The organism is Vibrio sp. T11.5 (genome assembly GCF_027587155.1).
Lineage (GTDB): Bacteria > Pseudomonadota > Gammaproteobacteria > Enterobacterales > Vibrionaceae > Vibrio > Vibrio neptunius.
Window position 1 is genome coordinate 57,672 of sequence record NZ_JAPPTP010000001.1, and the last position, 230,686, is coordinate 288,357.

At 44.6% G+C, this 230,686-nt stretch carries 205 protein-coding genes, 2 tRNA genes, 3 pseudogenes and 1 riboswitch (2 of these 211 only partly in view); of the genes and pseudogenes, 84 read left to right on the plus strand and 126 right to left on the minus strand.

Going from position 1 to position 230,686, the window contains the following annotated elements; translation table 11 throughout:
* A protein-coding gene (locus OH455_RS00305) for an extracellular solute-binding protein (RefSeq protein ID WP_269979897.1) crosses the window boundary here: on the plus strand, positions 1–228 show its 3' end. The gene continues 810 nt to the left of window position 1, outside the view; only the last 228 of its 1,038 coding nucleotides appear in the window; its start codon lies off the left edge, out of view; the stop codon is at positions 226–228.
* A gap of 80 nt (positions 229–308) precedes the next feature.
* Positions 309–1,103 (plus strand): GGDEF domain-containing protein, encoded by a 795-nt coding sequence (locus OH455_RS00310; protein ID WP_269979898.1) that lies wholly within the window; start codon positions 309–311, stop codon positions 1,101–1,103.
* A 1-nt stretch (position 1,104) separates the two neighbouring features.
* Here the strand turns inward: OH455_RS00310 and cobB are convergent, their stop codons facing one another.
* Positions 1,105–1,842 carry a Sir2 family NAD+-dependent deacetylase gene (cobB, locus tag OH455_RS00315; RefSeq protein ID WP_269979899.1) on the minus strand — a complete coding sequence of 246 codons (738 nt, stop codon included), beginning with the start codon at positions 1,840–1,842 and terminating at the stop codon, positions 1,105–1,107.
* A 346-nt stretch (positions 1,843–2,188) separates the two neighbouring features.
* On the opposite strand from cobB, the gene OH455_RS00320 reads away from it, so the two are divergent.
* Positions 2,189–4,078, plus strand: a complete 1,890-nt coding sequence (locus OH455_RS00320) for a methyl-accepting chemotaxis protein (RefSeq protein WP_269979900.1) — start codon at positions 2,189–2,191, stop codon at positions 4,076–4,078.
* A gap of 196 nt (positions 4,079–4,274) precedes the next feature.
* Here OH455_RS00320 and OH455_RS00325 read toward each other — a convergent pair whose 3' ends face one another.
* The gene (locus OH455_RS00325; protein WP_269979901.1) at positions 4,275–5,573 is read right to left on the minus strand and encodes an aminotransferase class I/II-fold pyridoxal phosphate-dependent enzyme; all 1,299 of its coding nucleotides are present in this window, start codon (positions 5,571–5,573) and stop codon (positions 4,275–4,277) included.
* Between the two features lie 136 nt (positions 5,574–5,709).
* On the opposite strand from OH455_RS00325, the gene OH455_RS00330 reads away from it, so the two are divergent.
* Complete coding sequence (locus OH455_RS00330; protein ID WP_269979902.1) at positions 5,710–6,603, plus strand: dihydrodipicolinate synthase family protein; 894 nt, start codon at positions 5,710–5,712, stop codon at positions 6,601–6,603.
* 22 nt (positions 6,604–6,625) lie between these two features.
* On the plus strand, positions 6,626–7,840 hold the full coding sequence (locus OH455_RS00335) for an MFS transporter (RefSeq protein ID WP_269979903.1): 1,215 nt from the start codon (positions 6,626–6,628) through the stop codon (positions 7,838–7,840).
* A gap of 126 nt (positions 7,841–7,966) precedes the next feature.
* On the opposite strand, the gene OH455_RS00340 is transcribed toward OH455_RS00335, so the two are convergent.
* Positions 7,967–9,250, minus strand: a complete 1,284-nt coding sequence (locus tag OH455_RS00340) for a hypothetical protein (protein ID WP_269979904.1) — start codon at positions 9,248–9,250, stop codon at positions 7,967–7,969.
* 598 nt (positions 9,251–9,848) lie between these two features.
* On the opposite strand from OH455_RS00340, the gene OH455_RS00345 reads away from it, so the two are divergent.
* Entirely contained in the window at positions 9,849–10,922 is a 1,074-nt protein-coding gene (locus OH455_RS00345) for a M23 family metallopeptidase (protein WP_269979905.1), read from the plus strand.
* A 67-nt stretch (positions 10,923–10,989) separates the two neighbouring features.
* Here OH455_RS00345 and OH455_RS00350 read toward each other — a convergent pair whose 3' ends face one another.
* A complete protein-coding gene (locus OH455_RS00350; RefSeq protein ID WP_269979906.1) occupies positions 10,990–11,865 on the minus strand; it encodes a LysR family transcriptional regulator in 876 nt (291 codons plus the stop codon).
* Between the two features lie 112 nt (positions 11,866–11,977).
* Between OH455_RS00350 and OH455_RS00355 the strand changes: the two genes are divergently transcribed.
* On the plus strand, positions 11,978–12,847 hold the full coding sequence (locus tag OH455_RS00355; protein ID WP_269979907.1) for an MBL fold metallo-hydrolase: 870 nt from the start codon (positions 11,978–11,980) through the stop codon (positions 12,845–12,847).
* A 68-nt stretch (positions 12,848–12,915) separates the two neighbouring features.
* Here OH455_RS00355 and OH455_RS00360 read toward each other — a convergent pair whose 3' ends face one another.
* On the minus strand, positions 12,916–13,785 hold the full coding sequence (locus OH455_RS00360; RefSeq protein WP_045973652.1) for a LysR family transcriptional regulator: 870 nt from the start codon (positions 13,783–13,785) through the stop codon (positions 12,916–12,918).
* Positions 13,786–13,891: 106 nt separating this feature from the next.
* Between OH455_RS00360 and OH455_RS00365 the strand changes: the two genes are divergently transcribed.
* Positions 13,892–14,605 carry an AzlC family ABC transporter permease gene (locus OH455_RS00365; protein WP_269979908.1) on the plus strand — a complete coding sequence of 238 codons (714 nt, stop codon included), beginning with the start codon at positions 13,892–13,894 and terminating at the stop codon, positions 14,603–14,605.
* Positions 14,595–14,903, plus strand: a complete 309-nt coding sequence (locus OH455_RS00370) for an AzlD family protein (RefSeq protein WP_045973656.1) — start codon at positions 14,595–14,597, stop codon at positions 14,901–14,903. Before OH455_RS00365 ends, OH455_RS00370 begins: the two co-directional genes overlap by 11 nt.
* Before the next feature lie 49 nt (positions 14,904–14,952).
* Here OH455_RS00370 and OH455_RS00375 read toward each other — a convergent pair whose 3' ends face one another.
* The 3 genes from OH455_RS00375 to OH455_RS00385 all read right to left on the minus strand — a co-directional run bounded on the left by OH455_RS00375 (position 14,953) and on the right by OH455_RS00385 (position 18,861).
* The gene (locus OH455_RS00375) at positions 14,953–15,528 is read right to left on the minus strand and encodes a hypothetical protein (protein WP_269979909.1); all 576 of its coding nucleotides are present in this window, start codon (positions 15,526–15,528) and stop codon (positions 14,953–14,955) included.
* Positions 15,525–17,108, minus strand: coding sequence for an FAD-binding protein (locus OH455_RS00380; protein WP_269979910.1), 1,584 nt, complete (start codon positions 17,106–17,108; stop codon positions 15,525–15,527). The genes OH455_RS00375 and OH455_RS00380 overlap by 4 nt, the downstream gene beginning before the upstream one ends.
* A gap of 271 nt (positions 17,109–17,379) precedes the next feature.
* On the minus strand, positions 17,380–18,861 hold the full coding sequence (locus tag OH455_RS00385) for an FMN-binding glutamate synthase family protein (protein ID WP_269979911.1): 1,482 nt from the start codon (positions 18,859–18,861) through the stop codon (positions 17,380–17,382).
* Positions 18,862–19,274: 413 nt separating this feature from the next.
* Here OH455_RS00385 and OH455_RS00390 point away from each other — a divergent pair, with 413 nt between their 5' ends.
* Positions 19,275–20,042, plus strand: coding sequence for an SDR family NAD(P)-dependent oxidoreductase (locus OH455_RS00390; RefSeq protein WP_269979912.1), 768 nt, complete (start codon positions 19,275–19,277; stop codon positions 20,040–20,042).
* A 181-nt stretch (positions 20,043–20,223) separates the two neighbouring features.
* Positions 20,224–20,802 carry a cysteine hydrolase family protein gene (locus OH455_RS00395; protein ID WP_269979913.1) on the plus strand — a complete coding sequence of 193 codons (579 nt, stop codon included), beginning with the start codon at positions 20,224–20,226 and terminating at the stop codon, positions 20,800–20,802.
* A 64-nt stretch (positions 20,803–20,866) separates the two neighbouring features.
* Here the strand turns inward: OH455_RS00395 and OH455_RS00400 are convergent, their stop codons facing one another.
* Positions 20,867–21,418 carry a hypothetical protein gene (locus tag OH455_RS00400; protein ID WP_269979914.1) on the minus strand — a complete coding sequence of 184 codons (552 nt, stop codon included), beginning with the start codon at positions 21,416–21,418 and terminating at the stop codon, positions 20,867–20,869.
* A gap of 181 nt (positions 21,419–21,599) precedes the next feature.
* Here OH455_RS00400 and OH455_RS00405 point away from each other — a divergent pair, with 181 nt between their 5' ends.
* The 3 genes from OH455_RS00405 (at position 21,600) to OH455_RS00415 (ending at position 23,676) form a co-directional block, all read left to right on the plus strand.
* The gene (locus OH455_RS00405; RefSeq protein WP_269979915.1) at positions 21,600–22,262 is read left to right on the plus strand and encodes a hypothetical protein; all 663 of its coding nucleotides are present in this window, start codon (positions 21,600–21,602) and stop codon (positions 22,260–22,262) included.
* A gap of 308 nt (positions 22,263–22,570) precedes the next feature.
* A complete protein-coding gene (locus tag OH455_RS00410; RefSeq protein ID WP_269979916.1) occupies positions 22,571–23,323 on the plus strand; it encodes a queuosine precursor transporter in 753 nt (250 codons plus the stop codon).
* A 185-nt stretch (positions 23,324–23,508) separates the two neighbouring features.
* The gene (locus OH455_RS00415) at positions 23,509–23,676 is read left to right on the plus strand and encodes a hypothetical protein (RefSeq protein WP_157633984.1); all 168 of its coding nucleotides are present in this window, start codon (positions 23,509–23,511) and stop codon (positions 23,674–23,676) included.
* Positions 23,677–23,850: 174 nt separating this feature from the next.
* On the opposite strand, the gene OH455_RS00420 is transcribed toward OH455_RS00415, so the two are convergent.
* From OH455_RS00420 to OH455_RS00440, 5 genes are all read right to left on the minus strand, one after another.
* Positions 23,851–25,443, minus strand: coding sequence for an ABC-F family ATPase (locus OH455_RS00420; protein WP_269980326.1), 1,593 nt, complete (start codon positions 25,441–25,443; stop codon positions 23,851–23,853).
* Positions 25,444–25,653: 210 nt separating this feature from the next.
* On the minus strand, positions 25,654–26,406 hold the full coding sequence (locus OH455_RS00425) for a hypothetical protein (RefSeq protein WP_269979917.1): 753 nt from the start codon (positions 26,404–26,406) through the stop codon (positions 25,654–25,656).
* Complete coding sequence (locus OH455_RS00430; RefSeq protein ID WP_269979918.1) at positions 26,391–26,912, minus strand: RNA polymerase sigma factor; 522 nt, start codon at positions 26,910–26,912, stop codon at positions 26,391–26,393. The genes OH455_RS00425 and OH455_RS00430 overlap by 16 nt, the downstream gene beginning before the upstream one ends.
* A 7-nt stretch (positions 26,913–26,919) precedes the next feature.
* Positions 26,920–27,636, minus strand: a complete 717-nt coding sequence (locus tag OH455_RS00435) for a hypothetical protein (RefSeq protein WP_269979919.1) — start codon at positions 27,634–27,636, stop codon at positions 26,920–26,922.
* A gap of 14 nt (positions 27,637–27,650) precedes the next feature.
* A complete protein-coding gene (locus OH455_RS00440; protein WP_269979920.1) occupies positions 27,651–28,448 on the minus strand; it encodes a substrate-binding domain-containing protein in 798 nt (265 codons plus the stop codon).
* A 356-nt stretch (positions 28,449–28,804) separates the two neighbouring features.
* Here OH455_RS00440 and mobA point away from each other — a divergent pair, with 356 nt between their 5' ends.
* The 3 genes from mobA to OH455_RS00455 are packed head-to-tail and all read left to right on the plus strand — an operon-like array spanning position 28,805 to position 31,155.
* Positions 28,805–29,392, plus strand: coding sequence for a molybdenum cofactor guanylyltransferase MobA (gene mobA, locus OH455_RS00445; RefSeq protein WP_269979921.1), 588 nt, complete (start codon positions 28,805–28,807; stop codon positions 29,390–29,392).
* Positions 29,389–30,837, plus strand: a complete 1,449-nt coding sequence (gene mobB, locus OH455_RS00450) for a molybdopterin-guanine dinucleotide biosynthesis protein B (RefSeq protein WP_269979922.1) — start codon at positions 29,389–29,391, stop codon at positions 30,835–30,837. Before mobA ends, mobB begins: the two co-directional genes overlap by 4 nt.
* A gap of 51 nt (positions 30,838–30,888) precedes the next feature.
* On the plus strand, positions 30,889–31,155 hold the full coding sequence (locus OH455_RS00455; protein ID WP_269979923.1) for a DUF2960 domain-containing protein: 267 nt from the start codon (positions 30,889–30,891) through the stop codon (positions 31,153–31,155).
* Positions 31,156–31,188: 33 nt separating this feature from the next.
* Here OH455_RS00455 and OH455_RS00460 read toward each other — a convergent pair whose 3' ends face one another.
* The 3 genes from OH455_RS00460 to OH455_RS00470 all read right to left on the minus strand — a co-directional run bounded on the left by OH455_RS00460 (position 31,189) and on the right by OH455_RS00470 (position 33,526).
* Positions 31,189–31,671 (minus strand): GNAT family N-acetyltransferase, encoded by a 483-nt coding sequence (locus tag OH455_RS00460; protein WP_269979924.1) that lies wholly within the window; start codon positions 31,669–31,671, stop codon positions 31,189–31,191.
* Positions 31,672–31,734: 63 nt separating this feature from the next.
* Positions 31,735–32,643, minus strand: a complete 909-nt coding sequence (gene nagK, locus OH455_RS00465) for an N-acetylglucosamine kinase (RefSeq protein WP_045973691.1) — start codon at positions 32,641–32,643, stop codon at positions 31,735–31,737.
* 148 nt (positions 32,644–32,791) lie between these two features.
* Positions 32,792–33,526: a tRNA-uridine aminocarboxypropyltransferase gene (locus OH455_RS00470; protein ID WP_269980327.1), complete on the minus strand. Its 735-nt coding sequence runs from the start codon at positions 33,524–33,526 to the stop codon at positions 32,792–32,794.
* 84 nt (positions 33,527–33,610) lie between these two features.
* On the opposite strand from OH455_RS00470, the gene OH455_RS00475 reads away from it, so the two are divergent.
* The gene (locus tag OH455_RS00475; RefSeq protein ID WP_269979925.1) at positions 33,611–34,399 is read left to right on the plus strand and encodes a sterol desaturase family protein; all 789 of its coding nucleotides are present in this window, start codon (positions 33,611–33,613) and stop codon (positions 34,397–34,399) included.
* A 16-nt stretch (positions 34,400–34,415) separates the two neighbouring features.
* Here the strand turns inward: OH455_RS00475 and OH455_RS00480 are convergent, their stop codons facing one another.
* Positions 34,416–36,449: a methyl-accepting chemotaxis protein gene (locus tag OH455_RS00480; RefSeq protein ID WP_269979926.1), complete on the minus strand. Its 2,034-nt coding sequence runs from the start codon at positions 36,447–36,449 to the stop codon at positions 34,416–34,418.
* A gap of 95 nt (positions 36,450–36,544) precedes the next feature.
* On the opposite strand from OH455_RS00480, the gene OH455_RS00485 reads away from it, so the two are divergent.
* On the plus strand, positions 36,545–37,057 hold the full coding sequence (locus OH455_RS00485; protein ID WP_269979927.1) for an NlpC/P60 family protein: 513 nt from the start codon (positions 36,545–36,547) through the stop codon (positions 37,055–37,057).
* Positions 37,058–37,059: 2 nt separating this feature from the next.
* On the opposite strand, the gene OH455_RS00490 is transcribed toward OH455_RS00485, so the two are convergent.
* Positions 37,060–37,404 (minus strand): DUF3802 family protein, encoded by a 345-nt coding sequence (locus tag OH455_RS00490; RefSeq protein ID WP_006962343.1) that lies wholly within the window; start codon positions 37,402–37,404, stop codon positions 37,060–37,062.
* Between the two features lie 353 nt (positions 37,405–37,757).
* Here OH455_RS00490 and OH455_RS00495 point away from each other — a divergent pair, with 353 nt between their 5' ends.
* Both OH455_RS00495 and OH455_RS00500 read left to right on the plus strand, forming a co-directional pair.
* Positions 37,758–38,624 (plus strand): fructosamine kinase family protein, encoded by an 867-nt coding sequence (locus OH455_RS00495; protein ID WP_269979928.1) that lies wholly within the window; start codon positions 37,758–37,760, stop codon positions 38,622–38,624.
* A 256-nt stretch (positions 38,625–38,880) separates the two neighbouring features.
* Positions 38,881–39,084, plus strand: a complete 204-nt coding sequence (locus OH455_RS00500) for a CPXCG motif-containing cysteine-rich protein (protein WP_045973699.1) — start codon at positions 38,881–38,883, stop codon at positions 39,082–39,084.
* Positions 39,085–39,112: 28 nt separating this feature from the next.
* Here OH455_RS00500 and OH455_RS00505 read toward each other — a convergent pair whose 3' ends face one another.
* Complete coding sequence (locus OH455_RS00505; RefSeq protein WP_269979929.1) at positions 39,113–39,733, minus strand: riboflavin synthase subunit alpha; 621 nt, start codon at positions 39,731–39,733, stop codon at positions 39,113–39,115.
* Between the two features lie 176 nt (positions 39,734–39,909).
* On the opposite strand from OH455_RS00505, the gene OH455_RS00510 reads away from it, so the two are divergent.
* Both OH455_RS00510 and OH455_RS00515 read left to right on the plus strand, forming a co-directional pair.
* Positions 39,910–41,280, plus strand: coding sequence for an MATE family efflux transporter (locus tag OH455_RS00510; protein WP_269979930.1), 1,371 nt, complete (start codon positions 39,910–39,912; stop codon positions 41,278–41,280).
* 152 nt (positions 41,281–41,432) lie between these two features.
* Positions 41,433–42,362, plus strand: coding sequence for a DUF3080 domain-containing protein (locus tag OH455_RS00515; protein WP_269979931.1), 930 nt, complete (start codon positions 41,433–41,435; stop codon positions 42,360–42,362).
* Here OH455_RS00515 and OH455_RS00520 read toward each other — a convergent pair.
* The gene (locus OH455_RS00520; RefSeq protein ID WP_269979932.1) at positions 42,352–43,215 is read right to left on the minus strand and encodes a DNA ligase; all 864 of its coding nucleotides are present in this window, start codon (positions 43,213–43,215) and stop codon (positions 42,352–42,354) included. The two genes, OH455_RS00515 and OH455_RS00520, sit on opposite strands and share 11 nt — an antisense overlap.
* A gap of 292 nt (positions 43,216–43,507) precedes the next feature.
* On the opposite strand from OH455_RS00520, the gene OH455_RS00525 reads away from it, so the two are divergent.
* From OH455_RS00525 to OH455_RS00620, 20 genes are all read left to right on the plus strand, one after another.
* On the plus strand, positions 43,508–43,825 hold the full coding sequence (locus tag OH455_RS00525; RefSeq protein ID WP_045973708.1) for an STAS domain-containing protein: 318 nt from the start codon (positions 43,508–43,510) through the stop codon (positions 43,823–43,825).
* 41 nt (positions 43,826–43,866) lie between these two features.
* Complete coding sequence (locus OH455_RS00530; RefSeq protein ID WP_045973711.1) at positions 43,867–44,706, plus strand: OmpA family protein; 840 nt, start codon at positions 43,867–43,869, stop codon at positions 44,704–44,706.
* Positions 44,696–46,786, plus strand: coding sequence for an SLBB domain-containing protein (locus OH455_RS00535; RefSeq protein WP_443088570.1), 2,091 nt, complete (start codon positions 44,696–44,698; stop codon positions 46,784–46,786). The genes OH455_RS00530 and OH455_RS00535 overlap by 11 nt, the downstream gene beginning before the upstream one ends.
* The gene (locus OH455_RS00540) at positions 46,786–47,481 is read left to right on the plus strand and encodes a chromosome partitioning protein ParA (RefSeq protein WP_269979934.1); all 696 of its coding nucleotides are present in this window, start codon (positions 46,786–46,788) and stop codon (positions 47,479–47,481) included. The genes OH455_RS00535 and OH455_RS00540 overlap by 1 nt, the downstream gene beginning before the upstream one ends.
* 9 nt (positions 47,482–47,490) lie before the next feature.
* Positions 47,491–48,291: a phosphate/phosphite/phosphonate ABC transporter substrate-binding protein gene (locus OH455_RS00545; RefSeq protein WP_269979935.1), complete on the plus strand. Its 801-nt coding sequence runs from the start codon at positions 47,491–47,493 to the stop codon at positions 48,289–48,291.
* Positions 48,292–48,307: 16 nt separating this feature from the next.
* Positions 48,308–50,608, plus strand: a complete 2,301-nt coding sequence (locus OH455_RS00550; RefSeq protein ID WP_269979936.1) for a response regulator — start codon at positions 48,308–48,310, stop codon at positions 50,606–50,608.
* 20 nt (positions 50,609–50,628) lie between these two features.
* On the plus strand, positions 50,629–52,113 hold the full coding sequence (locus OH455_RS00555; protein ID WP_269979937.1) for a sigma-54-dependent transcriptional regulator: 1,485 nt from the start codon (positions 50,629–50,631) through the stop codon (positions 52,111–52,113).
* The gene (locus OH455_RS00560; protein WP_269979938.1) at positions 52,091–53,152 is read left to right on the plus strand and encodes a glycosyltransferase family 4 protein; all 1,062 of its coding nucleotides are present in this window, start codon (positions 52,091–52,093) and stop codon (positions 53,150–53,152) included. Before OH455_RS00555 ends, OH455_RS00560 begins: the two co-directional genes overlap by 23 nt.
* Before the next feature lie 105 nt (positions 53,153–53,257).
* Entirely contained in the window at positions 53,258–54,460 is a 1,203-nt protein-coding gene (locus OH455_RS00565) for a glycosyltransferase (protein ID WP_269979939.1), read from the plus strand.
* Positions 54,453–55,649 carry a glycosyltransferase family 4 protein gene (locus tag OH455_RS00570; RefSeq protein WP_269979940.1) on the plus strand — a complete coding sequence of 399 codons (1,197 nt, stop codon included), beginning with the start codon at positions 54,453–54,455 and terminating at the stop codon, positions 55,647–55,649. Before OH455_RS00565 ends, OH455_RS00570 begins: the two co-directional genes overlap by 8 nt.
* Before the next feature lie 10 nt (positions 55,650–55,659).
* The gene (locus OH455_RS00575; RefSeq protein ID WP_269979941.1) at positions 55,660–57,111 is read left to right on the plus strand and encodes a lipopolysaccharide biosynthesis protein; all 1,452 of its coding nucleotides are present in this window, start codon (positions 55,660–55,662) and stop codon (positions 57,109–57,111) included.
* Positions 57,108–58,487: an O-antigen ligase family protein gene (locus OH455_RS00580; RefSeq protein ID WP_269979942.1), complete on the plus strand. Its 1,380-nt coding sequence runs from the start codon at positions 57,108–57,110 to the stop codon at positions 58,485–58,487. The genes OH455_RS00575 and OH455_RS00580 overlap by 4 nt, the downstream gene beginning before the upstream one ends.
* Positions 58,488–58,579: 92 nt before the next feature.
* The gene (locus tag OH455_RS00585) at positions 58,580–59,305 is read left to right on the plus strand and encodes an acyltransferase (RefSeq protein ID WP_269979943.1); all 726 of its coding nucleotides are present in this window, start codon (positions 58,580–58,582) and stop codon (positions 59,303–59,305) included.
* Entirely contained in the window at positions 59,305–60,420 is a 1,116-nt protein-coding gene (locus OH455_RS00590) for a glycosyltransferase (RefSeq protein WP_269979944.1), read from the plus strand. Before OH455_RS00585 ends, OH455_RS00590 begins: the two co-directional genes overlap by 1 nt.
* Positions 60,417–61,853: a GumC family protein gene (locus OH455_RS00595; RefSeq protein WP_045973736.1), complete on the plus strand. Its 1,437-nt coding sequence runs from the start codon at positions 60,417–60,419 to the stop codon at positions 61,851–61,853. The genes OH455_RS00590 and OH455_RS00595 overlap by 4 nt, the downstream gene beginning before the upstream one ends.
* A gap of 118 nt (positions 61,854–61,971) precedes the next feature.
* Positions 61,972–63,063: a glycosyltransferase gene (locus OH455_RS00600; protein WP_269979945.1), complete on the plus strand. Its 1,092-nt coding sequence runs from the start codon at positions 61,972–61,974 to the stop codon at positions 63,061–63,063.
* A complete protein-coding gene (locus tag OH455_RS00605; protein ID WP_269979946.1) occupies positions 63,060–64,244 on the plus strand; it encodes a glycosyltransferase family 2 protein in 1,185 nt (394 codons plus the stop codon). The genes OH455_RS00600 and OH455_RS00605 overlap by 4 nt, the downstream gene beginning before the upstream one ends.
* Before the next feature lie 13 nt (positions 64,245–64,257).
* Complete coding sequence (locus OH455_RS00610; protein ID WP_206372780.1) at positions 64,258–64,896, plus strand: sugar transferase; 639 nt, start codon at positions 64,258–64,260, stop codon at positions 64,894–64,896.
* Positions 64,897–65,054: 158 nt separating this feature from the next.
* A tRNA-Val gene (locus OH455_RS00615) sits at positions 65,055–65,131 on the plus strand.
* A gap of 48 nt (positions 65,132–65,179) precedes the next feature.
* Positions 65,180–65,256, plus strand: a tRNA-Val gene (locus OH455_RS00620).
* Between the two features lie 70 nt (positions 65,257–65,326).
* On the opposite strand, the gene OH455_RS00625 is transcribed toward OH455_RS00620, so the two are convergent.
* The 13 genes from OH455_RS00625 to OH455_RS00685 all read right to left on the minus strand — a co-directional run bounded on the left by OH455_RS00625 (position 65,327) and on the right by OH455_RS00685 (position 94,001).
* Positions 65,327–65,503 carry a hypothetical protein gene (locus tag OH455_RS00625; protein ID WP_269979947.1) on the minus strand — a complete coding sequence of 59 codons (177 nt, stop codon included), beginning with the start codon at positions 65,501–65,503 and terminating at the stop codon, positions 65,327–65,329.
* Positions 65,504–65,686: 183 nt separating this feature from the next.
* Complete coding sequence (locus OH455_RS00630) at positions 65,687–66,157, minus strand: DUF2127 domain-containing protein (protein WP_269979948.1); 471 nt, start codon at positions 66,155–66,157, stop codon at positions 65,687–65,689.
* 172 nt (positions 66,158–66,329) lie between these two features.
* Complete coding sequence (locus OH455_RS00635) at positions 66,330–67,121, minus strand: NPP1 family protein (RefSeq protein WP_269979949.1); 792 nt, start codon at positions 67,119–67,121, stop codon at positions 66,330–66,332.
* Positions 67,122–67,343: 222 nt separating this feature from the next.
* Positions 67,344–68,636, minus strand: a complete 1,293-nt coding sequence (locus OH455_RS00640) for a lysine N(6)-hydroxylase/L-ornithine N(5)-oxygenase family protein (RefSeq protein WP_269979950.1) — start codon at positions 68,634–68,636, stop codon at positions 67,344–67,346.
* A 74-nt stretch (positions 68,637–68,710) separates the two neighbouring features.
* Complete coding sequence (locus tag OH455_RS00645) at positions 68,711–69,679, minus strand: GNAT family N-acetyltransferase (RefSeq protein WP_269979951.1); 969 nt, start codon at positions 69,677–69,679, stop codon at positions 68,711–68,713.
* Positions 69,669–71,846: a TonB-dependent siderophore receptor gene (locus tag OH455_RS00650; RefSeq protein ID WP_269979952.1), complete on the minus strand. Its 2,178-nt coding sequence runs from the start codon at positions 71,844–71,846 to the stop codon at positions 69,669–69,671. The genes OH455_RS00645 and OH455_RS00650 overlap by 11 nt, the downstream gene beginning before the upstream one ends.
* 137 nt (positions 71,847–71,983) lie before the next feature.
* The gene (locus tag OH455_RS00655) at positions 71,984–77,404 is read right to left on the minus strand and encodes a non-ribosomal peptide synthetase (protein ID WP_269979953.1); all 5,421 of its coding nucleotides are present in this window, start codon (positions 77,402–77,404) and stop codon (positions 71,984–71,986) included.
* Positions 77,401–88,299: a non-ribosomal peptide synthetase gene (locus OH455_RS00660; protein ID WP_269979954.1), complete on the minus strand. Its 10,899-nt coding sequence runs from the start codon at positions 88,297–88,299 to the stop codon at positions 77,401–77,403. The genes OH455_RS00655 and OH455_RS00660 overlap by 4 nt, the downstream gene beginning before the upstream one ends.
* A gap of 73 nt (positions 88,300–88,372) precedes the next feature.
* Positions 88,373–88,576, minus strand: coding sequence for an MbtH family protein (locus OH455_RS00665; RefSeq protein WP_206368758.1), 204 nt, complete (start codon positions 88,574–88,576; stop codon positions 88,373–88,375).
* Between the two features lie 57 nt (positions 88,577–88,633).
* On the minus strand, positions 88,634–90,289 hold the full coding sequence (locus OH455_RS00670; RefSeq protein WP_269979955.1) for a multidrug ABC transporter permease/ATP-binding protein: 1,656 nt from the start codon (positions 90,287–90,289) through the stop codon (positions 88,634–88,636).
* 99 nt (positions 90,290–90,388) lie between these two features.
* On the minus strand, positions 90,389–92,365 hold the full coding sequence (gene fhuB, locus OH455_RS00675; protein ID WP_269979956.1) for a Fe(3+)-hydroxamate ABC transporter permease FhuB: 1,977 nt from the start codon (positions 92,363–92,365) through the stop codon (positions 90,389–90,391).
* A complete protein-coding gene (locus tag OH455_RS00680; RefSeq protein WP_269979957.1) occupies positions 92,362–93,243 on the minus strand; it encodes an iron-siderophore ABC transporter substrate-binding protein in 882 nt (293 codons plus the stop codon). Before OH455_RS00680 ends, fhuB begins: the two co-directional genes overlap by 4 nt.
* A complete protein-coding gene (locus OH455_RS00685; protein ID WP_206372769.1) occupies positions 93,237–94,001 on the minus strand; it encodes an ABC transporter ATP-binding protein in 765 nt (254 codons plus the stop codon). Before OH455_RS00685 ends, OH455_RS00680 begins: the two co-directional genes overlap by 7 nt.
* Before the next feature lie 271 nt (positions 94,002–94,272).
* Here OH455_RS00685 and OH455_RS00690 point away from each other — a divergent pair, with 271 nt between their 5' ends.
* Positions 94,273–94,914, plus strand: a complete 642-nt coding sequence (locus OH455_RS00690) for a 4'-phosphopantetheinyl transferase family protein (RefSeq protein WP_269979958.1) — start codon at positions 94,273–94,275, stop codon at positions 94,912–94,914.
* Between the two features lie 36 nt (positions 94,915–94,950).
* Here OH455_RS00690 and OH455_RS00695 read toward each other — a convergent pair whose 3' ends face one another.
* Both OH455_RS00695 and OH455_RS00700 read right to left on the minus strand, forming a co-directional pair.
* A complete protein-coding gene (locus OH455_RS00695; protein WP_269979959.1) occupies positions 94,951–96,087 on the minus strand; it encodes a glycerate kinase in 1,137 nt (378 codons plus the stop codon).
* Between the two features lie 122 nt (positions 96,088–96,209).
* The gene (locus OH455_RS00700) at positions 96,210–97,313 is read right to left on the minus strand and encodes a sugar diacid recognition domain-containing protein (protein ID WP_269979960.1); all 1,104 of its coding nucleotides are present in this window, start codon (positions 97,311–97,313) and stop codon (positions 96,210–96,212) included.
* A 778-nt stretch (positions 97,314–98,091) separates the two neighbouring features.
* On the opposite strand from OH455_RS00700, the gene OH455_RS00705 reads away from it, so the two are divergent.
* Complete coding sequence (locus OH455_RS00705; protein WP_269979961.1) at positions 98,092–98,706, plus strand: winged helix-turn-helix domain-containing protein; 615 nt, start codon at positions 98,092–98,094, stop codon at positions 98,704–98,706.
* A 1-nt stretch (position 98,707) separates the two neighbouring features.
* Positions 98,708–99,163: a hypothetical protein gene (locus OH455_RS00710; protein WP_269979962.1), complete on the plus strand. Its 456-nt coding sequence runs from the start codon at positions 98,708–98,710 to the stop codon at positions 99,161–99,163.
* A gap of 27 nt (positions 99,164–99,190) precedes the next feature.
* Here the strand turns inward: OH455_RS00710 and OH455_RS00715 are convergent, their stop codons facing one another.
* The gene (locus tag OH455_RS00715) at positions 99,191–100,117 is read right to left on the minus strand and encodes a LysR family transcriptional regulator (protein ID WP_269979963.1); all 927 of its coding nucleotides are present in this window, start codon (positions 100,115–100,117) and stop codon (positions 99,191–99,193) included.
* Positions 100,118–100,540: 423 nt separating this feature from the next.
* Between OH455_RS00715 and OH455_RS00720 the strand changes: the two genes are divergently transcribed.
* Complete coding sequence (locus OH455_RS00720; protein ID WP_269979964.1) at positions 100,541–100,786, plus strand: hypothetical protein; 246 nt, start codon at positions 100,541–100,543, stop codon at positions 100,784–100,786.
* A 33-nt stretch (positions 100,787–100,819) separates the two neighbouring features.
* Here OH455_RS00720 and tnaA read toward each other — a convergent pair whose 3' ends face one another.
* The 9 genes from tnaA to OH455_RS00765 form a co-directional block, all read right to left on the minus strand.
* A complete protein-coding gene (tnaA, locus tag OH455_RS00725; protein ID WP_269980328.1) occupies positions 100,820–102,226 on the minus strand; it encodes a tryptophanase in 1,407 nt (468 codons plus the stop codon).
* 269 nt (positions 102,227–102,495) lie between these two features.
* Positions 102,496–103,407, minus strand: coding sequence for a VirK/YbjX family protein (locus OH455_RS00730; protein ID WP_269979965.1), 912 nt, complete (start codon positions 103,405–103,407; stop codon positions 102,496–102,498).
* An 86-nt stretch (positions 103,408–103,493) separates the two neighbouring features.
* Positions 103,494–104,270: an outer membrane protein OmpV gene (gene ompV, locus OH455_RS00735; protein ID WP_269979966.1), complete on the minus strand. Its 777-nt coding sequence runs from the start codon at positions 104,268–104,270 to the stop codon at positions 103,494–103,496.
* Between the two features lie 82 nt (positions 104,271–104,352).
* On the minus strand, positions 104,353–105,660 hold the full coding sequence (locus OH455_RS00740; protein WP_269979967.1) for an ATP-binding protein: 1,308 nt from the start codon (positions 105,658–105,660) through the stop codon (positions 104,353–104,355).
* A gap of 21 nt (positions 105,661–105,681) precedes the next feature.
* Complete coding sequence (locus OH455_RS00745) at positions 105,682–106,398, minus strand: response regulator (RefSeq protein ID WP_269979968.1); 717 nt, start codon at positions 106,396–106,398, stop codon at positions 105,682–105,684.
* A 124-nt stretch (positions 106,399–106,522) separates the two neighbouring features.
* Complete coding sequence (locus OH455_RS00750; RefSeq protein WP_269979969.1) at positions 106,523–107,770, minus strand: aromatic amino acid transport family protein; 1,248 nt, start codon at positions 107,768–107,770, stop codon at positions 106,523–106,525.
* A 502-nt stretch (positions 107,771–108,272) separates the two neighbouring features.
* Positions 108,273–108,893: an IbrB-like domain-containing protein gene (locus OH455_RS00755; protein WP_269979970.1), complete on the minus strand. Its 621-nt coding sequence runs from the start codon at positions 108,891–108,893 to the stop codon at positions 108,273–108,275.
* Between the two features lie 14 nt (positions 108,894–108,907).
* On the minus strand, positions 108,908–110,137 hold the full coding sequence (locus OH455_RS00760) for a DUF3440 domain-containing protein (RefSeq protein ID WP_269979971.1): 1,230 nt from the start codon (positions 110,135–110,137) through the stop codon (positions 108,908–108,910).
* Between the two features lie 355 nt (positions 110,138–110,492).
* A complete protein-coding gene (locus OH455_RS00765) occupies positions 110,493–111,563 on the minus strand; it encodes a hypothetical protein (RefSeq protein WP_269979972.1) in 1,071 nt (356 codons plus the stop codon).
* 803 nt (positions 111,564–112,366) lie between these two features.
* Here OH455_RS00765 and OH455_RS00770 point away from each other — a divergent pair.
* Both OH455_RS00770 and OH455_RS00775 read left to right on the plus strand, forming a co-directional pair.
* Entirely contained in the window at positions 112,367–113,281 is a 915-nt protein-coding gene (locus tag OH455_RS00770; protein WP_269979973.1) for an omptin family outer membrane protease, read from the plus strand.
* An 82-nt stretch (positions 113,282–113,363) separates the two neighbouring features.
* Positions 113,364–114,170: a phytochelatin synthase family protein gene (locus tag OH455_RS00775; RefSeq protein ID WP_269979974.1), complete on the plus strand. Its 807-nt coding sequence runs from the start codon at positions 113,364–113,366 to the stop codon at positions 114,168–114,170.
* A 56-nt stretch (positions 114,171–114,226) separates the two neighbouring features.
* On the opposite strand, the gene msrQ is transcribed toward OH455_RS00775, so the two are convergent.
* Together msrQ and msrP are read right to left on the minus strand one after the other, a co-directional pair.
* Positions 114,227–114,829 (minus strand): protein-methionine-sulfoxide reductase heme-binding subunit MsrQ, encoded by a 603-nt coding sequence (gene msrQ, locus OH455_RS00780; protein WP_269979975.1) that lies wholly within the window; start codon positions 114,827–114,829, stop codon positions 114,227–114,229.
* Positions 114,826–115,833, minus strand: a complete 1,008-nt coding sequence (gene msrP, locus OH455_RS00785) for a protein-methionine-sulfoxide reductase catalytic subunit MsrP (protein WP_269979976.1) — start codon at positions 115,831–115,833, stop codon at positions 114,826–114,828. The genes msrQ and msrP overlap by 4 nt, the downstream gene beginning before the upstream one ends.
* A 176-nt stretch (positions 115,834–116,009) precedes the next feature.
* Here msrP and OH455_RS00790 point away from each other — a divergent pair, with 176 nt between their 5' ends.
* Complete coding sequence (locus OH455_RS00790; protein ID WP_269979977.1) at positions 116,010–116,207, plus strand: DUF2986 domain-containing protein; 198 nt, start codon at positions 116,010–116,012, stop codon at positions 116,205–116,207.
* Here OH455_RS00790 and OH455_RS00795 read toward each other — a convergent pair.
* Positions 116,187–116,669: a LabA-like NYN domain-containing protein gene (locus OH455_RS00795; RefSeq protein WP_006962420.1), complete on the minus strand. Its 483-nt coding sequence runs from the start codon at positions 116,667–116,669 to the stop codon at positions 116,187–116,189. The two genes, OH455_RS00790 and OH455_RS00795, sit on opposite strands and share 21 nt — an antisense overlap.
* Positions 116,670–117,347: 678 nt before the next feature.
* On the opposite strand from OH455_RS00795, the gene OH455_RS00800 reads away from it, so the two are divergent.
* A complete protein-coding gene (locus OH455_RS00800) occupies positions 117,348–118,391 on the plus strand; it encodes a GGDEF domain-containing protein (RefSeq protein ID WP_269979978.1) in 1,044 nt (347 codons plus the stop codon).
* A 17-nt stretch (positions 118,392–118,408) separates the two neighbouring features.
* Here the strand turns inward: OH455_RS00800 and OH455_RS00805 are convergent, their stop codons facing one another.
* From OH455_RS00805 to OH455_RS00825, 5 genes are all read right to left on the minus strand, one after another.
* Complete coding sequence (locus tag OH455_RS00805; protein ID WP_045973808.1) at positions 118,409–119,074, minus strand: DUF2726 domain-containing protein; 666 nt, start codon at positions 119,072–119,074, stop codon at positions 118,409–118,411.
* A 101-nt stretch (positions 119,075–119,175) separates the two neighbouring features.
* Positions 119,176–119,979, minus strand: a complete 804-nt coding sequence (locus OH455_RS00810) for a hypothetical protein (RefSeq protein WP_269979979.1) — start codon at positions 119,977–119,979, stop codon at positions 119,176–119,178.
* Positions 119,980–120,012: 33 nt separating this feature from the next.
* A complete protein-coding gene (locus OH455_RS00815) occupies positions 120,013–120,774 on the minus strand; it encodes a substrate-binding periplasmic protein (protein WP_269979980.1) in 762 nt (253 codons plus the stop codon).
* Positions 120,775–120,880: 106 nt separating this feature from the next.
* Positions 120,881–121,561 carry a response regulator gene (locus OH455_RS00820; protein ID WP_269979981.1) on the minus strand — a complete coding sequence of 227 codons (681 nt, stop codon included), beginning with the start codon at positions 121,559–121,561 and terminating at the stop codon, positions 120,881–120,883.
* Complete coding sequence (locus OH455_RS00825; RefSeq protein WP_269979982.1) at positions 121,558–123,177, minus strand: sensor histidine kinase; 1,620 nt, start codon at positions 123,175–123,177, stop codon at positions 121,558–121,560. Before OH455_RS00825 ends, OH455_RS00820 begins: the two co-directional genes overlap by 4 nt.
* Positions 123,178–123,516: 339 nt before the next feature.
* Between OH455_RS00825 and OH455_RS00830 the strand changes: the two genes are divergently transcribed.
* Positions 123,517–123,741 carry a hypothetical protein gene (locus OH455_RS00830; protein WP_045973818.1) on the plus strand — a complete coding sequence of 75 codons (225 nt, stop codon included), beginning with the start codon at positions 123,517–123,519 and terminating at the stop codon, positions 123,739–123,741.
* Positions 123,742–123,781: 40 nt separating this feature from the next.
* Here the strand turns inward: OH455_RS00830 and OH455_RS00835 are convergent, their stop codons facing one another.
* From OH455_RS00835 to OH455_RS00880, 10 genes are all read right to left on the minus strand, one after another.
* Positions 123,782–124,951 (minus strand): tetratricopeptide repeat protein, encoded by a 1,170-nt coding sequence (locus tag OH455_RS00835; RefSeq protein ID WP_269979983.1) that lies wholly within the window; start codon positions 124,949–124,951, stop codon positions 123,782–123,784.
* Positions 124,948–125,565, minus strand: a complete 618-nt coding sequence (locus OH455_RS00840; protein WP_045973822.1) for an energy transducer TonB — start codon at positions 125,563–125,565, stop codon at positions 124,948–124,950. Before OH455_RS00840 ends, OH455_RS00835 begins: the two co-directional genes overlap by 4 nt.
* The gene (locus OH455_RS00845; protein ID WP_019275114.1) at positions 125,565–125,969 is read right to left on the minus strand and encodes an ExbD/TolR family protein; all 405 of its coding nucleotides are present in this window, start codon (positions 125,967–125,969) and stop codon (positions 125,565–125,567) included. The genes OH455_RS00840 and OH455_RS00845 overlap by 1 nt, the downstream gene beginning before the upstream one ends.
* A complete protein-coding gene (locus tag OH455_RS00850; RefSeq protein WP_269979984.1) occupies positions 125,966–126,523 on the minus strand; it encodes a MotA/TolQ/ExbB proton channel family protein in 558 nt (185 codons plus the stop codon). The genes OH455_RS00845 and OH455_RS00850 overlap by 4 nt, the downstream gene beginning before the upstream one ends.
* Positions 126,523–127,881 carry a MotA/TolQ/ExbB proton channel family protein gene (locus OH455_RS00855; protein ID WP_269979985.1) on the minus strand — a complete coding sequence of 453 codons (1,359 nt, stop codon included), beginning with the start codon at positions 127,879–127,881 and terminating at the stop codon, positions 126,523–126,525. The genes OH455_RS00850 and OH455_RS00855 overlap by 1 nt, the downstream gene beginning before the upstream one ends.
* A gap of 1 nt (position 127,882) precedes the next feature.
* Positions 127,883–128,647 (minus strand): DUF3450 domain-containing protein, encoded by a 765-nt coding sequence (locus tag OH455_RS00860; protein WP_269979986.1) that lies wholly within the window; start codon positions 128,645–128,647, stop codon positions 127,883–127,885.
* Between the two features lie 364 nt (positions 128,648–129,011).
* A complete protein-coding gene (locus tag OH455_RS00865) occupies positions 129,012–130,400 on the minus strand; it encodes a histidine kinase sensor domain-containing protein (RefSeq protein ID WP_422636368.1) in 1,389 nt (462 codons plus the stop codon).
* Positions 130,401–130,402: 2 nt separating this feature from the next.
* Positions 130,403–131,068 carry a response regulator transcription factor gene (locus tag OH455_RS00870; protein WP_038158988.1) on the minus strand — a complete coding sequence of 222 codons (666 nt, stop codon included), beginning with the start codon at positions 131,066–131,068 and terminating at the stop codon, positions 130,403–130,405.
* Between the two features lie 116 nt (positions 131,069–131,184).
* Positions 131,185–131,961, minus strand: a complete 777-nt coding sequence (locus tag OH455_RS00875; protein WP_045973837.1) for an MBL fold metallo-hydrolase — start codon at positions 131,959–131,961, stop codon at positions 131,185–131,187.
* A 114-nt stretch (positions 131,962–132,075) separates the two neighbouring features.
* Complete coding sequence (locus OH455_RS00880; protein WP_269979987.1) at positions 132,076–132,948, minus strand: DMT family transporter; 873 nt, start codon at positions 132,946–132,948, stop codon at positions 132,076–132,078.
* Positions 132,949–133,412: 464 nt separating this feature from the next.
* On the opposite strand from OH455_RS00880, the gene OH455_RS00885 reads away from it, so the two are divergent.
* Both OH455_RS00885 and OH455_RS00890 read left to right on the plus strand, forming a co-directional pair.
* Positions 133,413–133,808, plus strand: a complete 396-nt coding sequence (locus OH455_RS00885; protein ID WP_269979988.1) for a hypothetical protein — start codon at positions 133,413–133,415, stop codon at positions 133,806–133,808.
* Between the two features lie 191 nt (positions 133,809–133,999).
* On the plus strand, positions 134,000–135,103 hold the full coding sequence (locus OH455_RS00890) for a phosphoribosylaminoimidazolesuccinocarboxamide synthase (protein WP_269979989.1): 1,104 nt from the start codon (positions 134,000–134,002) through the stop codon (positions 135,101–135,103).
* A 44-nt stretch (positions 135,104–135,147) separates the two neighbouring features.
* Here the strand turns inward: OH455_RS00890 and OH455_RS00895 are convergent, their stop codons facing one another.
* Positions 135,148–135,489: a DUF7709 family protein gene (locus OH455_RS00895; RefSeq protein ID WP_269979990.1), complete on the minus strand. Its 342-nt coding sequence runs from the start codon at positions 135,487–135,489 to the stop codon at positions 135,148–135,150.
* Between the two features lie 156 nt (positions 135,490–135,645).
* On the opposite strand from OH455_RS00895, the gene OH455_RS00900 reads away from it, so the two are divergent.
* Complete coding sequence (locus tag OH455_RS00900) at positions 135,646–136,359, plus strand: helix-turn-helix domain-containing protein (protein ID WP_269979991.1); 714 nt, start codon at positions 135,646–135,648, stop codon at positions 136,357–136,359.
* Here OH455_RS00900 and OH455_RS00905 read toward each other — a convergent pair.
* Entirely contained in the window at positions 136,351–136,920 is a 570-nt protein-coding gene (locus tag OH455_RS00905) for a nucleotidyltransferase family protein (protein WP_269979992.1), read from the minus strand. The two genes, OH455_RS00900 and OH455_RS00905, sit on opposite strands and share 9 nt — an antisense overlap.
* Positions 136,921–137,084: 164 nt before the next feature.
* On the opposite strand from OH455_RS00905, the gene OH455_RS00910 reads away from it, so the two are divergent.
* The gene (locus OH455_RS00910; protein ID WP_269979993.1) at positions 137,085–137,996 is read left to right on the plus strand and encodes a LysR family transcriptional regulator; all 912 of its coding nucleotides are present in this window, start codon (positions 137,085–137,087) and stop codon (positions 137,994–137,996) included.
* On the opposite strand, the gene OH455_RS00915 is transcribed toward OH455_RS00910, so the two are convergent.
* The 4 genes from OH455_RS00915 to gyrA all read right to left on the minus strand — a co-directional run bounded on the left by OH455_RS00915 (position 137,993) and on the right by gyrA (position 145,486).
* Positions 137,993–138,862 carry a YjjW family glycine radical enzyme activase gene (locus OH455_RS00915; protein ID WP_269979994.1) on the minus strand — a complete coding sequence of 290 codons (870 nt, stop codon included), beginning with the start codon at positions 138,860–138,862 and terminating at the stop codon, positions 137,993–137,995. The genes OH455_RS00910 and OH455_RS00915 overlap by 4 nt on opposite strands.
* 9 nt (positions 138,863–138,871) lie before the next feature.
* On the minus strand, positions 138,872–140,413 hold the full coding sequence (locus OH455_RS00920; RefSeq protein ID WP_269979995.1) for a YjjI family glycine radical enzyme: 1,542 nt from the start codon (positions 140,411–140,413) through the stop codon (positions 138,872–138,874).
* 151 nt (positions 140,414–140,564) lie between these two features.
* A complete protein-coding gene (locus OH455_RS00925; protein WP_269979996.1) occupies positions 140,565–142,448 on the minus strand; it encodes a methyl-accepting chemotaxis protein in 1,884 nt (627 codons plus the stop codon).
* A gap of 401 nt (positions 142,449–142,849) precedes the next feature.
* A complete protein-coding gene (gene gyrA, locus OH455_RS00930; protein WP_269979997.1) occupies positions 142,850–145,486 on the minus strand; it encodes a DNA topoisomerase (ATP-hydrolyzing) subunit A in 2,637 nt (878 codons plus the stop codon).
* 287 nt (positions 145,487–145,773) lie between these two features.
* On the opposite strand from gyrA, the gene ubiG reads away from it, so the two are divergent.
* The 4 genes from ubiG to yfaE all read left to right on the plus strand — a co-directional run bounded on the left by ubiG (position 145,774) and on the right by yfaE (position 150,723).
* Positions 145,774–146,481 (plus strand): bifunctional 2-polyprenyl-6-hydroxyphenol methylase/3-demethylubiquinol 3-O-methyltransferase UbiG, encoded by a 708-nt coding sequence (ubiG, locus tag OH455_RS00935; protein WP_045973849.1) that lies wholly within the window; start codon positions 145,774–145,776, stop codon positions 146,479–146,481.
* A gap of 466 nt (positions 146,482–146,947) precedes the next feature.
* Complete coding sequence (gene nrdA, locus OH455_RS00940; RefSeq protein WP_269979998.1) at positions 146,948–149,230, plus strand: class 1a ribonucleoside-diphosphate reductase subunit alpha; 2,283 nt, start codon at positions 146,948–146,950, stop codon at positions 149,228–149,230.
* A gap of 81 nt (positions 149,231–149,311) precedes the next feature.
* Complete coding sequence (nrdB, locus tag OH455_RS00945) at positions 149,312–150,445, plus strand: class Ia ribonucleoside-diphosphate reductase subunit beta (RefSeq protein WP_269979999.1); 1,134 nt, start codon at positions 149,312–149,314, stop codon at positions 150,443–150,445.
* Complete coding sequence (gene yfaE / locus OH455_RS00950; protein ID WP_269980000.1) at positions 150,445–150,723, plus strand: class I ribonucleotide reductase maintenance protein YfaE; 279 nt, start codon at positions 150,445–150,447, stop codon at positions 150,721–150,723. The genes nrdB and yfaE overlap by 1 nt, the downstream gene beginning before the upstream one ends.
* Positions 150,724–150,775: 52 nt before the next feature.
* Here the strand turns inward: yfaE and OH455_RS00955 are convergent, their stop codons facing one another.
* Positions 150,776–151,027, minus strand: a complete 252-nt coding sequence (locus OH455_RS00955; protein ID WP_045973853.1) for a hypothetical protein — start codon at positions 151,025–151,027, stop codon at positions 150,776–150,778.
* Positions 151,028–151,259: 232 nt separating this feature from the next.
* Complete coding sequence (locus tag OH455_RS00960) at positions 151,260–152,501, minus strand: CinA family nicotinamide mononucleotide deamidase-related protein (RefSeq protein ID WP_269980001.1); 1,242 nt, start codon at positions 152,499–152,501, stop codon at positions 151,260–151,262.
* Positions 152,502–152,693: 192 nt separating this feature from the next.
* Here OH455_RS00960 and OH455_RS00965 point away from each other — a divergent pair, with 192 nt between their 5' ends.
* Together OH455_RS00965 and OH455_RS00970 are read left to right on the plus strand one after the other, a co-directional pair.
* Positions 152,694–153,590, plus strand: a complete 897-nt coding sequence (locus OH455_RS00965; RefSeq protein WP_206368693.1) for a DUF3943 domain-containing protein — start codon at positions 152,694–152,696, stop codon at positions 153,588–153,590.
* A 183-nt stretch (positions 153,591–153,773) separates the two neighbouring features.
* Positions 153,774–154,286, plus strand: a complete 513-nt coding sequence (locus tag OH455_RS00970) for a glycine cleavage system protein R (protein ID WP_045973856.1) — start codon at positions 153,774–153,776, stop codon at positions 154,284–154,286.
* Between the two features lie 37 nt (positions 154,287–154,323).
* Here the strand turns inward: OH455_RS00970 and nspC are convergent, their stop codons facing one another.
* From nspC to OH455_RS00990, 4 genes are all read right to left on the minus strand, one after another.
* Positions 154,324–155,457 (minus strand): carboxynorspermidine decarboxylase, encoded by a 1,134-nt coding sequence (nspC, locus tag OH455_RS00975; protein WP_045973857.1) that lies wholly within the window; start codon positions 155,455–155,457, stop codon positions 154,324–154,326.
* 97 nt (positions 155,458–155,554) lie between these two features.
* Entirely contained in the window at positions 155,555–156,799 is a 1,245-nt protein-coding gene (locus tag OH455_RS00980) for a carboxynorspermidine synthase (RefSeq protein WP_269980002.1), read from the minus strand.
* 18 nt (positions 156,800–156,817) lie between these two features.
* The gene (locus OH455_RS00985; RefSeq protein ID WP_269980003.1) at positions 156,818–159,715 is read right to left on the minus strand and encodes a pyridoxal phosphate-dependent class III aminotransferase; all 2,898 of its coding nucleotides are present in this window, start codon (positions 159,713–159,715) and stop codon (positions 156,818–156,820) included.
* Between the two features lie 475 nt (positions 159,716–160,190).
* Entirely contained in the window at positions 160,191–160,523 is a 333-nt protein-coding gene (locus OH455_RS00990) for a hypothetical protein (protein ID WP_206368686.1), read from the minus strand.
* Positions 160,524–160,748: 225 nt separating this feature from the next.
* Here OH455_RS00990 and OH455_RS00995 point away from each other — a divergent pair, with 225 nt between their 5' ends.
* Together OH455_RS00995 and OH455_RS01000 are read left to right on the plus strand one after the other, a co-directional pair.
* Positions 160,749–162,065, plus strand: coding sequence for a TolC family outer membrane protein (locus OH455_RS00995; RefSeq protein WP_269980004.1), 1,317 nt, complete (start codon positions 160,749–160,751; stop codon positions 162,063–162,065).
* 2 nt (positions 162,066–162,067) lie between these two features.
* Positions 162,068–162,685 carry an OmpA family protein gene (locus OH455_RS01000; RefSeq protein WP_269980005.1) on the plus strand — a complete coding sequence of 206 codons (618 nt, stop codon included), beginning with the start codon at positions 162,068–162,070 and terminating at the stop codon, positions 162,683–162,685.
* A gap of 61 nt (positions 162,686–162,746) precedes the next feature.
* Here the strand turns inward: OH455_RS01000 and nhaA are convergent, their stop codons facing one another.
* From nhaA to OH455_RS01025, 5 genes are all read right to left on the minus strand, one after another.
* Positions 162,747–163,928, minus strand: a complete 1,182-nt coding sequence (gene nhaA, locus OH455_RS01005) for a Na+/H+ antiporter NhaA (RefSeq protein WP_269980006.1) — start codon at positions 163,926–163,928, stop codon at positions 162,747–162,749.
* Positions 163,929–164,183: 255 nt separating this feature from the next.
* Complete coding sequence (locus tag OH455_RS01010) at positions 164,184–165,296, minus strand: lipocalin-like domain-containing protein (protein WP_443088572.1); 1,113 nt, start codon at positions 165,294–165,296, stop codon at positions 164,184–164,186.
* Positions 165,297–167,750 (minus strand): ABC transporter permease, encoded by a 2,454-nt coding sequence (locus tag OH455_RS01015; RefSeq protein ID WP_269980007.1) that lies wholly within the window; start codon positions 167,748–167,750, stop codon positions 165,297–165,299.
* Positions 167,731–168,402 carry an ABC transporter ATP-binding protein gene (locus OH455_RS01020; protein WP_045973866.1) on the minus strand — a complete coding sequence of 224 codons (672 nt, stop codon included), beginning with the start codon at positions 168,400–168,402 and terminating at the stop codon, positions 167,731–167,733. The genes OH455_RS01015 and OH455_RS01020 overlap by 20 nt, the downstream gene beginning before the upstream one ends.
* Positions 168,403–168,525: 123 nt before the next feature.
* The gene (locus tag OH455_RS01025; RefSeq protein WP_269980008.1) at positions 168,526–169,902 is read right to left on the minus strand and encodes an MATE family efflux transporter; all 1,377 of its coding nucleotides are present in this window, start codon (positions 169,900–169,902) and stop codon (positions 168,526–168,528) included.
* 103 nt (positions 169,903–170,005) lie between these two features.
* On the opposite strand from OH455_RS01025, the gene OH455_RS01030 reads away from it, so the two are divergent.
* Positions 170,006–171,439, plus strand: a complete 1,434-nt coding sequence (locus OH455_RS01030; RefSeq protein ID WP_269980009.1) for a DUF2867 domain-containing protein — start codon at positions 170,006–170,008, stop codon at positions 171,437–171,439.
* 34 nt (positions 171,440–171,473) lie between these two features.
* Here the strand turns inward: OH455_RS01030 and OH455_RS01035 are convergent, their stop codons facing one another.
* From OH455_RS01035 to rsuA, 3 genes are all read right to left on the minus strand, one after another.
* Positions 171,474–172,133, minus strand: a complete 660-nt coding sequence (locus OH455_RS01035) for a DUF2913 family protein (protein WP_045973869.1) — start codon at positions 172,131–172,133, stop codon at positions 171,474–171,476.
* Positions 172,133–173,338: a Bcr/CflA family multidrug efflux MFS transporter gene (locus tag OH455_RS01040; protein ID WP_269980010.1), complete on the minus strand. Its 1,206-nt coding sequence runs from the start codon at positions 173,336–173,338 to the stop codon at positions 172,133–172,135. The genes OH455_RS01035 and OH455_RS01040 overlap by 1 nt, the downstream gene beginning before the upstream one ends.
* 160 nt (positions 173,339–173,498) lie before the next feature.
* On the minus strand, positions 173,499–174,200 hold the full coding sequence (rsuA, locus tag OH455_RS01045; protein ID WP_269980011.1) for a 16S rRNA pseudouridine(516) synthase RsuA: 702 nt from the start codon (positions 174,198–174,200) through the stop codon (positions 173,499–173,501).
* A 73-nt stretch (positions 174,201–174,273) separates the two neighbouring features.
* Between rsuA and OH455_RS01050 the strand changes: the two genes are divergently transcribed.
* The 6 genes from OH455_RS01050 to OH455_RS01075 all read left to right on the plus strand — a co-directional run bounded on the left by OH455_RS01050 (position 174,274) and on the right by OH455_RS01075 (position 180,398).
* On the plus strand, positions 174,274–176,013 hold the full coding sequence (locus OH455_RS01050) for a DEAD/DEAH box helicase (RefSeq protein ID WP_269980012.1): 1,740 nt from the start codon (positions 174,274–174,276) through the stop codon (positions 176,011–176,013).
* Between the two features lie 131 nt (positions 176,014–176,144).
* A complete protein-coding gene (locus OH455_RS01055) occupies positions 176,145–176,498 on the plus strand; it encodes a PepSY domain-containing protein (RefSeq protein WP_420895993.1) in 354 nt (117 codons plus the stop codon).
* A 12-nt stretch (positions 176,499–176,510) separates the two neighbouring features.
* Positions 176,511–177,170 (plus strand): response regulator transcription factor, encoded by a 660-nt coding sequence (locus OH455_RS01060; protein WP_045973874.1) that lies wholly within the window; start codon positions 176,511–176,513, stop codon positions 177,168–177,170.
* Positions 177,160–178,503, plus strand: a complete 1,344-nt coding sequence (locus OH455_RS01065; RefSeq protein WP_269980013.1) for an ATP-binding protein — start codon at positions 177,160–177,162, stop codon at positions 178,501–178,503. Before OH455_RS01060 ends, OH455_RS01065 begins: the two co-directional genes overlap by 11 nt.
* Before the next feature lie 245 nt (positions 178,504–178,748).
* Positions 178,749–179,492, plus strand: coding sequence for a DUF481 domain-containing protein (locus tag OH455_RS01070; RefSeq protein WP_269980014.1), 744 nt, complete (start codon positions 178,749–178,751; stop codon positions 179,490–179,492).
* A gap of 102 nt (positions 179,493–179,594) precedes the next feature.
* Positions 179,595–180,398 (plus strand): N-acetylmuramoyl-L-alanine amidase-like domain-containing protein, encoded by an 804-nt coding sequence (locus tag OH455_RS01075; protein WP_269980015.1) that lies wholly within the window; start codon positions 179,595–179,597, stop codon positions 180,396–180,398.
* A 49-nt stretch (positions 180,399–180,447) separates the two neighbouring features.
* Here OH455_RS01075 and OH455_RS01080 read toward each other — a convergent pair whose 3' ends face one another.
* The 8 genes from OH455_RS01080 to OH455_RS01115 all read right to left on the minus strand — a co-directional run bounded on the left by OH455_RS01080 (position 180,448) and on the right by OH455_RS01115 (position 189,267).
* Complete coding sequence (locus OH455_RS01080) at positions 180,448–180,900, minus strand: hypothetical protein (RefSeq protein ID WP_269980016.1); 453 nt, start codon at positions 180,898–180,900, stop codon at positions 180,448–180,450.
* Positions 180,893–181,582: a winged helix-turn-helix domain-containing protein gene (locus tag OH455_RS01085; RefSeq protein WP_269980017.1), complete on the minus strand. Its 690-nt coding sequence runs from the start codon at positions 181,580–181,582 to the stop codon at positions 180,893–180,895. Before OH455_RS01085 ends, OH455_RS01080 begins: the two co-directional genes overlap by 8 nt.
* A 3-nt stretch (positions 181,583–181,585) precedes the next feature.
* Positions 181,586–184,654, minus strand: coding sequence for an efflux RND transporter permease subunit (locus OH455_RS01090; protein ID WP_269980018.1), 3,069 nt, complete (start codon positions 184,652–184,654; stop codon positions 181,586–181,588).
* A complete protein-coding gene (locus OH455_RS01095) occupies positions 184,641–185,843 on the minus strand; it encodes an efflux RND transporter periplasmic adaptor subunit (RefSeq protein WP_269980019.1) in 1,203 nt (400 codons plus the stop codon). Before OH455_RS01095 ends, OH455_RS01090 begins: the two co-directional genes overlap by 14 nt.
* Positions 185,844–186,034: 191 nt before the next feature.
* A complete protein-coding gene (locus OH455_RS01100; protein ID WP_269980020.1) occupies positions 186,035–186,484 on the minus strand; it encodes a hypothetical protein in 450 nt (149 codons plus the stop codon).
* Positions 186,477–187,136, minus strand: a complete 660-nt coding sequence (locus tag OH455_RS01105) for a winged helix-turn-helix domain-containing protein (protein WP_269980021.1) — start codon at positions 187,134–187,136, stop codon at positions 186,477–186,479. The genes OH455_RS01100 and OH455_RS01105 overlap by 8 nt, the downstream gene beginning before the upstream one ends.
* A 109-nt stretch (positions 187,137–187,245) precedes the next feature.
* Positions 187,246–188,520 carry an LssY C-terminal domain-containing protein gene (locus OH455_RS01110; RefSeq protein ID WP_269980022.1) on the minus strand — a complete coding sequence of 425 codons (1,275 nt, stop codon included), beginning with the start codon at positions 188,518–188,520 and terminating at the stop codon, positions 187,246–187,248.
* Between the two features lie 18 nt (positions 188,521–188,538).
* Complete coding sequence (locus OH455_RS01115) at positions 188,539–189,267, minus strand: glycosyltransferase family 2 protein (protein WP_206368644.1); 729 nt, start codon at positions 189,265–189,267, stop codon at positions 188,539–188,541.
* A gap of 339 nt (positions 189,268–189,606) precedes the next feature.
* Between OH455_RS01115 and rplY the strand changes: the two genes are divergently transcribed.
* Both rplY and OH455_RS01125 read left to right on the plus strand, forming a co-directional pair.
* The gene (rplY, locus tag OH455_RS01120; protein WP_006962536.1) at positions 189,607–189,885 is read left to right on the plus strand and encodes a 50S ribosomal protein L25; all 279 of its coding nucleotides are present in this window, start codon (positions 189,607–189,609) and stop codon (positions 189,883–189,885) included.
* Between the two features lie 324 nt (positions 189,886–190,209).
* Entirely contained in the window at positions 190,210–190,347 is a 138-nt protein-coding gene (locus OH455_RS01125; RefSeq protein WP_269980023.1) for a hypothetical protein, read from the plus strand.
* Positions 190,348–190,482: 135 nt separating this feature from the next.
* Here OH455_RS01125 and OH455_RS01130 read toward each other — a convergent pair whose 3' ends face one another.
* Positions 190,483–191,079, minus strand: coding sequence for a hypothetical protein (locus OH455_RS01130; RefSeq protein WP_269980024.1), 597 nt, complete (start codon positions 191,077–191,079; stop codon positions 190,483–190,485).
* Positions 191,080–191,231: 152 nt separating this feature from the next.
* On the opposite strand from OH455_RS01130, the pseudogene OH455_RS01135 reads away from it, so the two are divergent.
* Positions 191,232–191,393: pseudogene (locus OH455_RS01135) on the plus strand (IS4 family transposase); the annotation flags it as partial.
* A 140-nt stretch (positions 191,394–191,533) separates the two neighbouring features.
* Here the strand turns inward: OH455_RS01135 and OH455_RS01140 are convergent.
* Positions 191,534–192,397, minus strand: coding sequence for a hypothetical protein (locus OH455_RS01140; protein WP_269980026.1), 864 nt, complete (start codon positions 192,395–192,397; stop codon positions 191,534–191,536).
* A gap of 159 nt (positions 192,398–192,556) precedes the next feature.
* Here OH455_RS01140 and OH455_RS23350 point away from each other — a divergent pair.
* Positions 192,557–192,918: pseudogene (locus tag OH455_RS23350) on the plus strand (IS4 family transposase); the annotation flags it as partial.
* Positions 192,919–193,011: 93 nt separating this feature from the next.
* Here OH455_RS23350 and OH455_RS01145 read toward each other — a convergent pair.
* The 7 genes from OH455_RS01145 to OH455_RS01175 form a co-directional block, all read right to left on the minus strand.
* Positions 193,012–193,605: a DUF4304 domain-containing protein gene (locus tag OH455_RS01145; RefSeq protein ID WP_269980027.1), complete on the minus strand. Its 594-nt coding sequence runs from the start codon at positions 193,603–193,605 to the stop codon at positions 193,012–193,014.
* 254 nt (positions 193,606–193,859) lie between these two features.
* On the minus strand, positions 193,860–194,354 hold the full coding sequence (locus OH455_RS01150; RefSeq protein WP_269980028.1) for a hypothetical protein: 495 nt from the start codon (positions 194,352–194,354) through the stop codon (positions 193,860–193,862).
* 940 nt (positions 194,355–195,294) lie between these two features.
* Positions 195,295–195,582, minus strand: coding sequence for a type II toxin-antitoxin system RelE/ParE family toxin (locus tag OH455_RS01155; protein WP_269980029.1), 288 nt, complete (start codon positions 195,580–195,582; stop codon positions 195,295–195,297).
* Complete coding sequence (locus OH455_RS01160) at positions 195,579–195,860, minus strand: type II toxin-antitoxin system Phd/YefM family antitoxin (protein WP_269980030.1); 282 nt, start codon at positions 195,858–195,860, stop codon at positions 195,579–195,581. Before OH455_RS01160 ends, OH455_RS01155 begins: the two co-directional genes overlap by 4 nt.
* Positions 195,861–196,205: 345 nt before the next feature.
* A complete protein-coding gene (locus OH455_RS01165; RefSeq protein WP_269980031.1) occupies positions 196,206–197,246 on the minus strand; it encodes a DUF2860 family protein in 1,041 nt (346 codons plus the stop codon).
* A gap of 82 nt (positions 197,247–197,328) precedes the next feature.
* The gene (locus tag OH455_RS01170; RefSeq protein WP_269980032.1) at positions 197,329–198,543 is read right to left on the minus strand and encodes a sensor histidine kinase; all 1,215 of its coding nucleotides are present in this window, start codon (positions 198,541–198,543) and stop codon (positions 197,329–197,331) included.
* On the minus strand, positions 198,533–199,195 hold the full coding sequence (locus OH455_RS01175; protein WP_269980033.1) for a response regulator transcription factor: 663 nt from the start codon (positions 199,193–199,195) through the stop codon (positions 198,533–198,535). The genes OH455_RS01170 and OH455_RS01175 overlap by 11 nt, the downstream gene beginning before the upstream one ends.
* A 103-nt stretch (positions 199,196–199,298) precedes the next feature.
* Here OH455_RS01175 and OH455_RS01180 point away from each other — a divergent pair, with 103 nt between their 5' ends.
* Positions 199,299–200,429, plus strand: coding sequence for a fumarylacetoacetate hydrolase family protein (locus tag OH455_RS01180; RefSeq protein ID WP_269980034.1), 1,131 nt, complete (start codon positions 199,299–199,301; stop codon positions 200,427–200,429).
* A 186-nt stretch (positions 200,430–200,615) separates the two neighbouring features.
* On the opposite strand, the gene OH455_RS01185 is transcribed toward OH455_RS01180, so the two are convergent.
* The 13 genes and pseudogenes from OH455_RS01185 to OH455_RS01240 form a co-directional block, all read right to left on the minus strand.
* On the minus strand, positions 200,616–201,710 hold the full coding sequence (locus tag OH455_RS01185) for an alpha/beta hydrolase (RefSeq protein ID WP_269980035.1): 1,095 nt from the start codon (positions 201,708–201,710) through the stop codon (positions 200,616–200,618).
* Between the two features lie 462 nt (positions 201,711–202,172).
* Positions 202,173–202,817, minus strand: coding sequence for a hypothetical protein (locus tag OH455_RS01190; RefSeq protein ID WP_269980036.1), 645 nt, complete (start codon positions 202,815–202,817; stop codon positions 202,173–202,175).
* Positions 202,818–203,235: 418 nt separating this feature from the next.
* A complete protein-coding gene (locus OH455_RS01195; RefSeq protein WP_269980037.1) occupies positions 203,236–203,685 on the minus strand; it encodes a GyrI-like domain-containing protein in 450 nt (149 codons plus the stop codon).
* 169 nt (positions 203,686–203,854) lie between these two features.
* Positions 203,855–203,938 (minus strand): annotated as a pseudogene (locus tag OH455_RS23375) (VOC family protein); the annotation flags it as partial.
* Positions 203,939–204,424: 486 nt separating this feature from the next.
* On the minus strand, positions 204,425–204,841 hold the full coding sequence (locus tag OH455_RS01200) for a lysozyme inhibitor LprI family protein (protein WP_269980038.1): 417 nt from the start codon (positions 204,839–204,841) through the stop codon (positions 204,425–204,427).
* Positions 204,842–204,970: 129 nt separating this feature from the next.
* A complete protein-coding gene (locus OH455_RS01205) occupies positions 204,971–205,276 on the minus strand; it encodes a hypothetical protein (RefSeq protein WP_269980039.1) in 306 nt (101 codons plus the stop codon).
* A 139-nt stretch (positions 205,277–205,415) separates the two neighbouring features.
* Complete coding sequence (locus OH455_RS01210; RefSeq protein WP_269980040.1) at positions 205,416–206,156, minus strand: alpha/beta hydrolase; 741 nt, start codon at positions 206,154–206,156, stop codon at positions 205,416–205,418.
* A 149-nt stretch (positions 206,157–206,305) separates the two neighbouring features.
* The gene (locus OH455_RS01215; protein ID WP_206372685.1) at positions 206,306–206,656 is read right to left on the minus strand and encodes a cupin domain-containing protein; all 351 of its coding nucleotides are present in this window, start codon (positions 206,654–206,656) and stop codon (positions 206,306–206,308) included.
* A 217-nt stretch (positions 206,657–206,873) separates the two neighbouring features.
* Positions 206,874–207,221: a hypothetical protein gene (locus OH455_RS01220; RefSeq protein ID WP_045974174.1), complete on the minus strand. Its 348-nt coding sequence runs from the start codon at positions 207,219–207,221 to the stop codon at positions 206,874–206,876.
* A 1-nt stretch (position 207,222) separates the two neighbouring features.
* Positions 207,223–207,756 (minus strand): GNAT family N-acetyltransferase, encoded by a 534-nt coding sequence (locus OH455_RS01225; protein ID WP_269980041.1) that lies wholly within the window; start codon positions 207,754–207,756, stop codon positions 207,223–207,225.
* Positions 207,757–208,007: 251 nt separating this feature from the next.
* Positions 208,008–208,496 (minus strand): GNAT family N-acetyltransferase, encoded by a 489-nt coding sequence (locus OH455_RS01230; protein WP_269980331.1) that lies wholly within the window; start codon positions 208,494–208,496, stop codon positions 208,008–208,010.
* An 85-nt stretch (positions 208,497–208,581) separates the two neighbouring features.
* Entirely contained in the window at positions 208,582–209,034 is a 453-nt protein-coding gene (locus tag OH455_RS01235; RefSeq protein ID WP_240478135.1) for a GNAT family N-acetyltransferase, read from the minus strand.
* 120 nt (positions 209,035–209,154) lie between these two features.
* Positions 209,155–209,499: a lipoprotein gene (locus tag OH455_RS01240; RefSeq protein ID WP_045974181.1), complete on the minus strand. Its 345-nt coding sequence runs from the start codon at positions 209,497–209,499 to the stop codon at positions 209,155–209,157.
* A gap of 485 nt (positions 209,500–209,984) precedes the next feature.
* On the opposite strand from OH455_RS01240, the gene trpS reads away from it, so the two are divergent.
* The 6 genes from trpS (at position 209,985) to OH455_RS01275 (ending at position 217,972) form a co-directional block, all read left to right on the plus strand.
* Positions 209,985–211,007: a tryptophan--tRNA ligase gene (trpS, locus tag OH455_RS01245; protein ID WP_045974182.1), complete on the plus strand. Its 1,023-nt coding sequence runs from the start codon at positions 209,985–209,987 to the stop codon at positions 211,005–211,007.
* 214 nt (positions 211,008–211,221) lie between these two features.
* On the plus strand, positions 211,222–211,524 hold the full coding sequence (locus tag OH455_RS01250) for a DUF1330 domain-containing protein (RefSeq protein WP_269980042.1): 303 nt from the start codon (positions 211,222–211,224) through the stop codon (positions 211,522–211,524).
* Positions 211,525–211,612: 88 nt separating this feature from the next.
* Positions 211,613–212,944, plus strand: a complete 1,332-nt coding sequence (locus OH455_RS01255; protein WP_045974184.1) for an MFS transporter — start codon at positions 211,613–211,615, stop codon at positions 212,942–212,944.
* 386 nt (positions 212,945–213,330) lie between these two features.
* Positions 213,331–214,890, plus strand: a complete 1,560-nt coding sequence (locus tag OH455_RS01265) for an ethylbenzene dehydrogenase-related protein (RefSeq protein WP_269980044.1) — start codon at positions 213,331–213,333, stop codon at positions 214,888–214,890.
* Positions 214,887–215,504, plus strand: coding sequence for an Lcl C-terminal domain-containing protein (locus tag OH455_RS01270; protein WP_269980045.1), 618 nt, complete (start codon positions 214,887–214,889; stop codon positions 215,502–215,504). The genes OH455_RS01265 and OH455_RS01270 overlap by 4 nt, the downstream gene beginning before the upstream one ends.
* Positions 215,505–215,611: 107 nt before the next feature.
* The gene (locus OH455_RS01275; protein ID WP_269980046.1) at positions 215,612–217,972 is read left to right on the plus strand and encodes a DNRLRE domain-containing protein; all 2,361 of its coding nucleotides are present in this window, start codon (positions 215,612–215,614) and stop codon (positions 217,970–217,972) included.
* Positions 217,973–218,037: 65 nt separating this feature from the next.
* Here OH455_RS01275 and OH455_RS01280 read toward each other — a convergent pair whose 3' ends face one another.
* From OH455_RS01280 to OH455_RS01320, 9 genes are all read right to left on the minus strand, one after another.
* Positions 218,038–218,610, minus strand: coding sequence for a flavodoxin family protein (locus tag OH455_RS01280; protein WP_269980047.1), 573 nt, complete (start codon positions 218,608–218,610; stop codon positions 218,038–218,040).
* Entirely contained in the window at positions 218,610–219,008 is a 399-nt protein-coding gene (locus tag OH455_RS01285; RefSeq protein WP_269980048.1) for a VOC family protein, read from the minus strand. The genes OH455_RS01280 and OH455_RS01285 overlap by 1 nt, the downstream gene beginning before the upstream one ends.
* 185 nt (positions 219,009–219,193) lie before the next feature.
* A complete protein-coding gene (locus tag OH455_RS01290) occupies positions 219,194–220,063 on the minus strand; it encodes a DMT family transporter (RefSeq protein ID WP_206371283.1) in 870 nt (289 codons plus the stop codon).
* Positions 220,056–221,333: an opine metallophore biosynthesis dehydrogenase gene (locus OH455_RS01295; RefSeq protein ID WP_269980049.1), complete on the minus strand. Its 1,278-nt coding sequence runs from the start codon at positions 221,331–221,333 to the stop codon at positions 220,056–220,058. Before OH455_RS01295 ends, OH455_RS01290 begins: the two co-directional genes overlap by 8 nt.
* Before the next feature lies 1 nt (position 221,334).
* Positions 221,335–222,120 carry a nicotianamine synthase family protein gene (locus OH455_RS01300; protein ID WP_084720179.1) on the minus strand — a complete coding sequence of 262 codons (786 nt, stop codon included), beginning with the start codon at positions 222,118–222,120 and terminating at the stop codon, positions 221,335–221,337.
* A gap of 18 nt (positions 222,121–222,138) precedes the next feature.
* Positions 222,139–222,906, minus strand: a complete 768-nt coding sequence (locus OH455_RS01305) for an ABC transporter ATP-binding protein (protein WP_045974192.1) — start codon at positions 222,904–222,906, stop codon at positions 222,139–222,141.
* A complete protein-coding gene (locus tag OH455_RS01310) occupies positions 222,903–223,979 on the minus strand; it encodes a FecCD family ABC transporter permease (RefSeq protein WP_269980050.1) in 1,077 nt (358 codons plus the stop codon). The genes OH455_RS01305 and OH455_RS01310 overlap by 4 nt, the downstream gene beginning before the upstream one ends.
* 3 nt (positions 223,980–223,982) lie before the next feature.
* Positions 223,983–225,092, minus strand: a complete 1,110-nt coding sequence (locus OH455_RS01315) for an ABC transporter substrate-binding protein (protein WP_269980051.1) — start codon at positions 225,090–225,092, stop codon at positions 223,983–223,985.
* A 229-nt stretch (positions 225,093–225,321) separates the two neighbouring features.
* Complete coding sequence (locus OH455_RS01320) at positions 225,322–226,236, minus strand: LysR substrate-binding domain-containing protein (protein ID WP_045974195.1); 915 nt, start codon at positions 226,234–226,236, stop codon at positions 225,322–225,324.
* Between the two features lie 519 nt (positions 226,237–226,755).
* A riboswitch (FMN riboswitch) is annotated at positions 226,756–226,898 on the plus strand.
* Positions 226,899–226,991: 93 nt separating this feature from the next.
* Here OH455_RS01320 and ribB point away from each other — a divergent pair.
* Positions 226,992–227,651: a 3,4-dihydroxy-2-butanone-4-phosphate synthase gene (ribB, locus tag OH455_RS01325; protein ID WP_045974197.1), complete on the plus strand. Its 660-nt coding sequence runs from the start codon at positions 226,992–226,994 to the stop codon at positions 227,649–227,651.
* Between the two features lie 18 nt (positions 227,652–227,669).
* Positions 227,670–228,383 carry a riboflavin synthase subunit alpha gene (locus tag OH455_RS01330; protein WP_269980052.1) on the plus strand — a complete coding sequence of 238 codons (714 nt, stop codon included), beginning with the start codon at positions 227,670–227,672 and terminating at the stop codon, positions 228,381–228,383.
* Positions 228,384–228,420: 37 nt separating this feature from the next.
* Here OH455_RS01330 and OH455_RS01335 read toward each other — a convergent pair whose 3' ends face one another.
* From OH455_RS01335 to OH455_RS01345, 3 genes are all read right to left on the minus strand, one after another.
* Entirely contained in the window at positions 228,421–229,134 is a 714-nt protein-coding gene (locus OH455_RS01335; protein ID WP_045974199.1) for a substrate-binding periplasmic protein, read from the minus strand.
* A 135-nt stretch (positions 229,135–229,269) separates the two neighbouring features.
* A complete protein-coding gene (locus tag OH455_RS01340) occupies positions 229,270–230,028 on the minus strand; it encodes a substrate-binding periplasmic protein (RefSeq protein WP_269980053.1) in 759 nt (252 codons plus the stop codon).
* 76 nt (positions 230,029–230,104) lie between these two features.
* Positions 230,105–230,686, minus strand: the 3' portion of a protein-coding gene (locus OH455_RS01345) for a LysR family transcriptional regulator (protein ID WP_269980054.1). Its footprint extends 327 nt past the window's final position; 582 of the gene's 909 nt are visible here — the last part of the coding sequence; its start codon lies off the right edge, out of view; the stop codon is at positions 230,105–230,107.

Consider the following 230,686-nt stretch of genomic DNA (forward strand, 5'->3'; position numbering starts at 1 on the left):
ATGATCGACTTCTTGCTGCGTCCAGAAAATGCAGCGAAAATCGCCCTCGAAATAGGCTATCCAACTCCTGTTGCAACAGCACATAAGCTGTTACCTAAAGAATTTGCAAATGATCCAAGCATCTTCCCGCCTCAAGAAGTGATGGACAGTGGAACCTGGCAAGACGAGGTCGGTGAAGCTAGCGTTCTTTACGACGAGTACTTCCAGAAGCTAAAAGTAGACAACTAAAACGTAAACTTGTTTTCAGTTATATACTTAATAAAGCGGCTCTGGCCGCTTTATTTGTTTTCTCACGGACCGAGGACGCTATGATTGTAAAGTACAAAAGATTCCTATCTGGCTTCTGCGTGCTGTCTGGGCTTGCGATACTGGTTACAACGATCAGCTATCAAACGAACCCTGAATCTTATAGCGACCTTCTTTTTGAAGCGAATACACTATTCGTTCTGCTGTTCATCTACTTTGTTTCGCGCGAATTATACCGTAGCAACACCTTTATCAAACTGGGTCTGATACTCCTTATCATCAATCAAGGCTACGATATCATCACGGAAATCCCTGTTTTTGACCAATGGGCAGACAACAATGAATTCACTCATATCTTGATAGAAGATGGTGGAGTCCAGATTGCGTACCTGCTGATTGCTTTTGGTGTGACACAACTATTCCGCCAAATGAGCGAGCATGCGTATACCGATGATTTAACTGGGCTTTTTAACCGAAAGAAACTATTCTCAATCGCTCGTAAGAAATTCGATTTAATCTACATCGACTTGGATGGATTGAAGCAAATTAACGACACCCAGGGGCATGCCAGCGGTGATTTAACCATCATTCGTTTCGCACAAGCGGTCAATGCAGCAGTCAATCCAACAGATAAGGCATTTCGTATAGGTGGGGATGAGTTTGTGATTGTAGTCGGCCCAGGAGAAGGTGAAGCCTTCATCGATAGAATCAAACAAGAGCTGATAGAAGAGCAAATCTTATTTAGCTATGGCATTGAGGCTTCTACACCTGAAACCTTAAAAGAGAACCTGATAAAAACGGATAAAGCTATGTACGAAATGAAACACTCTCAGCGTAAAACTATTCAGAACGACTGAGTTATGCATGCTTAGTGTCCGACTGTTGCAACGAGAGTATTTCCTCAACCAATTTAGGTACTTCAAGACTGGCTTTACCGTAGCGTTTCTCTTCAAATTCACTCTCAACCGCACTTGGCTCCAGATTGATTTCAAGTGTATGCGCACCATGCATCTTGGCATCATGTACAAATCCTGCGGCAGGATAGACAACCCCTGAAGTACCAATTGAGATAAACAAATCGGCTTTTTCTAATGATTCGTAGATATCGCCCATTCGCAAAGGCATCTCTCCGAACCAAACAACATGAGGTCGCATCTGAGAAGGAATTTGACAGCAGTGACATAGGTCTCCGGTCTTAACTTCCCCCCTCTCTTCAACAACCTGATTAGATTCACTGCATCGTGCTTTCAGTAGCTCTCCATGCATATGAATCACATTCACACTTCCACCACGCTCATGAAGGTTATCAATATTTTGCGTAATAATGGTTACTGTACCCTCGAGTTCTTTCTCGAGGCGCCCCAAAGCTAAATGGGCGGCATTGGGCTCTATACCCTCTTCCTGAAGCTTTAAACGACGCTGATTGTAGAAGTCCTGAACGAGGTCTGGATTACGCTCAAAGCCTTCGGGCGTAGCCACATCTTCAATGCGATGATCTTCCCATAAACCATCCTGAGCTCTAAAAGTTTGAATCCCTGACTCAGCCGAGATACCTGCGCCGGTAAGTACAACGACATTTCGGTACGGAAATTTCATACGACATTCCTTTCTCTTAAACTTTTTTGCTAGCTTAGCACCTAGCGCTTAGCATCAGAAGTGATTGGAATTAGACCATGGTCGCACCCTTTCAAGTTCTACTGTATTTATGTGAGCTGAAACAACAAAGTGAACCAAGAGCCAACTCGAACTGCGTTATTTGGTTTTCAAGGGCCCTGAATACATCCTCTTTGATTCAAAAGGTGATATGAAATGGCATTTATAGCCAGCTAACTTGAAAAACACCTCTTCAATGCTATTAGTTTTATATTCGCATTAACAATATTGTCATAAAGTACATAATTTAAGCGAATATCTAACGTCATCAGGCTAAACGGAGGTGTCCATGAGCGGCTCACCCAAATCAGAGCGATTTGCTTTTTCTTTTTCCATACGAGCTAAGTTAATCCTCATCAATTTGACTTTGCTAATTAGCGTCGGCTTGTACGCCTACTATGAACAAGTCAGCTTTAATAACTTCGAGTCCCTAGAACAGGCCGCCATAGATAATTTACAAAGCTCTGTTGACCTGCTTGTGTTACGCCGTCACGAAAAAGACTTTATTGCGCGTAAAGATATGAAATACCCGCAATATTTCGACGCAACGTTTGAAGAGCTATCCGCACGTTTAACGGCTCTCACCAGAATTTTAAAATCGCACAATCTTGATATGGAAGAGCGTACTTCCACTATTGTGTCGACTCTTAATCAATATCAAGTTCAGTTCCACCAATTGGTAAAGCAAGTGAACACAATTGAGGGGATGAATGTTACATCCAATTTAATTACACAATTGGAGCGCTCAAGAAAGGATTTGAAAGTCGCCACAGCTGAAAAAGACAGTTTTGTTCTTGAAGTTGAACTGCTTGAGTTAATGGAAGCAGATTATCAATACCTAGCGAGCACCAATAAAGAAACCAGTGTGACCTTTCTAGCCGCGCTTGACAAATACTCTGCCAGTGAGCATGTACCTCAGGGGCTTAAGCCTGTGTTTACCGAATACCGCCACAATGCAGAAAGCATAGTCGAAGCCTACGAAGTACTGGGGTTGACCTCTAGAGAAGGGCTGCGCGGCGCACTAAGAGCTAACGTGCATAATACAGAGAAAGCCATAAATGGACTTCAAACGGAGATCAGCCAAGTCATTTCTCAAAAATCCTCGCAGATAAAAACTCAACTTTTCTTAATCGGAAGTGCGATAGTTGTTTTACTCTCTAGTATGTTACTTCTGATAGGAAGAAGCATCCTAAGCCGCATTCAAGCCATCAACCTTCTTATGGAAAACATTGCCAGCGGGGATGGTGATCTTACAGTGCGTATGAATGCCAAAGGTGATGATGAATTAGCCCAGCTTGCCAACTCTTTTGATCGATTTATCTCTCAACTGCACGGTCATGTAAAAGAGTTGGCCGGTGTGATGTCTGTATTGAGTGAAAGTTCATGCAGTTCGGAACATGCCGCAGTAAAAAGCATGAACAACGCTGAGCAGCAAAAGGTACAGTCAGAATCAGTGGCAACAGCCGTTAACCAGTTAGTCATGACCAGCAATGAAATAACCGCCAATATTGAATCCGCAGCACAGAATGCAGAAAGTATGAAACATCAAGCTGATGGCGCGCTCAAAGTTACCCACTCTACTAGCGATAGTATTGAGGCTCTATCAACGAATATTGAAGATTCTCAAACCTTAATTGAAAATCTAGATGAACAAAGTAAAGAAATTCATCAGGTGATCGCAACGATTCAAGGGATTGCAGAACAAACCAACCTCCTTGCGTTGAATGCGGCAATAGAAGCCGCTCGCGCGGGTGAAAATGGCCGTGGCTTTGCTGTTGTCGCCGATGAAGTCAGACAACTTTCGCTAATGACAAATAATTCCACCCACCAAATAGAAACGACGATTCAGGGCCTGACATCTGGTATACAACAGACAGTGACGAAAATGTCATCAAGTTTAGAACAAGCACGTCACACCAAGACCAGCACTAAGGAAGTGGTCAGCGCAATTGACGCAATGACACTGCGGATCAGCGAAATGTCCGACATGAATACTCAAATCGCGACGGCTTCAGAAGAACAATCCATGGTATCAGCGGAAATAGATCGCAACATTACCGAGATTGCCCATTTGGCAGGTGACACCCACCAGGTAGTAGCGGGTTCTGTTCGTTGCAGCGAACAAGTCTCTGGTGTTAGCCATAAACTGGAGCAAATTGTCGCTAACTTTAAGTATTAGTTGGTAATTCTCTTTGGTCGCATCACTAACGGGTGAATGTGATACGACCTTTTGATACATACGGTGAGTGAACGACAAAAACCCTTGGGTTCAATTGGCTAGAAAGCGAATATCGCACCGGTGCTGCACTACGCTCAGTTGCCCTGGTTTCAAAAATTCGGTTTGATCCTGCAAGATCTTTAACGTTTAATCTTCACTACCTGTCAACCTGCGCGATATCTTGAGCTAATTGCGAAGCTAGCTCTTGGTCCAGCTTAGTCGTGGTTATCCGCAGCCCCATCGCTTTGCCGTCAATATCAAATTGGCCGCCTGGTCTCACCAGCCAACCACGTTTTGATAGCTCATATGCGCGCGCTTGAGGGTCACCGTTGACGGGAACCCATAAGTTAACACCTTCAACAGGACCAACAATTGATATTCCATGAACTTCAAGTGCTTCAATCAACCATTGGTTCCTTTGTCTACAGTCTTCACTCATTGAGTGTAGCCGTTGCACAACATTTTTTGACGTTAGTGCGCAGATAACTAGCGATTGAAGGATACGGCTGACCCAGTTCATGCCTACAGTCAATCGACTGTGAAGACGTTCTGTTGTCACTGGGTCAGCAGCGACAAACGCAAGCCTTAGGTCTGGACCTAGCCCTTTTGATACTGAGCGAAACACAGCCCAAAATACACCGTTTTCCGGCACCAAACTGTAATAGGGTTGCTGAGCAAGTAAGGCATAGTGATCATCAATTAACACCAGCACATTCGGAAACCGTTGTAGCACTTGGCGAATAGCTGTTGCTCTTTCTTCACTATAACAACACCCGGTAGGGTTATGGGCTCTCGGAGTAAACAATACGGCCCTAGCCCCTTTTTTTAACTTGGATTCAAGCTCATCGACGATCATGCCATGAGCGTCGATTTTCACACCTACTGGACGCATTCCAGCCAACTTGATAGCGGTCGAAGAGCCGAGATAGCACGGGTCTTCGACAACCACTTGATCACCGGGTAATAAGTGGGCTGACATTAAGCGTTCCAATGAATCGACCGCCCCACTGGTGATCGATAAACCCATGTTGTCCGGGCACACGTCTATGAACCACTCTCGACCAAACGTCTCCATATCAGACAAAATAGGCGTTTCACCATAGACAAACTGTCTCAGTTGCGCTTTTCTGGCTAATTGTTCAAGGTTGGGGAGCCATTCCTTAAGAAGATTGCCGTCAGCAAGATCCATTAACTTCGTTTCTGTTATCCCGTCTTGCTGCTGTTGTGATTGCCTAGCTTTAACGCGCGTACCTAAACGGCCTTTGGTCTCTGCTAACCCTGATTTTACCAAGCGTTGATAGACACCAGCGACAGTATTTCTGTTGACGCCAACATGTGCTGCAAGCTCCCTTACTGGAGGCAGCGAGTCTCCCTCTTTTAAATCTCCTGACGCAATCAAAGACCGAACAGACTCAAATAATTCCTGCCCGGTTTGCCCATTTATCTTGACTTTCATATTTGTCCTATGACAATGTTTATATTGAACTATGACAATTAGTTTTTATGACTATGACTAAGATAACACTTGTGAGTGTTTATTTCATTATTGACGTCAAGTCCACTATCAACCAATTTTTCAAAGGAATAAACTAATGATTTTTAAAGGAATAAGTGCCTTCCCTATTACTCCTATCTCAAACGAACAAGTCGATATCGAGGCGTACTATAAGATTCTTGGCCGTTTAGTTGACGCCAAGGTAGATTCTATATGTGCACTGGGATCGACCGGCTTATATCCATACTTAAACGCAACGGAAAAACATGCGGCGATCTCAACAGCAGTCGAGATGGCAGGAAGTACTCCTGTCTTAGCGGGTATTGGAGCACTGAGATTAAGAGATGTGCTCGCGAATGCTCAACAAGCAGAACAACTTGGTGTCAAAGGGCTTTTACTCGCGCCAATTTCCTATCAACGTCTCTTTGATGAGGAAGTCTATGAGCTGTATCGGTCTGTGTCTGACAATGTTTCTGTGCCGATTTGTGTCTATGACAACCCTAGCGCGACTCACTTTACCTTTAGCGATCAGCTCCATGCCGAGATCGCTAAGCTTAAAATGGTGCAGTCTATAAAGTTCCCCGGAGCTCAATTTAAAGACCAAGGGCAAGATAGAGTTCAAACCCTAAAAGAACTTGTACCTGAGGATGTAACTATTGGTGTCAGTGGTGACGCTTTTGCTTCTATGGGCATACAAAGCGGATGTGATGTTTGGTATTCAGTCCTCGCTGGTCTGTTCCCTCGTACTGCTAAACACCTATTTGAGCTAGCAAGACAGAGTAAACCAGAACAAGTGGCAAACCTATCTTTGAAATATGAAAAGTTGTGGCAATTGTTCTCAGATAATCTTGGTGGTATGCGTGTAATGGTCAGTGCTGCTGAGCTTCTGGGTTATACCGAGTCTCCATGTTTACCTGCGCCTCTCACTGGATTAGACAGCGAATCCAAGCTCCAGTTGCAAAACCTTATCTCAGAACTAGACCTAGCTTAACGATAACCTTGGGGAAATAGATATGGACAATGTTAGCACCTCGAATTCAAGTGAGAAGGAACATAAACCTTTATTGCTGTTGTACTTTAGTCTTTCTTGCTTTGCGAGAACAGCAACAGGTGCTGCCATTGTCGGCATATTGATCCTCTCATCTGAAAAAGGGATACCTAACCATCAGATGGGGATACTTGCCGCTTGTCTGAGCGCCCCACATTTACTTGGCCCCATATGGGGACGCTGGTTGGATATAGCGAACGACCCGAGAAAACTGATCGTGGTAGCAGCTTGTATCTATAGCACTTTCATGGCAATAACGACATTTTGGTTCCAACAATTAACATTGCCCGTTCTGATATTATTTCTTATTGCTTGTGGCAGTTCTGCACCCTATTTGATGGGAGGAATCAGTGGGCTACTGAACACTTTATTCAGTACCAGCAGTTTGATGAGAAGAAAAGCGCATGCTTGGGATGTATGTAGCTACGCTGTTGGAGGAACTTTAGGTCCTATGCTCGTGGCTGGATTGACGGAAATCAGTGATACACAGTCAGCAATGATAACAATTGCTTTTTTTCCATTAATAAGTGCTCTGTTAATACTGAAGCTACCCAAGAGTGAACCGAATAACCTTAGCCCTGCTGCTGTGCCAAGCGTTGCTATGGTCGCACGGCAAATAATCACCAATGGGCCGCTTACTCGTACCATGTACTTAACCGTAGCGACCTCATTTTCACTCGCAGCACTGCCAGTCTGCGCAATTTCTCTCGCTGAAGATTGGGGGCAAGCTCAAAGCAGCTCCGCTACCCTCATTGCTCTGTACGGCGTCGGCAATTTAGTAGGCTCTGTTTGTTTAATTCGCTTTCCCACTCTCAAAGAGCCACAACAGATTATGACGCTATCTGCCATAGGTGTCTCAGGGGGGCTTTTTCTCGTTTCATTGGCTACTGTCTATGAATTCGGCCTGAGCGCTTACTTCATATGCGGTGTCGCCAATGCACTTTTCTTTGCTGCAAGCCTGGCAGCTAGGGTTGACTACTCACCGAGGGAAAGTTCTTCTCAAGTGTTCATGTGGATTGCAGCTCTAAAAATTGCTGCTGTTTCCGTCGGTAGTACTTTTGCAGGCTTTATGGCTGATGAATCTCCTTATCAGTCAATATTGGCCAGTTTTTTTATCACCTTTGGGTTCGCGGTTATGAGTGATATTCATAGGCGATTCACAGAAAGCAATAGAAACTAGCAGATACGTTATACAATAGGCCCAACTAAAGCTAAGAATTGTGAAACGAAACACCAAAGTGATAGCTATGAGAAAGCAATCAACAACAGTAAGACTATACTTTCTGTTGTTGAAGGTAGACAACGATCACAACAGGTTTTTTTGCACATGACGTATTCTAAATTTTAAAAAGTCATATATATCGCCTATTTTGCCATGATTTTGAATGGCTCCACTGGTAGCGATAAGAGACATTTCATTAAGAACTCTTTCAATCCTTTTGTAGTCAAATAACTTTATTCTACTTCTTAAGAAATCACGAGCACAATCATCATTAATACAAGCGTAATTGGAGTAAAACGACTTGGCATTCCTTTTCCCTAACGTTGTATTAGCACCAGCTCCTGTGATCCCTCTTATTTTGTGACCAGCCCTCAGTAGCAAACCGTTTGCTTTGCCTGGGGAAAAACGCAACGATTTAGCCATTATTTTCAAGCTTGATATGTCGCCTGAGTTTATATACTCAATGATATTATTCAATGGAAAGCTTGATTCAAAATGATTTTTTTTCTCTTCCCATTTAGACACAATATAGTCATGATCTATTTTACCAAAAACTGTTCTTCCATTTATGGTGCAAAGTCCAATATTTTTGATATGTAGATCATCCTCTACAAGTAAATAAGATAAAAGCACGATGGATAAAAGCCCCATTTCCTTAGGATACTCACATGAGTTGAGTATTTTTTTTACTTCTTTAAAATTAGGTAAAGCTTCAGAGCAAATTCCTATAATATTGTTGTCACCGTCAACCATACATAAAGATTTTGACGCTCTATAACCAATAATTTCTCGCCAAATTTCAGAGTACAGAACTTCCGCTAGTGCATTAGAACGTTCATGCTCAGAAATTTTTTTGCCAAAATAGATTTTATGAGAGAAGTTATGCTTATACATCACGACAGCATGCGCTGAAGCACTAGCAGTACCAGATTGAGTTAAATGTTCAACGGGTATAGTAAAGCTATTATCGTAGTTATCAGTTGGTAAAAGAACCTTGTTAAGAGATTCAAGCTTATTGTTATATGAACTCTTATATGCGTTGCTAACATGGCTCCTCAATGAAGATGAGCTTGATTCTTTACCTCCCCCACTTAGAAGCTTCCGATCATTACTGCAAGAGCCAACTCTACCTAATTTATTGGCCAAATTTATTAAAGTTGCATCATTGATGGATTTCTTTATATATGAATCAATTAGTTTCGATAGTTCTTCAATTTCATCACAAGCTAATATATAGGAACTTAAAACTGTAGCCCTAGATATTTTCTTTTTCCTTGAAATGACAGCCTTTCTTTTCTTTATAGTCATCATATAATAATTAATAGATTTAATCAGATTTTGTTTTGTATAATTAAGTTTGGCTGACATACATAACCCTTAAAAATAAACCATTTAAGTACGAGAACTAGCACTAGCTCCTTCAATAGTGACAATCAAATCAATATAGTCTAATGTGGCTTTTTTTCAAGTCGATAGTTCTTTATATCTAGGTATCCGATACCGATGGTTGAGGAACGACTATCTCGTCAATAATTGAATCTAGATCTCATTTTTATTTTCAAGGGACTATATCTTTTAGAGCAAGTTTATCGCTGTGTTTATGCCTCCATTTATAGGCCAAGCAACAAGAGCTAGCCTCCAATCTGGTTGCCTAAATCTCAATCAAAGAAAGATCTGTTCATCCATCTATACAGCGTACGACAAAGCATCATTTTGGCATTGAGTACACGAGTTATTACACTTTCATAAGAGCATAATTTGGCTCTATACAACGGTGATATATCGAGAGTAACTCGCCGTATTAGGCTTAAAGCTCACTGGCATTGAGTGCTAGTGGATAACGCTTGCAGTGCTGCAATGATTAAAATAGAAAGTTTACGAGCAGTCGTTCTTCCACGGACTCGCTGTCAGCTCGTAAGTTCACCATAGTGGGGCTTGCAAGTAAAACAGTTGGCTGGAGAACATTATGAAAACACAACTTGGTACCTTGTTGTTACTGTTTAGTGCGCAAGGGTTCTCACACTCTATTCTACCTGCGATTGACACAGGAAACCTTAACCTCTCCACATTGAAAAAACACAATATTCCGACCTTATTGACAGATCAAAGCTTCGTTTACAGACCTATCAAGCAACCTTTTTCCATCTCTGATTACTTCGAGAAGAGCTCAAAGTGGCTAGTGCTAGAAGAGGAGCTCAATCACTGGAGCGGGGCAATGGGGGTAGATCCTCGAGTGATATTGGTAACGCTGGCAGCATCTCATGATATGTCACTCGCTGACATACTATCTCAATCCGAGTTAGAACATGTTAGGAGTGAAATTAAACATGTTGCAAACCGCCTCTCTCAACTTTTCTATCACGCAAAGCAACAACCAGAAGCACTAGATAGCGCAGCCACCTTTGCCATTGTGTCATCACTCAAGGATATCCAACAATGGTCTAATTGGCAGACATTGTATTCACAGCGATTTGGATCCCCGAAGGCAGAGGAAGAAGCAAGCTTTGCTTCTCCTCCAGATATGCAGTGGCCATGGAGGGCTGGATACAACTGGATACCCAATGGCCCACATTCACATACAGGCTCAGGCTATCCGCTCTCATCAGTAGACCTATCATATGACTGGCCACGATGGGGAGAACAAACTTATAGTGTCACCGCTGCGCATGAAGGCTACGTTTCCGTGTTTTCTCGTTGCCAACTGAGGGTAACGGCACCAAATGGATGGGCAACAAACTATTACCACATGGACGGGATACAGGTTCAAGATGGGGCTTGGGTGTCCAAAAACCAAAAAATCGGAACCTACGCCAATCAGAGAAACATTGCTTTATGTCAAGGGGGTTCTTCAACAGGGCCACACCTGCATTTTTCGTTGTTGTTTAACGGACGTTTTGAGTCATTGCAAAATGTTTCATTTGGTCCATACACTATTGACGTAGGTCGCTACAGCTACGATAGCCATTGCAACTACACGTGGATGCTAGATGCTAGAACCAACTCAAAACAATGCTTTTGGTATCGGGTAGATAATCCTTAATATTTGCAGCTATCTCTCGATTTCTTTTCGGGAGATAGCTCTAGGTTCATTGAGACAATAGAGACGTTCAGCTTGCGAGATAATCTTCAAAGAAGTCAATCAGACAACGCACTGTTGGCGACAAATGCTTTCGGGAAGAATACAAGGCATACACCATCATCTGTTGGGGTTTCCATTCTGGAAGTATTTGAACTAGTTTACCACTCGATAAATATTCATCTGCCAAATATCTTGGCTGAACCGCTAAGCCGGCACCATTTAATGACGCGTGCAATAATACCGTCGCCTCATTCGCTGTCAGCTTACAATGCACCTCTACCGCTTTGTGCTCGTCACCTTTAGTCAAGTGCCACACATGTCGCTGGAAGTTTTTGTACCCTAAGCACTGAAATCGCGATAAGTCTTCCGGCTTACTCACCTCAACGTTTGCAACATAACTCGGAGAGGCAACAATCACAGAGTCACATATCGCTATCGGCTTACCAATCAAAGAAGGATCTGGGTTAGAAGCAATTCTGATCGCCAAATCGATTTGACTGTCTGCCATGTCTGTCATTGAATCTTGAAGATCGATATCAATACTGACTTTTGGATGTAACTGCATAAACGCAGTAACCGCAGGTATTAGCTGCGAAAAGCCAAACGACATACTGGTCGCCACCCTTACCGTTCCTGTTAGTTCATCACCAGTATCCGTTGTCGCTGTGAGCTTATCAGCCTGCTCCAACCATTGCTCGACCTGCTTGAGACAAGATTCCCCTGCCGTGGTAAGAGACACTTTGCGGGTCGTCCTATGCAGCAGTCGCACACTCAGCCAATCTTCCATGGCTTCGACATATCGAGTGACCATTGGCCTCGACATATCAAGCCTATCCGCCGTGGCAGTAAAACTGCCCGACTGTGCGACATCGACAAATACTTTAGCAGCGGTAAGTCTATCCATCTATATGTTCGATTTAAGAAATAATGTTGTTAACTATGGTGTGTTTTTCTGGTCAGGTCAATGACCTATTATCCCCATGTCCCAACACACAACCCTGTTAATGGAGAGAATGATGAAAAGACTTACCCTACTTGCTGCTTCGATGCTGATCGCAACGAATACTTTCGCAACTGAACAATCAAACCTCACTTTTGATGTTTACAACGCTGACCAAAACAGCTTCCACGTGAATTCAACGCTAATTATCGGTGAAACTGAGGTTATGGTTATCGACACTGGTTTCACTAAAGCAGATGCACTTCGTATTGCAGCAAAAGTTCTGGATACAGGTAAAACACTGAAAACCATCTTTATTAGTCAAGCTGATCCTGATTACTATTTTGGTGCAGAAGTGCTACATAGCTTATTCCCAGATGCACAAATCATTGCAACGCCAGCGGTAAGAAAAGTTATCGAGGAAAAACTGCCAACCAAGCTTAAGGTGTGGGCGCCGCGCATGGGCGATAACGCTCCAGTAACACCCTATATTCCAACAGAGTACACCGCTTCTAGTTTAACTATTGACGGTCATACCATTGAAATTCATGGTACTGATGGTGACATTGCCCACCGACCTTATCTTTGGATTCCATCAGAAAAAGCGGTACTGGGTAACGTTTCAATATATGGTACGAATCTCCATTTGTGGATGGCTGATGCACAAAGCGATGAAAGCCAAGCGCTTTGGTCCAAACAATTGAAAGAGATTCAGTCACTGAAACCAGAAGTCGTTATCCCAGGGCATATGATCTCCGGTACAAAACTTGACGTGGGCTCTATTCAATATTCTCAGCAATATCTGCAGGATTTTAAGCAGGCGAAGAGAACAACCAAAAACAGTGAGCAACTGATTGAGAAAATGAGCACTAAATATGGTGAAGCAGCGTTGCCTGTTGCCCTGAGTATTGGAGCGAAAGTCCATAAGGGAGAAATGGAGTGGTAACAACCATGATGTGGTGGTGCTCTAACACCGCCACATCATGAAGACAATTGCAAATCAAGGATAATATTTTAGCGAACAGACGCCGTTTTCAATGTCTTAACTAGTAAATCATGTAAATAGTCTACCGCTCTGGAGCCTTTGGACGCTTTGCTGCGATAAACGGCGACTTCCATTGGTTCTAATGGGCCCAATCCATGTTCCAGCCCTAAGACTTCGAGGTGTTCTGGCACACTACACTGAGTAAACACCGCTACGGCCAGCCCACTCTCAACCGCTGCAATCTGTCCAGCAACACTTGAACTGTTGTAAACCACTTTATAGGGCCTGCCATGTTGAGCCAATGAGTTGATCGCGCTGCGCCTGGCTAGACTTGAGCTTTCATAAACGGCGATAGGCAAAGTCTCTCTGCGCCAAATCTCAAATTGTGGAGCCCCTACCCAAACCATCGGCTCCTGAAAAAGCAGAGTTCCTCTACTGGCGTTATCTCTTGAAACTAACGTCAAGTCTAGGTCGTTGCTCTCAACTCTTGGGATTAGCGAAGTGGATTGCTCACAATCGAGTTCGATTTCAACGCCCGCAAAGCGAGAAGCAAAGTTTCTTAATATCGGTGTTAAATACTCTGCAGCGTAGTCTTCGGGCACACCTAATTTCACCTGACCGACTAGCTCATTACCATGAAACGCAGCCTGCGCTTCTGAGTGCAAATCGAGTATACGCCTAGCATAGCCCAATAAAACCTGACCTTCTTCAGTGAGATCTATGTTTCGGCTGCCTCTGACGATTAGCCTCCTGCCTGTTGCATTTTCCAATTTTTTCAAATGCATGCTAACAGCCGATTGTGAGCGGTGTACGCTTGCCGTGGCGTTGGATAAAGAACCAGCGTCTACGATAGCAACAAAACTCTTTAACCAGTCAATTTGCAGATCTTGATTATTCATTATTCGATTTTCGAATGGGTAATTTCTGAATTATGCGCTTTTCGATTTCATCATTCCAGTTTACTGTTTGATTCCTTTAATATCACTCATGAAAATGGCTAACTCTATGCTCGAAAAAGAATTACAACTAGAGTATCAATCAGTTCAACATGGCTTTATTAGCTTATTACCGATCTCGATATTCGTGGTGGTTTTTGGCACTGCGTATGGGCTGGCGGCGGTTCAGGTTGGGCTGAGTCAATCGTCTGCTTTGTGGATGAGCACGCTGGTTTTTGCTGGCGCTTCTCAGTTTGGTGCATTAGATCTGTGGGGAACGCATGTCCCTGTCTTTCCATTAGCTATCACGGTATTTGCCATCAATGCACGCCATCTTCTTATCGGGGCAACGCTTTATCCTCACATTAAAACCATGAAAGCTTTACCACGTTACGGAGTGATGTTACTGGCTTCAGATGCCAACTGGGCCATGTCGATGAAAGCGTTTGGGAATAATGAGCACTCGAAAGGGCTAGGCATTTTGTTTGGAGGTGGTCTAGCAATATGGATATTCTGGATTATAGGCACTTGGGTCGGTGTTTATTTTGGTAACGCGATTCAAAACCCATCCGCTTATGGCATTGATATGGTAATGGGGTGTTTTTTGCTCACCATGGTGCTAGAAGGTAACAAAGAGAAGGGAACTTACCTTATCTGGGCATCTGCTGCCTTCTCTTCTATTGCCGCGTATTTGTATCTACCAGAAAATGCTCACGTGATTGTTGGTGCCCTAACTGGAGGTATTGCTGGCGTGCTTGTAGGAGAAAACAAACATGAACATTGAGACGACCGAACTAGGCACATTGGCGATCATAGCAGTGATGACCATCGTCACCATTGTGACTCGGTGGGGTGGCATCTATGTAATGTCTTACATTCCTATCAGTCAACGCGTGCAGCAGTTTATTGCCGCTATGTCGGGCTCGGTGCTAGTCGCGATTATAGCGCCGTTATTTATTACCGGGGACATGGGCGCTAAGCTTGCTTTGCTGGTTACAGCTCTTGGTACACTGGCTTTTAAACGGCCACTCACATCCATCACCCTAGGAATTGTCCTAGCGGCTTTAACAAGAACTTTTTAACGATATTGGTCAGATGAAGAGCCTCGCTTAAGGCTCTTTTCAATTTAAGTTAAGTTGTCGCTGTTTTCAGATTACTCAACCACTTTTTAATCGGTTGAGTGATCCAGTATCGTAAAACAAACAGCCCAATCTGGCACAAAATATACTCACGGCGGCAATAAAGCATACAGACGTAATCAAACTTCTCCGTTGGACCTTCAAACAAGATCTTGGGATAAATGTACTTTTGCCTTTCAGCGACTTTGGGATTGCGAGCACCTGCCATGAAATAGCGCTTTTTCATACGATACGCCTCCCAGCTTGCATGAATAAAGACAAAACCACGTTCAAAATCTGATAGCTCTTGTTCAACCCAAAGTCCCCCACCTTCAACAATATTGTCCGTGGCATATTGAAGGGGGTGCTTTTCCATGTGTTGTGGTAAATCTGCGACATAAACCAAAGGATGGTCGCAGTTGACTGTATACCCTGCACACATCTGCCCTTTTGAATCGTAAAACGCTCTGACACACGTTCGGCTCTTAAGTTGCTCTATATTACTCGTATTGCCCGATATGGATTGGTAGTGCTTGGCAAACTCCAGAAAGTCACTGTCTCTGGAAAGGCGTTTGCTCGATAAGATCATGCTTTACTGTCCTCTGAAAATTTGTAAGGAACCGCCATCTGATAACGACCTGGAGAAACAATGTCATCCGGATCAAACGCGGCTTTGATACGACTGCGCAGATCTAATGCGTCTTGCTCCAGCTCTGACTCACCATTGAATGGCATTTCATCAACGGCGCGTCGATAACACGGCCACTGGTAGCGTCGATACAAAGCGCGCAATTTACGTACTAACTCTGTCGCTCTGCTCACTTCATCTGGATTACCGGCGTCGTAATAAATACTGATAATTGCCTGGCACATGTAAGCATTAACGGCGGTTAACGTGACACCAAATTCAAACCCTGCTTTGTCAAAAGCTTGCTGTGACAAACGCATACATTTTTCAACCTCTTCACCAACCATCGTAAGCGTAGGTGCAACCCAATAAAAGCCAGCCCCATCTTCCACAGGGTTCATTTTTTCCGGAATGTTTCCACGATAGCGCCAATAGCAACCTTTGAGTGCCAAATCTTTAGGGTTCCCCTCGAGCATATCCATCATCTCAGTAAATTCATTGAGACTACTCTGCAAGCGCTGGTACATGGGCAGGCGTCCAAGCAAGCGGCTGGCACTGATCGCTATTTGATTCATTTGTTTCAGCTTTGCCAAACTAACTACATTGATTTTAGCGATGGGTTTCAGCAGTGCTTTTACCCGCGCGGCTTTAGCTTTTGCTACTGCCTTAGTGCCTGTGATCACAAACGCACCCGACCAAGGAGATAGGTTGTATTGGTTGCACAGAGATTCAACATCCTTCTGGTTCGCACCATTAATCGTGCTCCACTTGTTAAAATCGAATCGTTCCATCATGGTTAGCATTCGGTAGGTGTTACCCAAGTGAGGCAAACCATCAATGCTGCCTTCTGATTTCAGGCGGCGCATGATATCGATATAGGCAGGTAAATCATTCGCGCTTTTCAGGCGTACTAAACAACGTAAGCTCGCTTCTGGCCTAAGCATCAGTTCGAACTTAATTTTGCTGATCACGGCAATATTGTTCTGAGTGAACAACTCGTGAAGATTGGCAGCAAGGCCCGCTCGGCCACAATATCGCGCGCTCTGGTTTAGCTTCATCACCTTGCCATTGGCTAAGATTAATTCGCTAATCGTAAAGTGCTGGCTTCGATTACCAACAGGACCGTGACCAAACCCTCTCTCTAGTATGTTCCCCATTAGACTGGTATCTGGCCCAGCTCCCGTGCAATCTAGCATCCATGGTGTATGTTTGAGATATGCGGAAACTTGGCCTTGTGTCACACCAGGCTCGACCTCAATCACTCCAAGCTCTTCATCAAAGCTCAGTATTCGATTCATTCGACTAAGATCAAGCAAAGTACAACCATCACTGGCAGGTGTTTTGCAACCATACCCCCAGTTGTTGCCTTTCCCGACAGGATAAACAGGCAGTTTTTTTAAGTACGCCTGTTCAATAACTTGTTGCAGCTCCATACCATTTTGAGGCTGAAGAATTTGCGGGACGATGCGCGAGTGATGGCCAAGGCCACTGCGCAGTTCGATTGGCTGATGCAAATCAACCTGTTCCACAACAGATGACACGTGTAGCTCCTTTACTGGTGAATAATATAGCTATCAGGTTGTTACCAGACAGCTTTGTCTGCTGTTTTAATTAGGGGGCAGGATTATCTCAGCAGCTTAAATACTAGACAACACACATATATGTGGAGTGAATGCATTCAGCAAAAACAAGTAGATAACAACATTAATATTGATCCAGTAAACACAAACAAATGAATGGGTAACTGTTACTGATGCGTGAAAGTTAGTGAGAGGAAAAGAATGTGCTCATGACCCCATGAACACATTGAGGCTATCGGTGATGTCGGTACAACTCGTCCAATGCGACAGATAATCCGTCTTCTTTGACAATACGGATGTGTTCACGGGACAAGTCGCGTGCGTTGGTCACACCACATGAGTGGGCGATCAGACCAATGCCATAGTGAATATACTTGTTGTAATTCGCAACACGCTCCATTTTGTCCTCTACATTCAACCCTTGTTGGAGACGAACGTCATGAGTGGTGATACCTGTCGGACACGTGTCTTTATTGCATTGCAAGGCTTGAATACAACCCAGCGCCAACATGTGGCCCCTTGCAGAAACAACAAAGTCGGCACCTAGTGCTATTGCCCACGCGACCTTAGAAGGCGTGATAAGCTTGCCAGAAGCCACCACTTTAATTCTCGGAATTAGACCACGCTCATTAAGTAAATTGACTACAAGAGGAAGGCTTTCTTTCAACGGCAGCCCTACATAGTCCATCAGCGGTTGAGGCGCCGCTCCGGTGCCTCCGTCAGCACTATCTATCGTAATAAAATCGGGCGCGCTGTCATGGCCTCTCTGATCAATTTCATCGAGTAGCTCGTTGAACCATACTAGCGAACCAATGACACTTTTGAACCCAACAGGTTTGCCCGTCACTTCTCGGATACGATGAATCATATCCAGTAAGTCACTCACATTGCGGATATCCTTATGCCCATTCGGGCTGATCGAGTCGTGCCCCTGAGGGATACCGCGAATTTGAGCAATTTCAGCGGTCACTTTGCGTCCAGGCAGTATGCCACCTTTACCTGGTTTCGCCCCTTGGCTGATTTTTATCTCGAACATTCTGATATTATCTCGCGCAGCCAGCTCTGTTAGCTTCTCATCAGAAAGATGACCATCTTGGTCTCGGACACCATACTTCGCAGTGCCAATTTGGAACACAATGTCACACTGGCCTTCCAAGTGATACGAGCTTAAACCTCCCTCTCCCGTATTCATCCAACATCCGGCGATCTTTGCGCCTTTGGACAAGGCTCGAACCGCAGGCTTTGATAAAGCACCGAAACTCATCCCAGAAATATTGAAGATCGATGACGTGGTATAAGGCGTTCGACAACCCTCACCTATGGTGACCGCGGCTGGGGATACCGCGTCTTCCTCCAAAGTAGGAAACGCACAATTCATAAACATGATGGTGCCTGTTGCGTCCAGATTTCGGGTAGAGCCGAAGGCTATCGTGCGATCAACATTTTTCGCCGCTTTATATACCCAGCTACGTTCTGCACGATTGAAAGGCATCTCCTCTCTATCCATCGCAAAGAAATATTGCCTGAAGAACTCTCCCTGCTTCTCAAACAAGTAGCGAAAGCGACCAATAACAGGGTAGTTATGTCGAATGGCATGTTTGTGTTGGCGTTTGTCTGCAACGTACATATATAGAACACTGATAACACCAACCCCAATCGCGATGATGAAAAGCCCTGAAAATAGATCGATCCCTATGACAAAAAATTCACCCATTTTATGCTCCATTAGTCTTTGTATTTTCTATTTGTATAGACCGTCTTCATCAATATAGTTGACGATCTGGAGCCATTTTAATTTTTTCAATCAATAAGAACGTATTGCATCATCAACAAGCTTTCAAACAACAACTGACCTTTGTATAAATGCTCTCTCCTATTCCCTTAGCCCGCATCAAACTTTCTACCTAATTGACGTTCCCTTTACAACTCAAATGTAAGCTCAGTTAAAGTATTGTTTTTACGAGCTAAGTCCATCGCAGTGTTTTATGTGTAGTCAATGTTTATCAGTCTTAACAAGGCCACCGCCAACTCTAGACTGAAACGAATACGTCATATGTCAACGAGCAATGGTCACTAGAGGTTCGTATCAAACCAAATGTTTATCATCTCACCTATTAAAGGATTACTATGAAACTAAAAGGAAAAAAAGCGTTCATTACCGGTGCAACGTCAGGTATCGGCTTGGCAATTGCGCGCCGTTTCTTTGAAGAAGGCGCTACGATTGCTATTAACGGACGAAATGCAGAAAAACTGGAAACCATTAATAGGGAGTACTTCGGAAACAAGGCCTTCGAAGTCGTCGCCGACGTTTCCAAAGTGGAAGAGATCGCATCAGCGTGTACATTGCTTGAAAGAGAATTTTCTCAACTGGATATAGTAGTTATTAACGCAGGAGCCTATCAACTCAAGCCTTTTACTGAGACCACGGAACAAGACTTCGACAACATGTTTGCACTCAACGTTAAAGGCGCTTTCTTTACTATGCAATATTCAGCGCCGTTATTGAGAGAAGGTGCATCTGTAATTACAATTTCTTCTGTTGGCGCGCTCCATGCCAATTGGAATCAAGCGCCTTACAACGCTTCAAAAGCCGCTATCTCATCATTGACCAAAAGTTTCGCATGTGGGCTTACTCATAAAAAGATCCGTGCCAATACCATTTCGCCAGGTGTCACTGAAACTGAAATTTGGGACAAAGTTGATTATCGAGAACAGGTTAACCAAGTCGCCAAAGAAGGTATTCCTCTTGGAAGAAAAGGCTCCGTCGAAGAAGTCGCAAGCGCTGCGCTTTTTCTCGCCAGTGATGACTCTGCTTTTATGACAACCAGCGATCTGATGATGGATGGTGGCGTCACCTACATCAATGATCCAAAAGATTGGGGTCATAAGCAGTAAACCAGTGGCTCGACTTAAAAGGAGCCTTTTATGAGGTTCCTTTTCGATTTTGAAATCAGAATTTAGTTTTTTTTCATTTTTGAAAATTAAACTTTACCACCATTATTCCATCGCTAGATTCAATACTATCGCTATTAAATACACGCCTACACCCAAGCCAGTTCATGTCTAGGAGAATACTATGTCTAAAGCGATCTTAATCATCGATTTAATCAACGATATTGTTCATCCAGAGGGAAAGATACCAAGCTGTGCACAACACGCGAGCCAAATGAATGTGATTGCTAATACCAATCATGCATTGAACTTTGCTAGGGAAAACAACTGGTTAATAGTTCACATTAAGGTAGGCTTTGATGTGAACTATGCAGCGTTGCCCAAGTCTTCTCCAGTTTTCGGCAAAGCGGACCAGTATCAAGCATTAAAACTAGGAAGTTTTGGTACCGAATTTCACCGCGATGTCGACTTTCGAGAAAATGAATTGATCGTCGTAAAACCAAGGATTAGTGCATTTTACAACACATCATTAGAGGCCACTCTGCGCGCCAACCAAGTTACACAGCTTTATCTTACAGGTGTAAGTACTGAATGGGCGATTCAGTCCACAGCCAGAGAGGGTCATGACCGTGACTATAAAATCACTATCTTGGAAGACTGTTGTGCCGCATCTTCACATCAGGCTCACCGAGCTTCTTTGACGATGCTTAGCCGCATAGCGACGCTAGCAAAAGTCGACGACTTAAGCCGCGAAGAAAAGTAATGACTTGTTCAAACTACACAAAAAGGGAGCCAATTGAAGCTCCCCCTTTATTGTCTGAAATGGATTAAACAGACTCTGAAAGCCTGAGTGACAAAACCTCATCAAAAAACTGATCGCCTAGTTCGAGTTTTATACCCAATAAATCGCTATTGATTCTCGAGTCATATATAGCAAACATGCTCATTAATTTTTTACACATGTCTGCTAAACGGAGATCTTCTGTCAACGTCGCAATCAAACCATTCTCGGCGTAATCTTCTGGGCAATTGACGTGCATGTCATCCAATACTCCAAAATGAGTGCGTTTGACTCCTAGTTCCTTCATCAACTGTGAACAAGAGGGTTCACCGCGGTATTTAAGCATTTTCAAACAAGGTGACAAGGTAACAACGAACACCGCATCCGATGAAGGTTCACCATAAACCTTCCTGAACGCTTCATAAGCATTACGCTCTGCGTGTTTCCAATTTTGTCCATCTCTTGTGCTTGTCGCAAATACTTTGTTGTCACCATCGACTAAACAACTTGCAACAATTCCCACATCCCTTTCGTACCATCTGTCAATCAGGTAACCTATTGTTTCTAATAATAACCTATCCAGATTTTCAGCCAGCATTGTTTATACTCTTACCGTTGTTTTAATTATGTGACTGTATCAGAACGAACTTAGCATTAGGACATAAATCAGCACCATTATGTGACATCTGTTACATATAAATGACAACTTGCTTTCAAGCACCTGTTTTTATGCAAATAATTGCGCCACTGGAAGATAAATAGGTTTAGGTTTTTGAAACATGGAACAAGCTCGAGACTCTCGAATTGACTTAGCGCTTTATGACCTGATCGAACAGAAAAAAAATAGAGATGGCAAATTTACAAGACAAGACCTCGCTAATGCTATTGGCGTAAATCCCTCAATATTAACTCGGATTGCTCACGCCGACCCAATGAAAAGGCAAACTAACCCCCAGCTACACACGCTGCAGAAGATTGTCGAATTTTTTCAACTCGACGGGTTTGATATTACTTTAAATGACCTCATTCAGCAGGAAACGCAAAGGGTTGTCTTCTCCGAAAACACTCATCGCCAGCTTCCTACCAACGAAATAACGATACCACTCTTTAAGCTTTATAGTGACCTGAACAGGATTGGCAAAATTACCACTGATGTTGAGGTGAATGACAACGTATTGGTCGGTTTCAAATCCGATGAATTTATTCCTCCTTTCTTTAAAAAGGGGACGGTTTTCGTCGCTAACAGAGAGTCTCTGCCTGAAGTAGATAATCTTGTTGTAGTAAAGTCCGGATCATCTGGTTGCTTCCAGTTAAGAAAAGTTGCCCAAGATGAAGCCAATATGAAAATCTATCTTATCGATGTACGAAACCCTCATCTCAAATACGAATTCTCAATGGCATCTTTTATCGGAGTAGTTCATCAAGTCAACGCAAAAATCTAATAAGTACATCTGCATGTCAATACTCACAAATTTTCTATCCTCTATCGATGGAAAAATTAATAGCTATCTTGGTTTGAGTAAACCAATTTATGTCCCACTGTATACTGAAATTATCGATGATGAAGTATTTCTATACAGTAGAATAAAAAACAAAAGGCATATTATCAAAGAAAATATTAAGGACGTCAGTATCGAAGACAACTATTCCTTGGAAGACCAAAGAAAAATCATTTCTGCTGTAAGTAATCTTATGTTTGCAGGCTTACATTGTAAAAAACACGACGACGTAGTAAAAATGGAATATCACAATGAGTGACACTTTAAATATTAACAGAAGCATTATTAACAAACCAATTGTTTCAAATTATCTCTGGTTTCTTGTAATGAGTTACTCGATTGTTATCATCCTTTCGAATTGGTTCGCAGGGCGATTGATCAGTCTGTCAGGTGATTTCTCTACCGGTGCTGGTGCGCTGATCTTCCCACTCGCCTTTCTTTTGTCGGATATCATTACCGAGGTTTACGGTTACAAATGGGCTAGGGTTGCAGTTTGGTGTGGTTTTCTTTTTAACACTATCTTTTTAGTATTGGGACAGATCGTTACCCTTCTGCCCAGTCCGGACTATGCGATACAAAGCAATGAAATGTTTGACTCTGTTTTGCAAACCAGTGGAAGAATTGTCATTGCATCAATACTAGCTTACCTCATAGCCGAACCCGTTAACTCTTATATCATGGCTAAGACAAAAGTCTGGTTCAATGGTAAATATATGGGTGTTCGCTTTATTTTATCTACTACTGTTGCGTCGTTTATCGATAGTAACATTATGGGAACTGTCGCATTTTATGGAAAAATGCCTCTTTACGAACTATTTATCTTTAATGTCACACTTTGTTTTGTCAAAGTATTCATTGAGCTCATCATAACACCTTTATCCACTTCATTTACTAGAAGACTTAAAGATATTGAAGGCTCAGACATTTATGATATTGATACAAACTTTAATATTTTTAGTTTTGACACCAAATATTCAGAAAAGTCTAATAAATTTAAAAAATAATGATAACGATCACCTGATATAATAAGGAGATTAACAGTAGTTTGAAATTTGAGAATGACAATTGTCCTCATACCGATAACATAACAATCGAACTTTAAGGCATCCATGCAATTCTGGTCAATCGATAGGCTCCTTCGGCTACTGCCTACTCTGTTGATCTGACGCTTACTTACCGAGAGGAAGTTATGATGAATGACATTGACGAGCTAAAACGCTGGGTTGAGATTGTTCAAAGGTCAGCAATCCCTGCTCAAGGCGAAGAGTTAACCGCTGATGAGCGAGCGGCCTTGGCACAAAGCTGTCGAGTGCTAGCGCAAACTGCTCAGCTTATCGCTGAGAAAATAGCCGCTTGACCAGAGAATAGTTGAATCGCGCTAATACTAGGCAATAAAAAAGCTCCACAGTCTATTTTGGAGCTTTTTGCTTTTATGCATCCAGAAATTGACGACATCATAGATGAGATAACCGCCAATTTTGGCTATGAATACCAGCCCCACATAAATGAGGCTTTGATTCATCTACAAACGTTAACCATCAATGCCTTTCGACTTTAGGAATTCTGAGTAAGTACCACGAAAATCGTTAATCTTGCCATCTTTAATTTCCAGAATTCGCGTTGCCAAAGAGTCAACAAATACTCGGTCGTGCGAAACGAAAAACAAAGTACCTTTGTATTGCTCAAGCGCTGAGTTCAACGACTCGATGGACTCCATATCCATGTGGTTAGTTGGTTCATCCATTAGCAGCATGTTTGGCTTATGCATCATGATTTTACCGAGAAGCATTCGACCTTGCTCACCACCAGACAGTACCTGAACAGACTTTTTGATGTCATCCTGAGAGAACAACATACGACCTAGGAAACTACGTACAACCTGCTCATCTTCACCACTTTGACGCCACTGACCCATCCAATCCATCAGATTCATATCTTCGGCAAAATCTTCTGCATGATCCTGAGCGTAATAACCGATGTTGGAGTTTTCAGACCATTTGAACTCACCAGATCGTGGCTCAAGAGCGCCCGCTAGAGTGTTGAGAAGCGTCGTTTTACCTACGCCGTTCTCACCGATGATTGCAACGCGCTCACCAACTTCGAAAATTGCGTTGACATCTGAGAATAGATCGTCTTCAAAACCTTGAGAGAGGTTTTCTATAATTAGAGCATTCCGGAATAGCTCTTTAGATTGTTCGAAGCGAATAAACGGGTTTTGGCGGCTGGACGCTTTCACTTCTTCTAACTGAATCTTGTCGATCTGCTTAGCACGAGAAGTCGCCTGTTTGGCTTTTGATGCGTTTGCAGAGAAGCGTGCAACGAAGGTTTGTAGCTCAGCAATTTGCGCTTTCTTCTTCGCATTATCAGACAAAAGACGATCACGAGCCTGAGAGGCAGCCGTCATGTATTCATCATAGTTACCTGGGTAAATACGCAGTTCACCGTAGTCTAGGTCAGCCATATGAGTACATACAGAGTTTAAGAAGTGACGGTCGTGCGAGATGATAATCATGGTGCAGTTACGCTGGTTCAGCGTTTCTTCCAGCCAGCGGATAGTATCCATGTCCAAGTTGTTGGTTGGTTCGTCAAGAAGCATGATATGCGGGTCTGCGAACAGTACCTGAGCAAGAAGCACACGCAGTTTCCAGCCCGGAGCCACTTCGCTCATCAAACCGTAATGCTGCTCTTCTGGTATACCAACGGCTAAAAGAAGTTCACCTGCTTTCGCGTCAGCCATGTAACCGTCCATCTCAGCAAACTCAACTTCAAGCTCAGCAACTTTGATTCCGTCTTCTTCACTCATCTCTGGCAGAGAATAGATACGGTCACGCTCTTGCTTAACCTTCCACAGCTCTTTGTAGCCCATGATAACGGTATCAATTACCGTAAACTCTTCATAAGCGAACTGATCCTGATTCAGTTTAGCAACACGCTCATTTGGATCGTAACTCACGTTACCTCCAGTCGGGTCTAACTCACCGCTCAGAATCTTCATGAAAGTCGACTTACCACAACCGTTAGCACCAATCAGGCCGTAACGATTTCCTTCGCCAAATTTCACTGAAATGTTTTCGAACAGCGGTTTTGCACCAAATTGCTGCGTGATGTTATTTGTACTTATGATGAGAGTATCCCCCTACAATTTCTCTATATTTTTCATTGAGATAGAGAAATCATTATTGAAACAGATAAGAATTTGCGCAGAGTATAGCAGTTTGGAACTGTGAACTACATCAATTGTTCAAATCCATTTCCTTTTCAAGAGGCTTTTTGCCACCGTTGATGGTTGCTCTAAAAAGTAAGCGCCCTTTAAAGGGCGCTTTATTTCTGCAGATTAAATTGCTTGCCAGCTGCTGAGCTCGACACAACGTCCGCGATATAGGACTTCACTCTCTGGATCACGATTTTTGGTCACCAATAACTCAGAACTGTTCTTCAGTGCCTGCCATTCTGTAGGCGACATATAACGAATATCATTCACGTTCTGCAAACTATCGATCAGTTGGAGTTCACCACTCTCGGAGTTTCTCATCCACACCATCGCCCTGTCCATCGGCACTTTATTCATGTTTAGATTACGCTGCATACGCAGGCTTGATTGGCCGGGTTTATCGCCTTGATATGCCACCAGCGCAAAGTGGTTCTTCTGGGTCTCTGAAGACATCATGGCTAAATAACTCACAGGACGAACCTGAGCAATTTCAATAGGTAAAGAGGGTTGTAATAAGATCGGCCGCAGCCCAATACCCGCTAACAGTGAAAGCGCCATGCCTGTCGGTAGCCACCACCAGCGTATACGCCTTGCACCTCGACGAAAATTGAGTGTTCGGGCAGATATATTTTTCCACACTCTTTTTGGTGGACGTTTTAAGTCATGTTCAGAAGATTCAAACTCTGTGCAAGGATTCAGACCAGATAAATGCTGTTGCCACAGCTCTACATACTCCCACCACGTCGTGTCTGCTTTCATCAGGGCCTCCAACCTGCGTCTTACCCGCGGCGTTTGCGTACCTAACACGTATTCACTTGCTAGCCTATCTCTTAGTTCAGAGTTCTGGTAACGGCGGGTCGTTAATCGGTCAGACATCGTTTCAGCTCCTGTAGCCCACGGCGAATCCAAGACTTTACTGTGCCAAGTGGCGTTTTAATGTGTTGGACGATCTCCTGATGGCTCATCCCGTGTGTATAGGCCAGTACTATCGCATTCCTTTTCTCTTCGCTGAGAGATTGTAAACAACGTTCAAGCCCAGTTTCTGCAGTCGATAAGACTTGCCGTTCAGCTTGCTCCAATGATTTTTCCAGCGGCTCTTCTCTCCGCCTGTTGCGTTTCCTGACTTCATCAATAGCAAGGTTCCTCATACTTTGACACAGCCATGCCCATGGATAATCTAGTGGATATCGGTTGTCGCTATACCAGAGTTTAACGAAGCCTTCCTGAAGTAATTCCGCCGCGACTTGTTCGTCTTTTACGACACTACAAATCAAGCTGAAAAGTTTTGTGCTGGTTAACTGATAGAGCGCTTCGAAAGCCTCCCGGTCTCGAAGCGCTACTTTGGCAAGCAGTAAACCTATTTGATGTTTATCTGTACTCACACTTTCCTCATTGGGTAACAAGATGCCAAACGTTTTTCACACCATCGCCACTGGTGTCACCCGGATTCTGGTCCTTAAACCAACGATAAAGCGGTTTACCCTCAAATGTCCATTGATATGAGTTATCACTTCGCTGCGTAACCCCAAATCCTCCGGTCAACTTAAGGCTTTCGATACCTTTTTCAGTCAGCTCGGAATCCACGTAGGCAGGCGGCCATTTCACTTCACAATCACCATAACAAACAGATTGATTGGTACTGTCTTTATCGAAGGTATAGAGTGTTTGATTGCCACCATCGACCAAGAAACGACGTGTGCCATCATTAAACAACTTAATTGTCACATCATCGGCACGAGCAAGTGGCCATACACCTTTAACGCCAGCTCCAGTTATATCACCCGGCTGGTTATCTTTAGCCCACCGATACAATGGTTTTCCCTCTAAAGCCCATTGGTTGGCACCATCTGCACGAACTATCTGGCTAAAACCTGTTTGCCCTGCAAACTGCATACTATTGCGCCCTTCAGCCAACAGTGGTGGCCATAACGCCTCGCAGTCTCCTTTGCATACCGATTTCCCGATTGGGTCCTTAGCAAAAGTGTAAAGAGATTTACCTGTATCATCCACGTATACCTCGCCGAAGCCAGTATCGACTATCGGTGCGGACGCCATGGCGTAGCTGGTTGGAATGAACATTAGTGTTGTAACGAATAGTGCTTTCATTTTGGTTGCCCTTATTATCGAGTCCAGCCTTCACGGGAAAAAAAATCACTCCCTTCACTGCTGTTAACAAAATTGATGAAGTCTTGAGTTTTCGAGTCAGCCCCTTTCGCTTTAGCCAACGTGAGATCACGATAGATACGTCGCTCAGGCTCAATTTCAACGTAGTCAACCTTATCGCTGTGATTCAGTGGCCAATGAATCCATGTAATCCAAGCGTCTGCATTTTGCTGTTGAAACGCTTTAAAACTCGCGCCACTGCCTTTGGCATAAGCAATAATCTTGCTACGAAAATTTTTCACATCAGCGAGCGACCCTGTTCTACCGACAACATCTTCCCAGACCCCCGTGCCGGAGGTGTTGTACACACCTAACCCCTCAGTGACGACAATCCGAGCAGGCTTGTCTAACAAATCTTTAATCCCAGTAATATTTTTGGGGTTTCCTTTTGGAACAGCAATAACGGCACGTCGAAGATACACAGGCTCAACATCTTGGTTAGTAATGAATGGATAGGTTTCAACAAATGCACTCATTGACTGTTCGGAGGAACCAAAAATTAAATCTGCATTCTTTTGTGCATCCAGAGTCCACTTTGACTCAGGGCCAGCAATCACATTGACCTGTACACCACTTTTCTTAGTGTACGCCTCCGCCGCTTGGCGTAATGCAGTGTCCGGGCCACCTGGCCCATAAACATGGATCACACCATCTTGAGGCTCATGAATGATGCTCGGGTCGAGTTTGGGCGAAGCTAATGCTGATGTTGTTGCGATCAGCATAGCCAAGCTGGTCAAAGTCAGGTGACGCTTCATGTCTTCTCCTTAAATAAATGACAGTTTCAGACAAGAGACGCACAGAGGTTCAATTTGGATGCAGCAGAAAACAAAATATTTTCAAAGCCTGATTATCAAGCAAGCTGTTTCGATGCATTTTACAACACGGTTTATCAAAATGTTGCCTATGGTAATAGGCCCTAATTAGAATCAGCTAAAATTAAGCGAGCTCAAGTTATTGTGACGCGACACATGGTAGGCTTTACAAACACACTAGCGGATGAATATGTTTCTGTACTTTCTTGCAATGAGACGCAGCGCGTTGCGAGCGCTAGGAGTCAGATAATCTATTCATCATTCACACGTTATTAAAGATACAAGGCAAGAGAACACTTATGCTTCTTCCAACGCAAACAAGTTGGGTAATATTAGCTGGCGGTCAGGCCAGGCGTATGGGCGGAAAAGACAAAGGCCTTATTGCACTGGACAATAAACCTCTGATTCAACATGTATATGAGCGACTGTCCGCACAAGTTTCTGACATCATGATCAACGCAAACCGCAATCAGGATACCTATTCGGCGTATGGTGTCGTAATTGGCGATAAAATAAAAGATTTCCCCGGTCCGATGGGCGGTATTCATGCTGGACTAGCTTCAGCAGCTCAAGACTGGGTTGGGTTTGTTCCCTGCGACAGCCCACAAATAAGCATGGACTTAGTCGCTCGTTTTTGCTCTGCCGTAAAAGAAGATTCTGACATTTTGGTCGCCCATGATGGCCTCTACCAGCAGCCCGTCTTCACGCTCTACCATAAACGGGTCTTTGCAAAACTGACCGCGTTCCTTGCGCGTGGCGATAGAAAAATCAGCCTTCTCTATAAAGAATGCAACACACACTATGTGGATTTTAGCGATGCGATAGACTGTTTCGTTAACCTCAACACCCCTGAAGAACTGGCACAATTTGGAACCATACATTCATGAAGCTCTCGATCCCTATCCCAATTCTGGGGTTCGCTGCTTATTCTGGAACTGGTAAAACCACATTGTTGGAAGCTTTGTTGCCAAGATTAACTCAGGCAGGATTACGCATTGGTATGCTAAAGCACGCACACCACAATTTTGATGTAGATAAAGAAAGTAAAGACAGCTTCCGGTTACGTAAAGCTGGCGCGTCTCAGATGCTCGTTTCGTCTCGTCATCGGCACGCTTTAATGACGGAAACACCCGAAGCTGAATCTGAATTTGATTACCTACTAAGTCGCTTCGATACGGAAAAGTTAGACGTCATCTTGGTTGAAGGGTGCAAGAATATTGCTTTTCCAAAAATCGAGCTGCACAGAGAAGAAGTGGGCAAACCTTGGCTGCACCCTAACGACAGTAACATCATCGCTATCGTTGCTGACACGCATGTTGAAGATGTGTCCCTGCCTCAGATGAATATTAAAGATCTTGATGCTATCGCTTGTTTTGTTTGCGACTACGTCAAGCCCAAGAAATTAGAGCAAGCCACCAAAACTTCAGGGTGTGACGATACGCTGTCTCCTGTATTTCTTTCAGTCAGCGAAGGGCAAGACAAAATCCTCTCTGCAGTTCACCCCCTGAAAGACGTGGAATCATGCGCTATTGAGCATAGCTACGGACGCGTGTTGTTCAGTCAAGGCAAAAGACTAGAGTCACCTCAAATGGGGATGTTCGCCTCTTTGGGTGTTGCAGAGTGTCCTGTTTTTCGCCGCTTGAAGGTCGCGGTGTTCTCTACAGGTGATGAAGTGCAGACGCTGTATACCAAGCAAGCTCCGAAATCTATTTATGACTCCAACCGCTTTACCCTACTTGGCCTGTTAGAAAGATTGGGCTGTGAGATCCTTGATCTTGGTATTCTCGAAAACAATCAACAGAGCATAACAGAAGCCCTGCAAGCTGCCTCGGCTCAAGCAGATGCCATTATCACGTCAGGTGGTGTTTCTGTCGGTGATACCGAATTCATCAAACTCGCTTTAGATAAATTGGGCAGCATTGACTTTTGGCGTATCAATATAAAGCCAAGTCGACAGCTCGGCTTTGGTAAGGTTAACAATAAACCCTTCTTCGGCTTACCAGGTCATCCCCTAGCTGTGATGGTATCGTTCATCAACTTTATTGAGCCAGCGCTGCGTAAAATGCAAGGAGAGCAAGGTTGGCAACCATTGAAAGTCAAAGCTGCCGCACTTGAAGACCTACATTCTTGCCAAGGCCGTACTGAATTCAGCCCTGGCGTTTATCACATCGATCCACAAGGGCAATTGTTCGTCAGAGGCACAGGAAAACAAGGATCGGACATTTTGCGCTCAATGAGTGAAGCCAATTGTTTAATTGAAGTTTCGCCAGCGATCGATACAGTAAAAGTCGGAGAAAGCGTGACAATCATTCCTCTTCAAGGCAGAATCTAGCGCAATCAAAGGCCAGCTCAGCCGGCCTCATTTATCTTAAGAGAATTACATATGGCTCGCACAATCCTGTATACCTATAAGGGTGAAGACAAAACGCTGACTTTTTCGTATCAGCAACATCGTAATATTCATGAAGCAGTGGCTGAAGCAGAAGGTATCGATATTTCCGAGTTCCTTAAGATGGAACAGCAGATTGAAGCGGTGTCAGATACTAAGGCAATGCGCAATTACCGCGACAACCACTTTAGAAAGTTAGGATTTGAGAAAATCACTCTCAAGCAAAAAGAAAACCGCGGTGTCGGTAAAAAGGACAACTAGTTGTAAACAGGAGCCTAGCGCTCCTGTTTTGCTTTAATTGATTTGTAATTTTTGAACCATATGGATAAGTTCCCAACTCTCTCCATCAAACTCTCGAACACCATGCTCTCTCTTCACTTCAACAAAACCTAGGGAGTGATAACAGCGAATAGCCGATGTATTGTGGCTAAATACACACAATGTAATTTCGCTATACCCTTGGTTTCTAGCTTCTCCAATCAATGCTTGCAACATTACTTTCGCTACACCCTGTCCTCTAAACTGAGGAGCAACGAAGACCCGGCAGATACGAGCAATATCACTCGAATGACAATACAGCTCGACGAAGCCAGCTACTTGGCCCTCATGAGCGTACAGAAATGGCTTGACCTCAGCTTGTGAGCAATGGGTGTCGATGCTTTCAACCGTTAATGGATACTGATACGCAGGCCCACCCCACAGATAGTTAAGCTCAGCGGAATCGATCCAGTCGATTAGTTGCTTATAGTGTTGTTGTTGAAAGGCGAGCAAAGTCATTGTGATTACCATAAAAAAGAGCCTGCCTAAGCAAGCTCTCAAATTTATGCAATCAAATCAAGATTATTTGATGTTGAGGAACGCAGCCCCACGCACACCACCGGAATCGCCATGTTTTGCTTTGATAATCTTCGGGCACTTAGCAACAGATAGCAGATACTTAGGCACACGCTTTGGCATCTCTTCGTAAATGAGTTCGAAATTAGACAACCCACCACCCAGTGCAACAACATGTGGGTCATTAGCGGTGAAGATATTAGCAAAGCAAATTGCCAACAGCTCCATAAAGCGCTCAACATGCTCAGCTGCCTTAGCTTCGCCTTCCTTATATGCATTGATGATATCAATCGCTTGTTTCGCTTCGCCGTAATAGTGCTCGTATATTAACTCGAAACCACGGCCCGATAAGTAGCTGTCCAAGCAGCCTTTTTTGCCACAGCCACAACCTAGTAGTGGCGCGTTGTCTCCCAAGTGGAACCAAGCATCAATTGGTAAACGCATATGTCCAAGCTCACCCGCCACGTGGTTACGGCCGGAAAATACTTGGCCGTCGTAAATTAATCCACCACCAAAGCCAGTGCCAAGAATCAGCCCCATCACTGAAGGCTCATCTTTAAGCGCTTCATCCCACGCTTCAGAAAGTGCAAAGCAGTTCGCATCGTTTTCAATTTTAACGCTACGGCCTATTTTAGCTTCAAGATCAGCGCGAAGTGGCTTACCTTTGGCCGCAGGCACATTGACCGTCAGAACGGTAGCATCATCGGCATCTTCCATTCCAGGTAGACCTAAACCGATCTTTCCCTCGCAACCAAACTGTTTGTCATACTTATTCACTAGTTCAGCAATCGTGCTCACTAATAAAGAATAGTCTTCCGTTGGCGTTGGTACGCGCTCTGTGGCAACACGCTCTAATTGTTCATTAAACGCACCAAATTCAATCTTAGTGCCTCCAACGTCAAAGCCGTAGTACATCGTATCTCTCCCAGAAACAAATATAAAAAAGTCAAAATCGGTTCATTATCCACATTGGTACGCCTACAATCCGTGACGTGGAACGAATTTAACCACTACCTAGACTTAACTGTGCAGACTATCGCCAACAAACCGATTATTTTCAGACTTAATTCTCGTTTTTCACCTTCTGAAGATAATGTTGCAGCAGTGGTCGGTCGAAGTTTGGCTTAATTCTGGTCTTACTTAACAGGTAGCTTTCTTTAAATACGTCAAACCACAGTTTAAGCGTTTGCCCCGTCTGTTCTTCACCTAGCTGTTCAAGTACCAATGTGGCGACTTCCGCCGTAGCTAGATGTTGTTCATTGTCGGAACGTCTCATGACATACTGAGAAATTGATTCTGGCGACACTGACAAAACAGGAAGCGCATTCAGATATGGTGACTTTCGAAAAATGCGCCTAGCTTCTCTCCAACTCCCATCTAGAAAGATGAGTAATGGTTTTTTACCACCACACTGCTGACGAGGATGTTCTCCAAGTAAGCGAGACTTATCTTCAACGTACTCATCAGGAAACACTACGATGGGCTGATAATCTTCATGATTGAGCAACGACAGCATCGCCTGATCGGGTTCTGTGCGACTCCATTGATACACATAACCTTCTTTTACCGTATCAAGGATAAGCCGCCCAGTATTGCTTGGCTTGAAGACTTCGTTTTCAGACACTAGCAGCATCACCGCCACTGAGCTGGAGACATCAGGCTGATATGGACAGATACAAAAGTGTTCAGCGACCTGACAGTACTGACAACGCAGGACTTTACAGCCCCTTGCATTAAACGGCTTAGTCGAGTGCTCTAGGCGATGTTGATAGAGACGGTGAAAAGCGTGGATTCTCATGTAAGTTAGTGGATAATGATAAAGGGTGCAGAGTTTACCTTGAGACAAATCCGTTGCAAGTTCCATGAGGGAGAAAAACGTCGTATGCAGAATCCTGATCTTATTCGCTTAAGCTGTTTTGTTTCTGTGCTCGTACTGTGTGGAATGTGGGAGTGGCTGACTCCACGAAAAAAGCTGACTCAGAATAAGCTCTATCGCTGGATGAACAATCTTGGTTTAGTCACGTTTAACTCGGTTTTTCTCGGCATATTTATGCCAGTACTCGCCTTTGAGGCAGCAAACGTTGCGCTCAAACAGCAATGGGGCTTACTCAATCACCTAGATTTCCCCTTATTCGCGCAAGTCATCATGTGTGTCATCTTTCTCGATCTGGCGATTTACCTCCAACACCTGGTCTTTCATAAAGTCTCTTGGCTATGGCGATTGCACAGAATGCATCATGCGGATCAGGATATCGATGTCACGACAGGCAGCCGCTTCCATCCAATTGAGATCGTGTTGTCGATGTGGATTAAAATTGGACTTGTGGTCGCACTGGGTGTTTCTCCTGTTGCAATCATCGTGTTTGAGATCATTCTCAATGCAAGCGCGATGTTTAATCACAGCAACGCCAAGCTGCCATTCAAGGTGGATGCTGTTCTACGCAAAGTCATTGTCACACCAGACATGCATCGCGTGCACCACTCAGTAATACCACGAGAAACCCATTCTAACTTTGGTTTTTTTCTCTCTATCTGGGATCGCTGGTTCGGTACTTACATCGATCAACCTGAGCGTGGACACAACGACGTAAAGATTGGCATTCCACTTTTCCAGACACCAAACGAACAAAGGCTGGATAAGATGTTAACCCAGCCCTTTCGAGACAAGTAAGTTACTGGTTCAATGACTATTGTGGCAAGTTGTATTTATGAAGCATAGCTTGTTGATGACCTGCAATTTCTGCAACTTGTTCTGAATTTTCAACCATTGATTCAAGTTGAAGTTTAGTTTGCTCTCCCTGTTCCGATACATTAGCAATGGACTGGCTTACATCCGCTGTTGCCCTCTCCTGCTCTTCTGTCGCTACAGTAATTTGCTCCACTCGAAGACGTATCTGATTAACCGCTTTCTCAATGTTTTCAAAAGTACTTTTTACTTGTTCACTGGACTCAAGAGCGAACGTCATTTCCTCTCGGCTAGCTGAAACTGCACTACGCGATTTCTCGGCAGCAGCAACCAATTCACTCATACGGTCGCGGATGTTTGACGTCTGTTTCGATGTATCACTCGCCAGCTTACGCACTTCATCAGCAACCACAGCAAATCCTCTTCCTTGCTCTCCTGCTCGTGCAGCTTCAATAGCAGCATTGAGTGCCAACAAATTGGTATTCTCTGCAATACCGGAAATCATATCGACCATTTCACGAATCTGTTTCACTCGATTGTCTAACTCAACCATGGAGTGTTCATTCATGTTAAGTGTGTCTTCTAACGATTGAAGCCTGGCTTGATTCTGCTCGATGACTTTCACCCCGTTTCCAGAATACTCTGCCGCTTGTTGGGATTCACTGTATGACTCGTTGGTCACGGTTGCGATTTCTTTTATCGATGCTTCGAGTTGCGTGACCGTCTCAACCATGTTGGTGAGGGATTCATTCTGACGTGCCAAGCTCAGATTGGATTGCTCCGCTGCACCATGACTAATTTCCGCTGTTTGATATAACGTCTCGCAGTTTCTCGTCACCGTCGAGATAGAACCTCGAGTTGACTCGATAACCTGATTGAGTTTGCACGCCACTTCTTTCATTTCAAATGGCCCGAGCAAAGTAACCTTGTTGGTAAAGTCATGTTCAGTTAGCCTATTAAGACTACCAGTGATGTTTCTCAATCCTCGATTAATCCAAGCTCGTAGAGAAGCCCAAGAAACAACAATAATTGCGACCAACACCAAGCTACTAATAATCAGTAGCGTATTGATAGAGTAGATAGTGTTGCTAACGACACGTTTACTACCTTCGATTAGCGCTTCTGCTGTCTGGGAAATATTATTAAGCAATTGAATGGTGTCATTGGCCAAAATCGCCGCTTGAGAAAGCTGCGCGCTCTGATCTTGTGCCAATTCTAATTTTTTCAAAATTTGCTTTAGCACCCCTGACTCAGAAAACCCATCTTGGACCATATCGTATGGGGCGATTAAACTCGCAAACTCTTTAACCTCGGGGTGCCATTCTGAAAAGTCACCGAACGCTAGATTGATCCCAGCAATACGATTACGCATTTCCTTGTACTCTTGCATTGCTTTGTCTTGATCCGTTTGCATCATCAAAACTAGAAATGTGCTTTCCATAGAGCTCGCGCTGGCAATAAATCGATTCGCAGCATCTGAAGATTCAGGGTTATCTGCGGCAAGAAAGGAACTGATTCGATTCATTTCTGGTCCGATTGAGCTCAAGCCATAGCGGAATTCTGTCACTTGAGAATCTATACTCCCCTGCATTTTCAGCAGCGACTGCTGGGTTGAAAGTATTCTATTGGTTAAATCAGATAACGCTTTAATATTCTCTCTAAGTGCTAGTTCTTGCTGTTGCGATATGGCTTGATTGAATTGCGAAGAAATCACAAAGACCTGCTCGACTAACATCAATGTTTCATCCGCACCGTTAACGGTTTGTTGCTTGATTCTATTAAGGCTCTCAATATCACTAGCTTGAGAGCCGTAGCCGAGTTGTTTCACCTGTTCCAGAATGGCTTGTGTGAGCTTTGCATTGGTCATTGAAAGAGGAAGCGCCTGATCTGAAAGCGTCTCAAATTGAGCACCAACTCTCTCAATCCCTTTAATACTGGTGACAGATAAGCCGATGACAAGTATGGTTATCGTTAAGAATACAGCACTGATAGTTTGAATGAGCGAGGGTGAGAAACTCGTCTTTTGCTTGGGCATAATTTTGAACCAACATCATACAAAAGTTTAATCAGTGTGCGATTCTATTTAGACAATATTACATAAAAATGTCACTAAGAGGTTGGATTGACACCATGAATAGATTTGCGCCGCAATTTTCAATTGCTTTGTTAATTATCTTCTTAGCAGGATGCACCAGTTCCCCTTCCTCAACAGACTTCAATACCTTAGATAGTGCTAAGAATATCTCTTCGTATGAAAAAGGTGTGCAACAAGAGTTTCTTGAGGTGTATAAGGATTGGAAGGGCGTCCCCTATCGTCTAGGGGGCAACAGTTACAACGGTATTGATTGTTCTGCTTTCGTTCAAGTAGCTTACAGAGAAGTATTGAACATTCATTTACCCCGTACCACCCTGGCACAGATAAGTGTCGGAAACGAGATGAGTTATGAGCAAGTTCAAGTAGGAGATCTAGCCTTTTTCAAAACATCAATAAAGGTTCGTCATGTGGGCGTGTACATTGGCAACAAGCAATTTATGCATGCTTCAACATCAAAAGGCGTGATAATTTCTAGGCTGGACAATCCTTATTGGGCTTCTAAATTCTGGCATTTCAGACGGGTTGCCACGCCGCCTGTGGTGAATTGAAATCAGTCGTATTTAGCGACTGCGGAATCAAATAGATTTTTAACCAGTGCAATATACTCATCAAGGAATGTAATCTGATCATTAGTTGCGGGTTTAGCCCAAACACCCGCTAACACTTCCCCTAAATCTTCTACTACTGAGTCGGCTTCCTTCAGCAATTGGAAGCGAACACTAGAGTGCAGCTCTGGATTCTGCTCAAAAATGGCCATGATGTTACTCGCTACCATATCGGTAACAACATCTTCGACACTTTCAGCACCTGTGTCCCCATCGTCAGATGAAAAGACATCAAGATTAAAAGCCAGATGCTCAATGAGTGCTAGGTAGCCATCGGTTTCAACAACCACTGTCGTTCTCCATTAATTATTCTACTTTCGAGTCACTATCTAATACTAAGCCATATCAATGAGTTTTCACAACTCAAGTCGACTCGATGCTCATTAAAATTCAAAAGTTGTTTATACCTTAGTTGAAGAGTTTGGTTTAATTTCTAACTGATTGCTTTGAACTAGGATCAACTTTTATCAGTACTAAACTATTTTACTAGTTTATAGGTTCTGGTTGGACATGACAAAGCTCACAAATTAACAAGCTCAATCCTGTCTCACGCTAAATGATTGAATTTTTTGTAGTCTGATTCAGAATTACCTCACTTCTTATTCTACAATGTTAGTACTCAGCGGCAAAAACGGATCTGGATATGTGGCACGCCATAGCCGAGCAATTGTCTGAAGCATTAATGTTCTCGTTCGATATTGTCGAGAAAAACCGCTTAACTGGCGGTGACATCAGTGATTGCTACATGATAAGTGATGGAGAGCAACGCTATTTTGTTAAAGTCAATCTACGAGGCTTTTACTCTCAATTTGAGATAGAAGCAGAAAACATCCGAATCTTACGAGAAAGCTCCACTATTTTCGTCCCAGAACATATTCATACCGGCAAGAGTAAAGAACACGCCTTCCTGATTCTAAATTACCTCCCAACCAAACCACTCGACGACAGCAGTGACAGTTATAAATTTGGCCAGCAGCTTGCAATGCTCCATCAGTGGGGAGAGCAGAAAGAATATGGATTTGACCAAGATAACTTTATTGGTTCAACTATCCAACCCAACAAATGGGGACGAAAATGGGGGCGTTTTTTTGCCGAGCAACGCATTGGATGGCAACTTCAGCTAATGAAAGAAAAAGGGATCACCCTTGTCGATATCAATGACTTTAGTCATTTAGTGAAGGACAGATTAGGCAACCATAACCCTCGCCCATCTTTACTGCACGGAGACCTTTGGCATGGTAACGTGGCCAAGTCAGTGTTTGGCCCTATTTGCTACGATCCAGCCTGTTATTGGGGAGACAGAGAGTGTGACATTGCAATGACCGAACTTTTCGGTGGTTTTCAACCAGAATTCTATCAAGGCTATGAGAGCATTTTTCCCTTAGACTTGGCTTATAGCGAACGTAAAGACATCTATAACCTTTATCACCTACTCAATCACTACAATCAGTTTGGTGGGCATTATTTAGACCAATGCGAGCGATTAATTAACAAAATACTCACCTACTAAATTGGAAATATTAAGCAGCATGTTAAATGCAAATCATCAATCCACATACAAGCGCCTAGCCCAGTGTTTTATTAGCCATCTCAAACTTTTCACTTAATTTACGCCTATAACTAACTTAGCGACTTAAGCTTAAATTGTCGAAGCTAACAGTAGCGGTTTGAACACACTCAAAGCTGGACGTTGGAATGTACCTAGATGACCCTCAGGTATGCAAGGCTTTGGCATTGAGCTCATCAAAGGCGTAAGGAAGAGAGCTATGCGAAAATACACAGAGAAAAGAGTGACCTGCCCCCATTGTGGTCACGCCATTGGTATCACGTTAGATGCAACCAATGGTAGCCAGAATTTTTACGACGACTGTCCTGCTTGTTGCAACGCTATTCATCTGAGTATGATGGTTAACGAGCAATTGGACGAAATCGAACTCTCAATTGATGCCGACGATGAACAAATTTTTTAGAAAGCGCCACAAGGCGCTTTTCTGTTTATTAATGCTTACGTTTATCTTTGGCCGCTAGCACACGTTCAACTGAATTGACTATAGCCTGAGTCTGGGGATCGATTTCAACGTTTACCTTGTCACCTTGCTTACGCTGACCAAACAATGTTCTTTGTAAAGTTTCCGGGATCAAATGAACTGAGAAACGATTTCCTGCGACTTCACCAATCGTGAGCGAACAACCATCTAGACCAATAAAGCCTTTCACTAATACGTACCTCATCATGTCCTCAGGTAACTCAAGCCACACCGTCCTGTTGTTCGGTGTGTCGATTACTTCAACGATTTCACTCACCATGGAAATATGGCCAGACATAGTATGACCGCCAATCTCGTCACCAAATTTGGCCGCGCGTTCAATGTTAACCGAATGACCAACCTCCAACTCACCAAGATTGGTTAGCTTCAAAGTAGACTGTATTAGATCGAATGATACGAGTTCTCCATCGATTTTTGTTACGGTCAGGCAACAACCGTTGTGCGCCACTGAAGCACCTATAGATAACCCATGGCCCATTGATGAATTCAATCGAATGACATGAGTTTGAAACGACTCTTTCTTATCAATAGCGATGACTTTCGCCATTCCCTGAACAATTCCAGTAAACATTGCAAATTCCAACAGTTTTTCGTGGAGGTTAGTGTGACATTTAATTATCATTTAGCACAACAGCACCATATACAAATTATCGATAACAGTGGTGTTCACCCCTTTGATTTTCGTGTTGATTCCATCATTTGATTCTGCAGAAGTCAAAGCATCTTTGCTTTCATTGGAGTTTTTACGTGCATCGTTACAAACAAGAAGCGAATAAGCTGTTCAAATTGGCCACGCCAGTGCTGATTGCTTCCGTCGCGCAGACAGGCATGAGCTTCGTCGATACCGTCATGGCAGGTGGGGTCAGTGCGACCGATATGGCTGCAGTTTCCATTGCATCAAGTATCTGGCTTCCTTCAATACTATTTGGTGTTGGCCTACTCATGGCCTTGGTCCCAGTAGTCGCTCAACTCAATGGTTCAGGCCGACAGGTTAAGATTCCGTTTGAGATCCAACAAGGTGCCGCAATGGCATTGCTCATCTCTATACCCATTGTTGGCGTGCTTTTTCAGACTCAGAATATAATGGGCTTGATGAATGTCGAACCGTTAATGGCCGAAAAAACCAACGGTTATATGCATGCTGTAATTTACGCTGTGCCCGCCTTCTTGCTTTTCCAAACCTTGCGCAGCTTTACTGATGGTATGTCGCTCACCAAGCCCGCAATGGTCATTGGCTTTATTGGGCTACTGTTCAATATCCCGCTAAACTGGATTTTTGTTTACGGAAAATTTGGCGCTCCTTCACTGGGCGGTGTGGGCTGTGGTGTCGCAACAGCCATAGTGTATTGGCTCATGTTGTTTATGTTGCTGTTTTATGTCGTGACATCCAAACGTGTTGCCCATATCAACTTGTTCGGTCAATTACACAAGCCTCAACTAAAACCTCTTGTTCGATTATTCAAGCTAGGTTTTCCAGTTGCAGCCGCGTTATTCTTTGAAGTGACCCTATTTGCTGTTGTTGCACTCTTAGTTGCACCACTTGGATCGCTGATTGTCGCAGCGCACCAAGTTGCGATTAACTTTTCGTCGTTAGTCTTTATGCTGCCGATGAGCATTGGTGCAGCGACCAGCATTCGTGTTGGCCACAGCCTTGGAGAGAATAACGTGGAAGGTGCGGCAATCGCCTCTCGCGTAGGTGTCATTGTCGCGGTGTTACTTGCCTTATCAACGGCACTATTGACGGTTATGCTCAGAGAGCAAGTAGCATTACTTTACACTGACAATCGTGCCGTTATAGAGATTGCTCTGCAGTTATTGCTATTTGCTGCCATCTATCAAGTCACAGATGCGGTGCAAGTCGTCGCGGCCGGTGCCTTGAGGGGATACAAAGACATGGCTGCAATATTCAACCGTACTTTTGTCGCCTATTGGATTCTAGGCCTCCCGATTGGCTACGTTTTAGGAATGACGGATTGGATTGTTGAACCCATGGGTGCTCATGGCTTCTGGATAGGTTTCATTATCGGTCTTTCATCAGCGGCAATAATGCTTGGTCTAAGACTGCGTTGGATGCACAGACAGCCTGATGATATCCAATTAGATTTTTCCTCAAAATAACCAAAAAGGTCAGCTATGCTGACCTTTTTTGCATTTATTTCGTAAACTAATAACAACCCTTGACTGTTTCACTATTTATCATACCTATGCGTATCTTTGTTGTTTTAGCATCACTGTGTTTCCTTTCTGCTTGTGATTTTATCAAGAGCCCGATGGACGCCAGTTTAGACACTTATTTAAGCCGCATCGCCAATGTCCAAGATAGACCAGCGTTGACAATGCCGGATAATGTCAATGTGTTCCTGCCAACGAAAAGAGAGCTGCATATTACTATCCCCAGCATTAGCATAGGTCTTCTCGACAGTTATGAGCTTAGAAAATGCGGTTTATTCAATCTTGTTGCAGAAAAAAATTCAGTATTAGGCAAAGTTCAGGACCAGTTTCGAAATTTCGATTACCAAGTCCAAGTGAGTTACGGTATCGAGCGCTGCTTAACGAGCCCTAACATTTCCTCTGCGCTTAAAACACAATTAGCTTCAATCCAACAACAGAAGCTCAAACAATTACCAGCGCATTTTACCAACCTAGTGTTTTCAAGTGATGCGATGCGCCAGCAACTGGAAGCGACGGAATGGTTATCCGTCGAGCAAGGTAGAGGCAGCACTCCGGTCATTCAAGCATTCAATCATATCGATTCTGGATTTTCAGGCAGTGAAATGCTGGATTACACAAGCACTTTAAACGCACTTACGCCCTATCAGGAAGTACTGGAAAAAAATGCCGTTTTAGGACCACTGAGCTATTCAATGCTCAATGCCGCAAATAAGCTAAACGTCATCACTCAGCAACTAAAGGGTCATGATGAGACCATCATATGTGGTCAAGGAAGAAATACGACTAAATTTCGCTACCTCAGAAACGTGTTTAACGAGTTTTTCATTGGCGAAATACAGCCATACCTCGCCAAAGTCGATAGCATTTACAATGAACTCAACCCTTTAATAGGCTTTGTCGATACAAGCCACGAAAACTATCAATACCCGATCAAACAATACCACCAAGCTTTCAGAGCAGCGACCAAAGAACATATCGAGTATTGGCAAAACTTGTTCAAACGTTGTGGAGCCTCTCCTACTCGCTAATATACTCTGGTCTTTCTCTCATATAACGCGCGAATTTAGGCACACCGTTTTGCGTGTAGCCACTGTATCTAAATGTGATGATCGAACCGAGTTTAGGCGGGTTGCGGCGTTGTTCATCAGTAAAGCCTGTACCTATATAAAATTCTATACCCGAATCCAACTGGACAAGTAGCGCTCCCATCTGACCGCTGTACTTTCCTTTACCGACTTTGTAACCAACCACCAAGCCTTCTTCATCTTGGTGCTTCTTCATCTTGAGTAAATCACTACTACGGCCAGCCTGATAGCGGCTTGTGATCTTCCTTAACATCAACCCCTCACCTTTTTGCTCGATGACGTTGTCTAGGTCATGAAACAGTTCCTGTTCAGAGCGAATCGGCGTATGCTCAATAAACTTAATGTGTGGCGCGATTATGTCTGCCACTAAATCACGAAGATTGTCATACCGCTTTTGATAGTCACCGACGGCTTGTGGCATATCAAACAGCATGAAATCGATCTGTTTCCAAGATGGTTCGACAGGATCTTTGTCCAACACTGTTTGCTGGACAATATGAAACTTTCCTCTCCCCGCCCATAATTCTCCTTCGACGACGACATCAGGTAAAGGTTTAGTAAACCAATCAGGTGCATGTATGACTTTACCACTGCGTGTCATCAATTGACTGCCATTCCAAATAGCTCGAATGCCATCGAGTTTTTCACTCTTCCAATACTCGTCAATATTCATGTCGTTCTTATAAGGGTTGGCCTGTACCAAAGGCATAGCACTCAATGATTGACTGTCTGACCAAGCAGTAAAAGATGTAGCGACCACAACGGCAATAGCAATACTGGTTAACTTAATTTGCATACCCGAACTCCAGCTGTTTCCTAGCGAAGTGATTTTCAGCCCTCTTGGCTTAAGTTCAATCAATTGCCAGTGACAATTCGAGTAACCTCAAATGTTTCTTACTCCTAGAGATGTATCAGTTGCAGTGAACCTCAACTACTTTTTAGTTATAGGCATGATTCTCAGTCTGAGAAAAGTCATTTCTCAAATTGAGAACTTTGGAGGAATAAAATATAAGTCGTTGTTTTTTATGCGTTTATTTCTTGGCACGTAAAGTGCCTTATCTAAGAAAACTATCTGAGGAGATATCGTTATGGAACTACGTAAAATTGAACTAACTAATGAAATCCTTACCCTTCAAATTGATGGCAACTTAGATGCTGATGGCAGTCGACATGCTCAAAAACATATTGATGAAATTATCGCTGACCAACACGGAGAAGTCGAAATCGATTTCCGCAATGTCCGCTTTCTGGATTCGTCAGGTGTTGGCGCCCTAGTGTACCTCTATAAACGCTTAGTAGAACGAGAGCGTCTAATGCGCATCGAGAATGTCACTGGTCAACCACTGGAGATAATCAACCTACTACGTATCAACAAAGCAATCCCTGTGAACTCTCGCACTCACTAAAACAATAAACGAGATTTCACTCACTAACAAAGGAAGTTGGCATGGTAAATTACATCAAACACATAGCCCTGATAGTGCCTATAGTCAGCGTAATTGGCTGTAGCAGTTACCCCGAAGAGGGGCGCGGGGGACTTGCAGAACAGTACATTCAGTCGAGCTTCACCCCTGTTATGCCCGACGAACCGTTAGGCCCTGAACACGGACTACGCTTCGATTGGCAATTGGCAAAACTCCATCTTGATGCACTCATCCGTGAAGGTGCTCGTTGGTGCTTCCCAGCAGCTGTCGTTCAGGCACTTGAAAAACAGAGCCGAATCGCCAGAGAGCTCGAAGGGGGATTGTTGCTGGATGCAGCCAACGACATCGTCATCCAACGCAAACGTCTGGACGAACTCGAGAGACAACTTGATTATGTCACGTCACAAGCTAAGTGTGTCCCGCCACATGATGAATTTTCTTTTCAGCAACAATTGGCAGTCATTGACAAGCTCTACAACCTGCTGAATGTAGATAATCAATTTGCATTCAACTCAACAGAAGTGAACCCAAAATACATGGGGCACCTTGCCCAGGCAGCCAACATTTTGCGAGAGCACAAGTCGCTAAACCTGACCGTTACTGGCCATGCAGACTCGGTTGGAGATGAACTTCAGAACCAAAAGTTAGCGATGGGTAGAGCAAAACAAGTGAAACGCTACCTAACTATTTTCGGTCTGGAACCAAGAAGGATCGAGGCTAAATCTCTTGGTGAATCTTTACCTCTTTTTGAAGGAGAATCCGACGGAGTTCGACTCACCAATCGAAGGGTCAGCATTGAAGTTGTGGAAACCAACGAGCTAGCAGAGAACAAGTTGAATGGAGGTTATTATCATGTGGACTAAACTCATTTTGATTACCCTAGCCTGCTTATTTTCTTTTTCTGCTAACGCTGAGTTGGAACGCGTTCAAATCGGCGACATGATTCAGGTTAATCTGCCGGGCGAAGAAACGTTAAACAAGGGCTTCCAAGTCGATAAACGCGGTAGAATTAACTTACCTGAAGTTGGCGCTCTGTACGTGGCAGGATACACAGAAAACCAACTCCAGCAATCAGTACTAAATGCCCTTGGTAAAGTATATCGAGATCTATCTACTGCATCGGTTTACATCTCAGAACAGCAAGTGCTTATCTCTATTCAGGGATACGTAAACTCACCCGGTGAGTATACTTTATCAAAAAGCGCTGATGTTCAAATGGCTATCCATGCCGCTGGTGGTTTACGCTCGGGTGCCCAGTTAAACAACTTGCTTCTTAAGCGTGGAAAGGAAAAGTTTCCGTTCAATTACAAAAGCTTTTTGGACACAGGCGATGAGACTCTGCTGCCTAAGCTTAAATCTTTGGACACCATATTTGTCCCGGCTTCACCTCTGGTTGGCAACATTGAGCAGCAGTTTGATGCCAGTAAGCTTGCCAATTCGGGTGATAGCGGAGACAACAGAACCGCGATTAAGGTATTCGGTGAAGTCAACGCACCGGGTTCCTTCACCTTCAAAAATACGGCAGATTTAGTCGATATTCTAATGCGTGCTGGTGGAGTAACCCGATACGCTTCCGTTGAGCAGATCCGTGTCATCAGCAATAACAAGCCTCAAATTTTTAACCTGAAAGAGTATCTCGACAGTGGTGACACATCACTTCTTCCTGTCCTTCAACCGGGTACCACTATTTTCGTCCCTAAACAGGAAGAAGAAATCCGTGCAGGTTCAAACGTTATCTACATCATGGGTGAAGTAAAGAGCCCAGGCGCTTATGAAGGCAAAAAAGGCGCTTCGTTTATGGATATTCTGGCCAATGCAGGCGGACCAACTCGTTACGCAGAATCCCGTCAAATTCGCCTCATCAAGGCAAACGGACAAGTCATCAAGTTTGATTTAACGGCTTACACAGAAGGTTTAACCACCAAAGCGCCACCTCAAATCAACCCAGGTGACGCTATATTTGTGCCTGAAAAAACCGACATGAACGAGAAATCGTGGTTAAAGATTTCACCAGACCGCGCTGTCAACGTCATCGGTGAAGTCGTTCGGCCAGGACGTATAGAGTGGTCTGATGAAATGGACATGATGCATCTTCTGGCGCATGTGGGTGGGCCAACTCTGCGGGCTGATACATCAAAAATAGAGGTGGTGACACCCAACGGCAAAATGGAGACATTCAACCTAGACGAGTTTATCATCAACGGAGCACCTATGTCGGAACTGCCTACTATCAGCGCCGGTACCATCATTCGCATCCATGATTTGCCACAAGATCCTTCTGACAATAAATCACAGTGGGTACGCCAAAGTTCTGATGCCTCTATCTATGTCTTCGGTCAAGTCAACGCTCCGGGTCGCTATCGTTTTACAAAAGAAATGCATTTTCTGGATATTCTGTCTGCAGCCGATGGCCCAACTAAAGATGCCGACATTCATAACATCAAAATTACTCACAGAGACAAAACTTACTCAAAGGTCAGCAAACTTAATCTGTCCCTTTATTTCGAAACTGGTGATGAGAGCCTGCTACCAAAAGTGACAATGGGTGACACAATCTACATCCCAGAGAAAGACAAAATTTGGCTGGATACCAGTAAAGAGTCAACAGTTCGCGTGCTTGGCGCAGTGAACAGCCCTGGGCGCTATGTGTTTGATGACAACATGACCATTCTTGACATTCTTGCAGAAGCTGGAGGGCCATCGGAACGAGCCTATTTAGAAAAAATTTCAATCGTCAACATGTCCTGTTGCCAAGGTCAAGCTCGTACTTTTGACCTCGTAGACTTCAGCAAAACAGCTAACATTTACAAACTTCCCGTGCTACGTGCAGGTGACACAATTTACATTCCAGACCGTAGCGAGAGCATCCTTGAAAGAGCGCGAGTAGGCCTTGAAGACATCCTACGATTGACAACCACCATTGTATTAATAGGAGCGCTGTAATGATTATTCCTGCTACATTGACAGAGGTAGAGCAGATCTACCTCGCGGCTGAATTGGCCGAGGCACGTTCTGTGTGTCTCACTGGGTGCAACTCAGGAGACGGCGTCACGTCTATTGCTTCTGCTTTGGCTGAGCGCTACTTACTCGGCGGACACAAAACCCTTCTGGTGGATCTGAACTTGTTTCATCCGGCATTTGAGCCCGCACTCTCGGTTACCGATCAAGGCGATGATATAGGTATGTTGCTGGAACACAAATCTTCCCACCAACTTTTCACCGGTTTACCCGTACCGGAGCAAACGTCGACTCTCCTTGCTTACAAAGATCCGAGTGTGTTGAGCGGTTCCGTTGATAAATGGCTACAGCACTACGATAGAGTCATTTGTGACACCTCACCTTTACTTCATGTAAACCGCGGAAACATTCCCGCTCAGGTCGTTGCAAGTGCGTGTGACCAAACCGTATTGGTCGTCATGGGTGGGAAAACATCGACTGGTCAAATTCAGAAATCGCAACAACTGCTCCAAAGCCCGAAGATCTCACTATTAGGTTCCATTTTGAACTTGAAGAACCAAGCGACATTGGGGCAAGAAATGGCGAGAGAAATCCGAAGATTAAGGTTTATCCCCCAATCATGGAGAGAGAAATGGGCGCAAAAACTGGTTACTAACGAGTTTCTCGCTCACTCTGCCTAAGGATTGATTATGAAAAACTTTTCTTACTTTGCTCTACTAACATCCCTTTCTGTGCCCTTGCATGCAGAGCCCATTACTTTCGGTGTTGTTCCCCAGCACTCTGCGAGCAAGCTTGCTAAACAATGGGCGCCGATCATCGAATACCTCTCCGAAGCAACAGGGAAAAAGATTCAATTTAGCACAGCATCAGACATTCCAACGTTTGAAAAACGTTTGAAAAATGGTGAGTATGACATCGCTTATATGAACCCCTACCATTACACTGTATTCAGCGAAACAACAGGCTACAGCGCGATTGCAAAAGCCAGAGACAAACAGCTCAAAGGCATCATTGTTGTCCGCACAGACAGTGATATTTCCCGACCTGAACACCTGAATAATGCTCAGCTGGCCTTCCCCTCACCGGCAGCTTTTGCAGCAACTGTATTGACTCAAGCTTATCTGCAACATAACCACATAACGTTTGAGCCATCTTACGTATCATCTCATGATTCAGTCTACTTAGCGGTTGCGAAAGGCTTCTTCCCCGCAGGGGGAGGAATCATAAGAACCTACATGGCGTTACCCGAGGAAACTCGGCAGAAACTGACTCCAATTTGGACTACCAAAGGCTATACCCCTCACGCCATCGCCGTGCATCCTAACCTCAATAACGAGGTAAAAAACAAAATTCAGCAAGCGCTTATGGGATTTGGCGTTACCCCTGAAGGGTTAGCACATCTAGAGACACTTAAACTCAAAGGTTTTGTATCAGCACAAGATAGCGATTGGAACGACGTTAGAGCACTCAACATTAAATTATTGGATTAGTCAGGGGGTACCCGCTATGTCATTTAGAATGAAAACCATACTTGGGATCGCCTTTATTGAGGTCATTATGCTCGTTGTACTCACGGTCAGCGCAATGAGCTTTCTCTCCAACTCTAATGAAAAACAACTCATCCAACGAGCAAACTCGACCGCTTCCATGTTCGCCCATGCGGCAAAGGATGCAATGATAGCCACTGACATTGCCACCTTGGATGACTTGGTAAAGGAGTTTATGACCATCGAGGACATCGCTTATATAAGAGTGATGCGGGGTGACAAAGAACTATCATGTGACGGCGATAAAGCCCTACTCCAGAGAACGATGTCCGTTGATTACACTTTAGGTTCCGTCAATGATGGAATTTTCGACACTCAGGTGCCGGTTCTAAATGGAGGGGCAAACTACGGCACGATAGATATTGGTTTCGAAATCTCCGCAATAAATTCCATGTTAACTAGCGCTCAAAAAGCAATAATAGGCATTGCCTCTGTCGAAGTGATCTTGGTCGCCATATTCTCGTTTTTCCTAGGTACCTATCTAACCCGAAGCCTAGTAAAGCTCATTGAGGCAGCCAATACAGTCAGTGAACAAGGACCAGGATTCCGACTTAACGATCAATCGAAAGACGAGCTGGGGGACGTCGCGCGAGCCTTTGACGATATGTCTGTAAAACTCGAAAAAAGCTATCATGACCTTAAACACGCTCGATTCGAAGCCGAACAGGCAAATGTTTCGAAAAGCCGTTTCTTGGCGTCGATGTCACATGAAATCCGTACACCGATGAACGGCGTTTTAGGTATTTTGAACATTCTTGAAGAGTCTCGACTCACTCGAGAACAGAAGAAACTAGTCAACACAGCAACAGAGTCAGGTCAGTTTCTCCTCAGTATCATCAATGATATTCTGGATTTCACAAGAATGGAGTCCAACACATTGCGATTAGAGCACAAGCCATTCAATTTTCGCCAATGCGTGGAAAATGTTGTTGAAACATTTAAACCATCAGCAAAAATTCGCTGTCTTGATTTGCACTGTATTCTTGACGGCTCAGTGCCCGCAAATGTTCAAGGCGATGAAAACCGCGTTAAACAAATCCTTCATAACTTGATTGGCAACGCACTGAAGTTTACTAAGGAAGGTAGCGTTACGATTCAAGTCAGTACTGAGATCGTCGAAGGGAATCAAGTCAAGATCGTGTGCAGAGTCATTGACACTGGCGTCGGAATAAATCGTAGCGCAATGGATTATCTATTTGACGAATTCACTATGGTCGATCAAACCTATTCAAGGAGTCAGGAGGGCTCTGGGTTGGGGCTCGCGATATGCAAGCGTCTGTGTGAGCTCATGGACGGTAGCATTGAGGCCGAGAGCACACCATTAATGGGCAGTACTTTCTCCTTTTCAATCAAACTTGAGCTCGCAGACCAGCTTATTTGTTCCACTCACCAAAATCAGAGCCACAACAAACTACAGGTATCTGATGTGAGTATTCTAGTGGCAGAAGACAACAAAGCGAATCAATTGGTGATAAGCGAAATGTTTAAACGTATCGGTGTCTCAATGGATATTGCCGAGAATGGCCTGCGCGCTTTAGAGATGGTCGAACAGTACCACTACGACCTTATTTTTATGGATATATCGATGCCAGAAATGGACGGTATGGAAACTTGTAAAACCATACGCTCAATGGCTGATGAAAAAGTTCGTCACATCCCCATTATTGCATTGACTGCCCATTCTCTATCCGGGGACAAAGAGCAGTTCCTCGATGCGGGGATGGACGACTATTTGTCAAAACCGATTCGTTTGTCACAACTAATTGAAAAAATTAATCTATTCTTAAGTGATGGTGCGAACAACTCTGCTGAAAAATCTGATAATTTAGAGCAGGAATCGCAATTTCTCGAACAAACCGTTAGCAATCATCCTATGAATCAGAACACACAAGTGGATTTAGAACTCGTCGACGAAGAAGTTTTAGATCAAATGATAGAAGACACCAGTGCTGATGTTCTCCCAATGCTAATCGATCATTACATACAGGAGTCTAATGCACGCTTGGTTAAGATATATCAAGCAATGGAAGAGCGAGATAAAGAAACCCTCGAGTTTGAAAGCCATACATTGGGCAGTTCTTCTCTGGCACTGGGTAATCGAGTATTGTCTAATCTTGCACGAAAGATTGAGTGCATGTGTTTAGAGAATCATGAACAACAAGCATTTGAACTCTCTGAAGAACTCAAAGAGCTGGCTGAAAAATCACTCGCTGCTCTTGAATACAGAAAAACGCTGGGCTTCATCGAACCAGCTGGCTAGATACAACAAGGTAACGTCACATGAGAGCAAAAGTACTACTTATTGAAGACTCCACTTCTCTGGCAGTCCTCTACAAACAGTACGTAAAAGATGAAGCGTTTGACCTGTTTCATGTTGAAACGGGTCGTGATGCTAAGGCATTCATAGAACGAAACGTACCCCAGCTTGTGATTTTGGACCTCAAGCTTCCGGACATGAATGGCGAAGATATCTTGGACTGGATCAACGAGCACCAAGTGCCGACCTCTGTCGTCGTTGCAACCGCACACGGCTCAGTAGATATCGCGGTAAGCTTGCTCCAGAAGGGGGCGAAAGACTTTCTCGAAAAGCCAATTCAGGCTGACCGCCTCAAAACGTCGATAAACCTTCATTTACAACAAGCCAAACTCGAGCACCTAGTCGAAGATATCGAAGCGAAATTCGATAGAAATCGTTTCCATGGATTCATTGGTTCCTGCCTGCCTATGCAAGGCGTTTACAAAATCATCGACTCTGTTGCTCCAACATCAGCGAGCGTCTTTATCATAGGAGAAAGCGGTACCGGTAAAGAAGTGTGCGCGGAAGCGATCCACAAAGAAAGTAAACGAAACGATAAGCCTTTTATTGCCATCAATTGTGGTGCCATTCCCAAAGATCTGATGGAAAGCGAAATTTTTGGCCATGTCAAAGGAGCATTCACAGGTGCGACTACCGACAGAAAGGGAGCGGCATCGTTAGCGCATGGTGGAACACTTTTTCTTGATGAACTATGCGAGATGGAACTCGAAATGCAGAAAAAACTGCTGCGATTCTTGCAAACGGGTACTTTTACTCCGCTTGGTGGTTCAAAAGAAATGAAGGTCGACGTGCGTATCATTTGTGCGACCAACCGTGACCCGTTGTTAGAAGTCGAAGAAGGACGATTCCGTGAAGACTTGTATTACCGTGTTCATGTTGTGCCGATTGAGATGCCACCATTAAGAGAGCGCGGAACTGATGTCGCTACGCTTGCAACGCATTTCCTTAAGTTGTTCGCCAAAGAAGACGGTAAGAAGTTTAATGGTATCAACCGAGATGCTGAGTCTTTACTTAAGCACTATTCCTGGCCGGGTAATGTGAGACAACTGCAGAATGTCATTCGTAACATAGTCGTTCTCAATGACGAAACAAAGCTCTCTGTGGCCCACCTACCTGAACAGATATCCAAAAGTAATAAAACCACTAAGCCCAAAGGGCAAGCCTCTGTCAGCTACAAAGCCCCTGCGCCAACTGAACCAGTAACAGCGATAGACACGCCTATACCTGATTCCAATGCACAGCCTGAAAATCTCGACACACAAAATACCGCGCCAATAACGATACGCCCGATGTGGCAGATTGAAAGAGAAACCATTCAGCAGGCAATTGATTTTTGCGATGGTAACGTCCTCAATGCCGCGGTGTTACTCGAGTTAAGTCCATCAACTGTATATCGTAAAAAGCAAGCATGGGAAGCAGAAGAAGATGAGCAGCAATACGCCGATTAACGTATGGCTTGTCATTGATAGTCTAACGTTTGGAGGGATCGAAACCTATGTGCTTGAGCTTGCCAAGGGGCTCAAGCAACACGAAGTGAACGTCGAGGTACTCCTAGTAAAACGTTATCATCGGCAGTCTGCCCTTGTCGAAAAGTTGGATAAAGTATCCATCCCTTACCGTTACTTATCTGACCTCTCTTTTCTGCCTTTGCTCGCTCTTATCCAAAAAATCAGGCGATCGTCACCGACGCTTATTCATGCACATGGGTATAAAGCGAGCCTACTGTCTAAATGTGCACGTGTTTTTACAGGCGTGAAACAAGTCACCACTTACCACGCAGGTGAAACACCAACAGGTAAAGTATGGTTCTATGATTTTTTCGACCGATACACCGCTTTTGTTTCTACACTATCGCTTGCCGTGAGTGAGAAAGTAAGCCACAAAATTCCCACAACTACCCTTAGGGTGAACAATTTCATGGACGATTCAAAAGCCAGTCTAAGCAACGGAGAGCAAATCGCTTTTGTCGGTCGATTGAGTCATGAAAAAGGACCTGATAGGTTCCTTCAGTGTGCAAAAAGCCGCCCAGATTTACCCTTTCATATCTATGGTTCAGGCCCTTTAGAATTAGAAATATCCCGATTAGCGCCACAAAATGTTCAACTTCACGGCCATCAAAATGATATGGACGTCGTATGGCGTCAAATACGTGTGCTCATCATTTGCTCTCGATTTGAAGGTTTACCCATGGCAGCTCTTGAAGCGATGTCGAGAGGGTGTATTGTCATTGCGTTAGACGTTGGTGACCTACCAAAGCTTATTATCAACGGTAAAAATGGTTTTTTAGTCGAGACAACCGAGCAAATCACTCATGTACTACACGATTTAGAGCAGCTCACAAACAGCGAAAGACAGAAAATTTCCGAACAAGCCATTGGCACAGTTCAAACCCAATATTCCTCCTCTGCCATCATTCCTAAATTGCTAAAACTCTATAAAGGATCTGGTCGTCAATCTGCTTCTCATATTGAGAAAAGTACCCTTTAGAAATAGCGAATAATATTTTCCTCGTTTATTCAAACAGTTAAACAGCCTTAGATCTTGGCATCTCAATTGCCTTATCCCTTATTAAAATGGCATAGGGGAATAGCAATGAAGAAAAAAATACTGTTTGTTCACTACGGTAATGACTGGATTCGTGGCAGTGAACAATGCCTCATTGACCTTATGGAACAATGCTCCAACCAAGGGTTTGCGGTACACCTTTGGACCAATAATTCCTCATTACACCGTTACGCTTTACGCAATAGTATCGCCTCCGAAGCCGACACATTCCCTATTCTACTCGGGTGGCTTGCGCCCAGATTCGACTTTCTTGGTTGGGGCTACTTAGTTCGAAAAGCCTGCAAAATCCTTACAAAAGAACGCATCGACATCGTTCATGTCAATAGCGGAGCACCTTGTCAATGGATGGTTCTAGCAGCCCGAATCAAACAGGTACCTATGGTGACCCAGCTCCACAGCCCCTACCCTGCTAGAGATCGAATGACATTAGGGTTGCACCTGTCGCCACACATCATCTCTGTGAGTGAGTATGTCGCCAGTCAACTCAAATCAGAGGGGTACCCAAGTGAGCATTTGTCAGTGATTCACAATGGACTCCATGTTGACAAGCTCAGCCAACAACCGACGGTTGAAACAAAAAAAGTTCTAGGGCTCAGTGACAATGACTTCCTGTATGCGACTGTCGGCTCTCTCATTCATCGTAAAGGTATCGACCGGCTTATTGTCGCGTTGAGACATCTGAACTTCGAATATCCTAATACCCACCTTGTGGTGATTGGAGACGGCCCACTAAGAAGCGAACTAGAGAAGCACGCCAAACAGTTATATTTAGAAAACAGAGTTCATTTTGTCGGAGAACAGCGCAATGTTATTGGTTGGTTGAGAGGCTGTGATGCCTTCGCCAGCGGAGCGAGAAGCGAAGCTTTTGGACTTGTTATTGCAGAAGCCGCTATTGCTCAAATTCCCGTCGTCGCACCTTTTGAAGGTGGTATCCCAGAATTTGTTCAACACGGTAAGACCGGTATTCTCTATCCAAACACCGGTGTGGGTCCATTAGGTAAGGCTATGAGAGTATTAGTAGACAACCCTGACTTTGGGCAACAGCTCGCCAGTCATGCCAGTCAACACATTGAAACTAAATTTAATGTTTCGCTTTCAAGCCATCGTATTATGAATGTTTACAAGCAACTCATGCTATCTCACCAATCTTCAGTTTCAATCTGGCGAACATTTATTCCTCTAAAAACCTATCTGGCCAAGCGCATTGCGATGGGAGGCCAGCATGGATAATTCAAACTTGACTAAAACACTTGTCTTCGACCCAATAACATTCAAGGGCGGTTCAAAAATTGCCACTGTAGAGGCGTTAAGTTTGTGCAGAGCAGATATCAACCAATTCGTTATCGTCACAGCAGATGTCGATTACTGGAAAAGCACGAAACTTGTAGCATCGCACTCAGTTGATATCGTTGCATTACCGCTGATAAAACCTTTGGCTAAGCAGCATTATGGGCTCTTATATTGGCTAAACCAGTGTTATATTGCCTTTTGCCTTCTCTTTATCTTAGTCAAGTATAAGGGCATTGAAAGAGCCATCGGTGCATCTGGGCCTGGTATGGACATGGCACTTTACATTGTAAAGTGTCTAAAAAACATTGAAATAGTTCAATTTATCCATGGCCACATTGGCAATTCAAGGTCTATTGGCTATTGCTTAACCGTAGCTGACAACGTGTTTTACTTACCGTCCTGCAGACCGAGTATTTCTTCAGCGCTGAGCACTTACTTGGAAAGCAAAACGTCCATAAAAGACTCTGGCTCTGTTGTGAAAATGTACCTGATGTCCCCCAAATACCATACCTTCGTTAATGGTTTACCCGTAGACAAATGGCCAACACGCTGCCAAATAGATTTTCCCGTCTGCTTTTGGGCAGCATCTTTGCTCAAATGGAAGGGACTGGATCTGTTTGTTGAGGCACTTAAACACGCTGCAACCATAAAGCCAATCGCATCTAACATCTGCTACATCAGACCCGTTGATACTGCGATTCCGACAAGTACCGCACCGGTTGTGCTCAAACACACCAACTGGTACCAAGATCCTCAAGAGCTTGATACGATTCGAAGCCAATCCAATATCTTTGTTTCCACCAGCCATCAAGAGCCGTTTGGTTTGTCCATTCTAGAAGCGTTGGCAGCAGGAATGTGCGTAGTAATTCCTCAAGATGGTTCGTACTGGGACGAACAGTTGACACACAATTTCAACTGTATCAAGTATGTAGCTGGTGACGCTGCTTCGTTATCTGACGCCCTGATATATGCCGTGAAAAATCGCGACATTTTCAAACGCTGTATAGATAACGGATTAGAGATAGCCCAAGAGTACAGAGCCGAACAACACTACTTCGACTTCGTCAAGATCATCGATCCTAATCCTTATATCAAACTATCTCGTGACCCTAACCCTCAGAGCCACTAAGGAAGTTGTTATGCGACATAAAATTTTGCAGTGGTTGAAACAAGACAATGTCACCAGCATCATGCTTTATGCTGTCAGCCTTCTTATGATGAAGGGCGCATCACTCTTCATGCTGCCACTGATGACCAGTTACTTAACACCATCGCAATTTGGCCACCTTGAACTACTGTCTATTACTACGGTTTTTTTTAGTCTGATGGTTGGTTTAGCAATGCACGAAAATCTGTATCGATTCATTGGAACCGAAAAGAATGAAGCACTTCGTTTCTCTAGAGCGCGCGAATTGTACTCAAGCTCTCTGTTCACATCCTTTCTATTAGTCGGGTTATTGGCAGCTGGTTATTTGGCACTATCTCCAACGGCTTGGACCATCAATACTGAACAAATGGTGCTGCTTGCGGTAGTGATAACCGTCGAGGCTCCCCTCGCAATTTGCTTAGCGTGGTTAAGACTAAACAACAAAGCCGTCACCTTTTTTAAGATAAGCTGTGTCACTTTGTTGATCCAAGTTTCACTGGTCATTTTGATACTCACCAGCAAACCAGATGTCACCTTACTCTTTAGTGTTGGCGTTCTATGTGCCTTAATTCAGATAACGTACCTCCATTGTCACAACAAGTTTTCTTTTGAGCTGCCAACTCTTATCCAGTACAAAGGCTATATCCAATACTCGTTGCCATTGATGCTATCAGCAGCGGTCGCATTTGGGCTTTCTGGTGCTGAACGATGGATCATAGCTGAAGCACACTCGTTGGAGAGCTTAGGTATCTATGCGGTTGCTGCTAAGTTTTCCCTCGCTTTAGGGATACTGATTCAGCCATTCCACATGTGGTGGATGCCAAAGCGCTTTGAAGTCCTAGAGACTCATGGTAAAGAAACCGCCGCCAGAAACACCCAACTTGGTATCATCGGTTTGTGTATGTTGAGTGTCATTGTTATGTGGGTCAGCCAATGTTTTATCGTTCTCACTCTGCCAGAGAGTTACCAATCAGCGGGTCAACTTGTTGTTCTGTGTATTGTGATTATGTTGCTCAAAGAAATGGTAGAAATGCTCAATATCGGTGTCTTGTATGCTAAGCAGACAAGTAAACTTTTTGCCATCAACGCAGCTGCGACAACAGTAGCACTGATCATCGCTTGGCTGAATAGAGAGGCTGGTGTTGCCGCTATCTTACTCAGTTTGTGTATGGGCCAGCTTATTCGCCTTGTTTTCATCTACCGCCTAAGCCAGTCACTGTGCCATGTTCCCTATCGACATGGCGCATTGTTAAGTGTTGTTCTAATTAGTGCTGTATTCACGATCAGTGGTTGGTTCAATCATTCCTTGGAAACAGCAGGACTCATGCTTGTGCTTCAACCTTTAGCGCTTATCGCACTACTCCACAAGCTAAAATTCATTGCTCTGACTGCAAACGTTGCACAAAAGGTTCGTCGCCACAATCAATTGGAGCGACCGTTATGATACAAGCAGATAAGCTCTTTCCAGCCGTTATCACCTCAGGGGTGTGTCTGCTTATCGCACTTATCTGGAAGCTCATCCCTCACCCTGCCTTAGCCATTGTGCTCTGCATGATGCCTCTTGGAATACTCTTCGTTCTCAACCAGACTTTTTGGTTGGTCAGTTTGTTCGTCCTATTTTCATTTTTCAGAATTCACGAAGCCATTCCAGCCCTTTACTCGCTCAAAATCCCTTTGCTACTTTCAGTTGGCGCATTGAGTGCTCTTTTGTGGCACAGCTTAATCAGCAAAAGTCTTCAGATGTTCTGGCATCAGAGCTTAACTTGGTTTGCAGTGTTTTGGCTATTGGTCCTCGTCGGTGCAATCTTGTCCTCCAACCCCGGTTTGGCCATTACCTACTTCAAATCAATCTATTGGAAAATTATCGTCATGACTCTGGCCATCGCATGGCTCGTGAATAGCGTTATAAATGTCAAACGCATCAGTATCCTCATTGTGTTAGCAGGAAGCCTAATCGCACTTGTTGCGCTATCGAATTCGATCAACGGTATAGGCCTAGTCGAAGGAACACGTGTCACCATCGGTCGCCAGCTTGGCTCAGTTTTGGGTGACCCAAATGACTTGTCACTAGTACTTATGTTTCCCCTCGCCTTTGCCATCAGTTTAATGACAACAAAACATCTTGGCAGCGTTCGAATTCTCGGTTTAGTCGCGACGATATTGGCATTGAGTGCTGTTATCGCCACCCAAAGCCGAGGTGGATTGCTCGGTTCAATCGCGGTATTTGGAATATTCGGCTTACGTATTATACGTTCCAAGTTTCTGCTCGCTTTGATTGGAACCGTCGGCTTACTTATTCTGTTTGCAGCTGCGGGGATTTCGGACAGACAATCAGGCGGTGCTGCTGAAGAAGGCATTGATGCTTCCGCCATGGGCAGACTCTATGCTTGGGAAGCCGCTTTCGGTATGGCTGTCGCCAACCCGTTAACAGGCGTTGGATTGAACAACTTTTACGCCAATTACTTTTTCTATAGCCCTCATTGGGACGGACTAAATCATGCCGTGCATTCTACCTGGTTTGGTGTACTCGCAGAAACAGGCTTCCTTGGCCTTATTGTATTTATTGGGTGTATCTATTCACTGGTAAAGACAAGCAAACAAACGCTATCACTTTTAGATGCTGTGCCAGATAAATACTCCCCTTACCTTCATGCGACGGCAGCAGCCGTATATGCTGGCATCATGGGAACCATAGTATCAGGCACATTCCTCACTCAAGGCTTTACTTGGCCAATTTACATTCTTGCCGCTCTATGTATCGCCCTGAATCGTATTGTTCAAAACCATTCTCAAAATGAGAATACGCCAAAAACTGAATAAATTAATATCTAAGCCTTTGTTTTATAATCAGTTAATTTTTGGCACGTTCCGTGTAACACCTCCAAGGTAAACATTCAAAGTTGGAGGCCGTTATGCTGGCGACACACATTAACGAAGTCAAAATTTGGCTCAAAGAGAATCCAAACCCCATTTATCGCAAATTGTTTGTCATTTTGAAAAACATTCGCTCCTGCGATCTCCCAACCCCAACTCTCTTCAACAAGACTGTCCGTTTTCTATACACAGGCGTTCAATCCCTTTTCGCCAATATGATGCGAGTATTAATTCATACTCCTGCCTTTAAAGGGCGTCTGACTCAATTTGGCAAGCGACTTTATCTGTTCGGTGGTGTACCACTCGTCACTGGCCCCCTGAAGATCTATTTAGGTAACGATTGTAGGATTTCAGGCCACAGTACCTTTAGCGGCCGCACTCAATCATTAGAGACAGAACTTATCATCGGCAGTAACGTCGATATCGGTTGGCAAACCACCATTGCGGTTGGTCGACGGATCGTCATCGGCGATAATGTGAGAATGGCCGGAAGAGCGTTTCTTTTTGGGTATTCAGGCCATTCGCTACACGCCGAAAAAAGGGCATTGGGTGCAGGCGACAGCGAAAAGGACGTGGGCAACATCACTTTACATAGAGATGTTTGGCTAGGTACAAATGTCACTGTTTGCCCAAACGTTACAATCGGCCAAGGCACCATTGTGGCGGCTGGTAGTGTCGTAACGAAAAGCCTTCCTCCCTTCGTTGTTGCTGCTGGCAACCCCGCCAAAGTGGTGCGTAAACTCTCGCGTAAGGAGATGGCATAATGCGTGACTTAATCGTATTTGGCGAAGACTTCGGAGGCTTGCCTTCAAGTACACAGCATATCGTTTCTCGACTCGCCACTGATCGGAAAGTGCTGTGGGTTAACTCAATCGGCCTGCGTCAGCCTAAGTTTAATAAAAAAGACTTAGTTCGTGCTTTCGCCAAGCTCCTCGGCCAAGGCAAACAAGGCTACTCGTCTAGCAACGAGCGACTAAGTACTAATATTACGGTCGTGAACTTAAAAACCATCCCTGCTCCAAAATCTTCGTGGGCAAGGGAAATCGCAAAGTCCATGCTACTCACTCAACTCAAACCTATTATCGAAAAGCTGGGGCTAACCAAACCAATCTTGTGGACTTCTCTTCCGACTGCAGCAGATTTATGTGGCAACCTAGATGAAGCTGCAGTTGTGTATTACTGTGGCGATGATTTCAACTCGCTTGCTGGTGTTGATCACGAGACAGTGAGTAGTCATGAGAGAAAACTGGCTGAGAAAGCGCACCTTATCTTGGGTGCAAGCAAGGAAATCTGCAAAAAGTTCGACGCGACAAAGACCGCTTACATCCCTCATGGCGTAGACTATGAATTATTTAACACCTCAATAAGCCGTGCCCGAGACCTCCCCTTAAATGGCAAGCCTATCGCTGGTTTTTACGGCAGTATATCCCAATGGCTGGACTATTCATTGATCGCTCAAGTCTGTTTGGATAACCCACACTGGAACTTCGTTTTTATCGGACCGTTGGAGCTAAACCACAATCCTCTGCCGAATTTCCCAAATGTATTTTATTTAGGCCCAAAACCACACTGTGAGTTACCTAGCTATAGCCAACACTGGGATGCTAGCATGCTGCCTTTCTTGTTCAATGATCAGATTCAAGCTTGTAGTCCATTGAAATTGATGGAGTATCTTGCAACTGGAACACCGGTTGTCACGACACCGTTTCCAGCGCTTGCTCCTTATCGTTCACACGTCAGAATTGCCAACAACGCCACAGAATTTAGCCAATCACTTAACAAGGTTCTCAGTCAAGGTAACACTGATACCGAGATTGTTCGTCGCGACAGCTGGGATGCTCGAAGTCGAGTTGTTAACCAGCTTCTGGAGTCACTATGAATGAACTGAAACTGCGCTTTATCATTATACTTAATGCCGCTTGGAGACAAAGGTACGTGATTGTTTTACCGATGCTGTTGATGCCTTTTGCTGGGTATTTCGTCGGTAAAATGGCTCCAGAGAAATACGTATCCCACACCAGTATGCTGATTCAGGAAACGGCAAAAATGAATCCTTTTCTGGAGGATATCGCGGTTTCCACCATGCTAAAAGAGCGTTTAGCCGCCCTGAGTACCTTACTCAAAAGTCGGCACATTTTAAAATCCGTCGCCAAAGAACGCGGGATGATTAACGATTCAATGTCCCCTTTTCAAGTGGATCAAGTCATCGCCGAACTTGCAGCGAGTTTAACGGTGACTCAGCCAGGCAAAGACTTTCTTAAAATTCAACTATCGTCTAAACAACCTCAGGGTATGAAAGAGCTATTAGAATCGGTAAGCGAACACTTTATAGAGCAAATGTTGGCTCCGGAACGCTCATCGATCAAAGATTCAAGCGAGTTTCTTACCATGCATATTGATAAGCGAAGAGAGGAGCTCGATTTAGCGGAAACAGCGCTTGCTGATTTTAAGAACAAAAATGCTTCCGTCACACCTGAAATGCAGAGCCAGAGTCTGGCCAGACTAGCCAGCCTAAAGCAAAACCTGGCCGAGAAAGAGGCCGAACTTTCTGGGGTTGAGCGTAGTTTGGGCTCACTCGATCAACAACTATCAAAAACCAACCCTGTGGTTGGCAAAATTGAAGACCAAATCATCGAGATTCGTAGTGAGCTAACTTTGCTAAGAGCAAAATACACTGATAGTCACAGCGCTGTGCTCGGAAAACAGAGGGAACTCCGCAGACTCGAGAACGAACGTTCCGAACTACTCAAAGTTGAACAACCAAATATCAGTAGCGAACAACTATGGGATATTGCGAGCAGTAATACTTTGTCCGAGATTGGAGAAATTCAACCTTTACTCGTTACCCAGCTACATAGCCTTCAGTTAGTGCGAGGTAGATTTGAATCCTTGAGCGAAGAAACCAAAAGCCTACGTAAAATGATTGCAGAACTTGAGCAACAAGCGAATCGCTTTGGTGACAAAGCAAAAGATATGTTCCAGCTACAAAGAGACGTTCAAATCAAGAGACAACTCTATGATGAGCTGATTCAAAGGTATGAAATGGCTCAGCTTACCGGCTCACTGGGCATCTTTGAGCAAAACAAGCGAGTCAAGATCATTGATTTGCCTTATACACCAAGCTCACCTGCCAACCTTCCCATAGTGATATTTATTGTCGCAGGGTTCGTCGCTGGTATTGGCCTTGGCTGCGGTATTGCCACACTTATTGAGCTCTTTGACACTTCAGTTCGAAGCGCGAGTGAGTTGCAGTCTCTAACAGGCAAGCAGGTGATCACTGCAATTCCTAAAATAAAACCGTTTCAATCATAACGAATCTCAAAATAAAACACCTCACACATAAAAACTTAACACACTGTTATATAAGAACATTTTTTTGGCACAGGTTATGCAGTTTCTAGTTTAAACCATCGCACACCAAGGAAATCGCATGATCAGTCAACCGAAAACAACCATTCATGTTGTTCAGCATTTGGCACCAGGCGGATTGGAAACATTGGCTATCAACATGCTCAAGTTCGCTCAATCAAACGAAGATGTTTTCCTGATAAGCCTCGAAGGAAATCGCTGCGAAACATTGGCAAACTGGCCTAGCTTAAACAGTGTTGCAGACAAACTTATCTTTCTAACTAAGAGACCTGGTTTTGATTTCGAGGCGATATCTAAACTGCGTAAACTTTTCAAACAGATGAAACCGAGAGTCGTTCACACACACCACATTGGGCCTCTAATTTATGGAGCGACTGCAGCTAAACTTGCAGGTGTTCAGCACATAGTCCACACAGAACACGACGCTTGGCATCTCAACAACCCAAAACATCTCATTTTGCAAAGACTTGCCTTAAAACTATCCCGTCCCAATCTGGTGGCAGATGCGGGGCTAGTTAAAGAGCAATTAGATGAGAAGCTTAACTATGCCAATATCACTTTAATAAAAAACGGCATAGACTGTGAAAGATTCAAACCGGGATCTCAGGCACAGGCACGCTGTGAGCTTGGACTACCTGCGCATGGAAAAATCATAGGCTCCGCTGGGCGCCTCGAAAAAGTAAAAGGTCACGACATCCTTCTGAAGGCACTTCCTCTCATTAATAGCAATGTGACTCTCGCTATTGCTGGCATAGGAAGTCAAAAGGACGCATTAACACGACTGGCTGAAGATTTATCTATCTCTCATCAAGTGCGATTTCTCGATTTGGTCGACGACATGCCAACCTTTTATCGGGCTCTCGATGTGTTTTGTATGCCATCAAGATGTGAAGGTTTACCCCTCGCACCTCTTGAAGCTCAAGCGTGTGGCGTTCCTACAGTTGCGACAAACGTTGGTGGTACCAATGAAACCTTATGTCCTGTAACAAGTCAGCTTGCCCGAGCAGAAAATAGCAGTGAGCTTGCTTTGAAGCTATCCCAAATGTTGCTTGAGTCCCCTCAATCCTCACCACGCCAGTTTGTTGTCAACAATAATGACATTCGAAAAATGGTGGATGCTTACAGAGCAATAACACAGGAGGAATACGCATGATTGATCTGACTATTGGAATTTTCTTCACAATATGTGCAGGACTCATTGTCTATCACCATGTCGGCTACCCGCTTTTGCTTGCTTGGTACTCTAAACGCCACCCTGTGGAAGAAGTAAAACCAATAGAACGAGGCTACAAGAGCGCTCGTTCAGATAGACAATGTGCTGACATTACCATTCTCGTTCCTGCATATAACGAGGAACAGTGGATCGCAGACAAAATTCGCAACTTAGCCTGTCTGGACTACCCAAAAGAGCACTACAACGTCATTATCGCTTGCGATGGTTGTACCGACAATACTGCTCAAGTGGCTCAGGACACGATTCAAGAAGCCTTTTGCTGTGATACACATTTCGAAATTCGAGTCTTCGAACAGAACCGCGGCAAGGTCGCACTAGTGAATGAGCAGATGTTAACAATATCAAGTGACATTACTGCATTGAGCGATGTGTCAGCTCTGATTTCTGTCGATGCCCTGCTGGTCGCCAACCAGCACTTCAAAGATAAAACTGTTGGTGCTGTAAACGGACATTACCAGTTACTTTCTAATGGCAGTGAAGGTGAAAGCAAATACTGGCAATATCAAAGCAGAATGAAACTTCATGAGGCAAGTTTGGGTAGCACACTTGGCGCTCATGGTGCTTTCTATTTGTTCAGAACTCACTTGTTTGAACCGCTCAAGCAAAACGTTATCAACGACGATTTCATTATTCCGATGGAGATTATTCGTAAAGGATATCGAGTCGATTACGACAAGGACATGATTGCATTAGAGCTTGAAGCAACCAATACCGACAACGACTTTAAACGTCGACTCAGAATTTCTGCTGGCAACATGCAACAAGCACTGCAATTGGCGGAGTTGTTTTTGCCACGATACAAAGGCGTCGCTTTTGCCTTCTTTTCAGGCAAAGGTTTAAGGCTGATAACACCGTACCTCATGATTCTGTGTCTGGTGCTTTCTGTTGTACTTATACACCACCCAATGTTTTTCATCGGAACCATTGCACAAATCGCTGTTTACTCAATTGCGATTATGGGGCATGTGTTCCCACACATATTTAGCCATAAATACTGTCAGTTGATCACATACATAGTAGCAGGACACTTTGCCAACCTAATTGGTGGCTTACGCTATTTGTTCGGTTTCGAAGCCACTCGTTGGACAAGAATTCAATAATAAGGAGCATCTTATGAGCAACGTATCTTCTTTATATTCAATCTGGTTAGCAAAACGTATCTTCGATTTTCTATGCGCTGTAATCGGGCTTTTGATGCTGTCACCTATCTTGCCCGCGATTGCCTTAGCCATAAAAATCGACTCCAAAGGCCCCATTTTCTATAAGCAGCTGCGTGTGGGTAAATCAACACCAGAACAAATGATGTTCTTTGAAATCATTAAGTTTCGTACCATGTATGTCGATGCAGAAACGCGTACAGGTGCAGTCTGGGCGACACAGAACGATCCAAGAATTACTCCAGTCGGTCGTTTCCTGAGAAAGACACGCCTAGATGAGATCCCGCAGTTGTTTAATGTCATCCGCGGCGATATGTCATTAATTGGTCCACGCCCTGAACGCCCTAGCTTTTATAACAAGCTAGAAACGGCCATCCCTTACTTTGCTGACCGTACCTATGGAGTAATGCCAGGCATCACTGGGTTGGCGCAAGTTAATCAAGGTTATGACACCTGTATCGATGATGTTCGTAGAAAAGTCGGTTTTGACCATAGTTATGCCTTATCACTGCGTTCGCTAAAATCTTGGATTCTGATGGATATCAGCATCATTACCAAAACACTCATCGTCATGGTTGACGGAAGGGGACGATAAATTAGCCTCTCACAGGAGAGCTTTCCCGCTCTCCTTTTTCTTTCTGGTATAAAAAATCGCCAATTCGATTAGTTGTGAAGCAAACAGTTTAAAAACCAATAATTTGCTCTTGCACGACTCAAAAAGTCTCGGTAATATCCATCTCGTTCTTAAGGAATGGGTCCGTAGCTCAGTTGGTTAGAGTACTACCTTGACATGGTAGGGGTCGGCGATTCGAGTTCGCCCGGACCCACCACTCCTTAAAGCATTTTTATTCAGTTAGAAATGCACTGAACAAAAATTTGGGTCCGTAGCTCAGTTGGTTAGAGTACTACCTTGACATGGTAGGGGTCGGCGATTCGAGTTCGCCCGGACCCACCAAATTTTACAACAAAGCCCGCTTACAGCGGGCTTTGTTGTTTTTGCAGATATCTCATTAGATTGAGTTAATCTAATGCGTTTCCTCTAGCCGCTTTTCATTACCGAGTATCGTGTACTCTTGGCTAGCCTGCTCTAGCGTGTTCTGATATCCATCATAAGAACACTCTCCAATATCGTTTCGCGGACATATGGAAACATGATTCTTATCGATCATCTCTATTCCACAGTTCGGGCAATATCTATCCATGGCAACCTCCTGACGTTGTCTGCCTTGTGCACACAGGCTCATAACCCTGCATATATCACTCTAGCTATTTTCAAAATCGAAACCAGCGATACCGCTCTCGGGTTTACAGCTTTTTACACTCTATTACATTATCTGCTGTACCCATCATCATGTTTACATAACAAACATGATTTGAAGCACAAGCTAACTTTCGATTGCAAATTCGGGCTTGGCTTGTAACGTTCTTGCAATATAGGTAATGATCAAGAGATTAACGATAAGTATCACAGCTCCAATTATACCCGGGTGATGAATCAGGCCATACAGTTCGAAAGGCACGTAGATGACACAGCCGATCAGCGCTAGCCACTCAGTCCAGCGTAACCCTTTCCATAAGCCATAAGCCTCTACCCACCGAATAGCTGTGTACACCAATGCACCCAACATCAACCATGGAACATTTCCCTGAGGAAATCGGCCTATGGCCTCTATAAATACACCAGGCCAATGGTGCGCTGGATTTAAGTGAGCATGCAATACCAGAGATTCAGCCCACTGCTGCAAATCTTTCCCGGCTAAAAGATGTAACCCCAATGCAACCACTAAAGACAATAGCCCTTTCAGCGCTTCGAGAATCGCAATCAGTTTTAACCCAGGCTTCACTTGTACTTGCATCTATCTCAACGTCCTTTCGTCATCCGCTCTCATACATTACCCAACAAAAAGTAACACGTTGATAAATTGCTTCATGAAGATTGTGTCAATTTTTCAATTTGACACGACTGACTTAATCACGCACAGAAAAAGAAAGGAGGCCTAATGTGATAGGCCATTCGATTTGACTATTCTAATAAGGATTAGATGCTACGACGCTCTGCTGGGTAAATAGTGGAAATCCAGCGGGTCGCCATTGATTAATGTGAGTCAAAAATGAGCTGTCTTTCACTTTGATTGATGCTGAACCGTAGTCAAAACTATTAAGTTTATTGCGCATCGCTTCATTAGAAAGACCGTCGCCGGCAAGTTCGTACCAAGAAGTGATTGTTGGGGTAACAAACCGCCCATAATGATTTTCTGCAATCTCGTTGTCTTTAGCGAAACGAATACAGTGCGTCAGAATACCATCTTTGTGGTAAACCACTTTAAGATGCTGGGCCTCCATTGGTAATTGCTCTCTTGGCCGAGTGTCCATATCTCCATGACAACTCACTGAGCCATACGCTACAGCGCCATCAATTGTCCAGACGATCACCGACTCCCAATCATGGCGATGGCCACCTAACCCAATCCCCGGAATTGCCTGATCTTTTTCATAATAGGTATCATAGGCATGAGCGCAATACTCCTGCCCATCATTTCCTTGCATGCACGCGTAACGGTGAAGAGTATTTGAGATATCGAGAAAACCGGCATCTCTGCAATTTCCATTGAGTGCACCAGATGGTTTCAGCCCTGGGTTGATTTCTCCATAACGACTGATACCCGCTGCAGGATAGCAGCCATCTCCATCCCAATCAAAAATAGGAACCTGAGTCGATATATCCATTAAACTAGGCAGTGCTTCATCTAATCGCGGTAACTCCGCTGCACTAAGAGAAGTAGCAGCAATGAATAAAGCGATTGTTATGGTTTTTTTCATATAAGCCTCTGGAGCAACGTCGTGTAAAGTGGTGTTTTTGCAACCAGAACAAACATAGGCATGATAAGAGTTAATCGCCACAACTCTCTCTCTCAATTCTTTAATTCTTCATATTTGTGCAACAACTTCTAGTTCATCAGGTGGATTGTTATCTGTCAGCAGCTCCATAAACAAAAAGGCCGCAACACTTAATGTTACGGCCTCTATCGTCAGTATGACACTTTACGCCTCTTCAACGACTTTCTCTGCTTCGATGTTCGCATATAGTGAGTCCACTATCTCTTTCGAGCGTACCGCTAAAACAGAAAGCAAAGTATCGCTTAGGCCATGTGATGATTCGCAGCAACCTTGAAGGAAAACGTTCACTTTACATGCTTGCTGCATCGGTAGACGATAGTGGCGCTCTACCTGTTTATTCAACATTAGTGGTTCTAGCTTGTTCAGCATTTGGTTGAACTGGTCATAGCGGTAACCCGTTGCAAGAACAACCGCATCGTAATCGTGCCAGTTTTGTTCGCTATGAATGCGATCGTTATAACGAAGTGCAATCTTACCTTCTTTCTGCCCGATTTCTTGAATATCATGACAGCGTAGATGTTGGTGCCTACCCTTGCCAGTTACACGCTGAAGATATAGACGCTCATAAATCGCGCTAAGCTCTTCTGTATCGACAACTGAATAGTTTGTGCCATTGAAACGAGAAAGGATGGTTTTACGCTCTTCATCAGTGCTCTTGTATACGTGATCGGTAAACTCAGGGTCAAAAATCTCGTTTACGAATGCACTGTCATCCGCTGGGTGTAGGGCAAAGTTACGGTTGACTAAGTGTACTTCACCTTCTTCATAACGGTTTGTCAAATCAACGAAAATCTCGGCAGCACTTTGGCCAGCACCCACAACCGCAATCTTAGGTGTCTCTGTACCAGCATTAAACTGTTCACGCCACACCTTATATTTCGAGGAATGGATCACCTTCTCGTCATTCAAGCCATTAAACAACTCTGGAAGTTTCGGCATCCCCCCCATACCAATCAATAGGTTTTTCGCCACTCTTACAGTTTGGTTGCCGTTGATATCCGTTGAAACCACACGAACTTTAGCAATTTCGCCATCAACTTCAATCGGCTCGATATCGACAACGCGTTGACCGTAGGTAACGACTGAATCAAACTGATTTGAAACCCAAGTCAGATAGTCATTGAATTCCACACGTGAAGGATGAAGAGAACCCAAGTTGATAAATGAACTCAAGCGGTCGTGTGAATGTAGGTAGTTTACAAAGGTATATGGGCTGGTTGGATTGCGCAAAGTTACCAAATCTTTCAAACAAGAAATCTGCATTCGAGTGCCATCTAGCAACATGCCACCATGCCATTCGAAATGAGATTTTTGCTCTAAGAAGCAGTAGCTTAATTCTTGGTTCTGCGCCGTTTCTTCCAACGCAATCGCAATTGACAGGTTAGCAGGGCCAAAGCCCACGCCAAGCACATCATATTCCTTAATCTGGTCTGTCATTTTTGTAACCTCATGTTTTTCCGTTGAGCTCTTTGGCTCTCTATCCCCGAGACACCCTAAACTAGGCTGCGATACTAAAAGCAATCGCTAAAGAAGGTATCTCTCAACTGACACATTAGAGCCGCCCTCTTATGAGGGAAGTCGAATTCTTTTAGTTTGGCGAAGCCAAATTTCTGCAGGTAACCAATCATTTTGGCGTTATCTGCTCTAGGCTCGCTGACGATTTTCTCTGTCCGTGGATCGGACAGATAAAGAAAGTGGCATACCGAAGGAAGCCAAGCCGCTACCTTATGACTGCCCCGGTGATGCTCTTCACCAACCAGCATGTGGATACCGCGGTCGTAATCGCCTGCTGAATAATACGGCGCGATGCGATCTTCTTTTGTCCAATAGGCTTCGATGTAAGCAAAGGGTTCATTATTCAGGCACACGATCAATAGCTGATTCTTATCATTGACCAACTGCTCTTCTAGATAAGCTTTATGCTCATCTAAAGTCCCTGTTTGCTCCCAAAATGCAGCCACTCGTTGACTATTTTGCCATTTGGAAAACAGCTCAGCATGCTGCTCTACATCAAGACCAACAAGAGACAGCGTCTGCTCTAGCTCAGGAATGTAACGGCTGTACAACTCGCCTTTTTGCGGTCTTGGACGTAGAGGATGATAGCCATTAGAGGCAAGTATCTGCTTATGTGGAATCACGCGACGCTGCTGTTTTAGCCAAAGCTCTGGCAACTGCAGTAACGCTTCTCGCCAAACCAAGCGAATACCTTCTCGGGTGACATGAGTGATGTCGTTCAATGATGGGAAAACAAATTCACCAAGGTCAATACAACGAATATCAGTACGGTGCTCAAGCAGAACAACAAAAGCTTGAACCACTTCCGTATCGTTGTTCTCACTGCTGGTCACGCGCCAATAGCCACCATTTTCCTTGCTCAGTGTTAACGGACCACTTGGCATTTCAACGCAACATGTATCCCCTTGTTGCTGAACACTCTGCCCAAAGGGCAGAGTGTTGAGGGTATCTCTATTACCAGTCATAGCTCAGGCTCGCGATAACATTGCGACGGTCACCGTAGAAACAAGTCGAGCTATTATAACAGGTCGAAATGTACTCTTTATCGAAGATATTTTTAGCAGCAACCTGGAACTTATAGTCATCAAAACGATAGCTCACTGTCGCGTCATACAGTGTATATGAAGGCACCGTATTCTGTCCGTTGTTATCACCAAACGACTCACCAGTATAGCGCAAGCCACCACCCAAGCTTAGACCATCAAACGTCCCACCAAAGAACTGGTATTTCGCCCAAGCACTCGCTAATTTATCCGCCACTTGCTGAGGTTGATAACCAACGATAGATGAATCAACATCATCTTTGATTTCTGAATCTACGTGTGAGATGTTACCAATGAGAGTTAGTGATTCAGTAACATTAGCAACGGCCTCAAGTTCCACACCAAGATTTCGGATTTCTCCAACCTGTTTAATTTCTGAACCAGAGTTAACAGTTTGAACAACATCTTTCTTCGTTGCATGATAAACAGAAAAATTAAAGTAACCTTTAAAGCTACTAGGCTGATACTTAACACCCGCTTCATAAGCTTCCCCACGCTCAGGTTTCGCAGCTTGAGTTGTTACAGCCTTTACTACAGGTTCAAATGACTGAGCGTAACTTACATAAGGAGTGAAACCGTTACTCAGTACATAAGCAACACCGAGGTTACCAGACCATTCTTCATAGTCGGACTTATAGCTTGTACCAGTCGTCTCATTACTTTGTTGATTGGATGTATCGTCGTATCGTAAACCACCAATAACAACCCAATCGTTATATTTTATTTGGTCTTGTACGTAGATACCCAACTGATTGTTCTTCGTCACGTTTGTTTGGAGATCTGCGTCGGTATATGGAACACTTGATGCATTAACTAGAACAACATTGTTTGAGTAAGTTGGGTTAAATATGTCGAATAATGCACTGCCTGTATTGCCATCAGCGACCAATGGGTCTGAAGCATAATCTTTATCGTTAATCTCTATACTTTGATAATCAACCCCAGTCAACAGAGTATGCTCGACTCCACCTGTGTTGAATTTGAAAGTTACTCTGTTATCGATATTGAACGCATCTGAGTCACCATTTGCGGTACTAACACCTCTGAGGATATTTTCTCTGCCTACGGGTAGACCATAATCTGCCGCCTGATCTAGGAAATAGATATGACGTAGGTCTATCTTCATATTACTGTAACGAGCAGACTGTGCAAACTCTACGCTATCACTGAAGCGATGCTCAAATTCATAGCCTAGAGATAATTGTTCTCGTTCAAATTTCTCCCAATCAGGGTTACCAATAGCGAAGTCATAACCAAGTTTTCCATTAGTACTATCAGTTAAAGTCCCTTCCATAGGCAAAAACTGAAGATAAGGGTTCGAGTCATCTTTTTGGTAGCTGGTAAGGAAAGTAATGTTTGAGCTGTCATTAATATTCCACGCTAGAGAGGGTGCTATTAAAATACGTTCTGCATCAACATTATCCACTTTGGTGCCATTTTTACGCCCCATTGCGACTAGACGAAAAGCAACATCTTCATTAAGTTCACGATTAACATCCAAGCTAATCTGAGTTCTGTTAAACGAACCATACTCAACAGCCACTTGGCCTGAGCCACCATCAAATTGAGGGCGTTTGCTGACGGTATTGATTAATCCACCCGGTGGGTTTTGTCCATATAAAACAGATGCTGGGCCACGCAGGATTTCTACACGCTCCAAACCAAACGGGTCAATCTGCCAGCTATAGAAACCTGCTGAATATAGACGTGTTCCATCTTGGTAAAGACCATTATTCGCTTGCTGAAATCCTCGAACAACAAACCAATCCTGTTTGTTATCATCGCCGTAGTGATTTGTCTGGATGCCTGGGGTGTACTGAAGTGCGTCTGAGATGCTGATTGACGCGCGATCATCCATTTGTTCGCGAGTAACGACCGAAACCGCTTGTGGCGTTTCATGGATAGCTAAATCTGTTTTGGTGGCTGTACGACTTTTTTGTCCAAGATAACTGAAATCTGGGCCTACGGCACTATCGTGCTCCTGACCAACTACCACTACTGTTTCGTCTTCCGCTGCGTTAACTACGCCAGCAGACAGAGCGAACGCTACTGCCAAACAAGCTGGGCTCAGCATAAACTGCCGATTCATGTCTTTCTCCTTAACTTTCGGTTTTACCGAATATTATATTAATAATTATGATAACCATTATCATTAGCATTACGAGTGCGAAGGAATCTTAACGACTTTTATAGAAAAATGGAATCTATAAATTAGTCGTTATGGTTCTATAATGTATTAATTATTAATAAATGGCGTAATTTCTCGATCAGTACACTGTCTTGCACTATCCCTAAATGATCCGTATCCAGCACCTCACTGCTTAACTGGACGTTAACTTTGGACAATTCCGAACTCAACAGTTTGTGTCGGCCTTGAGGTTGCCCAGCCCAATATGCCGTTGGCTGGGTATTAATTTTAGGTAACTGATACTCGTGACACAGCGATCTCATGTGCTGCTCTACCGCCCAGCTATACAGCATTTGCTGTGCACTTTCAGACAGGTAGTGATCGAAGTTTTGTGACGCCAACCAAGATGAAAATACGCTTGGCCAGTTATCCGGTGATGATTGGTCAAATCCTGCAAGACAAGTTTGCTTTTGCCCTTCCGATAACTTACCCAAGAGCAATTCTAGATGCTCAATCAACTTGGTTTTTGCTGTCGGTGATTCCCATTGATCTTCTGCGATTTCAGTACCTGGAACATAGCAGTCGAGCAACCCGAGGAAAGCTACACTTTCACCTGCAGCTTCGAGACTAGCTGCGACTTCTTGACAGAGCGCGCCGCCAAGCGACCAACCAATCAATGTATAAGGCCCTGATGGCTGTATTTGACGAATAGTCGCGCAATAAGTATCAGCCATTGCGCTAAACGAAGTGTCAAAGCGATTTGGATAAACGAAGCTCTGAGACTGAACACCATAAACGGTGCGTTTGCCCGCCAATGCTTGAGCTAGTTTTTGATAACCAACTGTTCGGCCCGTCACTGGATGAATACAGAATACAGGTGAAATCCCGTCAACATCGGTATTAAGCTTCTCGATCAATTTGAGGTCAGCTTTGGCTGCTATCGCCTCGCCTTTTTGGGATTCAGATGCCGAGTGTACCAATTCAAGCTTTTCTTTCCATTTAGTCGCTTTGGTCTCGATATCTGATTGCGAATAATGACTGGTTGCATATTCAAAATCAGCGCTCAATACACCATCCACAACTTGGGCATTAATGACCAAAGGCGTCAACATAGTATTATCATCTGCTTGATCACGCGAGTTTGACGACACTGGTTGACACCAATGAGCAAAACTATTGCCTTGATACTGGCCTAGGTAATTGAAGGTTATCTGCGCAGTTTGTTCTTGAGGCTCATCCTCTAAGTAGCGCAGTCCATAGCCAATGCCTGAGTCTTGGTTCAATAGCGCCATACGCTCGGCGATATCGTCTCGAGAATCTGAGGTATTCAAAGTCATAGGATATAGGCTCGTCATCCAGCCCACCATGCGGCTTAGATCTAACCCTTCATAGACAGACTCGTCACGACCATGACTTTCTAGATATACGCTTTGACCATCTTCTTTGCTTCCCATAATTGCTGTCATAGCAGAGACAAGCTCAACTGTGATATTTTCACAGCTCAGTAAAGCCGACGTCACCTCACGGCTTAGCTCAACCTTCAGTGAACGCTTGTTGCCATAAGTTGCTTTAGCATGTGTATTTTCTGCATGGATAGTTTGCTGATCCCAAACGGCTTTCCTAGCTTTGCCTTGTTCTGTTAATGCCCATGTGTTGAGGCTATCCACTGCCATATCCAGAGAGGTGTAAACAGGTGGTAGCTCAACTGTTTTCGTTGACTTTTCATCACTAGAAAGCGTTTGCTGATAAGCACGCCATAAATCATCCATCAGGACTCGCCATGAGACGCCATCTACAGCCAGGTGATGAATTACAATCATCAAGCGAGATTTGTGCCCCTCGATTTGAGCGTAGCCTGCCTGAATCTGTCGGCCTGCTTCGATATCAAGGCTTGTTTGCAACTCGTGAGCAAACACTTCGAATGCTTCTAAGCTGTTTAGCTGAGTTTTCCACAGAAGATCATGGGAAACATTCTCTACGTATTGCTGCTGCCATTTATCCCCATTTTGAGAAAACGACAATCTCAACGCGGGGTGGTGCTCCACTAACCCTTTAAGGGCAGTATCCAGTGCTTGAATATCCATTTCCTGCTTCAACTCAACACACACATGCTGGTTCCAGTGATTTGGCTGAGCAAAGTTTTGCGCCATGAAATGAGCCTGAATTGGCATCAGACCAAATGGTTGTTTTGGTAACTCTCTTTGCTCTTGCTCAACCGCTGCTTCAAGTACTTGTGCTAACTCGCTCAATACTGGCGCTTGGAATACTTGCTTTGGAGATACGTTAAGACCTGCCAGTTTTAGTTTACTCACTAGCTGAAGGCTCAATATAGAGTCTCCACCTAACGCAAAGAAGCTATCTTCTCGGCTAACAGAATTAATACCCAGTAGCTCTTGCCAAATATCAGCAAGGAGGGTTTCTTTCTCACCTTGCGGTGGCAAACCTTGCGACAATACAGATTTGAATTCTGGTTCCGGCAGCGCTTTTCTATCGACCTTACCTGCTGGAGTTAACGGCAAATCATCTAGCACCACAAGATGCGCTGGAACCATATACTCAGGCAAGTGCTCCGCAAGCTCAGATAATATCGAAGCGCTATCAGCCTCGTTTGCATCAGCGCCATGCAGGTAACCCACAAGGTGGGTCATAGAACCATGACGATGCGCCGCAACCACGCAAGTCTCGACACCGGATATTTGCTGAAGCCTTGATTCGATCTCACCCAGCTCTATTCTGAATCCACGGATTTTTATCTGTTGGTCAACGCGGCCAAAATACTCCATGACACCGTCTTCCCGCCAACGAACTAAGTCACCAGTGCGATACATACGCTCGCCATTATTGGTAAATGGATCCGGCATAAATCTTTCTGAGGTCATATCGGGCTTACCCAGATACCCGCGTGCTAGGCCGACTTCTTCACCAATGTACAACTCCCCGACTGCGCCTTCGGCAACTTGGTTAAGCAAACCATCTAACACGTAAAGTCTACGAGCCCCAACAGGTTGACCGATGGGTGCATAGGCGCTGGTTAGCTTATCTTGTGGGTAAGCCCGCCAGATCATGGGTGTCACCACGGTTTCTGTTGGCCCATAGCCGTTGATAATACGTGGTGGGTTTACAACAAATTGCAGGCGGTCATAGGTTTCACGGGTAAAGGCTTCACCACCCAAAGTCCAAGAACGTACATTTAACTGAGGCTGAGTCGTCTCAATCCAGTCCAATAAAGGCCCGACATAACTTGGAGGGAAACAGGCTATCGTAATCCCTTCCTGTTTGAGGACATCACAGGTTTTCTCTGCACTCCACAGTTGTTGATCGCGAATCACCAAACGAGAACCAAACGCCAATGGCACTGTCCAGCGCTCTACCGCTCCATCAAAACTGATCGAAGCAAAGTGAAGCTCAACGTCATCTTGCGTCATCCCATACTGAGCCCCAATCGTCTGCACATGCATACTCAGGCCATCATGGGCAATCGCCACGCCTTTAGGTTTACCCGTCGACCCTGATGTGTAGATGATGTAAGCCAACTGCTCCGGCAAGAGTTCTACTTCTGGCTTGGCTTTTGAGAGACCTTGCCAATCTAGCTCATCCATATAAAGCGGTGAAACAGAAGAGGTCTGATCCGAATGGGAGAGGACGTGTGAATCAATCTCATCCCAACGTGAGCGCAATGATTGCTCGCTGATAACCAAGCTCGCAGCAGAATCCTCGATCATGTAAGCCAATCGGTCGGTCGGATAATCAGGGTCAAGCGGTAGAAACGCCCCACCGGCCTTCATAATGGCGATCATCGCTATGATCATATCGTTGCCGCGCTCAAAAAGAACGCCCACAGCTTGATCGCGAACGACACCCTGCTCTACCAACTGGTTCGCCAGCTGGTTCGATTTTTCTTCCAGCTGTTTAAACGAGACACTTTGCTGGCCGTGTTTTAATGCAATGGCTGACGGTTGCTCAATACCCTGGAGGTCGAATAACTCAGTGACGGGTTGATAACGCCACTCACCTTCTGGCTGCGACAGTTCCGATAATCTGGCGAGCTGAGCCTCATCCAGTGAGTTAAGCGCAGCCAACGGTGTATTCAGGTTTTGTTCTGCTTGCGAGACCAACAGATTCAGAGTGCTAGTAAGCGAAACCATCATCTGGGGATCGATACGATCTTTGGCATAGGTTAGCGTTACCTGAGTACCCCTCGAAGATTCCAACACATCCAAAGCAACATCAAACAGTGCGAAGTTGCCTTTTAGCGCCAGCGGTTTTGCCGCTAGACCCGGAGCAAACTCGACTGACTCGGTTTGATTGACCTGATGATTAAACAACACTTGAAAGTAAGGCGTTTCGCCAACCAACCTTTCCGCCAACAATGAAGAAACCACACGATCAAATGGCAATAGCTGGTGTTCCTGAATCTCCAGCACTTTACTGTGAGCTCTAGTCATTATTTGACCAAAGCTCTGCTCAGGTTTTACGTCTTGCGCAACCACATTAGTGTTTACGAAAAAGCCAATAACGTCAGATACTTCTGGTCGGGCGCGGTTAGCCATTGGCATACCAATATTGATATCGTTAAGCCCTGTCAACTTGAACAGCGCAGCCTGCCAAATGGCTAGCCAGAAGCTCGAAGTGGTGACGTTATTTTGCCTTGCAAGGCGTGCAATGCGTTCAGAAACATTACTATCAAATTTAAGGCTTTCCTGCTGTGCTTCTCGGCGCTGATTAGGTGCAATATCGCCTGTCCACTCAAACAGTTTCTGTGGCTGCTTATCACCTAACTCTTGCTGCCAGAATTGAAGATCCTCATCCCCTTTGCCCGCTTTTAGTAGTGCATCCTGCCAGACAGAAAAGTCACTGTACTGGATGCTCAATGGCTCTAGAGACGCCCCCTGATAGGCGGTGACCAAGTCCTGCATAAACAATCCAATAGACCAGCCGTCAGACACAATATGATGCATCACAATGATCACATGAGTTTTATCTTCAGATGCGCGAATACACGCCATTCGCACCGGCATCTCATGAAGCAAATCAAATGGCTTGGCAATAAATTCTGATGTCCATTCGCCTAGCTGGTTTTCCGTTAAGTGTCTGCCGTCTTTAAGCTCAAAGTGAGCAATACAGTGCTGGTCAACATGCTGCTTCGGCTCACCTTGGTCCGAAACAACAAAGCGCGTTCTTAGCGCGTGGTGTTTACTCATGACTTCAGCAAGCGCCAGTTCCATTTTATCGGTAGAGAGCTCACCAGTTAGCTCAAAACCACCACTGATATGGTAAGCACTATTACCAGCATCAAGCTGATAGATGTCCCAAAGTCTTTTCTGCGCCGGAGAAAGAGGCACATCACGCACCTCCTCTGCTGGTACAATCGGTAACTTTTCGAAACTCATTCCTTTGGCGTCAAGCAGAGCGATAAATTTCGCCTGCTCTTGCTCACCAAGGTTTAAAAAACGTTTTGCTAATGCAAATTTGTCTATTTTTGGTTTTTGTTGTGCTTTTAAATTTGATTCTTGGGTCATAACAATTCCAACTCGTCCATTAGTGCAGCCATGGCGTCGAGTTCATCCTGTTCTTGTTCATTGTTTGCCTGATACTGAGATTGAAGTGCATCCGTTAACGCCTGTAGCGTCCCAGCGGCAAAGAAGTCTTTTAATGAGATCGCCAAATCGAGCTCTTTTTGTGCTTGAGCGACGATACGTGTGGCTAACAGAGAATGGCCTCCGAGCGCAAAGAAGTTATCATCTAAGCCCACTTTTTCTGAGCCAAGGACTTGCTGCCAAGTGTTGGCAAACCAAATTTCCAGTTCACTCTCCGGGGCACGATACTCCACTTGACTCCATTCTGGAGAAGGCAATGCTTTGCGATCACGCTTACCATTAGGTGAAAGAGGCATTTCATCCAGTGCAACGTAGATTGCAGGAACCATGTAGTCTGGAAGGTGGTCATTCAAGTGCGCTTTAGCAGCCACTTCTTTTTCCAAACTCCAATCACCACAAACCACGTAAGCGACAAGCTGCGTGCCTGTTTGATGCTCGTAAGCTATGACAGCAGACTCATCGACGTCATCGTGTTGGTTCAGAACATTCTCAATTTCTTCCAGCTCAATACGAAGCCCACGAATTTTTACCTGATGATCCAATCTACCCAAGTATTCAAGTCTGCCATTTGGCATGCGAACCACCTGATCACCGGTCCGATACATACGAGAACCCAAGTTCCCATCTTGCTTTCCTGATGCAGTAGTAGCAAACGGGTTTGGCACAAAGCGATCGGCCGTCAAATCTGGTCTGGATAGGTACTCGCGCGCAAGGCCATCACCCGCAAGGTATAGCTCACCAGGCACACCGACTGGAACTGGATTCCAACAATCATCCAATACATGAAGTTGGGTGTTGCTAATCGCATGACCAATCGGGATGCGCTTACCAACGGGCAATTCACATTGCCAGTAAGTCACGTCAATAGCCGCTTCAGTCGGACCATAGAGGTTATGCAGCTGACAATCTGGCGCACCCGTCAACACTTTTTCGGTCAACTCAGCAGGTAGAGCTTCACCGCTACAAATAATATGGCGCAGGCTGCTGCACTCTCCAATATCCGTTTCACTTTCAAAAGCATGAAGCATTGAAGGAACGAAGTGGATCGTCGTTACGCCCTGCTCTCGAATGGTGTTATGCAATAACTCAGGTTGTCGGTGGTGATCTGGCTCAGCAATGGCCAATCTCGCACCGTACATAAGCGGCCAGAAGAATTCCCACACAGAGACATCAAAGCTAAACGGTGTTTTCTGAAGGACACAATCACTGGCATCTAACTGATACTCATTTTGCATCCAAGCCAAACGGTTGTGCAGTGCCGACTGGGTATTTACCACGCCTTTTGGTAGCCCTGTAGAACCGGAAGTGAAGATGACATACAGCGACTGATCCGCCTGCCAATTTACCACTGGAACCTCAGTGCTCTGCTCATTGATTTGCTTTAAGATCTCAGCCTGATTTAGCGCCACATACTGACATTGAGGATTTTCTGGCCATTGTGGCAAGGTCTCACTATCGGTCAGTAAGATGGATACGCCCGCAGACTCAAGAATGTAATTCAAACGTTCTGCTGGATAACTTGGGTCCAATGGCACATAAGCACCACCAGCACGAGTAATCGCATGTAGGCCAATCACTAATTCAAACGAACGTGGTAAACCAAGGCCAACTCTGGTTTCTTCACCCACTCCTTGTTGGCGTAACCACTGAGCCAACTGATTCACTTTGCTGTCGAATTCAGCGTAAGTCATCGACTGCTGCCCCATTGACAAAGCAATCGCCTCAGGTGTGCGTTTTGCTTGGGCTTCAACAGCAACTGGCGGTGGAAGCATTTCACCCCATGATTTCTTCGTCGCGTTGAAAGCGTCAATTAGTGCAATCTCGTCAGAATCAACCAACTTAAGTTCAGACAGCATCGCGTTAGGATTTAATGCAACTTGTTCAAGTAATTTGAGCCAATGACCAAGTAACGCTTCGACAAACGTTTGATCGAATACGGGTGCTGCGTAGTTAACAAAACCACTCCATTCACCGTCATCATAAGCCTGAACATCTAAGCTTAATTCTAACTGAGCCGCGACCACGCCCGGATCAAACGCTTCTGCTTGCAACCCTCCCCATTCAGCGAGAATTGAACGTTCAATACGTTGGAAGTTGAAACTTGTCTGATACAGCGGGTGGTGCTGTAAATTACCCGTCACCCCCAAAGACTCCACTAGTACCTCAAATGGCACATCCTGATGGGTCAACGCCTGCTCGGTAAAGCGTTTTGTCTCTAGGAGCAGATTGTCGTAACTCATTGCCGCATCTAACTGTGCAGGGATCACCAAATTGTTAATGAAGCAGCCTTGCATCTGCTGAGTATCTGGTTGTGTTCGGCCCGCAACCGGGATACCGACTCGAATTTCATCACGCCCAGAATACTTGTGCAGCAATAAGTGCCACAGGCTTAACATAACGTTAAACGGGGTCGTTGCACTTTGTGCAGCAAGAGTTTCAATCTCGTTAACCTGCTGCTTGGTCAGAGTGAAGTGATGACGCTGACCGGTGGTTTCTAGCTGATCTCTCGCGACATCGCTATGGAGCACAAGCGGCTCAATATCTTTTGCTAACGCCTCTTTCCACCATGATAGTGATTCTTTGGCGCTATCTGATTTTAACCACTCTTGCTGCCAGCTAGCGTAATCGGCGTAATCCAGCGCGTCAGCCTCAATGTTTGATTCAAACTGACCTGAATGACCGTACAACGAATAAACAGCCGACAGTTCTCGAACTAGTTTTTGAATCGAAATGCCATCAGAGATGATGTGATGGACAACCAGAAGTAACTCAAATTCCTGTTCTGAATGCTTGATTAAGTATGCTCTCAATAGTGAAGGCGATGACAAATCAAAAGCTTCACCGATCCAGTTGAGGCGCTGAGCCTCTAGGTCGAAGAACTCATCAGCTGAGTATTCTGGTAATGCGAATTGACATGCGTCGTCATCAGAATGGATAGACTGCATCAGCTCGCCATCCACCTGCACGAAGCTGGTACGCAGAGCCTCATGGCGGCTAATCACAGTGCGCAACGACTGCTCTAGCCAGTCTCTATTCACTTCACCTTTTAACTTAAGGCCAAGCGGCATGTGATAAGCAGAGCTTTCAGGCATCAGCTGTTGAACAAACCATAAACGCTTCTGCGAAGCACTTACTGGCATGGTTTCCATGCGCGGCACTGCTTTGATCGTGACTGCAGGTTCCTTGAGTGATGTACACTGAGTTGCCATCACATCTAGTCTTGGAGAATCAAAGACACTCTGTAGTAAAAGACGAATCTGGTGTTTTTGCTGCAAACGTCCAACTAGCTGGGTAGCAAGTAATGACTGACCACCCAGAGCGAAGAAGTCGTCATTACGACTCACCTTCTCTAGCCCAAACAAGGCTTGCCATTCTTGTGCCAGAAGCTGCTCAATCTCACCTTCTGGTGCTTCATAGGCTTTGTGCTGAACATGGTTATCAGGCTGCGGCAGTTTTTTCTTGTCGACTTTACTTGCTGGCGTCAATGGCATCGAATCCATAACCACAAGCTGTGAAGGCACCATGTAGTCAGGTAGTACTTTCGCCATTTGAGCGAGAATATCATCGCTGTTTATTAGGTCAGCCTGACCTTCTACGTAACCGACCAAGTATTTTCCAGCTGAACCTTCAAAGGCAGTGACAGCACTCAGTTTACTGCCACTGATGCTCTGTAATCGTGACTCGATTTCACCTAATTCGACACGGAAGCCTCGAATTTTTATTTGGTCATCTGCTCGACCCAGATACTCCATTACACCATCTTCGCGCCAGCGAACTAAGTCGCCAGTGCGATACATGCGCTCTCCATTATTCGCAAATGGATCGGGAACAAAACGCTCGGCCGTTAAGTCTGGACGATCAAGATAGCCTCTAGCTAAGCCAACTTCTTCACCAATGTACAATTCACCACTGACACCAGAAGGAACTTGACGAAGGTCGCTATCTAATACATACAGACTACGTGCACCGACAGCAGTACCGATAGGGGCATAAGCACTTTCTAGCGGCGTTTCAGGATAAGCCTGCCAGATCATTGGCGTCACGACAGTTTCCGTCGGGCCGTACCCGTTGATAATACGCTTCGGATTCAGTACCTGCTGAAGCTTGAAATAGGTCTCTCGTGTAAAGGCTTCACCACCCAGAGTCCAAGAACGTACCGCTAATGTTGGCTGTTCAACCTCAATCCACTCTAGCAGTGGTCCAACATAGCTTGGCGGGAAGCACGCGATGGTCACGGCTTCACGCTCAAGCACTTCACATGTCTCTTGTGCACTCCAAAGCTGCTGGTCTCGAATCACCAGCTTTGAACCAAAGGCCAGAGGGACAGTCCATCTCTCAACGGCACCATCAAAACTGATCGAAGCAAAGTGCAGCTCGATGTCTCGTGGCGTCATGCCATATCGTTGGCCAATAGTTTGAACGTGCATACTCAGACCTGAATGAGAAACACACACACCTTTAGGTTTACCCGTTGAGCCGGAGGTATAGATCACATACGCCAGCTGCTCTTCCAAAATTTCAGGGCGATTTAAAACAGGCTGCTGAAGGTCGATTTCAGAATACGCAATGATGTTATCTGGCTGACAAATCTCACGTGCCAATTGTTGCGAACTATCGTCTGAAATTAACCACTGTGCATCGCTATCTTCAACCATGTAGGCCAGTCGGTCTTGAGGGTATGAAGGATCTAAAGGTAGGAATGCAGCTCCGGCTTTCAACACACCGATCATTGCCACCAACATGTCTGCGCCACGGGCAAACATTACACCGACTCGCTGATCTCGTTGAATACCGCGCACAATTAGCTCAGCGGCTACGCCATCACTGAAGTTATCCAGTTGTTGGTATGTCAAAGCAAGCCGTTCCGAGCCATTAGTTGATAAGGCCGTTCCCCCAAGAGGATTCGCCACAAGCGCTTCACTATCTGGTTGTGCAAGCACCTGCTCTTTTAACAGTTCAGTGAAGGGTTTGTAAGCCCAGGGTTCAGGCTCTTTTACATGACCGGACAAGCGAGACTGTTGCTCGGCGTCCAATACATCAATATCACTCAGGTTATGAGTCAGCTTATCGACAAGCTGCTCAAGATAATGAGACGTCGTTGCTGACAGCGCATCAATATCTGACTGCGAGAATTTCGCTGAGTCGTACGCAAAAACAATACGTAATGATTCACTTGGCAATACCGCCAGCGTTAACGGGTAATGCGTAAACTCATAACTGTCAGGCTCGCCAATTTTAAGGCCAGTTTCACTAAACAGGCTCTCATCCAATGGGTAGTTTTCAAATACCACCAACGAATCAAACAGATTCTCACCATCAAGCGGAGATTGCGCTTGTACCTCTGACAAAGAGACATGGCTGAATTCACGCTGCGCGCTCGCCTGCTCTTGTATATCGCCAAGCCATTCACCGGCTTTCGCCTGCCAGTCGACCATCGATGTAACAGGCAAGGTATTAATAAAGAGCCCAACCATGGCTTCACTGTTTGCCAGTGACGATGGTCGACCCGCAACCGTATTGCCAAAAACAGGCTGAGACTGACCCGTGTAACGTTGAAGCGTCAGCAGCCATGCGCCCTGAATAAGAGTGTTTAGCGTGATGCCAGATGACTTCAGTTGAGACTGCCAACCACTTAGTACCTCAGCACTGAAGTCCACGTTGTGGCGCACATGCCCTAGTTTATCTGTGTTCGAACCGTATTGTTCAACCAACATTGTTGGCGCTTCAACACCATTCAGATAAGCACGCCAGTACTCTTGAGCACTTTCTGGCTCTTGCTGTACAACCCATTCTAAATAGTCAGAAAAATCATGGCTGACAACAGGCAGGCTCATATTTTGGTAGTGAGCAAATAGTTCGCTAAGTAGAACACCGGTGCTCCAACCATCCATCAAAATGTGGTGGATGGTGAAGATACAAGCGATCTCATTGTCGCCCGTTGTCACAAGATCTACTCGCCACAAAGGTTTTAGCTGCTGGGTGCTCGCATCTTGCTCCAGTTCAAAACCTTGTTCAATGAGCGAACGTTTATACGACTCTAGTTCAAAGCCTACGTCCTCTCGCCCATCAAAGACTCTGCTCGTGATAGGAAGGTCATCCCATACATACAGATGCGCCTGACCTTCTACTTGATGCAGCGTACTACGTAGAATTGAATGACGCTTCATCAAGGCTTTCCAACCCTCTTCTAATTGAGCAGCATCAGCTCCCGATATAGGCAAGGTAATTTGGTTGACGTAGGTACTTGTGTCTTGCGATAGCTGAGCGTGGAAGTACAAACCTTGCTGTAGCGTAGACAACGGTAGAATTTGATTCGGAAGTTGATGAGCGCTACCACTTACATGGCTTAGCGTAGCAAGACTCAGATGACTATTTGGCGCATCGGCTTGCGTCAAAACGGCGGAGTTAGACGTGCAATGTTCCGTCACTGCTCTGATTGCCGCTTCTAAGTGATGAACATACGCATCACACTCAGATTTCGACAGAGCAGAAAGTGAAAACTCTAATTCGACATCAAAGCCATCATCAGTTTCACTGATATTCAATGCAATTACGGCATCAGCTATAGCGTCTTCTGGTCGCCATAGGCCAAACTCACCCAGTTCAGCCTCTTTCACGGCAGCCTGCGTTGCTCGGCCTAGGAAGTTAAATAGCACATCAACATTGTCTTGATACTGCCATTGCTGTTGAACAACACCCGCTGAGTAACTCAAGCCACCATCGGTGATTACATGTGAGCCATCTTTTACACTCGCTAACAGTTCACTAATGCCGTCACTCAACACAACTTTTTGTGGGAACAGCGCAGTATGCCAGTTAACACTGCGTGAAAGATCCAACCCAAACGACTCACTGTATCGACCATGGCTTTCGCGATGAATGACGATCTCATTTGCAGAGGTTATTTGTTTTACTGCAAGTGCAGACAATGCCATCAAAGTCTGCTCCTTGCTCATTCTGGCAAAGGCCTGAGTCGATGCAAGCAGTGGCTCGGCGAGCTCTTTGGTTATATGGTAACTGTGCTTATGAATTCCTTTGCTTTCGCCTTCCTTAGCTGAACCTTCAGCAAAAGCAGGTTCAGCTCGCTGAGCATTCCAGAATTCGGACTGTTTATGATTGATCTGAAGATTCTCTAATGCCTCATACCAATCAGCCTGATTGTGAGTTTTAGAAGCGAAGGCATAAGAGTTAACACCCATTTCTTGCTGATAACTGCCCAGCAAATCTTGAATAAGCACAGGCCAAGAAAGCGCATCAATGACAAGGTGGTGAACGGCAATCAGCATTTCGCCCGTCTCAGTATTCAGGCCAACGGACAATTGCTTACCAACAGACGGATTAATTGCACTCTGCACAGCATCAATGTCTATCTGCTCGGCATAAAGGTGGAATGCAAAATCTGCGCTAGTCACATATTCAGCTAGATACTCTGCTGCGTCAGGTGTTGTTGTATTAGGAGCCTCGAAAGAGAGGCGCAAACTATCGTGATGCTGCACCACTTGCTTGAGTGCTCGGACAATCGTGTCTGCATTAACCGGAGCTGGCAAGTTGAGTTTTGCGTACTGGTTACACAGTTCTAGCTGACCATTCTTATCCAGATAGTTCTCAACGAATCGCTTCTGCATTGGTAGCAAGGCTACTTTGCCATTCAGCTCACCTTGTTCAGCTGGTTTGATTTGGCTATCGAGAACACATAACGCCATTTCAGCGAGTTCTGGATGGTCAAACACTTGCTTTGGTGTCAGCATCAAACCTCGTTGGCGAAGCTTACCTACCATTTGCAAAGCGGTAATGGAATCTCCACCAAGTGCAAAGAAATGGCTGTCAGAACCAATAGACTCTACTTTTAGGAGCTCACGCCATATTTCAGCCAGCTGATGTTGGATGTCTCCTTCCAGCCGCAATCCTGCTTTCTGTTCTTCATCCCAATCCGGTGCGGCAAGTTGCTTTCGATCCACCTTACCAGCTGGTGTCAGAGGAAGTGTCTGGCTAACAATGATACGTGACGGCACCATATAATCTGGCAATTGGGAGGCTAATTCTATGCGCCATTGAGACTCAGATTGTTGCTCTGTTTCACTCAATTGAACATAACCGACCAGGCGCTTTCCTGTCGGCGACTGGTGTGCGACAACCGCACAAAACTCAGCATTAGCAAGCGTCTGTAGGCGAGATTCAATTTCTCCAAGCTCAATCCGGAAGCCGCGAATTTTTACTTGTTGATCGGCACGGCCAAGGTATTCAACAACACCATCTTGTCTAAATCGAACCAAATCACCAGTGCGATACATACGCTCGCCGTTAGCGGCAAATGGATCCGGGATAAAACGCTCAGCAGTCAAATCAGGTCGTTTCAAGTAACCACGAGCAAGGCCAGACTCCATGCCGATGTATAGCTCGCCAACCGTTCCAAATGGTACCTGCTTAAGGTTCTCGTCCAGCACATACAACTTACGGTCACCCACAGGCTGACCAATCGGTGCGTACGAGCTTTCCAGTTTATCTTCTGGATAGGCACGCCAGATCATCGGAGTAACGACCGTTTCTGTTGGGCCGTAACCATTGACGATGCGAGGTGGATTAACCACCCGTTGAATTCGTTCAAAGGTTTCTCGGGTAAATGCCTCACCACCCAGAGTCAATGAACGCAGAGCCAAATCTGGCTGAGTTTGTTCAACCCAATCTAGCCAAGGTCCTGCATAACTTGGCGGGAAACAAGCGATGGTGACTTTCTCGTCTACCAATACTTGAGTCGTTTTTTCTGGTGTCCACAACTGTTGGTCACGAATGATCAGCGTTGAGCCAAACGCCAGTGGAACAGTCCAACGTTCCACGGCGCCATCAAAACTGATAGAAGCAAAATGCAGCTCTGTGTCTTCAGGCGTCATGCCATACTGCTCGCCAATCGTCTGGACGTGCATTGTCAACCCGCGATGACTAACTGCCACGCCTTTTGGTTTTCCTGTTGAGCCAGAGGTGTAAATCAAATACGCCAGCTGGTCTAAGTGGATATCTGGATATGAAAACTCAGCAAGCTCAGATACTGGAGCCTCAGTTGCTAACAAAGATTCGATAGCAATACACGCTTGAGAACTTTCGGAGCAGATGAAAAGATCTTTCGCCTTACCCATCAAGTGCCGTTGAGTCAGTAACTGCTGAGCTTCGCTGTCTTCAAGCATAAAGCTAATGCGCTCAGCAGGATAATCCGGATCAAGTGGCAGGAATGCGCAGCCTGCTTTCATGATGCCCAGCATGGCGACCAACATATCGGTGCCACGCTCCATCATCACACCAACAACACTTTCTGATTGTACGTCTCTTTGACGTAGTGAGTGCGCGACTAAATTCGATTGAGCCTCTAATTCAGCGTAAGTTATCGTTTTATCGCGATGTTTTAATGCGATTTTTTCAGGGCGCTGTTTTGCTTGATCAACCACCAGCGCCATAAAGGTCACTGGATTCCATGTTTGTTGTACCGCTGAGTGCGCTTCCAAGGCCACTGTATCTGAGCTGGAAAGCGCGATAGTCTGTGCTAGAAACTGTTGAGGAGATTGGCAGATCTGGTTCAGAACGTTTTTGTACGTGCTTAAAATGCTGTCAATTTGAGCTTGAGTGAACTTCTCTTGTGCATAGACAAGTCGCAGCGATAGTTGCTCTCCTGCAATGGCATCAAGAACGAGTTCGAAAGGCGTTTCTGTCACTGGAAACTCTTCAAAGACAGCTTTAATCGAGTTGCCTTGTTCACTGATACTTTCAACAACGAGATTATGTCCATGATTACGATAATTGAACGCGACAGTAGGAAGGGTTGCCTGCCCTAAAAGTTTCTCAATAGGTAAGTGAGAAAACTTTAGCGATTCCCGTAGATTACTTTTCGCCTGCAGTACAACCTCTCTCAGGCTCAACTCTGGAGTTACCTGAACACCCAAAACAGAATTATTGACGTAGAAGCCGATATTCCGCCTATTCGTGGAGTCTCGATTGAATGCTGGAACGGTGATCGTTGGTTTAGAATTGTTGGCATACGAAGACAAAGTCAACAACAACGCTGAAGAAAGCACTTCGAATTTAGTCACACCAAAATGTTTGGCAGCCTTCTCCACTAAAATTGATTCAGCAATATTTAATGACTCTTCTCTATGCCCTGCAGTATACGCGCTCTGCTCCTGAGCCGTCTTGCCTTGAAGAATGCAGGGCTCCTCACCCATTAACTTCAGAGCTTCCCAATCCGACTTCTCTTTTACAGGATCGAAGTCATTTTGACTTTCAGAAAAATCAAAGTAACTGATCCCTTTTGGGCTTTTGGGTGACTTTCCCGATACAAATTGAACAAGAGAGCTTACAAACAACTGTAGTGACCAAGCATCGGTAACCAAATGATGTGCCGCAATGGTTAGAGCAAACCTATCTTCAGCCAACTGGTATAGGTGGAATCTACACAGTAGCTCATTTCCTAAATTATACGGCTGATAAGTCTTAGCTTTGGCTTCTCGCCTTACAATGTCAGCAGCATCAACCTCATCAGTTAAATCAACAAAAGCTACCGAGACTTGATCATATTGCGCAGACTGCTGAGGTTGTCCGTCCCTTTGTTCGATCTTTATACGCAAGACTGGGTGCATTTCTAATATCTTAGAAAGTGCGTCTAGGACTTTTTCTTTTGTGATTCCCTCACCCGATAACCATGCAACACCACCTAAGTTATACGCAATACTTTCTGGCATGAGTTGATGGAACAACCATAGACGTTGCTGAGAATGAGAAAGTGGACTCCAACCACCATTGGCCGGAGTCATCGTGATATCATCCACTGACATACATATACCTAAAAACTGTTAAATGTCAGGTACCTAAACACTAGGTACCAAAATTAAGCAAAAGCGAGTGCTCTTATTCAGCTAACGCTTCTCGCAGGCTTTTCGGACGCATATCAGTCCACACTTCATTAATGTGGGCAAGGCAAGTTTCTTTATTGCCAGTAACACCAACGGCTTTCCATCCGTTAGGAATTGGATGATAAGTAGGCCAAATGCTGTACTGTTCTTGTAAGTTGATAACGACGGTAAATTCTGTGTTTGGGCTGTCAATACTCATAATATCCTCAACTAGATCGTTGTTCTTATTGTTTTGGTTTTCTGGATTGTTGTTTGGTTAAGCGACGACACTTTCTACTGCTTGTTGAGCTTGTGATTTATCAGCAGTGTCCAGTTCCGTCAGTTGCCCACTGTCCATTTTGAAAATGCGATCTGCCGCATCGAAGTAACGGTCATCGTGGGTAATAGCGATTACAGTCACACCACGCTCTTTAAGCAGAGGCAGTAACTGTTGGTAAAAGACTTTTCTAAAGCGAGGGTCCTGATCTGCCGCCCATTCGTCGAGAAGCATGCAGCCTCGCTGTTCAGCAATGGCCATCAATAACGCAAGACGCTTACGCTGTCCTTGTGAATAACGAACATCCGACAAGCGACCATTCTGTTGAGTCACTTTGTGGCTCATTTCCAGACGATCCATCCACTCTTTGATATCGGCCTCTGCCACATCTTGGCCTTGTCCATTGGTGATCTGGTGGAACAAATAGAAATCACTGAATACGGTAGAGAATTGCTGACGGTAGTCAGACCAATTGTGTTCTACCATCTGCTTTCCATTTAGGAGGACGTTACCAGAGTGCGGGCGATAGAGACCTGTTAGCAAGCGAGCAAACGTAGATTTACCGCTGCCATTACCACCAATGATGAAGATCATCTCACCTTTCGAAGCTTTAAAATTGATTGGGCCAACTTTAAACGGACGGTCATCGCCGTCAGCGCGGTATTCATAAGTCACTTGCTGGAGATCGATAGCTTCAAATAGTTCTGGCTGCTCGTTAGCCTCAACAAGGTTTTCATTGTCACTTAGGTCGAGCGATTCAAGTTTACGCATAGAAATATTGGCGCTAATCAGACCTGGCAACGCACCAACCGCAGCCATAAGCGGCATGCGCATAAACAAGATGACCAGAGCAAAGGTAGAAGCAACGTCAAAACCGGCCCAGCCTAAACCCAGCGCCAGATAAAAGTTGAGGCCAATCAGTGCCAGTACAATCGTGTTGGCCATGTTGGCAGCAAAACCGTTGTAGATGTCCGCTCTTGTAACTTCGTCTCGATAACCCGCAGCATTTGAAGCAAACTCATCCTCGAAATAACGACGTGCGCGACTAGGGTTAAGTGATAGCTCTTTACGACCATCAATTAATGCCTGATAGTCGTGATAAAGCTTGTCTTCCAACTCACGAACCTGACGGACGTGGAAAGTGATACGAGTCACCAACCAATAGCCGATAACACCAGTCACACCTAACATCAGCAGGCTTACACCAAATAGAGGTAGTGAAAGGAACGCGAGATAGGATAATGCCACTACGGTAAGTACTAAGCCGTAAATCATTTCCGGCAAGGTAACGAAAGCAATAGTGATGTTGCGAATGTCGGTATTCAGTGATGCTAGCACCCCAGCACTACCAACATCTTCTATTTGTTCAATATCCGTGTTGATCAGTTGCTTAACCAATTGACAACGCTTGGAATAGACAAATTGGTGGCCTAACTTGTGAAGTGACACCTGCGCGACGGTCGCCGTAATCAATAGCAACACCAGCAATCCAGCAAATTGCCAAATGGCACTATGAACACTGGTTGTCTGGCTCAATAGTTCATATTGAATAAAAGCAATCACGCCAATACTGAGAAAGGCACTAGCCACGCTCAGCAAAATAACCAAAGCGAGTGCTTTATGCTGTTTATGGGCCAACTGAAAAAGTAATTTCATCTCAAATCCATGTGTTAATTATTATTGTGATTATCATTATCAACAAATTTTAAAGCAGTATTAAGGAAAGCTGAGCATTACCTCCCTCATCACTATAATTTAGAGCCTGCGAAGCCCCCACATCAGGTACATGCCGCCAATCAAAGACGCCACCAAACCGGCTGGGACTTCTTGTGGGTACAATATTTGGCGTCCTAGCCAATCAGCCAGAAGCATTAATCCCATACCAACAAGCGCTGAACAAAACAGATGTTCTCTTGCTCGGCTAAAACCAAAAAAACGAGCGAGATGTGGTGCCATCAAACCGATAAAACTCAATGGGCCCACAACGAGAGTGGCACTAACTGTCAGCAATGCAACCAGCAGCAATAGTAAACCTCTCGCCCGCCCTACTCTAACTCCAAGTGCACGAGAGCTGGCCTCTCCCAAAGGCAAAATGTCCAGCCAGCGAGACGTTAAGAAACTGAACCCAACAAGCACAAAAGTCGCAACAGCTAACGGAAGTAAGGTCGCCTCTGTAACATAGTACGTTGAGCCAGAAAGCCAAGCTAGGACTTGGTAGCTCCTGGGGTCACCGCCCGCCAACACGAAGCTTTGTACCGCATTCATCAGAGCAGTAATAGCAACACCGGTTAGCAGCACACGTTCTGGTTGGAAACCAGACTTGCGGTTCAAAAGAACAATCACAGACAGCGACGCCATTGCGCCTACAAGTCCACCTATATACAAACCAACGAGACTAACGCCAATGCCAGAGAACATGGCAATGATCAAACCCAAAGCGGTACCCGAACTGATGCCAATCACTTCAGGGCTCGCCATCGGGTTACCACTTAAACGCTGGATCACAGTACCTGCGGTAGCCAGCATCACACCTGCTAAAGCTGCGGCAACAAGTCGGGGCCAACGCCACTCGAGCAAATCCCACTCGCCAGAGAACACTAGCCACTGCCAACCGGAGCTTTGAATGGAAGTGGTACTAAAGATAAATAGAGCCACTGGAATAACGAGCGCAATCAATGCAATGGCATGACGATTAAGGCTCTTCACACGCTCACTGTGACGTGTCATGACCGTTTGCGTCTCGGTTTGGCTGCGCATCGACAACCTTGGCAGTAACCACAATAAGAGAGGAGCACCTAATGCAGCAGTTGCGGCACCAGTTGGCACAATCATAGCGGCAATACCTGGCAGCTGCTGGATAAGCAGATCCGTAAGCGTTAATAGCAAACCACCTAACAGCATGGAGACGATTAACTTAGGCACAAGACGATGTACACCGGTTGCGCGAGCAATTGCTGGAGCAGCGAGGCCTACAAAGCCGATCACCCCGACTTTAGCAACCACCCATGATGTCAGTAAGACTGCGAGACCAAGACATATGACGCGCAGCTTCGCCAAAGACACGCCAAGACTTTTCGCGCCTTCTTCAGATAATTCCAACAAGGTTAACGGCTTAACGAATAAGAATGAAATACCAATCGCTAACCCAAGCCTTGGCGCGAGGTAAGCAATATCTGACCACCCTGTCTGGACGAGTGAGCCCGCCCCCCAAATCATTAAGCCTGCTAGCTTATCTTGATTCATCATCAACAGGACAGTGCTGACGGCGCCGAAATAGAGGTTAATGACCAAACCCGACACCACCACAACTGTCGGTGACAGAGCACGACGCCATGACAGTGCAAACACCAGTGCCATTGTTCCCACGCCACCAAGCAAAGCAATCAGTGATTTAGAAAATGTCAGTAACCAAGGGGCATACAAGGTTGCCATCATCAGAGCAAAACTGGCACCGCTTGCCACGCCTAAAGTGGATGGTGACGCCAAAGGGTTGCGCAATACTTGCTGCATTAGTACACCAGCAGCAGCCAACGCCGCACCTGCAATCAGTGTCGTGAAAAATCTAGGCCACCAAGTTAAGTGTAATCTAACCGATTCTGGCGACATCCAATCTGCTTGGAAAAGGCTATTCACGCCTGCTGAAAAATTGCCCGAAGCATTCAATTGGAAGCCTGCTATTGTCAGCATAAATACCGAGAGTATCGCAACAAGACTTAGAGATAAGATTCTCATCGGGTGACCTCCTCATTCAGTGCAGAGGTGACCAAATTAGCGAAACGCATCGCTGAAGGTAATCCACCAAAACTCCATGTCGGTTTCACTGTGATGACTGGACGACCTGTTTGTTCAATCAAATATTGCCAATACTGGTCTTGAGCTAAATGCTCAGTCACACCAGCAGGAAGAGGTTCTATGACGATAAATTGGGCATCAATACCCTGTAACTTATCCAAACCTGTGAGGGCAAAACCCCATGCGTTAGTGGCTTTGTCCCAAGCATTTTGAATACCTAATTGATTCAATGCCACTTTATAGATGCTGTTCTCACCAAATACTCGAACATGCTTGGTATCCATGAACTGTACTAAAAGCACTGGAGGCAGGTTGTCTGGCAGCACTGCCTTGAGGTCATCTAACTGAGCTTCACTATTAGCGATAAGCTGTTCAGCTTGCTTATCAGCATTAACCTCTTTTGCCATACGACGTGTAAAATCCGTTACAGCATCCCAGTTAACTTCACCCACTTTATACAAACCAAGAATTTTTACCGGCGCAATACGAGACAGTTGGGTCTCAAGCGAGGCGAAACGGGGAGAAAGGAATATGGTGTCTAGGTTCAGTTCAGATAATCTTTCTAGATTAGGTTGAGTGCGCAAGCCAACGTCCACGGTCCCATCTGGTATTTTCGGACTTCTCACCCAGTCGTTGTAATCGGATTGCTGGGCCGACGCAACTGGGTTAACTCCGAGAGCGATCATGGTTTCAGTCTGAGACCAGTCAATGGACATCACTCGCAACTTATCTTGTGAGGGACTTGAACCAGCCATTGCTGGCATTACGACAGTCAATGCAGTAATACCTGCGATTATCGTTCGTTTAATGTTTAGCATGGCATGGCAACCGGATAGCCAGCAGCGTGATCGGTGATCTGCATTTCGATGCCATAAATATCGTTTAACTGCTGTTCGTTGAACACCTCAGATACCGGACCTTGCGCTATCATCTCCCCGCTGTGAAGTGCCACGATATGGTCGCAGAAACGAGCTGCCATATTGATATCGTGTATCACGATAAGAACGCCTAATTCGAGTTCAGTGGCCAATTTCTTTATTAGCTCAAGCATTTCTACTTGATGAGCAATGTCTAGCGCTGACAAGGGTTCATCCAAAAGCAGATATTGAGTCCTCTGAGCCAAGAGCATAGCCAACCACACTCGCTGACGTTCTCCCCCAGACAAAGTATCAACCAATCGGTCTGCATACTTTTCAGTATCCGTCATCTGCATCGCTTGTTGAATGAATGCTTTATCTTGCGAACCTAAACGTCCAAGTAAGCCGTGCCATGGGTAGCGACCAAAACTCACTAGGTCTTTTCCTGATAGACTATCAGTAGCAGGCAAATGTTGAGGAAGGTATGCAATTTTCTGTGCGAATTTCTTATCAGACCACTTCGAAACTGATTTTCCTTGCAGCAAAACATCACCACTGGTGGACTGTTGCTGCTGTGCAAGAAGCTTAAGTAGCGTTGATTTACCTGAACCGTTGTGACCAACAAGAGCGTAAATCTTGCCTGGTTCAAAATTCATATCAAAGTCTGACAACAAATCTCTGCCGCCAACGCTAAATGCTAGTTTTCTAGCTTCGAGCATATCCTGTCCCTTAAACTCTCTTTTTACATAGGGTTAATCAATAAAAAACGACTGATTAACAAGACGGAAGTTATATAACAGTAAATAGACAAATGCAAACCATTTTCATTTGCAATTATATCCACAGTTGGTAAGGTATTTGTCTGATATATAAGGCCGTATATTGGTTTAAGAGTTGCAGATTTAAGAAATGAACACGCTGATTGAAAATTCTAAAAGTAAACCAAGCTGGCTGCAAAGACTCTCAAGCATACCCTTTACGGTTAATCAAATGGAGCTGATTGTCTTCATCGTGGCCTATGACAAGTCACTCTTCCCTAAGTCACGTTACCCAGTTGAGACGCTACCCTACTCCATCCAGAAGGCGAATATTTCACGACAAGCTGAGTTTGTCGCAGGCCGCGTTGCCACCCAAAATGCTCTCACTCGTCTTGGGGAGTCATATAAAATAGGCATAAACTTGGATCGTTCTCCCGATTTTCCAGTTCATCTTCACGGCTCAATTTCCCACAGTGAAAACTACGCGGTTTCAGTGGTTGAGAGGAAAGAAAAGCTGGCGGCCCATCATATTGGCGTCGATATCCAACGTCTCCTTTCAAGTCAAGAAGTGCAAGATACCCACTCATTTATTGCGCGAGAACAAGAGATAAACTTGCTCGTTCAAACGGGCCTGAGTCGCAATGAAGCGGTCACTTTATTGTTTTCAGCGAAAGAAGCACTCTACAAAGCGATCTACCCTCAAGTTGAGGAGATCCTTGAGTTCGATGTTGTTCGATTAGTGAAAAGTGGTGAGCACTGTTTAATGTTCGAATCGAACCAGTATCTGATTTCGAAGGGAGTTTCTAGGACTTTGGAAAGTCGTTATACATGGTTTCAACAGTGTGTGATTTGTCTATCTAAAGTAGCGGAATAAAGACGGCAGTGCTAGAAACTGCCGTATTGGCTCAACCTAATGACTTATCTGATAAGTCCGAGCCACATTTTCTGCAACGTTGGCTAGATTACTTGCCGCTTCATGAAACGCCTCTTGCAGTGACATTGGTCTAGGCAAACAGGCATAAACAGCATCAATACCATGCTCGTAGACCGCTTGAAAATGATTTCCGGTACATCCTGCTATGGCGATAACGGGAAGATTAAATTGCTTAGCGAGTTTCGCTACACCCACAGGAGTTTTTCCATGAACCGTTTGGTCATCAATTTTGCCTTCACCAGTGATCACTAAGTTTGCACCAATCAATTTCGATTCTAGCTTAACCGTATCTAAAACAATCTCTATGCCGGGTTTTAAAACCGCATTTGCGTAGCCAAGCAAAGCCGCGCCCATTCCACCAGCTGCACCAGCACCAGCCGCAGTAAGCACATCAATACCAACATTTTTTTCTGTTACTTGGCCAAAAATCTCTAAAGATTGATCCAGCAAGGTCACATCTTGCTCAGTTGCCCCTTTTTGTGGCCCAAAGACAGCGGATGCACCTAGAGCACCACAAAGAGAGTTGTCTACATCACATGCGACGACGACCTCACATTGGTGTAGTCGCGGATCCAGCTCGGAAGTATCAACCCTTGCTAAGTTTGCTAGGCTTGCACCGCCAACAGGCACAAACTCTTCACCTGTTTTATCTATAAAGGTAACGCCTAATGCAGCAAGCATTCCTGCACCAGCATCATTAGTCGCACTGCCACCCAATCCGACAATTAGTCTACTAATACCTTGACTTAACGCATGCTTAATCAGTTCACCGGTACCAAAGCTAGATGTAATTTTAGGGTCTCGCTTTTCTGCAGGAACAAGGTGTAAGCCACTTGCCTCTGCAATTTCGATCACCGCGGTTTTGCCGTCACCCAGCACACCATAACAAGCTTGCACAGTCTCACCCAATGGTCCTGTTGTTTCAGTGAACACTTTTTGTCCTGATGTAGCGTCTATTAAAGATTGAACCGTTCCTTCGCCGCCGTCTGCCACTGGCACTTTTACAAACTCAGCATCAGGCCATACTCTTTCCAATCCCATCTGTATTGATTGAGCCACTTCTACTGCGGTCAAACTTTCTTTAAATGAGTCTGGTGCAATCACAATCTTCATACTGGCTTAATCCTTTCTACTACCGACGACAGAAATTATGCAACAAAGCCAGCGCTGAGTCATTGTGCAAACACACAACAAAATAAATTAAATTAAACTTATTTATGGTTAAAATGCACAATTCAATTAAGTTTACCAAGTTGAATGGCCAAATAAAGCTGCGCCATATGAGAGAAATCTGTTGTTTCAAATCCTGTGATTTCAGTGATCTTGTCTAAACGGTATTTCAGAGTATTCCGATGGATAAACAATTTAGATGCCGTACCATTTGCGCTGCCATTAGCATCAAAGTAGGCCTCCAAGGTCGCGGTAAGCTGGCCTGATTTATCATGTTCGGCCAACATCTCTGTCATTTGTGACAGTTGTTTTCCCTGCCAGGTTCCATGCAATGGCGCTAACAAAACAGGCAACTGATAGTCATCGAGAAGGTACACCGTGTCCTTAGGACGCGCCGCTTTCCCTATTTTCATTACCTGAAGCGCAGACTGGTAACCAGTTTGCCATTCCTCAAGACTGTGAGCAAACTTACCCGTTGATACCTTTAAATTTCGACATGGTGTTTGCTCTAACCAGTGAAACCACTCATTCACGCTATCCGAGCTTAAAGGCTGTTCTGTTGGAACAAAGATGATTAAATGGCGTGCTGACAAATGTGCACAAAGGTGATGACCCGGCTTTTTATAAAGACGTTCTGTGAGTGTTACTGTGGAACTGTCTTGAGTAGGCATTTCGACAAGGAGCAGATCCCATGAGCTACTCGGATCCACCGAGATTTGTTCAGCCCCATCTCGCATTTCGCAAGGAGAAAGGCGCCCTGCAAGACAGGCCAATATGAACTCATCTCTATATCGTCTATCACGTTGAACTTTCTCCATCAAATCCGCCTGGTCGATGATAAGTTCAGCCGTCATTGCTACAAGTTCAGCCATACCACGAATCTGATTGGGTTCCCCAGTGATACCAACCACACCTAGAATAGTATTTTTATGTTTGAGCAGAAGGTTAACACCGGGTCTAACGCCAGAGAGAAGTTTACAATCTTCAGTGGTCACTTCGACTGAAGCTTTTCTGCTTAATGCCAACAATGCCCCATCATGTGTCTGACCAATACGCGAGCTTTCTCCACTTGCGACCACAAGACCTGCATTGTTCATCACATTAATGTTGTAGCCAATAATCGGCATTGTGCGATCAACAATTCGTTGAGCGAGTTGAGCATCTAGCATGATCTTCCCTGAACTCTCTTATATTTGTAATTGTATTTGAGAGAGTCTGACAGATCTATAACTTTGCTCCTACAAGATTTTTATTGTTTTGCAAAAAAGTGACAAACGCCCCCCTCTCGGCGCTTGTACTGGTTTGATTTCCTACCAAAACGAAGATTCATCAGTTTTGATTGCCTGTTTTACGACATAATTTTGGTGTTTAAAGACCTCAACAAAGCTAAATACATATAAATTAATCATATTTTAATAACAATAACGCCCTCAAAAATTAATATATCAAACATTGATTTTTAAATAGGTTAAAAACAATGAAAACTCTAATATGCCGTTCTACTCAGTCATTTCTGGATATGTGTGATAATAAACTCGTTGCAGGTGCAAATGTACACTGCACGTTTAAATTGCTAAAAGATGATGTTTCATGGATGCAAAACTATTTAATTGAAAAAGGAGGAAATACGCTTTCTGTAACATCATTTCTTCAAGACGTTTAAATAATTAAAATATGTATAGTTTTTAAGGGGCTTCATTTCTTTCCCCCATTTCCGAAGCCCTATTTTTAAGCAGTTTGTCGTAAATAAGTCAGAAATACCGCAAATAAGATCTACATACCGTTACAAAGTCTGTTTAAGTATAGCGCTATGATTGTGCACCAGATCACTAAACAAGTACATAATTATACTAATTTAGATATAAATTACTCTTCATTTATCAAAATAATAACTAGAACATAAAATGATAAATACGATTAATACATGTTACTTTAAAAGGAAAAAATATGACAAAACAATATTATATAGACAGTTTTCGTATTCCTATTGGTAACTGCGTTCTCTGTCGAAGCGACACAGGTGCGGAAATAGTATTAGATACAAACAAGTCCTTTTCTATCACTCTACCAGAGAGTAGCGTATTAAAGAAACTGATTACTGAAAAAGATAGCGTCGTAAGCAAAGATGACTTAATTTCTGAAGCGTGGGGAAGACCAGATATTATTGGTCCCAATTCTCTCCCCGTAGCCATCACAAACTTAAGAAAAGTCCTGGAGATGGACAACATAAAAATCGTCAATGTTCCAAGGAAAGGTTATCGCCTAGATTTATCTGAACATGAACCGACATTGGAACCTATTGAAGAAGAAAGCAATAATATTAACCTCGGAATCTCAGGATCTATATCAAAAGTCAAACTATACCTATGCTTTATATCGACTATAGTTACTGTTTATAGCATTTTCTATATTGCTTTCTCGTGGGTGAATCTTGATTGCTATACAGACAGTCAAACCACTGTGTGTACTATTGAGGGGGAGGACTTCAATCCTCAAATAATGAACAACAAGTCAGGTCGTTATTTTTACTCGTCACAATCTGGCCTTATGGAGGTAGAGTAAAGTGGTCAAAAAGCTCGTATCTATTTCCTTCATCGCTGCTGGAGCACTATTGCTCGTTATTTCATACGCTTTCTTGAACGGCTCGACCTGCCAGTATTCAATCAGTCTGCATGTTCCAGACGATGACAGAGACGTTTTTATGACCTGCTACCGAGGCAAGGTCGTCGCTCTACAAACCAAGCAAGACCAGCAAGGGAACTTCTTATCTAAATGGAAAGTTGAAGCGAGACAATTGAGAATTGGTGAGCAAACGATCTATTTCGTTTACTCAAGGACAAAGCTCATTGATGACAAACAAGAGGACACCAATGACCACTACAATCAAATATCTTCCGGCTATAGTTTTTTGTTCTACCGCTTGATACGCCAAGGTAATGATATTTATATATTTCAGTCTTTTCCACGCTTCTACATTCACAAAGGACAAATTGAAGGGAAGCTTGATTTCTGGGGGTAACACCCGTACGTTTAGCAGGGTGGCGGATTACCCTGCTTCGCCAGAAAAAGCGACCATCAAGTGTTCGAGAAACAATGTGAGGCGTTTAGGTTGATAATTGCGGTCACGATATACAGCATAAAGTTCAGAGTCATTCACAGACGAGATGGGTTTAAAGTCGACGCGAAAGTCTGGTAACAGAACGCGCAATCTCCCCGCACTAACATCAGCTTCAATATCTAATCTCGATTTTAGCGCAATACCAGCGCCTTCCCTAGCCCAGCAACGTATTACCTCACCATCATCCGAGCAACGAAAGCTCGATATTTGCTGGGACAAACTCGACTTGGACTCTCTATGCTGAAAGTACCACAGCTTCATTTCCTGTTCGTTGCGCAGTAAAGATAAACATTGGTGTAACTGAAGTTGTTGAGGGTCACTCAGCAAACCGAAACGGTCAATATAAGCAGGAGAAGCAACTAATACACGCTCGCTGACAGCCAGTTTTCTGGCAATCATTCCACTATCTGGAGGAGAACCATAACGAATCTGAACATCGACGTTGCTTTCCGACAAACTAGATAAATTATCATGTAACAATAGATGAGGCACAACTTTGGGATATAGGCGCTGAAAGGTATCGATAGCGGGCATCACAAACTGCTTTCCAATATCTTTGGGGGCTGAAATTCGGATTAGTCCTTCCACCTGAACGACCGTGTTTTGCAATTTTGCTTCTGCTTCACGAACACTTTCTAATATCTGCAAGCAAGAATCATAATAGCTGTGACCAGAATCTGTTAAAGCAACATGGCGAGTGCTGCGGTTGAGAAGCTTTACGCCATGCCTTTCTTCAAGGGCTTGAAGCCTTGCTGTTACACTTGCCGGCGACAACCCCATCTCCCTACCTGCACTTGCTAACCCTTGATGCTTTATAATCAGGGTGAACAACTCCATATCCGCCAACTTATCCATTTTCTCTCTCACCATTGTTTTAGTTTTGGTAAAAAATAGAGCATTTTTTAAGTGATTATTATAAAAATCGAAAACCACGTAAGGTAACCCCATGGTGAATTTTAAACACACCCTGTAGGTCTGGATATTCGCTATATCTGTATCTAGGTTTAGCACTGCTTAATCTTCATTGCCGAAATATAAACCGAGTACCTGTTCCGTGGACATCAGTAAACGATACACAGGTTGTCATGCATCGCCAACACTTAAACAACGATATTCTTCGGACCTACTCATTCTACCTATCTTGCCATGCGAAATAAAAAGCCTGTCTTACTGTCCAAGTCGTGGTTCACTTTTACATCAAACAGTTCCATTTTAGTGACATGCGGAGTCAAAGTTGGGTTTATCTTTGGCCTTTTATGCAATAGTTAGGTGGCTTAATTGGCTTACGCAGTACGTACTGTTGGACAGCACAAAGTCCTATTTGTCCGGTGTGACAGACTTTATTTTCAATGTCACTCAGTCGCCAACCTTCCAGCATTGAAATGGTCTGTCATCAAGCACAGTATTGGAGGGCAGGAACTCTCTATAAGAGTCAATTTCCCAGCCTTGAAATATCTGGAGGGGCTATCCAATAACGTTTATCTTAGAGTTGCGTTGCAACACCGCGATATGATCATCGATTAAAATAAAAGCCGACTCATGGCCGGCTGTTGTTATCTATACTGGCTCGAACTCTGCGTTAAAATGCCTCAAAACAGGAGGTTCATAGGTAAACTTTAAGCCAGTCATACTTGGCGCTCTTTCTTTCACTTCTTTGAAGGCATCAATCACATAATCGAGATGCGCTTGAGTGTATGTTGCCCGCGGCACAGCAAGCCGAAGTAGTTCCGTTGGACAAGGCAATTGCTCTCCAGTTTCTGGATCTCTGCCCAGCAGTAGCGAACCAATTTCAGCGCCACGTATTCCTGCGGTCTTGAATAGCTCACACGCTAAAACATGGCCGGGGAATTGATCCGACGGAATATGAGGTAAGATCTTGCTCGCATTGATAAAAGCAGCATGTCCCCCAGCTTGTTGGCACTCGATCCCCAGACTTTCCAGTCCATCAACCAAATAACGAATTTGCTGTAGTCGAGACGCCAGCCATTCTTCACGCATGCCGTCATAGAGACCCACAGCCAATCGCTCCATAGCTCCGCCTTCAAGGCCACCATATGTCGGAAATCCCTCTTGTAGGACGCATAACGTTCGACATTCTTGGAAAACATCAGACAACCGATCGTCTTTGAAACCCAACAGACCGCCCATAGGAACCATAGCGTCTTTCTTTGCCGACATTGATAAGATGTCTGCGTATTGAAACGATTCACGCGTGATCTCGGCAATGGTCCAATCTTTGAATTTTGCTTCACGTTGTTTCACAAAGTAAGCATTCTCTGCGAACCTTGCACAATCCATTACAACAGGTATGTCATAACTTTTTGCAATTTCATAAACGGCTTTTAGGTTAGCGATAGAGACAGGCTGCCCACCCGCAGAGTTACAGGTAATAGTGCTCACAATGTAGGGGACATTTTGGGCACCAATGTCCTCTATAGAAAAGACCAGCTTTTCAATATCAAAGTTGCCTTTAAAATCCGCTTCTACTGATGTATCAAACGCTTGTTCTGTCGGAACATTGACCACTCTACAACCATGTCGTTGGGTATGACCTTGGGTGGTATCGAAGAAATAGTTTGAGATCGCAGCCATATGCTGTCGCTCTAAACCTTTTTCTCGCTCACGTTTGTTGATTAATGCTGGCACATAAAGCTGCTCAGAGCCCCGTCCTTGGTGAGTTGGAATAGTATGTCGATATCCAAAAATATCCGCTACTGCTTCCTTCAACACAAAATAGCTTCGGCTGCCACTGTATGCTTCATCACCTTTCAGTGTCGCTGCCTGCATGTTTTGGGTCACAGAGCCAGTTCCACTATCAGTGAGAAGATCAATAAATACGTAGTCGCTATCCAGTAAAAACGGATTGTAGCCAACTCTTTTTAAAGCTTCTTCTCGCTCTTGACGCGTTGTTTTACGTACAGGTTCAACTACTCGGATCCGATAGGGTTCAGGCATGTAGTCCATACGTTGGTCAGTGCTCTTTACACACTGCGCTTTACAAGATTCTATTCGATTTGGCATAAGAATTACCTTCTGTTTATGTTTTTAGTTATTTAAGCGACTAAGTTGCATATCCTTTAGCCGCTAACTCAAACATAGGGTCGGAAGCGAAATCAGAAGAGTAAGTTATATGTAAATAATTCTTAAATCATCGAAATTGCCAAGCCTGACTGAAACTAATATCAGTCGTTAGTGAGCCCGATATTCACTTGGTATTGTACGCTTTCCTTCAATCAGCACACTAACCTACCAAGACGTTCCTGAATTGCAACTTGGGTTTCTTCAAGCCAAGCATAGCGTTTAGTATATAAGCGTCGCTTAGCTTTCTTCAGTACATTGGGATCCTTTCGGGCAGGGTGCAGAGGTAGCTGATACAAGTACTTTGAAACCTCTACTCCACCATATTCTGCCCATAATTCAGAATAGTTGTACGTGATACTGGAACGCTTAGAACCTATATATCTCAACGCTTGGTATACATGGCCTTTATTTGTAATGCCGTACACCGATTCAACACCCCATTCCCGTGCTAGTATCAAAAGCACTTCAAGCATAAGTGCTTTGGGACGCAGCCCATACATTCTTTTCGTCAAACCCTTAATAATTTCGCCACGATCGGCAATGTGGTCACCAGGGCCTTGCAAGGCTCCAATATGAATCTCGCGTTTTGGTGAAGACGAAATATTGAAGGCTAAAGTGAATAGGTCATGTTTGTTTTCATCGACCAATTTTAACGCCAAAGATCCCTCCCTTTCGGGACCCGCACACAGCATTAATCTGCAATTATTTACCATCATCAAACACCACCCCTCTTCAGAATAAAAGTCGAGGAATGCGCTTCCATACATTAGGTGCAGAGTTTGAAAATGCTCATAGATTTTTGCCGCCCTTTGATGAGGGCGCCACTTTAGACAAACAAATGGCTTTAAAGGCTTTTCAAACATCCTCGGGTTGGTCTCTTTGATGGGACGAAATTCAGGCTGTTCAAACAACTGCTGCATTTGTTGAAGCACATTGGGTTTAAACATTGACCACAAACAAAAACGACCGTTATAACGAAGTTTTTTTAATCCACGAATTTCTGGGTACACACTCTCAGCAACGCGAGGGAGGGATTTCAGGAAATGGAAATAGTTTACAGACATAAATTCACTAATACTGAGAAGCATCGATTAAAAACAGAGTAAGTCAGCCTGACATTCCGTCAGGCCTTTATAGACAGTCACTAAGATCAGAAACGATATGCAACAGTAGCACCGACAGCCCACTGGTTGGCGCTATCTACAATTGGAGAGTCCGCAATATTGTCGCCAAGGCGAGTGTAAGCCGTTGTTTGTGTAAGCTCCCAACTGTCATTAATCGGTAGGATAAGCTTGTAACCTAAATTGTAAGAAACATCACCGCTTCCTTCATATGCCTTGCGAGATTGGGTCGCTTCTTTGTTTTTCACACCAAAGTAGTAGTCGACATAATCTTTGCTTTGATAAGTCAAACCAGCAAATGGGACTAAGTCCATACTACCGACACTCATTGGCAAAAAGTAAGTCACACCAGCTAAGTAGCCACCATAAGTATCAGTAATATCATGCTGAGCATAAGTAGAAATTGTGCCTTGAGATAAGTGGAAGTCAGCATTGATACCAAGGTCAAGACTCGCTTTACGCTTATCCATACCTTTCAGGAAGTCTGAAGTATCATGATCATACATCAACCCAGAGGTGCCCAAATAGCCACTCATGTTGAACATATCACCAGTATTGCCAAGGAATCGGTAGTTGAGTCCTTGCAGGCTAGCATTGAAATCTTCACCTTGGTAACCAAAGTTACCAAGAATTGTCGCATTATGCTTCTGATCCTTGTACAGATCGCTCACTCCAGCGCCGCCAAGTTCAGCAATCCAGCTATTTTCTTTGGTATAGATGTTGCCGTTTCGAATATATGTATCACCAGCAGCTTGGGCTGCCGTTGCCGCGACTATAGTTGAGACTAGAATCGTTAGCTTTTTCATTGTTTTGTCCTTGTGTTAACTTGTTATGAACACTGTACAAAACGATTCTCGCTGACAATATCTTTACTTTGTCACTCCTTTGTCACGGTTTGTCAGGCCCCTCTGACAAACGTGGAATTTGTAGAGTAAATTTAGCGCCACCGAGTAAACTAGCCCCAATTTGTGCTCGTCCACCGTGTCGTTCAACGATCAGTTTGACTATCGCTAGCCCTAATCCATAGCCAGTATTAGCTTTACTTCTTGATGGATCTGCGCTGTAGAAGGGGTCAAAAATATAGTTCCAGTGGTCCGTTGGAATTCCTGGGCCATCATCTTCAACGGTAAGTAGGATGGTTTCATTCTCTAGCTTCGCAGAGAGCTGGACTTTCTGATCCGCATAACGCAACGCATTCGAAAGTAGGTTATTAACCGCCCGCTTTAGCAGAGAGGCGTCTGCCTCTAGAAACAAGTTGTCTTCAATCTCTAACGACACCACATTTACTTTGGCATCAGGAACTTTATTAGTAAGGCCGAGCATAAACGGACGGAGTTCAATAGCTTCAATATGCAGCACTGAGTCTGGACGCTCTACCTTAGCAAAGTAGAGAAGTTCATCGACCATTTGTTCCATCTCTTCCGTATCTTCAATAATACTGGCTATTTTATCATGCTGCTGTTGAGTTAGACTCTCATATTGGAGCATTTCAGCCTGCCACTGAATGCGGAAAACAGGCGTTCGTAAGTCATGGGCGATAGAGTTTGTTAACGAGCGGTTGCTGGTTATAAGGTCGGATATCTTATCTGCCATATAATTGAAACTGTCATTGAGGGAACCGACACGATGCCTGCTACCCGTCGGCGCTCTTGAGTTAAAATCACCTTTCGCGAATTTCATGGTCACTTCTTCAAGAGTACGGACCCGCCTGCTTAAGAACCAAATAAGTCCTGAGCTGTAAATAAAGAACCCACCGAGAATAAAACCCCAGAGAATATCATCATCAAACTCTATGGCTTTACGCAGCGCCGATTTCACATCAGGTTGGACGCGATAAATAATATCGGGAGATGACAACATGAACCAGAAATCGCGCTCATCGTCATAAAATGTGAATGGATGAACACGGTCATTAGTGAAATAGTTCTTTACTTCCTGTGGTACGTCAGAGCTTGGAAAAGCCGTCAACGTTTTCGCCGTATTGGCAATAAACTCGTTCAAAACTATCAAAGCACTATCTTTGCCTTGATGGTCAGAAATTGTCATTAAGACATCCCTAAATGCAGCACCTTCTAAGTCTTCTAAAACATAGTCATAGTCTGTATTGAGCTGATAAATAATGATTTCATATGCCACCAGACTCAACGTGAACAACACCAACAAACCCAAAAATGCCTCAATGTAGATTCGGCGCATACATCATGATCCTCAAAATCCTCACCAACTATCTGGTACAAACAAATACCCTTTCCCTCTAACAGTGATGATGCGTTTGGGTGTCGCAGAGTTGTCATCCAGTTTTTTTCTGAGACTAACCACTTTGTTGTCTATGGTACGGTCTAAGCCATCGTACTCGATACCTCTCAACGTTTGGGTTAGAAAATCACGAGATAACACTTCATCCGGAGAACTAGCCAAAATCCAAAGCAAATCAAAATCGCTGTCAGACATACTGACCTGAGCGCCGTCAAGAACACAGATTTTACGTGCCTGATTGAGACTGAGCTGACCGTATGTCAATTGGTTCAATGGTTTGGAGTCAATATCAGTAGACGCTTCACCAAGAGAGTTTCGTCTTAGCAGCATTCTCATACGAGCGAGTAATACACGTGGTTTTATCGGTTTACTGACGAAATCGTCGGCACCAATTTCCAGTGCCGCAACATGGTCAAAATCATCATCACTTGCCGTCAGCATTAGAACTTTACCGGAATAGTTGGCTCGAATCTGTCTACAAATTGTCAGGCCATCCATTCCAGGCAACATCAAATCAAGTAACAACAGATCAGGCTGATGTTGGATAACTGCTTCAACGGCGCTACTACCGTCTTCGAACGTTGTCACTTCAAAATCTTGTTTAATGAAGTATTCTTCTAGCATTGAGCGAAGCTTAATGTCGTCTTCAACAATAAATAAGGATTGCAAAGAGCTCATCGACTATTTAACCAGAGTTCTGAAATTGAGATGAAGTAATATTAGCTTATAGCTATAAAGATTACCCCAACAAAAATGAGCTCAATGAATTTATTTTGAACATAGTTCAATTGTGAGACAGGCGCTAACTCCCATAAGTAGGCAACCACCCGAGAGAGGATACTATTTGGATAGAAATGATCAGCACACCAAAAAGCAAAACACCAATTAATAACCAGTCACCACCGAACACTCGGTATTGATTCGGTTTTTCACTCAACACCGAGGTTCTTAGTCTCACTTTTTTGACGAGTATCGCTGGAATAATGCATGCCCAAACAGCCGCTGCGGCCGCTGCGTAACCAATTGCGACTAAAAAGCCAAATGGGAAAAGTAACGAAATAATCAGTGGAGGCACAAAGGTGACAGCCCAAATTTTGGTTCTACCTTTGTTGCTGTCATCGAACTGGAAAACGTCTGCCAAAAAATCAAAGACTCCTAACCCAACGCCAATGAAGCTCGACAAAATAGCGGCCGCTGAAAATGCACTGATGACCTTATATAGAGCGTCAGTAGACAGCGATGTTTTGAAGTGTTGAAGTAATACGTTAATGTCCCCACCCTGAGCAATGATTTCAGGAAACGCAGATCTAGAGATATTGCCATAAACGCTAACAAGCCAAATCACGTAAATACAAAGCGCTATAAAGGTTCCACCCACAATCGCTTTCTGAGCTTTACGCTCTTCCATGTAATAGTCTCTCATGCTTGATACTGTATGGTGATAGCCGAATGAGGCCAATGCGATAGGTAATAGAGCAAAGATATATTGACCCTGAGCGAATTGTGTCTGACTTACTAGAATATGACCATCAATATTGTTGACGAGGCCAGTAATAGAAAAAACAAAACTACACACCATAAACAACATAAGCATGACCGAAACTCGATCAACCATTTTAGTCGAATGCCAAACAAGAACCGAGAAACAGGCAACGAATAATATCGAAGCCAGCTTTGGCTCGATTCCCGTATAATCATAAATAATCAAACCGGATGAGGTAATGTAGGCGTAAAGCAGAATGCCACCGACAAAGTAGATCATCAGATTATTGACAATACTAATATGCTTGCCTAATAAATCTTTGGTTACCGTAGAAAAAGACGAACGGTAAGGATAATCTTTCAGTGCCTCTAAGAGTAAGCAACCACTCGCAGACATGATCAACATCGTTAGGGAAAGCACAACAACGGACCACACGGTCCATGCACCAGCACCAGCAGCTGGTAAGCCTAACATCCCTGCCCCGACACAAACACAAGCAATAACGCAGGCTCCACCGAATACCGATGGCTTCTTTTTACTTTGAGTACTACTTTCAACATAATCCATATTTTCACCTATAGTCTTCCAATTTCTTGTTTTGGTTCTCCCTAACAAGGAAGCGCCAGAGATGTAACTCTAGCGCCTAGGTTTATGTTAAAATAAATAATTTTTTGTTAATTAAATATTAAATTAAAAGCTAACCAACCCGATTGCTCTACCACGTATTCACGCTACCCTCACGAAATTGGCGGGAATCATTTTCGATTCAAATTTATGCAGACAATTCGTTTGCATGATTAGATCCTTACTAACATACTCAGGTTGAAAAGCGCGTTACTTCAATTAAGCGATCGATTTTGATGGAGGACAACCACTGATCTGAAACCAAATAGGCTCATAGTACAGGAGCGCAAACGCGTAGCAGTATCTTGGCGTTTTCCTCGATACCAAATTGGTCCATGCCTATTTATGCTTGTTCATAAATGCCAGAAATATCCTCATCTACTGATCTAACAACGTGACATTGAGTGGTACACACACGGTTAGCAATTAACTAGATTAAATTTTATCACTCCCAAGACTGGGAAAATTGCTGATCTTTGAACTCAGCCGCTATACCGCTGACTTGCTGCATTCTCAAGACTTCATCTTTGTCCATACCAAGCTCTTGACATATTCGTTCGTTGCTCCATTCCAGTTGGCGAAGTGTCATAACCAAACTAGAAGTAAGCTCAACCTGATGGACACCTCTCGCAATGTTGTGCCTTACTGATGTCGACATACTGTTTTCTAATGATTTATGAAACACAACACACGGAACATAACCAGGAATAGGTTGAAGTTCAGGATGAGATTTCAATAGTTCAAAACGGTGAAAGCCATCGATCAATATATAGCTATCTGTTTTTTCTCTCTTGTTAACGATGATTGGCATCGTTAACCCATCTATTGCAATCGAATGCTTTAGAAGTTTTCCTTCTGGTCGAGCCATTTTATTGGGGTTATATCTATTGGACTCAATGTGATTGACAGACAATAGTCGAACATTACACACAGGGGGAAGTGCTGGAATGGTTTCAAACAGACAAGATGTAATACTATTGTAGAGCTCAACCCAAGTTCCGATGTTATCGAGTTGTTGATTTAAACGGCTAACCTGCTCAAACAAGGCGCTGGTTTTACGGGTCATGTTAGGCTGCCTCCCTAAATTGTATCGCGAACGCTCACATTGCTATGGGGAGTATCAACCTTTCGATTGTAACCAAACGACAGTCCTCGGCACCAATAGTCATTTTTTATCAGCACTTTACATATCCTCCTCCAACTCGGAACTTGTTTTTTTGATTCAAGCTTACTGTCTGCTGAATCAGGAATACATCGAATCCCTTTTTTCGGGCCGTGTTTTCGCCACCACCACAAAAACTTGAATATTCTCTCACGATAGTGCTTCTCCAAGTGGGGAGGCATTGTTTTCAGTAGGTACTTACTGTAAGTACGGTAGGTAAAACCCTCTGGTAGCTCAAAACGATAGTAGCCGAGAATCCTACCCTGCTCTTTGGTATAACGAGCTCCAAAGTTACAGCCTTCAACTCTTGAAAGTAACTTGAACCAAGTTTCTGGCTCAAGCTTTTGATATAACCACAGGCCCTTTCTTTGTTCATCCCCAAAAGGCTGGCATAGCCGCTGTTGAGAAAGTGGAACACCAGCTTTTTGCATTGAATCGTAAATATGATTGTAGTCCCAGCCAAAACGCCCGTTGGCCACCCAAACATCTGACACTTTCCAATCGTAAATAGGGTAAGCCATGAAGACATCTTGCTGCATTTTTGTTGTCCACAATTGATTTTGGTAGTTTCCTTTTTTGCGATTCTTTACAGTACTAAAGCGATTGAGTGACTCATCGGCTCTGAGGCCTATCAGTACTGCGATTTGCTCCAACTTGCATCGCTGATACCAGTGAGCAAACTCAAAGACAAAATTTTCAAACTCCATACCAGAATAGAAGAATGGCCACGCGTGCTCATTACTCACGACGCCATCTAAATCGGGCATTTCTCTTATCCAACGTTGTTTGCTTTCAGGATCCCAACATAACCATTTAGGTTGAAACTGAGAAACCGAATTACGCAAACTGATCGGCAAACATACCCAATAGGGGTGGATTTTTTGGGTGCCGATCATTCGTCTAATAAACCGCTCCGTCTCCATATACTGAGCTTCAAAATCAACTATCAAGACGTCAATGGGTAAGCGCCCTCTTCGCTCCCCTTCTTCGATAACCAAGTTAAGCAACACACCAGAGTCTTTCCCTCCTGAAAAAGAAACATAGAAATGATTAAAATGATCGAAAATATAAGAAATTCTTTTTTTCGCGGATTCAAATACATTCTCATCAAGCCATTGTTTTTTGTTGCCTGTACTGCAATTAGTCATATATTCTATTCCAGTAGTAATAAATAAGTGTGGCATTAATCGCTTAGCGAATAAAGAGAGGTTGAAGCTAACAACTAAGAGAAAGCCCCTTTGCCATTTAACAAACTTAACAAGAACAATAATAATAAATAATGAATTAATAATTATTTAATCGATTAGATAATCTTTGTAAGAATAAATAATAGTTAATAACTTTTCTATGGCTGTATGCGAATGTAACTTACTTTGCTGGGGTGACGGCAATAGCTCACTTTTCGTCGTTTGTCGTCGCTTCCTTTTCAGACTTTGGCTAGTTTGGAGAATTAGATGTGAGATTAGCTGTATGCTTTTGGGGTGACTCTTTGCACCCCATTTTTTATGGTTCTGAAACACAGGTTGCGTAAGCTCGCTTCTCGGGTAGCAAGATGAACTTCTGTCCTGTCTGAGCATCGACACTAATGAAATGAAGCCCACCCTTAGATTTCGGCTGAATATATGCCATATCAGACGAATAAAAATTGTACACTGGCCAACCATACGTTGAACCGATAGACATGGAGAGTACTTCGGTCAGTTCTTCAACTTTAGGCTTTCGCCAGTTGCTCCTTCCATTAAAGTTTATCTCTGCCAAATCCGCACAATAGCGGGCATGCTGACCATATTCATCCAGCTTGATAGCGTGACCAGAGTCCTTTGCATTCTGGTCGTATCCATCATTTCTCATTAGGGCAAATTTATTGGAACCTGAATCTCTTACGCCATCGATCGTAAAACCCGCATGCGTATAGCCTGAGTTGTAAACTGTATTATCAGACGAATACCACATGTAGCGCATCACGCTCATCCTAGGTGGTTCGGTAAACCATTTTCCATATGCTTGCCCAGAACTGCCCATGACAATGCGTAAGCATTCTTGTGTGTCATCGACCTTATCGGTATTACCCACCGCTCCACACGTTTCCAACTTTCTTGGCGTCTCAAACAAAATCACTGGAGTGAACAACCCATCGTATTCAGCTTGAGCACTAAATTTGCCCTTGGCCCCAGCAATCAATCGACCTTTTGAGTTGATCGTATAGCACGGCTCTCCATTGCAGTCTTGTGAGACGACATTCCATAACACTCTATCGGTGACATCTTGCAGCTTAAGATCTCCATCCTGAAGGTATACCTCTATTTGAAAAGGCCTCCCTGACAGCTCTTGATTAAACCTTTGAAGATGAGGAGCAGAGTTGAGTGGTAATGATGTTCGAGTAAATTGATAATAAAGTGTTGGCGCATTCACACTGTCGGGGTTGCGACCAACAATGTCACTATCAACAATGTTTATAGTATCGGCACCTTTATAGTCAGCTCTTCGATCATCAACTTCGTTTTTTGCTAGTTCCCAGATATCACCACAGCCTGATAGGCTAACCACGATGCTTAGTAAAAACACTAACAGCATCAACTGATGCACTTGCAAAAAATTATTTATAATATTATTAAGAAACATATTTAATTATCATCTACGATCCTAGTGAGAGAATCTTTTTCCAATAAATGGGATAAGTAGGATTAAGGACAATCATCACTATAAGTTTAAAGAAATAGATCTAATTTATTTAAACTTCACATTAAATAAAAACAATCATAAATTTATAATTTATTTTAAAATAATTTAAATTATTATGACTTTTAGTGTTAAAAGTTAATTAAATACAATGATAATAATTTTTCGTTGCAAAATGGTCATCGAAATTCAGAACAGAACCATGCTTAATCATAGCACAATCAAATGCAGAGTTACCTATTGCATAATCAATCAGTCAGCCTCACTTTACGATCGTAAACATACCACTATTTTTAACAGCAGCTTGGATCCAAGACCTTTAGGAATACCTCCATTCGATTTGCAAAGTCACTATTACCTTCACGCATAAAACTGACTTTCAAGAACAGGCGACTTTGTTACACAGATATGCAAATAAAATTAATAATTTCATTAATTTAGTACTCCTCACTATTTAATCTTTATCATTGCTATTCAAAGCCAATGAACTCTGAGACAAAGAAAGTTGATGCAACATAAATCAGAGCTCCACTTTTTACTGCCTCAATATCAGGTAAACACCTGATATTTTTTTTGCGTCCTATTTCTATACTTCTGTCGAAATTCCCTGTTGATTAATAACACTAATAATCTAGCAGAATTCATCAACCTTAAATCATTTGGCAAATTTATTGCCATATCGGAGTACGGAAAAATTCATGAAACAGTTAACTTTGATGCTTATTCCACTCGCTTTTGCCCCAAGTGTTATGGCAGCCGACGATGCGAATAATGTCACGCTAGAAGGATCTTTTGGCGTCTTAAATGGCTCATCAACGGAACTGGTTTACAGCAGCAGTACAGGTAGAAAGCTAAGTCAGCTTGACTGGGAGATTCATAATGTCCCGATCATCAAGTTAGGGGCCGCTTGGGACGTCAATGACAAGTGGACTCTAACAGGTAGCTTCTGGTCTGTATTGAACGACGATGGCGATGCTCATATGGAAGATCGCGATTGGCTCAATGCTAATCAGTCGTCACCAACAGACATTTCTATAAGTCCAGATACTAAGCTACGAGATGCTCATGAGATAGACATCAATGCAATCTACTGGTTACTTAGCCAAAGCAACTATAAGGTCGGTGCTCTAGCGGGCTACCAATATAATCTTTTTCAATGGGATGGTATCGGTGGCACGTATTCCTACAACAATGGGGCGAATGTTGGTTCGTTCCCTAACGTAGTGGGCATAGACTACAAACAAGAATTCAGCGTGCTATATCTAGGGTTAGCGGGAGAATATACGCTAGATAAATCAGACTTCGGAGTACAACTCAAATGGAGTCCATGGGTAGATGCGAGAGATGTCGATCACCACAATATGCGTAATCTAACCTTCTACGAGCAAAGTAATTTTGATTCAGACTTTCTATCGTTATCACTCAATTACGGCTACAAGTTTACGCCCAGCATGAAGCTATATGCTGAGTATGTTTACACCAAATACTCTGAAGCGAGAGCAGATACCACCATTGTTAACAATAGTACTGGCGTATCTAGTTTCGTAGCCAACGGGGCCGGTCTGGATAACCAAAACTCAACCATTTCAGTTGGTCTAAAATACACATTTTAGTCATAAAGAGACGACGAACGGTGCACGAGATCGCACCGTTCTTATTAATTTTTCCCAATAACCCTCATCAGAATACTACCCTATGAAACACGCGATAAAATTGTCTCTGGCAACATTGATTGTTGGCTGGAGTATCAACGCCTTGGCGGCAACTATTGTCTATTGGGACAATCCAGACTCTTTTGAACGTTTGATGTCGTCAGAGAACAAAGCGGACTTTACTCGCCTTTCGGTTTACTACCAACCGCAAGAAAACAAAATGTTTTGCGGTGTGGCATCGGCCGCGATGGTACTTAATGCGCTGCGTGTTGATAGGACACCAGAGCAAATTCCATTTGACTCAAGTCAGTTCTCAACATTGGAATCCGGCTACCTGCCAAATGGCGGTGGCAATGTCGAACATTCAGATAAATCCTATGTCAGCTGGTCTCCCCTATTTCACCGTTATACTCAAAACACCGTGTTAATCCACTCACCGAAATCCAGAATTGAAATCCTAGGCAAGCCCGCGAAAGGCAGCCAGTTTAACGACTATGGGTTGCAGCTTTCTCAATTCGTCGATCTGGTTAAATCCAATGGAGCTAAAGTTGTCAGCTACGAGCTACAAAACATTGACGATATCGACACAATTAAGGCTAATATGGTCACGGCACTGAATCAACCAGAACATTATCTGGTGGTAAACTACGCTCGAAAAGGCGTCGAGCAAAAAGGTGGGGGCCATTACGCGCCAGTGGCTGCTTATGATGGAGGTTCGGATTCATTTCTCATTTTAGATCCTAACAACGCAGACTACCTGTGGCATTGGGTTGATGCCACCAGCATGATCAAAGCGATGAATACAATCGATGTCAACAGATACCGAGGCTACGCCATTATCTCGGACTAATAAAAAAGCCAGCAAACCGTTTGGTTTGCTGGCTTTTCAACACTTCCCTTACAAGATTAGCGAAGTAATCGTTGTTTAAGAGTCTTCCAACGAACCCCAAGTAACACAAGGGCTATCAGAATATAGATTGTTGGTTCAGTGACCTCAGACTTTACCGACCAGTAGAAATGTATCGGTGCAAGCAGCAAGGCTAAATAAACCCAATTATGTAGCTTTTGCCATTTTGCTCCCAGTCTACGCTGCATTGCTTTGGGCGATGTTACAGACAGCGACAACAATATCAGCCACACAGCTCCACCTACGGTGAGGTAAGGACGTTTGATGAGCTCCGAAGCCAGCAAACTCCAGTCCAAACCGAGATCCAGCGTCGCATAAGCGACTAAATGTAATACCGCCCAGAAAAAGCTATATAGCCCAACCAATCGTCTGACTCTGACTAACGCCCCTTGCTTGGTCCATTTCGCTAATGGCGAGACCAATAAAGAAGCAATCAACGTATTGAGCGCACTGATACCCGTGTAGTGGATGATTCCCTGTACCGGGTCTCCACCTAAATCACCCGCGAGAGCCTTGAGCACCAACAGCAGCAAGAAACTCAAAGACACACTATGGATAACTACCTTCAGCCATGTAATCGCCTTCGGAGACAACCTCATCAATAGAACTTCCTTAAGTCCATATTCTCGTAGAGATGTGCAACTTCTTCTTCATAGCCATTGAACATCAATGTAGGCTGTCTGCGGCTGCTAAATAAGTTACCTTCGCCGATAAAACGCTCGCTAGCCTGACTCCATCTCGGATGATCGACCTGTGGGTTCACGTTGGCATAAAAACCATATTCTTGGGGTGCGAGTCTATTCCAAGTGGTTGGTGGCTCTTGATCGGTCAAACGAATACGCACAATAGATTTAATACTCTTAAAGCCATATTTCCATGGCACAACTAAGCGCAAAGGTGCGCCATTTTGGGGAGCTAAGGTTTTGCCATACAAACCTACTGAGATAAGCGTTAACGGGTTCATCGCTTCATCTAGTCTCAGGCCTTCAACATAGGGGTAATCGATACTACCGCCCCAAGAGTTTTGGCCGGGGAACTGTTCAGGGTCGTAAAGGGTTTCAAAAGCAACGTATTTCGCTGCACTCTTCGGATTGGCCATTTTGATGATTTCAGACAACGGAAAGCCAATCCAAGGTATATTCATTGACCATGCTTCTACACACCTTAGGCGATAGATGCGCTCTTCGAGTGTGAACTTGTTGAAGATGTCTTCATAGTTCAACGTTATCGGATTACCGACTAACCCATCAACTTTGACACTCCAAGGGTCGGAAACAAAGCTACCTGATTTCTCCGCAGGATCAGACTTCCCTGTACCAAATTCATAAAAGTTATTGTATTTCAATACTTTGTCTTCAGGCGTTAGTGAAAAATCAGCCTGGTATTTATCGGGCTTCGAGGCAGATAAATCAATACGGCGGTCTTGAACAGGCTCCTCTTTTGATGAGAACAGATCCAAAACACCCGCCTGAGAGTTCGCCGCCAACGGCACACCGACGACAGCAATACCTAGTTTTTTTAAAATGTCTCGTCGCTCTTTATACACCGACTCCGGTGTTGCCTCGTTTTCAGATAACGCCCAGCGATGTTTTTTCTTTATCCACATAGTCTTCCCCTGATACGACTTACTCACTGAGCAAGAAACAAATCGATTGTTCAATGATTTAACCAGACCGTACTAACGTCAGATCTCTTTCATCAAACGGCAGATAATCTTGTTAAGGTGAAGTGTGGTACAAAGTCTGTTACTATGCGCGCCCCTTTGAATACTGGGCGACAACGATGAACCGTAAGAAGAAAATTAACCAGATCCTAAAAACGAAGCAGAAAAAGCAAAACGCTAAGCTACACAAAAGCAACAAGCCTCGCTACATTTCTAAGGCGGAAAGAGCAAAGCTTGAAGCTGAAGAAAAAGAACAGCAAAACGCTGCACAAACAGAAAATGAAGAAAGCGCAAACTCAGGTTCGTCTGAGCAATAACTCCTCTTCAATCGGAATGAACTTATCGCACACGTCGATTAACGACTGTGCGCTAAGGCCCGGTACACCAAACACATCCACTTTGGTTCCAAACCTTTCTTGGACACGTTTGACTAGTACGTCAAAGTCTCCATCTCCAGATAACAGAATGACTCGGTCAACCTTGCTGGCAGCTTCATACACATCCAAAGCAATACCCACATCCCAATCGCCTTTGGCACTGCCATCTTGCCGTTGAATAAATGGCTTTAGTTTAACGTTAAAGCCAATACCACGAAGGATATGATGAAACTGTCTTTGTTTGGGATCATGTGAAGCAATCGCATACGCGTGAGCTTCAGTGACGTCTCGACCTTCCGTCGCAACGTACCAAAACTCATTGTAGTCGAAGTTTGCGCGGTACTTTTCTCGTGTTGTGTAGTAGATGTTCTGGACATCAACGAAAATAGCGACTTTTTCCATCAGGAATCCTGTTTAATCAATAACGCAAGCATAGTAACAGTTATTTTCATACAGCAGTTGGGTTTCTCATGATTCAAACACGAAAATAACAGATAAGATAGAGATGAAACGGATGCTCGGTGCTTTAAAGAAGACAGAAGCATACGTGGCGAAACCTCCTCCTTGTCAATAAAGTTATTTATCGAACCCGCCATGTTGTCAACAGCAGAGAAGCTCTTGAGCGTTACGTGAAATTGTTCAACAGTTGCGAGCCTTCGACTTCTTATCTTCCATCCAGTAATTACAAAAAAATCACTAAAATCAGGTCGAATCTGTCCAATAGTCTTATCAATGATACAAACTTAAGCCAGCTTAAGTCTCAAAGTAGTATTTATCGATATTTTTTCGCATTTTTGTTATTCAAAATACGAAATGAAAGCCATTAAAAACAGTGACCCTGGTTCATTATTTGATAATTTTACGATTAATTCGAGACTAGTTAAAACATGATATAAATTGACTAATTTATATACATTACATTAACTTGCGCACATATTACTTGTACATTTTTAATACGCCGTATCATTTATAGTCTTTAAAGTGTGATCTTTATTCAGTCTTATGCTTGATTCCCGATACGAAAAGCATACTATTGTCTGATATTCGTACTTAGGCATATTGCTACAAAGGCTACTCAAGATGGAGCTTGACATATTTAACCCTTCCAGACAATTACGTCGAGCAGTCTTGTTCTGGCTAAGTATGCTTCTTGCCTTAATGTCGTTGATTATCGCCACAATTAATGTGTTTTTTGGCGTTTATCATCTCTTAGCAATCACTCAGAGCCTTTTTTGTAGTTTTTCTCTCTATGTAGCTTTGAACAGCTACCGAAGCTCTGCTTCTCTTTTGCTTTCAAACTGCTACGTCTATAGCATCATCAGTTTGGTTTGTTTTACCACACGTGTGTATCCGATAGAGAATGGAGTGTTCCTCTGGAGCTTCCTTTATCCCGTTCTTTTTTACCTTATTCTTGGTAAACGCTACGGATTTATCGCAACCCTAATAGGCTTCATTAGCCAGCTATTGATAGTGATTGACAAATCGCTCAATGATGGCTTTTGGGGCTATTTTGATCTCATCATTAATTTTACCTTCGCCTACCTGAGTGTATGGTTAGCCAGCCACATTCTCGAAGTTAAACGAAAAACATCAGAGGCTTCACTGGGTCAACTTGCGTCACGTGATGCGCTCACTAGTGTTTATAATCGCCATGCCCTTATTCATAATTTTGAACGCTACCGACAGGAAAGCGAAACCTTACCCTTGTCGCTTCTGGTTTTGGACTTGGATTACTTTAAACAGGTCAATGATGAATTCGGTCACGATATTGGCGATAAGGTGCTAAGACAGACAGCCGCCTTAATTGATGGGTTGAGTGATGAGCACTTAGTGTATCGTATTGGTGGTGAAGAGTTTTGCATAGCCCTACACAACACCAATATTCAACATGCTATGATCAAGGCTGAACAAATCCGTATGGCAATTGAACGCTATCAATTCAACAGTAAAGAACAGCCTATCTATCTCACGGCAAGTATAGGTATTTATCAATGTGATCTTTACAACAACCTAGATAGCGTACTAAAAGAAGCAGACAAAGAGCTGTATAAAGCGAAGAAGAATGGACGCAATCAAGTCATGGTTTGCAATGAAAAAGAACAAACCATCATTACCTGCTCTTGATGACTATTGCCTACTGATCACTCGTCCACTCCATCTTCATCGAACACAACATTGTAATTTTCTGTATAAGTACACTGAGGTTGACGGCTGCAGGTAAAAAAGCGCCGACCTTTGAATTCTCCTTGAGAAGCAGTCTTTATCACCATTGGGCTTCCGCACCGTTTGCAGAAACGAATCTCTTTTTCAGGTTCTATGAGATCAATATGAGAAGCTAGAAGACGCCTTAGTTTACCCACCTGGTAGCTGTGTTTAACTGAAGTACCAATCAGAGGAATACCTGACGACTTGCACACATGCATCAATAGTTTCTGCCGCTCTATCTTACCTTTATCTAACGCTCTTCCGTTATCGAGTTCGATGGCGACACGCACTTGTAGTGTTCGTGGATCGCAGACCACATAATCAAAATAACTTTTAGCAATCCGATTGTTAGCAATAAACCATTGTTTTTTGTCGGTAGCGAGCGGTGCAACGATATTCGTCATGTTCACTTTTGACATCACCACTCCGTGTTGACCAACAGCAGTTATCAAGGCGTTATAAAACGCCGATTCCTGCATATTCATTAACGGGCCTTTTTTTTTATAACTACTGTCTTTGAGCTCATCTTGTTTTAGATAACGCTTTTGTACAAACACAAAAAATAAAACCAGTAAAACAACGATGATAAACACACTTTCCATTTCGCCTTAACTACTCCAACCATAGAAGAACCACATGAAACTCTTAGAGAATTTATACGCTAACTTGGTGAATCTGTCAGTTTTTATATGGAAACAGGCTGCTATTTATGAGATCCCCCCTCAGGTAAACGTAGATTTATCACCACCCGCTGGTCAGGCTGAATTTGTTCATATGTCACCTGCCAGTATTTTTTCAACAATCGGTCCATCAATCCACTCTGTTTGGCCTGTAGTAAAGCTTTCTCAATAATGGGTTGATAGTGTGCTGCTTGTTCAGATAGATAGAAATAGAAGTCCTTTTCATAGGTTAGAATCAAACGCTGTTCTATCGCTAAATGAGTATTTTGAGAGGACTCTGCGAGAATTTCGGTCATGCCTCTAGGGAAGTAATTAACCTTACCTTTGAGTGAAAGTTTGGAGTACAAATCGCGCCATTCTCCATCTTGCAAGTACACTGGTAGTTGATTGACGTTCCATACATCAACGTCAAACCACTGGATCCCCAAACCCGCGACCAACCCCGACCTTTGCAAATCATTAAGATTATTAATTTTATTGAACTCGCTTTGTAGCTGTGGAGGTATAAGCAATATCCTTTTACCAATCATGCCATCAGTTAGCGGTACTTTAACGGGTACATATTCATTGTTCCTATCTTCAGTAGCCAACAGCCAAGTTAAGGATAACTGATTACTCGCCACCATTTTTATCGATCGTTTTTGTGGAATATGTTCTTGTGGCACCCTAATTGTGACACTGTAACCAGAATCAGACAAGGATTGATAAAGCAGTTCATGATAGTACGTATGTCCACCATCCATCTGCGATGGTAATATTAACACCACTTCCTGCTTAGCAAATACGCTCTGACATATCACACACAGAATAAAACCAATTAAACGCATCTCTACCCTTCCTGAAAGTACAATCGCTCACAATCAACGATAACTATCGATGATCTCTTGATACTTTGAGACGCCAGATTCGTTAAGCGAGCTTTTCACCTCATGAATACCGCGTTGCAGTTTCTCAATCAGTTGATCCTCCACTGCTAAGTTAAAAGCATAGTAGAGTTCCCCTTCTCGAAGTACAAATACGGCCTCAAAATCGCCTGTGTCGTAGCCAATTTGCTTTATCCACCAATTGGCAACATTTTCTTCGTATGCCCACAGGTCAATGCGATCTTTTGCCAACTGCTTAGCCAAGGTTTCAGCAATAGAGGTTTCCTGCATAGCACCTCTTGGCACCCCAAGCTCTAACATTAACTGCTCACCCACATCGTCACGAATTACACCAATTCGGTATTGCGCAAAATCCTTACTGTTTTTAATTTTAATCTTACGTGACTTTTTGGCCAGCACCACAATCCGTGTTGAACTCAAAGGTCCAACCCATTTGAACAGATGTTCACGAAGCTTAGTTCTAGTGGTAGAGAACAGTACTGTATCAGGCTCAATCAATGCGGTTCGATAGGCTCGTGCCCAATGACTGACCTCAATATCTTGTTTGTTGATTTCTATCCCTTGAGATCGTGCAGCAGCGGCCAACAAGTCTACAGAAATGCCTTTTTTTTCACCATCTTGAGTAAAGTTATACGGGGGGTACTCTTCGGTCAAAAACTGAAGGTCATTGAGCTCTATCGCTCCAATTGAAAATGAGAAAAACAAGAGCGATAAAGACAGGCTGGTTAACGATTTCATAGCCGCCTCTAACAGAGAAAATATTATATCTATCAATAAAACTGTAGAGGTGGATACAAAATACGTCTAGGTAATTGGGGGAGAATTATTTGAGCCCAAGTGGACGTTACGATCGTTTGTAGCAGCGCTCGGGTCTCCCGACCGTGCCGTAGTTTAGATCTGCTTGCAATTCGCCAGAGCTGATAAGGTATTCTAGATAACGTCTAGCGGTTGTACGGCTAGCACCGATACGCTCTCCAGCTTCATCCGCTGTTATACTTTCAGCACCAGAAAACAACGCACGTATTTTGTCTAACGTGACACTGTCGATACCTTTAGGTAACCTTTGAACCCTGGATTCCTCGGTAGATGGACTCTGTAACATCTTATCCACCAAGTTTTGATCAAGATCTGAGGCACTCGTGAACTGATGCTTTTGTATTACGTATTTCTTTAATGCAGCTTCCAGACGCGGAAATACAACGGGTTTAAGTAAATAATCGACAACACCACCACGCATCGCCTGCTGCAATGTATCTACATCACGAGCAGCGGTAATCAGAATAACGTCACAGCTTTGGTTCCGAGAACGCAATGCCTGTAAAAGCTCCAACCCGGTTCCATCAGGAAGATACACATCAAGCAATAGGAGATCGGGATTCAGCACATCAAGCTGTATCTCGGCTTCGACTTTCGTAGTTGCAATCCCGATCACCTCATAGCCTTCCATCTGTTCCAGATAACGCTGGTGCAATTGAGCAATGTTGAGATCATCTTCAATAATCATTACTCGTGTTACGGATGTCATACCTGTTCTTCCTTTGGTAAATACACTGTCGTTCTAGCTCCATGCTGTTCGTTATTCATGATGTCCAATAGGCCGTGGTAGCGCAGTGCTAATTCATTGACCAAGTAAAGTCCCACCCCTCGATTTGCCTGCCCTTTTGTCGACACACCTCGTTCAAGCAGATGCTCAACAGAGAACTCGTCTGGTAAACCACAACCTTGATCCATGACTTCGAGAATGATTTCATTCCCATAATCACCTATGGAAACTTCAATATTCCTTCGCGCTGGGACAAACATCGTATCCAAGGTCATAGCACTGCGCGTAGCATCAAAAGCGTTATCGATTAAATTGCCCAAAATAGTCACAAGATCTTCTGCATTAATACGCTCTGGCAAAGGTTCAAGCCGGGAACCTTGTTCTACTATAAGCTCAAGTCCCAGTTCGCGTGCACGTTCGGTTTTACCCAGCAGCATACCCGCGATCAATGGCTCTTTGACGGTTTCGCGTAGGAACTCAATCAAAGATTGATAATGTGCGGTTTCTTGGCCAATTAGGTGCTGAACTGCATCCAACTCTCCCATTTGAATCATGCCGCTAATGGTATTAAGTTTATTTCGATGTTCATGAGTCTGAGAGCGAAGCATTTCAGCATATTCTTTGGTTTTAGCTAACTGCTCAGAGAGCTCATTCAATTCATCTCGCAGTCGAAAACTGGATACCGCGCCCACAACCTTACCGTCTACAACAATTGGTCTTCGGTTAGCTATTAACTTCTGCTTGTTGAGGTAAAGGTATATGTCATGATCGATGTGGGCTGTAGTGAGAACAGTATCAAGATCGCTCTCGGGCAATACCTCTTTTAGCGGCTTATTCAAGCAATGCGATTTTTCCAATCCTAAGATAAGGCACGCACTCTTGTTGATAGAGCGCAGCTTACCCGATTGATCGATCGTCAAGATTCCTTCTTTAAGCGTTTCCATTGTCACGTCTAACTCAACATACAACCGACCTATTTCTTCAGGTTCAAAGCCAAGAATCGCTTTTTGAAAGCGACGCGACGCATAGCTTGATACAATAGCGTTCGCGGCAACCACTAGTAATGCCATCAAAAGCAGAAAGACCAAAAAAGGCTCTACTCTGTCCTGAAGACGGTCAATGAGATAACCGACTGATACAACGCCTATAATATTGCCATCTGAATCAAAAACGGCCGCTTTTCCCCGAACGGAGTAGCCCAACGAACCTTGGGCAAAAGAAATATAGTTTTCACCTTTAATCAGAGCACGATCGTTATCGCCACCTTTCATTGGTTTACCAATGCGATCGTCGACAGGGTGGACAATACGAATACCGTCTTTATCACCAATCACAATAAAGGCAGCACCTATTAACTCGGTAAGACTTCGATAACGAAGCTGATACTCCGAACCACCACCTTCTTGGATCATTTGGGCAACAAAAGGAGAATTTGCTAGAAATGAGGCGACACCGAGGGCCTGCTTGCCCATTTTTTCTTCTTGCTCTTGCTTAACATAGAAGAAACCAGCGGCAACAAGCAATAGCAACTCCATCAAGCCAGAAAGCGTCATGATAATCAGCATTCGCTTACGAAAGCTGATACTACTCCATTGCATAAACTCTCCCATTTAGCTTAACGAGACTAACATCCAATTAACATTTATACGAGTTAATGGGCAATATTTTGTGAGACCAATAATCCAAATCATCGCTTACCGCTGTGAACTGACTCCCGACAATTCACTCGGCTTGCCAGTTTGCAACATACTTGACATAAAACCGGTAAAATAGTTGATTTTGATCACTAAATTAATAGAACGTTTTTTGTACTACCCATTCATTTAGGCTGTATAATTATTAAGCATAAAAATTGTAGAAATGGTCAACGCGGGCAGCAAGCACTAATAACAATGTCACAAACAGCTGTCTACACTCCAATGTCAGAGGGAAAGACGATGAAACGGGATATGTTTGGCATCTGCCTGTCACAATCTATGCTGTCACATAATCTGTCCAGCACCTTTACTCATGTAAGGGCTTACGAGAAATCCGATTTAGATAATGACGTCAAGGTAATGCATGCCTTTCCACAATTGTCAGGGCAAGAGTTGCTAACGACGATTAAATCTTCCAAAAGGCTGCTTTGGCGAGCGGAATATGTCTGTTTAAATCAGAAGTAAGCAACAACAAGGGAAGCATATTGCTTCCCTTTTTTAATAATTACCCTGTCGTCTGTTGAGCGGCAGTTCTAAGTTGAGACAAGTATTTAATCCAACTCTTTGCTTGGCTTGAAGGTTCGATGTTGTTGGCTCTCTTCGCTTGCACTAGCGCTTTCTCAAGCAGGTTCAATTTGTACAAAGCCCGTGTTTTAGCTAGTGCCACATCTGCGTCACGGCCTTTGACTTTATCTAACACCGCCAAAGAATCTTTGTAGTAGCCTTGCTGAACCATGATCTGAGCGACACTCCAGTAATACTTAGCGTCTCTCTCGGCTGCTAGCTTCCAGATAAATAGAGATTTATCCCACTCTTTCGCCAACTGCCAGTAAGTGGCTTGCTCAGATAGTAGCTGAACATCCGTTTGCGCTTCTTCCAACTCACTTATCTCAATCGCCGCCCTTTCTGGGATACCACGCTTGGCATACATCTGGGCCAGCATACGCCTGTCACCCTGACTCAACGATAACCCATTAACCTTTGCAAGCGCCAACGTATCTAGCGCCTCCTTATCTCTGCCAACTTTCATTTGCAGGCTAACCAGTTGGCGCCACCAGCCTAGTTTCTCCGGCTGGAGACTAATCAGCAACTCAAGAGTTGGAATCGCTGCGCCCCAACGTTTCAGCTCTAGTTGAGCACTCAGCTTAAGTGACAGCGGCTGAATAAAGTCATTTTTTTCGACTTGTAGGTACTTATCGATCGCTGTGACCACTTTCTCCCACTGACCTAGCTGATAGTGCGATTGAGCAATTCGCAGCCACAAGTCCAGAGCTTTTTGGGTTTCGGGGACAGACTTAACTAACTGGTAATAGTGTTTCAGTGCCTTAGCAAACTGTTGATCATTAAGATACAGATCAGCCAGCATACGTTGGCTGATCCACGCCTGTTCGTCACGCAACAAACCACTTTCAACCGCATATTCCATTTTAGAAATGGCTTGCTTGGTATTGCCGTCTTGCCAATAAAATACCGCCAACATACGAGCGATGAACGCCTTGTCGTAGGCGCGCGAAGTGTCGATTTCTTTAAGTAAAGTAATTGCCTCTTTCAGCTGTTCTCCCTGAGCCAGTTCATTGGCTTTCTGAACACGAACCGCCGTGTATTGAGTCAGCTCCTGAGCCAAGGCGCTTGGCGAAGCCAGAAGCAAAGCAATAAGGACTAATCGTTTCATCATTTGGCTAACTTAAACTCCAGTCTCACAGTTTGGTTTTCCTGAGGTACAGCAACTCCATCCACTACTCTAGGCTGATACTTCCACTTCTGCAGCGCCTGTATCGCATTCCGTTCAAACATGCGTTTCGGATTGGCTTCGACAATATTGATATCTCTCGGCTTACCCGTTGGATCGATAGTGAATTTCAGGATCACATAACCTTCGGCTTTACGCTTTAGTGCTTTGGCTGGATAACGAGGCTCGACCCGATATAAAGGCATCACTTGTTGATTGACACCAAAGTCACCAAATGTTGGAGCACTGATCGCCAAACCTTCGATGCTGGTATTCAGGCCAAGCGACGGCTGTGAAATCGGTGAAATCTGCGACAATTCGGTATTGGCTTGAGAAGTTGGCATCTGCTCTGGCACTTCTGGAGCTTTCGGCTGCTCTGGCACCGTTCGCTGGCGACGTTGAATATCTTGTTCATTTTCCACCATCACCATATTAAAGCTCAACGATTCACTTGGCTCAGGAGCTCTGCGATGACCGCTGTCCACCATCCATGCCATAAAGCTGAAAATAGCTAGCGCACATACAGCAGCCAGTGGCGTTGCCATTAACAAACGTCCCACTACTTCTTCTCCGCTGCCAACGCTATGTTCTTAACACCAGCACCTTTTGCCGCATCCATTACTTTCACTACAGTACCGCTGTAGGCATGTTCATCTGCCTGAATGACCAAAGAAGCGTCAGGTTTATCCAGCAACAAATGCTCTAGTGTCGCTTGTACACGTTCAATATCAACGTTGCGCTTATCAATATAAATGTCGTTTGCAGAAGTCACCGCGACAAAAATGCCCGCATCTTTCTGACTCACCACATTAGATGCCTGAGGGCGATTCACTTCAACACCAGATTCCCGTACGAACGAGCTGGTAACGATGAAGAAGATCAACATGATAAAAACGATATCGAGCATGGACGTCAGGTCAATCTGAGCTTCATCTTGTTTATGGTGACGTCGACCGAGTCTCATCGCTGACTCCTTAAAGATTTTTCTAGTTTAATTTCTCTTAACTGGCAGGCTTTCATTAATCGCGCATGGAAAAACATGCCTGTTAACGCTGCAACCATGCCAGCCATTGTTGGTAATGTGGCTAGTGAGATACCAGAAGCCATCAATTTAGGGTTGCTGCTGCCTTGGTTAGCCATGACATCAAAAACAGAGATCATCCCCGTCACTGTGCCCAGCAAACCCAACATTGGGCAAATAGCAACCAGAACCTTAATGATATTCAGGTTTTGATACAGCTGGCTGTTTGCTTGTGACAACCATCCTTCGCGAATAGAGCGAGCATACCAAGACGTTTGGTCGCTCCGTTCACGCCAAGCATCGACCCAATTTGCTCTGTGCTTTGGAAATTCGACGAACAGATAGATGATGCGCTCTAGAATCAATAGCCAACATAATGCTACCACGCCAGACAGCCACCACAGCACCTGACCACCCTGCTGCATAAAGTTTTGCAACGAAAGTAGCCAGTCACTGCCAGCTATTGCTTCAGGTAACAATGCGAAGATTGCATCCATTAGGCAACATTCCCTAGCGCTTCCTGAGATGGCTTGAGATCTTTCTCAGCTTGTTCAGCGACTAGAGAGATTCCTTGCTTCTCAAGAATGTTGCGAATCGTTTCGGCTTGCGAACTTAGAATGTTGTGAGCCAGCAGAAGAGGCATAGCCGCGACAAGGCCAAGTACGGTGGTCACAAGTGCCATCGAAATACCACCTGCCATGACTTTAGGATCACCATTGCCAAACTGAGTAATGACCTGAAAAGTTTCGATCATACCCGTAACGGTGCCCAGAAGACCAAGCATTGGTGCCAGAGCAGCCAGCAGCTTGAGCATGGACAAACCTTTTTCCAACGTAGCTTGCTCATCAACTACAGCTTCAAGCAAACGTAATTCAAGCGCTTCAACACTGAGGTTTTTCTCTTTGCCATAAACGGATAACACACGGCCAAGCGGATTATCGCCCGGATTTTGAGGTGACTTCAGTTGAGCACGAATCTTCTGGCGCGCGATAGACAAACTTACGCCACGTACTACGGCAATGATCAAGCCAATCGCAAGCAGGCCAACAATGATCTTACCTACCACACCACCTGCTTGTAGCCTGTCCATCAGGCTTGGTCTATGTGCTAGTTGTTCCAGCATCACGCCACGAGAAGGATCAAGAACAATATTTTCGACCTCGCCATCTACCAAAGGAGAAAGGGATGAAATGGTTGGTGCTTGCTCTGGTTGCTTAATGTAAGCCTGAGCCTCACCTTTTGTGGCATTCCAGTTTAAGTAGCCTTGCGCGCCAACTAAGCCAATCGAACCAAGCCGAAGGGCTGATTCGCTTTGAGCCACCCCTTCACCGTTAACAAAACGGACTTCGGTTGATGCCACTTCACCGCTGGCTTTGATCTGCTCTTCCAACGCTTTCCAAAGGCCTGTAAGTTGATACATAGAAGGCAGTTTTGTCGCTGCGACAATCTCTTTAACCACACCAGCATGAGCTTGTGCATCAGCTGAGGTCACTGAATACTGCAGTTCAGACTCCAACTCTTTGGCGTTTTGACGCACAACGCCAAACACTTCACCTAGACTTCCTGTCTCTAAGCGGAGTTTTTCTTCCAGGCGAGCTAAGGTATTTTCGTTGTCACTGAACTTTGCTGCCAGTTTGTCATTTTGCGTTTGCAAATCGTCACGCTGCTTGAGCAGTTGTGCTTTGAGCGCTTTAAGTTCTTTTTCAGTCTGTTTAAAACCTGACTCGCGAGCCATGTTATGTTGCGCTTGCTGTTGATTTTCAGCCTGAGCTTTGTTGACCAGTTCAGAAGAGGCTTGAACGTTGAATGACAGGCCAGCAAGAGCGAGAAGGGAAGCAATTAACGTACGTTTCATATTATTTTGCCTCCGCAACGTTGAGAGAAACAGGGAGAGTAATCAAGCTTGGCGCCGTTTGCTTCGCTGCGATGTTAAACGCTTTGTCTAACTCTGATTTCATCGAGCTATCGACACTCTGCCACTGCTTATTAGACTGGTTCCATGACCAAAATTTCGTGCCGTTCAAGCTGCGAGCCACCAGTGAAACGCGACCAAGATGCAGGATGTCGACTTCACGCGAGCCTGCATCTACCGTAATCTGGTCCTGATACAGACCAAGTTTGGTGCCGTAATCAAGCTCTATCTGATACGCCTCTAGAATACGGCGATACTTTTCCGCATCGCTCACATCAGCGCGAGTCATCATTTTTTCCAATTTTGCAACACGCTCCTGGCGCTGGTCTTTTTTGATCGGCATATCGTCAGCAATCGACGTTTTGAGACCCGCGATCATCTGATACATCAGTGGAACGACACCCTGACGAGTGTTTTTTACCTCATCAATCTGATTTTCAAGATTGCCCGCTTCCTGCTCTTGGCTTTTGACTAATGCCGTCAGGTGAGAACGATAAACCTCAAGATTTTTAACCTCTTCCTGAAGCTGTTCAATTTCAGCTTGCAGGCTAAGTGTATTTTCAGCACTGACATCAATACGTTTCTGACTCGCTGCGGATGAGGAATTGGTTTTACTTTGAATGGATAGAGCACTATCAAGGCTCGAGGCCGTTGCACTGAAGCCTGCTGTCGCAACCATCAACGCCAAACTGGTTTTAAATAAATTCATAACGTGTAATTTTCAATGATGTCAAACTGATTAGTGAGAAGCAATCTCATTTTCACTCGCCCGACATAGTAACGCGATTACATAAAATTTCAATCAACCATATGCTCAATATGCATTTAGGGGAAAGAACGTATCTTTCCCCTAATGTATCAAGGTTGATTAACCGTATTGTGTTTTAGTATTTAATTTGTAGAGTCGCCACATAGCTTCGACCTTCATTTACACATCCAAGTACATAGCCGAACCCGTTAGCGAGAAACGCTCTGTCACAACGACGGCAGCACTCTAATACTTAGTTAGGCCATGTCGTGTATATGTGGGTATCAATACGGAAAACACATATTCCCATAATAAAACACAACCATTAACGCCCTATTTTTATTGGGAAATAGAGCTGAATGCTCAGGCCATAGGGCGAACGATTCTGCGCCCTGACCTCGCCTTTCATTAAAGTCATGGCTTCTTTGACAATTGCCAATCCTAAACCATAGCCCCCCGACTGCTTGTCGCGTGCCGACTCTATTCGAGTAAATGGGCTGAAGATATCCTCTAGCGCCGTTTCCGGAATACCTGGCCCATCATCCGCGACGTCAAACACTAAATACTGATTGCCGTCTTCGGATGTTAATCCAATCGACACCTCGATGAGAGCATCCAACCCTGCATATTTCATTGAGTTTGATATCAGGTTACTCAGACAGCGCAAAATTAAACGCTCGTCAGCATGCAACATAGGAAGAGATGGCGCTACATTGAGAACCAGTGTTTGATCCTCTCCTAACTGAAGTCGGCTTTGGTTTACTTGCGTATTGGCAATACTTTCTGGGCATACTGGCTGAACGTCTGTGACGTAACGAGAGTTCTCTAATCGACTGAACTCTAAGATCTCACCCACCAGTTTGTCCATTTCATCCACTTCTTTTTCTAGTCGATCAACCAAAGCTTGCTCTTCTTCACCAGCTTTTTTGCGCAGTAAATGTAACGCTAAGTTTTGTCTAGCTAAAGGCGTTCTCAGTTCATGAGACACATCTCGAATCAGCCTTCGCTGCTTCTCAGCCAGTGAGTGAATCTCCTGGGTCATACCATCAAAATCATGGGCGAGCTGGTTAAACTCTGTAATATTGGAGTTCAATTCACTGACAACATTGACGCGAAAATTGCCCTGAGAAAGCTTATTACTTGCTTCACGTAACCGGTCTAGAGGCCGCTGTAACTTGCGTGCCAATATCTGAGAAAAAAGAATCAACATGATAATGGCGATGATAATTTTGCTCACTGTCAGATAAACAATAAAACGGTGGGCCGGATGGACTTCACTAGGTAGCTGAATTACCAGGGTGTTTCTTTCTATTAGCGGGATACCTATTAGGGGTTTGCTGACTTGATCATTGAGTGGCCCGTCAAGCTCACGCAAGAAACGCAGCTTGAACTCAAAATGTGGATGCATCTGACGATGAGAAAGCGGCTTATGCTCTTCATTCAAAACGAACAGATAAAAAGGCTGCGCATTTGCCCAGTCAGCTAAGTCGTCCATGTCCCCTTCTTCGATCAATACATTAGCCTCTTCAGCTAACGTTAACATCTGCGCTTTCAGTGCTGGCGGCACTTTTAGTACCGCTTTCATTAGTGCTTGCTCCGCTACAGCTTGAAGAAGCAATATTGAAATGATAACAGCGGACATGTAGCTGAATAACTGAAAGACCAGCGCATCCTTACGCGTTGCTATAGCTTCTGGGCATCGAACAGGAAACACCGCTAACCTCTGACAGAGTCGACAAAGCTGTAACCTTTGCCACGCACTGTTTTGATGTGTTGTTTCGATAAGCCCGCTTCAACCAACTTGCGCCGAACATTGCTGATATGCATATCCAGATTGCGGTCAAAGGGACTAAGTTCTTTTTTCAGCACTTCAATCTGAAGCTCTGCTTTGGAAACCACCACGCCATCATTACGCATAAGGTAGTTGAGTAAATCGGATTCTGTGCCTGTCAGTGGCACGCCGGACAGGTGTTCAGCAAAGCCTACACTGCTCTGACAGCCTGATTGGCGCTGCTTTTCCAATCCAACTCGGCGGAAAATCGCTTTAATACGAGTCAACAACTCTGGCACTTTAAAAGGTTTCGCAATGTACTGGTCTGCACCAGCCTGGTAACCGTCAAGCATAGATGCTTCATCATTCAGTGCCGTTAACATCAATATCGGCGTAGCAAATCGTTGGCAGATACGCTTCGCGACCTGCATGCCGTTGAGTTTAGGTAACATCACGTCAAGAAGGACAAGATCAACGGGCTTTTTCTCAATGTATTGCAGCGCACTCTCGCCACAATGAACGCTCTCAACTTGATAACCTTCTGCTGAGAGTACGTCCACTAGTAGTGCACACAGTTCAATATCATCATCAACGACTAGAATTCGGGACATCTTGTTAAATTGCAAATGAAAAGATTTCGCATTCTAATCTGCATTATTATCAGTGACAATACTGTTCTGTATCCACTCCCATTGTTGTGCTATTTCTTGTTCAAATAGACTGTCATTCAGCGTTTATCCTTCACTCCAAATGCCCACAAGGCGCCAAGTATACCTCGTAACTTCACTTTAGTTGCTCTCCAATGGGTGGCTGGAGTACGCGGCGCTACTCTGAGTAAGTGGTCATAAGCACTTTGGTCAAACTCGACCTCACCTCCATGAGCCAGTAACAAAGTTTTAGGCGCCATTTCGTATATGCGTTGGAGGGATTGCCGGTACTGATTAGGATAAAAAATAGGAAAAGGGGCGATCAGTCTTTTCTTCACTTCCACCATTAAGTCGGCAACATAAAGGATATCTTGCTGCTCATGATGAAGAGATAAATCTCGATCAGTATGACCTGGGGTCTCTAACACTTTCCAATCTTCAAAGCAGGGAATGGCTTGTCCATCCGTGAGCTTAATATCAGGGTGTAGATTTCGTGAATACCATAATTTTCGCTTAGGACGCTTCATTCTCCCTGCGACCCAGCGAGCCAAGGCCAGATCCGTCAAGTGCATTAAGATACCATCCCAACCACCGTACCATTGCTTGTCTTTCTCAGCTGATACAATTTTGCAGCCCGTAAGCTCTCTCAGCTTATGAGCAGCTCCAGCGTGATCTGGGTGCATGTGGGTCACCACCACCACCTTGAGGGAGTGAAAAGGCTTACCGAGTGTTTCAGTGATGTAGCGCTCTAAATAGGGAACATCTGCCCTACTCGCCCCGTCCAGTAGCATAAGCTTATCCGGATACTCGGCTAAGTACATTTTCTGAATATAACCATCAATGGTATGAAGCTTCATTCGAACTGCCAATTTAACAATGTATTTACATTTTCCAATTTAGCAATACGCCAATAAATGAACAGCGCAAACACTTCACGATGTGACATCGGACCAGTAGCCGAGATATAAGAATTAGCGTTTAAGTCTCAAGAGACGCCCATCTGTGCGGTAGAAAATCAGAGCGAGCAAAATCAAACTACACCCTAGCAGTTTGTTGGCCGAGAGCTGTTCGCCATACCAAAGAATACTGAGTATCACAGTCCATATCGGTTCTAGTAGCATGATAAGGGCAGCATTTCCTGGATTGCTGTGTTTCTGGCCAAGCGTCTGCATCACGTATCGCAAGCTGGTTGCAAGAACAGCACTGGCAGCAAACCATCCCCAAATGCTGGCATCCACACTAATCGGCACGGTCTCAAACACAGCAGAAGCCGTTAAACCAATCACGCCAGTAACAAACAGTTGAATACAAGTCAGTGTCAGTACCGGTAAGTTTTGTGCTAGGCGGCTATTCACATTGAAATGCAAAGCAAGTAAACAGGCATTGGCTAAGAACCAGAGTTGCCCAGCTGAACTGTTCCACTCTCCCTGCAAAGAAAGAAACGCAAGGCCAGATACCGCAATTGGCATTGCAATCCAGAAAGCACGCTTTGGCCGCTCCTTGTACAGGGCCCAAGCAACAATAGGAACAATAATCATAGATAAGCTGACAATAAACGCCCCTTCACCAAGGGTCTCACTGACTGCGATAGCGTGTACCCAAGCAAGAAGCGCAAGCGCCAGAATACAACCGCCACCCATTCCTTGAGCAAGCTGTTTTAGGCTGAGTTGTTTAAGTGATTTGAAACAGAAAGGAAGCAAACATATTGAAGCAACCACAAAGCGTAAACCGACAAAGCCAAATGGTGGTAAACCTTGAATCGTTTGTTTGGAAAAAATCCACCCTAAACCGGCCAATGCGGTAGTGGCAACGAGGATCCAAGCTGCTTTGCTTTCTGAGTTCAATACAAATTCTCTTTAATTATTATTCTGTTAATTGTCGAATGTCCGATAGTCGCAGATTTGTTCAAGAATTACCAAGAAAAGTCTGATCCTATTTTCGTACCCAATGTTACATAAGCCGAGAATATGGTGGCCCTTGATGAGAAGAATCTCCACACACCAAAATCATATGTGACTCAACATGTGTATTTCTTTACTTGCAACGTTACTAGACGTTATTCAGGTGCTTAGAAAACCACTGTATAACACTGTATGAGAAAAAGTGTTTTAGATCACATTTTCTCATGCTTTTATCTAATCACATCACTAGGTTCGAGACTAAAATTTGACCTTAAAAACAGACACTTAAAAAACGTACTCAGACACCCCACAAAATAAACGTACAAAAAGACAACAAATATTGCTTGATCAACTGACACAATAAAACTACTGTATAGACATACAGCATGTATGTAAGGACAGTAATTATGTTTCAGGTACACACTCCAAATCGCTCAGTTTCTAAATTCAATGTATTGGCTCAACCAACTCGACCAATGAACATTGCAGACTCGACGCTCAGCCGTTTAGCAGGGTTGTCTAACCAGAAGCAATGGATATTGTTCACCGCGGAATGTCCTCGTCCAGATTACGAGCAGTTCTCTTCATACAATGTCAGCTGTAAAAAGATCATTCAGATGAAATCTTCGCAAACACAGACCGAGTTTGAAATCGTAGTGAAAGCAATTAAATCCGGTAATGCCAGCGCTGTTGTCGCATCAGATAATATTGAACTCGTCGAACAATCATTACTTCGTGATCTCGCGTGCCAATACCATTGCGAAGTCTTTTTTGTTGAAAACCAATTCAATCAACTCCACTAGTTTCATTTGCACTGTTTTACGCCTCTCGGGTTGAGAGGCTTTTTTTTGCTCATTTCTATCCCCTCAGCATCACTCAAGAGCAAACGTTTGCTTTTTCTCTGGAAGGTTAATTTAGTTCTGGTATGATTCTCTGCAAATCGATTGCCTCTCACGGGCAACCTTCCATTTTTGACAAAGATAGGAATGTCTAAATGAGTCTCGCTGATCAAGTTCTTGCTGTTAATGATGATCTTCCCATTCGCACCAACAAACCCGTTCATAGTGGCAAAGTACGCTCTGTATATTGGCTAACAGAGGAAGACAGCCAACGCCTGATTAAGGAAAAAGGCTATGATGTTGCGGAAGATGCACCGCTTGCCATTATGGTCATCAGTGACCGCATCTCTGCATTCGACTGTATCTGGCACGGACAAGGTGGATTAAAGGGCGTTCCCGGTAAAGGTGCTGCACTCAACGCAATTTCCAATCATTGGTTTAAACTCTTCAAACAGAATGGCTTGGCGGACAGTCACATATTGGATATTCCTCATCCTTTGGTGTGGATCGTGCAGAAAGCGAAACCAATAATGATTGAAGCGATTTGCCGTCAGTACATTACAGGTTCCATGTGGCGCTCATATGAGAAAGGCGAACGAGAGTTCTGCGGTATCGAGTTACCGGAGGGACTAGAAAAAGATAAAGCACTTCCAGAACTGCTAATGACACCTTCAACAAAAGGCATTTTAAAAGGTATTCCGGGCGTACCTGAGGCGGATGACGTCAACATTACTCGCCAAAACATTGTTGATAATTTCGCAGCATTCAACTTCTCCAAAGCAGAAGATATCAGTCAATATGAAAAGCTACTGCGCGAAGGTTTTGTTGTCATTAGCAACGCATTGGCAGAAATCGAGCAAATCTTCGTCGATACTAAATTCGAATTTGGCTACGTAAAAGATGCTGCGGGCAACGAAAAACTAATCTATATGGATGAAGTCGGTACACCTGACTCATCGCGAATATGGGACGAACTCGAATACGATGCGGGCAACATCGTAGAAAACTCGAAAGAAGGCTTCCGCCAGTTCTTACTTAACCACTTCCCTGACCCTGATATTCTGCTTAACAAAGAGCGCATGCCTGAACGTGAAGCTTTAGCTCGCAATAATGAGCTTCCGCTCGAATCATTGATGGACATATCACAAACATATACAAGTATCGCAGAGAAGATCACCGGACGACCAATCAAACTGAGTGCCAATCCGAAACAAGAAATTATCAATGTGCTAAGCCAAGAATACGGTTTGGTTGACTAGAAAATAACGCCCAAGTCATCACTTGGGCGTCTTTCTCTAACTTACTATCCCTTAAAACCTTCTACGGTTTTCTGTTCAATGTAAACCTGAGCCAAACGCCCTACAAAGCAACGGCCCGGATTATCCCCTAGGATCCATTCTTCTGGCGTAAACAATTCAAACAACCCAAAGCTTGCCAATGCTGGAATGGCTAACTTTAAATCTTGCTCGACTTCGCCACGCTCCCCTTGGTTGTATCTGACTATATTGTGCAGCATCGCCCCAACGGTTCCAGTTGGAATCTTAGTGCCATCTTTCAATGTTACTATCGGCAGTACCTGACCTTCAGCAACTATTTTGTGGTTAACCGCCGAAAGCTGCTGTGCTAGAGATGTATTGTTATCCATTTCTCAATCCTCTGTTGATTACTGTTACCTAAGGTTTCCAAGTCATCACGCTTGAAACCTCAAACACAGGGATAGAATAACGACTAACGAATAGGCATAATTTCTTCAAATAGACATCATATTTACTTATTACGCCATATGAATTGCATTGAGTTATTGAAAATTCACCACCCAGCGGCATCTGAAACCGAATGGCACCAGCACGAATATGCGCAGCTTTACTGGGTGAGCAAGGGTATATTTACAATTGAAACAAGTGATCAGCAATGGACGATAACTCCCGCATGCCTTGGCTGGATTCCTCCCCATTTACAACACAGATCTGATGTTGTATCTGACATTGAAGCGGTCATGATCTACATACCTTTAACTTGGCTCAATGCCTTTCCGCAACAAGCGAAAGTCATTAAATCCAACACCCTTATTCAAGCTCTCATTGAGCGAATGATACTTTTCGATTTCTCAGCAATGACAGAGCCTCAACAGCGACAATTTCAAGTTCTGCTGGATGAGGTTCACCTTGCTCCAGCAAGTAATCTCTATTTACCTCTACCCAAGGAAGCAAAAATGCGCAAAATCGCCGATACCCTATTAGAAACACCAGATGACGCTCGCTCGCAAACAGAATTGGCGCATGATTTTGGCACCAGCACACGAACTTTGAGTCGACTGTTCAAGAAAGAAACCGGGATAGCTTTTGGATTCTGGCGGCAACAAGCCAGACTCATCAGCTCATTGCCTATGTTGGAGAAAGGCTTAAGCATCACTTGCGTCGCACTGTCCTGCGGCTATAGTAATACCAGCACTTTTATCACTGTTTTTAAAGCGCGGTTTGGCGTCACTCCAAGTGTGTATTTCGGTTCACAGTAGTGGCGTTTCAGTATCTGCCACAACTCGTAATAGAGGCCAGTTCTCCAACCAGCGCTTACTTTTCACCCTTTGATGAAACAATACTTCTGAGCGCTTAGGATTGTGCGTCACTTTCAAGGCAAACAAACTATCAAAACCAAATGATGAAACGCACTGGTACTTACCGCCGGCAAGCAGTCTAATTGCCACCGCGGTTTCTTTTTCCGGCCAGAAGCTCATCGCATCAATCAAATCCGTATACGCTCGATCACCATTGCGCTCATGCATCATGGCTTGGTTTCTAACCTGCCAGTTCGCTTGCGGCATCAACTCTTGAAGCTTCCATTCGTAATCCTTGTATCGTTCTGGATCGGATTCATCCAAATCAAAATAGATGACATCAAGATCATTGAGTGGTGTTGGGCTTTCTTTGTGGTGTAGCTCATCCCACACTAGGTTTCTGACAAATCCTGCAGCTAAGAAAGCATGGGGGATCTCAGATTCAGCAACACACGCTAAAGCGCGCATCCGAAAACTGTCTTTTTCAAGCCATTGGATTATCTTGTCGCTGTAGTTTTCCATTTTATCCTTCGGAATTTTTCATTGTGCCTAATCCTAACATGACGTGATTAAACGGTTCCTAGATAAATCGACCACTTACGACTGATAGAATGTTTGATCAGGCTCGTATCTAATTTGAGCCATCAAAGGTATAACAGGCCCATCTTTCTTTTGTGGCCTTTTCAATGGATTACGTTGCCCTTTCCCGAATCAGCTTAAAGCACCTGACGGTATTACATGTACTGTTAAGTACACACAGTGTCAGTGGCAGCGCTCACGTTTTATGTGTTACCCCATCAAGTGTCAGTAAAACACTCAGCCAGCTTAGAGAACAACTTAAGGATGAACTCTTCTATCGGGAAGGAACGTCACTGGTACCCACACCTTTTGCGTTATCTGTAGCCAAAGACGTACACAAGATCCTTGCTTGCATGAACGGAATACTCCACCAAGGGGAGTTTGAACCTAAGAATTTTTCCGGAACGGTATCACTTTCGATGCGCGAGAGCACCTTCGAGCTTTTTTCTGGGAGAATCACCAAGATTGGTCGTCAACTAACATCAGCCAACATCCAGATTTTCGCTAAGGAACAACTCAGCTTTGATGCTCTGCTACGTGGACAAGTTGATTTTATGATTTTGCCTCACGATATCAGTCAACCGCCGACACGCAGTCGTGACCTAGTCTGGGAGCAGATTCAGGAGGATGAAATGGTCTGCTTGATGAGGCCAACGCACCCTCTGGCTAACCAATCGATTAACACTGAGCAGTACCTTGCTTACCAGCACATCGGTATTTTAGATAAGGACCTGTCCGCCCCCTACTTTGAGCAGAAACTCACACAACAGTATACATCGAGAAACATCGCCATCTCCGTCGCTGATTTTGGCTCGGCGGCGGTTATCTGTCACCAAACTGATTTGTTACTGACTTGCTCAAAAATGTGGGCAGAGAGATCGCTGCAGGCAGAATCTTTGCTCCAAAAGCCTCTGCCGTTTTCCTATGGAAAAGTGGCTTACAGCTTGGTCTGGAACCAAGCGAGTTTGAATGACCCAGCTCTGAAATGGTTGCACTCCCAGCTGATTAAACCAGTTTAAACATAAACACTGGGTAGCTGAATATACTGGTGAATCAGTGGACGTAGAGCATCACGAAACTGCAACATTTGCGATTCTGTACATTTCGGCCACTCTAGCGCTTCCCCCATTACTCCATGATGCTGAAATGCATTAAGCCGCACAATAACGTTATCAGGCAGCGTCTTAATAAGACGTGCGACTTCTGTGACTTCTTTGTCCAGATCACTTCTGTTCGGGATATGCAGTAAACGAAGCTCATGCAATTTTTGCTTGTCTGCCAAATAACGTATTGACTGAACTACCTTGTGATTATCACGTCCCACCAACCATTGATGTGTCTCTTCCTGCCAAGATTTAAGGTCGATCATTACACCGTCGAGATAAGGCAGCACCCTATCCCAACCTGACTCACCTAGGTAACCATTACTGTCAATGAAACAGGTAAGATGGCAAAGCGCCTTGTCTTCTTTGATGTATTTGAATAACTCAACAATAAAAGGCAACTGCATTGTCGCTTCACCACCAGATATCGTGACACCGCTGAGAAACCACTTTTGCTCATTTATCATCTCGATGATTTCTGATACCGAGTAGTGACGCACTTTAGGGCTGGACCGATAGGTGCACACATCGATGCACTGGTCGCAATGCGTACATTGGTTCTCGTCCCACACGACTTTCTTGTTGGTGTCGAACGACAGTGCATTTTCCGGGCACCCTTGGACACAATCCCCACAGTGATTACAGTAATTAATCGTATGGGGATTATGGCAGTTAATGCAGTTAAAATTGCATCCCTGTAGGAAAAGGACCAGTCTATTACCTGGCCCATCCACACACGAGAACTTGAGAATACGGCTAACGATGGCATGCCTTTCGCTCATATGCTTACCCTATTTGTAAACAGGCTGACTTTCCATACTCACAACTCGCGGAGCTCTATCCAAAATCCCTGTATTATTGGCTGCTTCAGCGCCAAGGAAAGTCGTATTTTTGCGCGAACCTTGCTCCGAGAACTTATCTATATCTGACAGCTTGATCATATAGCCCGTTACTCGCACCAAGTCATTGGAAGCCACATTAGCCGTGAACTCTCTAAATCCCGAATTCAGTGCCCCTTTACACAGATCGAACATCGCTTCTGGGTTTGACTTCACCGTTTCATCTATTGTCAAAATATCACTAATACCAGAGGTGTAATACTGGTGGTGCTTGGCAGTCGCTTGTACATAAGCCACGGGGTCAGGCTCTGTGCCATAGGGAATGCGAACTCCCGGAGTTACGCCTTGATCAAGGCTGATCCCCCCTTGAGCATGTAGAAGCGCTTTACCTTCAAGGCCGTATTTCACCTCTAAGCCTTGCACGATTTCAGCCAATCTTTCAGAAATTAGATGGCCTAGCTCGTTCGCTTCTAGGTTATGCCCATAGCAACCCTTTTCTCCAGATTTCTCCATAAGAAGATTAACCGCTTCAGCCATACCGTAAATACCAAACATTGGCGCAAAGCGTTCTTCGTCAATCAAACCTTCTTTGGTCAAGAAACCTTTAAAGAAATTCGACTTCTCATGCAAATGAGAACTTCGTGAGTTCATCAACTCGACCAATAATTCACTGTAATAAGGCAATAGTTGATTGAGGAAGTCTTCCGTGTCTGATGCTAGGTTCGCCAACAGCTTGAGATTCAATCTGACTAGGGTGTTCGACCCACCAGCCAAAGGCAGGGAGTTGTAGCAACTCACAATACCAAAGCGCTTTTCACCGTAGCTACTCGCGTGCATTGGATAATTAGCAATATGAGGTTTACTGCACTCACAAATGTTACTTGTTGCCTGACGTAACAAATCATCCGGTGTCACGTTAGGGTCATACATAAAGGTCAGATTTGGTGCGATTTGCTTTAGCTCAGCATCTATTTTTAGGATCGTTCGACAAATGATGTTGTCTGAGGGGCCAATATTAACGTGCATAAAAGCATCGGGCAGTGTCCGGTCTAACATGATCCAGAATCGCTTGAGCTTCTGATAAATCGCCTGTTCACTGAATTCACCTACATAAGGAAGCAATACGTCATCAAGCTGCCCAAGATAAACCGGTATATTCGTCACTGACGGTACATGATGATATATGATTGTCAGCAGGTTAATCGCTTCATCAAAGTCACTCGCTGGCTCTAGCTCGAGATACTCAGACCCTTGTTGAAGAAACTTAGCATAGTCAGGCAAGACATAGCGTGGTTTAAATGGTGCATGGCCTTCAAACATATCGCATAAAATACCCTCTTCCATTGCAAGACGAACTGGCTCTGAAATTGGCATATAAGGCAGACTTGCTTCTGCTTCCAAGGCTAAAAACTGATTCTTCTGTTTAGGATTTAATTTGGCATCAGTGACAATTTGTTGTACACGATGTTGGAAAGAGTTGAGAGCGTCAGACATTGTATATTCCTTATTGTTTTTAAGGATTTTAGATGCACATTCTCTTTGTCGACAATTGAAAAATATTTAAACCCTCTTTTCCAATTTGGAAAATCATGGCAAATAAAAAGGCTCGGTAGTAAACCGAGCCTTTTCTATTTTAATCGGATACTTACAACTTGAATCGACCAATTTCCTGTTCAAGTTTATGAGACAAATCCGAAAGCTGAGCGGCTTGAGCTGCAGCGTCATGAGCTTCGTCAGCAAGTTCGTTTGATACATCACGAATACCGACCGTGTTACGAGTGATCTCCGAAGTCACTGATGCTTGCTCTTCTGCAGCAGAAGCAATTTGTGTCGCCATATCACTAATTTGTTCAACCGCCGATTGAATCTGAGTTAAGCTCACTGCAGCTGAATCTGCGTCTGTTACACTAGTATCTGTAAGTTGACGACTGTCATCCATAATACCAACTGCTTTGCCAGTGGTACTCTGCAGCGTTTCGATCATTTGCTGAATTTCTTGAGTTGAAGCGTGCGTACGTTGGCTTAAAACTCGAACTTCATCGGCAACAACCGCAAAACCACGGCCTTGCTCACCCGCACGTGCAGCTTCGATTGCTGCGTTCAGTGCTAGTAAGTTCGTTTGCTCAGCGATCCCCTGAATAGTAGATAGAATGGTGCTGATGCTATTACCATGAGCTTCAAGTTCCAGAATAACATCAGTGGCAACTTGTACTTCCTGCGCTAAGTTCTGAATAGAAGACTGAGTCTGTACGACTTGCTTACTACCGTGGACACACGCCGTCACAGCTTCAGTTGAATTTTGTGCAGTATTGTCTGCATTACCTGCAATCTCTTGTGTTGCCGCTGCCATTTCATTGATAGCTGTCGCCACCATGTTAATTTCATCTTGTTGGAGACGAATTCTGGCGCTTCGCTCTTCCGCATGCTCTGCCGTCAGCTTAGCTTGCTCAGACAGTGATGCCGATACATGACTCAACTTGGAGACCATGGCGTGCATGTTACCCACAAAGGTGTTGAAGTTAGTTGCCAGTTGGCCAACTTCATCGTCACTACGAGGCTCAAGGCGTTGGGTAAGGTCACCTTCCCCGGAAGCGATCTCTTCAAGAGCACGAGATACGCGTCCAAGATCGCGGAACAGGAAGCTTACTAACCAAGAAACCACAGCAATAACCAATATTGTGATTATCGTTGCCGTTAACAGCAGGTTCTTAAGCAAAGCGGTATGGGCCGCTTCTTCGGTTTGGCGATCCATCTCAATCGCGAAAATCCACTGTGTACCCGGAACCTTCTTAAAGAAATAGAATTTCTCCTGACCATTACGCTCTATCACTTCCATTGTCCCAGAGTTCGCCGCTTGCTCAATGGCGCTCATGGTTAACTTTTTAGACAGTGTAGTCACGGGGTCAAGAGATAGATCTTTGTTCGGATGCGCGAGGAATGTACCGTTTTGAGTATCAATCAACATTGCATAGGCATTTTCACCTGCATCCAAATTGATAACGTCATCGATAAGTTGGTCGATCAATACATCTGCACCTACTACGCCTACCAATTGGCCATTACGGCGAACGGGTTCTGCAATAGTAACTAACAGTGCGTTGGTGATAGCATCTTTGTACGCTGTGGTAATGATCTGACGACCTGCCGCATTGGCATCTTTATACCAAGGACGAACACGTGGATCGTAATCCGCTCGGTTACGCTCAGGATGAGAGCGGTACATCCCTCCTTCTGGAGTACCTAGAAAAATATCATCAAAGCCACCCGCTTTGCGGGCCTGCTGAAGAAAAGGAACAACGTCTTGTTCTTGGCTGTAATCGTTAAATGCTTTCGCAATATCTTCACGGATAGTAATCCAGTCCGATATACCCTCTGATGCTGTGGTGGCTAGACTTTCTGCTCTGGCATTCACGCCATTGCGAGTTTGTTGGAAGAGTTGGTCGGCAGAAAGCCAAGTCAGCGCACTCGCCATGAGTACAACGGCTAATAAACTAGAGCCGATGAGTTTTTGTTTTAGTGACAATTTCATGATCATTAATATTGGTTGTGGAACAGACAGAAGCTGCGAATTTTATAGGCAAATCTGCGTTCGTGCACGTAATATTATTGAAAATTTATTTAACCGTAACTATTTGTAATAACGCTATTTTTTTGGCGTCAGAGCCTTGTCAGAAACAATTCTATCATTAGTGAGTGAAGTGAAATTATAGATCAATAACTTATCGGCTGATGACGATGCGTTGACTGGCTAAACCACAAAAACAAGCGGAAAAATGCCAGTTGAGAATGCCTTTTTATGTCCCTAAATCGGCAGCACTGCCTCCTTTTTCTGTCCTTTATTGGCCATTACCTTAAGAGACTAGACAACGTAGGCCAATTAGGGATACAAAAAAGCCGGGTTAAAACCCGGCTTTTGAATGGCGTCGAAGACTATTCTTGTTCGCCTGCGTCAGTATCAGAGTCTGGCGTAGATTCTGGAGAGACTTCAGAAGCTTCACCTTCCTGAGCTTCTACTTCTTCGCCTTCAGGCAAATCAGTTTCTTCCACTTCATCGATACGCTGCAAACCTACAACGTTTTCGTCTTCAGCTGTGCGGATAAGAGTAACGCCTTGCGTGTTACGACCAACTTGGCTAACTTCAGCGACGCGTGTACGGACCAGAGTTCCAGCGTCAGTGATCATCATCATCTCGTCGCCTTCTTCTACCTGAACCGCGCCAATAACGTTACCGTTACGCTCAGACACCTTGATAGACACAACGCCCTGAGTTGCACGACCTTTCGTTGGATACTCAGCCAGCTCTGTACGCTTACCGTAACCATTTTGCGTCACTGTCAAAATGTCACCATCGTTAGAAGGCACAATCAGTGATATAACCTGATCATCGTCAGCCAGCTTCATACCACGTACGCCTGCCGCAGTACGTCCCATCGCACGAACTTTATCTTCGCTAAAGCGAACCACTTTACCGGCTTGAGAGAACAACATGATATCGCTATCACCATCGGTAATATCAACGCCAATCAGTGAGTCATCTTCACGTAGGTTAACCGCAATCAGGCCATTAGAACGTACGTTGGCAAACTGATCGAGAGAAGTCTTCTTAACCGTTCCATCACCCGTTGCCATAAAGATGAACTTCTCTGGGCTGAATTCAGAAACAGGTAGAATTGCCGTAATACGCTCGTTCTCCTCCAACGGAAGAATGTTCACAATTGGCTTACCACGTGCGGTGCGGCTTGCTTGCGGTAGTTGGTATACCTTCAAGCGATATGTTTTACCACGGGTAGAGAAACATAGGATGTTATCATGAGTATTAGCAACAAGCAGACGCTCGATGTAATCCTCTTCTTTCATCTTGGTTGCACTCTTACCTTTACCACCACGTCGTTGTGCTTCGTAATCGCTGAGTAACTGGTACTTAACGTAGCCTTCGTGCGAAAGCGTCACAACAACGTCTTCACGAGCAATAAGCTCTTCCATGTCGATATCATGGATTGCTGCGGTGATTTCTGTGCGACGTGCATCGCCGAAACCATCTCGAACCGCTTCAAGCTCTTCGCGGATCACTTCCATCAAGCGCTCAGTGCTTGCAAGGATGTGCATTAACTCGGCGATTTCTTCTAGAAGCTGCTTGTACTCGTCAAGAATCTTCTCGTGCTCTAGGCCCGTTAGTTTCTGTAGTCTAAGATCTAGGATCGCTTGTGCTTGCTGCTCAGTCAGGAAGTATTGACCATCACGGATACCAAACTGAGGCTCTAGCCACTCTGGGCGAGCCGCATCTGTACCTGCACGCTCAAGCATCGCTGCCACATTGCCTAAGTCCCAACCACGAGCTACTAGCCCTGCTTTGGCTTCCGCTGGTGTTGGAGCGCGACGGATCAATTCAATGATTTCGTCAATGTTTGCAAGTGCAAGTGCCAGACCTTCAAGGATATGCGCACGTTCACGAGCTTTGCGTAATTCGAAGATAGTACGACGAGTCACCACTTCACGGCGGTGGTCAACGAAGCACTTCAGCATATCTTTCAGGTTAAACAGTTGTGGCTGACCATTGTTCAGCGCAACCATGTTGATACCGAAAGTCGTCTGTAGCTGAGTATTAGCGTACAAGTTGTTCAGAACAACTTCACCTACCGCATCACGCTTACATTCGATAACAATACGCATACCGTCTTTATCAGACTCGTCACGTAGTGCACTGATGCCTTCAACTTTCTTATCTTTAACCAGCTCGGCAATTTTTTCGATTAGGCGAGCTTTGTTAACCTGGTACGGAATCTCTGTGACAATAATGGTTTCTTTACCATTCTTGTCTGCTTCGATCTCCGCTTTAGAACGCATGTAGATCTTACCGCGACCTGTTTTGTACGCGTCTACAATGCCTTTACGACCACTGATAAGCGCTGCCGTCGGGAAATCAGGACCAGGAATATAGTCCATTAGCTCATCAATAGTGATCGCTTCATTATTGATATAAGCCAGACAGCCATCGATTACCTCAGTCAAGTTGTGCGGAGGAATGTTGGTTGCCATACCTACTGCGATACCAGAAGCACCGTTCACCAGTAAGTTAGGAATTTTTGTCGGGAGAACGGCCGGGATTTGCTCCGTACCATCATAGTTAGGTACGTAATCAACCGTTTCTTTGTCTAGGTCAGCCAGAAGTTCATGGGCGATTTTCGCCATGCGGACTTCGGTATAACGCATTGCCGCCGCTGAGTCACCATCGATGGAACCAAAGTTACCTTGGCCATCAACAAGCATGTAACGGAGTGAGAACGGCTGAGCCATACGTACGATCGTGTCGTACACAGCGCTATCACCGTGAGGGTGATATTTACCGATTACGTCGCCAACTACACGGGCAGATTTTTTGTATGGTTTATTCCAGTCATTACCTAGTACATTCATCGCGAACAAAACGCGGCGGTGTACAGGCTTTAGGCCATCACGCACATCTGGAAGAGCACGACCAACGATAACGGACATCGCATAGTCAAGGTATGAACCTCGAAGCTCATCTTCAATGTTTACGGGCGTGATCTCTTTAGCTAGATCGCTCATAGAGCCAATATCCCTCTATTTATAGATCGTATGTACAATACGTTTAAGGTGCAAAAATATAACACACAAATCGACAGTTCGGCATTACTTTCCCTCTCCTTTTATCAGGTTGTGAGCTTGGTTGTGAATCAAATGCTGAGAAATTGCACACTCTGAATTTATCCCGCTGATTTGTGGCTATATTTTCACCATGCCTTGAGAAAAGTGATCCCTCCTATGGAGAGTTAGGAGTTAAGCGCTATAATGCTTACCTGTTTCAAGGAAGTCGTTAAGCAAATAGAGTAGTTATGACCCAGTCACAAAATGTCGATCCAAACGAAATCAAAAAATTTGAAGAAATGGCCTCACGCTGGTGGGATTTGGAGGGTGAATTCAAGCCTCTGCATCAAATTAACCCACTACGGCTCAATTACGTATTGGATAACGCGAATGGCTTGTTTGGCAAAACCGTCCTCGACGTTGGTTGCGGTGGTGGTATTCTTGCTGAAAGTATGGCGAAAGAAGGCGCAACAGTGACTGGCCTTGACATGGGTAAGGAACCGCTCGAGGTCGCTCGATTACATGCACTAGAAACCGGCACACAGCTGACTTATATTCAGAGTACAATTGAAGACCATGCTCGTGACAATGCAGAAATGTATGATGTTGTAACCTGTATGGAAATGCTCGAACATGTGCCAGATCCTCAGTCCGTCATCAGTGCGTGTGCTGCTCTAGTTAAGCCCGGTGGTCATGTGTTTTTCTCCACACTAAACCGTAACTTTAAATCTTATCTGTTCGCTATTGTAGGTGCGGAAAAGTTGCTGCGTATTGTTCCAGAAGGCACACATGATCATGAAAAGTTTATTCGTCCAGCTGAACTCATTAAGATGATTGACCATACCGAACTGACAGAAATGGGGATCACAGGTTTGCGTTACAACCCATTAACAGATAGCTATAAGCTCGGCAATCAAGTCGATATTAACTATATTGTTCATACGCAAAAGCACTAATAAAAACTTATAGCATACGAAAATAACCCCCTAAAAAAGCGGTGGCATATTGCCCCGCTTTTTTCGTTGTTTTTCCTCTGTTTTCGTGGGTCTGATTCCAAAATGTACAACCAACAAATCACGCTCAGAATGGTTGAAAGATCAAGGAATTTTTTTTTGTTTGTGGTTACTTCTAAACCGATCCTAAAACGGTAATTTTATACAATCAATTGGGCCCTAACACCATCGGTTAGTATTCACTTACTGAAATTTTTAATTTTGTTAGTTATCCACAAGTCATCCAAGATCTCCAACTTGAAAAGCCCCCCAGATAGCACTATCTTGTAAGTCGCACAGCAATGCACCCCTATATGTTGTGTTTAGACTACAATATATAGATAGACTTTGATCACAAAGCCGGTACATTTTTTACAAGAATTACACGAAAACACGGCTTTTATCAGTTTTGTTAGGGAAATTAAGCAGAATGAACCAACAACTAACCGTTACTAAACGTGACGGCCGCAAAGAAAGTATTGATCTGGAGAAGATCCATAGAGTGATTACCTGGGCTGCAGAAGGCCTAGATAACGTTTCTGTTTCTCAGGTAGAACTGCGCGCTCACATTCAGTTCTATGATGGAATCACGACTACTGATATCCATGAAACTATTATCAAGTCAGCGGCCGATTTGATCTCAGAAGAAACACCAGATTACCAATACCTAGCTGCTCGACTAGCCGTATTCCACCTGCGCAAAAAAGCGTATGGACAATACGAGCCACCAACGCTGCATGACCATGTTTCACGCCTTATTGATATGGGCAAATATGATCAGCACATTTTGGAAGACTATACGAAAGCTGAACTAGATGAGCTGGATGCTTATCTAGATCACAAGCGTGACCTAGACTTCTCCTATGCAGCCGTTAAGCAGTTGGAAGGTAAGTATTTCGTTCAGAACCGTGTATCTGGTGAAATCTACGAAAGTGCTCAATTCCTGTATATCCTTGTAGCGGCGTGTTTGTTTGCTAAGTATCCAAAAGAAACACGTCTTGACTATATCAAGCGTTTCTACGATGCGACTTCGACATTCAAGATTTCGCTACCAACCCCGATAATGTCTGGTGTCCGTACGCCAACGCGCCAGTTCAGTTCATGCGTTCTGATTGAGTGTGGGGATAGCCTAGATTCCATCAACGCCACAGCAAGTTCTATCGTTCGCTACGTTTCTCAACGAGCTGGTATTGGTATTAACGCTGGCCGTATCCGTGCTCTGGGTTCAGAAATACGCAATGGTGAAGCATTCCATACTGGCTGTATTCCTTTCTACAAGTACTTCCAAACTGCTGTAAAATGCTGTTCGCAAGGTGGTGTTCGTGGTGGCGCAGCAACCGTATTTTATCCTCTATGGCATGGTGAATCTCAAGCATTGATGGTGCTTAAGAACAACCGAGGCGTAGAAGAAAACCGTGTTCGTCATATGGACTACGGTGTTCAACTCAACCGTCTAATGTACCAACGTTTGGTTGAAGGCGGCAACATTACGCTGTTCTCCCCATCAGACGTACCGGGCCTATACGACGCGTTCTTTGAAAACCAAGATGAGTTCGAACGTCTTTACGTGATGTATGAAAACGACCCATCAGTGAAGAAAGAAACCGTCAAAGCTATCGAGATGTTCTCTATCTTGATGCAGGAGCGTGCTTCTACAGGTCGTATCTATATTCAGAACGTTGACCACTGTAATACTCACAGCCCATTTGATTCTGAAGTCGCGCCTGTTCGTCAGTCTAACTTATGTTTGGAGATTGCTCTTCCAACGAAACCTCTGAAAAACGTAGAAGATGACTCAGGTGAGATCGCACTATGTACGCTTTCAGCATTCAACTTAGGTGCTATTACGTCTCTTGATGACTTTGAAGAGCTTTCTGATCTGGTTGTTCGTGCGCTTGATGCCCTGCTAGATTATCAAGACTACCCTCTACCAGCGGCATACAAGTCAACGATGAACCGTCGTACTCTAGGTGTTGGTGTTATTAACTACGCATACTACCTAGCTAAGAATGGTGTGAAATACTCAGACGGCAGCGCTAATGGCCTAACGCACCGTACTTTTGAAGCGATTCAATACTACTTGCTAAAAGCGTCTGTAGCGCTAGCGAAAGAGCAAGGTAAGTGTCCTTTATTTGGTGAAACCAACTATGCGAAAGGCCTTCTTCCAATCGATACGTACAAAAAAGACGTTGATTTGGTTTGCGATGAACCCCTTCATTACGACTGGGACGGTCTTCGTGAAGAGATCATGACTCACGGCCTGCGTAACTCAACACTAACGGCGCTAATGCCTTCAGAGACATCTTCACAGATCTCAAATGCGACAAACGGTATCGAGCCTCCACGTGGCTACGTATCTGTAAAAGCATCGAAAGACGGTATCCTGAAGCAGGTCGTTCCTGAGTTCACTGAATACAAAGATAACTACGAGCTTCTTTGGAATATTGGTTCTAATGACGGTTATCTACATCTGGTTGGTATCATGCAGAAGTTTGTCGATCAGGCAATTTCAGCCAACACTAACTATGACCCAAGCGGTTTCGACAGTGGTAAGGTGCCAATGAAGAAACTGCTCCAAGATCTGCTAACAGCGTACAAATATGGTGTAAAGACACTTTACTATCATAACACTCGTGATGGTGCCAGCGATGACCAGAAAGACGCTGTACAACCACAAGACGATGATTGCGCAGGCGGTGGTTGTAAGATCTAATCACTAGTTCACTATTGAACTAGCAAGGCTTAACAGATTATTTGCCCCTCGATTGAGGGGCTTAAAAGGAATTGAGGCATTATGGCTTACAGTACTTTTAACCGAAAAAAAAATGACCAACTGAAAGAACCAATGTTCTTAGGTCAGTCAGTCAACGTCGCTCGTTACGACCAGCAAAAATTCGAGATCTTTGAAAAACTGATCGAGAAACAACTGTCTTTCTTCTGGCGTCCAGAAGAAGTTGACGTATCAAGCGATCGCATCGACTTCAACAAACTACCAGAACATGAAAAACACATTTTCATTTCTAACTTGAAGTACCAAACATTGCTAGATTCCATCCAGGGTCGTAGCCCAAACGTTGCTCTACTTCCTTTGGTATCGCTACCAGAGGTAGAGACGTGGATTGAAACGTGGTCGTTTTCCGAAACAATTCACTCGCGTTCGTACACTCATATCATCCGTAACATCGTAAATGACCCTGGTTTGGTGTTTGATGACATCGTAGAAAACGAGCATATTTTGAAACGTGCTGAAGACATTTCACACTACTACGATGATCTAATTCAAATGACGAATGACTATCATCGCTACGGTGAAGGGACACAGACAATCAATGGTAAAGAAGTGAAGGTGTCACTTCACGACCTCAAGAAAAAGCTTTACGTGTGTCTGATGTCTGTAAACGCCCTAGAAGCGATTCGTTTCTATGTCAGTTTCGCGTGTTCATTTGCATTTGCAGAGCGTGAACTTATGGAAGGCAACGCGAAAATCATTAAGCTCATAGCTCGTGATGAAGCGCTGCATCTAACAGGTACACAGCACATGATTAATCTGCTGCGTAATGGTCAGGACGATTTTTCCTTCATGCAAATTGCTGAAGAGTGCAAACAAGAATGTTTTGATTTATTCAAAGCTGCAGCTGAACAAGAGAAAGAATGGGCAGAATACCTGTTCAAAGATGGCTCTATGATCGGTCTCAACAAAGACATTCTTTGTCAGTATGTTGAATACATCACTAACATCCGTATGCAGGCAGTCGGCCTTGATGCAGCGTACCCAGAAGCAACGTCTAACCCTATTCCATGGATCAACGCTTGGTTATCTTCAGATAACGTACAAGTTGCACCACAAGAAGCGGAGATATCATCTTACCTAGTCGGTCAGATCGATAGTGACGTACGTGCAGATGACTTTAAGGATTTCGAACTGTAATGCCCAACATAAAAATCAATGGAATCACTGCGATTCAGTCTAACCCTTCCAATACCATTCTGGAAACAATGGAAAAAGCAGGGATTGAGCCTGAATACAATTGCCGAGATGGGCACTGCGGCGCTTGTCGTTGCAAGCTGGTCAAAGGTGAGGTGGAATACGTTGGTTTTGCGATGGCGTATACTCAGAGTGACGAAATTTTACCCTGTATCAGTAAAGCTAAGTCAGACATCGAAATTGACGACGTCCATTACACCCCAAAAGAAAAAATTGCATAACTATGCACCAAACATAAAGCCCGGCTCGCTATGCCGGGTTTTATTTTACTATTTAGGCACGAATCTGAATACCGGATAAGAACTCATCGGCAGTCAACATTGACACTGCTTTGTCGGCAATCTCTCGTCCGTCGTCATCAAACAAAGACAAGCGATAGCCTAATGAATTTTCTTGATTTTTTTCTTCCGGAGCATGGAGCCACATAGAAATAACGTCTTGGTTATCATCGCTAAGTGCTTCTCCTAAAACCACTTTCTGACTCGCCACTTGATACCAAACCATTATTTTTGAATGATGGAACATGCTAACCTCCCTGAGCAATATCTGCGACGAACTATCATTTTAAGCACAATTAAAACAAATGCACGTGGCAAATCAGAGACAAAGTTGGCATCTATTTAAAATCATCGATTTAAGCTATAGATGATTTTCTTCTAAGAAATATTTATGAAAGCATGCATGTAATAAGAAGCATATTCATTCACTTATTACTGCATGCTGCTCGGTACAGATTTGACAGTTATTTAAGGCTATTCTAGCCCTGAATAACACTTTGAGGGACGTACATCTCTTTATCGCGAGTCAACGAACTGTAATTCGGAAACATGGTTTTTCCTGATAAATAGCGTCTCAGCATATCCGCAGCAACTGTGGTAACAATGGTCGTTTGGTCTGCTCTAGAAAAACTTCGATTAAATGTTAACGTTTGCCCCCACTCCCCCTCTCTTGCTGAAATCGCTACAGAGAAGGTTCTTTCCGTGACTTTACCAGTAGCGATCGCTATATCTGTTGCGCATTTGTCTTTCGTCGCTGCTGCAAGAGCGAAAGCAGCAGCAAGATCATCATTATCGCTCTTACCCACGTCTACTTTATTGCCCAATACCCAGCCATGCCCACAATAGTCTGCAGCGGCTTCATTGGAGTGGAGCCATAATGACAGGTTACCATGTGTGGATTGCTCTGCTGTGGAAATTGACAGCTTCTTATCTAGAATCAGATGACCAACGTTGTCTTGCATCGTTTCGTCAACACTAACAACATTCGCTTCGATCAGGTTGTAGACCAATTGGAGCAACTTGACACGATTATCCAAATCATCCCTAGGGCCAAACAATTTGACCTCAATAAAAGGCAGGTAAGAGCGATAACCTAAGAAATAGCCTTCGGGAAGATGAACTTTATCTAGTTTGTCTGACAGTGCGGACTCGGATGTGCCAAAAGTATGGAGTTTACTGCATTCGTAACCCACAACGTCGCTATGACGCTGTTGCAAATGTGGCAAAATCTGTGATTCTACCATCAGCTTGAATTCACTTGGGACACCTGGGGTGAAGTAAAAGTCACAATCGTTAAAAGTCAACAGAAAGCCACATGCGGTACCGATAGGGTTATCCAAAACCAACGACCCATGGGGCAACATAGCTTGCTTTCGATTGCTCTCTGGCATCGCAATACCGCGAGCACTGAAGAACTGCTCCAGTTTTTCCAGCCATTCCGGATATAACTCTAGTTCCGTATCTGACGCTTGTGCGGCAGCTTCAGCACTCAGATCATCAGAAGTTGGCCCCAGGCCACCGTTGACAATCACGACGTCACAGTTAAAGCTCAACATCATCAACTCTTCTACTAAAGCGGACTGACTATCACCTACCGTCGAGCGCTTAGAGAGAGAAAAACCTTGCTTAAAGAACTTCTCTGACAACCAAGCCGCGTTGGTATCAACGATATCGCCGTGAAGCACTTCCTCACCGGTACTTAACATCGCTATCTTCAACATAATTATTTTCCTTTTTAGGAAGCCTCTGGTCCTGAATCACAAACAAAGCCCTTAAAACTGACCATTTCATTGTTTGAGTGTTATTTAGAAGTCACGTCTCTTAATTAGGACATTTTCCGGTTTCCATTCCTCTGGCTTTGATGGATAATTGTGAGCCTGATCATTATAAGATATAGACTGTGGAGTTTATCAGTGTACATAAAACACATCACCGCTTTGATGTTGTCGGCTTCTGCTTGCGCCAATGCCAATACCTACGACGCTCCCAACTATATTGACTCTTCACTCAATCTAGATAACAGCGAAAACTACAGCCTTTTCAGTAACTCTTATTCATATAAGACTAGCAATAGTTATGCCTTAGGTTTAACTGAAAACGATTTAAAATTGGAAGAGCCTGAACTCCCTAAATATCTCACCGTGCAAAGTAAGAAAGACTGGGATTACCTTAAGGGTCAAACTTACACGATTTTAGGTCTTAGTGTTGCGACGGTAGGCTTAATGACACTGCTGCCAGAATCGATTACAAAGTGGGATGAAGAAGATCGTGATTTGAGCGGTTTAGGAACGAAGTGGAAAGATAATGTCACATCCGGCCCAGTATGGGACCGAGACGACCATTTTCTAAACTATGTCATGCACCCGTACTTCGGTGGCGTTTATTATACCGCCGCCCGTCATTCTGGATTCAACGAGTTTGAGTCTTTTCTTTATTCTGCCACACTATCTACCTTCTTCTGGGAATATGGTGTAGAAGCTTTTGCAGAAGTGCCTTCGTGGCAGGACCTCTTCATTACCCCCTTCTTTGGTGCAATAGTGGGTGAAATGATGTTTGAAGCAGAACAAGACATTGTCTCTACAGGTGGCGAAGTGTGGGGCTCTCAAACTATGGGCGATGTTACGTTGTTTTTACTCAACCCTGTTGGTCATATTCACGGTTGGGTTAGCGATGCTTGGGGTGGTAGTGCTGAGTTCCAGTACAACAGCAAACCTTGGTTTGGCAATCAAGATGCCGCTCAATTTGCCATGGATGCGGGCGCCAGCTACGATAGCGTATTTTATGGCGTCGAGATGAAAATCAGTTTTTAATCTGACACTTAAACAAAGAAAGCGGCAGCGAATTGCCGCTTTTTTTGTGTCTGCCCTACCATAATGGTCAATACAATCCGCCATCAAGTCAAAAACTTGACCTGAATCAAGCCTAACTTCCGCCCTGCTCCTAAACTAAATTTAGTCCTATATAAAGAATTGCTTGCATTCAGGAGGCCCGTTATGAATAGTACTTTTATCGTCAATTTCGTCGGCAAAGCAACACCTGCCACAATCAAGCAGCTGGCGGCTATTACTCACGAAAATGGAGGAAAGTGGCTGATCAGTAAAGTAAACTTTATCGAAGACCAAGTCGCGGCAGTCATCAAAGTTGAATTGCCAGAGGAAAAAGCGGAGTGCGTTAAAGAAGCGTTTAGCAGCCATGACGATCTACTGGTCCAGTTTGTCGATTCAGATAGCCACACACACAATGCCGATGCTATTTATCAACTTCGGTTAGACTCCAATGACCGAGCAGGCATTGTTAATGAGATCACCCATGTTCTAGACAATCAAGGCATCAATATTTTGGACATGGACTGCCAACGTGTGTTTGTTGCTGGTGGTGGTGGCGTAAGTTCCAGCTTATTTACAGCAAACATCGCTTTGAAACTGCCAACTCAGGTCCAGATAGATGACGTCGCAAAAGAGCTGGAAGCTTTAAGTGAAGACACTCGGGTCATGGTCGAGGCATAAAACAAGAGCAGCTTCATTGGCTGCTCTACTCGATAGGTTACTGAACACTCCACTGTGAGAGCGAGCGTTTGAAGTCAGCATAATCAAACTCATTGAGCTTTTGAATTTCACCACTCGAACGTTCACAGTATACGGAAGGCATTCTTAATCCATTAAACCAGTTAAGCTTCACCATGGTATAGCCCGCACTATCTAAGATATGGAGGCGCTGACCAATTTCCAGTGGTTTATCAAAGCGAGTCTCACAGAACTGATCACCAGCCAAACATGAACAAGAGCCAATCACATACTCATGTTCACCTTTATCCGTGGCCTCTAGAATGGAAGCGGGTTCATTGTAAATCAGCGTATCCAAGCGATGAGCTTCAGTTGCAGAATCTACAATCGCTGTTTTTTTAACATTCTCAACGATATCCACCACAGTCACGACCAAGTCTGTCGTTTGGGTAATGATCGCTTCACCCGGCTCAAGGTACATTTGAACACCGTGCTTATCAGAGAAAGCTTTAAGCGCTAAGCCAAGTTTTTCGATGTCGTATCCCGGCCAGGTGAAGAACACACCTCCGCCCATACTGACCCAGTCAAGCTTATCCAAGTAGTGGCCAAACTGCTCAGAAATAGAGCCCAGCAGACCGATAAACGCGTCGACGTCTTTGTTCTCACAATTCATGTGGAACATCACACCGTCAATATCCTCAAAGACTTCTGGATCAATATGGTCCGCTTGCACACCAAGGCGAGAAAACTGACGTGCTGGATTGGCTAAATCTTGCCCAGCATAGCTCACACCAGGGTTAAGGCGTAAACCAAGCGAAGCCTTTCCTTCTACAATGTGTCGATACGCAGCCAATTGATTTTGTGAGTTAAAAATCATTTTGTCGCAAATATCAGCCACATCACGTACATCATCCTCACTGTATCCGACACTGTATGCGTGAGTTTCACCACCGAAAGTTTCATGCCCCAACTTAACCTCGAATGGGCCAGAACTCGTTGTGCCATCTAAGTAAGGCTTGATGATGTCGAAAACACCCCATGTAGAAAAACACTTCAACGCCAATACCAGCTTCACACCCGAGATTTCCTTGAGCTGTTTGGCTTTTTCTAGATTTTCGACCAACTTATCTTCATTGATCATAAAATATGGTGTTTTCAGTTCGTTTTTTTGCATTTTGTATTCTTACCTAATTAATACCGTAAAAATCGAACAAAGCCGACACTGGTGCATCGGCTTAATTTTATAAATCCAAATTAAGAACAATAAGTGCTTACTTTAGTTTGTGGATAACAGGTTGACCCGGCTCTAGTTCCTGAACATGCCAATCAAGACCAATGCTTGGCATAGTTTCAAGGAATGGGTCTGGGTTGAGCTGTTCCATATTAAACACACCTTTATCCGCCCATTCACCACGGAAGAACTGAAGTGCAGCGGTGATCGCTGGTACACCTGTGGTGTAAGAAATTGCTTGGTGCTCTACGTCTTCGTACGCGACTTCGTGATCGGCGTTGTTGTAGATAAATACACTACGCTGCTTGCCGTCTTTCGTTCCCTGAACCCAAGTACCGATACAAGTTTTACCTGTATAGCCCGGTGCAAGAGAAGTTGGGTCTGGCAGCAATGCTTTAAGCACATGTAGAGGCTGTACAACCGTACCATCGTGAAGCGTCAGCGGATCTGGACTTAGTAGTCCGATGTCACGCATGCAGTTGAAGTAGTTTAGGTATTTGTCACCAAAACCCATCCAAAACTCGATACGTTTAGCGGGAATGAATTCTTGCATAGAACGAACTTCATCGTGCGCCATAGAGTACACTTTGTGCTTGCCCACTAACGGGAATTCAAACTCAAGCATACGCGAGTGACACGGGACTTGTTTCCACTCTTCATTTTCCCAGTAGAAAGAATCACCTTGAATTTCTAGCATGTTGGTTTCTGGGTCGAAGTTGGTCGCGAACTTCTTACCATGGTCGCCAGCATTCACATCCATTACGTCAATCGTGTCGATTTCATCAAACAGGTGCTTCACTGCGTAGGCTGCAAATACCGACACCACGCCAGGATCGAAACCAGCACCCAAAATGCCCGTGATGCCCGCTTCAGCGAACTTCTCACGGTAGCCCCACTGCCAATCGTAAGCTTGAGGAACTTGCTGGCCTTCAGAGCACAGGTCAACAGCAACAGAGGTATCTAAGTAGTTCACTTTGGCTTGGTAACAAGCTTCCATGATCGTCATGTTAACCCAAGGAGGACCAGCGTTAATGACAAGGTCAGGCTGAACTTCTTTAATAAGAGCGACTAATGCATCAACGTCATCCGCATCAACAGCCCGCGCTTCCAGTTTCTTCGATGGATCTTTCAGGTTGTTTTTCTTCTGGATAGATTCGATGATTTTTTCACATTTACTCACGGTACGTGATGCAATCGTAATGTCACCCAGAACGTCGTTGTTTTGCGCAGCTTTATGTGCAACTACCCAGCCAACACCGCCTGCACCAATCTGTAGAATTGCCATAGTTTTCCGTTACCTTAATTACGCCAGCTCAGCGGCTAGCTTATTGATTTTAATTAGTAAAGATTCAAAATCAGCCATCGTCAGGCAAGGATTAAGAATCGTAAATTTCAAAGCGGTTTTACCATCAACAATGGTTTCACCTAATACCGCAACGCCACGAGTTAACGCTTTCAGTCTTACAACTTTATTCAGCTCGTCCAGATCCGCGACTTGAGCATGTGCGACACGGAATAGCACAGTCGACAACGATGGCTCAGCCAACAATTCTAGGTTGTCGTCGCTACGAACGAGATCCGCGACTTGCTGAGTTTGTTCGAGAAGATGGTCATACATGGCGCCCAATGTATCTGGGCCGACATTCTGCATCGTCATAAAAACTTTCAATGCATCGAATCGCTTCGTCGTCGCAATCGACTTGTCCACCAAGTTAGGCAACTCATCATGCTCACGGTTGAGGTAATCCGCATGATGCAGCAGATACTTAAAGTTATGTTTGTCTTTGAGTAACAAAGCTCCACAACTGATGGTTTGATAGAACAACTTATGGAAGTCGACACTGACTGAATCTGCGCGTTCGATACCCGCTAGACGCTCTTTATGGCGGCTTAAAATCAGTGCTCCACCATAAGCACCATCAACATGCATCCACATCTGGTGTTTTTGCGCCGCGTCGGCAATCACATTCAAATCATCAATAGCGCCATGATCAGTGGTGCCTGCCGTTCCAACGATGGCGAATGGAATTAATCCTTGAGATTTCGCCTTACTAATCACGTCATCAAGCTGAGCAACATCCATCGTGCCGTTACTATGAGCGTCAACAGTTAACACCGCTTTCTCGCCCAGTCCCATCCAAGAGGCTGATTTCTGTACCGTAAAATGAGACTTTTTCGAACAGACGATACGCAGTTTGTCGGCATATTCCGGCAACCCCAATTTCTGGATAGAGTGTCCTGACAGCTTGTCTGCAATCCAGTCACGAGCAAGCATTAAACCCATTTGATTGCTTTGGGTGCCACCACTGGTAAATATGCCATCAGCCAGTTTGCCAAGCTCGTATTTCTCACACAGCCAATCCACCACTTTCTGCTCAACATAAGTCGCAGAAGAGGCTTGGTCCCAGGAGTCCATTGACTGGTTTAAAGAAGCAATCATCGCTTCTGCTGCCACTGCAGACATTAACGGAGGGGTGTGAAGGTGAGCAATACAGTTAGGATGCTGAGTAAAAATAGCATTCTTTGCTACCAGATCAGCAGTATCAGTGATCACATCCGTCAGGCTGGCATTTTTGTTGTTTAGATCAACTGCATTAATCGCCTGCTCTAACTGCTTTGGTTCAAGACCTGAATAAGGCGCATCGACTTGTTCAAAGACCTGTTTCATTGCCGCAGTTGTGTGGTTCATGACTTTGCTGAACTCATCACTGCCAGACTCACCGGTATGAATAAAATGCTGCTTCCATTGCTGATTAGCGTCTTGTGGCTCAACATGACTTCCACCCGCAACCAGAATCGCCTCTTCCAGCACTCTAAGTGCAAAGTCGATCTGCTCAAAGGTGATGATCAATGGTGGCAGGAATCGAATCACCGAGCCATCACGCCCACCTTTTTCAACCATCAGTCCGCGCTCAAGGGCTGCTCTCTGAATCGCCAAGGTCAATTCACCATCAGCGACTGGTTCACCAAATTTATTGCGTTCTGTACCGGGTTTACGGATTTCCACACCAAGCATTAGGCCTTTGCCGCGGACTTCAGCAATACAGTTGACGCGTTTCTGAATCGACTCAAGCCCTAAACGCAAGTACTGACCAGCAACATTCGCGTGCTCAACAAGATTATCTCGCTCGATGATTTCCAGTGCTTTCGCCCCAGAGACCATGGCTAGCTGATTACCACGGAAAGTGCCCGTATGCTCACCAGGCAGCCAAGTATCATGTTTTTTATTGATGACTAGGAGCGACATTGGCATACCGCCACCAATCGCTTTGGATAGGCAAAGAATGTCTGGCACAATGCCTGCTTCTTCAAACGCAAAGTTGTAGCCTGATTTACCCACACCACACTGAATCTCATCAAAAATCAGTAAGATACCGTGCTCATCGCAGATACGACGTAGCTCTTTCAACCAGAACGCAGGAGCAGGTACAGCGCCGCCCTCGCCCTGAATAGGTTCAACAACCATAGCGGCTGGTTTCATGATGCCAGCTTCATCGTCATTGAGTAGACGTTCAATATAGCGAATACCCGCTCTTGCACCTTCATCTCCACCCAAACCAAACGGGCAGCGTAGATTGTATGGGAAAGGCATGAAATGTACGTCCGACATTAGGCCTGTGCGACGTGCTTTCGTCCCTAGATTGCCCATCATGCCCATCGTGCCATTTGTCATGCCATGATAAGCACCACGGAAAGCAAACATGGTATTACGACCTGTGGTTTGCTTCGCCAGTTTGATTGCGGCTTCAACAGCATCCGCACCTGAAGGGCCACAGAACTGGAGTACACAGTTATCACTCAGTTCTTGAGGAAGAAAGTTCTTCACCGAGCGAATGAAATTGGTTTTTGCTTCTGTTGCGATATCCAGTGTCTGATAAGGTAGCCCTGAGTCAAGCTGGTCTTTGAGTGCTTGATTGATTTCAGGATGGTTATAGCCCAGAGCCAAGGTGCCAGCACCAGCAAGACAATCCAAAAATATTTGACCGCGAGTGTCTTCAACCAGTGCGCCATAAGCTTGTTTGATCGCAATCGGAAGACGACGAGGATAAGAACGTACGGCAGATTCATGCTCGGCCTGATCTTGTAACACCAGATCAGGTGTCAGATCATAAACGCCCTCTACAACAGGAATCTGAGTGGAAAATGGTGTTGCGATAGCAGTGTTATTCACAGAGTTATCGACTTCAAAGGCTATGCTCATGATTTAATCCCTTTGAAATGTAAGTCTCCTGCCAAATCTGCAATGCAAACAGCAGGTACAGTTATCCCTTTCGTGTTAGCATCTTAAGAAGCAGGTACACGAAATCGTTCCATCATTTCGATGGACTACATGTTCAATTGATAAATCAAGGTTCAGTAATGCTGCTGTTTTGTAAAACAGGGCATTTAGGAAGAACTAAGCTGATTAGTGGTTGTTTGTTATGTGAGTTCAATGTTGGGTTTCCCATAAACATGTCGCTACCGCGACAACAGTATCCCGTCTATCGACAAAAGGACTTGCCGATACCTACCCTACGCAGTGTTCACTCAGCCTGAATGCTCACAACGCGTATCCCCCAGAATGTCTTTTTGCGACTCACCTCCGAGATTGCGCGCGAAGTTATCACAAAATGAAAATGTTTCGCAACATTTTTTGAATCTGAGCACGTCAAATCCCAACGTGAGTATAATTCCTCCTAATTATCATCGTTATCATTAATACTGGCGGCAGGTTTTTCATACCCCGCAGCTGGAGATAGTATCTCGATTTTGGATGGGTCCAAACCCTGTTCAATCGCATTAATAAGAGGTTTAAGTTGATCATTAATTGCGATAGGAACCGTTGTACCATCATCTTCAACTTGCAATGCTTCTACATCCGTGTAAACCGTAGACCCACTTCCCATAATAACGATAACTTCTCCGGGGTTAGGTATCTCTCCAGGTAATAGTTCACGGACCTGTCCATTAATATCAATAACCACAGTGGTGTTTGCCAAAGCGATTAAAGCAAGTGCACTTAATCCCATAGCTCCGCTTCTCACACAATTTAATTATTGTTTAAAATATTAGTACCATTACGTAGTGATGACCATATGACAGCAATTGCCCATCTTCCTTCAGTCATGGCTCAAGCTTCTCACTTCACCCTGTAGTACTAAATTAACGTTAATTTCTCGTTATTTAGCATTCCTGTACTACGATTTTAATAATGCATCCAAATTGTATGAATGCGTTTTAATAAGGAGAACGATGTGTCTACCACTAAATTTGTATCAGTCGTTGCTCTATTCGTCTTTTACTCTAGTTATGCTGTTGGACAAACCCTTGAGCAAGCCGTCGCTTTAACGCTAGCGAACAACCCTGAAATTAAGAGCTCATTTAACGAATATAAAAGCGCCATAAAACAAGCAGATGCTTCTGGCGGTGCTTACCTTCCATCTATAGATTTAGATGCCGGCATAGGCTATGAAGGCATTGATCCTGCCGACTCAACCGGCCAAGCGGAAACAGACTTAACACGTAAGGAAGCAACCTTGAGTCTGACTCAGTTACTGTGGGATGGGAATGCCACCATCAATGACATCAACAGAACAGCAGCGGAGGCTGAATCGATCAGGCTTCAATTGCTCTCTGATGCATCTGATATTGCCTTAAGAGTCACTGACATTTATTTGGAATCCATTAAAGCTACTGAGGTGTTAAAGTTATCTGAGAACAACTTAGCCGTTCACAAAGATATTTACACAGATATAAAAAAGCGCGCCGAATCTGGAATTGGTTCTACCGCAGATGTATCACAAGTCGAAGCGCGGCTTGCCAAAGCACATAGCAACCTGCTCGCCGCACAGAACAACCTCTTTGACACTCACACTCAGTTTCGACGCATTGTAGGACAACAACCGCTTGGTTTGATTTACCCAAGAGCAGACGAATCAAAACTGCCTTTATCTTTAGATGAAGCGATTAAACTGGCCTTTGAACGACACCCAGTAATACAAGTATCAAAAGCAGATGTGGATTCGGCACGCTACCAATATAAACAATCCAAAGGTAACTACTACCCTACGTTGTCGGTTGAAGCGAGTCAGACTTGGCGTGACGATGCAGGAGGCGATCTAGGCAACAGCAACGAATCTCTTGCCATGCTAAGGCTAAGATACAACTTGTTTAACGGTGGTTCTGACAGCGCTTTATCCGAAAGAGCGGCATACCAGCTCAATAAAGCCAAAGACCTTCGAGATAACTCCTATCGACAGGTCGAAGAGGGCTTACGTTTATCCTGGAGCGCACTTGATTTAACTTTGCAACAAAAGAACTTTCTCGCCGATCATGTTGACTCTGCCTCTGCAACTGTCATCGCGTATGAAAAGCAGTATCGCATCGGGCAAAGAACATTACTCGATCTTCTCAACACAGAGAATGAGCTTTTCGAAGCTCGCAAGGATTATTTGGACGCTCATTATTCTGAACAATACGCCAAATATAGGGTAATGAACGCAACTGGAATCCTGCTTAACGCCTTGCTTGTCGATGTACCCAAAGAATGGACCAAGGAAGTGGAGTACTGATTATGACGCGAACGCTGTTTTTTTCATTGTCACTTTTAAGCGCCTCTGTCGCCTGTTCACTTCAAGCCTATGAAGACCAATACGACTACATACAAGTACCTAAAGCCCTCCAGATTTCAGATTTGACGGATGATGATAGAGACGGTGTAGTTAACGCACGTGATTTGTGTCCAGAGACACCGTTAGGCGCACAGATCGATAATGACGGTTGTGGTTTGGAGGTCATGGAAAAGGAAGAGAGGCAAATGAGGATTCTATTTGCCAATGACTCCTATGACGTTAGCCCCGTCTTTTTAGACCAAATCCGTGCAATGGCGGATTTTTTGGATAAGTACCGCTCCGCTTCGATAGAAATACAAGGCTATGCTAGCAAAACCGGAAGCCCTAACTACAATTTAGCACTATCAAAGAAACGTGCGTTCGCCGTAGAGCAGCAGTTACTTGCCTATGGTACTGCTCCTGAAAGAGTGACTATCATAGGCTATGGTTCAACGCATTTGGAATCAGATGGTGAAGGCGAAACCGACCATGCGCTTAATCGAAGAGTGACAGCAACCGTCGTTGGCTTAACCGAAACCGTCGTTGAAGAGTGGACCATATTTTCAGCTATAGATCGATAGCCCGCGAATAGAAAAAGCCCCGATGTTTTCACATCGGGGCTTTACTTTGTTTGATCGAGAGTTATTGGTTTGTTTCGGTTGCTGGCTTATCTGCCAGCACAGTCTTTTTTGGTAAAGAAATGTGCAGTAACACGTATCCTATAATCGCAGCGGTCGTTGAGCCCATCAGGATGCCCAGTCTCGCATAGGTATCAAACTCAGCGTTAACCGGACCAAAGGCCAGCGAAGAGATGAAAATCGACATGGTGAAGCCAATACCACACAACACCGATACTGCGAAAATATGTCTGAATGTAATGCCTTCTGGCAATTTGGCTACACCTGACTTAACAGCAACCCAGCTAAAGCTGAAGATACCCAGAGGCTTACCGACCAACAACCCTAATGCAATACCCAGTGGTAGCATCGAAGTCAGCCCTTCCATCGAGATTCCCTCAAGAGAGATACCTGCGTTGGCAAACGCAAACACTGGAAGAATACCAAAAGCAACGTACGGATGCAGTGCATGTTCCATGTGTTTGAGCGGAGAGCCCTCACCTTTGTTTCCTTTAAGAGGAATCGCAAAACCTATCACTACACCAGCTAGTGTTGCGTGCACTCCCGATTTCAGCACCGCGAACCAGAGTATCGCACCGACTATCATATAGGGGAGCAATTTGGTGACCTTCTTCGAGTTGAGAATGAACAAGGCTGCGGTCATGGCAAATCCGACGGCTAGTGCTGAAGTCGACAGGTCTCCTGTGTAGAACAGAGCGATAATGACAACAACACCTAAGTCATCAATGATTGCCAGCGCAAGTAGGAATACTTTCAGGCTGACAGGGACACGCTTTCCTAGCAAGGCCATGATACCCAGAGCGAATGCGATGTCTGTAGCAGCAGGAATCGCCCAGCCTTGAATTGCCTCAGCGTTGCTGTAGTTGAATGCAACATAAACCAATGCCGGAGCTAACATACCACCAACAGCAGCAATAGCAGGAAAAATAGCAGTTTCGCGGGATTTAAGCGCGCCCTCTAGAAGTTCACGTTTTACCTCTAAACCGATGAGAAGGAAGAATACAGCCATTAGGCCATCATTAATCCAGTGAGATACAGACATGCCAAACACATAAGAATGCAATAGTGCCTGATAAGATTCGTTCAGTGGCGTGTTAGCAATGGTCATTGCGATTGCAGCAGCGATGACTAAGAGAATCCCTCCTGCTGACTCCATTTTGAAGAAATCGCGAAAAATATCACTCATGATATCGTCCTTTTATTTTTTATGTTAATAAACGATTAACAAAGAATAGAGTTGAGTTTATATATATCGATTCTTCAGGAAAAATCGCTTGTTTGGATGTTTAACTTCGGAATTTTCGATATAAACACTTCAACGCAACGTTTATTCCATACGTAAAAGTATAGGTAAAATCAAAAAATTACCAACACAAACAAAAACGCAGCTTTTCAGACAATGAAAAACTGCGCCAAGAGTCACTAAATGGCATACTTTAAATTAGTATCCTGTCAACTGCATAAAACCTTTTGCCTCATGACTGCCCGTAGTTTGAACGGGTCCTTCCCAGTAAGGAATGATGAAAGGTAACCAAAGTTCTTGGTTAAGTACCTGGGTAGTCAAATCAATTTTATACTCCGGAATCTTGATATCCCACTGCAAGGGTAGTTGCTTTCCATTATTAAGTACGGTGGTGTCACGGGGTTCAATGGTAATATCTTCGGCGGATAAGTTGACCACTGTGCCATTCTTACGGGATAAGACACCAAAAAGGTATGGTGAACGATGGGCATGGCGATAGCGACTAATTGATAAGCTTGTTTCCTGATCAAGATGAACAACAAACCAATCCCAACCTTTTTGCTCCTCTGCCATTAAGCCACTACCCCATTCCTTACTCATCCACGCCTCTCCCTCAACTGGAATCAGCTTGTGTGTACCTAATCGGAGAGCGCCTTTGACCTTAACAAACGGAGTGGTTAGGTTATACGAAGCAATAGGCATAAGATCATGTTTTTCAACGTACCCTTTGTCACCAGGTAAGACGTACGGCCCGTAAGCAAAGGCTTTCAATTGAACATCAAAGCTATCTGTCGTCGCACTCAACTGACCAGGAAACGGGGTATCCCCTAATGAGCGCCAAAGCCAGTTATCCATCCAAATACGAAACGGTCGATTCGTCATACCAGCCTGACCGATCCCACCCCTCGCGAGCCGCTGTTCTTTCCAGATCTTATCTTTATTCGAGACCACCACGTGAGAGATGTATAGTTGAGGGCTTTGCCAACCTAAACCTTCTCTGTCATCCATTGCCACTCGAAAATAGCTCCATTGGATGCCGTATAGCTTGCCATTCTCGTCTCTGACATTAGCAAAAAAATGCCACCATTCGTGCTGGTACTCATTGTGAAAGCGAAAGTCTTGAGGAACTTTAACAGGAATACTAGGTAAAACAGGTTCAAAAACTTGTGTTGTACCCGACTGGATAACCGTATTAGCTAAGTCTTTGGTGGTGACTTGAGACGTCAAGTTGAATCGGTAACACATCGCCCAAGCAATCACACCTGCTGCAGTAAGCAGCAAAAAACACCGAATAATGACTGATTTTCTCATTTACAATGCGTCCCTGAGTGACTTCATGGGCGTATTTCGAATCATCCGAAGTACCGGTAGTGCACCTGCCATCATTAACGACCCCATCGCCATCAAAAACGTATTAAGATACGCATCTGGAATTATTTGTAGTTCAAGTGTCCAGCCGAAAGATTGTCTTATCACGATATCCACGACTAAATTAGCTAAAGCGAGCCCGAGTGGCAGTGCAATCAATATCGATACAGCACCAAAAACAAACAGCTGCAAGCCACCCATGACAACAAGTTCTTTACCTGACATGCCTAGACATCGCAGCAAAGAAACATGACGCTGACGCGATACCTCACCGGCAACCGTCGCAAAGAAAATACCGAATACAGCGATAATCAATGTAATGTTACCTAAGGTGTCGGCGATGGAGAAGGTTCGATCAAACACTCGCATCGCTTGTTTGTGGATATGACTGTTGTCGAAAACACGCTCCGAACTCAAACGGAAAACAGACTCCATGCGCCGTTTAAGGCCAACGGAATTAACGCCATCTTTTAGTACAGCACCTAACGCGACGCTACCGCCTCCTGCAAAGGCATACAACCAGTTTCGATGTGACAGCAAAACTTGGTTATACGGGTTACCGTAATCGTAGTAAACCCCCACCACTTGCCAGTTTTGCCCTAGCTTGCCAGACAAATCTATGTAATCGCCGGGGCGAATGCCAAGTTTGAGCGCCATAGACTCACTGATCATGACACCTTTCGAATGATGGAGATGGTACCAGTAGTCAGGGATCCCTAGCTTGACAGTGAGCGCATTCAACTCACCTTCTGAAGCACCAGTGCTGACCACCTGAAGAACCCCTTTATTCGAGTTGACTTCTTTTTCCCAGCGCCACCAAACAGAATCAACTTCAGGTTGTTTGGCTAACCAACCACTCATGCGAGCCGCAGCACTATTATTGGGGTAGATGTATAGATCAGCAGCTAAACGCTGGCTCAGCCACTTATCTGTCGTATCACGGAAACTGCCCACCATGGTTTCAACGCCAATATTAGCCGCCATGGCCAACATGAAAGCCATGGTCGCCACACCACGATAACTCATACTGGCAGCAGCATCAGCAAAGAACCAACGGAGCTTTACCCATTTGAGTGAATAAGAAAGACTATCGAAAACTTTCCAAATCAGGTAAGGCGTAAACAGGGCAACGCTTAACAACATTAAGCCTATGATTGCAAAACCAGACTCCTGAGTCTGAGGTGCTTGGTAAATCGCAATCGCGGCAACACACAGCGCACACGCTATCAGTGCCTGAATGGAAAACTCAGTACCAGCGAAGCGAACTAATGATAAACGAGCAGTTAATCGGATGGGCTGAGCTCTTAACAAACGCACCAACGGCCAAGCACAAGCAATGAAAGCACCAAGTACCGTCATGTAAAGGCTATAGACACTCGACTTCCAACTCCATGAGATCAACAGACCTACATTAGCATCATACAAATCACCCAGACTAGCGGACACCGCTGGAATAAGCTGGTTAGCAAGCAAAATACCAAGCAGATTACCGCAAACCCAGCTCACCAAAATAAGTACCAAAAGCTCCAAACACAGAGCTTTGCCTAACTGCCAACCAGAAACTCCTGTCTGGCGCATTGCCCCCACCAATGGCTGCCTTTGAGTCAGAGATAAAGACATCGCTTGGTAGAAAATAAAGAGACCCACCAAAAATGCCAGCATCCCCATCGCACTAAGGTTCATATGAAAAGCTTGCGTCAGAGACTCGAGTTCTGCACGCGTGTTACGAACCATACTCATGCCATTCGGCAGATACTCTTTTAAACGGGTCAACTTCTCAGCAGGCATCTCTCCACACGCAATAACCGAGATACCAGAGCTCCTTTCCAGCATACGCAGTAAAGAAATATCCGCAATGATTCGAGTACCGTTTAACCTATCTTGTGTATCAACAATAATCGGGCCTAATTTACTGCCATCGCTCAGATGGATGAAATCGTTATCTTGCCACTTCATGTGAGCAGCAAGGTCTGAACTCACCAAAATAGGATACGGACTGTTCATTAGCTGCAGAGCAGAGAAATCTTTTAGGACCGTTGTCGGACGGAACTGGAGCATAGCCACCGTGTCCACACCAACTAAAGAGAGATCCGTCCCATTCGCCATGCGTACTCGAAGGCTTTCAAATGGTGCACACTGGTTGAATCCATCGCGGCGAAGCTGGACATAAAAACCCTGCGGGATCTTGTTGGTTACATGTTTAGGACGAATACGGTAAGGGAGGGGGTTTGAGAAAAGTTTTTCACCGTTTTCGTAACTTTTTCTGGCGTGATCATTGATAGAAGTGACACCAACCAGAAGAGAGACACCTAACGTAAGACCAAGCCAGACAAGAAGGATTTGAAAAGGGTAACGTCTGTAGTGGCCAAGCAGCGCTTTAACTACGGGCCATAACATGAAGTTGCCCTCCTTGAAGGCGAACTCGGCCTTCCATATGCTCGGCAACCCGCTCACTGTGTGTAACCAGCAACAAGGTACAATCCAACTGGCGGGTCAAGGAAGTCAAAAGACGCATCACCGCTTCTGCGTTACGCTCGTCGAGGCTACCGGTCGGTTCGTCCGCCAGTAAAATCTTCGGTTCCATGTAAAGTGCTCGGGCAATGGCGGCTCTCTGTTGCTGACCACCAGACACCTCTTCTGGATAACGACCTAGCAAAGGCATTAAGTCCAATGCAGAAAGGATCTGACGCCACAATCCCTTATCTTCAGGCAGCCCCTTCAACTGACGACAGAAGCGGATGTTGTCCGCAACGTTCAGTGTTGGCAATAAATTAAACTGCTGGAAGATAAGCCCAATATTATTGCGGCGATAAGCAGTACGTTTAGTTTCTGCAATCTCATGCATAGAGAAGTTAGGAAACCAAATTTCACCAGAGTCGACGGTATCTAAGCCAGCAATCAAATTCAGCAAAGTACTCTTTCCAGAGCCACTTTCGCCCATCAGAGCCACTTGTTCGCCTTGTTCTAATGCCAACTCAGCACCTTGCAAGACAGGGTGAAATTCACCTCCATCCACATACCCTTTACATAGGTCTGTTAGTTGCAGCATTAAAAGTCTCGCAATCGTTCAAAATTGGACTGTGAATCTACACTAAAACCACGCTTGGAGGAAGTATTTTGGATACTGGATCACAAGATATGCATCAAAACACATCTTCTGGACGATTCACGTCTAATTTTCGATCAAATTTTTCATCCAACGTTGAGTTTTCATTCTATACAAAGACCCGCCCCATTTGATCACTTCTTCTGTTAAAAAGAGTAAGAAAACCCATTCAGGCTGCCACCCTAGAACAATAGCGGCAAAGGCAGCGAGTGGAATACCAATCAGCCACTGAGCAATCAAATCTTGGTATAGACAAAACTTCACGTCGCCACCTGCTCTAAGGACACCAACAATCACCATCATAGGAATTGAGCGTAAAACAATACCGAAGCATAGGATAACCATAAACTTTTCTGCTAGGGCCCGAGTCTCCTCAGTTAATGCACTAAAGGTGTCAAGCACTAACCCTTGACATAAGTACAAGAGCAACGCAACAACGACCCCCACAATCAAACTGAGTATAGTCATTCCAATCGCCTGAAAATAGACCGCCTCATAGTTCTTGGCACCGATCTGATTCCCCACCAATACCGCAGCTGCATTGGACATCCCAATTAACAGTGCCAGCGCAATCGACTCTACTGGTGATAGCACAGACAATGCAGCAAGCCCTTGAACACCAGACTGCCCCATGATCGCGTGGTAGGCGAACAACCCACCAGCCCAAGCGAGAAAGTTAAATGTGGTAGGTAAAGAAAGTGTCAGAAATCTCACTACCCTTTGCCATTGAATTACCGCTTTAAGATCATGTGCCCCGAAAGCCAGCAGGTGCTTTTTGGCGTAGATATAGCCAAACAAAGTCGCCACTTCAATCGCTCCGCTTAACACTGTAGCGATTGCTGCACCTTTAATACCCATCGCTGGAACACCCAGCTTGCCGAAAATGAACACCCAATTGAGGAGAATATTGGATACGATCCCGATACCACTAAAAAAGGTACTAATGCCAGGTTTGTGCATCGAGCGAAGACCAACGGACATACTGGCTACGCAGGCGACCGCAAACATGGTAACAGCGGTGATCACCAAGTACTGACTGCCCAACTGGTTCACTTCCTTAGAGTCAGTGGCCAGAGACATGATTTCGCTCGGAAACAAAACAAATAACATGACGGTAAACACCGCAAAGATCATTGCTACCAGCCAAGTTAGAGCCGTACTTTCCTTAACCCCTTGACGATCGGCCGCCCCCCAATATTGAGCCGTTAATAAAGCGCCGCCTGTTGTTACTCCCACTAACATAATCGTGGTGACAAAGGTCGCTCTAGCGGCAATACCGACGGCTGCGATCTCTGCCTCACCGAGTTGCCCTAACATGAGAACGTCCACTAAACTGCGGCTAGAGAACATGATACTTTGCAGCGTAATAGGCAGTGCAATGGCAATCATCCGTCGCAAAAACTCGCCACGGGTATGGAATAGAATCTGTGAGACCGTGCTCAATTACTCACCTCGAACGACAACATCATGATAGAAAAGGAAAAAACATAATGTTTATTATATGATCAGATTTGCACATAAACCATACTATTAATAAGGGGTCGAGATGAAAAAAGTACTAGTGCTCGGCGCATCCGGCTATGTGGGATCGCAGTTACTGCTTCAACTGTGTCGCAAAGGCTATCATGTGACGGCAGCCGCTCGTCAGATTGAGTATTTGAAAGCACGGGTTACTGTCCACCCAAACCTAGAATTGATTTATCTTGACTTAGCAGACCAAGAGGAAACACTGCGCGTTGTACCAGAATATGAGGTCATCTATTTTTTAGTTCATGGGATGGCGCATGGGCATGACTTTCTTGAATATGAAGTATCGCTTGCTGAGCACTTCTCTTCCGCCTTGAAGAACAGTCATGTTAAACACGTGATCTATCTCAGTGCAATTCAACCCCAGACTGGCAATTCGGAACACCTGAAAGCACGTCGAATGACCGGCGATATTATTCGTAAAGCAGGTATACCCGTCACCGAACTTCGAGCGGGTGTCATTATAGGCCCTGGCTCTGCGGCGTTTGAGATCATGAGAGACTTTGTCTACAACATGCCCCTCTTGATCACTCCGAAATGGGTCGACTCGAAAGCCAACCCCATTGCATTGGAAAACCTCAATCATTACTTGTTGTCGCTTATCGAGGAGTCCCCAACCTGTCACGCACTATACGAAGTTGGAGGACCAGATACACTGAGTTATCGTGAACAATTCGAAACCATCAGCGCCGTAATTCAAAAACCTATCAAGTTGTGGTCCACATCCTTGCTCACTCCTCAGCTCGCATCGCGCTGGCTAGGCATCATCACTTCCGTTCCTTCCAGTATAGGGGCGGCGCTGTTGTCAGGCTTAGAACACGATTTTATTGCCAACTCCAAAGAGATTCATCAACGCTACCCTCAAGCACTGGTCAGTTACGAACAAATGGTCAGAAAAAGCATCGACGAAGAAGGTCATTTTGTTCGCAGCGAAGTCTGGGGCTTCGACCCAGCGGCTCTTAAGCGCTGGCAAGCTGGCTATGGCTATTACCCAAAACAGACCGGTGCCAGTATAGAAACGGATTTAAGCTCAGAACAACTATGGGAAGTCATCAAGCAAATTGGCAGCAAAAAAGAGGGTTACTTTTTTGCCAACCTAATGTGGCGCATAAGGGAGTGGCTCGATTTGTTTTTTGGCGGAGGACGACCTGTCCGGCGCTCTCCACCTGGACCAGAGTTACAAGTGGGCGACTATATTGACTCTTGGAAAGTGATTCGCTGTGAAAGAGAACACTTTCTATCCCTACTGTTTGGCATGAAAGGGCCAGGCCTAGGGCGCTTGGAGTTTTCATTGGAAGACTTAGGCAGCAAACGCCGACTGAGTGTTAAAGCATGGTGGCATCCGCAAGGTTTAAGAGGTTTACTTTACTGGTTCGCCATGATGCCTGCGCATTTATTTATATTTAAAGGCATGGTGAAAGCCATTGTCCGAAAAGCAAAAGAGCTTCCCTAATGGAAGCTCTTTTCTAATCCAAAAGCACAGCGAGCTATGCTGGATAACCAATTGGAATCTCAGCCAAGTGATTTCCTTGGTTGCCTGGATAAACCAGATACTCCCCGTGGTACTTAACGTTTGACTTGTAGTCGGTGATCTTATGCAGCATGAAGCCAGCTGCCGATGCTTTTTCAACAAATTGTGCGTGATTACCACGTACAAACCAACTCATTGGCTTAATCAGTCTTTCTCCGTCGAAACAGTCATCGCACTGATTCGTGCACAACGCGAATGAGTTTGGGCCTTCAGTAAATATCTGAACTTTACCGCAGTTAAGAAGCGGCTCCGAGGTCGAGATCTCCCAGCCACTCTCTTCCATCTGGTCGATAAACTGGTTGATTTCACTGTCTGTAATCACTCGCTCCGCTTCCCCTTGAGGGAAAAACTCAGCGTAAAACTTAGAAATACGCTGAAATGTAGGCATTAATCCTGCCTGATTGCCTTTCGAGCGCCCCGCTTTTTGCCAACGAGTGAGATCGTCAACGACACAGCGATGGAAACGCTGTGACTTTAAAGCACGAGTCACCCAACGCACCAGATAATGATTGTTTGCTACCGGTGCATCCGCAGCCTTACCTGATTTATGATCTGCGGCCAACTCTTCCAAAGCGGAGTTGACCAAGTTTTGTATTTCAGCAGTGTACTGAGACATTACGCCTTTCTTCCAAATATCCAGTAAAATGCGGCGGACAGAATTGAACACGCCGTCATAACAGTAATCATTGGCCAAGTAGCCCCATCAGGCAATATTGCCACGACAAAACCTATCACAGACCCCGTGCCAAAACGTAGTGTTCCTGCAAGTGAAGAAGCCGTACCCGCCATCGCTGGATAGCCACTCAGCAATAAGCCCATGGTGTTACTACCTATGGTCGACAACGTACCAATGAAAAGGACCACGAAAGGTACAGTGCCCCACAGCCCTAGGTCAAGTACCCAGCCCGCAAATAGCCCTAACCCAGCAACAAGTTGGACCAACAAGCCGAATCTGAGCATGGCATGAGAGCCCACCTTCTTCACCAAACGACCATTGATGGTAGTCATAATGATCATCGCGACAATATTCAACGCAAACAGATAACCAAAGTGGTCCGGCTGCACACCATATATATCAATATAAACGAATGAACCTGCGGTCAGAAACGCGAACATACCAGCAAAAGAGAACGAACCAGATAGAATCAAGCCCATAGCGACCGGATTCTTGCATAAACGGAAATAGTTACGCATCGTCGTCCCAAAGCGAAGGGGTTGCTTGTTCTCTTCGCTCAATGTCTCTGGAATTTTCAACAAAACCAGAGCGATCACGACCACAGAAAACGCAGCCAAAATCCAGAAAATCGCACGCCAGCCAAACCAAACTGCAATATGCCCGCCTATCATAGGGGCAACCAAAGGCGCAATCGTAATGACTAACGTGACAAATGACATGGCACGAGCGAAATCTTCGCGGTCGAACATGTCACGCACAACAGCTTGAATGATGACAGCCGCCGCTGCACCGGCAAAACCTTGTGCGGTACGAACCAAAGTCAATGCTTCAATTCCGGTCGTTGTTGCACTAACAACGGAAGCAAGACCAAAGAAAAACACACCGAGAATCAAAATTGGCCTACGGCCATAACTGTCGGCAAGAGGTCCGTGAATCAACTGACCGATGGCAAAGCCGGCGGTGTACATAGTGAGAGTAATTTGCACTGCCCCATCCGCAACACCAAGGTCACGGGCGATGGTCGGCATCGCAGGTAAGTACATATCAATAGCGAGTGGCGTTAATGCGCCGATGGCACCCAGAACAAGGAAAAGAAGAAAAGTGATTTGGGGTGCTTTGGTTTGCTCTAATGCAGTATCAGACATAAATCTCCTACTCAATTGCGTTAGATATGCAGCTTCCGTGCTACAACCAAACAGAAAAGAAAGACTCGCATCCACGAGCCTTGTAGCCGATCTATACTGAGCGATAACTAACTAAAAGACTAGTTCCTAATTGGAACTAAACTATTTCCAATTTAGATAATTAGTTCCAAACTGAATCAATTTCTTGTTGGGTCAGATAACGATACTCACCGGGCTCCAACTCGTCATCGAGAACGATACTCCCAATACACTCGCGGTGGAGATGCTCTACTTTATTACCCAATGCGGCAAACATACGCTTTACCTGATGGTACTTACCTTCCGTTATGGTCAGCAGAACTTCTTTTTCTTCTTCATCAACAATGTCTAACTTCGCTGGCAACGTCGCCGCCTTTTCATTTCGAAGTTCAATACCCTGCTCAAATCGTGTTATGTAATCGGCCCCAATCGGGTCAGCCAACCAAACACGGTAGGTTTTCTCACATTTATGTTTTGGCGACGTAATACGGTGCGACCACTGACCATCGTCGGTGATCAACACTAAACCCGTTGTATCGACATCTAAACGCCCTGCGAAATGAAGGTCTTCCATCTTCACCTCATCGAGCAACATAAAGGCCGTTTGATTAAATCCATCTTCATGCGAACAGACAAAACCATCGGGTTTAAACAACATGATATAGCGAGGTCCCGGCTTTTGGATCTCACGCCCTTGCCACTCGACAATACAGTCGTCTGTCACTTTCACTGCACCACTTTTCTGTACAGTATCGTTAACGGTGACGTCACCACTTTTAATGATTTTTGTTGCTTCTTTACGTGTCGCACCCAGTGCATCACACAAGTATTTATCTAAACGCATGAATACCTCATCTCAATCAGGTGGGGTATTATAAAGCCACTAGACTAAATAGTTGAGCTATTTCACAAGATTTATGTACACACTCAGACCTTATCAAGCCGACTCGGTGAAAGCCGTGATCCACTATTTCCGTAAACACTCCAGCCCAGCCGTTCTCGTGTTACCAACAGGAGCAGGAAAAAGCCTGGTGATTGCTGAACTCGCCAGACTGGCTAAAGGTCGGGTATTAGTCATGGCACATGTTAAAGAGCTGGTGGAACAAAACCACGCGAAATACGAAGGGTACGACCTCAAAGGGTCAATCTATTCTGCTGGTTTAGGCCGCAAAGAGACCGACCAACAAGTGGTGTTTGCGTCCGTACAATCCGTCGTGAGAAATCTCGATGACTTCAAGAACCAATTCTCACTGCTGGTCATTGACGAATGCCATCGCGTTCCGGATAACAAGAATACGAGTTATCAGAAGGTCATTTCTCACCTTCGTGAGCTAAACCCAGGCATCAAGGTGCTCGGTTTAACTGCTACGCCTTATCGACTTGGCATGGGTTGGATCTATCAATATCATACGCGCGGCCTAGTCAGAACAGAGGAGCCAAGGTTCTTTCGAGACTGCATTTTCGAGCTGCCTATTCGCTATTTGCTTGATGAAAAATTTCTCACCCCTGCTCGCATGATGGACGCCCCTGTACTGAGCTACGACTTCTCACAGCTCAAACCCGCAACCACAGGCCGCTACAAAGAAGCGGAACTGGACATGGTGATCGACAAAGCCAAGCGTGCGACACCTCAAATTGTCGAGCAAATCATTCATCTCTCTAAAGACAAACAAGGCATTATGGTTTTTGCAGCAACGGTTCGACATGCTCAAGAAATCTATGGTTTGCTTCCCGAGGGCCAAACAGCTCTTGTGATTGGCGACACCCCGACACCTGAACGCGACACCATCATCCAAGATTTTAAAGATCGTAAAATTAAGTACTTGGTGAATGTATCTGTGTTGACCACGGGATTTGATGCGCCTCATGTTGACCTAATCGCCATTCTGAGGCCAACAGAATCGATCAGCTTATATCAGCAGATTGTTGGACGAGGGCTGCGTCTTTCGCCGGGCAAAGAAGAGTGCTTAGTTTTGGACTACGCCGGCAATAGCTACGATCTCTATCAGCCGGAAGTGGGAGATGCAAAACCAGACTCGGACAGCGAAATCATCACCATCCCCTGCCCGGCTTGTGGTTTCAACAACAACTTTTGGGGAAAACTCGATAGTAATGGCTTTCTGATTGAGCACTACGGGCGAAAATGTCAGGGCTTTTTCGAAGACGAAGAAACGGGTGAACGCGAGCACTGCAATTATCGTTTTCGCGCAAAATATTGCGGCGAGTGCGGTGCGGACAATGATATCGCAGCACGAATTTGTCACGAATGCGACGCAACCTTAGTCGACCCAGACAAGAAGCTTAAAGAGGCATTAAATTTAAAAGACGCCCTAGTATTCGAGTGCTTGTCGATGGACTTGAGTGTTCATAAGGATGATAAAGGCAAAAGCAGCCTTAAGGTTTCCTATGTGGGAGAAAACCAAGCTCAAGTGCATGAGTTCTGGTCTTTAACGACCAAGAAACAGAAACAGACATTCAAGGATATGTTCGTTCGCCCGCATCTTGCTGATAAACACCGTCCATTTGACGATGCCTCTCCCACCAAAGTGGTCAATAATCAACATCGTTTCAGGCCGCCGCAGTTCGTGATCGCACGTAAAGCTGGGCGATTCTGGAAAATGCGTGACAAAATCTTCGAAGATGAGCTGACCAATTAAGCCCTATCAGCTAAGTCTTAATATTCACTTTGTATTCAGAAAACATCCATTATACTGAGTCATAGAATTTCTGAGAAGGTAACGCTATGTTTCATAAGCAGTTAATTTGCTCCCTTGTTGTCACTTTCGCTATGGTGCTGGCTTACCCTACCTACGCAGATAGACATGATGATAAAGATGGTCATGCCCTAGTGCAGGATGTCCATAAAGCAGGGACAGAAATTGAGTTTGAAGAAGATCAGGACGAAGTCTACGACGCGGTTCGTAAAGGCTATATTCGCCCCTTTTCCGAACTATACGCGGCGGTGGAACAAGACCTTCATGGACGCATTATCAAAGTCGAGCTTGAAGAAGACGATGATATCTGGATTTACGAACTAAAGTTAAACTTTAACAACAACATCATCAAAGTTGAGTACAACGCGAAATCGCTGGAAATGATGCTCATCAAAGGTCGCAACTTCAAGCAAGCCTTGAAAAAATAGTAGAAGAACGTCATGAAAATACTTGTAGTGGAAGATGAACCTCGTCTTGGGGAACAAATTATACAAGCACTTGAACAGAATGGTTGGGTGCCCGAGCTGTCTATAGATGGCATTGACGCACTTTATCGTGCGACCTCCGAGGAATGGGACGCCATCGTGCTCGACCTTGGCCTGCCAAAACTTGACGGTCTGACCGTGCTCAAAGGTATTCGAGATGAGAACATCAATACCCCCGTCATTATTCTAAGTGCGCGAGATACGCTCACTCAGCGCGTTGAAGGCCTCAATGCAGGTGCAGACGACTATCAGACTAAACCGTTTGAAATGGTTGAACTGATTGCTCGAATTCGTGCTCAGCTTCGCCGCGCGTCCGGTAACGCATCTCCTGTCATGCAAGTAGGCAACCTGAGCCTAGACACTCGCTCGTCTAAAGTCATGTGGCAAGGCCAGGCGATTGACCTGACAGCACTCGAATATAAAGTGGTTGCGTACTTTATGCATAACCCAGAAAAGGTGATCTCGCGGACCGAGTTAGTAGAACACATCTACAAGCAAGATTTCGATCGCGATTCCAATACCATAGAAGTATTTATCGGCCGGATACGCAAAAAGATCGCGCCGAAGGTATTCAAAACCGTCCGAGGACTGGGATACCAGCTCAATGCCGAATAAAAAAGCGCATTTACTTAAAAAGCTTAGCCTTAGGAGCCGCCTCGTTCTAGCGGCGGTTGTCTGGCTGACCGCGATGATCATCGCCGCTGGCGTGATGGTACCTTCTCAAGTGTATGTCTACATGGAAGATGAAGCCAAGGCTCAGCTGGCCACCTACATGGACGAAATTGCCGCGACAATCGAAGCGAATGAGAAAGGCAATATCACTATAGGGACGCCCCTCTCTGATCCAAGATTCAATCGCCCTTATAGTGGCCTCTACTGGTCCGCCAAAACAGATAAAGATTTATTGCGCTCTCGCTCTCTGTGGGACAAGGTTCTGACCGAAAAAGGTGATCACAATGTGCTGGGCGCCCGAGAAGAAAAGCTCATCTATATCGAATCAACACTGTATTACCCTGATTACGATGGTCCTATCGAAGTCACCATCGGCATTGACGAACAACCCATAGAGGACACGGTACGTAACTTGATGGGTCAGCTTTGGGTCATACTCGCTCTGCTTTACCTTGGGATCCTGACACTGATTGTCATTCAGGTACAGTGGTCTCTGAGCCCATTAACCAAGATGCACAGAGAGCTCTCTCAGCTCCGCTCAGGCAACAAAACCCAACTCGAAGAAGACTATCCACGTGAAGTTGCGCCCGTCGTGTCCGATTTGAATGCTCTTGTTTTCCACTATCAGGAATTATTAGAGCGGGCTCGCCACCATGCGGGGAACCTTTCTCATGCGTTGAAAACCCCGCTTTCAGTGCTGAAGAATGAAGTCGCCAACCAAGACCAACACACCAAGCAACAACTGCAACCTTCGCTCGATCAGATACAAAGCCAGATAGATTACCACTTAGGCCGCGCCCGAATGGCTGGCTCCAAAAACATTCTTTCTGTGAAATCCTATCCATCTGAACGTGTCGATGCGATCTCAATGGCTTTTGATAAAGTCTACGCTGAGCGTGATATCACACTGATCAATGAACTCGATTCTGAATTGGTTACCGCGGTCGAACAGACTGATCTTGACGAAATGGTCGGCAATATTCTAGAAAACGCTTATAAATGGTCTGACAGCATCATTCGCGTTCACGCGACTCAAAATAGCCAAGACGCCGAAGCCATCGATATCATCATTGAAGATGACGGGCAAGGTATCCCCGAAGAGAAACTCAAGCAAGTACTTAAACGCGGCGTACGCCTAGATGAGACCACTCCGGGCACCGGGTTAGGTTTGAATATTGTCAGTGAAATGGCCCACAGTTATCGTGGCAAGCTAACCTTAGACCGCAGCTCTATGGGTGGTTTAAAGGCTATCTTATCGATGAAAACCTCCCACTAACCCACCTCCCCACAACACGCCCCAAAAGCAGGCATTTTTGCCTGCTTTACTGCTGACTATTGCCGCCCAACAGCCTCATTCCATCGTCTTGGCTTAGTAACTATATCGTCGAGAGAACCAGCGCTTCCTTTGACCGAATTTGACAACATGAAAGCTAAACCAATCATGATTCATGATGATTCAGTTAACATTGTCGGGCATGCAAACATAATGAGCAAACATTGCACAACGTCCGATTTATTCAAATGAAAACAACATCAATGATTGCACTTGCTGTTTCCCTCACTGTAAGTACAGTCTACGCAGAACCAGAACCGTCTCTTCCTCAAGACCCTTTTTCAGCTCAGACAAAACTGGGCTTTATCTATACCGAAAACACCAGCTCATCGCTGTCTTACAACACGGCATTGACTTTAAGCTACAGCGAGGAGCAGTGGGAACACAAAGGCGGATTTGAAAGCTACTATACGGAGGCCGATAACGCGGACGACGGAGCCAACCGCTACACCATTAATGTGGGTTCAACCTATGACTATACTCAAACCAGCTTCTTAAGAGCAGCTACTCGTTTTGAGAACGATCTGTACGGCACCTATCGCAAGCAGTGGGTACTCATGAGTGGTCTCGGTTTCTATATGCGCAATACCGATAGAACTAAACTGTCAGTCTCACTGGGTCCGGGTTACCGAATCTCTCAACGTCAACCAACGGATAGCGAATTTCCCTCTCTGCGTAACTACGAAGTGATCGCCACCTCAACCTTGGATGGTTCGCTCACCTTTTCAGAAACGTTTTCCATCGGTGCCGTTGTGGATCTAGCGCATGGTGAGGAGAATACTCATTACAGCACTAAAGCGTACGTAAAAAACACCCTAATGGGCAGTCTATCCTTAGTCTTTGATATGGAATACCTCTACAACACCACCGTTGCTGAGGATCAATCCAATGATGAAATCTACTCAACCATGAGCCTTAATTACGATTTTTAAGGTTATTTTATTTATTAATAAGCTATGCAATCAGATAGATTTGAGTTAGGAAACGACGTCAAAACTCACCAAAACAGCAAGAGGCTACACAAGGATGATTGTATGAAAAAAGCCCTCGTAGTGTTGTCATTGACTGCCACCATTATTGTTAGCGGCAGCCTTATCACCAGTTACCTGCGCTTGGAGCAGAACAAACGGGTAGATGCACAGGAGATCCTGACAACCATTCAGCACGACAACCAACTCAGTATCGCCGATCGCATTGTGCATACCTCTGATATCTTTATTGGTGTTGACTACAAAGATAATACGTTAACCTCTATTAATTCTGAGCAAGAGGTCCTGATCAAAGACTTCAATCACGTCGACTGCTTTACTCTGCTCGATTACGTTGCTTCTCTCGCCTTTTCCGATTCCTTCGGCCAATTCGATAAGAACCTTAAGCTCGCACGCTATTTATACGGCAAAGTAGACTTTCTCATGCGCCGTCACTTCTTTTCTGATTGGTTGGATAATAGTCCATTTAATGTCCAAGATGTGACGCTCACCCTTGATGCTAGAGCGGTCACAACAGTGAAGCAGATCAACCAAAGAACCCCAGACGGTGAACGCTGGATACCTTCAGTACCAATCAAAGACAAAAACATCAGTTTCATTCCACGTGAATTTATCGATCATGCATTAATCAAAGAGCTTAAAAATGGTGATCTGATTGGCATTTATAGCCATAAGCGCGGGCTTGATGTGTCCCACACGGGGATCTTTGTCGAGAATGGCAATCGACCTATCTTCCGCCATGCCTCTTCCCTTGAAGGCAAAGTAGTCGATACGCCAATGCTGGAATACCTCAAAAACAAACCGGGCATCATTGTCTATCGCTTCGCGACGCACAACTCTTCAAGTTAAAAAACGGCAACCGTCGAGTTGCCGTTTTCGCCTGCTAATTAACGCTCATTTAATACGTCATGTGTAAAATAACTTTATGCCCGACAAGTGCCGCATTGTTCTCGCCCAACTTAGCTACTTTCATGTGGCCATCGAATGAGCCCGGCCTGACAAACAGTTGCTCTATAATACCCTTGCGCAGTGGCGCTATATCTAGCGGGTGACGTTCTTGCATAGCAAAGAACACCCCGTCACTGTCAAGCTCGTAAATCCCTGAACCCGTATAACCAACTCGACTTTGCGGTAATACCGCGTAAACGTCGTAGCTGCTGTTCTCTTTCAGGGTTAGTTCAATTCTCATTGGTAGCGTAACGGCAAAATCATCATCCGGATTGGTAGACGACACATGTACTACCGTATGGCTGATCATATGGCGGTTCACTTGGTTGTCATCGCTATACGAAACCGCCGCCCCACAGGCAATGCCCGCGATAAGCGGAGTAATGGTCAATAATTTATTCACAACTGAGCACTCCACTGTCAGATTTAAAACTCAGAGATCGACCTTTGCCGTCCACGAGCAACGTCAACTCGCCAAAGTCGTATAACGTCGAATTTGGGTAATGCACTTTCGCTGCGTTGTTTTCCGGGGCAAACCAGCAAGAGGCAAACGCTTGCTGCTCAAACGAGGCATAAGCCAAAGGCGAGCTCACATTTTCAATCAGTGCGTAACTCGCGACAGCGCCGAAAACAAACAATCCAACGGCTATCAGTTGGTGATGATACTTCGCCATAAGACTGTTTAACGCGCCTTTGTGTGGTTGAGCGGTGGAGGTTTCCATCCTTTCAGCGAAGACCTCTTCCACTTGCTCAAGGTCAATTTCGGGCTGGTACGTCTCCACCCTTCCGACAAATTCATAACCGATACCACGTACCGTACGGATGATGTCACCAGCACGATCTTCCAGTGCTCGACGACAATTGGAGATGCAGTGTAACAAACTGCTGCTCTCGACTACGATGCCTCGCTTTAGCCACACTTCATGCATCAATTCGTGTTTAGTCAGCGTCTCACCCTCTCGCTCGATCATGTAGTTCAGTAGCGCAATCTCATTGACACCAATCGGATGACGAACATGACTACCCTGACTGTGAATGTAGCCTTGCTCAACATCAAGAATATGGTTTTCATTAATCAATAACATGCTTTACCCCTCAACGAGCTGCTTACGCAATACGCTTTTTTCGCGAAGCTTTGCTACCGCAACATAAGCCATTGGTACGAAGAACAGTGAGAAGAAAGTACCAATCGTCAAACCACCGACTAAAACCAGACCAATATTCACTCGCCCCAATGAACCCGGACCTTCTGCCAGAGCAAGAGGTAGCGAACCGATGATCATTGTCAGAGACGTCATCAGGATAGGACGTAGACGAGAGCGCGCACTCATCAATGCCGCTTCCATCACTTCCACACCTTCCTTACGCTTAAGGTTGGCAAATTCGACCATCAGGATGCCGTGCTTGGTCACCAAACCAACCAGAGTCAGCAAACCAATCTTAGAGTACAGGTTCAGGCTTTGACCAAAGACACTTAACGTCAGTATCGCCCCCACCAGACACAGAGGAACGGTGATGAGAATCACCAATGGGTCTACAAAACTCTCAAACTGAGCAGCAAGGATCAGGAAGATAAAGATAAGCGCCAGACCAAACAGCATCTGCATACCCGCTGATGACTCGTTAAGTTCTTTGATCACACCATCGTACTCATAGCTTTGACCCGATTTCAGCAGTTCAGGAACCTTCTCATCAAGAAACGCTTGAACATCATCGGCGCTGTAACCCGGAGCCAAGTCTGCGGTGATCTCTGCAGCGTCTTTACCTGCGTAGGTTTTGATGTTTGATTCTGCCGTCACAGGCTTAATCGATACGAACTGAGACAGTGGTAACCTTTGACCAGATTCAGAGCTCACATACAGCTTATCTAAAACCTTAAAATCACCTAACGCTTGGCGGTTTACCTGAACCTGAATTGGGTAAGTAAATCCATCATCGGCTTGCAGATCGGCCGCTTTCACAGAGCCTAAAAAAGTAGAGATGGCATTGGTGACGTTGCCATAGTCTACGCCAGACAACACAATCGCATTGCGGTCAATCGACATATCAAATCGTAACTGGTCGCGGTGCGTCGAGTTATCTACGTTCGACAGTCCTGGGTAATCCTCAAGTAGCTCCGCCACTTTTGCAGCGGTATCAGATAGCTCCTTTAGATCACGGTTCACCGTCGTCAACTGAAGAATCAAATTATTTGCCACATCAAGGTTATCCGCAGAACGAACAGAGAACGATGTCGTATAGGCCGAAACGGTTTGTTTCGCTTTCGCAATCATCTCATTGATGATGTCATCTGCGCTCTTACTCCGCTCTTGCCAAGGTTTCAGCAGCACATGGTTAGTTGGAGCACTTTCAATATAAGCCAGATTCGCTTCAATTTGGTTATTGCCTGCAAACACTGCGTTGATTTGGTCTGCGTTGTCCAAGTCGTAGAGACGACCTGCCCCCGCAGGGCCATGAGAAGTCACTTCAATGAAACCAGTATCTTCAGTAGGCAGAAGAACTTTCGGCATAAACCATACAGCAACAACAGACAAAACAGTCAGGATTGCAGTCCCCGCTAAAACCTGACGTGGACGCTTAAACCATGCATTCAGGTACACCATATACTTGTCGGTCATGGCGTTAAGTTTGGTTTCTACCCACTGGAACCATTTTGGTGACGTTGTCACCGATTTCAACATATAGGCACTCATCATCGGAGATAGAGTTAATGCTACGAATCCTGAGATGATCACTGATGCCGCTAGCGTAAACGCAAACTGTCGAAACAGATCCGCCGTCAGACCTGACATCAAACCAATCGGCAAGTACACCACGGCCAACGTTAAGGTCATCGCTATGACGGGAAAAACAATTTCTTTACAGCTCTGAAGGGCGGCTGCAAATGGTGAAAGACCTTCCTCAATGTGTCGGTAACAGTTTTCAACCACGACAATAGCGTCATCAACGACCAGACCAATCGCTAGAATAATAGCCAAAATCGTTAACACGTTAATGCTAAAACCTAGCATTGCCATCACACCAAACACGCCTATGACACAAACAGGAATAGTGATCAGAGGGATCACAGCGACACGCAGCGAGCCCAAAAACACAACAACAATCGCCGATACGAGCACAATCGCTTCAAGCAAAGTCATAAAACCTTGGTCAATCGCTTCTTCGATAAAGTCAGCCTGATTGTAGACCATCTTCATCTCAACATTGTCCGGTACTTCCATCGTTGCCATGGCCGCTTTTACGCGGTTCGCAACCGTCACTGGGTTTTCAGATTTAAGTGGTAACACCTGCAGAGACATCGCCATATCACCATCGACATGAAGCATGCTTGGCTCAAGGCTCTCCTCACCCATTTGAACGTCGGCCACATCGTTAACACGAACAATGTTGCCATTATCGACACGAATAACGAGGTCACGCACATCTTCAATAGACGTAACCTGATTAACAGGGTTGATTGAGAAGTCACGCACTTCACCCTTGATCGTCCCTGCAGTAAAGGTGGCATTGTAAGTGCTCAATGTACCCACAACGTCAGAAGCACTGACATTCAGAGCGGCCATGCGTTCAGGTTGCAACCAAACACGAATCGCTCGGTTGGAGCCACCGTAAGGTCCCCACACACCACCAACACCCAGTACATTTTTGAACTGAGGAGCAATCTGCTGACTGATAAAGTCAAACAGCTCCTGCTTCTCCATCTCACCACGGTTAACGAATGTGATAATGTTGCTTGGCATTGCCGTGTCAGAAGAGTCATCCGTCACTGTGGGTTTGTCTGTCATCGCTGGGGGGAAGTCAGAAATACCATCCACCTTGCTGCGCAGGTTGTTCATCAGGCTTGCGTACTCCACCTCACTGACCCCATCCTCAAATTGGATCTTGAGAGAACAGCTGCCTTCCTGACAGTCGGTTGTCATCGTCTTGATCTTATCCAGACCAGTAACCGCCGTGATCAGCTCCTGCGCGACGTTTTGTGACATAAACTCTGCGCTCGCCCCGGTAATTGATGCACTGACCGTTGCCGTTGCCGTCTGACGTTCCGGAAAATATTGAATCGCAAGTTTTTGATACGAAACTAGGCCTAATAAAACAATCGCAATGCTCAATACTGACGCGAGTACTGGATGCTTAATGCATATCTCAGGCAGCTTCATTCGTCACCTCCGCAGGCTTTTCGTTTGCCGGCTCAGCGACCTTTTTTTGTACTTTTTCTACTTCGGTCGAAAGTTCAGCGGCAGGTTTCTCAGCCTCCGCTTCTTTGACTGGCTGAGCAGGTAAAGTGCGTGACGGCAAAGTCACTGGTGATTTAGTGTTTTGAACCGATACAGGCGCCTCGTGATTGAGGTTTTGTCGGCCTGTTACAACAACGGTTTCGCCTAGTTTGAGACCAGATTCAATCGTCACGTAGCCACTATTGGTATTTTCACCAAGCTCGACTGGACGCTTGATCGCTTTGTTGTCTTCAACGACCCAAACGAAACGCTGGTCTCCGTCAGCGCCTACAGATGTCTGAGAAACGACGAGGTGTGGTTCTGCCTCACCTATCGTTTGAGAAACCTTGGCGAACATTCCTGGCACTAACGCATTTTCAGGGTTATCAAAATGCGCGTGAATTTCTACGCGACCTGAGCTTTCATCAACAAGTGGGGCGATATAGTTTACCTTGCCAGTGAACGTCTGGTCTTGGTATGCATCGACCGTTAAAGACACAGGCTGACCCAGCTTCGCTTTACCGACTTCTGACTGACTGATTGAGTAATGCACTTCCACCGGATCAAGCTTGATCAGGCTAACCAAAGCCGTTGCTGCTTCCACTCGACTACCAACAGAGTGGGTAAAATTGGTCAGCTGACCATCAAATGGGGCAACCAACTGATAGTTCTGCATATCCGTTTTCTTTTGACGGAAGTCTGCACGCGCCAGATTTGCTTGTTGCTTCAGTTCTTCGACATCCTGAGCAGACATGGAGTCAGGTTGTTTCTTTAGCAATGCCAACACACGGTCTAGCTTAGACTCGGCTAAGGCCAGCGAGCTTTCTGCTTTATCGAGTTCAGCCTTAGCCTGATCATCATCAAGTTGAGCAATGAGCTCCCCTTCCTTAACCACATCACCATCGCTGAATTTTAGTGATTTAAGTTTTTCACCTGCACTGAACGTCAACGCAGCAGAATCGGTTGCTTTAATTTTGCCCACTTCATTCAGTGAAACGGCGCTTGATTGCTCGGTAACCACTTCGATGGTGACCGGAATAGCAGGAACTTGGTCTTCTGCAATCACGTTAACGGCGTAAACCGAGCTCGCAGTGCATAAAACAGACAACGGTAAAGCCTTAGCATTTTTCATGACTTGTCTCTAATTGATGAAACTTGCCGCTTGTTATACCTAAGATTTTCCTTACTAAGTTAGGGCTTTGTCAGGTGAGTAATCTTTAATCATTAACCATTATTAAAAAACATCAAAGCCATGTTTTAAAAGAAGAAATACACAAAAAAAAGCCAGCATCTAAATGCTGGCTTTTGCACTGTTTTTGAACACTAGGGCTCTGCAAAAATAAACAGGTAGGAGTACCTTGGTGCAACCAAGATCGTTTGTGCTTTACCGATACGAATGACTTTCAAATCTTCCATTGAGTGCATTCCCCGTTGACTAAACATCGTTTCCATCAGGTTTAACTTTTTACCATCTGGGACAACTTGCTCAGCGGAGGTCGGCATGAGTGATAACCCATAAGAATCAAAGTGGTAGTTGCCTGCGGTATTAAATCCAACCAGATTGCCGGTTAAAAAATACAGTTCATACTGACCAGAGCGCTTCAAGTTCATTGAAGCGCGCATATTAACTAGCTCACTGCCTTCGATTTTGGGGACGACAATTTTCGTGTGACTTTCGAAGTTTTGGTGCATGGTCGGAGAGTTGACGTAAGCCGCCATACCACCAATTGCTAAGCCCGCTATGACACTGGTGAACGCCATGGTCTTACTCACACACCACCTCCACTTCCTCTGGCAGGTAACTGACCGACGTGCCATCCTGATCAACCAAGATCACCTGATTACCCGTTTGGAAAGCTCGGACATTAGCCAGTGTAATCGGCTTATCCGTTTTAACCGTACACCCCAAATAACGCGTTTCAGTATAGTCAGCTTCAACCCAAGGCGAGCGTATAGTAAACACAAGCAGGTATCCTACCAATGCACTCAAACTAAACGAAACCAAATAACGTGCATTACGCTTCTTCAATACCGTTGACGCAAGATCTGAGGCCACCACATTGTCTGGCGAAACTAAGGGTGCCGCCTCATTAGCAACAACCTCAGGTGCGTATTCCCTGACATCACCGTTAAATTGATAACCCACACCACGAATCGTGCTGATGATTTCACCGTTTTTATCTTGGAGTGCTTTGCGGCAGCTTGACACGCAGTGCAACAAACTGCTTTCTTCAACAATGACGCCTTTTTTATGCCAGACCTGTTGCAAAAGTTCGGTTTTAGATAGAGGTTTATGAGGGTGCTCGATCATGTATTGAAGCAACGCGACTTCGTTACCGCCTAGCATGTTTTTTTGGCCGGACTCAGTGTTTTCCACTGAACCGGCAAGCAAATTGAGAATATGATTATTATTAATTATCAGCATCGTAATCGACTGAATGGGGGAACGTTCTATTCTCTAACCATATCTCAAAACTTGAAAAAAAGAAAAGCTCAACCCAAGAACAGTGAGTTTTCGCAAAGCTTTTTGTTGGCTATTTTCCAGCGTGAGCCACCATTGCTTCTTTAATAACCAATACTTGGCCATCCGTAAAATAGTCATGTTGATCATCTAACGCAGTTGGCACAGAAAGCGGTTCAAGAGCGATGGTTCGCTGCGGCCGTATCAACTTCACTTGTTGAGCAAGTTTATCTCGCTCTTCATCCACATTCGGATCTACGCTATGCAGCACGGTAACAATGCCCGAATAAGCAGTAAGCGTTAATCCATCGTCATAGCTTATTGCTCCTAGCCAAAACGTCTGATTACTTTGTGGGTCTACCCCTCCCTTCCACCAACGAATGTGGCTTCGCTGAACCCAATCTCCGGGCAGCTGAAACGCCATATCTTGAGGGATTTGGTTCCAAAACAAATCAGACACTGGTGGAGTCTGGTTATTCATCAAATCCAAATATACGGAAGGGTCAATCTCATGACGTGAAAATGTGTGATTTTCTATCCAGCCAAGTTGTGACATCAGTTGACGAGGAGATTCCCCAAAATAGAGCACATTAACTGCCTGGGCATCAAACACCGAAGATTTCCCCGGATAGGCTTTGAAGTTAAGCGCTGTAGGAGCAATTTTGGCAGCTGGCCCTGTCTGCACAGCAAAATCATCAGACATATGGAAAAAATGCGTGTAGTTGGCATACAGCATCGAGCCCAGCAGAAACAGCGAGAATTTAGGCAACATTAAACGCCACTTTAAACGTTTACCGATAAACAGAAAAATAACACTAGCAGCCACAGCCATCAGGCTGGTTTGGTGCTCAACAATGACGGCTTTGACTTCAGCAACGATTGGCAATGAATCGATACCATAAGCAAGCAGGTAGCCCCACATCACAAATTGGCCAACGCCCAACACTAGACCTATCGAAGAGAAGATGCTGAAGCGTCTCCATGTTACCTTGTGGGTTCCGGCCATAAAAGGGACCACCCATGCAATAGGCCCAAGTAGACGAGCAAACACCAATACTGTGTTACCTCGCTTTGCCATCAGATGGCGACATCGGGCTATCGGACGCCTAGTCTTAGGCTGCCACTTAACCAGTTTCTTCTGAGCAGGTAACCCTACTTTTCGTCCTATGAAATAGCTGGCCTGATCGCCAAGCAAGCCACCAAGCAGTACCGCGAAAACGCCAGTGATAACCCCCTGATGCAACTGATAACCCGCTGCGATCAGAAAAGGCTCTCCCGGTACAAATAGATTGGGGCCTATCAGCGCATCCAGTAAGGCCCCAACAAACAGGCTAGCTCCTTCAAACATCACCAAGATCCCTGAGCTTTATTGCTCTTTGTAGTGGCCGAACTTGTATTCCATCTCGTTATTGCGCATTTCCCCAAAGAAGAAACGGCGAACATTGGCTTTAAAATATGTCATGCCCATTTTGAACATACCCTCTTGATCTAAGCGACGAGGGTCAAAACCAAACGTCAGGTTCAACAAGCGGAATCGCCACGTCTTGCTGGCGCGTTTCACATAGTCGCAGTCTTCACACAATACGATTTGCTGATCAAAGCCATTCAGTTGTTCATGTACGCGTTTGGTCGAGAAAATACACGCCCCTACCGCGGTGGGAAAAACAAACTGCGTTGTAAACAGACCTAAGTTAAACAAACCATAACCTAGCTTGTGCACCACGGGCAGATCTTTGGCACCCATATACACACCCGCAACCTCAAGCTGCTTTTCTTCTAACTGGCTGACGGCGTTGGCTAAGAAGTTTGGCGCTAGTCGCACATCGGCATCGAGAAACAACAAACGCTCATGCTTAGCCATGGCGGCGCCCGTATTACGCCCTAGGCTCACACCACGCGTTTCCATCTTATGCACCGTCAGTGCAGGTAGAGAAGCCTCATACGCGCTGGCCACTTCTCTTGTCGCATCTTCGCTGTCTGAGTCGACAAGAATCACTTCAAAATCGCGATGTGTCTGCTTGCTCAAATCTTCCATCAAACGGCCAATGCGCTTTTCTTCATTCAAGGTAATAACAACAATACTTACTGGTCCCATAATGAACTCCTCATCAATCATTCACGATATGTACAATACGCCGGTGAGACTTAATCATTAGTGAGGAGAATGTTCAGATTCGGTTCAGATTGAAGGCCTACTTTGGATACTGTAATGTGAGCCAGTGGCTCCTTTTGCAACCAAGGCTAAGCCACTGAAAGTATTTACTCAAAAGATGACCAGTTAGATGGGTTTTCTATTGCGGGAAAAGCAAGACAGTGATAGTATCCGCGCTCGCTTGAAGAGTTACTACCAATTACTCGAAAGCGTTTACCACATTCACGCGAGGTCGCATCGCAGAATGTGACGTTATTTTTTTCATATTTGAGAGTAAATACTATGAAATTTGAAGCAGTAGTACGTACTGAACTAGGTAAAGGTGCGAGCCGCCGCCTACGTCACGCTGGTCAATTCCCTGCTATCGTTTACGGTGGTGAGGCTGCGCCAGTATCTATCGTTCTTAACCACGACGACGTTGTTAACCAAATGGACAAGCCTGAGTTCTACGAAGGTATCGTTCTAGTGATCGACGGCGCAGAAGTTAAAGTTAAGCCACAAGACGTTCAGCGTCACGCTTACAAGCCAAAAGTTGAGCACATGGACTTCATCCGCATCTAATTCCCTACCAAGGAATTAAATCGGATTTAATCCAGCCTTTTGCATATAAGATAATCGGACTTACCAACCGAGAAATCTAAAAATTCGAAACCCCGATGCTACCAACATCGGGGTTTCACCGTTTCTAAGCCCTCAAAAACGCTCTCAACTCTCTTCAACTTACTGAAACTTCGCCACTTTAACTCACGCGACAATAGCCACATCATTTATAGGCCTATTAGGTCATGTATGAGGGTGCCTCCAAGAACATCTAAACGGTTTGCGAGTAAATCCTACATCAGTGTTGCACTTCCGATTAAATCGCTTACTAGTGAGCCTACAGGAATGGATAACAAGACTTTTTCCGAGCAAGAACTGCTTGAAGGATTAGATGCTTATACTGCACATGCAGATGAGTGGGCGGATCTGGTTAAGGAAGAGGTTGGTTTGGATGAAATAAACGAAGATGGCAGCTACGAATAGAGCATTTAGTAGCAGCTGCTTAGCTTTAAATTGACCTGAGGGACTAACTCATTTTTAAACAAAAGCACGTTAAAGTATGGATTATAACGAGCCAAAATTGAATTAGAAAAAGTATCTTGAAGCATTAAATGCTTGTTAACTATTTTTTAATGGCTTCCCTTGTAGGTTTACCGCTTTGTTGATGGTTCCCCAGAGCATATTAGTTCCCCACAAGATAACTACAAAATAAATAAGCCAAAATGTAAGTGCGAGGTATACAGTAGCCGCATCATTAACTTGATATATGATTAAACCCCAAACCAAAGACAAGAATGCAAGTAAACCAAAGCCTACACTCACAATTCTCAGTTTTTCAATCATTCGTTTTTTACGAGTTGAAACTATTTCAGTTAGAGAAAACTCATTAAGTTCTAAGTCGACAGTGCAATACCTACCATTTATTCTGCCATAATGCTCAAGTTTTAAGAAAGCACCGGGTTCATTTAAAAACCACTCTATTTCACCCTTAGTTAACTCTGCCCTTGTAATTCCATTGAGTAAAATTAGTATCTCCGGATAGTTGTTATCAAGGTCACTTGCGAGTCCCTTAATTGTGGAATACTTGCTGTGTAGCTCTTTGGCTTGTTCTCCTCTTATACTTTTTAGCTTTTGGAAGGTAATTAAAAGAGTAGTGATACTAACCATTATCCCAACTAAACCAGCAAGTGGAGTTATATAATTACTAATGTCCATGTAATTCCCTTAAGATAGTTAACGCCTTGCTCTTACGAATCCCCTCATAATTTCTATATAAAACAATGAGTAGACGCGCATCGCTCATTCTGATCTAATGAATTTCGCCAAAAACACTCCTGATTAAATGGATTTAATAGAGAGCCCTAACGATGCGCGACATTCAAATTCTACAGCAAACTATTGAGAATCAATGCCCTGAAATTCACAAAAAACGACTTAAATCTCTGATACTTGCAACCAAAGCGGTTCTTGATGGTTCTGATCTAACACTCATCAAAATTGGAAGAGCTCTCGACACTAAAAATCCAATTGGGACAGACACCTTAACAATCCGTGCTTAATGACTGAAATGACAAAGCGAAGTAGATAACTTTGTTGTTCGAAAAGCATTGGCTGCTCGCGCAGCCAACAGGATGTTATTGCCTATTGACAGGCAGAAGGCTCATATGTGTTATACTGTTGGTTCATGCTGCTCTGCTTTATACCTATCTATTGACGCGCGAATCGTTTCTTTTGATTTAAACTCAGGAGAGCATGAATAGAGTAACCATTCATGAATCAGGTCAGGCTTTCCTCTAAAAGCAATAAATGAGAACAGCTTCGCGTACCTTTGAAGTTCCTTTGAGTCGGTATAGATACGAGTTCTGACAAAAGCTCTTTCGTACGCCAGAAAATAATAGAATGCGTATACATATGGCAATAGGGATACGGATAACAACATTGGTACCAAGAAGTCTCGAAATGTATCAACACTGATAAACTTCCCCGGAGCTAGGTAAATGTTTTGAACAGAGTCTATAAAAATTATGATCCCCACGATACCTAAAATATAGTCACATACTTTTTTGGCTAATATATACTCAGGTTTATTTTGAGCAAAAGTGCTACAGCAAGCCAATAACGTCGCCATCGTTACAAGAAACAACTCGGCAACAAAGCTGTAAGAATGGAAAGCTACAAGAAACTCAACCAATACGATGAGCTTAACTTGAGAGCTTAATGAGGTTTGCAGATACTTCCTAGGATCAGTGATTGCTGTGGTATTCATAAGTTGTACAAAACCGATGAATATAAACCATAGTATCGTATTTTTCAGTTGCCCCACGTTCCACACATCAATGTAAGACAGTAGATATACAACCAATAAAATATACACTAGCAAAAAGCCAGTTATAATAAGAATAGCTTTTTGGAACAAAGACTTGAATGCTAACTTAACAGCTATCAATGTATCTTCACTTTTAATGGAAGCCCACACAAAAAAAGCAATAATTAGAGTGGCAGAAGCTAACTCTCGATTATTAAAAATGTCCAATCATCCTCCCAAGCTAAAAAACTGTATAACGCCCTATTCTTACGAATCCCCTCATAATTTCTATATAAAACAATGAGTAGACGCACATCGCTCATTCTGATCTAATGAATTTCGCCAAAAACACACCTGATTAAATGGATTTAATAGGAAGCCCTAACGATGCGCGACATTCAAATTCTACAGCAAACTATTAAGAATCAATGCCCTGAAATTCACAAAAAACGACTTAGATCTCTGATACTTGCAACCAAAGCGGTTCTTGATGATTCTGATATAACACTCACCAAAATTGGAAGAGCTCTCGACACTGATACCACAGTGAAACATGCTATTAAACGTATCGACCGATTACTTGGTAATCGCAATCTGCACCGTGAAAAGAGTTCATATATAAATGGCATGCCTCCTTTATTACCCGTGCTAATCCTTTTCCAGTGATTCTGGTTGATTGGTCGGATGTTCGAGAGCAACTGCGCTATATGACATTACGCGCTTCGGTATCGGTTAAAGCAAATTCAATTGGGACAGACACCTCAATAATCCTGGTAACCTCCAATTAGTATTGAAGGTGTCCACTAGATCGGTTCAACGACACGGGTCAGCTTGATTGCCTGTTATGGCTCAAGTACACCATGCTTCTTACCCCACGATTTAATGCGTGATTTTGCGAGAGGCTTTTCTTTTAACGCAACAACAAGGTGAACTTTTGACCCAGAAATATCTCCTTGATAAAGCGAAATTACTGCCGCAAGCAGCGAGTTTCGACTGTTAACGGCTGATACCTTAACATTATTTAGATCGGACATTTTGTCTAGCCATGGCAAACAAAATTGACGAGCCTTAGTAGCCAAATCTGATCCAACTAAGCTCAACTCTGATTGAGAATCAACTTTCCACCAAATATCTTTATTTTCACTAGTCAGTGACCCTATTCGCTCACGTAGTGTGCAGTCATACTCTTTCGGCAGTCCTATAAACTTTGGAGATTCAGCCAATTTAGCTATTTCGGGGAAATAAATGCCAATATTAAGGGTAAAACGTCCGGCCTGACCGTTATTCCATTGACTAGCTTGAATGTTAATTACTTCTATCCGGTTATCGTGCTCTCTATAGAAATTGCGCCCTTTCTTTTTAAATCCTGATTGCTTTAGGAAAGGTGCAAGCTCCATTTTTATAACAGCATCAATTACCTTTGAGATTTCACTCATTTCGCAAATTCCTCTTGAGCCATAACATTCATAACAACAGGCAGTCTCGTTTTTCTCTGCCTGACTTGCCATTAACCTATCATAAGCGACTAAAAATTAATGAAAATTCGTAAAACTATACATCATATCAATATATAAAGGCGTGCGTGGGGGTATCTTAGTAAGAAGAGTAAAAACTCTATTACAAACAATAATTTAGAGCGAGCACCCTACTCCAAAGCTCAGTAATTCTGTGCCTGCTCGTTGATGGCCAATCAACGCGAGGTGAGAGTTTGATCTTGCTTAAGCGTTTTCACGATGCCGTCTCGCTGACTATCGCTCAGCGGAAACCAACGGTTTTTCTGGATCTGCGGTTCAGACAGTACCTCAAGCAATGCATCTGGGCTGAGTTTCGCCTTCCCATACGCCACCAACTCAATCGGCTGTGCGCACAAAGACTGTAAACGACAAATACATTGGTCAACGTCTTGGGTAAAACACAAGTTATAGGCATTTTGGTTCTGCATCTTAACTAAACAAAGATCGGTAATATCACGAGATGGGGAGCAATGCTCGGTAAAGCGATTGAGTTGCGCTTGTCTAATAATCGCTTCGAGCCAGCTATATTTAGACGTTTGTTTAGGGTCGGGCCCATTGAGCAGCGTCGATAAATCACGCATATGGGAGCGAATCGATTCCGGCTCGGTGTGAATGCGATAGCAAATAGAATTGAGGACTTTCAGAACATGATCGTCTGTGAGCTTTGGCATGGTAACCTCCAACAGGAAAACATTTCCATCACCACACAGAGACCCCATAACAAAGGGTGGTGAACTGAACAAGGTTGGAACTACCGGAACATTCGAAACGGCCAGCCGAAGCTGCCTCGCCCAGCCCACCGTAATACCGAATCGAATTGCGCAATAACTCAGCAATTCGGGTTTCGACGGATGCGCCGAAGCACACATAGCGAAAGCCAACAGTTCAGTTAGCTACTATGCGTAGAATGTTCAACAGGGTTCCAATCCCGACACCGGATTTTGCCAGTGCTTTTGCAGGATATCGCTGGGGTTCAGAAGAGTCAACGCTTTCAGCGCGAAGGCCGATTAACTGGTCAAAAATCAGTATCTTGTATAGAGGTGTGTTAACACTGTGTTGAGTAAAGGATGGGGGTTAGACAAGGCCGTCACAGAAAACGGTTTCTATTGTTTGAGGCTGAGAAGAGATACCCACCAAGAAAGCAAAGCTTACCAAGATGTGACGAACGATTTAGGGCGTTTTTGGACAAAAGCACGTTAGAGTATGGATTCTAACGTGCCAAAATTGGATTAGAAAAAGTATCTTGAAGCCTTAAATGCTTGTTATGCCTAAACTTCTAACGTATAGATACACATTAATTGCTCTTTGTTAGGCACATCTAGTGTATTGCATACTTTCTGCCTCAACGTAGCACCCAAACGCTTCAAGATCTTGATACTAGCCGAATTGCTTTCTAGGCAATGAAACTCAATCACTCGAACGCCATGCTCGTTTATCAAATAAGTGCAAAATTCAATTGGGACAGACACCTTAACAATCCGTGCTTGATAGCCGAAATGACAAAGCGAAGTAGATAACTTTGTTGTTCGAAGAGCATTGGCTGCTCACGCAGCCAACAGGATGTTATTGCCTATTGACAGGCAGAAGGCTCATATGTGTTACAACGCAGTTTTACACATCATCTTCCGACAACATTTGACGACAATTACGAACTGTTAGTACGCGGATTTCATGACTTAAGCTGTAGATAATACGATAGTGACCGAAAATAATTTCACGATAATTCGTATGAGGCATTTCAGGAACAAAGCGCCCCATCTCAGGCATACTATCAAGTAGTTCAGTCTTATCAAAAACTTCGTTTACCCACTTTTCTGCCGCAGATGGGTTATCCAAAGAAATGAACTCCGCTGCATCGCCTAACTTTTGAAGCGCCAATGGAGACCAAACTACTTTCATTTTTTAATGCGCCCCAAAACTTGAGCACGCGCATCATCATTGGAAACGCCAAGACCTGAAGCTAATTGAGCTTCCGCTGTCCGCATTTCTTCCAGTAATTCGATTTTCTCTTGCATTGCTTCATACTCAGCAACGTCAAGGACAACAGCAACACCTTTGCCACGTTGAGTAATTAACAATGGACGGCGAGTCTCATTGATTTGTTTGATGTAAGAAGCTACACCTGCGCGAAACTCAGACAACGGCTGAATGTCTTGATCGAAATGAATACGACTCATATTGAACTCCAAATGGTACAAAATAACGTACAAATAATAGTTCAACTAACAGTTATGAGCAAGAAGTTGATTCTGCGTTGTAACGCCTTGCTAACGGGCGATAACGCTAGACCACCCAACTTCAAATCTGTGCCCTAGACGCTGAAGCTGATTTGCATGAAAGTGGCCAAACGTTAGGAGTCCCTGTTAAGAAATCCAATTGGGACAGACACCTTAACAATCCCTAGATTAGCTATAGAAGTGTCAAATCACGGCGAGTAATTTTCTCTATCAAAATCATAAAAAGAGGGAAATGAAACTGAAGAAGCATCAGTGCCATTTACCCACTTTCACTACGTTGGTTTTTCAGAATTGATATTGCATTCCTAAAGTGACCAAGTATTCATCATGGTCATAAAAATCAATGTTAGCGTCAGTGATGTCCCACCCACCTCTCGCAATGAAAAGTGTATTCTTCCAATCAAATGGCATTGCATATATGTAAGTCGCTGACACACCGAGCTTCGTATCTTCCCGAGTTCGCTTCCAAAGAGGGTTTGTGTCGTCGAATTTTTGAAGTCCCACGCTGCCCGCTAGCATTGTAATATGTCGCCCGTTTCTTAGTTGAAACTCAGCTTCTGTACTAATACGCTGGCTCTTTAATGCCGAACCTGAAGCATCAACATCTAGGTAATTGATCAACCACTCGATTCCCCACGACTCATTTAAGTCAGTCATGTAATTTAGTTCGACATAGCTAAGATTCGAATTTCTATCGAGCGCTGCTAGACTGTCTTCTTGGTCCAGCGAATACTTCCCGCGAGCTAATTCAAGAGACCAATCTGAACCCAAAACTCGGTCATAGTTCAAAACAAGGCCTTGCACAGCAGCGTTTGTTGTCGTTCTATCTGATTGCAATTGATAAGGGTTTTTCCAGACTTCTTTCTCCAACAACCCCGGCACCACACCAATCGCTATATTTGAGCCGTCAGTCAAATAATGACGATATCCAGCTTGCGTGTAAAAGTCGCTCGCCATTCCAACAATATCGGTTTTAAAATACACTTCATTTGATTCATCAAAACGATAGTTAAGATCCCAAAAAGGGATAACAACCGCTTCATTCTGCCGTTCTTGAGAACCCGAATAGTCAGTAATTTGAGCTTGGGACTCAGTATCCATCACCGAGTTAGTACCATCTACCCCCGTAAAAAGACTGACACTACCGTCAAAGCTAGCTGTGTTTTGTTCGTCTGCATACACTGTAGAACTAGCCAACACGCATCCAACCGCCAACAGCTTATGGTAACCTTTTAGTGTGAATGATTTGGTCGCCTTGTTTCTCTGTTTAGAACTCAACGAAGGCGTAAATAAAACTGGGGGAATTAACAAGTTTGAGTGAATCATCGTACTATCCTTATGTGCTTAGATAGCCAGACTCTACTTCGGCTTGTGTCACAACAAAGTCACAAATCACTGATTAACTTGTTTAAAAATAAATCACAGCCTTCGCTTTGTGAGATGTCACAGACAAATGATAGCGCCAGTTGGCACTCTTACAGACAGCGGTAATGATTTCATCTCCATGACCAAAGCCTTGCCCATCGTGTTCCCTAACATCATTTCCAATCACAAGTCGCCGTCCTTTTAACTGGATGAATATATAGCTATCGGTGTAACTCATCGCATTACGGATAAGATTCGCGATAATGACCTTTGCAAAATAACTTTCTATTTCAACATCCGACAGTAAAACTTGGTCTAGTTGGATACTTCGACCAGAAAGCAAAAAGTGATGCTGCTCGATCGTTTCATTAATGACTGACTGTAGTGACTTTTTTGGCTGAATCCCCTTTTCTTCCCGACCGAGTAACAAAAAGGTATTGATCAAGTTATCCATCTCTTTATTTGCGACTTGAACACGGCTAATTATTTGCCGTTTTTTATCATCAACTTCTGCGATTTGCAGCAGATCGGTCGCCCCTAGAATCACATTAACCGGCGTTCGTAATTCATGGCTGGCAAAGCGAGTAAACTGTTGCTCTCGCTTCAAAAAGGATTGAATCCTAGAATAGGCTTGGTGGTAAGTCCGATACAGTGCCCCAATTTCATCTTTACGCGACGAAATCGCACTATCATTAACGTTGTCAGACGGGTGTTGAATTTGATGGACCAAAAGGTCAATTGGACCACTAAAATATCTTGAAAGCAAGTGAGCAGCAACCAGTCCCAATACAAACACAACGACCATCATGTACCCAACATAAGCCATCACTCCTTCGCCATAATCGACCATGTGGGGATCCAGCTCAGGGAAATAGACAAAGTGAAGCAATTTTTGTTGGAACGGTGACATAAAAGTCACCGTATGAGCATCGCTGAGCTCAAACTCTTCTATCCCTATGCTTGTTATACCTTCAAGAAAACTCGGTTTGTTATCGTCTTCAAATTGATAGACGGCAAGGAATTTATCTTCCGGACTAGCCCACTCTCCGACCACTAACGATGTTTGTATCCATTGCTGTTGTAGCAACTTTACGCGCTGGTTAATAAAACTGTCTGCGGCGATTTCGGTAGCCGCCCATGCAATCACTCCGATCGCAATGACCACCAGCAACATCAAAGCCGACATTACGGTAAAGACTTGATGCCTAAGGTGACCAAAGTACCATTGTCTGAATGAGCGTTTCACATTAAACATCATTAAGTCGATATCCTTTGCCACGCTCTGTAACCAGCATCCCTTCTGGTAATGCCTTTCTAAGGCGGTATATTTGAGTGCGTAATGCGCTCGTTTCTTCGGGCTCATCGCCTTTCCAGATTTCATACGCAATGTCTTGATTATCGACGAGTTTGGGGGCTTTTTTTATGAGTAAACAAACGATACGTTTTTGAGTTGGGTCTAGAGCAAGTTTTTCATCATTAGCCGTGACAGTATCGGTACCGACATTATAAACCAAAGCACCATATCGAAACTCTGGGCTTAAGCGGCGTTGATTTCTCGCCTCGAGTGCTTCAACTCTAGCGTGAAGCTCTTGTAGCTCAAACGGCTTCACCAAATAGTCATCCGCGCCGGCTTTGAAGCCTGCTAATTTATCCTCAAGCGTATCCCTCGCGGTCAAAAAGATAATGGGTATATCAGCGTGACGACCCGCACGAATAGCGCTGCAAGCCGTTAAACCGTTCATTACTGGCATCATAATATCCAATATTATTAGATCAAAGCGCGACTCATCTAACAATTGAATGGCGGCCTGCCCATTATACGCAAAGTCAATATCGTGACCAAAGAGCTCTAAATAATCACTTAAATTAGCGGCGGTTGCGTGGTTGTCTTCTGCGACAAGTATTCTCATGTAATTTCCTTTTCAATGACTACTGTATTAGCGCGAAGATTGGTGACGTAATTGTGACATTGGCAAGCGTACTGTGATCACATCAACCAAACGGAGAGTTAAAATGAAAGTATCACCAAAACTAATCAGTTTCACAGCACTATTCGCTTTGTCGTCAATCAATTATGCTCATTCGACGGAAATCGCACCCTCTGACGTTGCCCTTACACTCGCACAAGTACTCAGCCCATCAGGTCAAACCCATACGTATTTAGTCACTGAATCTACGGGAAAAAGTGTAAAAGCGATCAATCTAAGTGACCATTTTGACTATTACCCGAGCGAAGCACTAAGCTTTGTCGATCGATACGGCTATAGCACTTTGTCTGACGTACATTACGACCTCCCAGTCACATCCCTAGACTACAAACAACTACTCGCAGCAGGCGGGCAAGGATCTGAACATATCGCAGCAGGCACTAACTACTTAGAACATGGTGAAGAAGCAGATATTGACGAAGTCTTCCTATTTCCTAAGTTTTCCAAGCCAACACCAAACCACACCAAGATCCGCTACCAAAAGGATGTACTTCTGGATTACGAGGTAGAGCTGTGTATGCGGTGGATTAAACCTATAAATAGCCCTGAACAAAGCGATGGTTATGCGGGGCTATTTGTATGTGGTGACTTTACTGACAGAGCGGAGCTGTTGCGGAAGATTGATGTCGACAACGTTACATCAGGTCATGGATTTAGTGATGCGAAAAGTGGAGAATCACGCTTCCCAACCGGACCTTACATTGTGGTTCCCAAAGATTGGAACTCCTTCTTAAAGAGCGTATCGCTAGCCACCTATGTCAATGGTGAGCAGCGCCAACAAACCGCAGCTTCCGAAATGATTCGTGAACCTAAATCTCTTATTGAGATGATTCTAGAAAAGGGAGAACAGCCTATCTGGCGATATCAAGGTCAAGACGTCACGTTATTCGACCAACAAGGGATTAACCCAAACCAAAATCTAGTTACAGGTACGCCGGCGGGTGTCGTTTACAACACGCCAGGATGGGGTTACAGAATATCGAAATCCATCAAGTGGATCGCAACCTTTTCATTCTTAGATTCTGGTCCGGTAGACTATATTTTGGAGCAATACATCGAAGAAAGCTTTGATAACAAAAGTTACTTGCAAGCTGGCGATAAGGTGCAGCTCACCGGCACCTATCTGGGAAGCATAGACGTCGATATTACCAACTAGACACCCAAACCAACGATACTTTAATCTTAGCTTGCTCATTGTTTGCTGAACTCCATAGATACACGTGCCTGATTAGTCGGCGCGTGTATCAATAAAACTTCTGGTGTACAAGCTTGATACGAATGCAAATCTAATTGGGACAGACACCTTAACACTACATACGCCTTCTTTTGGCTTTAAAAACCTCTAACTTTGCTTATCATCCGTGGCGGCGTGATTAGCCAGTTTATCTTTTAACGCTTCGTTTTGAGCCGCAATTTCATTAAGAAACAAAGAGTTATTTTTCTTTGCAAGCAACAAGGCCTTTTCAGATGCATCCATGGCTTGGTTTAACTCATTATTCAGTGAATATGCCGTTGCTAAACTATCCCAGAGAATTTCTGATGCACCAAAGGTCTTAACGCCTTGCTCTAATATCTCTACTCCCCAATCCACTTTGCCTTCATAGGCCGCTTTTAATCCGTAGACATTATATTGGTGAACCGACATCGGAAACGTATAGCCGTACTCATTTGATTTTGCCAAATAGAAAGCTTGCAACTCTTTCAATGACATCACGTCTACTTCGGGTACTGCATTCCACCCATCAAAAATAACTTTAAGTGCTTGGCTATTGCCTATTAAGGGGGTGCTATCGTGAGTTTCATTGGGGTAGTTTGCATGAGCCCAAATGACATTATTGGGCGATTTTCTGTTGAGTGATTCTATCATTGAGCTAAATGCATCTTTCATTTCACCGGGCTCATTCGCTAAGCTCAAGAACCACTTTACCGGCTTTTCTCTCTCCAGTTTTTGATACTTTGAATATTCACTGATGAGCGTAGCCTTGTCCCACCACAAACTCGGACTGATAGAAATAGCCGCATTAAACTCCGAACCATCACTCAAAGCTAAATAACTGGTGAATAAACCCGATAATGAGTGTCCTGAAATCACTTGATATGGTGCTAAGCGATAATGCTCTTTTATCTTATTAAGCAGTTCATCTTGTAAAAATTTCTTGTATAACTCTGCTTGTCCAGATCGATTTTTATACTGTTCGAGCTCAGTGTGAGTATAGAATTTTAGTCGGTTGTAAGGGGTGTTTACACCGACCACAATCATCTCAGGAATGATGGCATAAGTACTTAAGAAGCGAACACTTGCCGCAATATGTTCAAACTGAGTCGAACCATCCAGAGCTATCAATACTGGATATTTAAAACTATCGGAATGTTCGTATGTGTCTGGTAAAGATACTTGAACGGTGACTTCTTCATTGATTGTCTCTGAAGAAAACATCAAGCTCTTCGTACCCCCAAAAGAATACGAAGAAATAAATATCAGGGTTAGATAGATTAGTCTCATACATTCCTTATGGCTAACCCCCTAATCAGGGGTTGTTGCCTGTGGGCTGAAATGTGAAGTAAAGCGAAGCGGAACCCAGCCAACGGTTAACAGCTCCTGCTCGCAATAGCTTATTCGATGAAAAATGTCAGGTGCGTGCTTTTGTACTCAGCTTTTAGCGTTACTCAATGAGCTGCGAGAGCAATCACAAGCGTAAAATACGATTCTTTACAGGACTTGTTTCACGAGTAACTCGACTCTCAATCAATTTTGCTAACTCATGATAAGCACTGTCTTTAGCTCGTTGCTTCCTTGGCTAAACCCATCGCTATAGGCTTAAGATTTTGCCTCCCCGTACTAGACTGAGGAGGCAACAACACAAGAGTCCGCCAAAACAGACAATATGGCCCCGTGCTTTTAGTCTTCAGGTTGTGGTTCTGGTGCAGCACGAAGGCTCCACGAACGAGCTGGTTCGCCATCAGAGCTGTATGTCACCATTGAAATCATGTTCCCTGATTGTGCTGCACTGATGAGATCGTCATCATTAACGATACCATAATTCAGTGCAGAGGCATTTTTTAGCACCTGTTTAAACCCATCCGCGTTGACAGCGAGTTCATTCGATTTAAGAGGCCCACTCATGATTTGACCACCTGCAGAACGCCCCGAGAAACCGTTAAAAGTTTGGATACTCCAAACTTGTCTTCCATCTGCTCCTACAGAGGGGCCATCAACCCACCAACTGCGCTGACGGTTATCAAGATAATGCCCCGCAACCAGTTGATTAGCACTTGCAAAACCGACTGATTTCACAGAGTTTGTGTTTTTAAATACCAGGTTGCCGTTCTTATCTACGGCAAACTCTGCACTCATGTCGAAGAACTGAGTTTCACCTGTGTCCGTGTTAGTAACTGGTACACGCAGCATAGTGATCTGGTTACCCGCACCTTGGAAATGGGCACCTTGGAAAGCGATATCGAGATTGTTAGTGTCGATGTCGGCGGCAAAAGTAGAGGTTGTAAAAAGTGCTACTGTCGTCGCGAGTAGAGTTTTCTTCAACATGGATATAAGCCTTAATCAATGTTTTCAATAAAGTGAAATGGTCTGGTTACCAGTGGAGGCAGGGTGCTGACGTTTTAGACCACCCTTTTCAAATGAAGTAGATTTCACTGGGCCATAGACTTTTTGCTAAAGCGTATCGAGATTGCGATGACCTTTGATTAGTTTCAACATCAGGCCTAATTTTGCCGATATTACGTGCGTTGGCCATTGACGATTCGATTACGCTTGATTGGAATGAAATGCCATATGGGATTGATATCACACCAGGTCGGCACCCTATATATTCCATCAGATGAATACAAGGCGTCATCTTTATAATGAGATCGGTGTCAATATTATAATCTTCAATTTTGAATCGACCTTGTAAAATAATTTTAACTTATCTTTAAATTCATACGCTTAAACACTTGCTAAGTCACTATTTAACCGCAATAGCAATCTCGACTTCATGGGCACTTTTATAGTATTCAAAGTCTGTTGTGTATGCTCGTTGGTAGAGGCAATGTTCACTACTAAAGTAGCTCCACACCTCTCCCCATAGGTCTATAACGGCTTGTGGCATCTCACCGCTTGCAGTAAACGTCACGTATTTGCCAGAAGCGATCTTCACTTTTACTGAGTCTGACAATCGCTCTGGTGACAACGTATCCGAACAAGCGATAACGTCAAAAGCCCCCGAAAAATCAGATTCATAGTTAGTGTACACACCATAAACTTTTGACTTTTCGTTCAATTTTGGAGCAGCGTTTGCGTAAAACTTGGCCCAAAGCTCTCCAATTTTTGCAGTCGATGGATTCATTTCATCTGCGTTAGTCGTACGAATGGCATAACCTGCCAGGTCAAAACCGTTTATCTCACCAATGTTCATTTTTCCTCCTAGTTGTATAGCGTCTATTTAAATGTGAGACGCGAGACACTGATACTGTCACCTACCCGTTCAATAACGATTGCGGATGCAAACTCCAATGCTATTGGTGCTGAACCTAGATAATGACCGCTTCAATTTTGTTTCCATCCGGATCTCGAATGAATGCAGCCTAATAGGTTCTACCATACTCTGGTCTAAAACCCGGCTGACCTTCGCATGTACCACCTAGTAAGATTGCCGTAGCGTAGAATTTAACTGCTCTGGCTACATCAGAGACACCAATTGAGACATGATTGAAAATCATCTTTAGCCCTTTTAATTGCTGAAAACCTAAAGAAAATCAGCTATCCAAATACTGAAGATTTCAATCGCATTCTAACAAATACTGTATATAAAAACAGTATTCATGGGCGTTTTTGAGACAATGTAAAGTACATAGCGCGTATTGGGCTACCAAACGTCGGTTCAACGCGTTCACGGAAATGTACTTTATGAGCTGTACTAAATGAGTTGAATAAGTTTTAGTCAGTAACCATTCAACCAATAGAGCGGCCAAACATGTCGAGATCAGTTATGTGGGTAAATAGGCAGATAAGCGAAACTATGTTGCAGTCATCACAACGCCCAACGTGGGAAGATAAATGCCAAGTGTTGGGCGTCAGTATAAGAGGTTGAGATGGCTACGAAGTCACCCCAGGGTCAATGTTTTTTACCCCTTTGATAATTCGGTGAGCAGCTTCTAGTACAAACTTGGCTCTGGCAAAACGGGGGGCGTACTGTCCATATAAGTTAAAAAGTTTTCCCATAATTCATGCGTTCTTTGCTTGGTAAGCTTAGTTTTGCAAGAGATCGACATCGCTCCACGAATCGTTCCATCACGCCATTGTGTATAAACTGAATCACAATGTGAGGACATATATGTTTGCCAGTCCGTTTGAGCGAGTTTAATTGCTGCGACTAACTTTGAATCAAACGAATTATGCTCCAAACTGGCCTTGAGGTATTTCTCCAACTCAGTGTTGGCAGCATCCAGCTCTATAGCGGCACACTGATTTATCTCGATTGTTGTAAACGCAGCATCACAGTCAATGGCTTGCTCATCAGCCATGGCACCAAACGAAAGACAAGCCAAAACTAGGATTACACTATTTCTCATTATTTTCTCCGAAAGCACATCAGGTTCAATCATGGGCAACACATTGCCCAATTTACACCAGTGTGCCCTAAACACTAACGATCACTCAAACCGTAAACCTTTGTTGGACCGCTAGTTTTCAGGTCTATCTTATCTAAAATCCACCCCATGAAGAGCCACAGCAAGAAACAATAGAAGTGCCCCTAAGCTAATGGGTAGCAGCGCGATAAGCCACAACGCGACATGACTCAATTTAATCAGTAGCGTCTTTGTCTTTTGAGATCGAGTAAGTTTGCGAAATTGATAAGCCGCCGTTAGTGAGCCAACACACCACAAGATGATTAGGGCCATGATTTGAAAATCGCTACCACTAGAAAGCGCATGTTCTACCGCGATAAACAGTATTACATGCATCAACAAAGTAGCGACTAGCGTTGTTTTAGTGCTATTTATCATCGTCGAAAATCTCACGCTACGCGTCGCAGCTGGGTTGGTTTACAAGTATCGATCACGGATGGGTTTTACCTTATTTTGAAGCTAGAACAAGCAAAGTTGTGGTGAATGGGTCGAATAATGCGCCGTCTCAAGCTGATTATCACGCATCCTTAAGTGTTGAACACAACTGTTGTTGCAGGTAGTGACGAACCAAGAAATTCATTTTCTCCTTCAACCATTCTGGGCCATCATCTGCCATATCATTGTGGCGAGAGTCAGGAATGGTCACCACACAGATGTGGCTTTGCTCTGTTTCCAATGGCAAAACGCCTTTATCTGCAGGAAAATCACTCGCCCGAATAGAGAGTATTTTTAATTTGGGATCTCTCGGTAAAGGCACACGCCTGTGATCTAAAGTAATAAGCGATTCAATGTACGGCTTCTTTTCATTGCCCAACCATGCAGAAATATCACCGCCGTTTGAGTGCCCCACTAAGAGCAAGTTATCAAAGTCATACTGTTTTAAACGTACACTCAATGTTGACCTAACAAAATCCAGAGTTTGCGCACCTCGACGCCAGTTTTCACTTCGAGTTTCAAACAAGTTTCCTGACGTCGATAATGGCGGGTCATTGGGTAGTTCATGCCCAATAGCGACAACTAGGTAACCAAGATCACTAAGCTGATTGGCTAGAAACGAGTACTTTAAGTGAGATACGCCATAACCAGCACTCAAGAAAGCCACCGGGCACTTGGTTTCCTTTTTGCACCTTGTCTCGGTTTGAGGGACGGTAATGTCTATCGGGACATTTCTATCCCTAGATTGGTCGTAAATAATGTCGGCATGTGAAAAGCTAGCAAAGCTAGCGATTAAGAATAAAAGTTTATGTCGATAGTTCATAGACCCTCTGAAAGGTTAACGCTGCATTGAGTGGGCGAGCAACGCCTGAGACCAAAACCAAACCGAAACACCATAACGACCTAATTTAATTAGAATTATTTTACTGTTCCAGTATAGAGCATGCTGCTATAAGCACTGATTAAGGCAATTTACTTTAGACTGGCTTGAATAATTAATAGCTCAATTTCATCGTTTGATGTGTTGATCAAACCATGGGTACCGAAGCGTTTATTGACTATCATATCTCCTGAAGTCACTTTTCTTTCTTTTCCCTCAATGGTCATAGTGCCTTCACCTTTCAAAATGATGTACATTTCTTCATCATCTCCGTGAGTATGCTCACCCATCGAGCTTCCCGGCGGCATAACAACACGAATAGCGAAATCCCATGCACCATCGAAATCCTTGCGCCTAAAAGCACGATAGATATCAACCTTGCCTTCGCCATCATGGCTGTTGTAATCCACTTCTTTATCGCACGTGTAAAAATTACGTATCATTGTTGCCGAATCCCTTTCTTATTATGTTCTGCTGGGCGGCCAAGCCCTCTAACACTATCGATAACAGGCAGTCTTGTTTTTCTGTCTACCCAACTATCAGCCAATTACCATAAGGCCTTCAAACTCAGACTGACTACTATAATTTGTGCATTCCGCCGTGCGACCCATTTTTCGTCATACTCACAAAAAACAGCGAAGACGACTCGCCCTTAGTGAGTTATTGCTTCCTGTCCCAGTCAACCACCTTTCCATTTTCAAGCGTTACCTTAAAGCGCTGGGGATGCAAAGACACCGAGGAAATACGGCCACTTCGAGCTGGCTCGTATTGCAATACTTTCGTTTGGCCGTCATCTTGCAAACAATGAGCAGGCTGCCCAATCGCATCCAATAGTTGCTCTTCAGTCTGACCTTGCCAAATCATTCTCATCAACAATTTTTCAACCAATTCTTTGTCATTATATTTGCTCATTAACTGCTTGCGCAGTTTCTCCGTGACGTAGCTACTCAATGCATAGAGAACGATTAGGCAAAGGATAAAAGCGATAACACCAAAAAAGAACTTCATATCATCCTTGCCACTCTGTCGAGAGCACTGACATCAATACTTTATCGACAAATCGACCATTGCGAAAACCTGATTGTCGCATCACACCCTCATGTTGATAGCCGGCATTTTCATAAGCTTTAATGGCGCCCACATTAAGAGCGCTTGCGGTAAGTTGCACTCTGTGCAGGCCAAGCGTGTCGATAGCGTAATCCGTTACTCGTTTCGTCACTGCCGAACCGATGCCCTTACCCCAGTAACTTTTTTCACCAATCAGAATAAAATACTCACCACTGCGATTAAACATGCTGATACCTGATAGGCCAGAATATCCAATAAGGCGATCACTTTCTTTACAACAGATGCCAAAAGAGACTGTCTTTGTACTCGAGTTAATGGATAAAAGCCATTTTTCTATATCTGATTTGGATTGTGGGTAAGCATATGACGATAGGCTGTACACCGTGACTTCACGATCACAAGACCACTGATAAAAACTGTCCGCGTCTCCTACATCCAACGAACGTAAATAATAACCATCTAATTCTAATTGCATAATTTTCCTTATAAGCCCTAACTGACACAGAACGCTTTGCGATGACCAACCCTGTGATCATTTTCTAATAAATCAATGAGTAGATGCGCGACGTTCCAATTCGATCGTGAGTCTAATTTTCTTTTTTAGGCTGCTATTTTCGTTGTTTTGCATTTGCTAACAAACTAATTAAATCACCCGAACGCCGCATCACACCGTAACCATCTAATCCAACGCCTAGCGAAAATGCCATGGCGAATCCGTTTTCGTTATCATGCCGTATGTTCGTAACTGTAGATATGGTCTGCGTACCACTTCCCACCAATCTTATACGCTTCCGGTACGACCTTTTTAAGAGAAAATCCGTTCTTAGTCAGTACTTTCTCCGAGCCGATGTTTCCTTGTGTCACTATCGCGTCGAAGGAGTGAATACCTTGCTCTTCAGATGCCCATGTTATTAAAGCTTTTAACGATTCCGACCCCAAACCTTGGCCGTGATAGCGAGGTAAAATCAAATAGCCAACTTCTGCACGACCGTCCGTAATTCGAAAGCCAGTCACACCTATTTTTTCACCCGTTTCTTTCAGCGTCATCGTCAAACACAACCAATGCTCTGAACGGTTGTTCCATGGAGGAAGCCGTGACTCAAAACTCTGCTTAATTTCTTCCAATGATGGCTCATCGAAACATAACTGGATCACCGCAGGGTCTTGATTAAGAGCCTGAAACACCCCCCAGTCATCAGCCGTAATTTGAGCCATTTCCAATCTGTCTGTTTGAATTTTCAACTGCTGATTCTCCTGTGGTCATAAACCGTAACTGTATTAGAAGTGAAGCGCTGTGAGTCTATCTTTGTTCTATCTTGTCACGACGCATTGTGGTTATTGTGTAACCCATTTCTCGGTACTTCCTGCAGCGCTGTTGCAAAAACTCCGGGTACTGGCTCTCTTCAATTTCTTTAAAATTGATTTGTTTATAAAAGTCGGTCACATGTGCGAGAGGCATGCAGTAGGCTGTACGCAAATTTAATACAGGTTCAATGTGCTGAAGAAATTGGCGCCCTAACCCTTGACCTTGAAAATCAGAGGCAATGTACATGCCTCTGAGTATGGTGACATCATGAATAAGTTCTACTTTCACGGCACCGATAATCACCCCGTCATTCAGGCAAATAAACGCTCTTTCTGTCTCCGACCAAGCGCTGTGATACCCCTGCTCTTTGTAGAATTTACCGATCGCTTCCTTCATCGAGTTGTCGGCTTCGATTATTGTCATTTCTACTTCATTTATTATTGTCATTTCTACTCCATTTATAGTGGCTAACACCTTTTTATTACAACAAACGAGTTAACCCTCAAACTCCAAGCAAAAAAACGCCAAGAGTAAGTCGTCTGACGTAAGTCGTTTGTATCGGCTTCTTTAACCTGAACTGGTTTCACGGGTCTTGACCAATGTCACGCCATCTACTTCCATCAACCACTGACCTTCTATTAATTGGGGAGGTTGGGACACCACAAAGGTTGTGGTTAAAAAGGAAAACCCCACAACAAAGTCGTCACCAACGAACTCTTTGATTGACGCATTTATCGAAGTGGTTCCTCCACTCTTTAAGCGCTCATAAGCTACCGTACCATCTGCAAGAATTAACAAGTACATTTCTGCACTTTGCCACTCACCAACATAAGAAAGTTTCTCTTCAGGTAGCGGCTTACTGCACCCAGCAAGTGCCAATAAAGCCAGCAAAATTATTAACGTTTTTTTCATCACTTCTCTCGACGGTCTAAGTTCTGTATTTCGCCACCATCTTTTATCATGGACAGTCTCAGTTTTCTGCCAACTAAGCTTCAATCAAGCTAACATAAACCATTAAAAAATAAAGCATATATTAGATGCTCGATTTCTGACGTCCGATAAAAAATGAGCCTGTGTGGTATCGCTTTTTCAACAAAGCGCATTATATTGGCGAGCGTTGAGTCAGTCTGATGATTAACAGTAATTTATTTCATCTTCTACTAGCATAACAAGCCAATTTCATATTAAAAGCAGGATTAAAGGGTTGTATTTGATAGTTTTTGTTGTTAGCTTGTGCCAAATGAAATGTATCTTAATGCTTACTTCATCTTTCTTCTGGTGGCGCTCTAATTAGAGCGGCACTGAATTCTTACATTCTTTAGCTGCTGGAAGGTAGCTAAGTATGTCATCCCTATTTCTATCTCCAGTAGCCCTCTATTTAACTAGGAGACAGAAACATGTTAAACAAACTACAGACTGAAAAACCGGACATTATTCTAACCGGAGATCGAGCCACTGGCCCATTGCACCTGGGACATTACGTGGGTTCTTTAAAACCGCGTGTTCACCTTCAAGACATTCATGAGCAGACTATTCTTGTTGCGGATATGCAAGGCCTTACGGACAACGCGCATAACCCGAACAAGGTATCTTCGAACATCTTAAATGTGGTTGCAGATTACTTAGCGGTCGGCATCGATCCATCCAAAACAACCATCTGTCTGCAATCCCAACTGCCTGCACTCGCCGAACTCACCATGTACTACAGCAATCTGGTTACTATCAGTCGATTGGAGCGCAACCCAACGGTCAAAAGTGAAATTCACAACAAAGGGTTTGAACGCTCTATTCCGGCCGGTTTTCTTACCTACCCTATATCTCAAGCAGCTGACATCACAGCTTTCAATGCTTCTCTGATTCCCGTGGGTGATGACCAGATACCTATGCTTGAGCAAACCAATGAGATAGTAAGGAAAGTGAACTCTTTAGCTGGCAAAGCTATCTTAAATGAATGCCGCCCGTTACTCAGTAACGCTCCCCGTTTGCCCAGCACAGACGGTAAAAATAAGATGTCTAAGACGATGGGCAACACCATTAATCTTGGTGCCAGTGAGAAAGAGATCTCTGCCGCGGTCAAATCTATGTATACGGATCCCAATCACCTGCGAGTTGAAGATCCGGGTCAAATCGAAGGCAACGTGGTGTTTACCTACCTTGATGCTTTCCACCCAGATCAAGATGAAGTCAAGCGACTCAAACAACAGTATCAGAGCGGCGGACTTGGTGATGGTACGACAAAAAAGATCCTAGAGGAGTGTCTACAAGAAATGCTTAAACCGATCAGAGACAGAAGACAGGAATTTCTGAATGATCGAGCTCAATTGGTGGATGTGCTGCGCAAAGGCAGCCAAGTATCTAGAGAGAAAACACAAAAAGTGCTTTTTGATGTAAAAGATATCTTCGGCCTTAATCTCTTCTGAAAGGCTGGCGTTGTCGATTCAGCATCGACACATACTCAGACCAGTAGCACTTTTAAGGACAGCGCCTGATTAAGTGGGTTCTGTCCTATTCGTTGCATCTGTTCCGACGAGTTGGGGCAATGTCAAAGGGTGGAATCTTGGGTTTGATTCGGTTTATTTCTTTAAGGCACAATAAATTAGGTAACCAAACACCGAAAAATAGGAAGCGATTAAAATGTACGAGTTCTTAGTTGGCCTTGAAGTATCGAACAATGACGTTTACTCCGAGTATCGAGCGGCTATGAAGCCTATTCTTAGGTCATTCGGTGGCAGTTTTGGCTTTGACTTTATGGTTTCTGATGTTCTGCTGTCTGAAGTTGATGAACCTATTAATCGAGTCTTTACGATCCGATTTCCCAATCAAGAAGCCGCGCAAAATTTCTTTGCAGATAGTGAGTATTTGCAAGTCAAAGCTCAATACTTTGATGCGTCTGTATCCCACACAACCATCATAGCCAGTTATGAAAAAACCACTTAGCAATCCCATGATTTCAAACACAACCTTTACCATTGAGACCCAAAGGGTATATACATAGTTTTATCTTGTTCAAAGTGTTGAAGCCTTCATGACACTCAAAGAAATTCTTCAAATCCGTAATGTCCGCAGCTTCTTAATCTTTCGCAGCAGTTACTTTGCGCGTTTTTACTACCCAGTATTCACCCTACTTTATCTCGATTATGGCTTAACCCTGTCACAGTTTGCGATGCTTAACGTCGTTTGGGCCGCGACCATTGTTTTAGCTGAAGTCCCATCTGGCGCTTTCGCTGATACCTTAGGGCGGAAAAAGCTGGTGGTGCTCTCTTCAGTGGTCATGTTTATTGAAATCGCCATGATCGCTTTTGTGCCCACAGGGAACCCAACGATTGTTTTCTTTGTGTTTTTGATTAATCGAGTGTTGAGTGGCTTAGCGATGGCATTGGCGAGTGGCGCCGACGAGGCTTTGGCTTACGACACACTAAAAGAACAAGGTAAAGAAGACGTCTGGCCGCAAGTGCTGCAGATCCAGCTGCGTATTTCATCTAGTGTAGGGATTCTGGTAACCCTAATTGGCGCAGCCATGTATGACGTGAACTTTATGGCGTCGGTATTTAACGTCTTTGGCCTCGACGCTCCAGAAAAGACACAAGACATCATGCGTATTCCTGTCTATGCCACCCTGTTCGTTGCGCTTATCGCCTTTTATGCCGCAATAAATATGGAAGAAGACAACAGTGCACTGCCAGTGCACGACAATAAATTTGCCACCACAATCGCCAGCCTCAAATTAACGCTGAATACGGGTAAGTGGGTGCTTTCCACTCCTTACGTGCTATTCATATTGCTCTACTACAGCTTGTTTGAGCATACATCGCGGATGTTCTTAACCATGAACAGCCAATACTATCGCGCCATAGATATTCCGATTATCTATTTCGGCTTCATCGGCGCGGGGATAAGCGTCTTGCAAATCTTATTGGCTGGGCAAAGTCGTAAACTAGCGGAACGAATCGCCGCCAAAAGGTTCATTGCGATCATGGGTTTAGCAAGCATGGCAACGTATTATTGGATCAGCCTAGGGTGGTCAATCTATGGGGTAATCCCTGCCCTGTTACTCATCTTTATTATCATGACGATGAACATCTTCATCAGTTATCACCTCAATAAAAAGACTGAGTCTCACAACAGAGCAACGGTGTTGAGTTTCAAAGGTTTAGTGTTCAACTTAGGATACGGCTCAATCGGCATTTTGTACGCCTACTACTATAAGCTGGTGTCTCAGAATTATACCGAGCAGGAGATAGAACAGCACGTCGACTTCATCGCCTCTCTGTCTTCATTTTTCTATTACTTTACGTTTCTGTTCATTACAATCAGCGCTTTTTTCTATATCAAACATAGGAAGCAGGCGATTTTCTGAAAAGGAGTATAACGCGCAGCCTCGGTTTAAAACTTTGATAAGTTCGTTTGAGCAAGATTATTTGATGCGGGCTTTGTGAATTACCCCTTCGAGTGGTGGCATTGGTCATACGGAGACAAATATTGGGCAGCCATCACCAAGGCTCCAAATGCGCTTTTTTCTGCCATTGAACTCAGCTAACTAGTAAAGTTTGTCACCCACATAAGGCGACTCTACCAAGTGAACCTGCTATATACTTGTGGTGGAGTTGTCGTAGCGACATAGATGATTTATGACAGTTGCGACAAATTCATATTAAACATTATTCATATGTGATTTATATCCTATCCTTTTGAATCACATGCTTTAAAGTTGGCCCACCTTTATCAATTTTATCAATCGGGTCAATGAAACGGACACTAGTTTGGGTCGTATTGCATGGATTTGCCATGCTGTTTGTTCTGATCAACCTTTTTACAGGCTTTCGCATCGCAACAGTGAGCTATCCGCACTGGCTTTTCTTCTCAGTGTGGCTTCCTCAAGGGCAATTGCATTCCATCCATATCTATTCCGGTATTGCGTTAAGTGCTTTAACACTCTCATATTGTCTTTACCGTTGGAGGCTCAAGCCGAGTGTTAAATCGAGCCAGCATCGAGGCATCAACGCATTTAATAAACGCTTTATTAAAGTCAGCTACGTTCTCTTCCCTGCATTAATTGTGACTGGGTGGTTGCTGATTGGTGGTTATGCCAGTGATGCAAGCATGCTGCACTTCTATCTTGCACACGGAGCGCTGCTTTACCTGTTTCTTCATGCTGGTGGCTACTTTGTTCAATATGGTGTTTCGGTATTCGTCTCACTCTTTTCTACTCAAGTCACTGGGCCTGAAATACGCCAAATACTGGTGGTTTTAACCCTTACCTTTGTCCCTTGGATGGGCCTATTTTTGACTTCCTCTTCTACTCTCACCGCCACCACTTTACCACCGGATCAGGTGATCAGTATTGATGGTGTTGCCGACGAGCACATTTGGAAAAATGCACCATCGACCTACGTAGAAACCCATGGTGGAGAAGGGTTTGAAAATGGCCATACTCGCATCGGTATCAAAGCGCTCCATAACCAGCAGGATATTTTCTTCCACATCACTTGGGATGACCCCACCGAGAGCCTAAATCACCTCCCGCTGGTTAAAACAGACAAAGGTTGGCAAGTCCAAGAAGACGGCTTTTATCGCTTCGACGAAAAGCGATTCTATGAAGACAAACTGGCAATAATGCTCTCCAATACCTGTAACCTAGGCGCTGATGGTACAGCCCATCTTGGGCCTAAACCCTTAGAGGGAAAGCCTGCCAATTGGCACGGCAAAGGTTATCACTATTCGCCAGATAACAGCCTTCGTGATCTATGGCATTGGAAGGCTGTACGAACCAATGCCATGTATCAGGCGGATGACAATTCGTTCACTACTCCTCAGCAAGTTGACCCCGCTAAGAGGCGCTATACTGCTGGCTATATCACTGATGGTAAAGAGTCCGGCGCTTACGTAATGAACTGGCAGTGGTATTCACCCCATGGCGTCACGCCTAAACGTCTGCCTAACTCAAATCTAACCAGCTCTTTTTCGTCTATTAACCAGTCTACGCGTTACGCTCCCTACCTGAGCTGGCATGACACCATGGCTTACACACAACACGTTGACCAGTCCCCCCTCAAGACGATCCTTCCTTCGGTATTACACAACTCTAATCAGTTTGAAGGGGACCGGGGGGATGTCCGTGCCTTTGGACGATGGAACAATGGAGTATGGTCACTCGAAATCGCTCGAAGATTAGAAACAGGCTCAGTTCAAGATATTGCAATACGTGATGGCGTGTGTCTTTGGGTAGCTGCGTTTGATCATTCACAAATAGCACATACGCGACACGCTCAAGGCATTCGCTTGGCATTTGAGGCAGCACAATGACCAAACGCTTGTCGATTCTGGTTGCTTTGATCACAAGTTTGGTGGTCATCGCTTACCTTCACCCCATTCAACCCGATAACCCCCAATCATCAAGGTGGCAAAAAATAACCATGAGTGGACAACCGCTCGATATCTGGCAGGGGCCTTGGAACTGCGTGTTGGATAAGCAAACCGGATTACTCTGGGAAGTAAAAACTGACTCTGAAAATATCCATGACTCTTACTGGTCTTACTCATGGTTTGACGGGGAGCGAGGAGTCCCGGATCGCGGCGATTGCTTTTTTAACGAGGGTCGCTGCGACAGCTTCGACCATGTCACTCGAACCAATGCTGAATCCTTATGTGGCCGCAATGATTGGCGGGTTCCAACGACAGACGAGCTCACTACGCTGATTAACCTCTCGGTGCCCAATGGACAAGCCAAAATCAGCAGCGGGTTTTTCCCGAGGGTACGCAAAGGCGAGTACTGGTCATCTGATCATTCCATTCCTTTGCGCGGTTTCTATGCTCGTTTGGGTGATGGGGCCAACGCCGTTGACTTTCGCGATGGGCAAGTGAAAACCCTTCCCTATCGCAATGCAGCCTTTTTAATTTTGGTCACTCAATGGGAGTGAGCCAGTCATGAGCGCTCTCCTCTGTAGCAGGTGCGCACTTAAGCACGTTAGTCGAATTTTCATGGTCAGTTTAGACCGACTCTAACCCATAACCTATGGACTTAATTATGATTCGAAGGATTGCAACACTGTCACTTTTAGCCATAACCGGGCTCACCTGTTTGAATGCGGGAGCCGCAACACAATATCATCGAGTAGTCTGGGACAGCGACCCTGCGCGAAAAGCGGTGATTGGTTTCTCTCCAAACGGTGAGAGTGAACAACCCTATGTGCAATACGGCACCTCAACAGATGAAACGACATGGCAGACCAAACAACCTAGCTACAACCACGTGTTCGGCGGTGATTTACTTAGCTATTTTGTCAGATTGGAGAATCTAACACCGGATTCACCGGTTTACTATCGTGTCTGTGACCAGCAAGGTTGTGGAGAACGTTTTTGGTTCCGTACCGCTCCGATTGATAACAGTGAGTTTGTTATGATCGCTGGAGGCGATACACGTACAGGGTGGACCAACCGAAGAATGGGAAATCAGCTCGTCGCGAAAGTTCGTCCTTTATTCATACTTCACGGCGGCGACTACACCAGCCAAAACAGCGCGTCACAAATGGCTCAGTACTTAGAGGATTGGGCATTGACCTTTTCCAGTGACCAGATTGACGGCATAGCGTACAAGCGTACCTACCCATTTATTCCTACCCATGGCAATCATGAAGACTACGATTACTCAACACTATGTAAAGTGTTTGGAGTCGATGCTGATGGTAATGGTGAGTGTAATCCTTTTGATACCTACAACGTTGTTAACATTTCACCATTACTTCGCGTCTATACACTGAACAGCCAATTTCGCAAAAGTGGATGGTCAAACTACGCTTCTCAAATGAACCAGTGGCTTGAACAAGATTTAGCCACCCATGGCACTCAAAACGTCTGGCGCGTTGCCCAGTATCACAGGCCGATGTTTCCTCACGTGTCATCCAAGTCTGACAGCCCAGACCTGTTTAACTGGTGGGCAAACTTGTTTTACCAACACGGTATGAATCTGGTTGTGGAATCTGACAGCCACTTGACTAAGGCCACCCGAGAACTAAAACCAGACGGCAGCGGTTTTGTTACTTCGCCAAGCGGAGGCACAGTGTACATCGGTGAAGGCAGTTGGGGTGCGGCAGCCCGATCGGCGAATGATCCTAAAAGCTGGACCTTAGACGCGGCCAGTATTCAACAAGTGAAGGTCATCCAAGTGTTGCCAGACACGATGACGGTCCGAACAGCGCAGTTTGACGCTTCAGCCTCCACGCTAACAAGAGAAGACAGACAAGCGGATAAGCTTCGTTTACCCGAAAACGTCAACTGGTGGTCACTCAATGAAGTTGGAGAAACGATGGATCTGGTTCAGTCAGCAGATGGTCTCTCAATACTGAAGAACCAAAACCCCGGGCCATCTCCTTCATTTATTCGCTTACCTGTGACGCAAGATGTTTTTGTCGCACAATCACAGCCAGATACTAACTTTGATGGACACCAAGATGGCTTGCTAGCCGACGCCTCTGATTCTGCTTATGGCCGTACCATGAGTCTGATGGCGTTTGACATTTCATCAATCCCCACGTGTGTCGATATAGCTGGCGTTAAGCTTGAATTGCAAGTCACTAACAAATCTTATGGCGCGTATGGCGTTCATATTGCAACAGAGGCTTGGACAGACTCATCGGCGACTTGGAATTCAGTCGGTGGTGAACAAATCGCCGCAAGAACACTGACCCAATTCACTCCTTCATCAACGGGCAAGTTTGATGTTGATTTAACCGACAGCCACCTACTCGATTTGTGGGCTCATGATGGCAATTTTGGCATCGTCGTCGCTTCATCCGGTACAACCGACGGCCTCGACTTTGACTCAAGTGAAACAGGTGCACCACCAGCCCTGGTTATTAGCTATCACGAACGCAAAGACTGTGAGGCTCCCGTTAACTCGCTATCGCTACCAACCAGTGACGATACTTTTATCGCCTCGAGTAAATCTTCGGAAAACTTCAACAACCATTCGGACGGTTTGCTTGCTGACTTGCTTGATAGCAAATATGGCAAAACCAATACGTTGATGAAGTTTGATGTCTCTGTTTTACCTGAAGTTGCTGAGATTGACTCAGTGGTACTAGCCTTACACGTGACCAACGCTTCGACTGGCGATTTCGAATTGTATCGCGTCAGCCAAAGTTGGAATGAGCAGACAGCGACTTGGCAATCGGTTTACGATAACGGTGGTTCTAGCGACTATCTGACAACCTTCTCGCCTAAAGAGAAAGGGGTTTACCGTATCGACCTAACCCATTCAGGCTTACTTCAATCATGGTTAAACGGAGAAAACACTGGGCTTATCATTGTACCTAAGAGCCTGAACGGCCTTGATATCAGTTCTCGTGAACTGGGAATGGGGCCTGTATTAACCATTACTTATCACTAGCGACTACGAATAGAAAATCTCAATCTGGGCGACAGGTCCAAAGCCCAGATTGAGTATTTGGATCACTATTCTACGCTAACCCCTTGTTCAATTATCTGATGGCTGTCGATATGGCCTACCGCTTTATGAGCAGCCACTTCTAATTGCGCCAGATCAGCGTCAGTTTGAATAGAGAGATACTGGTGGCCTTTGAAGTCCAAGTCGAAATACCGAGCGGTCAGAACAAACGGCTCAATAAAACACGATGGACACGTAGGTTGATAACCTGTAGAAATGACCGACATGCTTTTCCCCGCCCAGCGTCGACCCAAAGGCTTGTCGTTCTCCGTCAAATCCGACAACCTGTCAAAAAACACTTTCATCTGAGCTGACATAGAATACCAATAAACGGGGGACGCCCAAACTATGTGGTCTGCGTCGACCAATGTATGCATTAGCTCAAGAAAATCGTCAGACTCATTACGGTGTTCGTAGTCATAAAATGCGATGTCATAATCTGACAAGTCAAACACACTGCCCCCTGAAATAGCCGCAACCGCTTCAGCGAATTGACGGGTATTTCCTTCTGCCTTTGATGAACCTAGTACAATCGAGATTCGTCTATCCTGACCTCGTTTGGTATGTTCTAAATTAGCCATTATGCCTCCCAAACCTGACGCTGCAATACCACGCGGTAACCATCGATATCTTCATAAGTCCATCCAACGTTTTCCCAATATGGGTTAAATGAAGCGACTCGGTTAAATCCCGCCTCCACCATGTTTTGGCAACAGCGCTGCCAATGACTTTCATCAGGTATGTAAAATACCAGCAAGTTATCTAGACTAGGTGCAGGTTCAACATGACTGCCGTAATGATGTGTGAATTCTAAGTGATAGGGATGAGCTGGATGACCAATGATACTTCCGCTAAAGCCTTCGTGGTCAGTAAAACTAGCCAATAGTTCAAAGCCTAAGCCATTGATATACATATTGGTGAGAACATCAAGTTCGTTAGTCGGTCGAGCAACGCGCAATATTGAGTTCCTTGGGATCATAATAGCTCCTTGTCAAGATCCTGAGTTTAGCGATAGCCCATATCTGGGTATCATCAAAGCGAAGAAAACACAGGATAAAACCTCAACTTAAGTCGAGGTCAACAGTCACTATAGGAGTTTTTGGTCTCCATTACGGGAGCAATCAGCTCAGCAATCGTTACTATGATTACTGAGCTCAGAAGGGGCTAAGATTTCGCTGATTGTGGCTGAGCGGCAGGAGAAGAGGATGTTTTCCAAGACAAGGCGATACAAGCGACAACAATGATCCCCCCGCCTAAAATAGTCATCCAACTCGGTATTTCCTGCCAGAATAAAACGCCCCACAGCACATTAAAAACTAAGCCAATGTATCGAGTCCCTGCCACGACAGCAGCATTCTCATGCGTAAATGCTTTGGTTAAAAAGATCTGTCCAATCAAAGACACCACCCCAATTGCCACTAGGTAAACCCATTCAATCCCTTGTGGAACAACAAAATCATCTTTCATTAGATAGGCAGAAACCAGCATGGCCGTCATCAGAAAGTAAAACACAATTTCATACGTATGATGCCGCTTACTCAAATGACGAATGGTGATAGACGCACCAGCAGCAAACAGCGCACTGGCAATACCAGCCAGAGCAAATACATTAAACGACGTATAATCAAAAGGATTGATGACCAAAGCAACACCAAACATGACCAAAGGCAGTAACCATCGGGCTTTATCTGGAAGGCGTTCCCCCAATACTAGGCTGGACAACACGATCACAAAAAACGGCGACAAGTAGGCCAGAATCGCTGCATCAGCGAGCGGTATATGAGTAATGGTGTAGACAAAAGCCAGCAAATAGAAGGCTCCGAGAAGCCCCCGCAAAACCAGTAACGGAACGCCAACCGTCGAGAACGCGACCTTGGCTTGCCACATTAAACCCAATATCAGAATCGTGCCTATCGCGCTGCGGAAAAAGACGATTTCTGCACTCGGTATGGTTAGGCTAGCGGCCTTAATTAGTGCATTCATTATACTGAATATCAACGCTGAAAATATGGCTAGAGCCACACCTTTATTCATGATTGTCTCCTAACAACAGGGCCAACCACTGAAGACTCTGAGTCTCGTGGCAATGGCTTGATTCTAAAAAATGGTTCGGGATCTGACGATGACACAGCCACTTCTCAAGTTCATCTAAGAGACGACTGACCGTTGGCAAAGCGACCCCAACATAGTGAGCTAACGCTCTAACCCAATACAATGCGTGAATATCTTCACTGGGGATCCGTGGCCAACTTTGGTGCTCAAGATCGCCTCTAGCAAACGGAACGGCTGAAAAATCAAAATATCGCCCTTGTTCATCCGGAACAGAAAATGGGTCGATCAAAATGGCACTGTAACGTACGTAAAGCCGATACTCCTGCTCGATAGGTTGACAGTCAGCAAAGGTATCGATGTCATGTCGCGATAACGTTGCTTCGTGCACAGGGTAGTTGTCGTCATTGAGAAACTGTAACAAGTTAAATGGTACCCCACCCAACTGGCGCATCAGTAATGACAGATCCTGCCATAACCCCACCATGGTTTTCATTGTCGCTGGCGTAATAGGCCCCTCAGGAAAGAGCTTATACATGTACTTAGTTTCATCACTGGACCCCAAAATATGGTCAAGTGAAAAAGGCGTCAAAAAGAAGGCTGGGTGGACATACAATGTAATGTTTCTCCCTTCAACACTGTAGCCACTTTCTAGCCTTTTCACATCAGTACCCACCTTGTTTAACGCCTCATTAAGCGCTAGAAAAGCACCCTTACTATCCTGACTGACATAAGCATAAATGCGTTTCTTCACTGCCTTGGTCAGCACGTTCACTGTCGACGAATCGGTGTCGAACTTTGTCGCAGCATAGTAGTTAGAAAAGACCACTATATTTGGATTTAAACCCCGCTCCGCAAAATACCCTTGTGCCATTTTATGCCCACCGACCCAAGAGGAAAGCAAGACGACGTCTCGCACAGATTGCAAACATCCAACAGGCAACGACAGTAATACAGACGCCAACGCGTATGAAGGTGTGGCAATCACCAAGGTATCCCACTCGCCCTCAAGTGTGAGTAAATCATCAAAAACCTCATCAAACGTCACGGTTCTAGCAAGGGGGGCAAGATTGGATTTGGCGACATTGACGCAAGCTGCCTGTTTGTCTTTCAACAAATGGCCATGGCGTTGCCAGCGAGCAGACGGGCGGCTAGCAATGCCAATGTGTGTGGCCTGATCCTGAAGTAAGGCCGCTGTTTGAATTCCAGCGGGGCCAGCCCCGACAATGAGCAAACGTCCTATTGCTTTTGTCATATTAGGATCTCTCCATCAACACAGTGTCATAGACAGCCGCTGAATTTCGGATATGTTGGGTTTCCCAACCATCCATCAATTCAGGGTTGAATGGATAATTGAACGCTGACTTGAGACCATTTCCAAACCGCACTAATACTCTATGCTCTGGATTCAGATGCGGCTTAATCTTATTAAGCAGCTCCCATTTGTGCTCGACTAACGAAGCCACCACAATATGAGTTGGCTTAAAGGTCTGGAATTCGGTCACTATGTCCTTGGAGCCAAACGAGGTTGGTAAAGAGGCTCGGTCTAACTGATTAGCCATCGTAACGGCTTGCTCATCGATATCGATACCATGCACCGCCGCCCCTGTTAGTTGCGCGATAGTGAGTGCGGACAATGGATATGACCCAGACCCGACAAATAGCACGCGTGAGTCTGGTGCAATGCCTGCCCTATCAAGTTCGATATGAATGTTTTCGGATAACTGACTCAAGTATTCACTCACATCAAGTTGGTGTGTCTGGGCACATTGCGACTGATGTTTTTCCAGTAGACACAAGGCTTTTATCGCCGTTTCACGCAGACGTTTAACTTGACGATCATGTTCAGGATGATGGCCAATTTCGTCACTCAAATGTTGAGTGGTCTCGGTTAAAATCCAAGCGCAAAGCTCGTCCAATTTGTCCTGCAGTAGTGCAAAGCATTCACAACTTTCAACACTGTATTGCGTTAATGTATCGATTTGTGATTCAAACGTCGAAATAGCCACCAGCAATTGATAGTGGCGATGCGTCATCGTCATAATTTTTCCTTCTAGAATTCAATTTGTTGGCAGCAAGCGAACAGGCGTTACATAGGCATGACCTTGGCTGCAATGCCCCACGTCTACTTCGACTTGATAAACACGGCTTAACGTTTTTTCGCTTAAGACTTCACCGGGTGTCCCTTGACGTTGAACACATCCCTTGTCGAGTAACACAAGATGATCACAGTAGCGAGCAGCCATCGACAAGTCGTGCAGCACCGCGACGGTGATGCATTGTTGCTGTTGAGTGTAGTCTCTCGCCAGATCCAAAACTTGAACTTGGTGTTTGAGATCAAGCGCGCTGGTAGGTTCATCGAGCAATAAAACTGATGGCCTCCCAACCAAAGCTTGAGCTAACGAAACTAATTGCTGCTGTCCCCCACTGAGGTGGCAGAAAGATCGTGTTGCGAGTTGAACTAATCCCAATTCACGTAATATGGATTCTGCAAGATGTTCCTGTTCATCGGTAATACGCCAATTGAGTTGGTGCACCAATCCGAGTAAAACAACTTCAATGACGGTCAGTTGACTCGACGATTTGTTCAATTGGCATAAATAAGAATAGGCCGTGCGAGGAAGAGCGTTGCCATGAGTATCTAGACCACGAACTTGCCCTTTACTTGGGACTAACCCCATCATAGCTTTCAGTAAAGTCGTTTTTCCGGCACCATTTGGGCCCAATATGGCCGCAAACTCGCCGCCTTTAAATGCCGCATCAATGTTGTCGAGGATCGATTTGCGTCCAAGATGAACCGATAGCTGATGTAGAGAAAGGCTTGTCATAGTCCACCTCGACGTTGCAGCAACAGATAGAGTAGAAATGGCACACCGACCAGTGAGGTGATGATTCCAATCGGAAGGATCGTCCCCGGAACAATCAACTTAGCGACTAATGAAGAGACACAAAGCAACAATGCGCCCATCAATGTAGATAGAGGCAAGTACAAGCGCTGGTCTTCACCAACTAATAATCGTGACAGATGCGGAGCGACTAAACCGATAAAACCAATGGTGCCGACAAACGAAACCGCACCCGCTGTTAACAGCGAGCAGAGCAAGAACATCTGCAACCTAAGCTGGCCGGTATTTATGCCAAGCGCCTGGGCACGTTCTTCACCCGATGATAGTGCAGTTAGCGCCCAAACTTTTGGCAGCGCAAACCCGAGCCCAATCAGTAAAATGCTCCCCGAGACTGCGAACGACAACCATGTTGCTTTAAGCAAACTGCCAAAGAGCCAAAACACTATCTGTTGTAGCACTTCTGGTGAAGCAAGGTATTGCACCAAAGATTGCAGTGCTTGAAAGAAAAACAACACCACTATCCCTGCTAATATCAATACTTTCGCGTCCATGTTGCGTGCTCGACCAATCAAATAAATCGCTAAACTTGCTAAAGCAGAAGTGACAAATGCCGCGACAGGAACACCAAGCCATGCGATACCAAAGATCGAAAAGCCACATAGCAAGGCCATAGCTGCACCAAATCCAGCCGCGGCCGAAATGCCTAAGGTGTAAGGGCTAGCAAGCGGGTTAGCCAATAAAGTTTGCATCAACCCGCCAGCCAATCCGAGCGAAGCACCAACCACAAGGCACGTTAATGTGACAGGTAACCTCAGGTGCCAGACAATGGTCGTCGATAAGGTTTGTCCTTCCGGCCCGCCTAATAAGGCCTCAAAAACACGGCCAAGACTAATCCAAGAAGCCCCTGTGCTGATATCAAAGATCATTGCGACAATAACAGCAAGTGCCGCTAAACCAATCGCACGACGTCGACTCCGCTGCAATCGGCTATAGAGACCTGCGCCATCCTTATTAAAATCGCTCGGATTCGGCGCAGTTTGGTTGTGATAATTCATGGCTTAACCGTCTACCTTTATCATAAAAGTCCCTGATAAAGCTTGTGGCATATACTGCTCAAAAAAGGCTTTGTGATGCGCGACGGGATCGACATCTTCAAATGCTTCGGGATAGATAGATTTGGCAAGAAATTCAAGAAACACATGATCATAGATAGTGCGTGTCCCTGAGTGATACATACCATAGACGTGACCATTTTTGACTGCGGTTAGTTGTGGCCAACCTGCACGCGTCAGATAAGGTTGATAGCGCGCTTGAGCCGCATCAAGAGGCGTATCGAATCCAAGTAATGCACTATCTGTATGCTTAGCCCAATGTGCACCGGAAATAAAAATAACTTCAGGGTCTTGGCTGAGTACGTACTCTGGTGTCAGGTGTGCCGAGCCTTGAATTTTTCCAGTCGCAATGTTGTTGGCTCCTGCTAAATCGAGCAAGTTGCCCCACATTGCGTTGGCGTAAGACTTGCCATATTCTTTGGCACCACCTGTACCTATTTCAACATAAACACGTCTTGGTGAATGATGGCTCAAATAGTCAGCAACTCGACGTTGTACATCTTTCACAGTCTGTTCGTAGTCTTGGGCGATGGCTTCAGCACGCGCTTGGGTTCCCATAACCTGGCCAATGATTCGAGCACTGGCGACATGTTTTTCAAGTGTCTGCGCATTGAAATCGACAACCACAACCTTAATACCACTTTTTTCCAACAAACTGACCTTTTCACCAAGCGAGTTGAATTGCCACGCCGCCAGAAGCGCCACATCTGGACGCGTGACTAAGAGCTTTTCAATGTCAAAGGTCCCTGTATAAATAGATCCAGAATCAATGATGGTTTCTAATTGTGGGATGATCTTGCGGTAAGTATGCCATTGCGACTGACGGTAATCTTGCCAAGAACGACGTGGAAAGATCGCCACTTTTTGGTAGGCATCAGGCCCTGCTATCGCTAAATAATCTTCGAAATAAAATCCAAGGAACAATCGTTCTGCGGGCTTATCGAGTGTAATTTTCCGACCAAGAACGTCTTCAATTTGGATGTTAGCCCAAACTGGTACAGCACCACAGAGCGATACTAAGGCCACTGCCAGCCATTGACTGAGTTGTTTTTTCATTTAGTCATACCGTAATAATAATAATTATCAGGCGCAATGTTATATCATAACAAATATAAGCAAAACAAGTTTCATAATACGATTTATGAATAGGTTTGGAAGTCAGCTCCAAAGATACAGGTTGCCTGATATTGGTTGTATCACTGCTATCATGCGTAAAGCGGAAACATGAGAGGGAAAATAAGATGCCTTTGCTGAGTAATTAATATACAAAGGCAAGTGGAGTCGATTAACGGTTTTCGAACAGGTTTGCGTGTTGTAGTGCTTCACGTTTTAGCCACTGAACGAACACTGAAATACGCGCTTTACGAATGGAATTTGAATGGTAAGAAGCGACATACTCTATGCCATTATCAAGCTCAATATCAAATGGTTTCACCAAAAGCCCACGCTCTATAAAGTCTCCCGCCAAGCTGTCTGTCCCTGGACATACGCCGTGGCCCGCGATCACTGCGTTGATTCCCATATCCAATGTGTCCACTTCCATCCATTCACATGCGCGCTGGCTAATATCTACATTCGCTTTAGCAAACCACGACTCCCATGAAAAATGATGAGACCGGATTCCCTTTATAAGCCAGCACTTCAACAACTGCTCTGGGTGGGTGAGTTTCATGTCACGCGCTAAAGACGGAGAACAGACTGGGAACACCGCTTCATTGAACAGCATTTCCCGTACAATACCCTCCTCATGAAAGTTAACTTCACCAATGGCGACATCAATCTCGCTTGTCAGTGCCACTTTAGGCGCCATAGCAGAACTAATGCGGATCAGCGTTTCTGGATACTCAAGTGAAAATTTCCACAATCTTGGCATCAACCAACGCGCAGCAAATGAGGGGCTGGTCGCAACGGATAAGACACCTTCAATTGGTTCGGGTTGAGTAGCGTTGAGCCCTTCAATCAAAGTTTCAAAAGCACTGGAGACTTTGGTATACAACCTTTGTCCCTCTCCTGTAAGTACCATATCTCGCCCTTGGCGAATGAATAACTTACAGCCTAATGCCTCTTCCAATTGACGAAGTTTTTGGCTAACCGCTGCCTGTGTCACACACAGCTCTTGAGCGGCTCTGCTGTAACTCTCCCAGCGTGCAGCCGCTTCAAAGTAGCGTATATTGCTTAAAAAATGCAGCCTCTTGTCCATAAGCCTACCTTATACGTCCCGTTACTATTCGTCGTTCGAAGTCAATCCTATGTTACTTAATAATCCTGACATTACTAGATTAAAACACATTGGTTACGCTTATTTCATTCCTAACAAACAACATAAAAATAAGCTTAATTTATGAAACTTTTTCTTGAACCCATAACAACCATCATAAATTTCAGAGGATTTAATGAAAGACTTCCATCACTACGAACCCATTTTGATGAGCAGAACTTACCAAGAAGCATCGATGGATACAGTTCCAAAGCCTTACCTTGTAAAGCCTTGGCTGCGCAACTTACTGATACTGACGAGTGTGCTGATAGGCTTAGGTTTTGTGTGGCTCTAGCTAACACTGCATTGATCAATGTGAAATGATGCCCTGACTCCACATTGTACTGGCCGACAGCATTGCAAACCTCGTTTCTCAACACTTTTTACTCCGTTTTCAATTCCCAGCATCAAAAAAATACACTATGCTAGGGCTGCCCATCACTATGGGTACCATATACACATATTTATTCTCAGGGCGGGGCGGAATTCCCCACCGGCGGTATATCTTTAGCAAGATGAGCCCGCGAGCGCTCGATTCGTCGAGGTCAGCAGATCTGGTGAGATGCCAGAGCCGACGGTTATAGTCCGGATGAGAGAGAATTAATGCACACCAGATGTTTCATCATGAAACGCTGGTGCATTTTGCGTTGTCTTCTATCCCATATAGCCCTGATTCTGGTAAACAATGAGGAAACACCATGAATCAGACATCGTTACTTGCCGAATTTGGCACTCCTATTGATCGCGTCAACGCGGCGCTTGATGCTCTAAAGCGCGGACAAGGCGTTTTGTTACTTGATGATGAAAACAGAGAAAATGAGGGTGACTTGATTTACTCTGCTGAACATCTCACACCTCAGCAAATGGCACTAATGATTCGAGAATGTAGCGGCATCGTGTGCCTGTGCTTAACCGATGACAAAGCCAATCAACTTGATTTACCACCTATGGTAAGCCGCAACGACAGTGCGAATAAGACGGCATTCACCGTGTCAATTGAAGCCAAAAAAGGCGTCACCACAGGCGTCTCAGCCCATGACCGCGTTACCACTATCCAGACCGCTATTGCGCCAGATGCAAAGGCGCAAGATTTAGCACGCCCTGGGCATGTATTCCCTTTGCGTGCGCGCTCTGGTGGCGTTTTAAGTCGCCGCGGCCACACAGAAGGAACGGTCGATCTGATGACTCTAGCAGGTTTGGCTCCAACAGGTGTTCTGTGTGAGGTCACTAATCCCGATGGCACCATGGCTCGCGCTCCACAGATCGTTGAGTTCGCACGAGAGCATGAGATGCCTGTATTAACGATCGAAGATATCGTCGCCTATCGGCTACAACACACCAACGCTTTAGCCAGTTGATCGTAAGGAGTAACATCTATGTTTACAGGAATTGTCTCCTCCATTGCGACAATAAAACGAATTGATGATCGCGGAGGAATTCGAACCTTTGAACTTGAGTTTGTCGATGACTTTTGTAAGGACTTAACCATCGGAGCGAGTGTAGCTGTTGACGGTGTCTGCTTAACGGTCACACGCCAAATCAGTGACACCCGAGCATCTTTTGATGTTGTCTTACCTAGCATTCAGATCACAACTCTCGGAAGCGTGCAGGTTGGTTCGCTCGTTAACGTTGAACGGGCCGCCAAGGACGGTGCCGAGATTGGTGGTCACCCTTTGTCCGGGCATATCGATGCGCAGGCTCCAATTGTCTCGATCGAAGCAACAGACAACAACTATCGGCTGCGTTTTGGGCTCCCTGAAAGCGTGAGTTCTTATGTGTTTGCAAAAGGATATATCGCTATCAACGGTGCTAGCTTGACCGTGTCGGCTGTAGACCATCAAGCTCAGTGGCTTGAAGTCTGGCTGATTCCAGAAACCCGACGACAAACAACGCTGGGTGCCAAGTTGGTTGGCGACCGAGTCAACATTGAAATTGATCGTGGGACTCAAGTGGTTGTCGATACCATCAAGGCATCTGTCGCTGACACCTTGGGGCCTTTACTGCCCCATTTTGAGCAGTTTCTCGCTGCGCAAGGCAGCAGCCTTGAAGCCCTAACGCACACATCAGCTAAACCTTTGCGACAGGCCTAAGCTTTGTATCGCGCCAGCGCTCAGCGCAGGCGCGATATTACCTTAAACTTGGCTGATACTTCTGTTGCAACCTCTGTTGAGTACCGTCTTCAATTAATCCATCTAGATGGGCTTGCATCGTTGCAATAATGTCATCTGGTACTGAACGATGACAAGCAAGCCCCATCTTGATCGGAAATAAATCGAGAACTTTCTCAACAGGCAGCCCGTCCTGTTTGAAGGCGAGATATCGAGATTCAGCCAAAGCGACCATATCCACTCGCCCAGCAAATAACTTTAAGACAGATTTGGTCGCGTCATCAGCACGATCCAATTGTTTGAAGCCCTGATCTCTTAAAAAGGTTTCTGCGACATCTTGATTTTGAACACCAATGCGATAGGACTTTGCTTCATCCATCGCATCAATATTGAAACCAGCGTCTTGGTGCTTAATGAGTACAGACATGTTGATAGAAAGTGGTTCTACCCACTTAAACAAGTCTCGCCGCTCAGGCGTGTTTGAGGTCGTAAAAACACAGGTGAACGCTTGTGTCTGAGCTAGATGAAGAGCTCTCGCCCAAGGGTAAACCTGCATCTCGTATTTCAACCCAGAGCGATGGAGGATTTCCTCGACTTGTTCAGTCGCTATGCCTTTGAGTATACCGCTTTCCGTGTAGCTAAGCGGTGCATACTCTTCTGTTGTGATCGACAACATCAAGCTCGCGTAGACCGGCGAAATGTTTAATACACATAGCAACCACAAAATTCTCATGCACACCCTCCTAGTAATTTAGGGTAGTATTACAACGGTTAATTTGCCCAACTCAAAAGTGCCATGTACAACGCAGCTCGTTGAAAAACAAAAGGTCGACTCACATTGCACGGGACGACAAATAACCATGGAAATTCATTCCATAACAGAGGCTATATAGGCATCGTAATCTTGACCATGAGTAAGATAAATCTGCTGTAATTCGCCGGACTGGATAAGTTGTGACATATGGGTATCAAATATTTCGATGAGCTGATTTGATGATTCATTGTTCGAAAATACGACATAAAGCTTCTCCCCTCTCTTGGCCACTTCAGTAACGAATGCGCCTGTCGCCAATATTTCTGAACCAGCCGTACTCGATGGATAATCGATTAAAGCACTCACTCTACCCTTTTTTAGAAGTTTCATTCCTTGTTCTGCGCTATCGACCTCAACCAGTTCAAGCTGAATGCCTTTAAGGAACCCCTTCTCGAAACCATAATCCCGAACCCAAGCAACTTTCTTATTTGCCAACGATGAAAGCTGCCGTTCTTCCCAATCAAGCGCACCTTGTGCAAATATAATAATCACATCCTCTTCAACACTAAGAGGCCATTTGGGATATAGAAACGCCTCCGCGTTTGGATAAAAGTAATCGCCCAGATAAGCGTTGGCTTCCTGTTTTCGGACAAGATGCTTGGCTCGTTTCCATGGCAATACTTCTAGAGTGAGGGGCACATTCAAAGGTTGAAAAACGGCCTTAACAATCTCCCAGTAAAGGCCTGTACCGTCGCTATTAGTGTATCCAAGCCATTCCTGACTCACTATTTTGATTCGTTTACTATCACTGGCATAGGAAACTGAAGTCACCAACAGTAATGCGAGAGTAACAAGCCAAGACTTCAATTTCATTCACAGGCCTCACCTTTATCAATCCTTCTAAATAGAGTCTAGTCCAGCAGATATCACAGAGGCTTGTAAATTTGGCTCACCCGCGTGCCGCAAGATCTTTGCTGAACGCCTCTAATAAAAAGTCGATAAAGACCTTTTTACGTTTCGGCATCAATTGCCGCTCTGCGTAAACCAAGCTCACTAGCACTTCTGGCATTTGATACTCAGGAAGCAGTTGAATAAGCCGCCCGCTGGCAAAGTGCTCTCGACAAATGAACTCGGGTAGTACTGCGATGCCAAGCCCGTCCAAACAGGCCTTAAGGCAGGCAGTAATGGTGTTAACTCGTAATCGGTGTGGCAGGTCAATTTGTAATGAATCCCCGTCTTCCGGGATCAAATGCCATTTAGGCAACCTCACCGCACGGTTAAACACCTCAACCATTTGATGCGGTGGAATTAAGTCACGATGAGACTCTATACCGCCATACTCTTTCAGGTATTCTGGACTAGCAACTAGTACGCGTTGAGATCTCGTCAGTGGGCGAGAAACCAAAGCAGAGTCTTCTAATTCACCAATTTGCGCGTACAAATCAATGCCTTCAGCGATGATGTCGACTTCTCGATTAGACAGTTCGAGGTTTATGGTGACGCTAGGGTATTCCTTGAGAAAAGCATTGAT

Coding starts and splice junctions, on each gene's coding strand:
- OH455_RS00310 (WP_269979898.1), top strand. CDS start 309: ATGATTGTAAAGTACAAAAGATTCCTATCTGGCTTCTGCGTGCTGTCT.
- cobB (WP_269979899.1), bottom strand. CDS start 1,842: ATGAAATTTCCGTACCGAAATGTCGTTGTACTTACCGGCGCAGGTATC.
- OH455_RS00320 (WP_269979900.1), top strand. CDS start 2,189: ATGAGCGGCTCACCCAAATCAGAGCGATTTGCTTTTTCTTTTTCCATA.
- OH455_RS00325 (WP_269979901.1), bottom strand. CDS start 5,573: ATGAAAGTCAAGATAAATGGGCAAACCGGGCAGGAATTATTTGAGTCT.
- OH455_RS00330 (WP_269979902.1), top strand. CDS start 5,710: ATGATTTTTAAAGGAATAAGTGCCTTCCCTATTACTCCTATCTCAAAC.
- OH455_RS00335 (WP_269979903.1), top strand. CDS start 6,626: ATGGACAATGTTAGCACCTCGAATTCAAGTGAGAAGGAACATAAACCT.
- OH455_RS00340 (WP_269979904.1), bottom strand. CDS start 9,250: ATGTCAGCCAAACTTAATTATACAAAACAAAATCTGATTAAATCTATT.
- OH455_RS00345 (WP_269979905.1), top strand. CDS start 9,849: ATGAAAACACAACTTGGTACCTTGTTGTTACTGTTTAGTGCGCAAGGG.
- OH455_RS00350 (WP_269979906.1), bottom strand. CDS start 11,865: ATGGATAGACTTACCGCTGCTAAAGTATTTGTCGATGTCGCACAGTCG.
- OH455_RS00355 (WP_269979907.1), top strand. CDS start 11,978: ATGAAAAGACTTACCCTACTTGCTGCTTCGATGCTGATCGCAACGAAT.
- OH455_RS00360 (WP_045973652.1), bottom strand. CDS start 13,785: ATGAATAATCAAGATCTGCAAATTGACTGGTTAAAGAGTTTTGTTGCT.
- OH455_RS00365 (WP_269979908.1), top strand. CDS start 13,892: ATGCTCGAAAAAGAATTACAACTAGAGTATCAATCAGTTCAACATGGC.
- OH455_RS00370 (WP_045973656.1), top strand. CDS start 14,595: ATGAACATTGAGACGACCGAACTAGGCACATTGGCGATCATAGCAGTG.
- OH455_RS00375 (WP_269979909.1), bottom strand. CDS start 15,528: ATGATCTTATCGAGCAAACGCCTTTCCAGAGACAGTGACTTTCTGGAG.
- OH455_RS00385 (WP_269979911.1), bottom strand. CDS start 18,861: ATGGGTGAATTTTTTGTCATAGGGATCGATCTATTTTCAGGGCTTTTC.
- OH455_RS00390 (WP_269979912.1), top strand. CDS start 19,275: ATGAAACTAAAAGGAAAAAAAGCGTTCATTACCGGTGCAACGTCAGGT.
- OH455_RS00395 (WP_269979913.1), top strand. CDS start 20,224: ATGTCTAAAGCGATCTTAATCATCGATTTAATCAACGATATTGTTCAT.
- OH455_RS00400 (WP_269979914.1), bottom strand. CDS start 21,418: ATGCTGGCTGAAAATCTGGATAGGTTATTATTAGAAACAATAGGTTAC.
- OH455_RS00405 (WP_269979915.1), top strand. CDS start 21,600: ATGGAACAAGCTCGAGACTCTCGAATTGACTTAGCGCTTTATGACCTG.
- OH455_RS00410 (WP_269979916.1), top strand. CDS start 22,571: ATGAGTGACACTTTAAATATTAACAGAAGCATTATTAACAAACCAATT.
- OH455_RS00415 (WP_157633984.1), top strand. CDS start 23,509: ATGATGAATGACATTGACGAGCTAAAACGCTGGGTTGAGATTGTTCAA.
- OH455_RS00425 (WP_269979917.1), bottom strand. CDS start 26,406: ATGTCTGACCGATTAACGACCCGCCGTTACCAGAACTCTGAACTAAGA.
- OH455_RS00435 (WP_269979919.1), bottom strand. CDS start 27,636: ATGAAAGCACTATTCGTTACAACACTAATGTTCATTCCAACCAGCTAC.
- OH455_RS00440 (WP_269979920.1), bottom strand. CDS start 28,448: ATGAAGCGTCACCTGACTTTGACCAGCTTGGCTATGCTGATCGCAACA.
- mobA (WP_269979921.1), top strand. CDS start 28,805: ATGCTTCTTCCAACGCAAACAAGTTGGGTAATATTAGCTGGCGGTCAG.
- mobB (WP_269979922.1), top strand. CDS start 29,389: ATGAAGCTCTCGATCCCTATCCCAATTCTGGGGTTCGCTGCTTATTCT.
- OH455_RS00455 (WP_269979923.1), top strand. CDS start 30,889: ATGGCTCGCACAATCCTGTATACCTATAAGGGTGAAGACAAAACGCTG.
- OH455_RS00460 (WP_269979924.1), bottom strand. CDS start 31,671: ATGACTTTGCTCGCCTTTCAACAACAACACTATAAGCAACTAATCGAC.
- nagK (WP_045973691.1), bottom strand. CDS start 32,643: ATGTACTACGGCTTTGACGTTGGAGGCACTAAGATTGAATTTGGTGCG.
- OH455_RS00470 (WP_269980327.1), bottom strand. CDS start 33,526: ATGAGAATCCACGCTTTTCACCGTCTCTATCAACATCGCCTAGAGCAC.
- OH455_RS00475 (WP_269979925.1), top strand. CDS start 33,611: ATGCAGAATCCTGATCTTATTCGCTTAAGCTGTTTTGTTTCTGTGCTC.
- OH455_RS00480 (WP_269979926.1), bottom strand. CDS start 36,449: ATGCCCAAGCAAAAGACGAGTTTCTCACCCTCGCTCATTCAAACTATC.
- OH455_RS00485 (WP_269979927.1), top strand. CDS start 36,545: ATGAATAGATTTGCGCCGCAATTTTCAATTGCTTTGTTAATTATCTTC.
- OH455_RS00495 (WP_269979928.1), top strand. CDS start 37,758: ATGTGGCACGCCATAGCCGAGCAATTGTCTGAAGCATTAATGTTCTCG.
- OH455_RS00500 (WP_045973699.1), top strand. CDS start 38,881: ATGCGAAAATACACAGAGAAAAGAGTGACCTGCCCCCATTGTGGTCAC.
- OH455_RS00505 (WP_269979929.1), bottom strand. CDS start 39,733: ATGTTTACTGGAATTGTTCAGGGAATGGCGAAAGTCATCGCTATTGAT.
- OH455_RS00515 (WP_269979931.1), top strand. CDS start 41,433: ATGGACGCCAGTTTAGACACTTATTTAAGCCGCATCGCCAATGTCCAA.
- OH455_RS00520 (WP_269979932.1), bottom strand. CDS start 43,215: ATGCAAATTAAGTTAACCAGTATTGCTATTGCCGTTGTGGTCGCTACA.
- OH455_RS00525 (WP_045973708.1), top strand. CDS start 43,508: ATGGAACTACGTAAAATTGAACTAACTAATGAAATCCTTACCCTTCAA.
- OH455_RS00530 (WP_045973711.1), top strand. CDS start 43,867: ATGGTAAATTACATCAAACACATAGCCCTGATAGTGCCTATAGTCAGC.
- OH455_RS00535 (WP_443088570.1), top strand. CDS start 44,696: ATGTGGACTAAACTCATTTTGATTACCCTAGCCTGCTTATTTTCTTTT.
- OH455_RS00540 (WP_269979934.1), top strand. CDS start 46,786: ATGATTATTCCTGCTACATTGACAGAGGTAGAGCAGATCTACCTCGCG.
- OH455_RS00545 (WP_269979935.1), top strand. CDS start 47,491: ATGAAAAACTTTTCTTACTTTGCTCTACTAACATCCCTTTCTGTGCCC.
- OH455_RS00550 (WP_269979936.1), top strand. CDS start 48,308: ATGTCATTTAGAATGAAAACCATACTTGGGATCGCCTTTATTGAGGTC.
- OH455_RS00555 (WP_269979937.1), top strand. CDS start 50,629: ATGAGAGCAAAAGTACTACTTATTGAAGACTCCACTTCTCTGGCAGTC.
- OH455_RS00560 (WP_269979938.1), top strand. CDS start 52,091: ATGAGCAGCAATACGCCGATTAACGTATGGCTTGTCATTGATAGTCTA.
- OH455_RS00565 (WP_269979939.1), top strand. CDS start 53,258: ATGAAGAAAAAAATACTGTTTGTTCACTACGGTAATGACTGGATTCGT.
- OH455_RS00570 (WP_269979940.1), top strand. CDS start 54,453: ATGGATAATTCAAACTTGACTAAAACACTTGTCTTCGACCCAATAACA.
- OH455_RS00575 (WP_269979941.1), top strand. CDS start 55,660: ATGCGACATAAAATTTTGCAGTGGTTGAAACAAGACAATGTCACCAGC.
- OH455_RS00580 (WP_269979942.1), top strand. CDS start 57,108: ATGATACAAGCAGATAAGCTCTTTCCAGCCGTTATCACCTCAGGGGTG.
- OH455_RS00585 (WP_269979943.1), top strand. CDS start 58,580: ATGCTGGCGACACACATTAACGAAGTCAAAATTTGGCTCAAAGAGAAT.
- OH455_RS00590 (WP_269979944.1), top strand. CDS start 59,305: ATGCGTGACTTAATCGTATTTGGCGAAGACTTCGGAGGCTTGCCTTCA.
- OH455_RS00595 (WP_045973736.1), top strand. CDS start 60,417: ATGAATGAACTGAAACTGCGCTTTATCATTATACTTAATGCCGCTTGG.
- OH455_RS00600 (WP_269979945.1), top strand. CDS start 61,972: ATGATCAGTCAACCGAAAACAACCATTCATGTTGTTCAGCATTTGGCA.
- OH455_RS00605 (WP_269979946.1), top strand. CDS start 63,060: ATGATTGATCTGACTATTGGAATTTTCTTCACAATATGTGCAGGACTC.
- OH455_RS00610 (WP_206372780.1), top strand. CDS start 64,258: ATGAGCAACGTATCTTCTTTATATTCAATCTGGTTAGCAAAACGTATC.
- OH455_RS00625 (WP_269979947.1), bottom strand. CDS start 65,503: ATGGATAGATATTGCCCGAACTGTGGAATAGAGATGATCGATAAGAAT.
- OH455_RS00630 (WP_269979948.1), bottom strand. CDS start 66,157: ATGCAAGTACAAGTGAAGCCTGGGTTAAAACTGATTGCGATTCTCGAA.
- OH455_RS00635 (WP_269979949.1), bottom strand. CDS start 67,121: ATGAAAAAAACCATAACAATCGCTTTATTCATTGCTGCTACTTCTCTT.
- OH455_RS00640 (WP_269979950.1), bottom strand. CDS start 68,636: ATGACAGACCAGATTAAGGAATATGATGTGCTTGGCGTGGGCTTTGGC.
- OH455_RS00645 (WP_269979951.1), bottom strand. CDS start 69,679: ATGACTGGTAATAGAGATACCCTCAACACTCTGCCCTTTGGGCAGAGT.
- OH455_RS00650 (WP_269979952.1), bottom strand. CDS start 71,846: ATGAATCGGCAGTTTATGCTGAGCCCAGCTTGTTTGGCAGTAGCGTTC.
- OH455_RS00655 (WP_269979953.1), bottom strand. CDS start 77,404: ATGACCCAAGAATCAAATTTAAAAGCACAACAAAAACCAAAAATAGAC.
- OH455_RS00660 (WP_269979954.1), bottom strand. CDS start 88,299: ATGTCAGTGGATGATATCACGATGACTCCGGCCAATGGTGGTTGGAGT.
- OH455_RS00665 (WP_206368758.1), bottom strand. CDS start 88,576: ATGAGTATTGACAGCCCAAACACAGAATTTACCGTCGTTATCAACTTA.
- OH455_RS00670 (WP_269979955.1), bottom strand. CDS start 90,289: ATGAAATTACTTTTTCAGTTGGCCCATAAACAGCATAAAGCACTCGCT.
- fhuB (WP_269979956.1), bottom strand. CDS start 92,365: ATGAGAATCTTATCTCTAAGTCTTGTTGCGATACTCTCGGTATTTATG.
- OH455_RS00680 (WP_269979957.1), bottom strand. CDS start 93,243: ATGCTAAACATTAAACGAACGATAATCGCAGGTATTACTGCATTGACT.
- OH455_RS00685 (WP_206372769.1), bottom strand. CDS start 94,001: ATGCTCGAAGCTAGAAAACTAGCATTTAGCGTTGGCGGCAGAGATTTG.
- OH455_RS00690 (WP_269979958.1), top strand. CDS start 94,273: ATGGAGCTGATTGTCTTCATCGTGGCCTATGACAAGTCACTCTTCCCT.
- OH455_RS00695 (WP_269979959.1), bottom strand. CDS start 96,087: ATGAAGATTGTGATTGCACCAGACTCATTTAAAGAAAGTTTGACCGCA.
- OH455_RS00700 (WP_269979960.1), bottom strand. CDS start 97,313: ATGCTAGATGCTCAACTCGCTCAACGAATTGTTGATCGCACAATGCCG.
- OH455_RS00705 (WP_269979961.1), top strand. CDS start 98,092: ATGACAAAACAATATTATATAGACAGTTTTCGTATTCCTATTGGTAAC.
- OH455_RS00715 (WP_269979963.1), bottom strand. CDS start 100,117: ATGGATAAGTTGGCGGATATGGAGTTGTTCACCCTGATTATAAAGCAT.
- tnaA (WP_269980328.1), bottom strand. CDS start 102,226: ATGGACTACATGCCTGAACCCTATCGGATCCGAGTAGTTGAACCTGTA.
- OH455_RS00730 (WP_269979965.1), bottom strand. CDS start 103,407: ATGTCTGTAAACTATTTCCATTTCCTGAAATCCCTCCCTCGCGTTGCT.
- ompV (WP_269979966.1), bottom strand. CDS start 104,270: ATGAAAAAGCTAACGATTCTAGTCTCAACTATAGTCGCGGCAACGGCA.
- OH455_RS00740 (WP_269979967.1), bottom strand. CDS start 105,660: ATGCGCCGAATCTACATTGAGGCATTTTTGGGTTTGTTGGTGTTGTTC.
- OH455_RS00745 (WP_269979968.1), bottom strand. CDS start 106,398: ATGAGCTCTTTGCAATCCTTATTTATTGTTGAAGACGACATTAAGCTT.
- OH455_RS00750 (WP_269979969.1), bottom strand. CDS start 107,770: ATGGATTATGTTGAAAGTAGTACTCAAAGTAAAAAGAAGCCATCGGTA.
- OH455_RS00755 (WP_269979970.1), bottom strand. CDS start 108,893: ATGACCCGTAAAACCAGCGCCTTGTTTGAGCAGGTTAGCCGTTTAAAT.
- OH455_RS00760 (WP_269979971.1), bottom strand. CDS start 110,137: ATGACTAATTGCAGTACAGGCAACAAAAAACAATGGCTTGATGAGAAT.
- OH455_RS00765 (WP_269979972.1), bottom strand. CDS start 111,563: ATGCTGTTAGTGTTTTTACTAAGCATCGTGGTTAGCCTATCAGGCTGT.
- OH455_RS00770 (WP_269979973.1), top strand. CDS start 112,367: ATGAAACAGTTAACTTTGATGCTTATTCCACTCGCTTTTGCCCCAAGT.
- OH455_RS00775 (WP_269979974.1), top strand. CDS start 113,364: ATGAAACACGCGATAAAATTGTCTCTGGCAACATTGATTGTTGGCTGG.
- msrP (WP_269979976.1), bottom strand. CDS start 115,833: ATGTGGATAAAGAAAAAACATCGCTGGGCGTTATCTGAAAACGAGGCA.
- OH455_RS00790 (WP_269979977.1), top strand. CDS start 116,010: ATGAACCGTAAGAAGAAAATTAACCAGATCCTAAAAACGAAGCAGAAA.
- OH455_RS00795 (WP_006962420.1), bottom strand. CDS start 116,669: ATGGAAAAAGTCGCTATTTTCGTTGATGTCCAGAACATCTACTACACA.
- OH455_RS00800 (WP_269979978.1), top strand. CDS start 117,348: ATGGAGCTTGACATATTTAACCCTTCCAGACAATTACGTCGAGCAGTC.
- OH455_RS00805 (WP_045973808.1), bottom strand. CDS start 119,074: ATGGAAAGTGTGTTTATCATCGTTGTTTTACTGGTTTTATTTTTTGTG.
- OH455_RS00810 (WP_269979979.1), bottom strand. CDS start 119,979: ATGCGTTTAATTGGTTTTATTCTGTGTGTGATATGTCAGAGCGTATTT.
- OH455_RS00815 (WP_269979980.1), bottom strand. CDS start 120,774: ATGAAATCGTTAACCAGCCTGTCTTTATCGCTCTTGTTTTTCTCATTT.
- OH455_RS00820 (WP_269979981.1), bottom strand. CDS start 121,561: ATGACATCCGTAACACGAGTAATGATTATTGAAGATGATCTCAACATT.
- OH455_RS00825 (WP_269979982.1), bottom strand. CDS start 123,177: ATGCAATGGAGTAGTATCAGCTTTCGTAAGCGAATGCTGATTATCATG.
- OH455_RS00830 (WP_045973818.1), top strand. CDS start 123,517: ATGAAACGGGATATGTTTGGCATCTGCCTGTCACAATCTATGCTGTCA.
- OH455_RS00835 (WP_269979983.1), bottom strand. CDS start 124,951: ATGATGAAACGATTAGTCCTTATTGCTTTGCTTCTGGCTTCGCCAAGC.
- OH455_RS00845 (WP_019275114.1), bottom strand. CDS start 125,969: ATGAGACTCGGTCGACGTCACCATAAACAAGATGAAGCTCAGATTGAC.
- OH455_RS00850 (WP_269979984.1), bottom strand. CDS start 126,523: ATGGATGCAATCTTCGCATTGTTACCTGAAGCAATAGCTGGCAGTGAC.
- OH455_RS00855 (WP_269979985.1), bottom strand. CDS start 127,881: ATGAAACGTACGTTAATTGCTTCCCTTCTCGCTCTTGCTGGCCTGTCA.
- OH455_RS00860 (WP_269979986.1), bottom strand. CDS start 128,647: ATGAATTTATTTAAAACCAGTTTGGCGTTGATGGTTGCGACAGCAGGC.
- OH455_RS00870 (WP_038158988.1), bottom strand. CDS start 131,068: ATGTCCCGAATTCTAGTCGTTGATGATGATATTGAACTGTGTGCACTA.
- OH455_RS00875 (WP_045973837.1), bottom strand. CDS start 131,961: ATGAAGCTTCATACCATTGATGGTTATATTCAGAAAATGTACTTAGCC.
- OH455_RS00885 (WP_269979988.1), top strand. CDS start 133,413: ATGTTTCAGGTACACACTCCAAATCGCTCAGTTTCTAAATTCAATGTA.
- OH455_RS00890 (WP_269979989.1), top strand. CDS start 134,000: ATGAGTCTCGCTGATCAAGTTCTTGCTGTTAATGATGATCTTCCCATT.
- OH455_RS00895 (WP_269979990.1), bottom strand. CDS start 135,489: ATGGATAACAATACATCTCTAGCACAGCAGCTTTCGGCGGTTAACCAC.
- OH455_RS00905 (WP_269979992.1), bottom strand. CDS start 136,920: ATGGAAAACTACAGCGACAAGATAATCCAATGGCTTGAAAAAGACAGT.
- OH455_RS00910 (WP_269979993.1), top strand. CDS start 137,085: ATGGATTACGTTGCCCTTTCCCGAATCAGCTTAAAGCACCTGACGGTA.
- OH455_RS00915 (WP_269979994.1), bottom strand. CDS start 138,862: ATGAGCGAAAGGCATGCCATCGTTAGCCGTATTCTCAAGTTCTCGTGT.
- OH455_RS00920 (WP_269979995.1), bottom strand. CDS start 140,413: ATGTCTGACGCTCTCAACTCTTTCCAACATCGTGTACAACAAATTGTC.
- OH455_RS00925 (WP_269979996.1), bottom strand. CDS start 142,448: ATGAAATTGTCACTAAAACAAAAACTCATCGGCTCTAGTTTATTAGCC.
- gyrA (WP_269979997.1), bottom strand. CDS start 145,486: ATGAGCGATCTAGCTAAAGAGATCACGCCCGTAAACATTGAAGATGAG.
- ubiG (WP_045973849.1), top strand. CDS start 145,774: ATGACCCAGTCACAAAATGTCGATCCAAACGAAATCAAAAAATTTGAA.
- nrdA (WP_269979998.1), top strand. CDS start 146,948: ATGAACCAACAACTAACCGTTACTAAACGTGACGGCCGCAAAGAAAGT.
- nrdB (WP_269979999.1), top strand. CDS start 149,312: ATGGCTTACAGTACTTTTAACCGAAAAAAAAATGACCAACTGAAAGAA.
- yfaE (WP_269980000.1), top strand. CDS start 150,445: ATGCCCAACATAAAAATCAATGGAATCACTGCGATTCAGTCTAACCCT.
- OH455_RS00955 (WP_045973853.1), bottom strand. CDS start 151,027: ATGTTCCATCATTCAAAAATAATGGTTTGGTATCAAGTGGCGAGTCAG.
- OH455_RS00960 (WP_269980001.1), bottom strand. CDS start 152,501: ATGTTGAAGATAGCGATGTTAAGTACCGGTGAGGAAGTGCTTCACGGC.
- OH455_RS00970 (WP_045973856.1), top strand. CDS start 153,774: ATGAATAGTACTTTTATCGTCAATTTCGTCGGCAAAGCAACACCTGCC.
- nspC (WP_045973857.1), bottom strand. CDS start 155,457: ATGCAAAAAAACGAACTGAAAACACCATATTTTATGATCAATGAAGAT.
- OH455_RS00980 (WP_269980002.1), bottom strand. CDS start 156,799: ATGGCAATTCTACAGATTGGTGCAGGCGGTGTTGGCTGGGTAGTTGCA.
- OH455_RS00985 (WP_269980003.1), bottom strand. CDS start 159,715: ATGAGCATAGCCTTTGAAGTCGATAACTCTGTGAATAACACTGCTATC.
- OH455_RS00990 (WP_206368686.1), bottom strand. CDS start 160,523: ATGGGATTAAGTGCACTTGCTTTAATCGCTTTGGCAAACACCACTGTG.
- OH455_RS01000 (WP_269980005.1), top strand. CDS start 162,068: ATGACGCGAACGCTGTTTTTTTCATTGTCACTTTTAAGCGCCTCTGTC.
- nhaA (WP_269980006.1), bottom strand. CDS start 163,928: ATGAGTGATATTTTTCGCGATTTCTTCAAAATGGAGTCAGCAGGAGGG.
- OH455_RS01010 (WP_443088572.1), bottom strand. CDS start 165,296: ATGAGAAAATCAGTCATTATTCGGTGTTTTTTGCTGCTTACTGCAGCA.
- OH455_RS01015 (WP_269980007.1), bottom strand. CDS start 167,750: ATGTTATGGCCCGTAGTTAAAGCGCTGCTTGGCCACTACAGACGTTAC.
- OH455_RS01020 (WP_045973866.1), bottom strand. CDS start 168,402: ATGCTGCAACTAACAGACCTATGTAAAGGGTATGTGGATGGAGGTGAA.
- OH455_RS01030 (WP_269980009.1), top strand. CDS start 170,006: ATGAAAAAAGTACTAGTGCTCGGCGCATCCGGCTATGTGGGATCGCAG.
- OH455_RS01035 (WP_045973869.1), bottom strand. CDS start 172,133: ATGTCTCAGTACACTGCTGAAATACAAAACTTGGTCAACTCCGCTTTG.
- OH455_RS01040 (WP_269980010.1), bottom strand. CDS start 173,338: ATGTCTGATACTGCATTAGAGCAAACCAAAGCACCCCAAATCACTTTT.
- rsuA (WP_269980011.1), bottom strand. CDS start 174,200: ATGCGTTTAGATAAATACTTGTGTGATGCACTGGGTGCGACACGTAAA.
- OH455_RS01050 (WP_269980012.1), top strand. CDS start 174,274: ATGTACACACTCAGACCTTATCAAGCCGACTCGGTGAAAGCCGTGATC.
- OH455_RS01055 (WP_420895993.1), top strand. CDS start 176,145: ATGGTGCTGGCTTACCCTACCTACGCAGATAGACATGATGATAAAGAT.
- OH455_RS01060 (WP_045973874.1), top strand. CDS start 176,511: ATGAAAATACTTGTAGTGGAAGATGAACCTCGTCTTGGGGAACAAATT.
- OH455_RS01065 (WP_269980013.1), top strand. CDS start 177,160: ATGCCGAATAAAAAAGCGCATTTACTTAAAAAGCTTAGCCTTAGGAGC.
- OH455_RS01070 (WP_269980014.1), top strand. CDS start 178,749: ATGAAAACAACATCAATGATTGCACTTGCTGTTTCCCTCACTGTAAGT.
- OH455_RS01075 (WP_269980015.1), top strand. CDS start 179,595: ATGAAAAAAGCCCTCGTAGTGTTGTCATTGACTGCCACCATTATTGTT.
- OH455_RS01085 (WP_269980017.1), bottom strand. CDS start 181,582: ATGTTATTGATTAATGAAAACCATATTCTTGATGTTGAGCAAGGCTAC.
- OH455_RS01090 (WP_269980018.1), bottom strand. CDS start 184,654: ATGAAGCTGCCTGAGATATGCATTAAGCATCCAGTACTCGCGTCAGTA.
- OH455_RS01095 (WP_269980019.1), bottom strand. CDS start 185,843: ATGAAAAATGCTAAGGCTTTACCGTTGTCTGTTTTATGCACTGCGAGC.
- OH455_RS01105 (WP_269980021.1), bottom strand. CDS start 187,136: ATGCTGATAATTAATAATAATCATATTCTCAATTTGCTTGCCGGTTCA.
- OH455_RS01110 (WP_269980022.1), bottom strand. CDS start 188,520: ATGTTTGAAGGAGCTAGCCTGTTTGTTGGGGCCTTACTGGATGCGCTG.
- OH455_RS01115 (WP_206368644.1), bottom strand. CDS start 189,267: ATGGGACCAGTAAGTATTGTTGTTATTACCTTGAATGAAGAAAAGCGC.
- rplY (WP_006962536.1), top strand. CDS start 189,607: ATGAAATTTGAAGCAGTAGTACGTACTGAACTAGGTAAAGGTGCGAGC.
- OH455_RS01125 (WP_269980023.1), top strand. CDS start 190,210: ATGGATAACAAGACTTTTTCCGAGCAAGAACTGCTTGAAGGATTAGAT.
- OH455_RS01130 (WP_269980024.1), bottom strand. CDS start 191,079: ATGGACATTAGTAATTATATAACTCCACTTGCTGGTTTAGTTGGGATA.
- OH455_RS01145 (WP_269980027.1), bottom strand. CDS start 193,605: ATGAGTGAAATCTCAAAGGTAATTGATGCTGTTATAAAAATGGAGCTT.
- OH455_RS01150 (WP_269980028.1), bottom strand. CDS start 194,354: ATGCCAAAGCTCACAGACGATCATGTTCTGAAAGTCCTCAATTCTATT.
- OH455_RS01155 (WP_269980029.1), bottom strand. CDS start 195,582: ATGAAAGTAGTTTGGTCTCCATTGGCGCTTCAAAAGTTAGGCGATGCA.
- OH455_RS01160 (WP_269980030.1), bottom strand. CDS start 195,860: ATGAGTCGTATTCATTTCGATCAAGACATTCAGCCGTTGTCTGAGTTT.
- OH455_RS01165 (WP_269980031.1), bottom strand. CDS start 197,246: ATGATTCACTCAAACTTGTTAATTCCCCCAGTTTTATTTACGCCTTCG.
- OH455_RS01170 (WP_269980032.1), bottom strand. CDS start 198,543: ATGATGTTTAATGTGAAACGCTCATTCAGACAATGGTACTTTGGTCAC.
- OH455_RS01175 (WP_269980033.1), bottom strand. CDS start 199,195: ATGAGAATACTTGTCGCAGAAGACAACCACGCAACCGCCGCTAATTTA.
- OH455_RS01180 (WP_269980034.1), top strand. CDS start 199,299: ATGAAAGTATCACCAAAACTAATCAGTTTCACAGCACTATTCGCTTTG.
- OH455_RS01185 (WP_269980035.1), bottom strand. CDS start 201,710: ATGTTTTCTTCAGAGACAATCAATGAAGAAGTCACCGTTCAAGTATCT.
- OH455_RS01190 (WP_269980036.1), bottom strand. CDS start 202,817: ATGTTGAAGAAAACTCTACTCGCGACGACAGTAGCACTTTTTACAACC.
- OH455_RS01195 (WP_269980037.1), bottom strand. CDS start 203,685: ATGAACATTGGTGAGATAAACGGTTTTGACCTGGCAGGTTATGCCATT.
- OH455_RS01200 (WP_269980038.1), bottom strand. CDS start 204,841: ATGAGAAATAGTGTAATCCTAGTTTTGGCTTGTCTTTCGTTTGGTGCC.
- OH455_RS01205 (WP_269980039.1), bottom strand. CDS start 205,276: ATGATAAATAGCACTAAAACAACGCTAGTCGCTACTTTGTTGATGCAT.
- OH455_RS01210 (WP_269980040.1), bottom strand. CDS start 206,156: ATGAACTATCGACATAAACTTTTATTCTTAATCGCTAGCTTTGCTAGC.
- OH455_RS01215 (WP_206372685.1), bottom strand. CDS start 206,656: ATGATACGTAATTTTTACACGTGCGATAAAGAAGTGGATTACAACAGC.
- OH455_RS01220 (WP_045974174.1), bottom strand. CDS start 207,221: ATGAAGTTCTTTTTTGGTGTTATCGCTTTTATCCTTTGCCTAATCGTT.
- OH455_RS01225 (WP_269980041.1), bottom strand. CDS start 207,756: ATGCAATTAGAATTAGATGGTTATTATTTACGTTCGTTGGATGTAGGA.
- OH455_RS01230 (WP_269980331.1), bottom strand. CDS start 208,496: ATGGCTCAAATTACGGCTGATGACTGGGGGGTGTTTCAGGCTCTTAAT.
- OH455_RS01235 (WP_240478135.1), bottom strand. CDS start 209,034: ATGACAATAATAAATGAAGTAGAAATGACAATAATCGAAGCCGACAAC.
- OH455_RS01240 (WP_045974181.1), bottom strand. CDS start 209,499: ATGAAAAAAACGTTAATAATTTTGCTGGCTTTATTGGCACTTGCTGGG.
- trpS (WP_045974182.1), top strand. CDS start 209,985: ATGTTAAACAAACTACAGACTGAAAAACCGGACATTATTCTAACCGGA.
- OH455_RS01250 (WP_269980042.1), top strand. CDS start 211,222: ATGTACGAGTTCTTAGTTGGCCTTGAAGTATCGAACAATGACGTTTAC.
- OH455_RS01255 (WP_045974184.1), top strand. CDS start 211,613: ATGACACTCAAAGAAATTCTTCAAATCCGTAATGTCCGCAGCTTCTTA.
- OH455_RS01265 (WP_269980044.1), top strand. CDS start 213,331: ATGAAACGGACACTAGTTTGGGTCGTATTGCATGGATTTGCCATGCTG.
- OH455_RS01270 (WP_269980045.1), top strand. CDS start 214,887: ATGACCAAACGCTTGTCGATTCTGGTTGCTTTGATCACAAGTTTGGTG.
- OH455_RS01275 (WP_269980046.1), top strand. CDS start 215,612: ATGATTCGAAGGATTGCAACACTGTCACTTTTAGCCATAACCGGGCTC.
- OH455_RS01280 (WP_269980047.1), bottom strand. CDS start 218,610: ATGGCTAATTTAGAACATACCAAACGAGGTCAGGATAGACGAATCTCG.
- OH455_RS01285 (WP_269980048.1), bottom strand. CDS start 219,008: ATGATCCCAAGGAACTCAATATTGCGCGTTGCTCGACCGACTAACGAA.
- OH455_RS01290 (WP_206371283.1), bottom strand. CDS start 220,063: ATGAATAAAGGTGTGGCTCTAGCCATATTTTCAGCGTTGATATTCAGT.
- OH455_RS01295 (WP_269980049.1), bottom strand. CDS start 221,333: ATGACAAAAGCAATAGGACGTTTGCTCATTGTCGGGGCTGGCCCCGCT.
- OH455_RS01300 (WP_084720179.1), bottom strand. CDS start 222,120: ATGACGATGACGCATCGCCACTATCAATTGCTGGTGGCTATTTCGACG.
- OH455_RS01305 (WP_045974192.1), bottom strand. CDS start 222,906: ATGACAAGCCTTTCTCTACATCAGCTATCGGTTCATCTTGGACGCAAA.
- OH455_RS01310 (WP_269980050.1), bottom strand. CDS start 223,979: ATGAATTATCACAACCAAACTGCGCCGAATCCGAGCGATTTTAATAAG.
- OH455_RS01315 (WP_269980051.1), bottom strand. CDS start 225,092: ATGAAAAAACAACTCAGTCAATGGCTGGCAGTGGCCTTAGTATCGCTC.
- OH455_RS01320 (WP_045974195.1), bottom strand. CDS start 226,236: ATGGACAAGAGGCTGCATTTTTTAAGCAATATACGCTACTTTGAAGCG.
- ribB (WP_045974197.1), top strand. CDS start 226,992: ATGAATCAGACATCGTTACTTGCCGAATTTGGCACTCCTATTGATCGC.
- OH455_RS01330 (WP_269980052.1), top strand. CDS start 227,670: ATGTTTACAGGAATTGTCTCCTCCATTGCGACAATAAAACGAATTGAT.
- OH455_RS01335 (WP_045974199.1), bottom strand. CDS start 229,134: ATGAGAATTTTGTGGTTGCTATGTGTATTAAACATTTCGCCGGTCTAC.
- OH455_RS01340 (WP_269980053.1), bottom strand. CDS start 230,028: ATGAAATTGAAGTCTTGGCTTGTTACTCTCGCATTACTGTTGGTGACT.